This is a genomic window from Rhodospirillales bacterium (assembly GCA_016712595.1).
Classification (GTDB): Bacteria; Pseudomonadota; Alphaproteobacteria; order Rhodospirillales; family Defluviicoccaceae; genus Defluviicoccus.
Window position 1 is genome coordinate 115,344 of record JADJQT010000002.1, and the last position, 230,686, is coordinate 346,029.

Consider the following 230,686-nt stretch of genomic DNA (forward strand, 5'->3'; position numbering starts at 1 on the left):
GTCAAGTCGATGTCCGGCCAGACCATCGAGGTCATCAATACCGACGCCGAGGGGCGGCTCGTGCTCGCCGATGCGCTGTGGTACTGCAAGGAGCGATTCAAGCCGGCGTTCATCATCGACCTCGCGACGCTTACCGGTGCGATTATCATTGCGCTGGGCGATCTGCACGCGGGCTTGTTTTCGAACAATGATGAACTGGCGGCGCGGATCGGTGCCGCCGGTGCCGCAGTCGGAGAGCCGGTCTGGCGGATGCCGCTCGGCGACGAGTACGACAAGATGATCAAGTCGGACATCGCCGATATGAAGAACGTCGGCGGCAGTCGTGGCGGCGGTTCGATCACCGCGGCGCAGTTTCTCAAGCGCTACGTCGGGGAAGTGCCGTGGGCGCATCTCGATATCGCCGGCGTGGCCTGGGCGAAGAAGGATTCGGGCGTAACGCCAAAAGGCGGTAGCGGTTTCGGCGTACGTCTGCTCGATCGACTGGTCGCCGATCACTACGAGCAATCCTGACCACGGGCACCGTATTCGGGCGATGAGCGACGTCGCTTTCTATCATCTGCAACGCTCGCCGCTTGAGGACGCGTTACCCAAGCTGTTGGAGAAGACGCTGGCGGCGGGCAAGCGGGCGCTGGTGCTCGCCTCGTCGTCCGAACGGATCGAGGTGCTGGCGGTGCATCTCTGGACATACCAGCCGGACTCGTGGTTGCCGCACGGCACGGCGCAGGACGGCAGCCCGGAGGTGCAGCCGATCTGGCTTGCCACCCGCGACGAAAACGTCAACGGCGCCAGCTATCTGTTTTTGACGGACGGGGCAGACAGCACCACGGTCGCCGCTTTCGAGCGCTGCTTTGATCTTTTCGACGGTAACGATCCGGCCGCGGTGATCGCGGCCCGTAGCCGCTGGACGGCGCGCAAGGCAGAAGGCCACACGCTGACGTACTGGCAGCAGACGGAGCGTGGCGGGTGGGAGCGCAAGGCGTAAAAAAAGTTGGACAACGGACCATCGCGGAGAGCAACAGCGAGCGTTACCGGCACCCTTCTTCAGGGGTCGTCCAGTTAACGACCTGCGGTAGCGAAGGTGGAGGGGCGGCGGTTCGCTGCCGCCCGCCGCTGCTGCATGTCGGGGCCGCGTCGACGGATTCTATGATATAGGAGAGTCCCGACGGACGATCCCTATCGGCAGGAAAACCGATGAACCCTGGCGAGGACACGGCTTTTCCCCCGCCCGAGCACGACCACAACCGCTGCCGCACCGATTTGATGCGGCAAGCGGAGGTGCGTTGCGAGGCGAGGCATGTTCGGCTGACCGATCAGCGTCGCCGGGTGTTCGCCATCGTCGCCGCCGAGCACAAGGCTATCGGCGCCTACGATATTCTCGCCCAGTTGGCCCAGCGCGGGCGTCCGCCAGCGCCGGTGTCGGTCTATCGGGCGCTCGAATTTCTGGTCGAGAATGGGCTGGTTCATCGGGTCGAGAGCCTCAACGCATATGTTGCCTGCGCGCGCAACGACGTTCGCCATCGGGCGCAATTTCTTGTCTGCAAGAAATGCCGCACCGTTGCCGAGATTCATTCGCCACTGATCGAGGACGCGATCGCGGCCGGGGCGCAAGCCGCCGGATTCGTCCCGCACGCGCAGATCGTCGAGGTGGCCGGGTTGTGCCGCATCTGCGCGGAGTAGAACGGATAAGACTTCCCGATCGTTGAGCATCGCGGACCGATTCGTCATCTGCGACGAAGGTCTTCCCGACTTTGCTTGCCCGTCGGCGGTTCAAACGTCGGCGCGGTCGCGTCGGCGCAAGACGAAGATGGCGCTTTTCGCCGCGCTTGAAGCGCTGCGCTTGCATGAATGCCGTGGATGACTTGTCCGCGACCGCCCTTTGCGTTATGAACGGCATGGGGGCACATGCTCGCGGACGCCAGATATCGTGTGTTGGCGTATGCAGAGTTGGCGAGCGATCGCGATCTCTGATCCTTCGGTCAACGCCGAAAACGAGGAGCGTCGAGGAATGGCCGGCGAGCCGATCAACCCGCTGCGCGCAGCGGTCAGGGAATGTCGGATCGGTACGATCTATCTGGCGCTGTTCAGCGCCTGCATCAACGTTCTGATCCTGACCTCACCGATTTACATGATGCAGGTCTACGACCGCGTCCTCGCCAGCGGCAAGATCGAAACACTGATCTTCCTGACCCTGATCGCTGGCATCGCCGTGCTCGTCCTCGGCCTGCTGGAGATGGTGCGCAACCGACTGATGGCGCGCATCGGCCAATGGTTCGAGCGGCGGATGTCGCCGGACCTGATCGCCGCCAGCATGCGGGCCGCGATGCTCGGCGCGGCGGCAAACGCGCAAGCTCTGCGCGACCTCATTCAGGTTCGCGCCTTCCTCGGTGGTCCAGGCTCGACGACGATCTTCGATGCGCCGTGGACACCGATATTTCTGGCTGTCATCTGGCTCATGCACCCCGTCCTCGGCATGGTCGGGCTCGGCTCCGCGGTCGTTCTGTTCGGTCTTGCGATCCTGAACGAGTATGTCTCCCGCAAGCCGCTGAAACAGGCGGCGATGCTCTCGATCGTCAATACGCAGTCCGCCGACCAGGCCATCCGCAATGCCGATGCTTTTCATGCGATGGGGATGTTGCCCGGCTTTCTCGTCGGCTGGATGGCCCGCAACGAGCGTGCCCTCGGCTTTCAACTCGACGCCGCCGATTGGAACGCCACGCTTGTCGGACTTTCAAAGTTTTCGCGCATCTTCGTTCAGATCCTGATCCTTGCCGTCGGTGCCTTTCTCGTCATCCGCGGTGAAATGACCTCCGGCGGCATGATCGCCGGCTCGATCCTGCTGGGTCGGGCTCTCGCGCCGGTCGAACAGGCCATCAGCGCCTGGAAAGGCATGATCGCCGCGCGCGACGCCTACGACCGGCTCAACCGACTGTTCGAGAAAGTTCCGCCGCCGCCGCAGGTCATGACCTTGCCGCCGCCGACCGGCGTGCTGTCTTGCGAGCAGCTCGTTTTCGTTCCGCGCGGTCGCGACAAGCCGGTGTTGAACGGCGTAACGTTTTCCGTCGACGCCGGCGACGCGCTTGGCATCATTGGTCCGTCGGCAGCCGGCAAGTCGACGCTCTGCAAGATCCTTGTCGGATCGTGGCAACCGACTCGCGGTCAAGCCCGGCTTGACGGCGCCGACGTCTTTACCTGGCCGTCGGAAAACCTCGGCCCCTACATCGGATATCTCCCGCAGGACGTCGAACTGTTCGGCGGCACCGTCAAGGACAACATCGCGCGCCTCATTCCCGATGCCGACAGCGAGGCTGTCGTCGAGGCGGCACGAACCGCCGGCGTCCATGAAATCATCCTGCGGCTGCCGAAAGGATATGAGACCGAAATCGGCGAGAGCGGCTCGCACCTGTCAGGCGGTCAGCGCCAGCGGATCGGACTCGCGCGCGCGCTATACGGCAAGCCGCGCCTGATTGTCCTCGACGAGCCGAACGCCAGTCTCGATACCGAAGGCGAGGAGAGCCTCATGAACGCGATGTCGCTCGCCAAGAAATGGGGAGCGACCGTCATCATTGTCGCTCATCAACCGCGCATCCTGCGCGGGGTGGATAAGCTGCTGTTGCTCCGTGATGGCCGTAGCGAAATGTTCGGCCCGCGCGATGAAGTGCTGGCCAAGTTGATGCCGCAGCGTGTTGGTTCGGACAACCGGCCGCGCGCCGTCAAGGCGGTCAGCCCGGCACCCGGATCTCCTGCGCAGGTCTCGACGCCCATCGTGACCGGCGCATCCGGCGCCCCGACCACCGCTTCGCCGGCACAAGCGGCGCAGGGCGGTGCCGCGAAGTGAGGCGTCTGCGCGAGATTATGGAGAAGATGCGATGAGCGGTGAGGTCCAGGTGCGGGCGGAGACCTTGCCCGTTGTCCCTTCGGCTCCGGCTCACTTGCCTGTACTGCCAGCGCTGCCACCGTTGCGGCGTGAGATGCGCGGGCCGTTACGGTTCGGGCTCGCCATCATCTTTGCGTTTTTCGTCGTCGGCGGCGGCTGGGCAGCGATGGCGCCGATCTCCGGTGCGGCAATCGCCCCCGGCTCGATCAGCCCGGAAAGCAGCCGCCAGAAGATTCAGCACCTCGAAGGCGGCATCATTCGCGAAATCCGCGTCAAGGAAGGCGATAAAGTCCAGGCGGGAGACGTGCTGGTGGTTCTCGCCGGCGTCGGCGCCGAGGCGGAAGCGGGTCAGCTCACCAAGCGGCTGCAGTCATTGGCCGCGACCGAAGCGCGCCTGGACGCGGAGCGCACCAACAGCAAGGCGATCGACTTCAGTCATCCGTCGTTGAGCGATCGCAGCGATCCTGACGTTCAAGACGCCATCCAGCAGCAGGTCAACCAGTTCACCGCCCGCAAGGAGAATGACCAAAGCCAGCAGGCGATCCTGGCGCAGCGGGTTGCCCAGTTACAACAGCAGATCGTCGGCGCGGAAAAGCAACTCGTCAGCGTCCGCCGGCAGAACGAGCTAATTCACGAGGAGATCGTCGTCGTCAAGGACATGTACGAAAAAGGCTACGAAAAGAAGTCGCGCTTGCTCGCCTTGCAAAGGACCGAGGCCGATCTTTTGGGCCAGGAAGGTCAACTCCTCTCACAAGTCGCGCGTTCGAAAGAGCAGATCGGCGAGACCGAACTTCAGGTCGCCAACGTCAAGATCAAGCGTAAGGAAGACATCGACCAGCAGTTGTCCGAAACGCAGGCGAGGCGGTTCGAGACTGAGCAGCAACTCAAAGAAGCGCTCGATCGCATGGCGCGCTCGACGATCATGGCACCGGTCTCGGGGACGGTGCTCGACGTCAAGTTCAAGACCACGGGCGGTGTCATTCGCCCGGGTGAAGAGGTCATGACCATCGTTCCGGACAAGGATAATCTGGTCATCGACGCCAAGGTTTCGACCCACGATATCGACGATGTGCACGCCGGCCAGCACGCGTACGTCATATTTCCGAGTTTCTCACAGCGCAATCTTCACCGGATTGATGCGCGGGTGCGTTTTGTCTCCGCCGACGCCTTCGAGGACGAGCGCACGCAGCAGCACTATTACACGGCGAAGATCGAGATCGACCGCGAACAGCTCAAGCGCCTCGATCCAAACGTCGAACTCACGCCGGGAATGCCGGCGGAGGCGTTCATTACGACCAAGGATCGCACGCTCCTCGATTACATTATCCAGCCATACATGCTGGTGATCGAGCATAGCTTCCGCGAACGTTGAGCGTCGGCTGTCCGGGCATCAACCCGGACTCAATCGTGTCTGGCGGCCAATTCCCGTTAGCAGGAGTTAAGGCGACCGAAGATGGCGGGGCGACGAGCGCCCCGCCCCTGCGCCGCCGCTAGCCGAAGTAAAAGTCTGAGCCGTCGATCGATCCGGCGGAAACGTGTTCGAGGATGATCGTTCCCGAGCCGGAGAGCACGACATACGTGTCCGCGCCGTGCTGATAGATGTTCAGATCGTTGACTGAATCGGCCCTGCCGCCGTACCCGGCGAACTGCAGATGATCGCCGTTACCGAAGTCGGTGATGGTGTCGGTTCCGAAGCCATCCCTGTATCGGAAGGTATCGTTACCGCCCAGGCCGCTGAGGGTGTCATTGCCGCCGGCGCCTTCGAGCACGTTGGCGCCCGGATCACCCTTGATGTTGTCGGCAGAGTTTGTGCCAATCAGGTTTTCGATGTTGATCAACAGGTCGTGCGAGCCATCGCGAAGTTGCGCCGTTCCACCCCACAGGTCGAAATTGCCGCCGGCTCCGATGTTGCGATAATCGGCGGTGTCACGCCCCTCGCTGCCATCAATGGTATCATTTCCGGTACCACCGTTGAGGTAGTCGTCGCCTTGATAGCCAAGCAGGCTATCGTTGCCGGCTTGGCCGTAGAGCGAATCGGCGTCCGAGGCGTTATCGCCGTCGCCGCCGGAAACGAGGTCGTCGCCGTTACCGCCGAAGCAAATATCACGCCCGGCGCCACCGGCAATGAAGTCGTTCCCATTCCCGCCGCGCACGCTGTCGTTACCTGGTCCCGCCCAGATACTGTCGTTGCCGTCGCCAGCGAAAATCGTATCGTTGTATGTGCCCGGAAGCGATTCGTCATCGCCGTCGCCGATCATCGAATCGTTGCCGGCGTGGCCGTACAGCACATCGTCCCCCTGCTGGCCTTCGACTTTGTCGTCCCCCGCACCGCCCAGTAGCAGATCGTTGTCGGTCCCGGCGTAGAGCGTATCGTTTCCTGCCTCGCCATAGAGGGTGTCGCTGCCGCCATCGCCAAGGATCGTATCGTTTCCGCCCCCGCCGTGCATTACGTCGCGGCCGTCCTCGCCCATGATGCTGTCGTCGCCGCCCTCGCCGAAAACGCGGTCGTCGCCCGCCTGGGCATTGATCCAATCGTTGCCGTTGCCGCCGTAAACGGTGTCCTGATCGGCGCCGCCGCCGATCTTGTCGTTGCCGTTGCCACCGTAAATCAGATCGTTGCCTTCATTCCCCTCGATGCTGTCGTTGTCCCAGGTCCCGCCGGCGGCCGAGGGGGCGCCATAGATCGTATCGTTTCCGCCATAACCCGGAATCCAGTCCGACGAATTGCTGCCGACGATCACTTCACTCGCATTCGCACCATAAAAGTTCATCCGAGATCTCCAAGAGCGACGCCGCATTTCCGCCAACGCTGGGAGTCTTTCCGGTAGGAAGCTCGGATGATCGAGGCAAACCTCCGGCTATCTGCGTTTACTGCAGGCAAGTTAGACAGTTACTGCGTGTTGTTGTTCTCAGAAATGCGACACTAAAATTACGCTCGCAATTAAACTGCGTGCGCTTCTGATAACGCTCATTAAGCGTTGCTTTGTGGCATAAATTCGATCGATCAAACGCTCAAAGGAATATTTCTTAATTTTGACCGATATGGCAATTAATATGCCATCTAAGCAATAATCTCTCTTTGGCATTTGCACGCAGTGGGCGTAAAATTCACCCCAAAGCGGGCTCGCTTGGTGACGATTGTGTTTCTTTGGGCTTCTGCAAAGAGAATCCGATGCTATTTTGACGAATGCGATTAAGGCAGACCCGACAGATTGAGGACGGATGTCCGGGCGTGCTTTGCCAAATGCGACAGATTTGTGACGGGCTGAAACTCGAGGCGGGGCGATAATTTTCGCCGTCAGTATCGGCGATCACACTTATTGCGGGCGGTTTATGCGACAGTGATGGACAGGGATTCATCGGGCCGCACGAGAGCCCAAGACCGAAGACGTCGGGGCTGATACTCCGCTACACTGCGGGTAGTGTCTGTCCGATTTGGCCATGGCCGGCCGGCCGGGAGCGTATTCCGTATCGCATCGGCGCCGAGAAGAGCGTCCATCGTGCAAAGCGAACGACGAGACGATTGTTATGCCATTGCTTTCGACAGGATGACTCATGACTCTGACGATCGTGCCTCACGGAGGCGGTGATGCGACCGAAACGATCGATGCGCGGACTTCTGCGCCGCTGCGCCTGCGCGACGCTCTGCGGTACGAGCGGCGCGCACCGGAGCCTCGCGGCGACGCGGGAACGCGCGATGGCCTCGCCGTCGTTGCCGGGCGATCGCTGGCGGACGAACGCGTACTGACCAACGCCCGGCTGGTGATGCGCGATGAACTTGTTCGTGGAACCGTGCGTGTGTTTCGCGGTCGGATCGTCGATATCGACAGCCGGCGGAGTAGTCTTCCATCAGCCCTCGACCTCGACGGCGATATTCTGATTCCTGGGCTGATCGATCTGCACACCGACAATCTTGAGCGACATCTCGAGCCACGAACCGATGTCGCCTGGCCGAGTTTTGGTGCGCTGCTTGCGCATGATCGTCAGATGGCCGCGGCCGGCATCACCACGGTGTTCGATTCTCTGTGCGTCGGCGATCAGCGGCAGGGGTATGCGCGGGGAAACGAGACGCTGTTCGCCACGCTGCGGGAGATCGACCGTGCACGGTCCGCGGGACTCTTAAGTGTTACGCATTTCTTGCATCTGCGCTGCGAAGTGTCGGCGGACGAGGCCGTCGGCGCGTTCCGTTGCCTGGTCGATCACCCGCTCGTCCGGCTCGTTTCGCTGATGGATCACACCCCGGGCCAAAGACAATGGGCGAGCGTCGCCAAATGGCGAGAATGCAATCGGCACGCCATTGGATCGGAGAGCGAACTCGACGCGATCTTCGAACGGCGAACCCGCCGTCCCGTCGAGAAAGCGAGCGAAGCGCGTCGTGAGGTCGCGGATCTTTGCCGCCAGCGCGGACTGACGCTCGCAAGTCACGACGACGCCCTCCCGGCCCACATTGCGGAGGCGGCGGCGGATGGCGCGACGATCAGCGAGTTCCCGACCACGGCGTTAGCCGCGCGGCTTGCAAAAGCGGCGGGCATGCAGGTCATTATGGGTGCACCAAACATCGTGCTGGGCGGCTCTCACTCGGGGAACGTCTCCGCCCGCACCCTCGCGCAAGAGGACCTGGTCGACGGCCTGGCCTCCGATTATGTCCCGATGAGTCTGGTTCAGGCCTGTTTCGTCCTTCACGCGGCCCTCGGAGAGCCGCTTCCGTCGGCTGTCGCGCTGGCGACGGCGCGCCCGGCGGCGATGCTCGGCCTCGACGATCGGGGTGAGATTGCTCCCGGGTATCGCGCCGACCTCGTGCGGATTTCCCTGTTCGACCGACTGCCGGTCGTCCGCTCGGTCTGGTGCGAGGGCCGGCAAGTCATTTGACGTGAGCGAATCACCGCTCGCTCAAGCCGCCTGCGGATCGGCGATGACCGGGGCTTCGTCCCCCAGAGGTGGGGTGTCGCGCGGGCGCTGCTTCCTTCAACCGTCGACGACGGGCCGTGCTTCGATCGGCAGACGGAGCGCCTCGACGTGGACAAGTAGCGTTTGCGGGTCGGGTCGCCGCGTATAGTCGGGATCGACGGAGGCGTAAGCAATCCGTGCGTCGACATCGATGACATACGTGGCCGGGATCGGAAGCTCAAACGTAGACGTGCCGTTGAACCGCGGTAAATCGATGCCCAGGTCCTGATACGCTTTGCGAAATGCCTCGGGAAGTGTGAAGACGAGGCCAAACCGCCGGGCTACGGCATGATTGAAATCGCTCAGCACCGGATAAGAAAGCGCAAGTGCGTCGACGGTCTGAGCCGAGCTCACGATCGTTTGGGGCGAGATCGCCACCAACTCCGCGCCGGCTGCGCGAATGTGCGGCAGGAAGGATTCCAGATCGCTCAGATACCGCGAGCAGTAGTTGCACCAGCTTCCGCGATAGAAGGTCAGTACGACCGGCCCACGGCGCAGCAACTCGCTGAGACGGATCGTCTCGCCGAGAGGATTGGGCAAGGCAAAATCTTCGACAAGCTCGCCCTGCTGCAGCGATAGCAGCGCGTGATTGTCTTCCAGAAGCTCGCGCGCGTCGTGCTCAAGCGCCGAGCGCTGGTCAAGCCCGAGGCCCGGTTGAATCGCGTTGAGCCCCGTGATCAGTCCGTCCACCAGACTCATCCAAATCCACCTTTTCCGACTTGCCCGCACGCGGCGAAAACCACATGTGCGATTTGGGTTTCCTCATACGGTCTTTCCAGGGCTTTGTAACTTGCGCAAGGCCTCCGGGACATGCCGGCTGCCGGTGCTGTGTGAGGGATGACGTGCCCGCCAATGCCGGATGCCCTCGACCTGTGGCATAGGCGGCCGTGACGCGGCGAAAGCGCAAGCGGCTTGGCAAGACGTGGGCGATGTGTATGATGCCGTGCCATTCCGTAAACGGAGCTGGCATGATCATCCCCGAGGGGCTCGCTTTTGACGACGTCCTGCTGGTGCCGAGCGCATCCAGCGTGCTGCCGGCCGACGTCGACCTGCATACCCGCCTGACCCGGACCATCCACATCGGCCTGCCACTGATATCGGCGGCAATGGACACGGTCACCGAGAGCGCGCTCGCCATCGCCATGGCCGAGGCAGGCGGGCTCGGCGTTATTCACAAGAACATGTCGCCCGAGCGGCAGGCCACCGAGGTTCGGCGGGTCAAGAAGTTCGAGTCCGGCATGGTCGTCGATCCGATGACCATCGAGCCCGATGCCACCCTCGCCAATGCGCTCGACCTGATGAAGGCGCACAAATTTTCGGGTGTGCCAGTCGTTGAGCGCGGCACTCATCGCCTGCTCGGCATCCTCACCAATCGCGACGTCCGCTTTGCCATCGATCCGCGACAGCCGGTCAGCGAGCTAATGACTCGCGATACCGCGGACAAGCCGCTGGTCACCGTTCGCACCAACGTCGATCGCGAAGAAGCCAAGCGCCTGCTTCATAAGTACCGGATCGAAAAGCTGTTGGTCGTCGACGATGACTACCGCTGCGTCGGCCTGATCACCGTCAAGGACATCGAGAAAGCCGAGCGCTTTCCCGATGCCTGCAAGGATGAGCAGGGTCGCCTGCGCGTCGGTGCGGCGACGGGCGTCGGTCGGGCGGGGCTTGACCGTGCGGCGGTCCTGCTCGACGCAGAGGTCGACGTTGTCGTCGTCGACACCGCCCACGGCCATTCGGACGCGGTCCTCGAAGCCGTGACCAGCATCAAGAAGCAGAGCAACTATGCTCAGGTGATCGCCGGCAACATCGCCACCGCCGAGGGTGCGGCCGCACTGATTGATGCCGGCGCCGATGCGATCAAGGTCGGGATTGGTCCCGGCTCGATCTGCACAACCCGCGTCGTCGCCGGCGTCGGGGTGCCGCAGTTCTCGGCGATCGTCGAGGTCGCGGAGGTATGCCGTGCCCGAAATGTGCCGCTGATCGCCGACGGCGGGATCCGTTATTCCGGAGATCTGGCAAAGGCGATTGCCGCCGGCGCCGATTGCGCCATGCTGGGCGGGCTGTTCGCCGGCACCGACGAAAGCCCGGGCGAGCTCATCCTCTACCAGGGCCGCTCGTACAAGGGCTATCGCGGTATGGGTTCGATCGGCGCCATGGCGCGTGGCTCGGCCGACCGCTACTTCCAGCAGGACGTTGAGGGACCGCTGAAGATGGTTCCGGAAGGAATCGAGGGGCGCGTTCCCTACAAGGGAGCCGTCGCCAACGTGATCCATCAATTGGCGGGCGGCCTGCGCGCGGCGATGGGCTACACCGGCAATGCCACCATTGCGGCGATGCAGCGCGGCTGCCGGTTCCGCCGAACCACGTTCGCTGGCCTGCGTGAAAGCCACGTCCACGACGTGACCATTACCCGCGAGGCGCCGAATTACGCCGGACGGCCGGAGTGACCGACCGCATCCTAATCGTCGACTTCGGCAGCCAGGTCACGCAGCTCATCGCCCGGCGGGTGCGTGAGGCTGGCGTCTACTGCGAGATCAATCCGTTCAACAAGGTCGATGCCGCACGGCTCGCCGACTTCGCGCCGCGGGGCATCATCTTGTCCGGTGGCCCGGCCTCGGTCGTTGAAACGGCCGCGCCGCGCATTGACCCGGCGATCTTCGCCGCCGGCCTGCCGGTACTCGGCATCTGCTACGGCCAGCAGGCGATGGTCGCGCAATTGGGCGGCCGGGTCGAGGCGGGCTTTTCCCGCGAATTTGGCCGCGCCGTCGTCGAGATCACCGGCACCTGCCCGCTGTTCGACGGCATCTGGCAGCGCGACGGGCGAGAAACCGTATGGATGAGCCACGGCGACCGGGTCACGGAACTGCCGCCGGGATTCCAATCGGTGGCCGTCTCCGAGGGCGCCCCGTTCGCGGTCATCGCCGACGAGAGGCGGCATTTCTACGGCGTGCAGTTCCATCCGGAGGTGGTGCATACGCCGCACGGAGCCGCGCTGCTGCGCAACTTTACCCACGCGATCGCCGGCTGCCGTGGCGACTGGACGATGGCGGCCTTCCGCGATGAGGCCATCGCCCGGGTGCGCGCGCGCGTCGGCCGCGGCCGGGTTGTGTGCGGCCTTTCCGGCGGCGTTGATTCATCGGTAACGGCGGTTCTGCTGTTCGAAGCGCTGGGCGAGCAACTCCGCTGCATCTTCGTCGATACCGGTCTTTTGCGCCAGGGCGAGGCGACGGAGGTCGTGGACCTCTTTCGCGGCCATTACAACATTCCGCTCGTTCACCGCGATGCCTCGGATCTCTTCTTGGCCAATCTCGCCGGCGTCACCGATCCCGAGGCCAAGCGCAAAATCATCGGCCGCACCTTCATCGATGTCTTCGACGAGGAGGCCCATGCCGCCGGCGGCGCTGATTTTCTCGCTCAGGGCACGCTTTATCCCGACGTCGTCGAGTCGGTCTCGGTTCATGGCGGGCCTAGCGCGACGATCAAATCCCACCACAACGTCGGCGGTCTACCGGATCGAATGAAGCTCTCGCTGGTCGAGCCTTTGCGCGAGCTGTTCAAGGACGAAGTGCGGGTGCTGGGCCGCGAACTCGGATTGCCCGACAGCCTGCTGCGGCGCCATCCCTTTCCCGGCCCCGGGCTGGCGGTGCGCATCCTGGGCGCGGTGAGCCGGGAAAACGCCGAGCTTCTCCGCCGAGCCGATGCGATCTTCCTTGAGGAAATCGCCGCCGCCGGCCTTTACGATGCCATCTGGCAGGCATTCGCCGTGCTCCTGCCCGTGCGCGCGGTGGGCGTGATGGGCGATGCCCGGACCTACGATGCGGTCGTCGCGCTGCGGGCGGTCACCTCGACCGACGGCATGACCGCCGACAGCTATCCGTTCGATCACGCCTTCCTCGCCCGCGTCAGCGCCCGGATCGTCAACGAGGTCCGTGGCGTCGGCCGCGTCGTCTACGACATCACCTCAAAACCCCCCGGAACCATCGAGTGGGAGTGATTGAGGGCTATCCAAAAGCCTTTGAACGCATGCCGTAGTGCTACACAACTTACTGAAAACAAAAATAAAACTCCGCAGGAGCAATCGTCTCCTATCGGCATGGAGAGTTTGGCTCTGGTAGGCTGCTTAGCGGACCTGAAGCATATTTCACGGAAGAACTTTTGAAAATGCCGTCACTGTCAACGAGGCCCACGACGGTACTTTTTCTGCTTTGAGTGCGTAAGTAAATAAGGGGATTTCAGCGGACGCTACCCTCGACTCGCTGAGACCAAAACAGAAAATCTACAAGATTGCGCTCCGCTCGGCATGACGTTCGCGTCATGCCGAGCGGAGCGGTCTCGCGCGATCGAGAAGCAGCGCGAGAAGCGCCGTATCGAGGAAACGAAGAACTTCGGCGAATTCGACGAGAAGTGACTGATTGCCGGTCCTATGGCCGACAGTACGCGAGCGGTGCGCCGCTCCATATTCGAACGTGAACTACTTCCCGTCCGGAGAAACCGTCTTTTGACGGAAATCACGCCTGACGATCTTCCGGCATTTTGCGGCAAGGTCGCCGATCGCGGTGCGCCTGCGACGGCGATCCACGTCCGCGACATCGTCAAGCAGATTTACGCGTTTGCGGTTCTTCACAACGCGAAAGTCGCCAGCCCCGCTATGGGGAAGCAACTTGAGCATGTCGCCCCGCTGACCTCCGTCCGCTAAGTGCCTGTCCGGGACGGTCTCGAATCGGTTGAGGCTCCTGCAATTCGCTGATGGCGGTCGGGCATGCGGGAGGCCACCGATGTGGACGCAAGGGAACCGCCACCGCTACGGCCGCAGCAAGCAGGGCTATCCGAGCGGTCTGACCGTGAGGAATGGTCGCACGTGGCGCCGCTGATCCCGCCGGTCAGGCGCGGCAGCAACAAGCGGACGATCCGGCGTGCGCGAGGTGGCGAACGGGCTGATGTCCATCCTCGGCACGGGTCACCAGTGGCGGGCGATCCCCAAGGACCTGCCGCCGCGCAGCGCGGTGCATGACTATTTCGAGCTGTGGGAATGGGACGGGACGCTGGGGCGTCAATCAAGCGGCGCGGTTACGACACGGGCAAGAAAACCAAGGGCAAGAAGCGCATCTGCTTGTAGAGCCGCAAGGCCTGCTGCTGCACGCCATCGTCCATGCGGCCGACATTCAGGACCGCGACGGTGGCGTGAAGCACTCGCCTTCCACAGGCTCGCCTTCATCCGCTTCATGCTGCGAAAACCCTACAATCCCTCAAGATCCTCCCGGATAGATTCTCGGTCATTTCCAACAACCCGGTAAGGAACGGGCGCCCATGAGGGAGGGGGTTAGTCCTTCCTTAATGGAGGAGACGTAGTCTTAACCGAAATTCGTCCTCGGAGGAGCGGGCATGTGGTGCATTATGCGGGATATGCGGGTTTCGCTCCGGGTCGGAGCCGCCGTCCTGCTGCCCCTCGCCGTCCTGGTCTGCCTCGCAGGGGCTCTTGTTCAGTACAAGTTGGAACGAGAGCAGCTTAGCAAAAAACTACAGCTCTCAATGGAGATTGTGCCTGCAATCAGTGACGTGATCCATCAGTTGCAGCGAGAGCGGGGGATGTCTTCGGGATTTACCGGCTCTCACGGCACAGCGTTTACAACCGCCCTGCCCGCGCAAAGAATTGATACAAATTCTGCACTTCAACTTCTCCATGATAAAATCGCGCTCGAGCAACGGCAGGAAGATCGATCCCGCCTTGCGTCCGCCATAGACCGAGCACTCACCGATCTCGATCAGTTACCGGATGTTCGCGCCCGGATAACCCAGCTCCACCTCTCGGTCGAAGACATCGTTGCTTACTACACGCGAATAATCAGCGGTCTTCTCGAGATTACCAGCCAGTTGAGCGCGATCACTGACGATCCGCGGATCTCCCGGATCATCACGTCCTATATGGCACTGATGCGTGCCAAGGAGGCTGACGGTCTGCAGCGCGCGATGGGTTCCGTCGGGTTCGGGGCCGGCACGTTCGAGCAACGCGTCTACGATCGTTTGGTCGTGATGGTTGCCCGTCAGGATGCGTACCTCGACATCTTCAAGCGGTTCGCTGACGATGCGGTACAGTCCTACTTTGACGCGACGGTCAAGGGCGATGATATCGCCGAGGTCGCACGAATGCGGCAAGTGGCACTTGCCAGTGTGCATACCAAAACCACCGGCGGGATCCGCGCTGAGGACTGGTTCAACGCGATTAGCCGCGAGATGGAAATGCTGCGCGCCGTCGAAGAATACCAGGCGGGCGAACTGAGGTCCTTGACCCAGCAAATCCAGGAGCATGCCCACAGGCATTTTCTCGCCCTTCTCATCGGCACGTCCGTTCTCGGTGTGCTCACTATCGCCTTTGCACTGGCGATGGCCCGGAGCGTGACCGCGCCAATCGGTCGGCTCATGGCCACTCTGCGTCGACTGGCGGAGGGTGAAAGCACGATCGGCATGGCCGAGATTGACCGGCGAGACGAGATCGGAGCCATCGCCCGAGCCCTGGACACGTTTCGTGACCTGACCGAACGCCAGAAAGCCGACCTGGCAGCAGCGGAAGATCGCATGCGCCAGATATTGGCATCGACGAGCGAAGGCATCGTTCAGGTGCAAACCGATGGGCGTGTTTCCTTTGGAAATTCTGCCAGCGCGCACCTGTTTAGATGTGAACCGGACAAGCTCCCTGGACGGATGATCCACGAACTGATGCAGGATACACATCGAGAAAAGTTCGTATTTGAGGACCCCGCGACGTCCCGCGCCGAGGCCGAAGGGCGACGATTTCGGCTCGCCGAACAGGTCTTGTACCATGCCGATGGCTCGAGCATCCCCGTCGAATATTCGGTCACGCCGCTATGCAAGGCAGGGAACCTGATTGGCTCGATTGTTTCTCTCCACGATATTAGTGAGCGCAAGCAAAACGAGTTGGCCCTGCTGGAAGCCAAGGAACTCGCCGAAGCGGGCTTACGGACCAAGGCAGAATTTCTGGCCAACATGAGTCACGAGATTCGCACGCCGATGAATGCCATTATCGGGATGACTTATCTCGCTTTAAAGACGGAACTGAGCCCGCGGCAAAAAGATTATTTGACAAAAATCCAGAAGGCAGGGCGCCATCTACTATCAATAATTAATGATATTCTGGATTTTTCTAAAATGGAGTCTGGAAAAATTGCCTTGGAAAATGCAGAATTCGAACTAGAAAAAGTATTATATGATGTACTTGAACTGATTGGTGGCAAGGCAACGACGAAAGGACTAGAAATAATATTTAACATTGGCGAAATTATTCCCAATAATCTCGTTGGAGATCCGCTTAGAATTGGGCAGATCATTTTAAATTATATATCAAATGCCGTAAAATTCACGAATGCTGGTGAGATTAGCGTGAACGTCACGCTTGAAGAGGATCATGGCAATGCCGTGACACTTCGCTTCGAGGTCAGCGACACCGGCATCGGTCTGACCGAGGAGCAGCAAGCCCGACTGTTCCAGAGCTTTCAGCAGGCGGACAGTTCGATTACCCGCGAATATGGAGGGACCGGCCTCGGTTTGGTTATCGCCAAGTCGCTGGCGCATTTGATGGGTGGATCGGTTGGGGTCCGCAGCGTCCTGGGACACGGATCGACGTTCTGGTTCACGGCCCGCCTGGGGAAGAGTGCGACCAAGCGTGATCATGCCCAGAAACTGAAGCACGACCTGCGCGGTCGCCGCATCCTCGTGGTCGACGCCGGCAACGGCGCCCGCGAGGCGTCGGTGCAGATGCTGTCCGCGATGTCCTTTCGGGTGCACGCCGTAGCGTCGGGGCGCGCGGCGATCGATGCGGTGCGCAACGCGGTGGATGACCCCTTTGAGGTCGTCTTGGTTGATTGGCGGGTGTCGGATATGGACGGCATTGAGACCTGCGCCCGGCTTAAAATGCTAAACACGACGATTCAGCCGCGGCTGGTGCTGGTTACCGCCTTTGACTGCGAGGGGGCATTCAAGGGGGCAGATGACGTCGGCTGCGATGCCATCCTGATGAAGCCGATGGCGCCTTCGGCTCTGTTCGACACCATCGCGCGGGTCCTGCGCGTCGAGTCGGTGGCTGATCAGGATGTCGGCGCACCGTCAGCGGTTTTACTCGAGGCGCCCAACCGGCTTGAGGGTGCGCATGTACTGCTGGTCGAAGACAACGAATTCAATCAGCAGGTTGCGCGCGAAATACTGAATGGTTTCGGGGTAAGGGTCGACGTGGCGGACAATGGGGCGATCGCGCTGGAGAAGCTCAAAGCCAGCCTCTACGACGCCGTGCTCATGGATATGCAGATGCCGGTGATGGATGGTTTCACCGCGACCCGGGAAATCCGCTCTCTAGGCTGGGCCGATCTCCCGATCATCGCGATGACAGCCAATGCGATGCAGCAGGATCGCAACGAGTGCCTGGCTGCCGGGATGAACGACCACCTGGCAAAACCGATTGACCCGCAACAACTGGCATCGACGCTGGCAAGATGGTTGCGGCAACCGCCTTCGCACGGCGCCCCCGCAGCACACTGTGTCGCTGCGCTCTAATTGGCAACTTATTTAACAGACGATCCTCTCGGCTCGTCCCGGAATAATAGCCGCCATTATCCGAAAGCCGCCACCGGAAGCAACGTGCGGCCAAAGCACCGCTTACAGCGCATCGGCTGACAGTAATCGACGGCGCTCGTGGCCGGCACGACGCCCGCTGCCACGAGGCTGTCCTCGCCGAGGGCGGAACCTCACGCACGTCACTCCCGGCATGGGGAATCGGACGAGCACAAGACGCTGATGCGGCAGGCATCATCGTCAAGTTCGCTTGATCGCCAAACGGCATGTGCTTCGGCGCTGCGGCACAAACCAAAACGACAATCACACTCCGTTCGGAAGCCAGAAGGCCAGCGTGTTGGTTCTGGTATGAGAAGATATTATGCCGATAAATGACAATTAACACTTTTTTAACGCAAGACATAACCAGCACAAAACGTCATACAGATAAATTGCTAAGCACAAAATATACAGGGATTGCTTGTTTTAAGTCCGGTTAATTTGCAAGTGATTGATGATAATTACTGTAATAAATGATATAAGCATGTGTTAAAAAATATAATTTTGCAATCGTATCGCGTAATTGCGTGTTTTGTCTATCGTAGAATACAGAGGTTAATTTATGTCTACTGCAAAATGCACAGGTACCGTTACATGCAGCTTTATATGTGGCGGTAAGCCTCGATATGAAGAATCTATTGCAACTGGATATAAGGTCGTCGATCAGTACGATTGGGGTTGGTTAATGAGGAAAAAACGCATTGTTGACGGAAAAGAACAGTTATGTTGCAGGCATATACTAATATAGCTGCGACAACACAAAAACACACTTTATATAATAGTGTTATATAGCACACAAATAGTAACGATATAGTTGCTTAACAAAGAGGGGTCATCATGGATATGATGCTGTCGACCATGCCGATTAAGACACGCAGAATTGCAGTCATCGGGATGTCTGTCTGGTATCCAGGGGCAAGAAGTCTGCGCCAGTTTTGGGAAAATATTATTACTAAGCGCCAGCAGTTTCGCCAAATGCTTGATTGTCGATTCCCTCTCGAAGACTACTGGTCAGGCGATAAGAGTGTGCCGGACAAGACCTACGGAAGGTGGGCATCCTACATCGACGATTTTGATTTCGACTGGCGCAGCCGGAGAATTCCGAAATCGGCTGTCGAGTCCTCCGACATCGTTCACTGGCTGACACTCGAAGTGGCGATCGGGGCCCTGCGGGATGCCGGGTATACGCGGGAGCAGATCAAGGGCTCGCGAACCGCCGTGATCCTCGGCAACACTCTGACGGGCGAATGGACTCGATCGAACAGTCTGCGTACGCGTTGGCCGTTCGTTGAGAAGGTCATGAAGAAAACCGCGCACGCTCGCGGACTTGATGGCCAGGTCTTCGAAGACTTTCTTCACCATGCCGAATCTGCGTTCAAGTCGGTGTTCCCGCCGGTCGACGAGGATACGCTCGCCGGCGGCCTGTCGAACACCATCGCCGGCCGCGTCTGCAATTACCTGGATGTCCATGGCGGCGGCTATACCGTTGATGGCGCCTGCTCGTCGTCGCTCCTCGCCGTCATCAACGCTGCGAACGCGCTCGCGTCGGATGACGTCGACATGGCGTTCGCCGGCGGCGTCGACATCAGCCTCGACAATTTCGAGCTGATCGGCTTCGCCAAGACCGGGGCGCTGACCGCCGACGAGATGCGCGTCTATGATCAGCGCGCCAGTGGCTTCATCCCCGGCGAGGGTTGCGGGTTCGTCGTCCTCAAGCGTTTCGACGACGCCATCAATGACGGCGATCGGATTTACGGGGTGATCAATGGCTGGGGCGTCTCCTCCGACGGCAAGGGTGGAATCACCGCGCCCAGCGTCAAGGGCCAGGCGATGGCGTTGCGCGCCGCCTACGGCAAGGCTGGCTACGATGCCTCCGAAATCGATTTCGTCGAAGGCCACGGCACGGGCACGCCACTTGGTGATGGGGTCGAACTCCGCGCGATTTGCGAGGCCATGCAGTTCGATCCCGGCGAGCGCAGCATCGGTGTAACCTCGCTGAAGTCGGTCATCGGTCACACCAAGGCGGCGGCTGGCATCGGTGCCTTCATCAAGGCAATGATTGCCGTCAATCGCCGCGTCCTGCCGCCGATTTCCGGAACGGAAGTCCCACGCGACGTCTTCGCCGGCGAGGCCAAAGCCCTATACCCGCTGATCGACGGTATCCAGAAGGCGCCGACGGATGTCGTGCGCGCCGGCATTTCGGCCATGGGCTTCGGTGGCATCAACTCGCACGTGACCTGTGAATCCTTCGGTGCGCCGGCCCGCCATCTGCGGCCGTTCGTGAATGAGCGCGTACTAATGGCGCATCCCGAAGACACGGAGCTGTTTGTCTTCGGCGCGCCGTCACAGGACAGTCTGCGCAAGCAGCTCGACGCGGCGCGCGAAGAAGCCGCCCATATGGCCAGAGGTGAGCTTGCCGATTTCTCGGCGAGCCTCGCGCAGCGCATGGCCCCGAATTCGCCCGTTCGCGGCGCCTTCTGCGCGGACTCGCCCGGCAGCCTGGCGCAGAAGCTGGAAGCGCTGGCGGCAATGATCAGCAAGGGCGTGCGCGAAGGCAGCTTCGTGCGCGACGAACTGCGTGGTCTGTGGCTCGGCAATAATGCAGCCCGCCTCCGCGTCGCCTACCTGTTCCCCGGTCAGGGCTCGCAGCGCATCAACATGGCGAAAACGTGGGTCCGTCGCTTCGACTGGGCGGCAGCGCTCCTGGAAAAGGCTGAGAAGGCCGTCGAGGCACTCGGTGGGGCCGAGTTCGTCACTCGGATGATCATCGACAACCCGCAGGTGCTGTCAGAAGACGCCTTGACGGCGCGCCAGCGTGCCCTCGCGGCGACGGAAGTGGCGCAGCCGGCGATCATCCTCGCTTCGCTGATCTGGTATCGCCGCCTCGGCGAGCTCGGCCTCGCGCCCGACGTCGTCGGCGGACATAGCCTCGGCGAACTCATGAGCCTTTATGCTGGCGGCGTTTATGACGAGGACACGCTGCTCGAACTCGCCGCCCGGCGCGGCTACGAGATGTCCCCGGCACGCGGCGATGCCCGCGGCACGATGGCAGCGCTGCTGTGCGGCCGAAAGGTGGCTGAATCGCTGCTCGCCTCAGTACCGGGCTATCTCGCGATCGCCAACATCAACGGCCCGGAACAGATCGCAGTCTCTGGCGAAGAAGCCAGCATCGAGCGGATCATCGAGGCGGCTGGCCGGCAGGGCGTGAATGCCCGCCCGCTTCCGGTCTCCAACGCCTTTCACTCCAAATTCATGGACGGGGCGTCCGAGCGGTTCGTCGCCGCCTTCCCCGACCTGGCGGGCGCGGTCGAAGATTGCCGGCCGCTGTCGTGCATGGACGGAAAGCCGATCCAGGGGCGTGTGCCGGTCGGCCGGTACCTCGGCCGGCAGATGCTCTCCCAGGTTGACTTCGTCTCGCTCGCAACGTCGATCGCTTCGGAAGCCGATCTGGTCATCGAAGTTGGCCCGGGACGGGTTCTGTCCGACCTGTTCACGTCGATCGTCGGCAAGGAGGGGGCCGTGGCACTGCCGGTTGAGCCCCAGGTGGGCAGCATGCTGGGGTTCAAGCAGGTGCTGGCGGCGGCACATGTCCTCGGCCACGACCTGAACTGGCCGGCGCTCTCGGCCAACCGGCTGATCCGCCCCTTCGTTTCGGCCCGAGATCGCTCCTTCATCGAAAACCCGTGCGAGCGCGAGATCGTGGTGCCGGCCGCTGCCGGCTCGGACCGCCGCGTCGCTGCGGTGGGGACTTCGAACGCGATCGCCGATGTTCCGGCGTTGGCGCGCCCGGCCGATCCACTGACCGCCCCGCCGGGCGTCCCGCTGGGCGCAACGTCGCCGGCTCCGGTCGCCTCAGTGCCGGCACCCGCAACGCAGCCGAGTCCGTCGTTGGTGCCGGCGATCTCGACGTTGCAGCACGTCGCCAGCGTTGCCGCGGAGCTGACCGGCTTCGAAGCCTCGTCGCTGAGTGGCGACATGAAACTGTTGGATGACCTGAACCTCGATTCGATCAAGGCCGCAGAGCTCATCGCCGTACTTGCCCGTGAGTTCGGCAAACAGCCCCAGGAGGAGGCGTCAAAATACGCCAACGCCACGCTCGACGATCTCTGTGCCTGGTTGGGCGAGAGGCGCGTCGACGCTGGTTCTGCGCCCCAGCCGCATCCTGCGCCTCCCGCGCCCCAGCCTATCGGTCACACTGAGGCGGTCGTCCCCGCCGTGGCCGTGACCAGCCCGTCCGCGCCGCCAGCGGATGTCCATACCCTCGAGCAGCGGCTTCTCGCTCTCGTCGCCCAGCTCACGCAGTTCGAGCTGGAGACTCTCGATGCCGACATGAAGCTGCTCGACGACCTGAACATGGACTCGATCAAGGCCGCAGAACTGTTGACGCTGGTCGTCAAGGAAAACGGGCTGAGCGAGGCCCTGCCGCTCTCGAGCTACGCCAACGCCCGCATCTCCGAGATTGCTCGCGCCGTGGCCGCCACGACGACGCGCGCAGACCCCGCTGGGACGGCGACATCGTCGCAGAAGGCGCCCGCTGCGGTTCCTTCAAATTCGATGCGTGCGCAGCCGGAGCCCACGCCGTTCCCGCATCGCGCCAGCTGGGTGCGCTCGTTCGTCGAGATGGCGCGGCGGGAAGACCTCGCGGTGCCACCGGCGATGTCAAACTGGCATGGTGGTCAGGTGTGGGTGATCCGTGCCGACGACGACCCACGCGCCGCAGAATGCGCCGCGCTCTTGGCGGCCCACGGTGCGGCCGTTGCCACGTCCTCTCTGAGCGATCCGCGCAGCACGGCTCCGTCATCGGTGCGCGATGTGCTGATCTTCGTGCCGGATAGTGGGACGACGGTGGATCAGCCGAGCCTGACCGCCTTTTTCGATGCCTGTCACGCTGCGACGCATGCCGCCCTGACCGTCAATGGCAGGGGACCCAAGCCGGGCATCACCTTTGTCCAGCCGTATGCTCGTCTGCCGCAGCGCGGCGTTGACGATCCGGTTTGCTCGATCACGGCATATGCGGCGAGTCTGGCGCAGGAACGGACGGACGTTCAGGTCCGGACGATTGGCTACAGTGCCGGAGCGGGCCGTGATCCCAGCCTGCTTGCCGACGCCATCGGCCGGGAGATGCTGCACGCGCCTTCGCCGGTTCCCGTCTGGTTCGACGACGCAGGTGCTCGCTGGGTTTCGACCTATGTGGTCAAGGAGTCCCGCGATCTTTGCGAGCGAACGCAGGCCTGGACGGACGCGGACGTCGTGCTGGCGAGTGGGGGCGCTCGGGGCATCACCGCCGAATGCACATTTGCCTTTGCGCAAAAGACGGGCGTTGCGGTTGCTCTGGTCGGCCTGAGCGCGCAGGTTGAGGCTGAGGCCACGGACGCCGGGGGTGAAATCCGGGGCGTGCTCGATCGCTACGCGCAGGCCGGCCTGCGTTGCCAATACTACGCCGCCAACGTCACCGATCCTGCGGATGTGGCTCGCGTCGTCGAACGGGTCGAGCAGGAACTGGGGCCGATCACCGGCCTCATTCACGGCGCGGGACTGAACCAGCCGCGCCCGATCACCGCGGTCTCGAGTGCCGCGGCGATCGAGGAATGCGCGCCGAAGGTGTTGGGCCTCGTCAACCTGCTCGATCGCCTCGATATTGCCCGGCTGAAAATGGTGGTCGGCTTCGGCTCGATCATTGGCGTCACCGGAATGCAGGGGAACGCCGTCTACGGCTTCTCCAATGAGGTCCTCGCCAACGTGCTCGCCGGCTTGCGACGCAAGGCGCCGCATGCCCACGTCGCCACTATCGCCTACAGCGTCTGGAAGGACGTGGGTATGGGTGCCCGGTTGGGCAGTATCGAAAAGCTGAGCGCGCTCGGCATCGGTGCCATTCCCGTCTCCGAAGGCGTCCGCCGCTTCCTGCAGCTGGCGTGTGCCGACGCCGATGCCGACCAGGTGATCGTCGCCGGCCGCATGGGCCGGAGCGGGGCGTGGAGCGCGCCGGCGGCGGTTCGGTCGAGCCCATCGGCGGGGGAAACGCTGATCTACCATCAGCCGCAGGTGGAGGCCGTCTACCGCCGCCGCCTGTCTCTGGCGACCGATCCTTACCTCGTCGATCATAATTTCAAGGGCAGCTTCCTGTTCCCCACCGTCTTCGGTCTCGAGGCGATGGCGAAGGCCGTGTGCGCCGTCATGGGGATCGATCGGTTGACCGCGCATTCGATTATCGACATCAGCCTTGTCCGGCCGATCACCGTCGGGCAGCGCTACGACACCGAACTGGAGATCCACGCGGAGGTGATCGAGCGGGAAACGGACGAGGATCCGGTCCAGGTGCGCGCCGGCGTGCGTTGTGATCTGAGCGGCTTCGAGCAGGATCATTTCGCCGCAACCTTTGTCCTGCGGGACCCGGGGGCGGGGCCGGAGCTCGATGTTGACGTGACAGACGCGCTACCGATCACCAAGGCGGGGGCGCTTTACGGGGATGTCCTGTTCCAGGGACCGGTCTTCCAGCGCATCAACTCGATCCACCGTCTGGAAAATCCGGAGCCAGGCAAGGGCATTTGCGTATTCCGCTCCCGGCATGACCCGGATGGCCTCCTGCTTGGCGATCCCTACTTCCGTGACTCGCTGCTGCAGTCGGTGCAGGTGATCATTCCGCAGGATGTCTCGCTTCCGGTGTCGATCGATCGCATCGATTTGTTCGACGGCTGGAACAGCGGTGCGGGCGAGCGGACCTGTGTCTCCTACCTCCACGAGCGCACCGGCGACTTCTACCACAGCAGCGTCGTCGCCCTCGGCCGCGATGGCCGCGTTGTCGAACGCCTCCAGGGGTATCGGCTCAAGGTGCTGGAACAACGCGAAACGCCGCCGGCGATGCGCGAGTTCGCCCTCGCCTGAACGTCGATCGTTCGAGCGCAGCAATCGCAAGACAAGGGACACGTCAATGAGTGGACTTAGCTTTCAGCAGGCTGGTGAACTCTTGAAGATCTCGATCGAGAAAGCCCGCGGGTCGCACGGCAGAGAAATCTTTGTAAAGACCTTCATCCCCAGCTTCCGCATGTTTTCTGATCTCGATCGCGGCCTTTACTTTCCGCACTTCTTCGCCTGGATGGGAGAGACGCGAGAACTGCTGGCGGTCCCGATCCTTGATCAGATCAGCCAGTACGTGAGCACCGGCAAGTGGAGCATCGTGACCAACAGCGTTTCGCTCGACATCCTCGGCGAGCGAATGGGCGAAGACAACATCGTCCAGGTTCGGGTTTGGTCGGGCGAGTCGGCACAGTCCAGCGTCGAGCTGTTCTTCGAATGGACATCGCTGGGTGCGGCAGGGCTGATCGAGAAGATCGCCGTCGGCCGGATGAAAACCACCTGGGTGGAGGTCATTGGCCACGGCGTCGTCAAACCGCGCGACTTCCCGACGTTCTACCGGGATTTCATCAACCGGATGTCGCCGCGCCAGGGCGAGCCCGACATCTCGGCCGTGGCCGCGGAACCGCTGCGGGACGTCTCGCTCGGCGAGACCTTGTTCAAGGCAAAGTGTGGCCCGCGCGCCGTCGTTCCGCTGGCGAGCAAGTCGTTCGAGTCCTCGCTCTACGACTCGACGATCGTCAACAATATCTACTTCTCAAATTATGCGATGTGGATGGCCAAGTTGCGCGAACACCATTTCTGGTCACTGATGCCACATATTTACATATCTCCAGAAAGAGACGGCATACTCAAATGTATAACTTGTAATATCAACTATCTAAGAGAAGGAATGCCGTTCGATACGATCCACGTAACGATGTCTCTTAAAGGATTGTACGAGATGGGGATCGAATTGTACTTTGAGTTTTTCCGGGAAGATCCTGATGGTACGCGCGTGAAGCTCGCCTACGGCGAACATCGCGCCGTATGGATGGCCAAGAACGCGCATGGACGATTTCGTCCGGCAAGCCTGCCGCGGGAGATCGCTATGCCGCTTCAACAGGCAGCGAACATGTTCGCCCATGCATAGTCCGTAGTAACGCCGAAGTTGCGTTACTGACGGAGTTCTAATTCACCCGTGTTGATTTAATAGAACTGATCTCGTCAAGGCGAGATCGGAACGCCGGAAGACTGTCATTAGTCATATGGCGAGGATGAGAATTGGAGAGTTCAAATGAAAATGTGGATCAAGGGTGCAGTCCTCGGAGCGGTTCTTGCCAGCACATCGATGAGCGGAACAGCTTTCGCCAACGCGACATCGACGCTCTATGACGTCGGCTACCGGACACACGACCTGGTCGTGCAGGACTTCTATGCGCGGCCTGGATCTCCGGACCACATAAGATTGAATTACCGCGAGTGGTATTCGCCATCCGCCACCGACGTGCTTGTCTACGTTCACGGCATGCAGAGTCACTCGCAGTGGTTCAATGAATCCGGCGATGAACTCGCCGCCCGCGGCTTCAATGTCTACGCGGTCGACCGCCGAGGCTCCGGTCTATCGGGAGGAAAGCGCGGTCATATCTACACCCCCTTCCAATGGATTGCCGACCTCGCCCAGGTGATCGGTTTCGTTCGTGCGAAGAACCCGGGCAAACATCTGCATCTAATGGGCAATTCCTTTGGCGGGCGTCTGGTCATGACCTACGCGGAAGCCTTCCCGGACACGATCGATACCTTAATCCTGGAGACACCCGCGACGGCTGGCCGTGTCTCACTGCCGGCGGAAGAGATTATCGAAGCGCAGTATTATATGTGGAAGTATTATCCAACGCCCCTTCACGATGATTTGTTTACGAGCAATCCGGATAAACTTGCCTTCATGGCGCAAGATAAACTCGGAATTCGCCGTATTACTGCAAATATGTACAAAATGGAGGGGCTGATTAACGTAGGAAACCTTATGCCGCAGAACATGGCGCGCATTACGATGCCATTGCTGATGCTGCTTTCAAATAATGATCGTATCGTCGATACGCCAGCAGTCATTTCCGGTGTCTATGACCGGGTGGCGAGTATCAAAAAGAAGTTGGTCAGGTATGACGACGTTGAGCACTACTTGCTGTTCGAAGACAAGCATGAGGAGGTGTTGAACGAGATCGCCAACTGGATGAACTCCTTCACTCCGCCTGCGGCGCGCGCCTTCGCGCCGGTCAAGGCCGCGACGGCATTAGCCGGTGACGAGGAGGCGGGGAACTGGATCGACGACGTCCGCGAGGAGGCGGACCGTATGGGCTGGAGCCCGGAGCCGGCCAAGTAGCCGCGAACGCGCCAGATCTCGTTGCCACGCCCAGATCTCGTTCCCACGCCAGGAGTGCAGGGCCATGAAACTTCAGAATATCGCTATATGGGCCGAGGAGATCCCATTCAAATTCGCCTTCAAGCACGCGCTCGCCGAGCGACGGTCCTCGAGCTCGATCATCGTCAAGGCGACGCTCGACAACGGCGTCTGCGGCTGGGGCGAGGGCGTGCCCCGGGCGTACGTCACCGGCGAGACGGTGGCGAGCTGTCTTGCGGCGCTGCGCAGCCGGATCGTGCCAAGACTGCTCGACGTTGAGCTGAGTACGCCGGCCGCGCTGCGATCCGCGATGTTTGACTTGCATGAGGATAAGGCGACGGCCGGCGATCTCGCCGCCTTGTGTGCGATTGAGCTTGCGCTTCTCGATGCCCTGGCCTGCTCACAGCGAAAGACGATGTACGCGTTGCTCGGGCGCGAACGGCGGGCACGTGCCGCCGCGTACAGCATGGTGATCGGCAGCAGTCAGCGGCACGCGCGTAATCTCTCGTGGTTGAGCCGCGTGCTTGGGATCAATGAAATCAAGATCAAGGTCGGCTCTACCCTGGAGGACGACGAGCAGCGCGCGCTCGCGGTAAAGCGCGCGCATCCTCGGGCACGACTGCGCATTGACGCCAACTGCGCCTGGACGCTGGACCAAGCGCGGCGATGCCTGGACGTTCTGCGTCCGCTCGGCATCGTTGCCTGCGAGCAGCCGCTCGCCAAGGACGATATCGCTGGGCACGCCCGTCTGGTCGCCGAATACCCGGACATCCTCATCTGCGCCGATGAGTCCTTGTGCAGTTTCGAAGACGCCCGGCTGCTCGCGGCTGAGCGAGCATTCAGTTGCTTCAACATCAGGCTTTCGAAGAACGGCGGCCTGTTCAATGCGTTGCGCATTCATGACTTGGCCAAGACGGCAGGCATCGCCTGCCAGCTCGGCGCGCAGGTCGGCGAAACCTCGATCCTCGCCACGGCTGGCCGGCTGTTCGCCGGCATGACCGGCGATCTGCGTTTCCACGAAGGCTCGTTCGGGACCCGCCTGATCAAGAGCGACGTGGTCCGCCGTCCGATTGCGTTCGGCTTTCGCGGGCGGGCGTCGACGCGTTGTCGGGGCTGGGGATGGGGCGTGCCGGCGGATGAATCCCGGGTCGCCGCCTATGCGACGGGCCGGGTGCTGCTTCCTGACGCGCCACTCGCCGGCGATGACCACCGGCAGCCCTGGATTCCCCGCAAGGACGACCGCGCGGCGCTCGCCGTTGGTAGTAGCCTATAAGCGCATGTGGCCGGCAAAACCGAGTAATATCACGACAACTCGATATAAAATGGATGACGAAAATGTCTTTATCAACGATTTCGCGCACTGCGCGCTCCGCTGTTGACTATGTACTTTACCGTAATCTTGAGACTCTTTTGTCCGTTCCCGGGCGTAAACTATACGATTCCTTTGTCCATGCCACGAATGACGTGCGGCGGACACAAGCCGATCTGCTGGCGGACATCCTCCGCTATGCCGGAGACACTGTCTATGGTCGCGACCACGGATTCGGATCGATGCGAGGGTATGATGACTTCCATCGGCGGGTCCCGGTCAATGATTACGAGGATCTGCGGCCGCTGATCAATCGTCACGCCGTCGGCGAAACCGACGTGCTCTTTCCCGGCAAGCCGCTCATGTACAACCAGTCGAGCGGCACCACCGCGCAGCCGAAGCTGATCCCGGTCACGTCCTATAATTTCGATCGGACAATCAAGAACCGCGGCAAGCTGTGGCTCTACGGACTGATGAAGCAGTATCCGGGAGTTTACGCCGGCAAGGACGTCACCGTGGTCTCGCCCGCGGTTGACGGATATACCGCCGACGGCACGCCGTTTGGTTCGGTCTCCGGCCTCGTCTTCAAGAACATCCCCAGCTTCGTCGCCCGCGCGCACTCGGCCCCGTACGCCGTTTACACCATCCCCGACTACGAGACGCGCACTTATGCGCTCGTTCGCTGCGCGCTGGCGAGCGACGTATCGCTGATGCTCACCGTCAATCCCAGCACCATCCTCAACCTCGTCACCCGGGCGGATGCATGGAAGGAGCAACTCATTCGTGACATTCACGATGGTACTCTGAGCCGCGATTTGTCGCCTGACGTCCGGCAGGCCCTGGCGCCGCAGCTCAAGCCCGATCGCAAGCGGGCGGCGGACCTGGATCGCTTTGCCTCGCGCTCGGACAGGCTTCGTCCCGCCGATTACTGGCCACGGCTGCGGCTGGTGCACTGCTGGAAGCACGGCAATTGCGCACTCGTCATTCCGAAGCTGAAAACATGGTTCCGCGAGGACACGGCGATGCTCGACTTCGGCTATCTGGCGAGCGAGATCCAGGCGACCGACCTGTTCGATCCGGAAACCGACGGCTCCGTCCTGCAGATGTGCAACGCCTTCTATGAGTTCACTCCCTTCGAGAGCGGCGAAGGCGGCCGCAACGAGCGCAAACTTCTCGCGCATGAACTCGAGGTCGGCCGTCGCTACTTCCTCTACGTCTCCACGCTCAGCGGCCTCTACCGCTACGACATGAACGACGTCATCGAAGTGGTCGGCCACTTCGGGCAGGCGCCCGTGATCCGTTTCCTGTTCAAGGGCAAGGGGATCACCAGCCTCGAGGGGGAAAAGCTCTCGGAAGAGCAGCTTATCGAGGCCATGCGCCGCGCCGGCAGCGAACTCGGCGTCCGCTACGACTTCTTCGTCGCCTATGCCGACGCTGAGCTTCAGCGCTATCGCCTGCATGTCGAGATGCTCGGCGACAGCAATCCGGCCATCCTCGCGAAGTTTGGCAAGGCACTCGACCAGGCCTTGATGGCCGTCAACATCGAATACGAATCGAAGCGGAAGAGCGAGCGGTTGCACCCGCCGCTGGTGATCGACGCCGGGCGGGATTTCTTCGAACGCTACAAGACGATGCGGCTCGCCGAGGGCGCGCCCGAGGGGCAGTTCAAGTGGATGCACCTCACCGCGAGCAAGGCAATGAGCGAGAAGCTCGCCCGACTGTCCGGCCTGCCGCGAGAGATGGCGGGCTAGTTCACCGGTTGTCGGAGGGAGAAGCGCCGTGCTTGCCATCATCGACCGGACGGAATCGGCTCCAGGCGGACGGGTCCGCCTGGAGCCGGGCACCATCTATGTGTTCAGTGTGGACCTCGCCCGCGTGGAGTCCGACAGCGGCATTATCGACGATCCACTGACGGCCGAGGTCCGGCTGGAGGCCATGGCGCGGGATAGGCTGTTCCGCAGCCACCGAACGCTCGCCGGACGCGACTGCTTGCGGCGCATCATCGGGCGATGCTCTGGCCGCGATCCGCGCTCCCTCAAACTCAGTCGTGGCAAAGACGGCAAGCCGCGGCTGCTCGATCCGGACGATGCGCAGCGGATTCACTTCAATGCCTCGCATTCCGGCGATCTCATGGTTGTCGCCGTCTCGCTGAACACGCCGGTCGGCATCGATGTCGAGGGGGTCCGCCCGCTCGACAACCTGCTGTCGACCGCGGGTTACTACTTCTCCAACGCGGAGTTCGAAGAACTCCTGTCGGTCCATCCCGAGGACCAATGCCGTGCTTTCTACGCCGGATGGACGCGCAAGGAGGCCTTCGTCAAGGCAACCGGCGAAGGCATGCGGCGCGACTTTCGGTCCTTCGACGTCACCCTCTCGCCGTCGGCTGTTCCCCGGATCGCGGCCATCCGATCGGCATCTTCTGTGGAGAATTCTCATGCTTGGCAGATGTTCGCATTCGAGCCGTGCCCCGGTTATGTCGCCGCCGTCGTCGCTCGCGGAGAAGGGGGGCGCTTGGCCCGCGTCGATTGACAGCGGTCGGTTCACCTTTCCGTCGCTCGGCCCGATCGTCGTCACCGATCCGTTCGGTCTGGCAATTTTCAAGGTGCGCGAGGTGCGGCGATGACACGGCTCATCATGGTAACACGCCAGGGCGGACCGACGCCGGTGCTGGTCATGCTGATGACCGCTCTGGCCGGGCTCGGCCAGTTCGCCAGCAACATCTACATTCCGTCGATGCCGGCCGTGGCCGCGGCATTGGGGGCAACCATGTCGGCCGTGCAGACGACGCTCGCCGTCTTTCTGGCGACATTTGCCATCTTTCAACTCATTTGCGGTCCATTATCCGATCGCCTCGGCCGGCGTCGGGTGCTCTTCGCAGGCATGGCGACCTTCATCGCCGGCACCGTGGTGTGTGTGCTCTCTGCCGACCTTGCCTGCCTGATCGGCGGCCGGGTCCTTCAGGGTGCGGGCGCATCGGCCGCGTTCGTCGTCTCCCGGGCGATTACCCGCGATCTCTTCACCGGTCCCGCGCTCGCACGCCTGACCGCCTCGATCCTGATGGCGTTTTCGTTGGTTCCGGGCCTGACACCGCTGATCGGCGGATTGCTGCAGGAATGGGGCGGCTGGCGCTGGACATTCGGTGCGACGGTCGTGTTCGGCGTCGTTCTCTTCGCGCTCGTGCTGCGGATTGGCGAAACCAACCTGCAGCCGATTGCCCGCCTCGACGCTGGTGCCATTCGGGGCGCTTATCGAGACGTGCTGCGCTCGCGCGCCTTCCTGCAATGCGCCATCTCCTCCGCGCTCGCCTTCGCATGTTTGTCGGCGTTTTTCGCCGGTTCTCCGGACATGTACATCGGCCGGCTCGGGGTCAGGCCGATCGAGTACGGCCTCTACCCGCCGCTGACCCTGACCGGCTATGTCTTGGGCGGACTGTTGACCCGACGGCTGGTCGGCAAGCTCTCGACCACCGCGATCAGCGGGCTCGGACTCTCGCTGATTGCCGTTGCGACCGTGGCCATCGCCGCCTTTCCCGCCGCCGGGATCCTGCACAAGCACATCTTTACCGGCTGCATGATCGTCTTCGTCACCGGCCTCGGCGTGTTCATGCCAACCGCCGTCGCCGCGGCGCTCACCCCGTTCGCCAATACCGCTGGCAGCGCCTCGGCGATGCTCGGATTTCTGCAGACGGGCGGCTGCGCCCTCGGAGCGTTCGCAGTCAGCGCGCTGCTTGGCCGGCTCCCGGTGCTGGCATTCCCGTCGGTAATGGCGGTCGGGGGAATCGCTGCGGCCCTGTCATTCGTGTGCCTGCAGCCGCGGCAAACGAAACGAGAGCGCGCGAACGCCGCGGATGACCCGGACTTGGACATGGACGTCCTCCGCCCGGCGGAAGGCACGCCCAGCCCATCGCTTCCGGGAGGTCGGTGATGCACGCCGTTGCGTTGCGCATGCTGATCGGCGACCGCGCCAAATATCTCGGTCTGATCTTCAGCATCGCGTTCGCCACCATGCTGATGTCGAACCAGATTTCAATTTTCATCGGCGTGATGCAGCGCACGGCCAACCAGATCATCGATGTCCAGGAAGCGGACCTTTGGGTCATGGACCCGCGTGTCCGCTATGTGGACGAGGTAGAGCCGCTGACCGACGTCCAGCTCTACGACGTCCGGGGTGTCAAGGGCGTCGCCTGGGCGGTGCCCCTGCACAAGAGCGTCAGCCTTGCCCACGCCGGGGACTCCCTGATTCAGAACGCCATCCTGATGGGCATCGATGACGCCACGCTCACCGGTGCGCCCACCCGGATGCTGCTCGGCTCGGTGACCGACTTGAAGCGGCCGGATGCGATCATCATCGATCGCGCTGGATACGGTTCCATCTGGCCCGGAGAACCCCTGCAGGTAGGCAAGGAGATCGAATTGAACGAGCGCCGCGCCGTCATCGTCGGCATCTGCGAAGCGCGAGCCCCTTACGTGACCTTCCCGATCATCTATACAAAATACACAGACGCCATGAAGTATTCAAATCGCACGCGAAAGCAGCTTTCCTTCGTTCTGGTACGGGCCGAGCCGGGAGAAGACATCAGTACTCTAAAGGAACGAATTTCAAAAGAAACCGGGCTCGCCGCTCTGACCTGGAACGAATTCATGTGGCAGACCATAGGGTACTATATGAAACGAACGGGAATCCCTGTTAATTTCGGAATTACAATAATCCTTGGGTTTATTGTTGGTGCCGCAGTCTCGGGACAGACATTTTATATCTTCGTTCTCGAAAACTTGAAGCAGTTCGGCGCGCTCAAGGCCATCGGCGTCGGCAACGGTACGATTTTGACGATGATCCTGCTTCAGGCCGGACTGATCGCCGTGATCGGCTACGCGCTCGGCATCGGCCTTTGCGCGGCGTTCTTCGAGATCACCAGCCGCATTGCCGTCCATCTGCGCGGCTTTGCCCTGCCCTGGGAGGTGGTGGCGGGGACCGCCGGGATCGTGCTGATCATTGCCGCGATTGCGAGCCTCGCCAGCATCCGGCGGGTGATGGTTCTCGATCCGGCGATCGTTTTCCGTGGCTGAGGAGGAATAGACATGGGGCTCATCACCAGCCGGATTTCGTATCCTCCCGCGCCCGCCGCGACCCTCTCGGCAAACGGCCAAGCAGCGGCGGTCGTCTGCCGCAACATCGTCAAGGACTTCGACGGCGGCAGTGGCCCGGTGCGTGTGCTCTTCGGGATCGACGTTCAGTTCGGTGCTGGCGAGATGACGTTTCTTGTCGGGCCGTCGGGGTGCGGAAAAACGACGCTCATTTCGATCGTGGCGGCGATTCTGGCGCCGAGCGAAGGCTCGGTCGAGGTCTTGGGACAACCGCTGACACGGATGCGCGGCCGCGATCTTGTCGCCTTCCGGCGCGCGAACATCGGGTTCATCTTTCAACAGTACAACCTGTTGCCGGCGCTCACCGCGGCGGAGAATGCCGCTGTGCCGCTCGTTGCCGCTGGGATGGCGCTCGCCAAGGCGGCGAAGAAGGCCGCCGCCCGCCTGGAAAGCCTGGGCATGGGCGCGCATGTGAACAAGCTTCCCCGGCAGCTCTCGGGTGGGCAGCAGCAGCGCGTCGCCATCGCCCGGGCCTTGATCCACGAGCCGAAGCTGATCGTCTGCGACGAGCCCACCGCGGCGCTCGATGCCGCCTCCGGCATGGCGGTCATGGAGCTGCTACGCACCGCCGCGTTCGATCCGGGCCGTGCCGTCATCGTCGTCACCCATGACAACCGCATTTTTGACTTTGCCGATCGCATCGCCCGCATGGACGACGGTCGCATCCTCGTTGCTGAGGAAAAAGAAGCCGGGGAGGAGCCAGCATGACCATGACATTCCGGCCATTGACCCACGGTATGATGATCGCGGCGGTGGCTTCGCTGGGGCTGACCATCGTTTCGGTCGGGCGAACGACAGCGCCGCGCGAGCTAAGCGATCCGCCGATCGCGCCGCCTGCAAATCCCTACCATGAGACGGTTGCTGCACGCGGCCTGGTCGAGCCGGCGAGCGAGGTGATCGCGATCGCCATTGATAACGGCGGCGTGGTCCGCGAGGTTGGCGTGGTCGCTGGCGATCAGGTCAAAAAAGGGGATCCGCTGTTCGCAGTCGACGATCGCGACGAGCGTGCCGCCGTCGCTTTCGCCGAGGCGGACGTGCGGGCGACGAGCGCCGCGATCGCGGCGATCGATCACAGCCTGGTTCTCCAAAACTCGGTCATTGGCGAGGCGGCGGCGCGGGTAACCAGCGCCCAGGCCGACACCGAGCGCACGGCGCTCGATCAGAAGCGCTATCAGGACCTGGTGGGGCAGGGCTGGGCCACTCATCAACGCTTTGAGACGGCGAAGGCCGATGCGCTGCGCGCGTCTGCCGACCTTGTCGCCGTTCGGGCCGCGCTCACCAGTGCCCGGCGACAGATTGACGTTCTCAAGGCCGATCGGCAGCGAGCGACGGCCGAGCTGGAGCGGGCCGAAGCAACGCTCGGCCGCGCCCGGATCGATCTCGACAAGACGGCCGTCAGGGCGCCGGTCGACGGATCGATCCTCAAGGTCAACGTTCGCGTCGGCGAGTTCGCGGATCAAGGCGTCCCCGCGGAGCCGCTGATGACCATGGGTGTCGTCGATCCTTTGCACATCCGGGTCGACATCGACGAGACGGACGCACACCGCATCGATCCGGACAACCGCGCCATCGCCTTGCTGCCCGGTGTGCGCGAGGTGACGACGCCGCTCGCGTTCGTCCGCTTCGAGCCCGCAGTGGTCCCCAAACGGCAACTGGCCGGGGGCTCCACGCCCGAGCGGGTGGATACGCGGGTGCTGCAGGCCATCTACGCATTCCGTCCAGCGGATTTCCCGGCCCGGGTCGGCCAGCAGGTTGACGTCTTTATCGACGCCAAGCCTGTCGAGTCTGTCTCTCGCCCGCGGCCGGTCGATGCGGGGTGATAACCACATGGAGAAATAGATGGTATCCACAAGCAGGTATTGCATAAGTAAATATCGGGAGATAGTCGATCTTTAATCCCTTAGCCATTCAGCAGGAGGCGAAAAATGAGCAGTATCCGGTATTATTCAAATAGCAACAGATTTCTGATGTTTAGTGAAATCCGCAAGCTTTCAAATAAACGATCGGTTCCCGTGTCTCTTACTTCAGATCACTCCGGGGATGTCGCCGGTGATGGCGCCCTTCAGATACATGATCATGAGCAGTACTGGAAATATTTCTACTGCACTGATTAAAATTTTTCTGAACGCGGGTTCGATCGAGTTCATGTCCGGCGAAAAGAGTGGCAGGGAAAAGATGTCCGCACCGCCCTGAGCAAGAGCGCTGCGGACCGCCGCCACCTTATCGGCCGGCCAGTGATTTATAACGACGATTGTGGCGTGACGTATCACCGGGCAGCATTCCAGGCTCGACGCCATCCAGGCCCCGAAGCGCCATAGCGCCCGTGACGTGTTCACGCTCATCACGCGCAGGCAGCGACGACCGTGCACTGCGGATTGTGCGCCGGCATCGACACCCACGGCAGCCGTCAGCGGCTTCATACCGCCCTCGGCGATCGCGCCCTGAGCAGATGGAGGCCTGCACCACATAGCCCGACATCCATTTTCCCGGTGGAAGATCACGCATGAATCGCGCCGACGGGGCAGGCCGCGTGTTCCGGTTCGTTGCTTCTTCTTTGCTGCTGGTGTTTGGCGAGCCACCGACGCCAAGCCCTCGTTTACATGTCCTTAACATCAACGTCGAACGGCGTTCATACGGTTTTGCCAATCTAGGCAGGGTGGTGTGGAGGCTCTCCGCACCCGGGACCACAAGGGGATGTGGACAATGTCTCGTATTCGCATGCAGTTTCTTGGTGGATTCGACGTTTTCGAAAACGACGGAAGCCGTCTCCACCTTCCGTCGCGCAATGCCACAGCCGTACTCGCCATCCTGTGCGTGGGCCGCGAGCGGATGTGCAGCCGGGCGAAACTGGCAGCGCAAATCTGGGACGTCTGGGACCCTGAGCATGCGCGTGCTAGCCTTCGGCAATCGCTGTTCATGCTCCGGCACCTCGTCGGTCGGGATGTCTTCCGCTGCCAGGGCGACGCCATTGCGCTCGATCCGAGTGTGGTGGAGGCCGACATTTGGGAATTCGAGGATCTGGCGGCACGGCATTCGCCGGACTCGCTTCTGCGGGCGGTGGAGCTCTACCAGGGCGAATTCCTGCGCGGGTATACGCCGGGGAAAGGCTTCGCCTTCGAGGAATGGCTCGATGGTGAGCGCAACCGGATGCGCGAGGCGGCCTTGCGGGTCCTTGGCCGTGCGCTCGATCACGCATTCGCCATAGGCACGATGGACGGGGCGCGGCAAGCCGCTTTGCGAATGGTCGCGATCGATCCCGCCGAGGAAATCGGGCATCGCGCATTGATGCGGATTTATGCTGCGGAACGGCGCTTCGGCCTGGCATTGCGGCAGTTTGAACTGTGCCGGAAGATGCTCGAGACGGAACTCGGCGTCGAACCCGATGCGGAAACCCGCGCGCTGCGCACCGACATCGTCCACCGCCGATCCCATCTGCGACCGCTCCCTGTCGCGATTCCGGATCGCCCGGTGGCAGCCGGCTGCGCCGCCTGACCAATCGGCTACATCGTGCGGTTCGCTTTGCGGCGGACCGCACTTCGTCCACGATCCGTCGGAGACTTCCCGCTCATGCGCGATCCTTGTCAGTCCCGAACGGCCCGATCAGGGGCAATCTGTGATCTTTCGGCACGTCAACGGATGAGAACACCTGCGTGTCCAGTGCAACAGGTCTCAGCGATGCCTGCGGCTCATCTTCAACTAACTACCCCGTTTAGGTCATTCGTGCGTCTGTGGTGTGGCGGCTCGATAAGCTGACGCACACCCTTTTTCAAAGAAAATTGGGATTGTTTGGCTTGTATGGGGTAAAATTTAGTACCATGAACAGCCCTTTGCATGTAACGGTCAAGCAAGACGCGGCAATCAGGGCCCATTTACAACGAACAAAAGTGTACGGTGCCACATCATGTCAAGTTGACAGCGAAACTCGTAACCGAATATTCAAAGAAGACCTGCCGACGGAACACTCCGATCATTACGGCGAGAGGAGCATAATGTTCGATTGCAGGAGAGGGAAATGCTGCGTGCGCGCATTCGGTATACGTACCTTTTCGTAGAGGCGAGTTTCTGCCTGATTGCTTCTGCGGCCATGGCCGCAGAAGGCTGCCCGTCGCCGGTGGGATCGCTCGACTCCGTCCAGGGGGCGGTGGAGGTTCAGCGGGCGGGAACGACGGACTGGCTGCCGATCGGCCGGGGCGGCGCGCTATGCGTCGGTGACGTCGTCCGCGTCGGCGAGCTCGGGCGCATCGAGGCGAGCCTCGCCAATCAGGTGAAGTTCCGCAGCGACCAGAATTCGACCCTGCGGCTGATCAGCCCGCCGAAGGAACAGACGACACTGCTCGGCCTGTTGCGCGGCAGCATTTACTTTCTCAGCCACCAGCCGCGTTCGCTGACCGTCGATACGCCCTTCGTCAACGCCGCGGTCGAAGGCACCGAATTCCTGATTCGCGTGGCCGATGCCGAGACCCTCATCCATGTCTTCAATGGTCGCGTCATCGCCCGTAACGGTCATGGTGAACTCGCACTCGGCAACGGCGTGTCGGGAATCGCCCGTGCCAACGAAGCGCCGACCGACTATCTGCTGGTCCGTCCCTTCGACGCCGTGCAATGGGCGCTCTACTATCCGCCGGTCTTACCGCCCGCCGCCGCAGCGCCCGGGTTATCGCCGGACTTAAAGGCGGCGGTTGACCTTGCCGGTCAGGACCGGACAGCCGAGGCCTTCGCGCGATTCCAGGCGATTCCCGAAGCCGATCGCGGGGCGCGCTTCTATCTCTACCGCGCCCAAACCTTGCTTTCGGTCGGCCGTGTCGATGAAGCGGATGCGGACCTCGAATCGGCGTTGGCGCGCGATCCCGACGACGGCGCGGCTTACGGATTGCGCGCGATCATCGCGGTTGCGCGCAACCGGCGGGACGAGGCAATGGCGTTTGCTCAGCACGGCGTCGAGCTTGCGCCGAAGTCGGCGGCGGCGAAGATCGCCCTCTCCTACGCTCAGCAGTCGCGCTTCGAGATCGACGCCGCGCGGCACACGCTGGAAGCAGCGGTCACGGACGAGCCGGACAACCCGCTCGCCTGGGCACGCCTGTCCGAGCTTTGGCTGATGCTGGGCTATCGCGACCGTGCCATCGAGACCGCGAAGCGCGCGGAGGAGCTGGCGCCGGACTTCGCCAAGGTGCAGACGGTGCTCGGCTTCGCGGCGCTTTCGGAGATCGATACCCGCCGCGCCGAGCGCGCCTTCCGCCGGGCGATCGCGCTCGATTCGGCAAGCCCGCAGCCCCGCTTCGGCCTTGGGCTCGCCACCATCCGCGACGGTCACCTCAAGCGCGGCCGCGGCGAGATCGAAGCCGCGATGCTGCTCGATCCGGGCAATTCGCTGCTGCGCAGCTACCTCGGCAAGGCCTACTTCGAAGAGCGGACCACCGATCCCGTCAAATACATCGAAGAGATGTTCTCAGGACAGCCGCGTAACGAAAAGCTCGCCGCCGAGCAGTACGACCTCGCCAAGGAACTCGACCCGCTCGACCCCACGCCCTACCTCTATTCGGCGATCGAAAAGCAGAGCGAGAACCGCCCGGTCGAGGCGCTGCACGACATCCAGAAATCGATCGAGCTCAACGACAACCGCGCCGTCTACCGCTCGCGCGACCTCCTCGATCAGGATCAGGCCGCGCGCGGCACCAGCCTGGCACGCATTTACAACGATCTCGGCTTCGAGCAGCTCGGCATCAACGAGGCGACCAAGTCGCTCGCCTACGATCCCGCCAACGCCGGCGCCCACCGGTTTTTGTCTGATGTCTATGCCTCCCAACCCCGGCAGGAAATGGCACGCGTTAGTGAATTGCTCCAGGCGCAATTGCTCCAGGACGTCAATATTAATCCGGTCCAGCCGAGCCTTAGCGAAACAGATGTCAACGCGTCAACTCGCGTAGGACCAACAACACCAGGATTTAACGAATTTACGCCGCTATTTGCTCATAATGGAGCTCAACTTAATACGGCAACAACCGTAGGTAACAGATATACTTTTAATAACGAAGCTGTTGTGTCTGGGCTATATGACTGGATTTCTTTAAGTGCAGGCCAATTTTATTCAACCACTGAAGGATTCAGGGACAATAATCAATCGAATGAGCAAATATATGATATATTTGCTCAAGCCGCAGTGACGCCAGAAATAAATATTCAAGGAGAAGCGCGGCGCAGATACTCAAACTATGGGAACGTATCTATTGGTTACGATCCTGATATATTTGACCCTGTCGTAAAAACAGATACTGAAATCACATCAGAACGTGTTGGAGCTCGCTTTACTCCTGCTCCTGGTGTGAATCTTATCGGTTCGTTTATTCATACAGAACGCCATCAAAATGAAACACCACTACGACAAAAAGATGATGCAATACAAGGAGAAATACGTCAGGATTTCAGTGTTCCAATTGGCAATATAACGGCGGGCGTAAGTGCCTATAATGTCGATAGACGCCTAAGGCTATATCCAGATTTTTTAGATGAATTCAATAGTGATGAACATTCACATATACAACAAAATTCAGGATACATATATACAGATATAGACGTCGCAAAGAATACCATTGCTACGATTGGCTTGGGAATATCCGATTATCATGAGGCCGACTACCAATCGACAACGTTAGATCCAAAATTAGGGCTAAGATGGAGTCCATTAGAATTATTCGATGTTCGTCTATCCGCATTCAGATTAACTGTCCCATCTCGAACAACAAGACAAACAATTGAACCTACTCAGATTGCTGGATTTAATCAGTTCTTTGATTATGTCGACGGAACGGATATGTGGAGTTATGGTGCTGGCATTGATGTGCATCTTTCAAAAGAAATAAGTGTTGGTGTAGAAGCTATAAGGCAAAATCTCGATGAGCCAGTTATTTTCCCCACTATACCTAAGACTGTACACGAAGATCGTGAGCAGACTATAGTATCTGGATACGCAAATTGGTCGCCATATAATCGAGTATCATTATCAGCAAAAATTTTACGTGATTATTATCAGGCAAATTCTGATGCAAATGCTGAGCTACCGAATGAAATAAATACATGGAGCATCCCATTGACGGCGCGATATTTTGATCCATCAGGATTGTTTGGCGTAGTGCAGGGAACTATCGTTCATCAAAACGTCAATAGATCCGCTACGTCGACACAGCCAGAAGGTGATGATGGCTTCTTTTTGCTAAATATGAGTGTTGGTTATAGACTTTCGGAACGTCGTGGGCTTGCTGGATGCTCTGTTAACAATTTATTGGATAAACATTTTAAATATCAGGACGATAATCCTCGTAGATTTACTGGAGAAAATATAAATATAAGCCCGTATATACCAGAGAGAATGTTTTTTTGTAGCGTAACATTTTCACTTTGAGCATAAAGTGTATGATGCTCACAATATAGGGGAGTATGTATGATGGTAACATACGTGCCATTTAGAGATATTATTGAGGCTAAATTAGCTGAAGCGATAAACAGCGGGGTGGCGAGCGTTATTCTAAAAGTTGGAGATGAGACGTACGAAATCGTATCTGAAGAGCGCTATCAAGAATTCGCCGCCATTGATGACGCTGGTGACGCGGATTTTAAATTTCCTGAACAAAGTGAGAGTCAAGGTCTCCAACAAAATGAGGAATCATTCCGAATAAGGAGGCGCCCAAGCCGAGAAGAACTTGTGAGTAAAGGATGGGTGTGTGACCAGTTAGAAGGTGATCCACCGACGTGCATATGCAGCTGGCGTGGAATTTCTGTGCCGGCTGGTGAACCATAGTAAATCATCTGAAATTTAATTGAATCGCGTGTGTAAGTCTGCGTATGAGTAAGCATGTGTATAAAGTAACGTTCAGAAATACCAAACGATAAATGTAGTGGTGGATCGATCGTTCCAAGATACTGCTCTGTTTTGGGGGTTTAAGGCGTCCTTTGCAGGGATTATACTTGGAGCGATTGCAGCTTTGTTCGCGGTCTTACCTGCTGGCCGCACGCTGGAGGGAGACGTCGGGCTTGCGTGGCTGTTCCGGCTGCGCGGGCCCGTCGCGCCGCCGCCGGGGGTGGCGGTGGTTGCCATTGACGAGCGCTCGGCGATCGCGCTTGGGCTAAGGGAAACGCCACGGGACTGGCCGCGGTCTCTGCACGGCCGTCTGGTCGCCGCCCTCGTCGACCAGGGAGCGGAGGTCATTGCCTTCGATATGATCTTCGGACGCCCGCAGTCGGAGCATGAAGATGCGTCGTTCGCGCGGGCGATCGCCGCTGCCGGTCGGGTGCTGCTGGTCGAGCCGATGGAGCGGCGGTGTGAGCGGGGTGGTGGCGCGCAGGCGCCGCCGGTCTGCATCGATAAGGTGCAGCGGCCGATTTCGCTTTTCGCCGATGCCGCGTGGGGACTGGCGCCGTTTCCTCTGCCGCGGATTCCGGACGCGCGGGTCAGCGCCTTTTGGGCGTTCCTCGGCGCGCTTGACGACCTTCCGACGCTGCCGGCGCTGGCGGTGCACGCGCGCGTCTTGCGTCGCGGCGAAGCTTGGCAGCGTTTGTTTCATGAAGCCTCCAACGGCATTATCGGGCGTACGACAACGATCGAAACGGAAACGCGTTTCCTGCGCCGTACCGCACGGGCCGGGCTGCCGCTCGACCCATTGTTGCCGGGCGGCGAAATCGGCGCCATTTCCGCGCCGGAATCCGCCGAGCGCGCGGCGCTGCGCGAGGCGATCCAGTTCCTTTACTCTGGCGAGGACAGCCGCGTCCTCAATTTCTACGGTCCCCCCGGCACCATTCGCCACATCCCTTACGCCCGTCTCGTTGTCGATGCCGATGGTGACTCGAGCCGGCAAGATCTTGGTCTCAAGGGCGCGGCGGTGTTCGTCGGCGCATCCGAATTGGGCAAGCCGAGCCAGGGGGACTATTTCCGCACCGTCTTTCCGCGCGCCGACGGTGTCGAGATGAGCGGCGCCGAAATTGCCGCGACCGCCTACGCCAACCTTCTCGAGGGCACGACACTGCGTCCACTGGGGCCGCCGCCCATCTTCGCTTTGCTCTGCGCGCTAGGCGCCCTTTTCTGCGGCTGCGCCTACTCTCTCACTCCGCGCGCGGCTGCCGCGGCGACCGTGGCACTCACTCTCGCTTACGTGGCGTTCGCCTCCTTGCTGTTCGACGTCGCGGCAATTTGGCTGCCGCTCGCCGTCCCTCTGCTCATTGTGCTTCCAAGTACGGTCGCCGTCGGTGGCACAGGGCAGCTGCTCCGCGCGCGCCACCAGCGTGCCGCCGCCGAGGAGGAGAGGGAAACGGCGGTCGAAGAGAACCTGGCCCGGTCGACTTTCGTCGCCACGGTGAGCCACGAAATCCGCACTTTGCTGAACTGGGTGACCGGCTTGGTTGAGCGACTGGACAATGCCGGCCTGGACGATATCGAGCGCGGGGTGGTCGCACAGGTCCGCCAATTCTCCAACAATTTGCTGCAACTTCTCAACGACGTCCTCGACATGGCGAAAATGGAAGCCGGCGAGCTCCGCTTCGCTCCCGAGACGGTGGCCGTGCGGCCACTGGTCCGCAGCGTCATCGACATGTTGCGCCCGAATGCGGCGGCGAAGGGGCTGGAGCTTTCGCTGGAAGTCTCGAGCAGCGTTCCGCAGGCGGTGATCGCGGACCCGCTGCGCCTCTGCCAGATCCTGTGGAACCTCGGCGGCAACGCCGTCAAGTTTACTGACCGCGGGTCTGTCAACGTCCGACTCGACACTGAGGGTGGCGGCAGCGCCGAGGCGATGCTGGTGCTATCAGTCGCCGATACCGGGATTGGCATTCCAGAGGCGGCGCAGTCGACGCTATTCGCCCCGTTCCACCAGGCGGACGCGAGGACCGCCCACACGTACGGCGGCAGCGGTCTGGGGCTTTCCATCGTCCACCGGCTGGCTGACATGATGGGCGGGACGATCGTTTTGTCCAGCCGGCCGGGCGAGGGCTCGACGTTCACCGTACAGTTGCCGCTGACACTCCCGCCCGCAGACGAGGAGACCGGAGGAGTCGTGCCGGCGTTTGACGGGCTCGCGGATCAGCCGGTGCCGGAATTAGTGCCGGAACTGGCGCCGGGACGCCCCGTCGGCGGGACTTCGGTTGGACTGCCGCGGCCGGCGGCCGGCGAAGTTCTGGTCGCCGAGGACGATCCGCTCAACCGCATGCTGATCGAGGGCCAGCTCGCGAGCCTCGGCTTGAGGGCGTGCGTGTGCGCCGACGGCGCCGAAGCCTGGAGCAGCCTGCAGCAACGGCCGGCCGCCGTGCTGATCACCGACCGGCACATGCCGACCGGCCTATCCGGCGTCGACCTTGCCCGCCGTGTCCGTGCCGTCGAGCGTTTCGCGGGCGTCCGTATCATCGGTCTCACCGCGGATGCGCGGCCGGAGGCGAGAAGGGAGTGTCTGGACGCTGGCATGGATCTCGTCCTATCGAAGCCACTGAAGCCGAGCGATCTGCCGAACGCTTTCCTCCGCCTTGACATCTCGTTCGGCATTGCGGTCGAGCCTCCGCGCGAACCCGCCGTCACCCACGCGCCCGATGGTGATGCGATCTTCGATGCCGAGAACCTCATCCGGATGTTCGGGAGCTTGGAGGGGCAGGCCAGTCAAATCCTTTCGGATTTCGTCAAGCGAGCGGAGGAGGTTGTCGCGGAGACGAAACGCGCTGCCGATGAGCGCGACGCGGCTCGTGTCCGAAACGAAGCGCATCGCATGGCCGGTTGCAGCGGCTCTGTCGGTGCCATCAGATTCGGCCGGGTGTTCAGCGCAATCGAGGCGGCGGCGATTACGGCGGACTGGGCACACGTCGATCGTATCGTTGGGACTCTCGACAGCGAGCTGGCCGAAGTCGTGCATGCCATAGCCGGTCTTGATGCCGAAGGAAACGGTCAGGCCGCGGTCAGCAGTCGGCCATCTGGTAGCCGACGTTCGTTATCGTCCGGATGATCCGCTGATCCGCCGGCTTGCCCGCGCATCCGAGTTTGGTGCGCAGGTGGCTGATATGCACATCAACCGTCCTGTCCTGTGGCGCATCGGCGCCATGACCCAGCGCATCGAGCAGCATGTCGCGCGATAGCGTCCGCCCCTTCGCCAGCGCCAGCGCGCAGAGCAGGCGAAACTCGGCTGGCGTAAGGACGATATTTCGGCCGCTCGAGTCCGACAGCGCGTGTCCTTCCGTATCGAGTGTAAAGCCGGCGAACGTCAGATAACGGCGACGAGCGGCATTGCTGTCGGCCTCGGTTGGCCGATACCGACGGACCACGGCGCTCACGCGCGCAATCAGTTCCTCGGTTTTCCAGAACTTGGAAACGTAGTCGTCCGCACCTATGGCGAGGCCGGCGATGCGGTCGGCATCGTCGGCGTAGGCGCTCAGCATGACGACGGGGACGTCCGAATGTCGTCGCAGCTGCCGCAGTAGGACGAGGCCGTCTTCATCGGGAAGCGCTCTGTCGAGAAGAATCAATGTCGGCTTGCGGTGCTCCAGCTTCTCGTGCATCTGCCGGCCGGTCGCCGCCTGATCCACCAAGTAGCCTTCCTTCGCGAAGCAGCGCGCCAGCAGGTCGCGCGTGAACGGATCGTCCTCGACAATGAGAATAGTCGGCTGACCCATGACCCTCCCGGCCTTGCGAAAAACCCTCGCGGACGACCGCGACGGCGATCCGGCTGATCGAGACGTGGATACGATCTTCTCGGTCGCGGGTCACAAGCCCGATCGCGACGGGGTTATTACACGAAAATACGCTGTATGTAGGCTAGAGCAGTTTGAGGTTGCAGGGAATCGGTGGTTGTGCGTCCGGGGCATCGGCCGCGCCGCCACGCCGCTTTGATCGTCTCGACCAAGGCGGTGCTGGGCGGGCATAGACCGGAGGTGTGGGTCTTTGACCGCTACGCCGGCCAGCAGAACTTGGCGCCGGCTTCCGCTCCGACTGGGAGCTCACGGATCGAAGCCGGCCCCCGCTTCGCCACCGGCGGCGCCCGCGGGTTGGTAACGAGAGCCATGGCTCTCGTTAGATCGGTTGGCGGGAAGACTGGGCCGACGTCGTCGCTGACTGCAACTTTGCCCGCCGCTTCCAAACGCCGATTCTCAATACTGCAAGGCCTTACGGCAGATGCGTTCGTACGCAAAATCGGGACAACCGAGCCCCAGCGATTCAGGCCCAAACCGAGCCATGACATGCCAGGAGCAAACATGTGCCAATCGCCCCGGCTCATTTCCGGACAGCGGACTTGCAACGGTGGCGTGACCGGCGCGGCAAGCCTTTGCATCGCCGGGACAAGATTGTTAAAGTGCCGCCCGCTCGCTCGTAACGGGTAAGGGTTCACCGTCGGTTGCCGGAAACGCCACGGCGTTGCGTGCGGCCCTCCACCGAAATTTGGCACTCATTCGATGAAGATCGTCGCCTGTAATAGCAACCGGCCCCTCGCCGAAGCGATCGCGGCATACCTGGAATTGCCGGTGTGCAAGGCCAGCATCCGCCGATTCTCGGACATGGAAGTGTTCGTCGAGATCCACGAGAACGTTCGTGGCGAAGACGTCTTCGTCATCCAGTCGACGTCCTACCCGGCGAACGACAACGTTATGGAGCTGCTGGTCACGCTGGACGCGCTGCGCCGCGGCTCGGCGCGGCGGATCACCGCAGTCATTCCCTACTACGGCTACGGCCGCCAGGATCGCAAGTCGGGTCCGCGCACGCCGATCTCCGCCAAGCTCGTCGCCAACCTGATCACCGTCTCCGGGGCCGACCGGGTGCTCACCCTCGACCTGCACGCCGGGCAGATTCAGGGCTTTTTCGATATTCCCCTCGATAATCTCTATGCCGCGCCCGAGTTCACCAGCGATCTGCGCCGTCGCTACCATACCGATGACCTTTTGATCGTCTCTCCCGACATCGGCGGAGTGCTGCGGGCGCGCAGCATCGCCAAGCGGCTGAAAGGCGACCTTGCCATCGTCGATAAGCGCCGCGAGCGCGCCGGCGTCTCCGAGGTGATGCACGTCATCGGCGATGTCCGTGACCGGCGCTGCGTGCTGATCGATGACATCGTCGATTCCGCCGGGACGCTGTGCAACGCGGCGCGGGCCCTGAAGGAGTATGGCGCCGCATCGGTCGCCGCCTATGCGACGCACGGCGTGCTCTCGGGCGGCGCCGTTTCGCGCGTTTCCGCATCGCCGATTGAAAAACTTATTATCACTGATAGCATCCCGGCGACGGAGGCGGTCCGCGCGTCTCATAATATCGAGCAGATCTCGATCGCGCCGCTGATGGCCGAGGCGATGCGGCGAATCAGCGAGGAAACGTCTGTTTCCAGCTTGTTCGACTGAGCTCGGATCGGTTAAACAACCGACCCTTTGGATATAGCCGTCGCCTCGGCGCCGAATTTTCGGCAAGAAGCGCGGCCGCGATGCATCGTGAATGTCGATGTCCCGGTACCATATACCCCTCCCGCTGGGCGGGTGGCTCTGATCGGGATCGATTTTGAGGAGTATGAAGGTATGTCAGATGTCGTCAGCCTCGCCGCCGAGGTCCGTGGACGCGCCGGCAAGGGCGGAGCCCGTGCGCAGCGCCGGGCGGGCCGCATTCCGGCGATCATCTATGGGAACAAGGTCGATCCGGTCATGATCGCCATCGAAGCCACCGAACTGGACCGGCATCTGCGGCGTCCCCGGATTCCTCGCCCACGTCTTCGAGATCGATACCGGGCTCGGCAAGGAACGCGTTCTGCCGCGCGAGGTGCAGCATGATCCGGTGTCCGGCGCCCCACTGCACGTCGATTTCATGCGTTTCAGCGCGTCTAGTCGCGTGCATGTCGAGGTCGAGATCAAGTTCGAGAACGAAGCCAAGGCGCCGGGCCTCAAGCTGGGCGGAGTGCTCAACATCGTCCAGCACACGCTCAATCTGATCTGCTCACCGGACGCGATCCCGGAATCGATCAGCATCGATCTTACCGGCCTCGGTCTCGGCGACGTCATTCACGCCGCCGCGATCCAGCTTCCGGCCGGCAGCGAACTCGGCGATGACGATCCGGAAGCGACGATCGCCACCATCGCCGCGCCCTCGACCGGTGAGGTCGCCGAGGAGGCGGGCGAGGCGGAGGTCGAAGTGGCGGCCGAGAAGACCGCCTGATCGATCGCCGGCGACGGGGCCGGGGCGGCCGGCACGGATGGACGGTGATCGGCTTCTGCTGGTCGGTCTCGGCAATCCGGGAGCGAAATACGCCGACAACCGCCATAACATCGGGTTCATGGCGGTTGACGCGATCGCGCGGCGCTTCGGGTTTACTCCTTATCGCACCCGCTTCGCCGGTGAGCTCGCTCAGGGCCGGCTCGGCGGAGAGGAGACCCTGGCGCTGCGGCCGATGACGTTCATGAACTGCTCCGGGCGCTCGGTGGCCGAGGCGGCGCGATTCTACAAAATTCCGCCGGCACGCGTGATCGTCTTTCATGATGAGCTCGACCTCGCCGCCGGCAAGGTGCGGATCAAGCGCGGTGGCGGCGCTGCGGGTCACAACGGCCTGCGCAGTATCGACGCTCTTTACGGCAACGACTACCGGCGGGTTCGCCTCGGCATCGGTCACCCGGGCGACAAACGCCGCGTGCTGGGATACGTGCTCGACGACTTCGACGACCTGGACCGGGCCTGGCTCGATCCGTTGCTCGTCGCCGTTGCCGACTACGCGCCCCTGCTCGCCGGCGGAGAGGACGCCGCGTTCATGAGCAAGGTGGCGATGGCACTGGCGCCACCGCGCGAAAAGCCGGACCGCAAGAACGCGGCGGCAACCCTCTCCGCGCCGGAGAAGGAACAGAACTAAGATGGGTTTTAACTGTGGGATTGTCGGTCTGCCCAATGTTGGCAAATCGACGCTGTTTAACGCGCTGACGGCGAGTGCCGCGGCGGCGGCGGCGAATTTCCCCTTCTGTACCATCGAGCCCAACGTTGGCCGCGTCGCGCTGCCCGATGAGCGCCTCGCTCGCATCGCCGCGATTGCCAAATCGGCGAAGATCGTGCCGACTCAGCTTGAGTTCGTCGACATCGCGGGGCTCGTCGAGGGGGCTAGCCGCGGCGAGGGTCTCGGCAATCAGTTCCTCGGCCACATCCGCGAGGTTGATGCCGTCATTCACCTGCTGCGCTGCTTTGACGATTCCGACGTGGTGCATGTCGGCGGCGCGATTGATCCGTTGCATGACGCCGAGATCATCGAGATGGAGCTGATGCTGGCCGATCTCGAGAGCCTCGAGCGCCGGCTGACCGGTCTCGTCAAGCGGGCGCGTGGCGGAGAGCGGGAGGCGAAGGAGGCGATGGCGCTGTCCGAACGGGCGGTCGCGTTGCTGCGTGAAGGGCGCCCGGCGCGCGCGCTCGCCGTCGCCGAGGATGAACGCAAAGCGTTCGCCAGCCTGCAATTGCTGACGGCCAAGCCGGTCCTCTACGTCTGCAATGTCGGGGAGGACGACGCCGCCGAGGGAAACGATCTGACCCGGCGCGTCGCCGGGCGTGCGGCGGAGGAGGGGGCTGGGGCCGTCGTCATTTCCGCCCGCATCGAGGCCGAGGTCGCCGAATTGCCGGAGGAAGATCGCGCGGAATATCTCGCCAGCCTCGGGTTGGTCGAGACCGGCCTCGCGCAGGTGATCCATGCCGGTTATCGGCTGCTCGACCTGATCACCTACTTTACCGCGGGACCGAAGGAGAGTCGCGCCTGGACCATCCGGCGCGGCACGCGCGCCCCTGGTGCCGCCGGTGTCATTCATTCCGACTTCGAAAAAGGCTTCATTCGCGCCGAGACCATCGCCTACGACGACTTCATCGCCCTCGGCGGCGAGCAGGCGGCGCGCGACGCCGGTCGAATGCGCTCCGAGGGCCGCGATTACGTGGTCGCCGACGGCGATATCATGCTGTTCCGTTTCAACGTCTGAGCAGGAGCCTGATCGTCGTCACCCGGAGGCGTTGGGCGTCGGCACGCGGCACGGCCTATTGCTTCGTGTCGCTCTTGTCCGGCGTGTAGCCTTGCTCGCTCAGGATCGGCTGCGCCGCGTCGGACTTCACGAAGCTGACAAAGCTGTGGACCAGCGGCGACGCTTTGCTACGCGTCACCAAGTAGAGGGTTTTCACCAGCCTGTAGCGTCCCGCGTCCATCTCGCCGACACTGGCATCGACGCCGTTGACGGCGAGCGCGCGCAGGGGCCGATGCTCGGCGACGATCTGCCCGAGCGTGCTTGTGCCGATCGCGCCGAGCACGGATTCCAGGGCATCGGCATTCGTCTGGTCGGTTTGCGCAACGATCACCCCCGGCCGCTCGTAAGCGAGATCGACGGCCCGGCGCATCGCGTCCGACATCGCCTGCAGTATGTGCGTATCGCTGTCGGTTGGCGACCGCAATACCAGCCGGATCGGCGTCTTGTCCGGCCAAGCGGTGATCTCGCCCGCGTAGACGCGGACGAGGTCAGCTTCGGTGAAGCCGGTAACAGACGACATCCGGGTCGCAAACACAAAAGGGGTGCGCGCATAGGCCGTGCTGACGAGGCCTTCGGTGCCCTCGTCATATTCGGCGGGAAGCGCGCTCACGGCGACATCGAGGGCGCCGGCGAGCAGCGCCCGGATTCCGCCGGAAGACCCGAGACCTGGCATGACCTTCACCGTCGTGCCCGGCTGCGTGCCGGCGAAGGTGTCGGCAAGGCGTTCGATGTTGGCGAGTGCGGCGCCGGTGCCGCCGATCCGGATCTCCTCAGCGCGCACGCCGTTCATCGCAAACGATGTGACGATTGCGAACAGCGCGGCGCACACGGTCAACCGTGTGGCTGAGCGAGCAAGGCATACGGTAGTGGTGCGAAAAAACGGCATGGTCGACCTCGGCAATGGGCAGGCGACAGATTACGTCGACCAATGGCAGCGACGGAGCATCACTCAACCACCGTACGCGAGATCAGATGGATAAACGGTAAACGAGCACGTGCCTACGCGCAAGTCCGGATGCGCGCGCGAAATTCAACCGCGGGGCGTAATGTGGGCGCGACGCTGATGTAAAGGCGCCTGCGGAGTGACGCTTGCAGGGTGGCGCCTGGCGGTGGCTCAGGTCAGCAGGAAATGCGCGTGCGCGGCGGCGACCAGGCGATCGCAATCCTCCTGCCACGCGGCGACGCGCACGTTCGCAACCTGCCGTCCCTGGCGGATGACGGTGCCGCGGGCGAACGTATCGACCGCGCGGCATGGCCGCAGGTAATCGATCGAAGCATTGACGATCTTGGGAACGACGGCGATGTCGGTCTCAACCAGAAGATGCATCATCGCCGCGTGTTCGAGCAGTGCGCCGATGACGCCGCCGTGAATCGCCCGAACGACGAAGTTGCCGATGTTGCTTTCACGAAAGCGAAGGACGGTGACGAGACCGTCCTCGTCGCGCATCAGCTCGATACCCATCGTCCGCGCGTAAGGCACGAGATCGTTAAGTGCGGCGAAGTCACCGCTCGATCGCAGCGCCTCGATCGAGGTCAGCATGTCTCGTTCGTCCCTTGACTGCCGGCCGCCGAGGCGCTGAAGCCGACGCCGCCCAGCATGAACGTTCCGGTGCAATGCGCCACCGGCTTCTCATCCGGTCCAAAGAAGGCGATGCCGCGGACGAAGGCAATGCTCGTCGTCGTGCGGTAGCATTCGGCGGACGCGCGGATGGCCTCGCCGGGAGGCGCCGGGCGCAGATAATCGATCCTGAGATCAAGGGTGGCGAGCGGCGTTCCTTCCGGTACCGAGGCCATCACCACCAGACCGCAGAGCGTATCGAGCAGGGCCGTGATCACGCCGCCATGCATGATGCCGCTTGTGGCATCGACGGCAAGCCGCTCGTCGTAGGCGACGCTCATTATGCCGCTGCCGCGCCGGACCTCTTCCAGGCGCATGCCAAGGAGACGACAGTGAGGGATCTCGGCGAAAGCGGCGACGATCTTGGCGAGATCGGGACGGGGGGCAGGCGTGCTCGGCGACATGCTGGCTGGGATACTCTCGGTGAGGCGAGCAATCGCAGTCTCGACGAGATCGCTTCATATCAGCATTATCGCCGCGCGCGAAGCGCTTTGGCCGGCGGAATGGCAGCATTGCGCGGGCTCGCGCGCGTCCGGCACAAGCGGCCGCCTCAGCATTCCGGTCGGGGTCCACCAGCGTAGGCAGAAAAGGAGGGACAAAATGGGCGAGGTCATCCGATTGCGGGCCGAGGATGGGCACGAGTTTACCGCCTGGCATGCGGAAACGGTTCCGCCGCGCAAGGGCGCGGTGGTCGTCGTCCAGGAGATTTTCGGCGTCAACGCCCATATCCGTTCCGTCTGCGAGCGCTTTGCCGCCGCTGGCTACACGGCAATCGCCCCGGCGCTGTTCGACCGGCTGCGTTCAGGTGTCGAGCTTGGCTATGATGAGGCGGGCATCGTCGAAGGCCGCGACCTCGTCGCCGCGCTCGGCTGGGACTCGCCGATGCGCGAGATCGCGGCATCAGCCAAGGCGCTGCGTGCCGACGGCGCGGTCGGCGTCGTCGGCTACTGCTGGGGCGGCTCGGTCACGTTCCTTGCCGCCTGTCGTCTCAACATCGGCTGCGCTGCTGCGTATTATGGCCGCCATATCGTTGACTTTCTCAGCGAGCGCCCACGCTGCCCCGTCACCTTCCATTTTGGCGCCGAGGATGCGCTAATCCCCGCTGAAAACGTCGAAAAGGTGCGAGCGGCCTATCCCCAGGCGCCATTGTGGGTCTACGACGGTGCGGGTCATGGCTTCAATTGCGATCAACGCCCTGATTTTCGACCCGCCGCCGCCAACGCTGCCCTGATCCGCACGCTCGATTTGTTCGCCCAGCACCTGACCTGATGCTGCTGACGGTTACGCGCCATTTTTTCGATGGTTGGGGCGCCGCAGCGACCTGATGTTGCAGCAAGACGGGCGCGCGGGCTTAGCGCCCTGGGCGCGCGAACCTCTGGTTCGTGGAACGATGCAGGGGTATAGTCCTTCCCAATGACGTGAGTGTCCGCTGGCACCTCGTTGGCGGTCTACCGCGTAGTGAGAGGGGAGGCCGTGGATGGAAATCGTCAGGGACCTGATGGTTCCACTCGAAGACTATAGTCATGTTTCGGTCGGAACGTCTCTGCGCGATGCCATCACCGCGCTGGCTCAAGTGATGACGGGGCCGTCCGCGGTTCCGTTTCGGCCCAGAGATCGCGGCGTTCTCGTTCAGGACCGCGCCGGCCGCGTCATCGGTAAGCTTTCCTTATGGGACTTGTTGGACGGCCTGAAGCCGCATTTCGAGCCTCCGATCGATCCGTTTGGCACAGTCGACGACCGCCTGTTGTGGAGTCAATGGTTGCGCGCGGATCTCGCCCCACGGATCGGCGCGATCCGCGTCGAGGATCTGCTGCGCAAGCCAGCCGACGATGAGATCATCGACGAAGACGCGCCCCTCGACCTTGCGGTGCACCGGCTGATCCGCAAGCGCCAGCTGTCACTGCTGGTCATGCGCGGCGAGGTAATCACGGGCGTGCTCCGCCTCAGCGACGTATTCAAGGCGGTCAACGAGTTGATTCGATCTACCGGCGTTCAAACCGAACCCGCCTGATCCTGCGCCCGAGGACCGGCGCGCGCTCGCCGCCGCGTCCTCGCCTCAACCTCATACGATCCGATCTTGTCCGCGAGGCGAGACCCGCGGATGGGCAAGCTGCGGCTGTCCGCAATATGCGAATAATGCGCATTCGCATTATTTATATACGCCAAGTATATATTTGCCGATTTCGGCATGGCTTGTTTTTATATGAGGAAAGCTGGAGCCTTATAAGCACTTGATCTGCGTGAATACGAGACGATGCCGGTCGAGTCCACGCCACCTTTGGCGGCGAAACTGAGAAAAAGGCTCACACAGTCATGATTCCTGACGCGTTGAATGGCGCTATAATCCTTAGCGTCATCGATTTTTTCTTAAGCTTCTTCATCATCGCCGGCATCGGCATCTTGCTAGCAGGCTTTCCATACCTGAATCGATTGGGTTCTGTGTCAGACAAAGACCTGAAAGCCGGTCATTAATAATCAGGATGGGGAGTAACAAGCATGTGGGATCAAACGCTCGTTTTCTTGCAGGCGCTGCTCGATCAAACCGGAGCTGCAAAGTTCTGGTGGGGCAATGCACTCATGATCGCCATTGGCTGCACCATGATCTATCTTGCATTGGCGAAGAAGTATGAACCATTCTTATTGATCGGCATCGGCTTTGCGTGCGTTGTCTCCAATGTTCCTGGTTCCGATCTCATTCTGCCAGGTGGATTGTTCAATTACGCCTACCAAGGTGTGGCGCTCCTGATCATTCCACCGCTGATCTTTCTCGGCGTTGGTGCAATGACCGATTTCGGTCCGATGATCGCCAATCCCAAGCTGGTCATTCTCGGTGCGGGGGCACACCTCGGTATCTTTGTCGCGTTGATCGGCGCCAAAGCCCTCGGCTTCTCCATCTCCGAGTCCGGCGCGATCGGCATCATCGGCGGCGCCGATGGCCCAATGGCGATCTTCGTGACGATGAAGCTCGCTCCCCACCTGCTGCCGCAGATTTCGGTCGCCGCCTATTCTTACATGGCGCTCATGCCGCTGATTCAGCCGCCGGTCATGCGGCTGCTGACGTCGAAGAAGGAACGCGAGATGGGCATGCCGCAAATGCGTTCGGTCACCCGCCTCGAAAAGATCGTCTTTCCGGTCGTCATGGCGATTATCGTCAATATGTTTTTCCCACCGGTTGCACCGCTCATCACCATGCTCATGCTGGGCAATCTGCTGAAAGAAGTGCTGATGGTCGACCGCTTGGCGCGAACGGCCGGTGGTGGACTGATGAACGTCATCACCATCACCCTGACCTTGGCGATCGGCTCCACCATGGCGGCCGATACCTTCGTTACCCTCAAGACCCTTGAGATCGTCTTCCTCGGACTGATCGCGTTTATCTTCGGCACCGGCTCGGGCGTGCTGACGGCGAGGATCATGAACCTGTTCATGAGCAACAAGATCAATCCGCTCCTCGGCTCCGCCGGTATCGCCTCCGTGCCGATCGCCGCGCGCGTTGCCCATGTCGTCGCCAACAAGGCCAATCCGGAGAATTTCCTGATCTATCACGCGATGGGACCCAATCTCGCCGGCGTGTTCGGGACGGCCATTTCCGGCGGCATCATGCTGGCGCTGCTGGGCGTGCGATAGGGTCGGATCAAATGCATTCGTTCCCGGGTGAGGCAAATCCCCGCCCGGGTCCGAATTTCTTGGCGGACGGCGGCGTGTTGCGCCCGGCTACTTGCGCCGGGCGGGATACCAGGATCACCTTGAAGTCCATGATCAGGTTAAGGCACAGGACCGAGCAGCCGCGGTTGCGGCGGCGGCGAGATGGGGCCGCCTACGCGGGGCGGGTGTGGCCCTATCTCGCCGCCGCGATCGTAACGGCGCTCGCGCTCTGCCTTGCCCTGTTGATCAAAAAGGAACTCTACGTCGCCAATGTCGCGCTGATCTTTCTCGCCGGCGTCGTCCTGTGCGCCGCCCGCTGGGGGTTGCCGCCCGCGCTCCTGGCCTGCGCACTGAGCAGCGTTTCGCTCAACTTTTTCTTCTTTCCGCCGTTGCACAATCTGGCGGTGCGGGAGCCCGAGAACATCGTTGCCGTCATCACCTTCGTTGGTGTCGCCATCTTCGTCGGCCGCCTGACCGCGCGCGCCCGCACGACAGCAACGCTGGCCGAACGTCGGGCAGCGGTGAACGCGGAGCTTTACGCGTTCGCCCGCCAGCTCAGCACCGTCGACGACCTCGATGAGCTGTTGACGCTCACGGTCCGGCATATCGCCGCGACGCTCGGGGTCAACGCCATTCTTCTGCTGGCGGAGGAAGACGCCATGACCGTCCGCGCCGCGGCCCCGCCGACGGTCTCGATCGAGCCGCGCGACCTGGCACAGGCCAGGCGCTCCCTCGCCCTGCAGCGCGGTGCAACCGATGATGATGCCGCGGCCTCGGCGACATACCTGTTCCTGCCGCTGCGAATCGCGACAACCACGGTGGGCGTCGTCGGACTCACGCGTGATGCACGCCCCCCGTCGTTGGACGCTGACGACCGCAACTTTGTCGAGGCGATTGCCGATCAGGTTGCCGTCGCCATCGAACGATCCTTGCTGGCGGCCGATGTCGAGCGGGCACGGGTGATGGCCGAGACGGAGAGCCTGCGCTCGGCGATGCTGTCGTCGATCTCGCACGATCTGAAGACGCCGCTTGCGTCCATCCTCGGTGCGGCCACGAGCCTCGGCTGCTACAGCTCCTACTTCGAGCAGCAGGAGCGCGAGGACCTGGTTGCGACCATCCGCGAGGAAGCCGAACGGATGAGCTGCTTCATCGCTAATCTCCTCGATATCACCCGGGTGGAATCGGGCACCTTACAGGTGATGCGGGAGGCAACCGACGTCGAGGAAGTGATCGGCGCCGCGGTACGCCGGGCGCGTCGCCTCCTCAGCCGCCACCGGCTCCAGCTCAGCATCGCGCCCGACCTGCCGATGCTCGCGATCGACGGCGTTCTCCTCGAGCAGACCCTTTTCAACCTGCTCGACAACGCAGCCAAATATTCACCCGATCGATCGACGATCACCATAGAAGCACGCTGGGTCGACGATCGCGTCATGATCAAGATCACCGACGAGGGCCTAGGAATCCACCCGCCGGACGTCCGGCGCATTTTCGAGAAGTTCTATCGCTCGGAGCACGGCAGGCGGCAACGCGCCGGAACCGGCCTTGGGCTTGCCATCTGTCGCGGGTTCGTCGAGGCGATGGGCGGGCGGATCATCGCCGGCAACCGGACCGACCGGCCTGGTGCGGTCTTCATGATCGGATTTACGCGACCGGACAGTGGCACGGTGCCCTGCGATTTGGGGGTGGACGATGACTGATCCCGTAACCGTGCTCATCGTCGACGACGAGCCTCCGATCCGACGCTTTCTGCGCACCAGCTTGACGGCGCAGGGGTATCGGGTGGTGGAATCGGAAGCCGGCGGCGAGGCACTGGAACGTCTCCGTGGCAGCCCGCCGGATGTGATCGTCCTCGATCTCGGCCTGCCCGACATGGACGGGCTTGAGGTGATCCGCTCGATCCGCCGCCATTCGGCCGTGCCGGTCATCGTCCTGTCGTCCCGCGGCGACGAAAAAGGCAAGGTCCAAGCGCTCGATTTCGGTGCCGACGACTACGTTACCAAGCCGTTCGGCATGGATGAACTGATCGCGCGGATCCGTACCGCCATCCGGCACCGCTACCATCAGCAGGGCGAGCGCTCGGTTTACAGCAACGGCGTCCTGTCTGTGGATCTCGTCCGCAGGATCGTTCGCGTCAACAACGAAGAAATCAAGCTGTCGCGCAAGGAATATGACATTCTTTCTCTTCTCGTCGCCCACGCCGGCAAGGTTCTGACCCACCAGTTTCTCCTGCGCGAAATCTGGAGGACGCCGACAGACGTGCAGTACCTGAGGATCTACATCAAGCAGCTTCGCCAGAAGATCGAGCCAGTGCCGCAGGAGCCGCGCTACATCCTCACGGAAATGGGCGTCGGCTATCGGTTGCACGAACCGGACTGACTCGCGCCATCGTGAGCGGGGGTTCGATGCCATCCCGGGCATTGACGCCCTTCGATATTTCTAATATTTTCGAATCATGGAAATGAAGATCGCCATCGGTGCGCTCGGCGCGCTTGCCCAGGAGCACCGCCTGACGGTGTTCCGGCTGCTGGTTTGCGAAGGCCCGAGCGGACTGCCGGCCGGCGAGATCGCCGATCGCATCGCCGTGCCGCCGTCGACCCTGTCGCACCATCTGGCGCAACTGGAACGCGCGGGACTGCTGCGCTCATGGCGGGTCGAACGACGAATTTTCTACGCCGTCGACATCGAGGGGACACGCCGGCTGGTTGCGTTCCTGACCGAGGACTGCTGCCAGGGGCGCCCGGAAATTTGCGGATTCAAGCGGGGAGGAGGCTCGCATGACGATTACGATCTACCACAATCCCAAGTGCGGGACGTCGCGGAACGTCCTTGCGATGATCCGGAACTCGGGTGAGGAGCCGCGCGTCGTCGAGTACCTGAAGACGCCGCCTGGCCGCGCCGAACTCGTCGATTTGATCTCTCGCGCCGGCATGACGCCGCGGGATCTGTTGCGGCGTAAAGGTACGCCCTACGATGATCTCGGCCTCGACGATCCGACGATCGGCGAAGACGCGCTGATCGATGCCATGATCGAGCATCCGATCCTGATCAACCGGCCGATTGTCGTAACCCCTCTCGGCGTGAAGCTCTGTCGACCGTCCGAGGCGGTCCTCGACATTCTGCCGAACCCCCAGCGCGGCGCCTTCGTCAAGGAGGACGGCGAAGTCGTCGCCGATGCGAGCGGGCACAGGGTCCGATAGCGTTCGCGGCAGGGTGCGCTTGCCCGCTCGCGCGCACGCGTGGCTGGGAATAAAACAAAAGGAGAAACCATGGGCGCGAACGATATCGCGGTGACGGCCGGCGAGCAGGCGCGTGAGTCCTCGAAGCGGCGGCCGGCGCTCGGGCTGTTCGAGCGCTACCTGACGGGGTGGGTGGCGCTGTGCATCGTCGCCGGGATTGCCCTCGGCCACTGGTTGCCGGCGCCATTCCAGGCAATTGGGCGTGCCGAGATTGCCCGGGTCAATCTGCCGGTGGCCGCGTTGATCTGGCTGATGGTCATTCCGATGTTGCTCAAGATCGACATCGGCGCCTTGCATCAGGTCAAGCAGCACTGGCGCGGCATCGGTGTGACGCTGTTCATCAACTGGGCGGTCAAGCCGTTCTCGATGGCGCTTTTGGGCTGGCTGTTCATTGGCCATCTGTTCCGGCCCTGGCTGCCCGCCGACCAGATCGAGTCCTATATCGCCGGGCTGATCATCCTCGCCGCCGCCCCGTGCACGGCGATGGTGTTCGTCTGGTCAAATCTTTGCGACGGCGAGCCGCTGTTTACCCTCAGCCAGGTCGCGCTCAACGATACGATCATGGTCTTCGCGTTCGCGCCGATCGTGGGCTTTCTGCTCGGGCTGTCGTCGATTGCCGTACCTTGGGAAACGCTGGTGATCTCAGTGGTGATGTTCATCGTCATCCCGGTGATCGTAGCCCAGCTCTGGCGCCGTGCCTTACTGGCAAGAGGCGGCGCGGCACTCGAGCGCACGCTCGCGGCCCTGCATCCGCTCTCGCTGATCGCGCTGCTGGCGACGCTGGTCCTGTTGTTCGGCTTCCAGGGGGAGCAGATTCTCGCCCAGCCGCTGGTCATCTTGATGCTGGCGGCGCCGATCTTGATCCAGGTTTATTTCAACGCCGGTTTCGCCTATCTGCTCAACCGCCAGGTCGGCGTCGCCCACTGCGTTGCCGCGCCGTCCGCGCTGATCGGGGCATCGAACTTTTTCGAACTCGCCGTCGCCACCGCCATCGTGCTGTTCGGCTTCAACTCCGGCGCCGCGCTCGCCACCGTCGTTGGCGTCCTGGTCGAAGTGCCGGTGATGCTTTCCGTCGTCCGCATGACGATGCGGAGCAAAGCGTGGTATGAACGGGCTCGCTGATTGCTGTCCGCAACGGTGCCGAGCCCGCGCGAGACGCCGTTTTTCGTCTGCGAGCTGAGGAGATAAGCGCCTTGAGCATGGAGACCGAGATCAAGCAGGTTGTGCGCGAGCGCTACGCCGCGGCCGCCGTGGTCAGGACGAGCTGCTGTGGTTCGAAGTCCCCCGCGGTTGCGAGCGGTCCCGATCTTGGCTTGAACATCATCGGTGACGCGTATCACCACGTCGACGGCTACCTCGCCGAGGCCGACCTTGGCGTTGGTTGTGGGGTGCCAACACACCACGCCGGTCTGAAGGAGGGGGACGTCGTCCTCGATCTCGGCTCCGGTGCCGGGATCGACGTCTTCGTCGCGCGCCGGATCGTCGGCGAGGCGGGGCGGGTCATCGGCGTCGATATGACCGCCGAGATGATTGCCCGTGCCCGGGAAAACGCCGCGAAACTCGGCTACGAAAACGTCGAATTCCGCTTGGGCGAGATCGAAAGCCTGCCGGTGGACAGCGAGGCGGTCGATGCCGTCATCAGCAACTGCGTGCTGAACCTCGTTCCCAATAAGGCACGCGCGTTCGCTGAGATCTTCCGGGTGCTGCGGCGAGGCGCGCATTTCTGCGTCGCCGATATCGTCGCCACCGGTGAACTGCCGCCGCCGATCAGAGAGGCCGCCGCTCTTTATGTCGGATGCATCGCCGGCGCGCTGCCCGTGAGCGATTATCTGCGCCTGATCGGGATGGCGGGGTTCGAGGACATCGAGGTCGCCGAAATCACCCCTGTCGATCTGCCCGATGATATCCTTGCCCCGCATGTCGAAGGACCCGATATCGCCGCGTTTCGGCGGAGCGGCGTCACGGTGCAAAGCATCACGGTGCGCGCGACGAAACCGGGGTAGACGGGGCCATCCTTGGAACACGCCGATTACGGTGGTCGGAACTTACCAACGACGGGCGAGCGGACTGACGTCGCGTCGGCATTATGATGCCGGTGGCGCTGGGGTGATCGCGAGGCCGGCCTTGCGCAGGCCGTCGGCCATGTGCTCGATGTGCGGGTCTGGCACGTTCCAGATCCGCGCCATGTCCCAGAAGTGTTCGCGAACGTCCGGCTCGAGCCTCAGCGCCGCTTCGATCGCCGGCCGCGCCTCGTCGCTGTGGCCGCGTTCGCCGAGTATCATCGCCCGAAACAGAAACGACCAGAACCGGAAAATCTGTAGTTTTTCCACCTCCGCCAGCGCCCGCTGATAATCACCCTTCTGCTAGTAGGTGTAAATCAGGGGATCACGATACCACTGCGGGTACCCGGGATTGAGCGCGATCGCCTTGGTCACCAACGCAAATCCGCCGACTCCTTCTGGTATGTCCCGGTGGATTGTAAGGACAGGACAAACAGAGCCTTAAATCGTGCGAGATCCGTTACGATCTGGTCCGTAATCCCTTGCGCGAAATAGGCCTGATCGCGGTCGTTCCCTAAATTTGAGAAGGGAAGCACGGCGATCTTGGGCCGCCGAGGCAATTCCGTTGCGCCGTTTTCGCCAGACCAGGGCCAAGACGTCGAACCGAGCAGCTTCGCGCCAAGCCACCCACAGATCCCGAGAACGACGCCGGCCACGAGAGCAATCGCCAGCCAGGACGAGCGCGGTCTCGCGTCACCCGGTAGTAGCGGCATCGGTTGCGGATCGCTGTCCTGGCAGGCGAAATGCGGCACGTAGCCACCCTTGGGAATCGAGATGACGACCGGGTCCCGTTTTCCCGCAGTGTCATAGCAGCTGTGGAGATCACGGCGCAGACGGCGCGCCTCGACGCGCACGACCGGATCGGATTGGGGGGCAAAATCGTCCGAGCGACCAAAAACGGCGAGCGCGATGGCGAACCCCTTTAGTTGGTCGGCACGGCCGGCGAGCGTCTCCTCCACGATGAAGCGAAGTAACTCGCGCCGGGCCGGGCTGGCCTGTAATGCCGGATCCCCCAGGATACGCCGAATCTGCGCCCGCACTTCGTCGGGCGGCGGCTGTACGGGAACGCCCGCTTCCTCTGGTGCGGATGAGGCGATGGCCGAAGCACTCATCATTCGTCGCCCGACGGTCTCTCATCCCTGACCGATCATCCCTGACCGAGCTCACGCACGTCACGTGTGAAGCCGGTTGCTCCTTTCGGCCGCGACCTCGAGTCTCTTAGACGAGCGTCCGCGCGAAAGAAAGGAAGTTCCCGCGCTGTTTCGGGCGGAGTTTGGGCGGTGCGAACATGTTCGCACCTACTGCGGGCGGCCTCGCCCAGGCTAGACATGGCTCGCCCGATTTTCGTTAGCCATTGGGATGGGTTCGGTGGCGAGCGTTGATCCTCTGGTCCGCCGGTTTACGCGGCGCGCATTATCAGTCATAAGAATCTACTCCAACGATTTAGAATAAGGCGTGGTGCGCCATAGCCACGTCGTCGGCGCGACACGTGCTGGGGCATTGGCAAAGTGTCGAGCGCTCCATGACCGGAAAGGGCGCCGAGTACCGCCAGATGCTGGGCGCGCTTGAGGGGAGGGGCGCATATTCAGATAATACGGGCACTGGCGAATCTGCGGGAAAGACTATCGGTCTATGATGGGAATGTGAAAATCACACTGGGTCTAACCGGAATGAGGGGAAAGCTCGCATGATACGATCCATTGTGTCGGTGCTTGCCATCGGCATTGTCGCACTCGCGTCGCTGCCGGCGCAGGCTCAGTCCGTTGCAGGCAGCAAGCCGAACATTCTGCTGATCGTCGGCGACGACGTCGGTTACGGCGATCTGGGGCCATATCTCGGGGGGAAAGCCCGAGGCATGCCGACCCCGAATTTCGATCAACTCGCGGAAGAAGGGATGACGTTCACTACCTTCTACGCCCAGCCGAGCTGCACGCCGGGTCGCGCGGCGATCCAGACCGGGCGCATTCCGAACCGGAGCGGCATGACGACTGTCGCCTTCCAGGGGCAGGGCGGCGGGCTGCCCGCCGCCGAGTGGACGCTGGCGTCCGTGCTCAAGCAGGCGGGATACCATACTTACTTCACCGGCAAATGGCATCTCGGCGAAGCCGACTACGCGCTGCCGAACGCGCAGGGCTACGACGAGATGAAATATGCCTTCCTTTACCACTTGAACGCCTACACTTACGGCGATCCGAACTGGTTCCCGGCGATGAGCCCGGAGCTGCGGAAGATGTTCCAGGAGGTGACGAAGGGATCGCTCTCCGGCAAGGCGGGCGAAAAGCCCACCGAGGACTTCAAGGTTAACGGGGAGTACGTGGATACGCCGGAGAAAGGTGTCGTCGGCATCCCCTTCCTCGACGCCTATGTCGAGAAGGCCGCACTCGGGTTCCTCGACGAGGCGAAGAAGTCCGGGGCGCCGTTCTTCATCAACGTCAATTTCATGAAGGTGCATCAACCGAACCTTCCGGCGCCGGAGTTCGAACACAAGTCGCTGTCCAAGACCAAATACGCCGACTCGATCGTCGAGCTGGATACCCGCGTCGGCAATCTTCTAAAGAAGCTCGATGATCTGGGGCTGAGCGATAACACGGTGGTGTTCTTCACCACCGACAACGGAGCTTGGCAGGACGTTTATCCGGACGCGGGATACACGCCGTTCCGGGGTACGAAGGGCACGGTTCGCGAAGGTGGCAATCGTGTGCCGGCATTCGTGCGCTGGCCCGGCAAGGTTCAGCCGCATTCCAAGAGCGACGACATCGTCGGCGGCCTCGACCTGATGGCCAGCTTCGCATCTCTCGCCGGTGTCGAGCTGCCGAAGAAGGACCGGGATGGTCAGCCGATAATCTTCGACAGCTACGACATGACGCCAGTCTGGCTGGGCAGCGGACCATCCGAGCGGAATAGTTGGTTCTACTTCACCGAGAACGAGCTGTCGCCGGGTGCTGCCCGCGTCGGGCAGTACAAGTACGTCTTTAATCTTCGTGGCGATGACGGGAAAGCGACCGGCGGCCTTGCCGTTGACACCAACTTGGGTTGGAAAGGGCCTGAGAGCTATGTCGCAACCGTGCCGCAGGTGTTCGACCTGTGGCAGGACCCGCAGGAACGTTACGACATCTTCATGACCACGTTCACCGAGAGCACGTGGGCAATGGTTCCCGCCAACGTCGAGATGCAAAAGCTGATGAAGACGTATGTCGACTATCCGCCGCGTAAGCTCCAGAGCGAGACCTATACCGGTCCGATCACGCTGAGCCAGTATGAGCGCTTCATGAACGTGCGTGACGCGCTGAAAAAAGAAGGCTTCTCGCTTCCGATGCCGACGGGCAACTAATCTGAAAAACGCAAGGCTCACCCCATTTCGTCATGGGGCGAGCCGATTTCACAAGGTGAGACCCGCCGGGAAGGTTAAGTTATGCGAAAATGTACTCTGATCTCCATGCTCGCTGCGGGGATCCTTGGCGCTCTTTTCTTTGCGTCCCAGGTCCGGGCGCAGGAGGAGCCGCTGCCGGCGTGGAATGATGGGGTAGCCAAACAGGCGATCGTCGAATTCGTCAAGGCGACGACGACCGAGGGCAGTTCCAAGTTCGTGCCGCCCGAGGACCGGATTGCCACCTTCGATCAGGACGGCACGCTGTGGGTCGAGCATCCGATCTACACTCAGGCGATGTTCGCCCTTGATCGGATCGCGGCGCTGGCTCCGCAGCACCCAGAGTGGAAGACCGAGGAGCCCTTCAAGGCGGTGCTGGCCGGCGATCGGGAGGCGATGGCCAAGTTCACCGAAGGGGATTGGGCGACGATCGTCTCCGCCACCCACGCCGGAATGACCTCCGATGAGTTTCTTGCCATCGTCAAGCAGTGGTTGGCCACCGCCGAACATCCACGGTTCAAACGGCCGCCGACCGAGTTGATCTATCAGCCGATGCTCGAGGTGATGGCGTATCTGCGCGCCAACGGCTTCCGGACTTACATCGTGACTGGTGGTGGCCAGGAATTCGTGCGCGTATTTAGTGACCGGATCTATCACGTCCCGGTCGAGCAAGTGGTCGGCTCAAGCATCACGACCAAGTACGAGCTCGATGCCGGCAAGCCGGTGTTGATGCGCGAGCCGAAGATCTTCTTCATCGATGACAAGGCCGGCAAGCCCGTCGGCATCAATTTGTTCATCGGCAAGCGACCCTATGCCGCGTTCGGCAATTCCGGCGGTGATCGCGAGATGCTGGAGTGGACAGGGGCGGGCGACGGCGCTCGACCGATGATGCTGGTGCTGCACGACGACGCCGAGCGTGAATATGCCTACGGTCCGGCGAACGGCCTGCCGGACACCAAGGTCGGCACCTTCTCGCAGTCGCTGATGGATGAGGCCAAGCAGAAGAACTGGGTTGTTATCAGCATGAAGAGCGACTGGAAATCGATCTTTCCCACGGTGTCCAAGTAAGCCATGCGCGGATTCGTCCGCGCATACGCTTCGCATCGCTGTTCTTACCGCGGGGTTCTGTCCGGCGACGCCAATGCGCGTATTCTGGCAAGCTGTCGGACACTCCAACACGTTGACACATCAGGTGGCGGGACCCGCACGTTCGAGTGAAGCATGACCCTGCACGGGCCGCCACCCGCCTTGGCCGGCCGCTGATTTTTGAGCCCTTGAATGACCTCCGGGTTGGATGGATCGACGGGCAATACCGGAGACGATGCATGAGCGGAAAAGCTCCCACGGTGCCCGGCTCGGTCTTCGCGCTCGCCGGAATGTCCGTCCTCTTCAGCGTTGCGCTGATCATGACTCCCGCGATCTGCGGTGCGGCTCCGTTTCCATCGGCGGAAACAGCGCCGACCTTCGTCGGAAGCAGCGCTTGCGAAAGCTGCCATCGGCATGAAATGGAGGCTTGGCGCGGTTCGCATCACGACCTGGCAATGCAGGAGGCGACGGACAATACGGTCCTCGGTGCTTTCGGCGGCGTAACCTTCACCCACGGCGGCATTACCTCGCGGTTCTTCAAACGGGACGGAAAGTTCTACGTCAACACCGACGGGCCGGACGGCAAGCTCGCCGATTTCGAAATCCGCTACACCTTTGGGGTCATCCCGTTGCAACAGTATCTGATCGCCTTCCCGGACGGTCGGATGCAGGCTCTGGGGATCGCCTGGGACTCACGGCCGAAGTCGGAGGGCGGACAACGCTGGTTCCATCTCTACCCTGATCGGACCCTGAAGGCGGGCGATCCGCTGCACTGGACCGGCATCGACCAGACCTGGAACTTTCAGTGCGCCGAGTGTCATTCGACCGAACTTCGTAAGAACTACGACGCGGCGAAAAATGTTTACGCCACCACCTGGGCCGAGATCGACGTTGCCTGTGAAGCCTGCCACGGCCCGGGATCAGCTCATGTGGCGTGGGCAAAAGGGAACAGGCGCGGCGCGGATGGCCTGAGCGTCCATTTCGACGAACGCAAGGACGTGCAGTGGACCCTCGATCCGGCGATCGGCAGCGCCCACCGCAGTGTGCCGCGGACAAGCGCCAAGGAGGTGGAAACATGCGGGATCTGCCATGCGCGCGCGAGCAAGATTGCCGAGCCCTGGCGACCGGGTCAGTCGCTGTTGCAGACGCACGTGCCAAGCCTGCTCGAACCAGGCTTGTTCGAGGCCGACGGCAAGATGCTGGACGAGGTCTACAATTATGCCTCGTTCCGCCAGAGCAAGATGTTCATGGCGGGCGTGACGTGCAGCGACTGCCACGATCCGCACGCGTTGCACGTCCGCGCTGAGGGCGACGGCGTCTGCCTCCAGTGCCACGACGGCGACAAATTCGCAACCGCGTCGCACCATCATCATGGGGAGGGTTCAGCGGGCGGGCGCTGCGTCGCCTGCCACATGCCGGTGCGGACCTACATGGTCGTCGATCCGCGGCACGATCACGGTTTTCGCATTCCCCGCCCCGACGAATCGGTGCGTTTCGGCACGTCCAACGCCTGCAACGATTGCCACGCCGACAAGGATGCCGCATGGGCTGCAGCGGCGGTCGAGCGCTGGTACGGGCCCGAGCGCAAGGGCTTTCAGACCTGGACCGAGACGTTCGCCGCCTCCCGTGCCGGCAGGCCCGAGGCGGCTTCCCTACTGCTCCAGCTCGCCGTCAGCCCCGATGCGCCGTCGATCGCTCGCGCCACCGCTTATGACAGCCTCGCCGACAATCCGGGCCGCGCGGCGGTGATGGCGGCCCGCCGCGGGCTCGTCGACGACGACCCGCTGGTGCGGATGGCGGCACTGCGCACGCTACGCCCCTATCCGGCGCCGAACATCTGGCCGCTCGCTTCCCCGCTGCTTGCCGATCGTGTGTTGGCCGTGCGCATGGAGGCCGCCTCGCTGCTCGCCGACATGCCCAAGGAGCGGCTGACCGCCGACGAACGGGTGACGCTGGCCCGAGCCATCGACGATTTCGTGGCGTCGCAGCGGATCAACGCCGACCGGCCCGAACACCGCGTCAACCTTGGCACGCTCTATCAGCGCCTCGGGCGGATCACCGAAGCCGAGGAGGAATTCAACGCCGCCCGCCGCCTTGACCCCTCGTTCGTGCCGGCCGACGTCAGTCTCGCTGAGCTTTATACTCATCAGGGCCGCGACGGCGACGGCGAGCACATCCTGCGCGCGGCGCTGACGCGTTTGCCCGACGACGCCGACCTGCATCACGCGCTCGGCCTCAACCTTGTGCGCCAACATCGCAATTCCGAGGCCCTGCCAGAACTCGCGCGCGCCGCGGCGCTCGATCCAGCGAACGCCCGCTACACTTATGTCCAAGCGATCGCACTCAACGCCGCGGGCCGAACGGACGAGGCGCTTACCGTTCTCGAAGCCGGTCACGGCCGCCACCCGGCCGATCGCGACATGCTGATTGCGCTCATCACGATCAACCGGGATGCCGGCCGCCGCGCCGCCGCGCTGTCCTGGGCCGATCAGTTGGTCGCCCTCGATCCGCAGGCGCGTCCACTGCGCGACGAGATCGCGCGGCAGGCCGGCGGGCGCGATTGAGAAACGGTGGTGCCGTCACGTTGGCGGCCGGACGTGTTGCCGGGTCAACCGGCTCGGCGATGATGCGCCACCATGACGACGCCTTGACAGCTTGACTTGTCAGGAAGGCGTGCTATGTTCGCTTTATGTTCCAGATCGCCAAGACCAGCGAGGCGGTGCGCCTGCCCGGAAACGATGACAATTGGCGACAACCGACGACGTTCGCGCGAGTTTAGAAAACATCACGTTATTGCAATGAATTAGAGCCTGGATTTGGTCGTCGGCGGAAACGAAGCGGCGGCCGGCTTAGGCGCTTGGGCCGATTCGCCGCGGAGACGGGGCGGGGGTGGTGCCGGCGGCAGGAATCGAACCCGCGACCTACCGCTTACAAGGCGGTTGCTCTACCTGCTGAGCTACGCCGGCCCGGCGCGTCGAACGAAGCGCGCGCAGCTTACCTCAGATCCAGCGGCGCACGCGAGCCTTGTAGGCGAGAAAGTCGTCGCCGAAGTGCTGTTCGAGCATTCGTTCCTCGCCGCAGATGAACAGGCGGGTGATCAGCGCGACGAACACGGGGATGACCGCGAACGGCGAGAGCGCGCCGAGGAAGACGGCAAGGGCGAGCAGCCACAACGAAAGGCCGAGGTACATCGGATTGCGGGTCAGCCGATAAGGGCCTTCGGCGACCAGGGCGCGGGGCACCTGCCGCGGCTCGACGGGGGTTCTCGCCCGCAAGAAGCAGGCGAGCGCCGAGAGGGCGAGGCCAAGCCCGGCGGTGGCCGGCAGGATGGCCAAGCGGTTCCACGGCGGCGCGAGCACGTCCGCGATGGGCAGCGCCCGGTCCAGCGCCAGCATCGCCAGCGCCGCCAGCGCGAACCACACCGGCGGGATCAGCAGCCGGGAGGCGCGCATGCGGCGGTCTCCGCCAGGGCGCGGGCGCGGGCGCATTCGTAAAGCGCGATCGCCGCGGCCGCCGAGAGGTTCAAGCTGTCGATGCCAGGGGCGATGGGGATGCGTGCCAGCCCGTCGCAGGTCTCGCGCACCAGGCGCCGCAGTCCGTCGCCCTCAGCGCCGAGAACCAGCGCGGTGCGCCCGCCGAGATCGAGGTCGCCGAGGCGCGCGCTCGCCTCGCCGGCAAGGCCGATACAGAAGAACCCCGCGTCCTTGAGGCTGCGCAGGGTGCGCGCGAGGTTGACGACACGCACCAGCGGCACCGCCTCGAGCGCGCCCGAGGCCGCCTTCGCCAGCGGGCCGGACTCATCGGGCGCGTGCCGGTCCTGGGCGATGACCGCGGCGGCGGCGAAGGCTTCGGCCGAGCGCAGCACCGCGCCGACGTTACGCGGATCGGTGACCTGATCGAGCACGACGACGAGCGCCCTGTCGTCGTCGGCGAGCTTGGCGATGAGCGCCTCGAGATCGACGGCGGCGAGCGGGCGGGCGAGGGCGGCAAGCCCCTGGTGTACCGCGCCCTCCGGCAGTACCGCCTCGATCGTGCGCCGGTCGGCGACTTCGACCGGCGGCCGCCGGACTCCCGTCTGGCTCGCGGCCCCGGCCGCCGCCCTGGCCAGGGCATCGGCGAGATCGGCGACGACCAGAAGGCGATCGAGGTCCCGGCGGGGGTTGGCAATCGCGGCGAGGACGGCGTGCCGGCCATAGAGCCACAGTCCGCCCGCGGCCCGCTCGAACTCGGAGGGGGCGGCGCCGACGGCGACGTCGCGCGCCGGGCGGGCGCGCTGGTGCGCCGGCGGTTGGAATCCGCCGAGCTCGGCTACGGATGCCTGTCGCGAAGGAGCCGGCCCGCGTGCCGGTCGAGGGTGCTTGCGCTGACGCATGACGTTCTTTAGCATCTTGTCGATGGCAGTGCTCGAAAATCACGGTCACGCGGCCGCACCGCGGCAAGAACAACACGTGCGTCGTTTTTCGGGCGTTGACAAGCGGTGGTAAAAGCAATATGTGCAAGCGCTCGTTCGGCCGGTCATCCGATGCCGACGGCGCGCCGGAGGGGTGCCCGAGTGGCTAAAGGGGACGGGCTGTAAACCCGTTGGCGCACGCCTACGTAGGTTCGAATCCTACCCCCTCCACCAGCCTCGGGGTCGGTGCGCGGACCGCCTAATTCGTGGCTTGGCTCGCGGGTGTAGCTTAATGGTAAAGCGGAAGCCTTCCAAGCTTCATACGAGGGTTCGATTCCCTTCACCCGCTCCACGCGCGAGGGTTTCTGCCACCAACGAACAGGTCGAGCGACTGCCGCATTCGATTCACTGAATTCTGCGACCGGGAAAGACAGAACAGGCCATGGCGAAGGCGAAATTCGAGCGGACGAAGCCGCACTGCAATGTTGGTACGATTGGCCATGTTGATCATGGCAAGACGACGTTGACGGCGGCGATCACCAAGGTTCTGGCGGAGAAGGGCGGGGCGGATTTCACGCCGTTCGATCAGATTGACAAGGCTCCGGAGGAGCGGGCACGGGGGATCACGATCTCGACGGCGCACGTCGAGTATCAGACGGACAACCGGCACTACGCGCACGTCGACTGCCCGGGTCACGCCGACTACGTCAAGAACATGATCACCGGCGCGGCGCAGATGGACGGAGCGATTCTGGTGGTCTCGGCGGCGGACGGCCCGATGCCGCAGACGCGCGAGCACATTTTGCTGGCGCGCCAGGTGGGCGTGCCGGCGATCGTGGTGTTTTTGAACAAGGTCGACATGGTCGACGATCCGGAGCTTTTGGAGCTGGTCGAGCTCGAGCTGCGCGAGCTGCTCAGCAGCTACGATTTTCCTGGCGACGACATCCCGATCATCAAGGGCTCGGGTCTGGCGGCGCTGGAAGGGCGCGATCCGGAGATCGGCGCCAAGGCGATCATGGAGCTGATGGACGCGGTGGACGCGTATATCCCGCAGCCGGAGCGCCCGAAGGACCAGCCGTTTCTGATGCCGATCGAGGACGTGTTCTCGATTTCGGGCCGCGGCACGGTGGTGACCGGCCGCGTTGAGCGCGAGGGTGGTCAAGGTCGGCGAGGAGGTCGAGATCGTTGGCATCCGGCCGACGACCAAGACGGTGTGCACCGGCGTCGAGATGTTCCGCAAGCTGCTCGATCAGGGCGAGGCCGGCGACAACATCGGCGTGCTGCTGCGCGGCACCAAGCGCGAGGACGTCGAGCGCGGCCAGGTTCTGGCCAAGCCGGGGACGATCACGCCGCACACCAAGTTCGCCGCCGAGGCCTACATCCTGACCAAGGAGGAGGGCGGCCGGCACACGCCGTTCTTCACCAAGTACCGCCCGCAGTTCTACTTCCGCACCACCGACGTCACCGGCACGGTGAACCTGCCCGAGGGCACGGAAATGGTGATGCCGGGCGATAACGTCTCGATGCAGGTGGAGCTGATCTCGCCGATCGCCATGGACGAGGGCCTGCGCTTCGCCATCCGCGAGGGCGGCCGCACCGTCGGCGCCGGCGTCGTCGCCAAAATCAACGAATAGTCTCTTACGGACGGGTCATCGAGGGCCGGCATCGGCCGCAGTGGGCGGCAATGGCGGACGATAAAGGGGTATAGCTCAGCTGGTAGAGCGGCGGTCTCCAAAACCGCAGGTCGCGGGTTCGAATCCTGCTGCCCCTGCCACGATGCGCGATGGAACATGGCAAAAACAAACGTAGTGCAGTTTTTTCGCGAAGTGCGTCAGGAGGCCGCGAGGGTCACTTGGCCCACCCGCAAGGAGACGACCATCTCGACCGGCATGGTCGTGGCGATGGTGGTGGTCGCCGCCGTGTTCTTCTTTTTCGTCGATGAGCTTTTGTCGCTGGGCGTGCGCGCGCTCCTCGGCATGAGCCTCGGAGCGTAGGCGGCATGGACGCACGGTGGTATGTTATTCACGTCTATTCCGGCTTCGAGCGCAAGGTCGCGCAGTCGATCGAGGAGCAGGCGAGGCAGGCCGGAATGGCCGAGCGCATCCCGCAGGTGATGGTCCCCACCGAAGAGGTGGTCGAGGTGCGGCGCGGCCAGAAGGTGAACTCCGAGCGGAAGTTCTTTCCCGGCTACGTGCTGGTCAAGATGGATATGACCGACGATACGTGGCACTTGGTGAAGAATACGCCGAAGGTCACGGGATTTCTCGGCGGTCGCGGACGTCCGTCGCCGATTTCCGAGAGCGAGGCGGCGCGCATCCTCCATCAGGTGCAGGAGGGAATCGAGCGGCCGAAGCCGACGATTACCTTCGAGATCGGCGAGCAGGTCCGTGTCTGCGACGGGCCGTTCACCTCGTTCAGCGGGCTGGTCGAGGAAGTGGACGAAGCGCGGACGCGGGTCAAGGTCGCCGTGTCGATCTTTGGGCGATCGACACCGGTCGAACTGGAGTACGCGCAGGTCGAAAAGATTTGATCGCGGCCGGACTCTGGCCTGCGGCGCATCGCCGTTGTGGGCGGAAGCCGACGGCAAGGAACGTGAGAGACTGAAATGGCGAAGAAAATTACCGGCTATATCAAGCTGCAGGTCCCGGCGGGCAAGGCGACGCCGCAGCCGCCGATCGGTCCTGCGCTGGGTCAAGCGGGCCTGAATATCATGGCCTTCTGCAAGGAGTTCAACGCTCAGACGCAGAAGCTCGAGGAAGGGATGCCGGTGCCGGTGGTCATCACCGCGTTCGCCGACCGCACGTTTACCTTCGTGACCAAGACACCGCCGACCAGCTATCTGCTGAAGAAGGCGGCCGGCGTGCCGAAGGGCTCGGCGAACCTCACCAAGCAGAAGGTGGGCGAGGTGACTCAGGAGCAGGTTCGGCAGATCGCCGAGCAGAAGATGGGCGATCTCAATGCCAAGGACGCCGACGGTGCGATCGCCATGGTGATCGGCTCGGCGCGTTCGATGGGCATCGAAGTGGTGGAATAGGAACGATGGCCAAGCACAGCAAGCGCCTGCGCGCCGCCTATGAGGCGATCGACGCGGAAACCCTGTACGATCTGCCGGAAGCGATCCAGCTGATCAAGAAGACGAGCACGGCGAAGTTCGACGAAACGCTCGAGGTGGCGGTCAATCTCGGCGTTGATCCGCGCCATGCCGATCAGATGGTGCGCGGCGTCGTCTCGATGCCGAACGGCACTGGCAAGACATTGCGCGTCGCGGTGTTCGCCAAGGCGGACAAGGCGGCGGAAGCCCAGGCGGCGGGCGCCGACATCGTCGGCGCCGAGGACCTGATGGAGCGGGTGCAAAAGGGCAGATCGACTTCGATCGCTGTATCGCCACGCCCGACATGATGGGCGTCGTCGGTCGCCTCGGCAAGATCCTCGGTCCCCGCGGCCTGATGCCGAATCCCAAGGTTGGCACGGTGACGATGGACGTCGCCGGCGCGGTCAAGGCCGCCAAGGCCGGTCAGGTCGAGTTCCGGGTCGAAAAGGCGGGGATCGTTCACGGCGGCATCGGCAAGGTCAGCTTTGCCGAGGCGGCGATCGCCGAGAACTTTCGCGCCTTCCTCGACGCCGTGATCAAGGCGAAGCCAACCGGCGCCAAGGGAACGTACCTCAAGCGCGTGAGCATCAGCTCGACGATGGGGCCCGGCGTGCACGTGAACGTTTCGTCCGCGCTCGCCTAGGGGCGGCGGGGGCAAGCAGAGCTTCGGGTCCATCGACGACATTGACGATGGTCCGAATCGGCGGGAGGGCGGCGATCGCTCTTCCCGCAACCTGTCCGAGACAGCAGGCGCCGTTTGCGAGCCAGCCTTTCGCGAACGGCTTAAAGGACCGCCCGCCTGCCGAGACGGTATCGAGTTTGCGGAGCGGCGCCCAGCGCGCCGAAACGAGGCTTGAACCGGTGCCCTGGACAGGGCAACCGGCCTTTCAGGGAACGCGCGATCGTTACCTGGACGGCTGTTGGTGGACTCCTGCAAGGCGCCTTGCGCCGCGTGGGATTGCAACGGAGATGAACGGTGGACCGAGTTGAAAAGGAATCCTTGGTCGCATCGCTGCATCGCACGTTCAACGAAACCGCTGTCGTCCTCGTCACCCATTATAGCGGGCTGACGGTCGCGGAGATCGGTGATCTGCGAAAGCGGATGCGGGACGCGGGAGCTGGTCTGAAAGTGACCAAGAACCGCCTCACCCGGCGGGCGCTGGAAGGCACCCGCTACCAGAGCCTGGAAGGCCTGTTCACCGGGCCGACGGCGATCGCCTTCGCCAACGACCCGGTGGCGGCGGCGAAGATTGCCGTCGCTTACGCGAAGACCAACCCGAAGCTCGTCCTTCTCGGCGGCGGCGTCGGCACGCAGGTGCTCGATGCCGAGGGCGTCAAGGCGCTGGCGGCGTTGCCGTCGCTCGACGAGCTTCGTGGCAAGCTGATCGGCCTGCTCAATGCCCCGGCGACGCGAATCGCCGGCGTGCTGCAGGCGCCGGCCGGTCAGTTGGCGCGGGTCTTTGCCGCCTATGGGGACACGAGCGAGGCCGCCTGAAACGGGTGCGGCGTTCGCGAATGAACGGTTCAAGCTTAAGGAGTTGAAAAAATGTCTAACCTGGATCAACTGGTTGATCAGCTGTCGAGCCTGACGGTACTTGAGGCCGCGCAGCTTTCGAAGATGCTTGAGGAAAAGTGGGGCGTCTCGGCCGCTGCGCCGGTTGCGGCGGCTGCTGCTCCGGCAGCGGCGGCAGCGGCAGCGGAGCCGGTCGAGGAACAGACCGAGTTCGACGTGATCCTGACTGCGGTCGGTGACAAGAAAATCAACGTCATCAAAGAGGTACGCGCGGTTACCAGTCTCGGCCTGAAGGAAGCCAAGGATCTGGTCGAAGCGGCGCCGAAGACGGTCAAGGAAGGCCTGAAGAAGGAAGAGGCCGAGCAGATCAAGAAGAAATTGGAAGAGGCTGGCGCAACTGTCGAGATTAAGTAGACAATATTCGGATGGTACCAGTTGCCGAGGGGTAGCGGCGACGACATATCACGAGAAGATTCGCGCGCGGGATGGCGGATGGCCGTGGTCCCGCGCGCGCGATGCGCACCCGCCCGCATGGGCCTTGCCGCGGCCGGGAAAGCGGGTGCGAGACGACGATGAGCGCGCCGGAGGCGCGGAGGCAATTGCCGCCGCCGCCCCTTTTTCGTTGTGCGCTGGATGCATGGTCCGCGATGCCGGTTGCGGTAACCGGCTTTGTGCGGACCCAGGCGGCTTCATATACAGCACGAGGGTCTTCGATGCCCAATAGCTTTACCGGTCGGAAGCGCGTTCGCAAGAATTTTGGACGCATCACCGCGGCGGTTGCGATGCCCAACCTGATCGAGGTGCAGAAGAGCTCCTACGAGCAGTTTCTGCAACGCAACACATCGGCCGAGCATCGCAGCGATTCGGGTCTGCAGGAAGTCTTCAAGTCGGTCTTTCCGATTAAGGATTTTTCGTCCCGCGGAACGCTTGAATTCGTCAAATACGAGTTCGAGGAACCCAAGTACGATGTCGAGGAATGCCAGCAGCGCGGCATGACCTACGCGGCGCCGCTGAAGGTGACGCTGCGTCTGGTGGTCTGGGACATCGACGAGGATACCGGTGCCCGCTCTATCCGCGACATCAAGGAGCAGGACGTCTACATGGGCGACATGCCGTTGATGACCGACAACGGCACCTTCGTCGTCAATGGCACCGAGCGGGTGATCGTCTCGCAGATGCACCGCTCGCCGGGCGTGTTTTTCGATCACGACAAGGGCAAGACCCATTCGTCCGGCAAGTTCCTCTTCGCCGCGCGGATCATTCCCTATCGCGGTTCGTGGCTCGACTTCGAGTTCGATGCCAAGGACTTGGTGTTCGTGCGCATCGACCGCCGCCGTAAGCTGCCGGTCACGACCCTGCTGCTGGCGCTCGAATCGGCTGCGACCGAGCAGTTGCGCGCCGAGCGGGTGGCGATGGGCCGTTCGCTCGATCCGTCGGAAGTTGTCGGCATGTCGCCCGAGGAGGTGCTCGACTACTTCTACGAAAAGGTGACGTTCCACCGGGCCGACGGCGGCTGGAAGACGGAGTTCCGCGCCGATCGCATGCGCGGCGTCAAGCTCGCGCGAGACTTGGTCGACGCATCGACCGGCGAGCGGGTGGCCGAAGCCGGGACCAAGCTGACGCCCAAGCTGTTGCGCCACCTCGCCACCCAAGGATTGACCGAACAACTGGTGCCCGATGAGGACCTCGCCGGCCGGTATGTCGCCGAGGACCTGATCAACGATCAAACCGGAGAAATCTACATCGAAGCCGGTGAAGAGATCACCGAGGCGGTGATGACGACGCTGACCAGCGTCGGCGTCAGCGAGGTGCGCACGCTTGCCATCGATCATCTCAACGTCGGGCCTTACATTCGCAACACGCTGGCCGTTGACCGCAATACGTCGCGTGAGGAAGCGCTGTTCGATATCTACAGGGTGATGCGCCCGGGCGAGCCGCCGACGCTGGAATCGGCGGAGACGCTGTTCAAGGGCCTGTTCTTCGACAACGAGCGCTACGACCTGTCGGCGGTTGGCCGGGTGAAGATGAACTCGCGCCTTGGTTTCACCGATACCGACGACAGCATCCGCATTCTGCGCAAGCAGGACATTCTCGCCGTCGTCAAGGTGCTGGTCGACCTCAAGGACGGCCGCGGCGAGATCGACGACATCGACCATCTCGGCAACCGCCGAGTCCGCTCGGTGGGCGAATTGCTCGAGAACCAGTACCGGGTCGGCCTCCTGCGCATGGAGCGCGCCATCCGCGAGCGGATGAGTTCGGTCGATATCGACACGGTAATGCCCCAGGAGCTGATCAACGCCAAGCCGGCGGCAGCGGCGGTGCGTGAGTTCTTCGGCTCCTCGCAGCTCAGCCAGTTCATGGACCAGACCAATCCGCTCTCCGAGATCACCCACAAGCGCCGGCTTTCGGCGCTGGGGCCGGGCGGTCTGACGCGTGAGCGCGCCGGCTTCGAGGTGCGCGACGTCCACCCGACCCACTATGGCCGCATCTGCCCGATCGAGACGCCCGAAGGCCCGAACATCGGTCTGATCAACTCGCTCGCCACTTTCGCCCAGGTCAACCGCTACGGCTTCATCGAAACGCCCTACCGCCGGGTGACCGACGGCATAGTCTCGGATGAGGTCATCTACATGAGTGCGATGGACGAGGGAAAGTTCACCATCGCCCAGGCGAACGCCGAGCTCGACGGCGAAGGACGGTTCACCGCTGACCTGATCAGCTGCCGGCGCGGCAACGATTTCCTGCTCGCCCGGCCGTCGGACATCGATTACATCGACGTCTCACCGAAGCAGCTCGTCTCGGTGGCGACGGCGCTGATCCCGTTCCTCGAGAACGACGACGCCAACCGGGCGTTGATGGGCTCGAATATGCAGCGCCAAGCGGTGCCGCTGATCAAGACCGAGGCACCGATCGTCGGCACCGGGATGGAAGCGGCGGTGGCCCGCGATTCCGGCGCGACGATCATCGCCCGGCGCGCGGGCGTCGTCGATCAGATCGACGCCACCCGCATCGTCATCCGCGCCACCGCCGAGACGTCGCACTCGGCCACCGGCGTCGACATCTACAACCTTCTGAAGTTCCAGCGCTCGAACCAGAATACGACGATCCATCAGCAACCGCTGGTGCGCGCCGGCGACTTGGTCGAAAAGGGCGATATCATCGCCGACGGCTCGTCGACGGAGCTGGGTGAACTCGCGCTCGGGCGCAACGTGCTCGTCGCGTTCATGCCGTGGCAGGGCTACAACTTCGAGGACTCGATCCTGATTTCCGAGCGGATCGTCAAGGAAGACGTCTTCACCTCGATTCACATCGAGGAATTCGAGGTGATGGCGCGCGATACCAAGCTCGGCCAGGAGGAGATCACCCGCGATATTCCCAACGTCGGCGAGGAAGCGCTGAAGAACCTCGACGAGGCGGGCATCGTCTACATCGGCGCCGAGGTCAAGCCGGGCGACATTCTCGTCGGCAAGGTCACGCCGAAGGGCGAAACGCCGATGACGCCGGAGGAAAAGCTGCTGCGGGCAATCTTCGGCGAAAAGGCGGCAGACGTACGCGATACGTCGCTGAAGGTTCCGCCGGGAGTCTCCGGCACCGTCCTCGAAGTCCGCGTGTTCTCCCGGCGCGGCGTCGAGAAGGACGTGCGCGCGCTGGCGATCGAACGGGCGGAGATCGAACGCCTCGCCAAGGACCGGGACGACGAGCGGATGATTCTCGAGCGCAGCTTTTATACGCGCCTGAAAACGCTGCTGGTCGGTCAGACGGCGGTCGGTGGGCCGAAGGGGCTGATCAAGGGAACGCTCGTCAACGACGAGGTGCTGACCGGCTTTACCTCCGGGCAGTGGGCGCAGATCGCGGTCGAGGACGACGCGGTGATGGGCGATATCGAAGCCCTGCGGGCCTCGTTCGAGGAGTCGATCTCACGGCTCGAACAGCGGTTCGAGAACAAGGTCGACAAGGTCCAGCGCGGCGATGACCTTCCTCCTGGCGTGATGAAGATGGTCAAGGTGTTCGTCGCGGTGAAGCGCAAGCTGCAGCCGGGCGACAAGATGGCCGGCCGTCACGGTAATAAGGGTGTGATCTCGAAGATCGTACCGATCGAGGACATGCCCTACGTCGCCGACGGCACCGCTGTCGACGTCGTGCTCAATCCGCTGGGCGTGCCGTCCCGGATGAACGTCGGCCAGATCCTCGAAACCCACCTCGGTTGGGCGAGCGCCGGTATCGGCAAGCAGATCGGTGCTCTCGTCGACGCGGCCAAGTCGACCGGCGACGTCGGCGCGCTGCGCGACAAGCTCGCCGACGTCTACGGCGAGCGGCAGTTCGCCTCGGATGTCGCGCCGTTGAACGAGCGCGAGCTGCTCGAGCTGGGTGAGAACCTGCGCCCGGGCGTTCCGGTCGCCTCTCCGGTGTTCGACGGTGCACGCGAGACCGACATCGTCGTTATGCTGGAGAAGGCCGGCCTCAACGCTTCGGCCCAGGTCACGCTGTCCGACGGGCGCACCGGCGAGCCGTTCGACCGGCAGGTGACGGTCGGATACATCTACATGCTGAAGCTGCACCACCTGGTCGACGACAAGATTCACGCGCGCTCGATCGGCCCCTACAGCCTCGTGACCCAGCAGCCGCTGGGCGGGAAGGCGCAGTTCGGCGGCCAGCGATTTGGCGAAATGGAGGTGTGGGCGCTGGAAGCCTACGGCGCCGCCTACACCTTGCAGGAAATGCTGACGGTGAAGTCGGACGACGTCTCGGGCCGCACCAAGGTCTACGAATCGATCGTCCGCGGCGACGACACCTTCGAGGCAGGGGTGCCGGAGTCGTTCAACGTCCTGGTCAAGGAACTGCAGTCGCTCGGCCTGAACGTCGAGTTGAACTGAGCGGACCCGTGGGTCCCGCAAAGGAGATGAGCGCATGAACGAATTGCTGAAGATTTTCGGCCAGGTCGGCGGAACGCAGCGCTTCGATAATATCCGTATCTCGATCGCCAGCCCCGATCGCATCCGCTCATGGTCGTTCGGCGAGATCAAGAAGCCGGAGACGATCAACTACCGCACGTTCAAGCCGGAGCGCGACGGCCTGTTCTGCGCCCGCATCTTCGGGCCGATCAAGGACTACGAGTGCCTGTGCGGCAAGTACAAGCGGATGAAGTACAAGGGCATCATCTGCGAGAAGTGCGGCGTCGAGGTCACCTTGCAGAAGGTGCGGCGCGAGCGCATGGGTCACATCGAGCTGGCCTCGCCGGTGGCGCACATCTGGTTCCTCAAATCGCTGCCGAGCCGGGTCGGCCTGCTGATCGACATGACGCTCAAGGACCTCGAGAAGATTCTCTATTTCGAGGCCTACGTCGTCATCGAGCCGGGCCTGACGCCGCTGAAGCTGCACGAGCTGATCACCGAGGAGCAGTACCAGAAGGCGATCGATTCCTACGGCGAGGATGCGTTTACCGTCGGCATCGGCGCCGAGGCGATCCGCGATATGCTGAAGGCGATCGATCTCGACGCCGAGCAGGTGCAGCTGCGCGTCGACCTTAAGGAGACCAACTCGGAGACCACGCGCAAGAAGCTGGTCAAGCGCCTGAAACTGATCGAGGCCTTCGTCGAATCCGGCTCCCGTCCGGAATGGATGATCCTCGAGGTTGTACCGGTCATTCCGCCGGAGCTTCGCCCGCTGGTCCCGCTCGATGGCGGGCGCTTCGCGACCTCGGACCTCAACGATCTCTACCGGCGGGTGATCAACCGCAACAACCGGCTGAAGCGGCTCATCGAGCTGCGCGCGCCGGAGATCATCATCCGCAACGAAAAGCGCATGCTGCAGGAATCGGTCGACGCGCTGTTCGACAACAGCCGGCGCGGCCGGCCGATCGCCGGTGCCTCGAAGCGGCCGCTGAAATCGCTGTCCGACATGCTCAAGGGCAAGCAGGGCCGCTTCCGTCAGAACCTGCTCGGCAAGCGGGTCGACTACTCCGGCCGTTCGGTGATCGTTGTCGGTCCCGAGTTGAAGCTGCACGAGTGCGGCCTGCCGAAGAAGATGGCGCTCGAGCTGTTCAAGCCGTTCATCTATTCGAAGCTCGAGCTCTACGGCATGGCGACGACGATCAAGGCCGCGAAGCGGATGCTGGAGAAGGAGCGCCCGGAAGTCTGGGACATCCTCGAGGAGGTGATCCGCGAACATCCGGTGCTGCTCAACCGCGCGCCGACCTTGCACCGGCTCGGTATTCAGGCGTTCGAGCCGACGCTGATCGAGGGCAAGGCGATCCAGCTCCACCCGCTGGTCTGCGCCGCGTTCAACGCCGACTTCGACGGCGACCAGATGGCGGTGCACGTGCCGCTGTCATTGGAAGCGCAGCTCGAGGCCCGCGTGCTGATGATGTCGACGAACAACATCCTCAGCCCGGCCAACGGCAAGCCGATCATCGTGCCGTCGCAGGACATCGTTCTTGGGCTTTATTACCTGACGATGGACCGGGCGGGCGAGCCGGGCGAAGGCCGGGCCTACGCCGACATGGGCGAAATCCAGCACGCGCTCGAAGCACGGGCGACGACGCTACATGCGCGCGTTCGCGCCCGCTATCACGGCGTCGACACCGAGGGCAAGCCGTGCGTGCGGCTGGTGGAGACGACCCCCGGGCGCATGCTGCTCTCCGAGCTGCTGCCCCGGCATCCGAACGTGCCGTTCGAGCTGGGGAACCGGCTGCTGACGAAAAAGGAGATCTCCGGGCTTCTCGACGCGGTCTATCGCAACTGCGGCCAGAAGGAGACGGTGATCTTCGCAGACCGGATTATGCGCCTCGGCTTCCGCCAAGCCTCGCGCGCCGGCATTTCCTTCGGCAAGGATGACTTGGTGGTGCCGGAGGCGAAGACCGCCCTCGTCGGGGCGACGGAAGACAAGGTCAAGGAGTACGAGCAGCAGTACCTCGACGGCCTGATCACCCAGGGCGAGAAATACAACAAGGTCGTCGACGCCTGGGCGCAGTGCACCGACCAGGTGGCGGATGCGATGATGCAGAGCATCTCGACCCCGCAGCCGGGTCAGCCGATCAACGCCGTCTACATGATGGCGCACTCGGGTGCCCGCGGTTCGGCGGCGCAGATGAAGCAGCTCGCCGGCATGCGCGGGCTGATGGCCAAGCCGTCGGGCGAGATCATCGAAACGCCGATCATCTCCAACTTCAAGGAGGGGCTGACCGTGCTGGAGTACTTCAACTCCACCCACGGCGCGCGCAAAGGCCTCGCCGATACGGCGCTGAAGACGGCAAACTCCGGCTATCTCACCCGCCGCCTCGTTGACGTGGCCCAGGATTCGATCATTCTCGAGCCCGACTGTGGCACGCGCAATGGTCTGACCGTGCGCCCAGTGGTCGAGGGCGGCGAGGTTGTCTCGCCGTTGAGCGAGCGCATTCTCGGTCGCTCGGCGTCGGATGACATCGTCGATCCACTCTCCGAGCGCATCATCGTTCGCGCTGGCGAGCTGATCGACGAGGACAAGGTGCTGGCGATCGAGGCCGCCGATATCGAGGTGGTGAAAATCCGCTCGGTGCTCACCTGCGATACCGCCACCGGGGTCTGCGCCGCCTGCTACGGTCGTGATCTTGCCCGGGGCACGCGGGTGAATATCGGCGAGGCGGTCGGGGTCATCGCCGCCCAATCGATCGGGGAGCCCGGCACGCAGCTCACCATGCGCACCTTCCATATCGGTGGTGCCGTGCAACGCGGTGCGGAGCAATCGAAGATCGAGGCGGCGAGCGACGGTCTCGCGGTGCTGCGCAACTGCAATACCGTGCGCAACTCCGCGGGCGTACCGGTGGTGATGAACCGCAATGCCGAACTGCTGCTCATCGACGGACAGGGGCGCGAGCGGGCACGCCACCGGCTGCCGTACGGCTCGAAGTTGTTGCGCGAGGACAAGTCGGAGGTCAAGCGGGGCGACAAGCTGGCCGAGTGGGATCCCTATACCTTGCCGATCATCACCGAGAAGCCGGGCATCGCGCACTACGTCGACCTCGTCGAAGGCGCGTCCGTGGTCGAACAGATGGATGAGGCGACGGGTATCGCCTCGAAGGTGGTGACCGACTGGAAGCAGCAGCAACGCGGGGCGGACCTTAAGCCGCGAATCACCGTGCGCGACGCCAATGGCGACGTCGTGCTCCTGGAGAATGGGCTGGAAGCGCGCTATTTCCTGTCGGTCGACGCCATCTTGTCGGTGGAAAACGGCCAGACGGTGCACGCCGGCGACCTGCTCGCTCGTATTCCGCGCGAATCGGCGAAAACCCGCGATATCACCGGCGGTCTGCCGCGCGTGGCCGAGCTGTTCGAGGCGCGCAAGCCGAAGGATTTCGCGATCATCAGCGAGATCGACGGCCGCGTCGAGTTCGGCAAGGACTACAAGACCAAGCGCCGCATCGTCGTCGTTCCCTCCGACGGAAGCGGCGACGAGCCGCACGAGTACCTGATCCCCAAGGGCAAGCATATCAGCGTGCAGGAAGGCGACTTCGTCGAGGCCGGCGATCCGCTGATGGACGGCAACCCGGTGCCGCACGACATCCTGCGGGTCCTCGGCGTCGAGGCGCTCGCCTCCTACCTGATCAACGAAATCCAGGAGGTCTACCGTCTGCAGGGCGTGAAGATCAACGACAAGCACATCGAGGTGATCGTCCGCCAGATGCTGCAGAAGGTGGAGATCATCGAGCCGGGCGATACGACGTTCCTTGTCGGCGAGCAGATCGACCGTCTGGAATTCGAGGATGGCAACCGCCGGGCCGAGGCAATCGGCGACCGGCCGGCACAGGCGCTGCCGGTGCTCCAGGGCATTACCAAGGCGAGCCTGCAGACGCGGTCCTTCATCTCCGCCGCGTCGTTCCAGGAGACGACGCGCGTGCTCACCGAGGCGGCGGTGGCGGGCAAGACGGACGGGCTCTCCGGGCTCAAGGAGAATGTCATCGTCGGTCGGCTCATTCCGGCGGGGACCGGCAGCGTGATGAACCGCTTCCGCCGCGTCGCCGCCGAGCGGGACAAGGCCGTTGCCGACCTCGATGGCGAAACGGCCGCGGCCAGCCTGCCGCCGGCGCCAGTGGCCCGTTCACGGGCCACGAGCCGGGAAGCCGAAGTGTCGTCGGTGAAGTAAACAGCGGCTGCGCGCTCAGTATCGCAGGGAGCGGGCGCGATCACCGTCGCTGCCCGCTCCATCGGCGACGAAATGTCCCGGGTTGCCGCTTGACGCGGGGGATCGTCGTCCTTAGTATCCGCCTCCTTCCACAGGGGAATGGCGGTGGACTGAACGGTCCAGACGCATTCTCGCGATGAGGCAGGAAAAACTCGGATCGGCGCCTTTCAGGCGGCAGGCGTTGGCGGCCAAAGTGCCGTCTTTTGCGTTTTTTGCTGCGCTGCCGAGGCGCGCAGCGGCGCGCGCCGTCCGGGCGATGATGACGATGACTTCAGGAGCCGACGGGGTGTTGGCCCCCAATGGAGACAGGAATGCCGACGATTAACCAGCTGGTCCGCAATGCCCGGACCTCGCCGCCAATTCGCAATAAGGTGCCGGCGCTGGCCGGGGCGCCGCAAAAGCGGGGTGTGTGCACGCGCGTCTATACGACGACGCCGAAAAAGCCGAACTCCGCACTGCGCAAGGTCGCCCGCGTCCGCCTGACCAATGGCTACGAGGTCACCAGCTACATCCCGGGCGAAGGCCACAATCTGCAGGAGCACTCGGTGGTGCTCATCCGCGGCGGCCGGGTCAAGGATTTGCCGGGCGTCCGTTATCACATCATTCGCGGCACGCTGGACACAGGGCGTCAGCGCCCGGCGTCAGCGGCGTTCGAAGTACGGCGCCAAGCGGCCGAAGTAGCATTTAATCGCAGAGAGGTTCGAGGCCGATGTCTCGCAGGCGTGCAGCACAAAAGCGCGAAATCCTTCCCGACCCCAAATACGGGGATATCGTCGTCAGCAAGTTCACCAACGGGCTGATGCACGAGGGCAAGAAGTCGGTGGCTGAGCGCATCGTTTACGGCGCGCTCGCCCTGATGGAGAAGAAGGCGCGCCAGGACCCGGTGAAGCTGTTTCATGACGCCATCGAGAACGTCAAGCCGGCCCTCGAGGTGCGGTCACGGCGTGTCGGCGGCGCGACCTATCAGGTTCCGGTCGAAGTTCGGCCGCTGCGGCGTCAGTCGCTGGCGATCCGCTGGATTGTCGGCACGGCGCACAAGCGCTCGGAGAACACCATGGTCGAGCGGCTGGCGGCGGAACTCATGGATGCCGCGAACAATCGTGGCGCTGCCGTGAAGAAGCGCGAAGACACGCACCGGATGGCCGAGGCTAACAAAGCCTTCTCCCATTACCGCTGGTAAAGAGAGCGAAACGCTGCCATGGCACGCACCACGCCCCTCGACCGTTACCGTAACATCGGCATCATGGCCCACATTGATGCCGGCAAGACGACGACGACCGAGCGTGTCCTTTATTATACCGGCCGGTCGTACAAAATCGGCGAGGTGCATGAAGGCACCGCGACGATGGACTGGATGGAGCAGGAGCAGGAGCGCGGCATCACCATCACCTCGGCGGCGACCACCTGTTTCTGGCGCGAGCACCGGGTGAACATCATCGATACGCCGGGGCATGTCGACTTTACCATTGAGGTCGAACGCAGCTTGCGCGTTCTCGACGGTGCCGTTGCCGTATTCGACTCCGTCGCCGGCGTCGAGCCGCAGTCGGAGACGGTCTGGCGCCAGGCGGACAAGTACGGCGTGCCGCGCATTTGTTTCGTCAACAAGATGGATCGAATCGGCGCCGACTTTTACCGCTGCCTGCAGATGATCAAGGATCGTCTCGGCGCGCGGGCGCTGGTTCTGCAACTGCCGATCGGCGCGGAGGCGGAGTTCGCTGGCGTCGTCGATCTGGTCCGCATGCAGGGCGTCATCTGGAAGGACGAGAACCTCGGGGCCGAGTTCACCTACGGCGATATTCCGGCCGACCTCGTCGAGTTGGCGGCGGAATACCGCACGCAGCTCGTCGAGATGGCGGTCGAACAGGATGAGGCCGCACTCGAGGCGTACCTCGACGGCACCGAGCCCGACGCCGAGACGTTGATCAAATGCATTCGCGCCGGCGCGATCAGCGGCGCCTTCGTACCGGTGATCTGCGGCTCGGCCTTCAAGAACAAGGGCGTGCAGCCGCTGCTCGACGCGGTGGTCGACTTCTTGCCGTCGCCGCTCGACGTGCCGCCGGTGCACGGGGTCAAGCCGGGCACGACCGAGGAGATGGTCCGCCAGTCGTCGGATGATGAGAAATTCTCGGCGCTGGCGTTCAAGATCATGAACGATCCGTTTGTGGGAACGCTGACCTTCGTTCGTGTCTATTCCGGGGTCGTCCAGTCGGGCGATCAGGTGCAGAACCCGATCAAGGACAAGTCGGAGCGAATCGGCCGCATGCTGCTGATGCATGCCAACTCGCGCGAGGACATCAAGGAAGCGCGAGCCGGCGATATCGTCGCCGTTCCGGGTTTGAAGCAGACGACGACCGGCGATACCTTGTGCGATCCGCGCGCCCCTGTGGTGCTCGAGCGCATGGAATTCCCCGATCCGGTGATCGAGGTCGCGGTCGAGCCGCGCACGAAGAGCGATCAGGAAAAGATGGGTGTCGCCCTGTCGCGACTGGCGAACGAGGACCCCAGCTTCCGGGTCTCGAGCGATGCCGAGAGCGGGCAGACGGTGATCAAGGGCATGGGTGAACTGCACCTTGAAATTATCATCGATCGCATGAAGCGTGAGTTCAAGGTCGACGCCAATGTCGGCCAGCCGCAGGTCGCCTATCGTGAGACCATCTCCAAGGTCGCCGAGATCGACTACACCCACAAGAAGCAGACCGGTGGCGCTGGCCAGTTCGCCCGCGTCAAGATCCGCTTCGAGCCGCTGGAGCCGGGGTCGGGCTTCCAGTTCGAAAGCGGCATTGTCGGCGGTTCGGTGCCGAGGGAGTACATCCCCGGGGTGCAGAAAGGCCTGGACTCGGCGCGGAACACCGGGGTCATCGCCGGTTTTCCGGTCATCGATTTCAAGGCGTCGCTGATCGATGGCGCCTTCCACGACGTCGATTCATCGGTTCTGGCGTTCGAAATCGCCTCGCGCGCGGCGTTTCGCGAAGGTCTGCCAAAGGCGGGACCGAAGCTGCTTGAGCCGTTGATGAAGGTCGAGGTGGTCACGCCCGACGACTATATGGGCGATATCATCGGCGATCTGAACAGCCGGCGCGGGCAGGTGACCGGCATGGATCAGCGTGGCAATGCGCGGGTCATCGATGCGTTGGTGCCGTTGGCGACGATGTTCGGTTACGTCAACACCCTGCGCTCGATGAGCCAGGGGCGGGCGCAGTACACCATGCAGTTCGATCGTTACGCGGAAGTTCCGCAGGCGATCTCCGAGGAAGTCCGGCAGCGGCTGGCGAGTTAAACAGGTCGCGCTGAAAGAAAGCGGAGCAGAGCGAGATGGCGAAGGCGAAATTCGAGCGGACGAAGCCGCACTGCAATGTTGGTACGATTGGCCATGTTGATCATGGCAAGACGACGTTGACGGCGGCGATCACCAAGGTTCTGGCGGAGAAGGGCGGGGCGGATTTCACGCCGTTCGATCAGATTGACAAGGCTCCGGAGGAGCGGGCACGGGGGATCACGATCTCGACGGCGCACGTCGAGTATCAGACGGACAACCGGCACTACGCGCACGTCGACTGCCCGGGTCACGCCGACTACGTCAAGAACATGATCACCGGCGCGGCGCAGATGGACGGAGCGATTCTGGTGGTCTCGGCGGCGGACGGCCCGATGCCGCAGACGCGCGAGCACATTTGCTGGCGCGCCAGGTGGGCGTGCCGGCGATCGTGGTGTTTTTGAACAAGGTCGACATGGTCGACGATCCGGAGCTTTGGAGCTGGTCGAGCTCGAGCTGCGCGAGCTGCTCAGCAGCTACGATTTTCCTGGCGACGACATCCCGATCATCAAGGGCTCGGGTCTGGCGGCGCTGGAAGGGCGCGATCCGGAGATCGGCGCCAAGGCGATCATGGAGCTGATGGACGCGGTGGACGCGTATATCCCGCAGCCGGAGCGCCCGAAGGACCAGCCGTTTCTGATGCCGATCGAGGACGTGTTCTCGATTTCGGGCCGCGGCACGGTGGTGACCGGCCGCGTTGAGCGCGGGGTGGTCAAGGTCGGCGAGGAGGTCGAGATCGTTGGCATCCGGCCGACGACCAAGACGGTGTGCACCGGCGTCGAGATGTTCCGCAAGCTGCTCGATCAGGGCGAGGCCGGCGACAACATCGGCGTGCTGCTGCGCGGCACCAAGCGCGAGGACGTCGAGCGCGGCCAGGTTCTGGCCAAGCCGGGGACGATCACGCCGCACACCAAGTTCGCCGCCGAGGCCTACATCCTGACCAAGGAGGAGGGCGGCCGGCACACGCCGTTCTTCACCAAGTACCGCCCGCAGTTCTACTTCCGCACCACCGACGTCACCGGCACGGTGAACCTGCCCGAGGGCACGGAAATGGTGATGCCGGGCGATAACGTCTCGATGCAGGTGGAGCTGATCTCGCCGATCGCCATGGACGAGGGCCTGCGCTTCGCCATCCGCGAGGGCGGCCGCACCGTCGGCGCCGGCGTCGTCGCCAAAATCAACGAATAGTCTCTTACGGGTACGGCGTTTGCCGATTGGAAGAAGCACGACTATGGAAAATCAGAATATTCGAATCGGTCTTCGGGGCCTTCGATCATCGCGTGCTCGACCAGTCGGCACGCGAGATCGTCAATACCGCGCGCCGGACCGGCGCACGGGTGCGCGGCCCGATTCCGCTGCCGACCCGCATCGAGCGCTTCACCGTGCTACGGTCGCCGCATATCGACAAGAAGTCGCGTGAACAGTTCGAGATCCGCACTCACAAGCGTGTGCTGGACATCGTCGATCCGACTCCGCAGACGGTGGATGCTCTGATGAAGCTCGACCTCGCCGCCGGTGTCGACGTCGAAATCAAGCTGTAAGGGCGAGGGATCGATGCGTACCGGTCTGATCGCGCAAAAACTCGGCATGTCGCGGCTGTTCAACGGCGACGGCACGCATGTGCCGGTCTCCGTTCTGCAGATGAAGGGCTGCCAGGTCGTCGCCCAGCGCACGGACGATCGCGACGGCTATTCGGCCTTGCAGCTCGGCGTCGGCACCGTCAAGGTGAAGAACGTCAGCAAGCCGGAGCGCGGGCACTTCGCCAAGGCGGGAGTCGAGCCGAAGCGCAAGCTCGCCGAGTTCCGGGTCGACGCCGACATGCTCGTCGAGGTCGGTGCCGAATTGACGGCGGATCACTTCGTTAGCGGGCAGCTCGTCGACGTTACCGGCTTTTCGATCGGCAAGGGATTTGCCGGGGCGATGAAGCGGCACAACTTCGGTGGCCTGCGGGCGACCCACGGCGTGTCGATCAGCCATCGCAGCCACGGCTCGACCGGCAACCGTCAGGACCCGGGCAAGACCTTCAAAGGCAAGAAGATGGCCGGGCACATGGGTGATCGCCAGGTCACTGTGCTCAACCTTGAGGTGGTGCGCACGGATGTCGACCGCGGCCTGATCATGATCCGCGGCGCCGTTCCCGGCGCCAAGGGCGGGTGGCTGCTCGTCCGCGACGCGGTCAAGGACAAGCGCCCCGAGGCCGCGCCGCTGCCGGCGGCGTTCCGTCCGGCGGTGACGACGTCAGCCCCGGTTGCGGATTCGTCCGGCGAGGACTCCGGCGTGCCCGCGGGCGCGATCGGCGACGCCACTCCGGCGAGCGAGGAATAGTCCCATGGAACGGGATGTGATCAATCTTGAGAGCGAGAAGGTCGGCGTGGTCGATCTCTCGGATTTCGTCTTCGGCGCGGAAATGCGCGCCGACATCCTGGCGCGGATGGTGAACTGGCAGCTCGCCAAGCGGCGGGCGGGAACGCACTGCACCAAGACCCGCGGCGAGGTGGCACGGACGACGAAGAAGCCCTACAAGCAGAAGGGGACGGGACGCGCCCGCCAGGGCTCGAGCAAGGGTCCGCACATGCGCGGCGGCGGCATCGTGTTCGGCCCGCGTCCGCGTGACCATGCGATCGAACTTCCGAAGAAGGTGCGCAAGCTGGCGCTGCGCACGGCTCTCTCGGCGAAGTGCGCGGAGGGTGCGCTGGTCGTTCTCGACCGCGCCGAGATGACCGAGGCCAAGACCAAGCTGCTGGCCGCCCATTTCGGCAAGCTGGGTTGGGGCAAGACACTGGTCATCGACGGCGATGCGCCCGAGGTCAATTTCGCCAGGGCCGCGAGCAACCTGCCGGGTGTCGACGTGCTGCCGTCGATCGGCGCCAATGTTTATGACATCCTTCGCCATGAGACGCTGGTGCTGACACGCGCCGCCGTCGACCGGCTCACGGAGCGACTGACATGACCAAGCCTTATCCGAAGACAAAGGTCAGCGTCGGCCCGGAGCGGGCTTACGAGATCATCCGCCGCCCGCTGATCACCGAAAAGGCGACGATGATCTCCGAGCACAACCAGGTCACCTTCGTGGTGGCGCTCGACGCGAGCAAGCCGGAAATCAAGTCGGCCGTCGAGACCTTGTTCAAGGTCAAGGTCAAGGCGGTCAATACCTTGCGCCAGAAAGGGAAGGTTAAGCGATTCCGCGGCCGGCCCGGCGTTCGTTCCGATATCAAGAAGGCGATCATCACGCTCGCTGAAGGGCATTCGATCGACATCACCACCGGGCTTTAGTCTTTAAGTCCGGCTCTCCCGCGGGCCTTCCTCCGCCAGGATTGAGCGCGGCGGGATGGGGTCTGGTAGCGGATGAGACCACGGAGCTTTGCACCACGGGGCTGTAGTAGACGACCATGGCACTGAAACAGTTCAAACCGACGACCCCCGGCCAGCGCGGCTTGGTGCTGATCGACCGCACCGGGTTGTGGAAGGGAAAGCCGGAAAAGACGCTGACCGAGGGTCTGCGTGGCCACGGCGGGCGCAACAACACCGGTCGCATCACCGCCCGTCACATCGGCGGCGGCCACAAGCGGCGCTACCGCCTCGTCGATTTCAAGCGCACGAAGCTGGATGTGCCGGCGAAGGTCGAGCGGCTTGAGTATGATCCCAACCGGAGCGCGTTCATTGCGCTGATCCGTTACGAGGATGGCGAGATCGCCTACATTCTGGCGCCGCAGCGGCTTGCCGTCGGTGACGCCGTCATCGCCGGGCGCGCCGTCGACGTCAAGCCGGGCAACGCGTTGCCGCTGCAGAACATGCCCGTCGGCACGATCGTGCATAACGTCGAGATGAAGAAGGGCCGGGGCGGACAGATCGCCCGCTCGGCCGGAACCTATGCGCAGCTCATCGGCAAGGACCAGGGCTACGCGCAGCTGCGCCTGAACTCGGGCGAACTGCGCATGGTCCGCGCCGAATGCATGGCGACGGTTGGCGCCGTCTCCAACCCGGATCGGCAGAACGTCAAGATCGGCAAGGCGGGCCGGTCGCGATGGCTGGGCGTGCGGCCCAGCGTTCGGGGCGTGGCGATGAACCCGATCGATCACCCGCACGGCGGCGGCGAGGGCAAGACCTCGGGCGGCCGGCATCCGGTGACGCCCTGGGGCAAGCCCACGAAGGGCAAGCGCACACGCAACAACAAGCGGACGGATTCGCTGATCATGCGCCGTCGTCACCGCAAGAAGTAGACGAGGAGAACGCGCGTGCCGCGGTCGGTTTGGAAAGGGCCGTTTATCGACGGCTACCTGATGAAGAAGGCGGAGAAGGTTCGGGGCGCCAAGCGCAACGAGGTGATCCGCACGTGGTCGCGCCGGTCGACGATCATTCCGCAGTTCGTCGGACTGACGTTCGGCGTGCATAACGGCAAGAAGTTCGTGCCGGTGCTGGTCACCGAGAACATGGTCGGGCACAAGTTCGGCGAGTTTTCGCCGACACGGATGTTCCACGGCCACTCGGGCGACAAGAAAGCGAAGAGGGGCTGAGCGATGGGTAAACCCGCGTTCGAACGGCGCTTGGCCGAAAACGAGGTTCTGTGTCTGGCACGCAACGTGCGTACCAGCCCGCGCAAACTCAATCTCGTCGCCCAACTAATTCGCGGCAAGCACTGCGGGCGGGCGCTGGCGGAACTTGAGTTCTCGCGCAAGCGGATCGCGCTGGACGTGCGCAAGGCGCTGCAGTCGGCGATCGCCAACGCCGAGAACAATCATCAGCTCGACGTCGACCGGCTTTACGTCGCCGAGGCGACGGTCGGCAAGGCGCTGGTGATGAAGCGGTTCACCCCGCGGGCCCGCGGCCGGGCGGCGCGCATCGAGAAGTCATTTTCCCACTTGCGCCTGGTGTTGCGCGAGCGGCTGGAGGTCGCGTAATGGGGCAGAAAGTCAACCCGGTCGGACTGAGGCTCGGCATCAATCGGACGTGGGATTCGCGCTGGTTCGCCGACGAGAACTACGCGGCCCTGCTGCAGGAAGATCTGAGAATTCGCGAGTTCCTGCATAAGCGTCTGGCTCAGGCCGGCGTCTCGCGGGTTGTCATCGAACGGCCGGCGAAGAAGGCGCGGATCACCATTCATACGGCCCGCCCCGGGGTTGTCATCGGCAAGAAGGGCGCGGACATCGAAAAGGTACGGCTCGAGCTGTCGAAGCTGACGCGCGCCGACGTGCACCTCAACATCGTCGAGATCCGCAAACCGGAGATCGACGCCAAGCTGGTCGCCGACGGGATTGCCCAGCAACTCGAGCGCCGGGTCTCGACCCGCCGGGCGATGAAGCGGGCGGTGCAGTCAGCGATGCGTCTCGGCGCCCAGGGCATCCGCATCAACTGCGGTGGCCGGCTCGGCGGCGCGGAGATCGCGCGCTCGGTGTGGTACCGGGAAGGTCGGGTGCCGCTGCACACGCTGCGCGCGCATGTCGATTACGGTCAATCGGCGGCGCAGACGACCTACGGGGTCTGCGGCGTCAAGGTGTGGATCTATAAGGGCGACATCCTCGCGCACGACCCGATGGCGGTCGAAAAGCGGGCGATGGAGCAGCAGACGACGCGCTGACGCGTCGGCGCGTGGAGTTAGGCGAGGATGCTCAGTCCGAAACGCACGAAGTACCGCAAGCAGCACAAGGGCCGCATTCACGGCGCGGCGAAGGGGGCCAACAAGCTCGACTTCGGCGCCTTCGGCCTTAAGGCGATGGAACCGGACCGGCTGACGGCACGGCAGATCGAGGCGGCCCGCCGGGCGATGACGCGTCACATGAAACGCGCCGGCCGGGTGTGGATCCGGCTCTTTCCCGATGTGCCGGTCTCGGCCAAGCCGGCGGAAGTGCGGATGGGTGGCGGCAAGGGCGCGCCGGAGTACTGGGTTGCCCGAGTTAAGCCCGGCCGGATCATGTTCGAGATCGATGGCGTGTCCCTCGAGGTAGCGAAGCAGGCACTGACGCTGGCCGCGGCCAAGCTGCCGATCCGCACCCGTTTCGTTACGCGCCTGGGCGAAGGGGAATAGGGCGATGAAGGCCGCGGATCTGAAGTTGAAGACGGCGGACGAGCTGGACGAGATGCTGGTGCAGCTGCGCAAGGAGGCGTTCAACCTGCGCTTCCAGCAGGCGAGCGGGCAACTCGAGAACACGGCGCGCCGACGGCAGGTCCGTCGCGACATCGCCCGGATCAAGATGACGCTGGGTCAGCGCGGCGCGCAGCCGACGCCGGCTGCCGCGTGACGGAGGAACTATGCCGAGACGCGTTTTGCAGGGTGTGGTGGTTAGCGACAAGGGCGATAAGACGATCGTCGTCCTCGTCCAGCGCCGGGTCATGCATCCGATCTACAAGAAGTTCATCAAGCGTTCGAAACGGTACATGGCGCACGACGAGAGCAGCGCGCTGAAGACCGGCGATACGGTTCGCATTCGGGAGTGTCGGCCGATTTCCAAGCGTAAATGCTGGGAAGTCCTCGCCGACGACGCCTAACGCCTGGCGACGTGAAAAAGGGTAACGGATCATGATCCAAGTGGAGACAAACTTGGATGTCGCCGACAATTCCGGCGCCCGGCGGGTGCAGTGCATCCGGGTGTTGGGCGGCTCCAGGCGGAAGTATGCCTCGGTCGGCGACATCATCGTCGTTTCGATCAAGGACGCCATTCCGCGCGGCCGCGTCAAGAAAGGCGAGGTCACACGCGCCGTGGTCGTGCGCACGGCGAAGGACGTGCGGCGGTCGGATGGATCGAGCATCCGCTTCGATCGCAACGCCGCGGTGCTGATCAACAAGCAGGGCGAGCCGATCGGCACGCGCATCTTCGGTCCGGTAACCCGCGAGTTGCGCGCCAAGGGCTATATGAAGATCGTCTCGCTGGCGCCGGAGGTTCTGTAGATGGCGGCGAAGATTCGCAAGGGCGACAAGGTCATCGTCCTGTCGGGGCGGAGCAAGGGCAAGTCGGGCGAAGTGCTGCGCGTCATGCCGAAGGAGATGCGCGCCATCGTCCAGGGTGTGAACATGATCAAGCGGCATACGCGGGCGAGCGCCAAGGCGATGGGCGGCATCGTCGAGCAGGAAGGGCCGATCCACATCTCCAATCTCGCGCATTCGGACCCCAGCAGCGGGTTGCCGAGCCGGGTAGGGTTCCGCGTTCTCGACGACGGCCGGAAGGTTCGCTTTGCCAAGCGCTCCGGCGAAATCATCGACAGGTAGGGTGAAGCACCGCGATGTCCCGCTTGCGCGACTATTATAATTCGGACGTCCGGAAGAAGCTTCTGGACGAGTTCAACTACGCAAACCCGATGCAGGTTCCGCGTCTGACCAAGGTCGTGCTCAACATGGGCGTGGGCGAGGGATCGCAGGATCGCAAGAAGGTCGAGGCGGCGGTGGGCGACATGACGCTGATTGCCGGCCAGAAGCCGGTGGTCACCCGAGCGAAGACGTCGATTGCCGGATTCAAGATCCGCACTGGCATGGCGATCGGTTGCAAGGTCACGCTGCGTCGCGAGCGGATGTACGAGTTTCTCGATCGGCTGATCAACATCACCTTGCCGCGCGTGCGCGATTTCCGCGGCCTGTCGAAGAAGAGTTTTGACGGACGCGGCAATTTCGCGATGGGGATCAAGGAGCAGATCATCTTTCCCGAGATCAGCTACGACAAGGTGGATCAGATCCGCGGCCTTGACATCATCATCTGCACGACGGCACCGACCGATGCCGAGGCGCAGGCGTTGTTGAAGGCGTTCGACATGCCGTTCGCGAACTGACGCGCGGCGAGGAGACGGTTGATGGCGAAAACCAGTTTGGTCGAAAGAAACAAGAAACGCATGCGGATGGCGAAGCAATACGCCGATCGTCGGCAAGCGCTGAAGGATATTGCCGACGACGAGGAACGCAGCCCCGAGGAGCGCTTCGCCGCGCGGATAAAGCTGGCCGAACTGCCACGGAATTCGTCGCCGACACGCGTCCGCCTGCGCTGCGGGCTGACCGGGCGGCCGCGCGGGAACTATAAGAAGTTTGGACTGTCGCGCATCGCGCTGCGGGAACTGGCCTCATCGGGGCAGATCCCCGGCATGGTCAAGTCGAGCTGGTAGCGGAGAGACGACGAATGTCGATGACTGATCCTCTCGGCGATATGTTGACGCGGATTCGCAACGGCCAGCGGGCCGGAAAGCGCGCCGTGGCCGCGCCGGCGTCGAAGCTGCACGCGCGCGTTCTCGACGTCCTGCAGCGAGAGGGGTTTATCCGGGGCTATTCGGAAGCGGAAATTGTTCCGGGCGTGCGCGAATTGAAGATCGAGCTCAAGTACCACGACGGGGAACCGGCGATCCGCGAAATCAGCCGGGTCTCGAAGCCGGGGCGGCGCGTGTACTCGAAGCTGACCGAAATTCCGCGCGTCTACAACGGCCTCGGCGTCGCGATCTTGTCGACGCCGCGCGGAGTCGTTTCCGATACGGAGGCGCGGGACGCGCACGTCGGCGGCGAAGTGTTATGCAAGGTTCTTTAGGCGGAGCAACGGACGATGTCACGCGTCGGTAAGCATCCGGTGGCGATCCCGAAAGGGGTCAAGGTGACGGTCGAAGGCCGACACCTCAGCGCCGAAGGCAAGATGGGCAAGCTCGACAGAGAGCTGATGCGCGAGGTCGTCCTCGAGCGCGAAGGCGAGGCGGTGCGGGTTTCACCGGTAGACGCCTCGGCGCGCGCCCGAATGATGTGGGGCACGGCGCGGACGCTGGTTGCCAACATGATCAACGGGGTGAGCGCAGGCTTTACCCGCAAGCTGGAAATCACCGGCGTCGGCTATCGCGCGCAGATGCAGGGTGATATCCTTGTCCTGCAACTGGGCTACAGCCACGACATCCGCTTTCCAGTGCCGGCGGGCCTGACGATCACGTGCCCGGACCAGACCCACATCGTCCTGACGGGCGCGGATCGCGAAGTCGTCGGATTGGCGGCGTCGCAGATCAAGGCGTACCGGCCGATCGAGCCCTACAAGGCCAAGGGTATTAAGTACGAGGGCGAATACGTGCTTCGCAAAGAGGGTAAGAAGAAGTAGCCATGGCGACGTCGACGCAACTGTACGAACGGCGCAAGCGGCGCAACCGCTACCGGATCCGCAAGGTCAGCGGCGGCCAGCCGCGCCTGTCCGTCTTCCGCTCCAACAAGCACATCTACGCGCAGGTGATCGACGATCGCGCCGGCCGCACGCTGGCGGCCGCCTGCAGCATGGAAGGCGAAATCCGCCGCGCGGAGGAAAAGGCGCGCGGCGCGGCACTGGCGCAACAGATCGGCACCTTGATCGCGCAACGCGCGCTGGCTGCGGGGATTACGTCGGTGGTGTTCGATCGCGGGGGCTATCGCTATCACGGGCAGGTCAAGGCTCTCGCCGATGCCGCGCGTGAAGCCGGCTTGGCATTTTAAGGAGGCGCGGATATGGCGCGTAGACCGTCCGGGAGACGCGGCGAGCGGCCCCAGCAGAGTGCGGAAGATGCGGAACTCAAGGACAAGCTCGTGGCGATCAACCGCGTGGCCAAGGTGGTGAAGGGCGGTCGTCGCTTTTCATTCGCCGCGCTGGTAGTGGTCGGCGATGGCCGCGGCCGCGTCGGCTTCGGCACCGGCAAGGCGCGTGAGGTGCCGGAAGCCATCCGCAAGGCGACGGATCACGCCAAGCATAGCATGATCCGGGTACCGCTGCGTGACGGACGTACCTTCCATCATGACGTCCAAGGCCATTTCGGCGCGGGGCGCGTGGTCGTGCGCTCGGCGCCGGCCGGAACCGGTGTCATCGCCGGCGGACCGATGCGCGCGGTGTTCGAGACCATGGGCGTGCAGGACGTGGTCGCCAAGTCGATCGGCACGTCCAACGCGCACAACATGGTCAAGGCGACGTTCGATGCGCTCAACCACTGTTTCTCCCCTCGGGCCGTGGCGGCGCGACGGGGTAAGAAGGTCAGCGAGATTATCGCCCGTCGTGGCGAGACGCCCACCGGCGAACGCGTGCGGGGCTGAGGGTGATGAGCGAGACGAACACTGGCAAGGTTCGGGTGACGCAGGTGCGCAGCCCGATCGCCCGTCGGCACGACCAGCGCGAAACGCTGGTGGGGCTGGGCTTGAACAAGATGAATCGCACGCGCGAACTGGAGGACACACCCTCCGTGCGCGGCATGATCAACAAGGTCCGCCATCTGCTTCGGGTGGAGGAGGTCGGCTGAGCGATAACGCCGGCCGGATCTTTGAGGAAATGAACGCGCGATGAGGCTCAACCAAATCAGCGACAACGCCGGCGCCACCGGGCCACGCAAGCGGCTCGGACGCGGCATCGGCTCGGGGCTGGGCAAAACATCCGGCAAGGGCCATAAGGGTCAGAAGGCACGCAGCGGCGGGCAGCGATTTGTCGGCTTCGAAGGCGGCCAGATGCCGCTTTACCGGCGGCTGCCGAAACGTGGCTTTAAGAATCCCTTCCGGCGCGATTACGTGGTGGTCAACGTCGGCGCGCTGCAGCGCGCGGTCGAACAGGGGCGCCTCGATGCGGCGCAGCCGGTCGACGAGGCGGCGATGAAGGCCGCCGGCCTGTTCCAGCGGCAGCGCGACGGCGTGCGCCTGCTGGCCAAGGGCGAGATTTCCGTCGCACTGCGCATCCGCGTCGCCGGCGCCTCGAAGGCGGCGGTGGCCGCGGTGGAAAAGGCGGGCGGCGGAGTCGACGTTGCTGGTGGCGCGGCGCCGGCGCAGCCCGATAACGCCGGCGACAGCGCGCCCGCACCGGCGCAGGAGTAATCCGACCATGGCGTCCGCCGCCGAGCAGCTTGCCGCGCAAATGAACTTCTCGGCCTTCGGCAAGGCCACGGAGCTCAAGAAGCGCATCTGGTTTACGCTCGGCGCGCTGATCGTTTATCGACTCGGCACCTACATCCCGCTGCCAGGGATCGATCCGGTAGTGATCGCCGACATCTTCGCCCGCCAGTCCGGCGGCATCCTTGGCATGTTCAACATGTTCGCCGGCGGTGCGCTGGGGCGGATGACGATCTTCGCCCTCAACATCATGCCGTACATCTCGGCGTCGATCATCATGCAGTTGATGACGGCGGTGCTGCCGAGCCTCGAATCCCTGAAAAAGGAGGGCGAGGCCGGGCGCAAGAAGATCAACCAGTACACCCGCTATCTGACGGTACTGATCACCGCCGGCCAGGGTTACGGCCTCGCCGTCGGTCTTGAGGGCATGCAGTCGTCGATCGGCTCGGCGGTGATCGATCCCGGCATGTTCTTTCGCATGACCGTGGTCATCACCTTGATCGGCGGCACCATGTTTCTGATGTGGCTGGGTGAGCAGATCACCGCGCGCGGCATCGGCAACGGTATTTCCCTGATCATCTTCGCCGGCATCGTCGCGCAGTTCCCCCATTCGCTGGCGGCGCTGCTCGAACTCGGGCGCACGGGCGCGCTGTCGGCGGTGTTCATCATCGGCATGGCGGTGCTGATCGTCGCGGTAGTCTATTTCGTCGTCTATGTCGAGCGGGCGCAACGACGCATCGTCGTCCAATACCCGAAACGGCAGGTGGGCACGCGGGTAACCTCGGGCGAGAGCAGCCACCTTCCGCTGAAGATCAACACCTCGGGAGTGATCCCGCCGATCTTCGCCTCGTCGATCCTGCTGATGCCGATCACGGTCATCAGCTTCATGGCCGACCGGGGGCCGAGTTGGCTGACCACCGTTTCCGTCTATCTCGGTCACGGCCAGCCACTCTATCTGATCCTTTATGTCAGCCTGATCGTCTTCTTTGCGTTTTTCTACACCGCGATCGTCTTCAATCCGACGGAGACGGCGGACAATCTGAAGAAGTATGGCGGCTTTGTGCCCGGTATCCGACCGGGCAAGAACACGGCGGACTATCTGGACCGCGTCCTGACGCGATTGACGGTCCTTGGCGCCGCCTACCTTGCCATCGTTTGCATTCTTCCCGAGATCCTGATCTCGCGGTTTTCCGTTCCCTTCTATTTTGGTGGGACCAGCCTGCTGATTGTCGTGACCGTGACCATGGATACGGTGGCGCAGATCCAATCGCATTTGCTGGCTCACCAATACGAAGGCCTGATCAAACGGGCCAAACTCAAGGGGAGACGCGGATGAACCTCATACTTTTGGGCGCGCCAGGAGCGGGCAAAGGCACGCAGGCCAAGCGGATTCAAGATCTTTATCACGTCATGCAGCTCTCGACCGGCGACATGCTTCGCGCCGAGGTGGCGGGCGGCAGCCCAATCGGACGGGAAGCAGGCGCATTGATGAACGCCGGCAAGCTGGTTCCGGACGAGATGATCATCCGGCTGATCGACCAGCGGATGGATCAGGACGACTGTAAGAACGGATTCATTCTCGACGGGTTTCCGCGGACGCTGCCTCAGGCGAGCGCCCTGGATGCAATGCTGGCGACAAAGAGGTTGAAGCTTCATCAGGTCGTCTCGATCGAGGTCGACGACGAGGCGGTGATCGAGCGGATCAGCGGCCGCTTCACCTGCGTCAAGTGCGGCCAGGGCTATCACGATACCTTCAGTCGGCCGGTGGTCGACGGGGTGTGCGACGCCTGCGGCGGCAAGGAATTCAGCCGGCGGGCGGATGACAACGCCGAGACGGTTCGCCAGCGGCTCGCAGCCTATTATGCGCAGACCAAGCCGATCATCGCCTACTACGACGAGCGCGATCTCGTCGTCAGGGTCGACGGCATGCGCTCGATCGACGAGGTCACGCGCGAAGTGGCCGACGCGTTAAATAATTTACGAGTTGACTAGTTGCAATCTGGATTTATGGTTATCGCCCCGCGGTTTCATGGTATCCAGTTGCGAATCGCAACACCCAAGCGAAGAGAGGCCCTGTGGCACGGGTTGCTGGCGTAAACATACCCAGTCAGAAGCGGCTCGACATCGCTCTGACTTACATTCATGGCATCGGACGCAAGACGGCGAGCGAGATCTGCACCAAGGCCGACGTTCCCTCGGAACGACGGGTGGCCGATCTTACCGACGCGGAGGTGCTGCGTCTTCGCGAGATGATCGACCGCGATTATCGCGTCGAGGGCGACCTGCGGCGCGATGTCGCGATGAACATCAAGCGACTGATGGATCTTGGCTGCTATCGCGGCCTGCGCCATCGGCGCGGCTTACCGGTTCGCGGGCAGCGAACGCATACCAATGCGCGGACCCGCAAGGGGCCGGCGAAGCCCATTGCCGGTAAGAAAAAAGTCACTAAATAGACGTGTCAGGATTGACGAATGGCGAAAGCGGCGACGCAGCGCCCGAAACGGCGAGAGCGGCGGAATATCGTGTCGGGCGTTGCGCACATCAACGCGACGTTCAACAATACCTTGGTGACGATTACCGACGTTCAAGGGAACGCGATCGCTTGGTCGTCGGCTGGAGGGCAGGGGTTTAAGGGGTCGCGAAAATCCACGCCGTATGCGGCGCAGGTCGCAGCCGAGGATGCCGGCCGCAAGGCAATGGACCACGGCATGAAGACGCTTGAGGTCGAGGTCAAGGGCCCCGGCTCCGGGCGGGAGTCGGCCTTGCGGGCGTTGCAGGCGGTGGGATTTACGATTACCGCGATTCGCGATGTCACACCCATCCCCCACAACGGCTGTCGTCCGCGCAAGCGCCGACGCGTCTAGTCCGACGTGGCGAGCGGGCGCCCAGGCGGCGCTCGCATGGCACTCCCGGGAGGAGGGGCCGAGCAGCCCAGGGTCGCGCACAGGTGTGCCGCGGCCATTGCTGCGCTGATGGTGGTTGGTGCGATGAAAGGTCGTTCTGTGATTCAAAAGAACTGGCAGGCTCTGATCAAGCCGACGAAACTCGACGTCGTTCCCGGCGCCGATCCACGACGGGTAGCGACGATCGTTGCCGAGCCTTTGGAACGTGGTTTCGGGTTGACGCTCGGAAACGCCCTGCGCCGGGTTCTGCTGTCGTCGCTGCAGGGAGCGGCGGTCACCGCCCTGCGCATCGATGGCGTTCTGCACGAGTTCTCGACCATTCCGGGCGTTCGCGAGGATGTGACCGACATCATCTTGAACATCAAGTCCCTGGCGTTGCGCATGGGCGGCGAGGGGCCGAAGCGGGTGACGATTTCCGCCGACGGTCCGGGTGAGGTCACCGCCGGAATGATCACGACCGGTCACGACGTCGAGGTGATGAACGGCGAGATGGTCATCTGCACGCTCGACGAGGGCGCGCACCTGGCGATGGAACTGGTCGTCGAAAACGGCAAGGGATACGTGCCAGCCGCCGCGGCGCGAACGGAGGACATGCCGATCGGGCTCATTCCGATCGATGCTGTCCATTCGCCGGTTCGCAAGGTTGCGTACAAGGTGGAAAATACCCGCGTCGGGCAGGTGACCGACCATGACAAGCTGTCGATCGAGATTGTCACCAATGGGGCGGTCGGACCGGAGGACGCCGTGGCCCTGGCCGCGCGCATCCTGCAGGATCAGTTGCAGTTGTTCATCAACTTCGAGGAGCCTCAGGCGGCCGTCGAGGAGGAGCACAAGGACGACCTGCCGTTCAACAAGAACCTGTTGCGCAAGGTGGACGAACTCGAGCTATCGGTCCGCTCGGCGAACTGCCTGAAGAACGACAACATCATCTACATCGGCGATCTCGTCCAGAAGTCCGAGGCAGACATGCTCCGGACGCCGAACTTCGGAAGAAAATCGCTGAACGAGATTAAGGAAGTACTCGCGCAGATGGGGCTTCAGCTCGGCATGGAGATCCCCAACTGGCCACCGGACAACATCGAAGAGCTGGCGAAGCGGCTGGAAGAGCCCTTCTAAGGCCGCAGCGCCTTCCGATCGACAGGAGAACCTTCAATGCGTCACCGCCGGAGCGGACGTAACCTTGGGCGGACCAGCACCCATCGGATGGCGATGTTCGCCAACATGACGGCGTCGCTGCTCAACCACGAACAGATCATCACCACGCTTCCGAAAGCGAAGGAGCTGCGCTTCTTCGCCGAGAAGATGATCACCCTGGGCAAACGCGGCGGGCTGCACCGCCGCCGCCAGGCGATCGCCTTCCTTCAAGACGAGGGGCTGGTGCGCAAGGTGTTCGGCGATTTGGCCGATCGCTATAAGGAACGGCCCGGCGGCTACACGCGGGTGCTGAAGGCCGGTTTCCGTTATGGCGACAACGCACCGCTTGCCGTTATCGAACTCGTCGACCGCAACGTCGATGCCAAGGGCGCCGAGGACAAGGCGCGCCACGCGGCGATGCAGGAAGCGCAAGCCGCCGCCGCTTGACGTGGCGCTTGACGGGCCCGGGGCGATCGGAACGAGGAGCGGGATAAGCGGAGCGTGCGGGTTCGGGCGGATCGGCCCTGGCGCGGACGCAGTCCGATCCGGTTGGTTTCAGGTAGCGGCGGGCGGCGTCGCGATGGGCGGCGGGACCGGCTGTGGTCGTCGGGATGGCTGATCGGAACGGTGTTCCGGGCGAGGGAAACGTGCGGCATCGGTTCCGCTTCGGCTTGCTGCTGTCGTTGTTGTCGGCAGCGCTCATCGCAGCTTCGGATTTGAGCGGCGCAAACGACGCTTTCGCGCAGGCCGTTCCCGAGTCCCGCCAGCAGATCGAGCTGTCGTTCGCGCCGGTCGTGCGCATAGCCGCGCCCGCCGTCGTCAATATCTACAGTCGCAGGATCGTGCAGGCGCGCGGCTCGCCGTTGTTCGACGATCCGTTCTTTCGACAGTTCTTCGGCAGCGGCACGCCGTTCGGCATGCCGAAACAGCGGGTCGAGAACTCGCTGGGATCGGGCGTCATTGTCGGCGCCGACGGGATCATCGTGACCAACCATCACGTCGTCGCCGGTGCCGACGAAATCACCGTCGTTCTCGCCGACCGCCGCGAGTATGCCGCCAAGGTCGTCGGCTCGGACGAGCGCACCGATCTTGCCGTGCTCAAGATCGACGTCGGCGGAGATCGGCTGCCGACGGTCGCGTTTCGCGATTCCGACACGGTCGAGGTCGGGGATCTCGTCCTCGCCATCGGCAATCCCTTCGGTGTCGGCCAGACGGTGACCAGCGGTATCGTGTCCGCCGAAGCCCAGACGAGGGTCGGCATCGCCGACGTCAATTTCTTCATCCAGACCGACGCGGCGATCAATCCGGGCAACTCCGGCGGAGCCCTGGTCGACATGCAGGGCCGGCTGGTCGGCATCAATACCGCGATCTATTCGCGCACCGGCGGTTCGCTCGGCATCGGCTTCGCCATTCCGGCGAACATGGTGCGGCTGGTGGTCGACGGCTTTACCCGCTACGGACGGATCGAGCGGCCGTGGATCGGCGCCTGGGGGCGGGAAGTGAACGGCGACGTCGCCCATGCGCTGGGCCTGCCACGCCCCGAGGGTGTTCTTGTCGAGGAAATTTACCCTGGTGGTCCGGCCGATGATGCCGGCATCCGCACCGGGGACGTCGTCCTCGCCATCAACGGGCGAACCGTCGACGATCCGCAGGCCTTGCGTTATCGCGTGGCGACGCTGCCGATCGGCGGGTCTGCCGTTGTGACCTTATGGCGCGATGGCAAGGAGCGTTCGGTGACGATGCCGGTGCAAAAGCCGCCGGAGGATCCGCCGCGCGCGGCGCTCAAGCTCAGCGGATCGCAACCGCTGGCCGGCGCGACGATCGCCAATCTTTCGCCGGCGGTGGCCGACGAAATGGGCCTCGGCCGCCACGATAAGGGGATCGTCGTCACTGAGATCGAATCATCGAGCCCGGCAGACCGGCTCGGCCTGCAGGTTGGCGATCGGATCGTCTCGGTCAACGGCGAGGCGCCGGCGTCCACTACCGCGCTGCGCCGGCAGATGGACCGGCGCGCCGGGCGTTGGCAGATCGTCATCGGCCGCGGCGATCAGAAGCTCAGCGTTATCGTCGGCGACTGACAATGAAGAAACCGGCGGCCGGCAACGCGCCCTCGTTGTTCGGCGCGCTGGCGCCGCAGCCCCTCGCCGACCGCCTGCGTCCGGCCGCGTTGGCCGACGTCGTCGGGCAAGATCACCTGCTCGCGGCGGACGCTCCGATCGGGCGGATGCTGGCCACTGGCCACGTCGGCTCGATGATCCTCTGGGGCCCGCCCGGGTGTGGCAAGACGACGATCGCCCGCCTACTCGCCGCGCAAACCGACCTCGAGTTCGTGCCGATGTCGGCGGTATTCTCGGGGGTGGCCGACCTGCGCAAGGTCTTCGATGCCGCCGAGCTTCGTCGCCGCGACGGCCGCGGCACCCTTTTGTTCATCGACGAGATCCATCGCTTCAACCGCGCGCAGCAGGACGGATTTCTACCGTACGTCGAGAATGGCACGGTCATTCTCGTCGGTGCGACGACCGAAAATCCGTCATTCGAGCTGAACGCGCCGCTGCTGTCGCGCTGCCGCGTGCTGGTGCTCGACCGGCTCGACGATCCGGCGCTGGAACAATTGCTCGAACGCGCCGAGCGGGTTCTCGGCCGGACGTTGCCGCTCGATACCGATGCCCGCGCGGCGTTGCGGGCGATCGCTGATGGCGATGGCCGCTACCTGCTCAACCTCGTCGAGGTCCTGGCCGACCTGCCGGCGAAGCCAACGATCGATGCTGCCCGCCTCAGCGAGATCGTCCAGCGGCGGATGCCGGTCTACGACAAGGCGCAGGAAGGCCACTACAACCTGATCAGCGCGCTGCACAAATCGCTGCGCGGCTCCGACACCGATGCCGCGCTCTATTGGTTCGCCCGCATGATCGCTGGTGGCGAGGACCCGCACTACATCGCCCGCCGCCTCGTCCGCTTCGCGGTGGAGGATATCGGCCTTGCCGACCCACAGGCGCTGGTCCAGGCGCTGGCGGCGTGGCAGGCGTACGAGCGGCTGGGATCGCCCGAAGGGGAGCTGGCGCTGGTCCAGTGCGTGATCTATCTCGGCAGCGCGCCGAAGTCGAACGCGGCGTACCGGGCCGCCGGCGCCGCAAGGCGCCTCGCGCGCGAGAACGGCTCGCTGATGCCGCCCAAGCATATCCTCAACGCGCCGACGCGGCTGATGCAGGACCTCGGTTACGGCCAGGGCTATGCGTACGACCACGATCAGGACGATGCCTTTTCCGGGCAGAACTATTTCCCCGACGGTCTCGAACGCCAGCGGCTTTACCATCCGAGCCCACGTGGCTTCGAGCGTCAGATCACCGAGCGTCTCGCTTATTGGGAGCGCCTGCGCCGGGAGAAGGGAGGACAATGACCACCGATCCGATGCCCGAGCCCGATACGCCCGAGCCTGATGCGCTCGAGCCTGATGAGGCCGTGGCAGCCCCGGACGGGCGGGCGGAACCCGTCCGCATCGGCGAGGACGAGGCCGGCCAGCGACTCGATCGCTGGTTCAAGCGCCACTATCCCCACACCGGCCACGGCCAGCTCGAAAAGCTGCTGCGAACCGGACAGGTGCGCGTCGACGGCCACCGCGCCAAGTCGGGTGACCGCCTGGAAGCGGGGCAGCGCATTCGCGTCCCGCCCTCGGCGCTCATCGCCGACACCACGGCTCAGCCACGGGCGCTGCGCCTTAGTCGGGATGAGGCTGCCGATCTCGAGGCGCGCATCCTTTATCGCGATGCCGAGGTGCTGGTCATCGACAAGCCGGCGGGGCTTGCCGTGCAGGGCGGCACCAAGACGTCCCGGCATCTCGACGGCATGCTGGACGCCTTGCGTTTCGGGGCCGAACGGCCACGGCTGGTGCACCGCCTCGATAAGGACACCGCTGGCGCGCTGGTTCTCGCGCGCACGGCCGTGGCCGCCGCCCGCCTGACGGCGGCGTTTCGCCAGGGGACCGTGCGCAAGCTTTATTGGGCGGTCGTCGTCGGCCTGCCCGCCGCCGCCGCCGGACGGATCGACCAGGCTTTGGCCAAACACTTCGGCGCGGTTGGCGAGCGCGTCGGCGCCGACGACGACGGCCGTCCGGCGATCACCGACTACCGCGTTGTCGAGCGCGCCGGGCGGAACGCCACCTGGCTGGCGCTCGAGCCGCACACCGGACGAACGCATCAGCTCCGTGCCCACTGCGCGCTCATCGGCACGCCCATTCTCGGCGACGGGAAGTATGGCGGCGCGGCGGCGTTCCTCGAAAGCGAAGGGCTGGGCGAGAGGCTGCATCTGCTTGCCCGCAGCGTCCGCTTCACCCACCCCGGCGGCGGCGAGATCACCGTTACTGCGCCGCTCCCGCCCCATATGCGCGCGACTTGGCGGTTTTTCGGCTTTTCGGAGCATGCCGTCGCCGAAGCTCAGCCGCACTGGGGCGACGAAGCGGCGCGACCGAGATCGCCGCGCCGACCGCCCGGGCGTCGCGGACCCTCGGGTAGGCCATCGGGTGGGCCACCGGGTGGGCGGCGGGGTTGAGCCGGCAAAGTTCGTCTCCTACATCTCCCGCGGCGATCTTCGGCGCGGTGCGGCGTTCCGCTGCGGCGCTGTCGGGACCCGTCCGATGGCAAGGAGGACGAAATGATCAGATACCACCCGGGTGCGGAGTTATGGGGAGGTGAGCCGCTGGCGGCACTGCGGCGCATCCAGGAGGAAATCAACCGGGCTTTCGGCGATCAGCACTCGACGGCATCGGCTGAATTCCCGCCGGTTAATATCTGGCGGAGCGCCGAGGGCATCATCATCACCGCGGAAATTCCCGGTGTCAGCCTGGATGCGATCGATCTGACGGTGCATCAGAACACATTGACGATCAAGGGTCGCCGCGATGCCGACCCCCGCGATGGCGGGGCCAGCTACCACCGACGCGAGCGCGTGTTCGGACCCTTCGCCCGAACAATCGAGCTGCCCTACGCCGTCGATGCCGAGCGGGTCAGGGCCTCGGCGAGCAGTGGTATCCTCAGCATCGAGCTGCCGCGACCGGCCAGTGATCGGCCGCGCAAGATTGCGATCACCCAAGTCTGAGCGACAGGGGCGAGCAGGAAAGGAACGTTCCCATGACCGAGGTTACTTCCAGTTCCCGCGCCAGCGAGACCGGCGCGGAAAGCACGCGCAACGGCCCCGTCTTCGCGCCGGTTGCCGACATCTTCGAGACGAAGGACGCGCTGGTCATCAGCCTTGAGATGCCGGGCTGCGACGCAGGCGGCCTTGGCGTTACCCTGGATAAGCGGGTGCTGACGATCACCGGGCGGAGCCACGCCACCAAGCCGGAAGGCTACGCCCCGACGCATCGCGATTATCGCGAGGGTGACTACCAGCGCGCATTTACGCTGTCCGAGGCGATCGATGGCGATAAGATCGAAGCGGAATTAAAGGAGGGCCTGTTGCGGATCACCATGCCGAAACTCCAGCCGGCGCCCGCGAAGTCGATCGCGGTCAAGGCGGTCGAATGAGCCGCGTGGAGCGTGTACATCCTCTGTCGCGGTTTCCGTGCTGATGCGCCCGGCGAAACGCTTTTATCGCACCGTTGCGCTGGCCCCGTCGGCCGGCGCGTTCGGCGTGCTTCTCGACGGCCGGCCGCTGAAGACTCCGGAAGGCAATGTGCTGCGCGTGCCGACGGCGGCGCTTGCTGCCGCGATCGCCAATGAATGGCTGGGGCAGGGCGAGACGCTGCGCATGGACGACATGCCGTTGACCCGCCTCGCCGCGACCGCCGGGGAGCGCATGGTGCCCAGGCGGGCGGCGGTGATCGATGCCATCGTCGCCTACGGCGCATCAGACCTTCTTTGCTATCGGGCGGCGGAACCGCAGGACCTCGTCCTGCTGCAGGCGCGCGTCTGGCAGCCGCTGGTCGACTGGGCGGGCGAGCGCTTCGCCGCGCCGTTGCGCGTCGGCAGCGGGGTTCTGCCCATCGATCAGCCGGCGGCGTCGCTGGAGGGGCTGCGCCGCGCCGTTGACGCCATCGGACCTATAGAGCTCACCGCGCTTTCGTGCGCTGTCGAGGCCAGCGGCTCGCTGATCATCGGCCTTGCGCTCGTCGAGCGGACCATCGATGCCGACGGCGCGTTTGCCGCCGCGACGCTCGACGAGCAGTACCAGGCCGGGCGCTGGGGAGTTGACGCCGAGGCCGAGCGGCGACGACGGAGCATCGCCGCGGATCTGCGCGCGGCGGCGAGCTTTCTCGCCTTGTCGTCGGCAAGCGCCGTCGCGGCATGAGCGCGCCCAATTCGAACGACGCAGCGTAAGCGCGTGTGAGGCAACGCATGCGCGGGCGTCGCAATGCCAGGGAGCAGGGCGATGAACGGCAGTAACGATGCGCCGATGAAAGCGGTGCTCGTGCGGATCGAGGGGCGGGTGCAGGGCGTATGGTACCGGGGGTGGACGGTGCAGGAGGCGATCCGCCGGCGTCTGTCCGGCTGGGTGCGCAACCGCAGCGACGGATCGGTCGAAGCGCTGTTCTCCGGTCCGTCTGACGACATCGAAGCGATGGTGAGCGCCTGCCGGCAGGGTCCGCCTGCGGCTTGCGTTACCGCGCTCAATGTCCGTCCCGCCGACGTTCCGCTTGAACCCGGTTTCCATGCTCTTGCCACTGTCTAGGCGGAACCCATGCTACAACCGGAACGCCCGGCGTTTCGGTGGTGCGCCACGTCCATTTCGTGCGTAGCGGGTGGCGGGGAAAGCTGAACGTGGTAAGGTCCAAGTTGCGTTCCGCGGCGTCAGTCTTCCGCGCAAACCGCAGCCGCCCTACAAGCGGCTGTCGTTCGAGGCCCCATGCACATCGACGAACACACTGATCCGATCCGGCTGTTCGAAGCGTGGCTCGCCGAAGCCGAGCGCAGCGAGCCGAATGATCCGAACGCGATGACCTTGGCGAGCGTCGGCGCCGATGGCAATCCGTCGGCGCGGATGGTGCTGCTCAAGGGCGTCGATGAGCGCGGTTTTGCCTTCTATACGAATCTCGGGAGTCGCAAGGGACGCGAACTCGCGGCGCATCCGCGGGCGGCCCTGTGCTTTCACTGGAAATCGCTGCGCCGGCAGGTGCGTGTCGAAGGACCGGTCGAGGCGGTCTCCACTGCCGAGGCGGATGCCTATTTTGCAACCCGGGCGCGCATCAGCCAGATCGGCGCCTGGGCATCGCGACAGTCGCAACCGCTGATCGGGCGCTTCGAGCTAGAGGCGCAAGTCGCCCGATATACCGCGAAGTTTCACCTCGGCGAGGTGCCGCGCCCGCCCCACTGGTCGGGATTCCGCGTTGTGCCGGAACGTATCGAATTCTGGCAGGATCGGTCGTTCCGCCTGCACATGCGCTTCGTCTTCGCGCGCTCGGGGGATGGATGGGCGGTCGAGGAACTGTTTCCCTGATGGAGGGCATCAGCGCGGTGCCGGGCAGCAGTACGAGCAACGCCGGTGCCGGGGCGGCGCGCGCGCACCGGCTGAAGACGATCGCCGCCGTGGCATCCGTCCTGGTCGCCGTCGGACTGATCGGCGCCAAGGGCCTTGCCTATGCCGTGACGGACTCGGTCAGCTTGCTCTCGACGCTGATCGATTCGATGCTCGATTTCGCCGCGTCGCTGATCAACCTGATCGCCATCCGCCAGGCGGGTGTTCCCGCCGATCGCGAGCACCGCTTCGGACACGGCAAAGCCGAGCCGCTCGCCGGCCTCGGCCAGGCGGCCTTCGTCGCCGGGTCCGCCGTGTTCGTCCTGATCGAGGCCGTCGGCCGGCTGACGCATCCGGCGCCGATCGGCAACGAGACGATCGGCATCGCGGTGATGCTGCTGTCGATCGTCGTCACCCTGGCCCTGGTTCTCTATCAGCGCTGGGTAATCCGCAAGACGTCCTCGGTCGCCATTGGCGCCGACGCCTTGCACTACAAGTCCGACCTTCTGGTCAACAGCGGGGTCATCGCCGCGCTCCTCGCCTCGACCCACCTTGGCTGGACGCTCGCCGATCCGCTGTTCGCCATCGCCGTTGCCGCCTATATCGTTTGGAGCGCCTGGGGAATCTTCCAGTCGAGCTTCAACTTGTTGATGGACCGGGAACTACCGGAGGCGGACCGTGCGCGCATTCGCGCCATCGCCGTCTCGCATCCCTCGGTTGTCAACGTTCATGACCTGCGCACCCGTTCGTCCGGCACCCAGGCGTTCATCCAGTTCCACCTCGAGCTCGACGGCAACCTGACACTCATCGATGCGCACGTCATCGCCGACGCGGTCATGCGCGACGTCGAACGCGCCTTCCCGAATGCCGAGGTGCTGATCCACGAGGACCCCTGCGGCGTTGCCGAACCCAGGCGGGCGTTCGATTGAGCCTGCGCATTGCATGAGGGCCCCGCGCGGGTGGATAACAGGCGTGGATACCGGTATCGGTGTGCGATTGAGGCGCAGGGGCGGCGATGATCGTCGAGAACCAGAGCGAAGTGGTGGCGTTTCTCTCGCGTCCGGACACCTATGCCGAAGCCGGTATCGAGCCAAGGCCGGTCGAGCGCATCGATACCCATGCCTCGGTGCTGTTTCTGGTCGGCGATCAGGTCTATAAACTGAAGCGGGCCGTCCGGTTTCCTTATCTCGATTATTCGACCTGCGAGCGACGTCGACGGTTCTGCGAGGCCGAGGTTGAGGTCAACTGCAGGACGGCGCCCGACCTCTACCGCGGCGTCATTCCGATCGTGCGCCGATCGAATGGCGGGCTGGCGCTCGGCGGCGAGGGAGAAATTGTCGACTGGGTGGTGAAGCTGCGCCGGTTCGATCAGGAGGCGCTGTTTGACCGGCTGGCCGCCGCCGGCAGGCTTGATCGCTTCGCCATGGAAAGCCTCGCCGATGCGATCGCGCGCTTTCACGACAGTGCCGAGCGCCGACCGGCCGACGGCGGTGCAGATGGTGTCGCCCGGGTGCTGGACGGCAACCGGACCTGTTTCGAGAGCGCCGATGCGGCGATCCTCGATCCTGCCAAGGCGCGCAGGCTCGTCGATGCGTCGCAGCGCGCCTTCGTGCGCCTGGCCCCCTTGCTCGATCATCGGCGAGACGAGGGGTTCGTCCGCCACTGCCACGGCGATCTCCACTTGCGCAACATCGTTGTCCACAACGGTCACGCAGTGCTTTTCGACGCCATCGAGTTCGATCCGTCCTTCGCCGCGATCGATGTGCTCTACGACCTCGCCTTCCTGGTGATGGACCTGCATTTCTGCGGGTACCCGCTGCTCGCCAGCATCGTGCTCAACCGCTATCTCGATAACACCGGTGATGGGAGCGGCGACGTTTCGGGCCTCGCGGCGCTGCCGCTGTTCCTATCGATGCGCGCCGCCATTCGCAGCCACATCGAGGCACTCGCCGCCGCCAGCCAGTCGAGCGCGGGGCAGGCGGATGAACGGGCGCGATCGGCGCGCCGCTATCTTGATCTTGCGTTCGACGTCCTGGCCGAGCCGCACCCGTGCCTGATCGCTGTCGGCGGCCTGTCCGGTTCCGGCAAGTCGCGACTGGCACGCGAGCTGGCGCCGCGCCTCGGCCCAGCTCCCGGCGCCCGCGTCGTGCGTACGGATTCCACCCGCAAGCGGCTGGCCGGCGTCGCGCTCGGCACCCGCCTCGGAACTCACGACTACAGCGAGGCGATGGGCAGGCGGACCTACGAGGCCGTGTTCGACGAAGCGCGGCGGGCGCTCGCCGCCGGCTGTCCGGTCATCGCCGATGCCGTGTTCGCCCGGCCCGAGGAGCGAGCAGCGATCGCCGAGGTCGCCCGGCTGGCCGGCGTCGCCTTTCATGGCATCTGGTTGAACGCCGCCTCCGGACTGCTCGAGCAGCGGGTCGCCGGCCGACGGAACAACGTTTCCGACGCCACACCGGAGGTTGTTCGTCTGCAGCTTGCCTACGATCTCGGCGACATCGACTGGTGGCGCCTCGATTCCTCGGGCGATGCGACACAGACGCTCGACGCGGCGTGTGCATGGCTCGGTATGTGATCCCGGCGATAGACGGGTTTGTGACCGCAAGCGCCGTCCGGACCGTGGCAGCGCGACGATAGACGGGGACAAGAGTGATGAATATTCGCAAGATTCTCGTTCCAATCGAGGATGCCGAGCATGAACGCATCGCGCTGCGAACGGCGTTCGCGGTGGCGCGCACGTTCGGCGCGCACGTCGAGGGACTGCATGTGCGGATCGAGGCGGCGGAAACCGTGCCGTTCGTCGGCGAAGGCATGTCCGGCGCGGTCGTCCAGGAACTGATCGATCTGAGCGAGCGGGAGAGCGCCGCCCGCGCGAGCGGCGCGCGTGAGATGTTCGTGCGCGAGCAGCACGAAGCGGGAATGCCCACCGTGGCTGCGCCGAACGCCGGCGGCCCATCCGCGGCATGGATCGAGCGGAGCGGACGCGAGGACGAGGCGCTGGTCCACCTCGGCCGCCTGTCCGACCTGATCGTCATCGGGCGTCCGGCGCCGGGTGATACCAGCGGCACCCGGATGACCCTCAGCGTGACTCTCTTCGAGACCGGGCGTCCCGTGCTCGTCGCCGGGCATGAAGCGTACAGCGTCGGCAAGAAGATCGTCGTCGCCTGGAACGGCAGCGCCGAAGCCGCGCGCGCGGTCGCCGCCGCGATGCCGTTCCTGCATGCGGCGGAGCAGGTCACCGCGGTGAGCGTCCAGGAGGAGAGCGCCGGCCGCGCCACGCTCGACGACATCGCTGATTATCTCACCTGGCACGGCATTGCCAGCGCCCGGTTTGCCGTTGCCCCCCACGGCGCGGCGGGTCAGGCGCTCGCCGACGCCGCGGCCGGCGCCGACCTCGTGGTGATGGGTGGCTATTCGCACAGCCGCCTGCGCGAGCTGATCTTGGGCGGTGTGACCCGCTACATGCTGGAGAAGGCGGCGATGCCGCTGCTCATCGTCCACTGACGGCGCGTCGCGGAGGGGCCGATGAACCAAGGCAGATGGACGCCGACGCCGGCGGGCCGTGGGCGATGAGCGAGGGTGCTGCCTCGCGGCCGACGGTGATCATCACCGGCGCGAGCCGGGGAATTGGCCACGCGACGGCAAAGGCCTTCCTCGACCGCGGCTGGCGAATCCTGACCTGCTCGCGGGATGATACACCGGCGGAATGTCGGCGCGACCCCAACTGGACCTGCCACATTCCGACCGACCTTGGTGATCCCGCGAGCCTCGCCGCATTCGTCGATGCCGCCAACGCGGTGCTCGACGGTGGGCCGCTGCAAGCGCTGGTCAACAATGCCGGAATGTCGCCAAAGACGCCTTACAAGGAGCGGCTGGGCTGCCTGAATGGAGACCTCGACGCTTGGCACGAGGTCCTCGAGATCAACTTCTTCGCCGCGCTGCGCCTCGTCCGCGGTTTCGCCGCCGCCCTGCACAAGGGAAAAGGCGCCGTCGTCAACGTGACCTCGATCGCCGGGCATGCGGTGCATCCGTTCGCCGGCTCGGCCTATTCGATCTCCAAGGCGGCCCTGTCGGCGCTTACCCGCGAGCTGGCCTACGAGTGCGCCGCCCTCGACATCCGTGTCAATGCCGTCGCGCCCGGCGAGATCGAAACCGACATGATCCAGCCGGAGTACGATGTGCTCATCCCGCGAATTCCGCTGGAGCGAATGGGAACGCCGCAGGACGTGGCGAACGCGATCTTTTTCCTGTGCTCGCCCGATTCGGGATACGTCACCGGCAGCGAACTGTGGGTAACCGGCGGACAGCACCTGTTTTGACGCGGCCAGGGTTTGGTGCGCCGGCGCAGGAGCGCGCGTCAGCCGGTGAACCAGGCCAATGTGACAAGAGTGCGACAAAAATGCACTAGTTCGCAGGTTCCTAATTTTGCAGCGCAGCAATCCCATTGATTCCAGGGCTCGATGATCCGACGTCTATAGGGAGCCGCGGCGCGAGCGCGCTTTCGCGGCGGCGACGGAAAAGGAAACCGAGGGAGGATCCGCCGAAGGGTAGCCAATTCTCTGGATGCGAGGGTTGCATGATGGACGGATTCGAAAGACTGAACGAGCGCAGCGGGCAGCGGCCCGCGACGGCGCTGACCGCCAACGAAACACCGGAAATGCCGGACCCGGCGGTTATCAACGCGATGATTGGCCTTGAGCGTCAGCGCGCGGAACGCTACGCGCAGATCGGCCACGAGGCGGCCGAATGGGCGCGCCACGCCGCGCACGAGATGGCGCGGTGGTGCCGGACAGACCGGGAGCACCCGGAAAAGGTCGCACCGTAAGCCGACTACCGCAAAATCATCACCTGCACCCGCGGCGGCGTCGGATCTGCTCCGCCGCCGCGGCCATCAGGCGGGCGAGGCTCGCATGAGACGCTCAGTGCGGCGTGGGCTCGATTGTAATGCAAGCCGGCGTTCAGCCGGCCGAGCGTGATCCTGCATCGTCCGCCGACGTCGGAGCGAACCAGCTCAGCGCGCCAGCCAGCGCCGCGACCCGGCCGATGACGAGCAGTGTCGGTGCCGCCCGTCCTATCTGCTCGACGCACTCCGGCAGGGACGAGAGGTTGGTTACGATGCTCGCCTGATCTGCCCGTGTGCCGTCGACGATCACCGCCGCCGGCGTGTCGGCGGCAAGCCCGTGGGCGATCAGTTGCTCGGCGATGCGCTGGACGTTGATCCGGCCCATGTAGACGACGAGCGTGGTCTCGGGATCAGCCAAGCTCTGCCAGTTGAGTTCGAGGCGGTCCTCGTCCTGGGTGTGGCCGGTGACGAAGCGGACTCCGTGGGCGAGGCCGCGATGCGTCAGCGGAATACCGGCGTAGGCGGTGCACCCCGAGGCCGACGTTACCCCCGGCACGATGACAAACGACAGGCCGTGTCCGGCAAGTGCCAGCGCTTCCTCGCCGCCGCGGCCGAAAAGAAACGGATCGCCGCCCTTGAGGCGGACGACACGGCGGCCGGACTTCGCCAGACCAACCAGGAGCGCGTTGATCTCCGCCTGCTGCATATGGTGATTGCGGGCGACCTTGCCGGCAAAAATGCGCGTGGCACCCGCTGGGATGAGGTCGAGGATCGCGGCAGAAACGAGCTTGTCGTAAACGACGACGTCCGCCTCCTGCAAGGCGCGCACGGCCTTGACCGTCAGCAGGTCGGGATCGCCCGGACCCGCGCCGACAAGATAAACCGGGTGCACGGATTCGGCCGTCACCTTTGTCTGTCCTTCCTGCCCGTCCCGCGTGGCTTCGTCGTTGACCACACCTAAGCGAAGCTGCGGTACGCCGCAAGTCCGCTGATCGCGCCCGCAAGCGCGCCGATCCTGCGCGCAAGCACAAGGAGGTGCTTGGATTCGCCAGGCGCGACGACGATACTGCGATGCTCAACCGCGCGTACCGCGTTCGCAGGCGCGGTGCGGGCGGGTGGCGCGAGCGGGCAAACGATAGAACGGGCAGGGTAGATCCGGTGCAGTACAAGGACAATGGCGGCGCGCGGCGTCGGGAGCGGATACTCGGTTCTTGGCTCCTCGTGCTTGCCGGAATGGTCTTCACCATGGTGGTGTTGGGCGGTCTTACACGTCTGACGCAATCCGGCTTGTCAATGGTCGAATGGCGGCCGGTCACCGGCTGGCTGCCACCCTTGTCGCAGGAGTCCTGGGAGCAGGCGTTCGCCGCCTACAAGGCCTTCCCCGAATACGAGAAGATCAATGCCGGGATGTCCCTGGCCGATTTCAAGAGCATCTTTTGGCTGGAGTTCGTGCACCGGCTGTGGGGGCGACTGATCGGACTCGCCTTTGCCGTTCCGTTCATCGTCTTTCTTGCCCGCCGCTGGATCGATCGCGCCTTTTCGCTGAAGCTTCTCGGCATGTTCGTGCTCGGCGGCCTGCAGGGCGGACTCGGCTGGTACATGGTCGCCAGCGGCCTGGTCGACCGGCCCGACGTGAGCCAGTACCGCCTCGCCGCGCATCTCGGCATGGCGCTGGTCATCTATGCGTATATCTTGTGGGTCGCGCTCGGCCTGCTATTGCCCCGGCGCGCGGTTGTGCTTCCCTCGCGCGCCGTCGCCGGCCGGGCGATGGCGATCACGGCGTTGATCTTCGTTACCATCGTGTCCGGCGGTTTCGTCGCCGGTCTCGATGCGGGATACGCCTATAACACTTTCCCGCTGATGGACGGCGAGCTGATCCCGGCGCACCTGCTCGCGTCCTCGCCGTGGTGGCGTTCGTTCTTCGAGGACGTCACCACCGTTCAGTTCACCCACCGCTTGCTGGCGTTGACGACGTTCTCCTGCGTGCTGGCGCAGTTCGTCTGGTCACGCCGCCCGGGCACGACCGCCGAGGTACGGCGGGCATCGGCGGCGCTTGCCGGCTGGGTGTGCGTGCAGGTCGGGCTGGGGATCGCGACCTTGCTCTCCATCGTCGCCCTGCCGCTGGCGGCGATGCATCAGGCGAGCGCGCTTGTCTTGTGGACTCTGGCGCTGTGGACGAGTTTTGAGGCACTTGGCCGCCCCGCGGCGGGAAGTGCAGCGGGGAGCGCTGACGCGCGGAAACGCGCCTCTGCTCCCGGCCGCGCGACGGCGTCTGGTCCTGCTCATATCACCGGGCAAACAAAAGAGATCGCGCTATGATCGTCTTGCTGCTGAAATGGATCGCTTGAATTGCACGGCGCGCTCTGTGGACCATATGCAAGGAGTTGCCGTAACATGGGCGGGGTTTGCTTTGGCAGGGTCCGCCGCGGGCATGATGCCGGACGGCGCGAAGCAGGTTTGTACATCGCGGCACCCATCGTGGGTCGGCGACGCGGTGGAGGGACGGAGCGTTGAACGTTTTGCGTAACGTCAGGACGATGTGGTTTATCGCGGTGGCCTTGGCGTTCGCCGCTGGCTTGGCGGCCGGGGTGGACGGCTGGGCGAGCGAGCACCCGCCGGCGATACGTACCGCCCCATCGCAGACCGCTCAGGCGCAATCGTTCGGAGCCGCCCATTCGTGGACTCGCGCGACCAGCGATATCGGGCGCTTTAACGCGTTTTTTGCCACCTACGCGAGTGATCCGAATAACACGCGGCAGCTCAAGCAATTCCGCGATGCCCTCAAGCGCGTGCGCATGGCGTACGTCGAAGAGGTGCCGGAAAGCAAGCTGATCGACGCCGCCATCGATGGCGTTCGTGCCAGGACCCGGCGCCGGCATCGATGCCGGCGAGCCAGCTCGTCGAGATCGCGCTCGACGCGATGACCGCCTCGCTCGATCCGCATTCGGCGTATCTGACCGCCGAGGAACTGCGGGAATCCGAGATGGTGACCTCCGGCGAATTCGGCGGCTTGGGGATTCAGGTCACCCAGGAAGACGGGCGAATCAAGGTGATCTCACCGATCGAGGGCACGCCCGCCGATCGCGCCGGTCTGAAGCCAGGCGATCTGATCGTCGGCATCGACGGCGCCTCGATCGAAGGAATGAACCTGCGCGATGCGGTCAACACGATGCGCGGCGAGCCGGGAAGCCGGATCAAGCTCAGCATTCAACGCGACAAGGGACCAACCTTCGACGTCGTCATCACCCGCGCCATCATCACCATCGAGCCACTGCGTTGGCGGATGGAAGGCAACATCGGCTACCTGCGGATCGTCAGCTTCAATGAGAAGGTCGGCGACGGGGTCGAGCAGGCCGTGGCCGACATGAAGCGCGCCGGGCGGAACAACCTGCAGGGATTGGTCATTGATCTGCGCAATAATCCGGGGGGGCTGCTTGATCAGTCGCTCGCCGTGGCCGACGAGTTTCTCGATTCCGGAACCATCGTCAGCATTCACGGGCGCGAACTGGGGAGCGACCGCACGTTCCGCGCCGACCGCGGCGACCTCGTCGAGGGGCTGCCGATCGTCGTGCTGATCAACTCCGGTTCGGCGTCGGCCTCCGAGATCGTTGCCGGCGCGCGCCAGGATCACCACCGCGCAACGGTGATCGGCTCGCGGTCGTTTGGCAAGGGCTCGGTGCAGACGGTCATGCGCCTGCCGATCGAAGGCGCGCTGAAGTTGACGACCGCGCTTTACTATACGCCCTCAGGCGAGGCGATCCAGGCCCGCGGCGTCGTACCCGACATCGCCCTGACCGGTGTGGAAGACGCCTCAGGCGATAATTCCCACGAGGTCGACCTTCCCGGTGCGCTGCCGGCGCAGGGGGAAGCCCAGCATACCTCGCAGGGATCGGTCAATGCCGAGTCCTGCCCCGCCGTTGGCGATCCGCCCGGCGATCGCGAACTCGGGTGTGCCTTATCGCTGCTGCGTGCCGGCTCGACGGACAGCTTCCTCGCCTCTCTCGGCGCCAAGACGCGGCTTTAGGCTGGCGCCGGCGCGCTGGCCACGACCCGCGCGCCGGGCCGAAACCGAAAATCGCCGGCGCCGCGGTGTCGCTTCCGCCGGCGTCGCGCCGGCTCACGGACCCGGCGATAGTGCGGCGGGCTCGCCTATGGTGATCGCGCGGCGGACCTCGTCGGTGAGCACGCCCAGCGGCATTGGCCGCTGGCAGTCGGGCAGGGCGACGACGTCGTAGAGCTCGCCGATGTCGCCCTCGATGTGCAGCCAGTGAACGAGGTCGCCCGAAGCAAGGTCGATGATGACGATCCCGCATCGCGCGTCGACGTCGCGCTCGGCAAGCGCCCGGTCGAGCGCAAGGCCGGAAAAGGCCATGTCGCGACGGGGCTTGGAAAGTCCGGCGATGGCAAAATCCTTGTGAAAGGCAAGGCCGCGCAGATAACCGGGGCAGAAGGTCATCCGCTGGAAGGCGCCGGTCGCGCGGTTGACCTCGCCGAACCAGCCAGTACCGGACTCGAGTACGAACAGCCGGTCCCGCCACAGCCGCGGCGAGTGCGGCATCGATAACCCGGTGGTCAGCAGCCGGTCGGCGTCGATGTCGACGAGGCAGCCGCCGTCCTCGCGCCGGTCGCGCCAGCCGGAGGCCGCGTCGCTTCGGCAGATCGCCGAGGCGTAGCGCGGCCGGCCGTCCGCCATCGCCATGCCGTTGAGATGGCAGCGGTCCTCGGCGGCGATCTTGCTGATGAACGGCGGCTTCCATAGCGGCACGAAGCTATGGGCGTCCGACGGCCGGGCGAGGCACGAGTAGAGCGTGTTGACGAAGACCGCCCGCCCGCCAGCGTCGACGCCGATGTCATGAATGTCGAGATCGCCGGTGGTATAGGCGACGCGCGGAACGAACAGCCGGTCGTAGCCGCCGCGCGTCTCGCCCGGCGCCAGCACGTTGCGGAAGTTCCACAGCTGGTAGAGCGAGCTCATCCACATCTGCTCGCCATCGCACCACAGCCCCATGCAGCGCGGAAAGCTGCGGTTGGCGAAATGAAAGCGGCCGTTGTCCTGCAGGCCGACGAGAAACATCAGCCCCGCCTGGTAGGTGGTGAAACCGAGGCTCAGCTTATGCTCGGCCATGAACGCGGTGAGCTGGCGCGAGGCGAGAAAGCGGAACTGCGGGACCGGCAGGGCGGCGGCAGGTGCAGGATGGTCAGCGGTGGCGGCGAGCTGGGTGGTCATCGAACTCATTCGGCAAGCATTACGATCGGCAGAGCGGGGACGCACAAGAACAACGCGCGGGGGAGGAAGTCCCCATCCCCGGTGCGCCGCGGGCTCCATGCTAGCACGCCGCCACGATCATGCGATCAGGATGACACCGCTGTCGATGAGTTGCTGGAGGCTGAGGGTGGTCGTGAAGTCGTTCAGACGGACGAGATCGTAAGTCGTCCCAAAAAAGTCCCCCTGCACGATCGTACTGGTGCCATCGGTCGAAAGGCCGCTGACGTGAGGGTATGGAGCTCCGCTGAAGTCGAGGACGTCGCCGGCTGCGAAGTCGGTGATGGTATCGACCGGCGGTTGCCACGTAAAAGTCGGCGAGGCGATGTTCTCGAAGTCGCCGTTCGTCCAAACGAACCGGTCGGTGCCGGGACCCCCGGTCATGCTGTCCGCGCCCAGTCCCCCTTGAAGGACGTCGTTGCCCTTGCCGCCGATCAGCGTATCGCCGAACAGGCCGTCGCGACCGGTGAACGTGCCGTCGATGTGGAGCAAAATGTCGGAACGGAGAGTATCGTTGGTATCGCCGATCAGCGTATCGTTGCCCTCACCACCGACCAGGATGTCCTGAAAGGCGGTCACCGTATCATCGCTGCCGCCGACGATGCCGATATAGGGGGCATCGCTCTGACCGCCGATCTTGAAGGCGTCGCCGACCAGCAGGTCGTCGCCAGCGCCGCCTTGCAAGGTGTCGTTGAACGCCGAGACCGCATTGCTGGCACCGCCGAGTGCCACAGTCGAACCGCTGCCGTCGCCCCCGGCATTGACGCTGAGATCAAGTGTACCCTCATACGCGGTATTGGGGTCGCTGATGAGGATGTCGCCGACCAATGTATCGGCACCGTCATCCCCTTCGAGACGGTCATTGAAGGCCACCGCAAGGTTGGCATCGCCACCCGTCCCGCCCGCTCCGGCGGCATAGGCTTCGCCCTTGCCATCGCCGCCATTGCCCGCCGCGGCGGTCAGCGAGAGGTCCCCATTAGAGTTGCTCACCTCGATGTCGCCGACCAGCCAGTCATTACCGTCGCCGCCCCTCAAGTCGTCCGAGAAGGCATGGACCGAATTCGTACTGCCGCCGTTGCCGCCGTTGCCGTAGTAATTGTTGGTCGTGGCAGTCACCGAACCGCCGGAACCGGCGGCGACGCTGAGGCTCAGCGCGCCGGTGGAATCGAACAGTGCGACGTCGCCGACGACGCGATCGGCGCCGGTGCCGCCGAGCATCAGATCATTGAAGCCGCCGGCGTAATTCGCGCCTCCACCAGCGCCACCCGACGGACCCTGGTAGGTTCCGATCAACGAGGCGTCGTGTCCGCAACCGGCGGAAACGGCGAGGCCAACGTCGCCCGCGGACAGCTGGTTATAGACATCGCCGACCACCGTATCGTCGCCATTCCCGGCGACGACGTGGTCGTTGCCGACGAGCGCGGCGTTGCCGTCGGTGCCGTGTCCGCCGGTCGTATCGCCAAAACGGCCCGCGGCACCATTTCCACCGTCACCCGCCGAAACGACTCCGGTGGTTGTGCCATGGCTGGAAAACCTCAGAACATCGCCAGAGATCAGGTCATTGCCATCGCCGCCGCGTAGTGTGTCGCTCGCCGCGAACGCGCGGTTATCATCGCCACTGCCTGCGACACTATACCCACTCGCACCAACACCGGCGGCGACACTCAGCGCGACCGTTCCGAACTCAAAGGTCGAAAGGACGTCACCGGCGAGCACATCGTCGCCGCCTGCGGCGACCAGCGAGTCGGCAAAACCTCGTGCAATGTTGTCTGATCCGCCAGCCTGCGGAAAGGCTTCGAAATAATGACCACGAGATGCGACGGCGGCGCCGTGGCCGACGGAAATGGCGAGAGTCGTATTGCCGAGCGCGACCGATCGGAAGACATCGCCAGCCAAAACGTCGTCGCCGTCGACTCCATTGATCGTGTCCGCAAAGGCACGTGCGAGGTTGTTCGATCCGCCGCTACCAACCGGTGCCGCCGCGGTCGAGCCGCCGTCGCCGACGGCGATCGAAAGGTCAACATCACCCTTGCCGCTGGCCAGCACGTCGCCGGCTATGACATCGTCGCCAGCTCCACCGTAGAGCGAATCGTTGAACGCGAACGCCCGGGCATTGCTGCCGCCCGAGCCCGCGGAAGAGTACGTGTAGTCTGGATAACTGTACCGGGTCTTCCCGCCGGCGCCGACACGGCAGAGCAGCGCGGCGTCTCCGCCGCCGCTGACCAGAACATCGCCGACGATCAGATCGGCGCCGTCCGATCCGCTCAGCGTCTGCGCAAAGCCGCGCACGATCTCGCCATCGGCACCGCCGACGACGCTATCGGCGTTGCCGGCGCCAAGCGTCAGGCCGGCGCCGCTTCCGTCCTCGTTGGTGATGTCGCCGACAAGACGCGCCAACCCTGCCGGCCAGACCGGCGCAATGAGTCCCATGTGCGTTGATCCCCCCCCCTTAAGAAGAAACGAACTTTGCTATTTTAAACGTTGCACTGCCAAGTGTCAGACGGCGCCTTTGGCCGGAACCATCAGCATAACACTCTGCCCGAGCTCCAACAATCACAGGCCAGAAGAAACAGCCGAGGCCAGCGGATCAGGCGATCAGGATGACGCCGCTGTCGATGAGGTCCTGGACGTCAAGGGCCGTGGTAAAACCGGCGAGCCGGACGAAGTCATCGTGGCTGGGGCCACCGCTTGCGTTTACGCCGACGATGGTCGCCCCGCCGTCGACGCGCAGCGAGATGTAGGTCGCATCCGGCGCAACGCCGACCGGGAAATTGAACGCGGCGAAGTAGCCGCTGAGATCGAGGGTATCATTAAGGTCGAAGTCGGTGATCGTATCGACCGGCGGCAGGCCAGGGGCAAAACTCAGATCGTCGAGCGTCCAGACGAAGCGGTCGGCACCTCCACCGCCGGACAGGGTGTCCGTGCCGAGCCCGCCGGCGATGACGTCGTCGCCGCCTCCGCCCGCCAGCGTGTCGGCGAACATCAACGGCAGGCCGCCGAACGTACCGCCCGGCGAGAGAAGCGCGGAAAAGCCGGCGGCGCCGTCAAAGAAATCGCCATAGAGCGTATCGTTACCGTCGCCGCCATCGAGGCGGTCGCGAAAGGCGGTCATTTGATTGCCGGCGTCGCCCGCGGCATCGATCCGCAGGATCAGGCGCTGGTCGAGGGTATCGATGGCCAAGAACACGTCGCCAACCAGCAGATCATCGCCGTTACCGCCCGCGAGCGTATCGTCGAACGCCTGCACGACGTTGTCCGCGCCACCGTTGGCGGCGCCTGCGGCACCCTGCGCGCCGACGCGGACGCTCAGCGTTGCCCGGGTCAATTCAAACGGCGCGCCATCGGCGAACGACGCGGCGAGATCGCCGACGAGAACGTCGTTGCCGTCGCCCCCGGTCAGGATGTCGTTAAAGGCGGCCGCCGTATTGTTCGCTCCGCCCGTCCCGCCAATGCGGTCGTAACCATAGCCGCCACAGCCGGCGGACGCAGCCAGCAGGATCGTGCCGGATGCATGGTCCGACAGGACGTCACCTGCGAGGGTGTCCGCGCCGCCGCCGCCGTCGAGCGTATCGTTGAATCCGCTTGTCCGGTTGGCATCGCCGCCGTCGCCGCCGAGGGTGCCGTAGCTGCTGACGCCGCCGCTGCCTGCCGCCGCCAACAATGTCATCGCACCGTCATCGTCGAGCCCGCGCGCGTCGCCGACGATAAGGTCGGCGCCGTTGCCGCCGCTGAGCAGGTCATGGAAGGCACCCACATCATTGTCGCTGCCCCCGTTGCCGCCGACCCCGGCATCGCTGGGGAGTGTGGCGCCGCTCCCCGCCTCGGCGGTCAGGGAGACGTCGCCCGACGCGCTGACGTGTGCCACGTCGCCGACGAGCACGTCGTCACCGTTGACGCCGAAGAGCACATCCATCGCCGCTCGGTCGAAATGACCGCTGCCGCCTTCCGCCGCGATCGTCGTGCCGATCTCGCCGTAAATCGCCGTGCCGCCACCGCCCGCGGAGACGAGAATCTCGGCGCGGTCGTGACTGAACAGGCGATAGACGTCGCCGATCATGACGTCGCCACCGTCGCCACCGCGCAAGGTGTCGTCAAACGCGAAGATACGCCCGTCGCCGCCGCCGTTGCCGCCGGGTGATCCGTCTCCGCCATCACCGGCCGCAGCGGCGAGATGAACCACGCCGGAATCGCTGATACCGAAGACGTCCCCGACGAGCGTATCGTCGCCGGACGTGCCGATCAGCGAATCGTCGAACGCCCGGACGACGGCGTCGGTGCCGCCGTCGGCGCCGATCCCGCTGGCGGCGTCGGCGCCGGTCCCCGCAAGGGCGTCGAGGGTAATATCGCCGATGGCGAACGCGCGGTGAACGTCACCGACAATGAGATCATTGCCATCACCGCCCAGCAGGGTGTCGTTGAACGCGCGGATGGTGTCGGCGTTGCCTGCAAGGCCGCTGAGCGCCACGCTCGACGAGCCGCCACGGCCGCTGTCGGCAGTCAGGGTAATCAGCCCCTTTCCCGCCGAGAAGACATCGCCGACCAACCGATCATCGCCGAGCCCGCCCAAAAGCTGATCGTCGAAGGCGGTGAGCTGGCCGCTATCGCCCCCGCGACCGGCACCAATCGCCCCCTGCGCGGCCGAGACCTCGCCGCCGGCGCCGGCGAGGGCGAGAAGGCCGACGGTCCCCCCGCTGCCGGCGAGGACATCGCCTGCGACGGTATCGTCGCCGGCCAGGCCGTTCAGCGTCTGAAGCGCGACGGTCGCGATCTCTGCATCCACGCCGTCCACGGACTCCTCGGCGTTTGCGGCCTCGGCGGCGAGGGCGACGCGGGCGCCCGCCGGCACCTCGGCGTCACCTGCCAGCCAGTCGTTGACGGAGGTGGCCGCCTCTGCGGCTGCGGTGCTGAAAGCGTCAATCGATTCATGCGCGGCGACGAGGCTGCTGATAGCGTCAGCGCTCCGCAAGCGAAAGGTTTGCGTGCCCATCGTCTTGTCCCTTCGACTCTGACGGCGTCCGCCATTTCATTCCCTGGGGTCATTCCCTGGGGCCGGCGGCTCATTCCGAGGATGATTAGTAGCGTCCAGTAGTGGGCCTTCCTAGCTTTGGCTTGCCTGCGCGCAATTTTGTGACAGCCTGTGAAACGGGTAATAACCGTCATGCGAGAAGAAGCGTTGATCCTGAGCGGGGTAGGAACGAGCGTTGGACGACTCGCCTGGCGTAGCCCCTCGCCAGCGGATCACGCCCCGGCGGCCGGGAAGCGATGGCCGATCATCGCGGGATGCGGGCAGCGGCGCGACGGCTTCGCGCCAGTTGTTGGTTGCGAACGAGGAGAGAAAGAGCACCATGGCGGGCGAATTCTCCACGCTGGATATCGTCGCCGTTACCAACTTCTTCGTCGTCTGGGTCGTCTACCAGGCCCTGTTTGACGGGCGATGGCGACGCCGCACGAGCATCAATGCCGCGCTCGCGTCGCTGCGCCGCCATTGGATGCGCGCGTTGCTGGTGCGTGAGAACCGCATCGTCGACTCGACGCTGGTCGGGCACGTCATCCACAGCGCGTCCTTTTTCGCGTCAACGACGATGTTCGTCGTCGCCGGACTGATCGGCGTGCTGGGATCGGCCGACCGTATCTACGCCGCCATCGGCAACATCACCCTCCTGCTCGGCGGCGGCCAGAGGCTGTTCGAATGGAAGGTCGTGCTGCTCATCGCGATATTTATTTATGCTTTTTTCAAGTTCACCTGGGCGCTGCGCCAGTTCAACTACTTCTCCGCGGTCGTGGGTAGCGCTCCGGACGCGCGCCGCGAGTCCATCGACGTCGATGCCTACGCCGAACGGATGGCGGCGGTGCTGACGTATGCGGTCGGCGAGCTGAATGCCGGCGTGCGCGCCTACTACTTCGCCTTCGCCGCGTTCGGCTGGTTCATCGATCCGCGGGTTTTTATCGTTGCGACCGTGCTGATGGTTCTCGTCATCGCCCGCCGCCAACTCGTCTCGCCGACGGCAAAGGCGCTGCGCGAACACGGCAAATGTCTCGATGACCGACGCGAAGGCGTCGCGGACGATTACCGCGAAGGCGTCGCGGACGATCGCCGTTGAAACTTTACCCGGACGAGATCACCAGCACTTGCGCGCTTAACCCGACGGGGGTAGTTTTTTTGCTAAACGTGCCCGTTTACGCCGAAGTCTTGAGCAGGGAGCACCGGCATGCATAGACGATCCGTCCTTAAAGGCGTCGCAATGGGGCTCATGAGCGTTTGCCCGGTGTGTGCCGCGCTGACGAGAGCTGCTGCTGGCGAGGGGCACGGCCCGCACTGGGACTACGAAGGTGACGCGGGACCGATGCTCTGGGGAGATCTTGAGCCGGCATTTAAGGCGTGCGCGCTGGGAACCCAGCAATCGCCGATCGATATCGGAGCGGCGATCCCCGCCGAGCTCGGCAGTCTCGATATCGCCTGGAAGCCTATTCCCCTGCGCATCATCAACAATGGCCATACCATCCAGGTGAACTGCGAGCCGGGCAGTACCGCCCACATTGCCGGCAAGTCGTACGCTCTTGCCCAGTTTCATTTCCATCATCCAAGCGAGCATCTTCTCGTCGGCAACCACTTTGAAATGGAAGCGCACTTCGTTCATCTGTCTGCCGAACGGGAAATCGCCGTCGTCGGCGCCTTCATCCGCGCGGGGAGTGAAAATAAAGCACTGGCTCCCGTGTTTGACGCCATGCCGGAGAGCGCCGGCCCGGAGCAGGTGGTGGCAGGCGTGGTCGTCACTCCCGAAGACGTGCTGCCGCAGGATCGGACGTACTTTCGCTACTTTGGCTCCTTGACGACACCGCCGTGTTCCGAAGGTGTGCTGTGGACGGTACTGCGCGACCCGATCGAGGCGTCGGCGGAGCAGATTGGACGATTTGCCACGTTGTTCCCGATGGATGCGCGGCCGACGCAATCGCTCAACAACCGGTTCGTCCTGCAGAACATCTGAGGCCCATCCCAGTCCTCAGCCGCGTTTGTCATCGTCGCCCGAGGCTCCTGCCACCGGGTGACCGTCGTGTGTTCGCGGCCGCCTTCGTCGCCCTTGCCTTGAGTCGGTGCGATGGCCGATCATTCGGCCATCGCACCGGCATGGCACCGATCGACGGGGGAGGCCGACCTGGCACGCATGCAACTGTTGGCGTGGGCGTTCGCTGCCCTCGTCGTCGTCTGCTCGCCCCCGGCGCCGGCGGCCGATCCCGGCGCTTATGCCGGCCGGCGGGTCCTGCATATCGATTCCTATCACGCCGGCAACGAGTGGAACGACCGGATTGATGCGGCCATCGCCGCGGCGTTCGCCGGTACCGGCGTCGATCTCAAGGTGGTCTTTCTCGACAGCAAGCGCCACGCTTCCGAAGCCGAGATCGAGGTTGCCGCGCTGCGGATCAAGGAGGAGATCGAGCGGTTCGCTCCCGATGTGGTGACGGCGAGTGACGATCCGGCGGCGAAGTATGTGATCGCGCCCTACTATAAGGACGCGGCGCTGCCGTTCGTCTTTTGCGGATTGAACTGGGACGCCGCCGCTTATGGCCTGCCATTCACCAATGCGACCGGCATGATCGAGGTCTCGCCGATCCCGCAGATCATTCGCCTTCTGCGCCCGTATGCGCACGGACCGCGTCTCGGGTTCCTCGCCGAGGACACCGAAACGAAGCGCAAGGAACTCGAATACCACCGCAAGGTGTTCGGGATCGCTTACGATAAGGTGTATTTCGCCGATACCTTCGCGCAGTGGGTCGAGGCGTTCGAACGGGCCCAGGACGAGGTCGACATGCTGCTGATCCTCGGCGTCGGCGCCATTCATGACTGGGACGCCCGAGCCGCGCGCGAGCTTGCCGCGGGCGGCTCGCGAATTCCCGCCGGAACCGACTTTTCCTGGCTGATGAATGTCTCGCTGCTGGGCGTGGCGAAGGTTCCGGAGGAGCAGGGGCGATGGGCCGCCGAGGCGGCGATGGCGATCCTCGACGGTGTCTCGCCATCGCGGATTCCGATGACCTATAACCGGGAGGGACGGCTTTATTTCAACCCGACCATCGCGGCGCGGCTCGGCGTTACCAACCCGCCGCCGCTGGCCCAGCTTGTTCCTTGAACGAACGCGCGACGGCGCGGGCGCGTGATCGATGCGCACCCGCTCGTTGATCGGCCGCACGCTCGGGCAGGTCGCGGTGCGCATCGGCGTCGTGGTCACGATCGCCTCGGTGCTGAGCTACTGGCAGGTGCGCTCGGCGCTGCAAGATCAGGCGCTCGCCCAGCTCTCGACCTATGCGCACGAGCGACAGGCGCGGGAGAGCATCGCCTTCGTTCTCTCCGCCGACCATCTCGAGACCTTTGCCGAACGCTACCTCGCGGAATATCGGGCGCGCGATCAGGCACCGGACGATCAGGCGATCGCGGCGCGGTTTCGCTCGTTGTTTCATGCCGATCCATCCGGGAACCTTCGCCTCGATGCGAGCGTCTATCGCAGCTCCGGGATCACCGGCTATGTCGGGCGGTTCAGTGAGGTCTCCTTTGATCTACAGCGGCGCCTGCTGGTCGCGCTCGACGTGCTGGCGCGGTTCGGACCGGCGTGGCGCAACCGCTTCGTCAACCTTTACGTCATCACCCCTGAGCATGCGGTGCTGATGTACTGGCCGAACCATCCGTGGGCGCTGGAGGCGAGCGACTGGGAGATCGAAGGCAAGCTGTCTTTGATATCACCCGCATCCGCCGGCGTCGTCCAACTCGCGACGCCGGAGCGAAAGGTGGGCACGCGCCTGTGGTCAAACCTTTATTTCGACTACGGAGTCGATGACTGGCTGGTTTCGGGGATCGAGCCGGCGAACCTTGACGGCCGGCATCTGTTATCGGTCGGAAACGATATTCTGTTGCGCGAGCTGCTCGACCGCACCTTGCACTCGGACATTGAGGGCGCCTATACCGCCATCTTCCGCGACGACGGCGGCCTGATCGCGCATCCGCGGTTCATGGAGGCGATCCTCGCCAACGGCGGGGCATTGACGATCGAGCAAACGGCTGATCCGCATCTCCAGCGGATCTTCGATCGTGCCCGCAGCCGCAGTGGAAACGAGACGATCGTTGAAAACGTCGGCGATGACGAATACCTCGCGGTCTCCCGGCTCGAGGCACCGGGGTGGTGGTTCGTGACCGTCTTCCCGCAGGCGGTCGTCGCCGCGCGGGCCTGGGCGGCGGCGCGCGGCGTCTTTCTGCTCGGTCTGGCGGCGCTCCTGCTCGAGATCGGAATTCTTTATCTCGTGCTGAAGATGCAGGTGGCGCGACCCCTGCATAGATTGGTCGAAGCGACCCGCCAGATCGCCTCGGGGCGACCGCACGGCGCGATCGACGTCGAGCGCGACGATGAACTCGGCGCGCTGGCCCGCTCGGTCAGCACCATGGCGGCGGAGATTGAGGCGCGCGAGGCTGTGCTCAGCGAGCGGTCGACCACGCTCGCCGAATTGAACGACCGCCTGGAGCGGGAGTTGGAACAACGTCGGCGCAGTGAAGCGACAATCGCCCGCCAGCATGAAATGCTCCGGCAGGCGGAAAAGATGAAGGCGCTTGGCTCTCTGCTTGCTGGCATCGCCCATGAACTGAACAACCCGCTCTCGGTGGTCGTCGGCCGGTCGGTCCTGCTGGAAGAAAAGCTGCGTGGCGGGCCACAAGGTGAGGCGGCGCAGAAGCTGCGCGGCGCCGCCGAGCGCTGTGGGCGCATCGTCAAGGCGTTCCTCACCATGGCCCGGCAGCAGGCGAGCGCCCGCCAGCCGGTCCGCTTGCCCCACGTTTTCGAGCAGGCGCTTGAACTCGTGTCCTCGCGGATGCGCAGTAGTGGTATCGTGGTCGAGGTGGACCTGCCGGCTGAGCTGCCGGAGATCCTCGGCGATGCCGGTCAGCTCGGCCAGGTGTTCAGCAACCTTCTGCTCAACGCCCAGCAGGCGATGGCTGAGCATGACGGCGAGCGCCGCGTGCGGGTGAGCGGTGCGTTCGACGGCGACGCCCGCGCCCTCGTCGTGACCGTCGCCGATACCGGGCCTGGCGTTCCGGCGGACATCCGCCACCGCATTTTCGAGCCGTACTTCACCACCAAGCCGGTCGGCGTAGGCACGGGCATGGGATTGTCGATATGCTATCGCATCATCGAGGTTCACGGCGGGTCTTTCGGCCTCTGCGCCGACGCCGGGCGTGGCGCGGTCTTCGTCATGACCCTGCCGGTGATGCCTCGACCGGGAGCGGGATAAGAGGATGGCCGGGCACAACGATCTCGCGGCAGACCGCCGCCGGGTGCTGATTGTCGACGACGAGGCCGACATCGCCGAGATCCTCGCCGAAATCGTCATGGGCGAGGGCCACCTTGTCGAGGTCGCGGCCAACGGGCGCGATGCCCTTGCCCGCATCCGCGCTTCGGCGTTCGATCTTATTCTCAGCGATCTGATCATGCCCGAACTCGACGGACCCGGGTTTTGGCGCGCCTTGCGCAGCACGGCGCCGCAGATGCTCACCCGCATTGTCTTCATCACCGGGGATACGCTGGGCGAGCCGGCGCAACGCTTTCTCAGCGAGGCGAATCGGCCGGTGATCGAAAAGCCATTCGTTCCAGATGAGGTTCGCCGGGTGCTCCGCTGCGAATTGGCGGCCGGCGCTTCCACAGGTGCCTGTGGGACTGCCTCGGGGGGCATGCCGCGGCGCTAGCCGCTGCGATTGTGCGTCTGCGAACCATTTTTCGCTTATGCACGCAAATTCAACATAGCTATATTGCGTCTGCAGCACAACTCATGCGCGTGTCAATGAGCCGGGTACGCGATAGACTCACGTGTCGATTTTCAACCCGCATGGCGGGCTCCACCTCGGCAGGGGAACAACAATGCCGCACACCAGAACGACCATTACCCATTTCCTCATCGAAGAACAACGCCGGCTCGGCAAGAGTGGTCATTTCACCACGCTAATCAGCGATATCGTTACCGCCTGCAAGATGATTTCGCACGAAGTCAACCGCGGTGGCTTGGCAGGAAATCTTGGCCTAGCAGGCAGCGAGAATGTCCAAGGTGAAGATCAAAAAAAGCTCGATGTTCTCGCCAACGATATTTTCATGCACTTGAACACGCTCGGCGGTAACTATGCGGGTATGGCCTCCGAAGAAGTCGACGACGTGCACGTGATTTCGACGGGTGGTCACAGCAATTATCTTTTGTTGTTTGATCCGCTCGACGGATCGTCCAACATCGACGTCAATATTTCTGTCGGCACGATCTTCTCGATCCTGCGCTGCCCCGAGGGGGTGACCCAGCCAGGCGAGGCCGAGTTCATGCAGCCGGGGGTGCAACAGGTCGCGGCGGGATACGCGCTCTATGGCTCGTCGACCATGCTGGTGTTGACGACCGGACGCGGCGTCAATGGCTTCACGCTCGACAACGCCATCGGCGAGTTCATCCTCACCCATCCAAACATGCGCATTCCTGCCGAAACCAACGAGTTTGCCATCAACGCGTCGCGCGCCCGCTTCTGGGAGACGCCGGTGAAGCGTTATATTGACGAGTGCCTTGCCGGCAAGGAGGGACCACGTGGCAAGTCGTTCAACATGCGCTGGGTGGCATCAATGGTCGCGGAAGTGCATCGGGTATTGTGCCGCGGGGGCGCCTTCCTCTACCCGATCGATGCGGAGAACCGGGCGAAGGGCGGCAAGCTGCGGCTGATGTACGAAGCCAACCCGATGAGCTTCATCGTCGAGCAGGCGGGCGGCGCGGCGAGCACCGGCCGGGCGCGCATTCTCGACCTGCAGCCGCGCGAACTGCACCAGCGTTGCGCTGTCATTCTCGGCTCGGCGGAAGAGGTCAAGCGCCTCGATCGCTATCACCGCGAACACGACGCGATGGCGAAGGTCGCGGCGGAGTAACCATCGAGCGTCAAGGCGCGTTCGTTGGCGTTCAAGCAGCTTGGAAGGGAATTGGGCGGGCGGCGGCTATGGATGCCGCCGCCCGGATCTTTTCCGATAGGGCCGGATCAGATCGGCGGGCGGCGGCATCGCTTTCGCTGTCAGACGATCAGGCGAGGGCGACGATGGCTTCGCCCGTGGCTTTGACCTCGCCTTTTTCATTCACGGCGGAGAGCGCGAGCTTGACCAGCTTTTCGCCGTTGGCTTCGGATTTCTCCGCGACCTTGCCGGTGCAGACGATCTTCTCGCCGACGCGGGTGATCGCCTTGAACTGGGTGAAGAAGCTGCGCACGGTCGTCTGCGGCGCGAACGCGGTCACCGATCGGCCGAGATAGGCCATCACCAGCATGCCATGGGCGAAGACGTCCGCCTCACCGGCGGCCTTGGCGTAGTCGATGTCGATGTGCATCGGGTTGTGGTCGCCCGAGGCGCCGCCGTAAAGGGCAAGCGTGGTGCGCGAAATCGGCGCGTTTTCCAGGCGGATCGGTTCGTCGCCGACGTTGAGGTCGTCGAACTTCGGTGCGGTCATGACGATGGTTCCTCCCCTCGCTCAGTTACGGACGACGATGACGCGTTGCAGCTCGGCAACGAGCACGCCATCCTGGTTGGTCGCCGTCGAGTCCTCGACGATGAACTCCAGCGCGCCGCCTTTCTTGTCGTAGATGTCGGATACCTTGGTTACGAAGGTGATCTTGTCGCCGGCGCAGATCGGCGCGTGATACTTGAAGCTCTGCGAGCCATGGAGGATCTTGCCGACCGGCACGCCCATCGCCGCGATGTTGTCCCAAAGAGAGTTGGTTTCCATTTCGAGACAGAAAGTAAAGGTCGGCGGCGCCGGAAGCGCCTTATAGCCGGCGGCGATCGCCGCGGCCTCGTCGGAATAGATCGGGTCGGTCTCGCCGATCGCCTTGGCGAAGAATTTAAGGCGTCCCTTTTCGACGTCGACGGTCAGCGGCGGTGTCGTCCGCCCGATGTGTTTTTTATCGATCATTTCCCCACCCTCGATGTTGTGGATCGTTCTTGCGTCAAGGGCCGCGTTCTGCGAGCGCGACGGCCACGCAACGCCTGTCCCAGAGCCGATTCCGCAAGCGCCTCGGCACGCGGCAGCTTCGCGGCTCGATGAGGGCAAGTCAAGGCGGGCACGGCGCAATGCCGCCTCGCGTGGGAAGCGGGCGCGATCCCTTGCAGCGGCAATTGCGCGACCGGGTGCAAAGTCCCCGATTGCATCACGTGCGATCGGCTCTACATTCGCGGAAGCGATCGCGGTGCCTCCCACCCGTTGCTTCACCGTCTCCCCGCGCCCGGCCCGCCACGGAGATCGTCATGACCATCGTTCGCCACACCGCTGCCGTCATCATCGCAATCCTCGTTCTCGCCGGGTGCGCATCCAGCGAAGTCACTGCCTATCAGCCCTATCAGGGAAAGTTGGTCCGCCCGGAGCGGATTGTCGTCTATGATTTCGCCGCGACGACGTCCGATCTTCCCGCCGGCTATCCGATCTCCGGCCCCGGGCTCGCCGCGGCGCAGCCGGCGGCCGAGCAACTCGCCCTCGGCCGCAAGCTTGGCGCCAAGATTGCCGGCGATCTGGTCGCCGATCTGCAGAGCTTCGGCCTGCCGGCGGTACGGGCGGCAGGCCAGCCGGCGCTTGCGCTCAACGACGTCGCCGTCGTCGGCTACTTCGCCACCCTCGACGCTGGCAGCGCCACTGAGCGGGTCGCTCTCGGCTTCGGTGCCGGCGCCGCCGACCTGCAAACGGTGGTCAACGGCTTCGTGATGACCGCGCAAGGGGTGCGTCCGCTGGGCTCGGGTACGGTCGCCGCCGGCAGCGGCAAGACTCCCGGCGGCGCCGTGCCGCTGGTCGTCGCCGTCGCCACCGCCAATCCTCTCGGCCTCGCCGTTTCTGGCGCGGCAAAGGCCTACGGCGAAGCCTCCGGCTCGGAGACCATCGAAGGCGCCGCCGACCGTACCGCCCAGGACATCGCCGCCAAACTCAAGCTCACCGCCGAGCGTCAAGGCTGGATCTGAGAAGCGCAACAGCACATTATACAACTTATTGCAGTAACGTTTATCCATTTTGCAATGTTATTGCGTTAAATATCGAAATCCTGGTCTCCGTCATCCTGGTGCCGGGCGTTCTGGCAACCCTGTTTGGCAGAATCAAACAAGCGCAAGCGCCGTAGCGCTTTTGACGTCGCAACGAATCGAGCCACGGCGGGAACGGCGCGTTGGCTAAAACCCCGTCCGGCCCTCGCGCGGGGCCCAAAGAAGCGTGGCGACTCTCTGCCCCTGATCAACCTACGGATGAGGTGGCAGGCGCGCCCCCGGCGAGCGGGGCGCCGTTGTTCTCAACTGCGACGTTGATTAACATTTGTGCAGTGGCGCGCTGTGGACACTTTATGGGCACTCATCTAGCATCGTTGGCAGGGAGGCTTTCGCGCAAAGGAGAATGCCAACAATGGGCGAGCTCAGGGATTTCGTCGGTGCAAACTATGATCCCGATGAGGCGACCGGCGATCGCTCGCCGATCCTCGCCTGCCTCGGGGATCTTTTTGAGCGTTTCCGTGCCGATGCGACCGGCGCCGTCGCCACCTACATTCCCGAGTTGGCCAAGGCCAATCCCGAGCACTTCGGGGTGTGCATCGCCACCCTCGACGGACAGATCTACGAGCTTGGCGACAGTCGTCAGCCGTTCACCATCCAGTCGGTTTCGAAGCCGTTCTGCTACGGGCTCGCCCTCTGCGATCAGGGGAGCAAGGCGGTGCTCGATCGTGTTGGCGTCGAGCCAAGCGGCGATGCCTTCAATTCGATTGTTTTCGATGAGCGCAGCAATCGGCCGTTCAATCCGATGGTCAACGCCGGGGCGATCGCGACGACCTCGCTCATTCGCGGCGCTTCCCACGAGGAGCGCTGGGAAAGGATCATGGGGATGTTCGCGCGCTTTGCCGGCCGCCCCTTGTCGGTCGACGAGGCGGTCTTTCGCTCGGAGAAGCTAACCGGTCACCGCAACCGCGCCATCGCCTATCTCGAGCTCAACGCCGGGATGATCGAAGAGCCGGTCGTCGAGCATCTCGACCTTTACTTCCGCCAATGCTCGATCCTTGTCGATGCCCGTGACCTTGCGATCATGGCGGCGACGCTCGCCAACACCGGGGTCAATCCGCTTACCGGCGAACGGGCGCTGCCGGCATGCCACGTGCGCAGCATGCTCAGCGTCATGCAGAGCTGCGGGATGTACGACTTCTCGGGCGAGTGGGGCTTTCGCGTCGGCCTGCCGGCGAAGAGTGGGGTGGGGGGCGGTATCATCGCCGTGCTCCCCGGCCAGTTCGGCATCGGCACGTTCTCGCCGCTCCTCGATCCGCTTGGCAACAGCATCCGCGGCGTCCGCTTCTGCGAGGCGCTGGCCGAGAGCTTCAATCTCCATGTCTTCGACAGCCATCCGACCGCGAGGTCGGCGATCCGCCGCAGCTACTCCGGCGCCAAGGTCCGCTCCAAGCGACTGCGGCGCCTCGACGAACAGGAGACCCTTGCGAGGATCGGCGGGTGCGTCCATGTCTACGAGTTGCAGGGCGACCTGTTCTTCGCCTCAATCGAACAGGTGGTCCGCAAGATCGATGCCGACCTCTCTCGCCTGTCCTATGTGGTGCTCGACGGTAAGCGCGCCGCGCGCGTCGATCGCAGCGTCTGGCCGGTGATCGTCGAGGTGCGGGCGCGCCTCGACGAGCGGGGCGTGACCTTCCTTCTCGCCGGCTTCGGCGCCGACGCGCTGGCCGCGCTGACGCCGGAGGGAGAGGCGCCGTTCCCGGCGGAGGTCGTCTTCGCGTCGGCGGACGAGGCCATCGACTGGTGCGAGTGCCAGCTGCTCGCCGCTCGCGACGGCCGGCCGGTGGCCGCCTCGGCCATTCATGCGCTCGCCGGAATGGATCTTGCCGCGGGGCTCAGCGAGGCCGAGCTCGCCCACCTTTCCGAAGTGGTCTCGCTGGTCGCTTACGGACCCGGCGAGTTGATCATTCGCGAGGGCGATGTGGCCGATGCGCTCTACGTTCTCGCCGCCGGATCGGCGACGGTGCAGGTCGCCCTGCACGGCACCGGCAAGCACCGGCGCCTCGCCGCCATCGGCCTCGGCGTGACCTTCGGCGAGATCGCCCTGTTCGACGGCGGCACCCGTCTCGCCGACGTCGTCGCCGGCCCGGCCACCGCCTGCTACGTCCTGCCGGTCGCGAGGCTCAAGGCCATCACCGAGGCGTCACCCGAGCTCGGCATGAAGCTGTGGCTGAACGTCGGCCGCGCCCTCTCGCACCGCCTGCGCCAGGCCAACGACGAGATCCGCTCCCTGGAAGGATGACGCGCGCGGGTGGCGGGTATCGATAAGTGCGTTGCTTGCGCGATGGTTGCCGCAGCGTCTCAACTTAAAATTCACTATCAGCAAATGTACTCTCTTTCGAAGCGCTGCGGCAATTACTATACTATTGTTTATTCTTAGTCAGAAATAAAAGGATGATTAAGATATGACCAATGACCAGTTAAACGAAATTTGGGATCAACACCATAAACGCAAATATAGATACGGGAATGTAGTATGTAGCACCAATAGTGACGGAAATGATATAATACAAACTAATGATGAAGCTTGGGAACGCAAGAATGGATGTAAGATATGGGATAAAATCCCACCACTTAAGGGGAATCTTTGATCTATCTGAAGGATGCGGCGATCTGAATGACCAAGTCCCCACACGGAGAGACGCGTCCCGACCACGTGTGGCACGCGTAGGTCAGAATAGCCGAAGGCGTATTCCGACGCATGCCTGGCGATGCTCCAACGCATCCAGCGGATCGTGAGCGTTGCCCTTAACCGCCCGACACGGAAATCGTTGCCCCTGGCGAAACGCGCGCTTTCAAACCGAGATACCCCATCCGCGCCGGCTTGCAAATCTGCCGGCGCCCGCGTATAAACCGCGCTTCCCGCGGCGCTTTGCGAGTGGTCCGGCTGTCAGGGCATGCCCAGCCGCTCATCGCCGCCGCCCGCCGCTTGCGGCGGGCTCCACCGCAACGAAAGGTGTGAAATGCCCAAGCTGAAGAACAAGTCGGCGGCCAAGAAGCGATTCAGCTTCACCGGCACCGGCAAGATCCGCGGCAACGTCGCGTTCAAGCGCCACAACCTGCGCAAGCGGCCGCAGAAGATGAAGCGCCAGGCGCGCGGCAGCTTCGTTCTGCCGCCCGAGGGCCAGATCGTCGCCGCCAAGTACTTCCCCAACATTTAAGGAGACGCCCTCATGGCCCGTGTCAAGCGGGGCGTCACCACGCACGCCCGCCACAAGAAGGTTCTCGACAAGGCGAAGGGCTACCGCGGTCGCTCGTCGACCAGCTTTCGCATCGCCTTGGAGAAGGTCGAGAAGGCCCAGCAGTACGCCACCCGCGACCGCCGCAATCGCAAGCGCACCTTCCGGGCGCTGTGGATCCAGCGGATCAACGCCGGGGTGCGCGCCCACGGCATGACCTACTCGCGGTTCATTGACGGTCTCGCCAAGGCCGGCATCGAGGTCGACCGCAAGATCCTCGCCGATCTCGCGGTCAAGGAGCCGGAGGCGTTCGCGGCGCTGGTCGGGCACGCGGCGCGCGCACTCGCGGGCGGCGCGGATACGGTAGCGGCGCCGGCGGCGGCATAAGGCCGCCTTCGCGCCAGAAAAGGCCGGCCCAAGACCGGCGCGGGGACGGGCGAAGACCATGCAGGACCTAGCGAGCGTACGCGCCGAACTGCTGGCGCAGGTCGAGCGCGCCGGCGATCAAGGTGCGCTCGAGCGGCTGCGCATCGCCGAGTTCGGCAAGAAGGGCCGGATCACGGCGCTGATGAAGGACCTCGCCGGCCTCGATGCCGAGGCGCGGCGGGAGCGCGGCGCCGCGCTCAACGTGCTCAAAAACGAGCTTGCCGCTGCCCTTGAGGCACGCAAGGCGGCGTTCGCCGATGCCGCGCTCGATGCCCGGCTGATCGCCGAGCGCATCGACGTCACCCTGCCGGTGCGCCCCGAGCGCGCCGGGCGCATCCATCCGATCAGCCAGACCATCGACGAGGTGATCGCCATCTTCGGCGAGATGGGCTTTGCCGTCGCCGAAGGCCCGGACATCGAGGACGACTGGACCAACTTCGGCGCGCTCAACATCCCGCCCGAGCATCCCGCCCGCCAGGAGATGGATACCTTCTATCTGCCCGGCGAACGCGACGGCCGGCGGCTGGTGCTGCGCACCCACACCTCGCCGGTGCAGGTGCGCACCATGCTCGCCGGCGCCCCGCCGATCCGCATCATCGCCCCCGGGCGCACCTATCGCTCGGACTACGATGCCACCCACTCGCCGATGTTCCATCAGGTCGAGGGGCTGGTCATCGACGAGACGACGACGATGGCCCACCTCAAGGGCTGCCTCGAGGGCTTCCTGCGCGCCTATTTCGCCGTCGACGACCTGCCGGTGCGCTTCCGGCCCAGCTATTTCCCGTTCACCGAGCCTTCGGCGGAGGTCGATATCGGCTGCTCGCGGGCGGGCGGGACGCTGAAGATCGGCCACGGCGCCGACTGGCTGGAGATCCTCGGCTGCGGCATGGTCAATCCCAAGGTGCTGGCCAACTGCGGCATCGATCCAGAGCGCTACCAGGGCTTCGCCTTCGGCATGGGGCTTGAGCGCATCGCCATGCTCAAGTACGGCATTCCCGATCTGCGCACCTTCTTCGAATCCGACCTGCGCTGGCTGCGGCATTACGGTTTTGCCGCGCTGGAGCGGCCATCGATGGTCGAGGGGCTCTGAGCGCCGTGAAATTCACCCTCTCCTGGCTGAAGGACCACCTCGAAACCGCGGCGAGCCTCGACGAGATCACCGCCCGGCTGCCGATGATCGGCCTCGAGGTTGAGAGCGTCGTCGATCGCGCCGCGCCGTTGCGCGACTTCGTCGTCGCCGAGGTAATCTCTGCCGCCCCGCACCCCAATGCCGACAAGTTGCAGGTGTTGAGCGTCGATACCGGGTGCGAGCGGCTGCAGGTGGTGTGCGGCGCACCCAACGCCCGTGCCGGCCTCAAGGGCGTGTTCGCTAAGGTGGGCTCGGTGATCCCCGACGGCGGGGTGACCTTGAAGCCGGCGAAGATCCGCGGTGTCGACAGCTCGGGGATGATGCTCTCCGAGCGCGAGATGCAGCTTTCGGATGCGCACACCGGCATCGTCGAGCTTCCCGCCGACGCCGTCGTCGGCTCCGCCGCCGCCGAGGCGATGGGCCTCGCCGATCCGCTGATCGACGTCGCCATCACCCCCAACCGCGGCGACTGCCTCGGCGTGCGCGGTATCGCCCGCGACTTGGCCGCCGCCGGGCTCGGCCGCCTCAAGCCGTTGGATGTGGCGCCGGTCAAGGGGGAAGGAGCCTGCCCGATCGGCGTGCGTCTCGCTTTCGCCGAAGGAACCGGGGACGCCTGCTCTTACTTCGCCGGGCGGCTGATCCGCGGTGTCGTCAACCGGCCGAGCCCCAAGTGGCTGCAGGACCGCCTCACTGCGGTGGGCCTGCGGCCGATCTCGGCGCTGGTCGATATCACCAACTACGTCACCGCCGATCTCTGCCGGCCGCTGCACGTCTTCGATGCCGACCGACTGACGACGCACACAACCGGCGGACTGACCGTCCGCCTCGCCGGCGAGGGGGAGACGCTGGCGGCGCTCAACGACAAGACCTACGCGCTCACCCCGGAGATGACCGTGGTTGCCGATGATGCCGGCGCGCAGGCGCTGGGCGGGGTGATCGGCGGCGAGCCGACCGCCTGCAGCGAGGCGACGGTCAATGTCTTCGTCGAATCGGCGCTGTTCGATCCGGTGCGCACGGCGATGACCGGCCGGGCGCTGTCGATCGCCTCCGATGCCCGTTACCGCTTCGAGCGCGGCATCGATGCCGCCTTCGTCGAGCCCGGCCTTGAGGTCGCCACCCGGCTGATCCTCGAGCTGTGCGGCGGCGAGGCGAGCGAGGTGGTCGTCGCCGGCGCCGCGCCGTCCGCGCCGGCGCCGATCGCCTTTCGCCCGCGGCGGGTTGAGACGCTCGCCGGCGTTTCCGCCACGGATGCGGAGTGCGCGGCGATCCTTGCCGCGCTCGGCTTTGCCGGCCCGTTTAGCGGTGAGACATGGAGCGTCGGCGTGCCGAGCTGGCGCAACGATATCGCCGGCGAGGCCTGCCTCGTCGAGGAAGTGGTGCGCTTGATGGGATTCGCCCGTATCCCGGCACTCGACCTGCCGCGCCTCGCCAGCCTGCCGGCGCCGGCGCTCACCCCGGCGCAGCGCCGCCGCGCCCGGGTGCGGCGGACGCTCGCCGCCCGCGGGCTGATCGAGGCGGTGACCTATTCGTTTCTCGCCTCCCGCGCCGCGACGCTGTTCGGTGGCGGCGACGATACCGGCGGCGGTGGCTTGCGCCTGGTCAATGCGATCAGCGCCGATCTCGATACCATGCGCCCATCGCTGCTGCCCAACCTGATCGAGGCGGCGGGGCGCAATGCCGCGCGCGGCCAGAAGGACGCGGCGCTGTTCGAGGTCGGCCCGCAGTATGCCGGCAGCGCTCCCGAGCAGCAGGCGATCGTCGCCGCGTCGGTGCGCGCCGGGCGCAGTGGCGAGCGGCACTGGGCGGTTGCCGTCCGACCGGTTGATGCCTTCGACGCCAAGGCGGATGCGCTCGCCGCGCTCGATGCCGCTGGAGCGAGGACCGACAAGCTGACCGTCGAGCCGCTCGCTCCCGCCTGGTACCATCCCGGTCGCTCCGGCGCGCTCAAGCTCGGCCCCAAGCAGGTGCTCGCCTGGTTCGGCGAGGTTCACCCGCGCGTCCTGCAGCAGCTCGGCGTCGCCGGGCCGATCGTCGCTTCGGAGGTCTTCCTCGATGCCGTCGCGCCCAAGGCGCCGTCCACCGCGGCAAGGCCGGCGCTGACGCTCTCGGCGCTGCAGCCCCTTGAGCGCGACTTCGCCTTCGTCGTCGATGCCGGGGTCAGCGCCGATGCCGTGGTCCGCGCCGCCCGCGCCGCCGACAAGGCGCTGATCGCCGATGTGCGCGTCTTCGATGTCTACGAAGGCGGCAGCCTCGGCGAGGGGCGCAAGTCGCTGGCCATCACCGCGGTGCTCGCGCCCGCCGAGCGCACGCTGACCGACGCCGAGATCGACGCGCTCGGTGCCCGGCTGATCGCCGCCGTCAGCAAAGCCACCGGCGCCACCTTGCGCAGTTAAGCCGCCGGCTCAGCGCGGCGGCACAAGCGGCTCAGCGCGGCGGCACAAGATCGGCGGCGGAGCTTGGCGCGCCGCGAACGTCTCGGCGTCTCATGGACTGCGGCATCGCTGTCGGCAACACTGGCGGCGGTCTTGCGGCCATCGAGCCGCCGCCGCGCCAACCCCTGCCCCCGTAACCATCGCTCGGTAAATATTAGCAGATGGTTAGGTCCGCAGCGTGATGATACGCTCTCGCTGATCGAAAGCTTTGATCCAAGAGCTGAGCCAGCGCTCCGGCATCAACCCCAAGGCGATGGTGAAGCGGCGCGCTAGCGCGAGCGATCAGGCGGGGATGAGGCCTGGTTTCGGCGGGGGACGGGGAGAATTGATGATGGCACAACGACGATCGTTTCGCGCGGGTGTGCGCGTGCTGGCGCTCGTCGCCGGGGCGCTGATGGTTCATCTTAACCACGTTTGGGCAGAGACGACGCCGTTGCCGAACCGCGACGACATCACGGTGCGCAAGGTACTGTCGACCACGGCCCCGTCGGTCGCCATTCGCCTTGCCAGGGACCCGCGAGACGGGACCCTTTATCTCGCCCGGCGCAGTGGCAACATCTTCCGCATCGACCTGGCGACGCCGGCGCTCACTCTCGTCTACGGTGCTGGCGCGCACGGGCTGCACAACGCGCAAGGGTTCGCCATCGGACCGGACGGAACGATGTACGTCGTCGGCAATGCCGACGTGAGCGGCATGCGCACCCAGGCGACCATCGTCAAGGGAGTCCCCCAGCCGGGGGGAGGGCGTCTGTGGTCCGTTCTCGCCCAGACCGAGCCCTATCCGAAGAGCAATACCCCCTATGATCACCGGTTCAACGGCCTCGCCGTTGGCCCGGATGGCGCGCTGCTGTTCGTCAACAGCGGCTCGCGCACCGATCATGGTGAAGTGGAATCGGCAGGCGGCCTTTATCCCGAGACGCGCGAGGTCGGCTTGACCGCGTGCATCCTGCGCCTTCCCACCCGAGGCGCCGATATCGTTCTGCGCAACGACCGCTCCTGGCTGAAAAGCAACGGCTATTTGTTCGCGGAGGGTACGCGCAATTCGTTCGACCTCGCCTTCTCGCCGCAAGGCGATCTGTTCGCGACCGAGAACGGGCCAACCAACGATACGTCGGACGAGCTGAATTGGCTGCGTCCCGGCCGGCACTACGGTTTCCCCTGGCGGATCGGCGGCGGCAACAATCCGCAGCAATTCCCAGGCTACAACCCCGATAACGACAAGCTGCTGAACCCGGTCTTCGAGGCGGTGAGCGAGGGCTTGTGGCACACCGACCCCGGCTTTCCGAAACGACCGGCGGTCCCCATGATCGAGCCGATCGTCAATCGCGGGCCGGACGCCGACCGCATCCGCGATCGCGTGACCGGTGACATCGCCGATGCGAGCGATCTCGGCCGCGGGGTGCGCACCTTTACCGCTCACCGCAGCCCGCTCGGCCTGGTGTTCGACCAGGAGAACGCGCTTTCCCCGGAGTTTCGCGGCGATGGCTTCGTGCTTGCCTGGTCCACCGGCGATCCCGCCGGCGACAGCCTCGCCGGTCCGTTCGAGGACGCGGGGCAGGATCTCCTGCATCTCGCGTTTACCAAAAAGAACGGCGCCTATTTCGTCAAGGCGACGCAGATTGTCAGCGGCTTCAACAATCCGATCGATGCGGCAATGGCCGGCAATGTCATCTGGGTGCTCGACTACGGTGGCACCCAGGCGCTGTGGGAGGTCACGCTTCCGAAGGAATAGGCGGCCACCGTCAAGACGCCAGCGATCGCGCTCTGTGCGAGCGGCCGGATGCCGATATAAGATCCGGCAGCCGGCGGGCGATTGCGCTTACTGTGCCACAAAGGTCATTAAGGCCGTGATCGGCGGATTTATCGAAGCGCGGCGCGATCCGGTGGTATTAGACAGAACCGCCCTTGTTCAAAGACTTAGCGGCATGGATAGCGCAAAACGCCATCTATCCGATCGCCCTGAGCCCCGGCGCGCTATGGCTTGACTTGGCGGAAGAGCGATCCTATTGTCCGCAATTCCATTGATGGCGCAGAGCGGTCGATCGATGTCCGAAGGGCAGCGGGTCGGCTGCGGCTTTTTGCTGTCCATGTGTGCGACAGGCAGGACTTAAGGGAAGGGCGGCTGCGTGTTCGATGGCCTGAGCGAGCGACTGACCGGGATTTTCGACCGGTTGCGCAAACGCGGCGCGCTGAGCGAAGCCGATGTCGGCGAGGCGCTGCGCGAGGTGCGCGTGGCGCTGCTCGAAGCCGACGTCTCGCTGCCGGTGGTCAAAGACTTCATCTCCGGCGTGCGCGCGCGCGCGGTTGGCCAGGAGGTGCTGCGCAGCGTCACGCCGGCGCAGATGGTCGTCAAGATCGTTCACGATCATCTCATCGAGATCTTGAGTCCGGGTGAAGGCGAGGAACGGCGGCCCAGCGAAGACGGAGCCGGCATCAACCTCGTCGGCACGCCCCCCGTCGTGGTGCTCCTTGTCGGACTGCAGGGGTCCGGCAAGACGACGACAGCGGGCAAGCTCGCCGTTCGCCTGCGCAAGCGCGAGAAGAAGCGGGTGCTGCTGGCTTCGCTCGACGTCTACCGTCCGGCGGCGCAGCAGCAGCTCGCCATTCTCGGCCAGCAGACGGACACTACCGTGCTCGACATCGTCGTCGGCGAGGAGCCTGTGGCGATCGCGTTGCGGGCGCTCGACGTCGGCCGCCGCCAGGGCTTCGATGTTATCATCCTCGATACCGCCGGCCGCCTTTCGATCGACGAGCGGATGATGGAGGAGGCGGCGGCGGTCAAGGCGGCGGCGCGCCCCGTTGAAACATTGCTCGTCGCCGATGCGCTGACCGGACAGGATGCCGTGGCGCTGGCGCGATCGTTCCACGAGAAAGTCGGCATCACCGGCATCGTGCTGACCCGGGTCGACGGCGACGCGCGGGGCGGCGCGGCGCTCTCGATGCGCGCGGTTACCGGTTGTCCCATCCGGCTGATCGGCGTCGGCGAATCGCTGGACGCGCTCGATACCTTTCAGCCGCGACGGATCGCCGGGCGCATCCTTGGCATGGGAGATGTGGTCAGCCTCGTCGAGCGCGCCGCCGACGTCATTGAGCGCGAGGATGCCGAAAAGCTGGCGCAGAAGCTGGTCAAGGGCGAATTCAACCTTGAGGACATGGCGGCGCAGTTCAAGCAGTTGCGCAAGATGGGCGATCTCAAGGGGCTGCTTGGCCTGCTGCCCGGTATCGGCAAGATCAAGCAGCAGCTCAGTGACGCCAAGATTGACGACAAGGTGATCGCGCGTCAGGAGGCGATCATCTTGTCGATGACGCCGAGCGAACGCCGGAACCCGAAGATTCTCAATGCCTCACGGCGCCGGCGCATCGCGGCCGGGTCGGGGGCTACGGTGCAAGATGTCAATCGCCTACTGAAACAGCACCAGCAGATGGCGATGATGATGAAGAAGATGGGTAAGATGGGCAAGCGCGGGCTATTGGGTGGTGGGCTGCCGGCGGGCATGCTCCCACCGGGAATGCTGCCGCCGCGTTAGTCCCGGTGCGCTTTTGTCTCGGGCTCGCGGCACCCAGTTCATCTTTGGTCGAGGATGAGCCGGGAGGAACGGGCCTGCCGAGCGGTTTTCTGATCAGGGTCTCGAAAAGGAACAGAACGGATGAGCGTGAGAATTCGCCTGGCTCGCGGTGGCGCCAAGAAGCGTCCCTTTTACCGCATCGTTGTCGCCGACTCGCGCAGCCCGCGCGACGGCCGCTTCATTGAAGTGCTGGGCACCTATAATCCGATGCTCAAGCAGGAACATCCGGACCGGATCGTGCTCAAGTCCGAGCGCGTGCAGCACTGGCTGCAGCACGGCGCGACTCCGAGCGAGCGGGTTGCGCGCTTTTGCGCCTCGGCCGGCCTGATGGAACTGCCCGAGCGCCCTCAGCAGGCGAAAAAATCACAGCCGAAGGCGAAGGCGCAGGAGCGGCTCAAGGCCGCCGCGGCAGAGGCGGCCGAGCAGGCGGCATCCTGAGTTTTTGCACGGCGAGCAACCCAGCGGCGATGACGCGGCCATGGCGGCGAATTGTTCAACGAAGCGTTGGGGCGACACGCGTGTCTGCATCGGGGAGATCACCGCTGCGCACGGCGTAAGGGGTGAGCTGTGTGTGCGCAGCTTTGCCGCCGAGCCGGCGGATTTTGTTGCCTATGGCCCCCTGGAAACCGAAACTGGCGACCGGCTTTTGCACCTGCGCATCGTCGGGCAAAAGAAGGCGGGGTTCATCGTTCGTGCCGCCGGGATCGAAGATCGTACCCTCGCCGAGGCGCTTCGCGGGGAGAAGCTGTTCGTCCGCCGCGCCCGCCTGCCGGCGCTGTCGGCGGACGAATTCTACCATGCGGACCTCGTCGGCCTTGCGGCCGAGGTCGACGATGCGGCTGCGAACGGTGGAGTTCAGGTGCACGGGCGCGTCGCGGCTGTGCACGATTTCGGTGCCGGGCCGATTCTCGAGATCACCTTCGACGATGGCCCGTCGATGCTGGTGCCGTTCAACCGCGAAGCGGTCCCCGTCGTCGACATCGACGCGGGATGCATCGTCGTTGCCGCCTTGCCAGGGCTGACGTCGCCAGATCCGGCATCGCTGGAGCAAGACGTCCCCTCGCCCGACGAGAGCGATGAGCCGCTCGAACCCGAAGGGGAGCGCGCGTCATGCTGATGTCTGCGCCTGTCCCGTGGACTGCGCGGGTGCTGACCATCTTTCCGGACATGTTTCCAGGTCCGCTCGCCGCTTCGCTGGCCGGGCAAGGCCTTGCCAGCGGGCTGTGGTCGCTCGAAACGGTGGACATTCGCTCATTCGCACGCGATAAACACGCCTCCGTCGACGATACACCGTTCGGTGGCGGTCCCGGCATGATCATGCGGCCGGACGTCGTCGACGCGGCGATCGGTGCGGCGGTGGATGGCGACGTGGATCTGCCGTTGGTGTTTCTCACGCCGCGCGGCCGGCCCTTCGATCAGCAGCGGGCGCGGGAACTGGCCGCAGGGCCGGGGATCGCGGTGCTGTGCGGGCGATACGAGGGCATCGACGAGCGGGTGCTCACGGCGCGACGTCCGGAAGAGATCAGCCTCGGCGACTTTGTGCTGTCGGGCGGCGAGCCGGCAGCGATCGCAGTGATCGATGCCTGCGTCCGGTTATTGCCGGGTATCGTCGGGGATGCCCGATCGCTGGTGGACGAGAGTTTTGAGCGGGGACTTCTTGAGTACCCGCAGTATACGCGGCCTCGCCAGTGGCAGGGCTGCGAGGTCCCGGAAGTCCTGCTCTCCGGCCATCACGGGCGGATCGCCCAATGGCGGCGGGAACAGAGCGAACGGCAGACCCGCGAACGTCGCCCCGATCTTTGGGCGCGTTTTCGCGCGACAGGAACTTGCGCCGCTCCCCGCCATCCACGTTGGGGCGGGCGCCGATTTGTGACGCTGAGGACGACCAGCCATGACGATCATCGAGGAACTGGAAAACGAACAAATCGCGGCGCTCACGGCCGCCGGATCACCACCCTGGTTTGCTCCCGGCGACACGCTGCGGGTGAAGGTGAAGGTGGTCGAGGGCTCTCGCGAGCGCCAGCAGGCATTCGAGGGCGTCTGCATTGCGCGGCGCAATCGCGGTCTGAACTCGTCATTTACCGTGCGCAAGATCTCGTACGGAGAGGGCGTCGAGCGGGTTTTTCCGCTTTATTCGCCGTCCATCGCCGCGATCGAGGTCGTGCGTCGCGGTGACGTGCGCCGGGCGAAGCTGTACTATCTGCGCTCGCGTCGCGGCAAGAGCGCGCGCATCTCCGAGAAGACGGACGGCTACGTCGCCAAGGTCACGGCGGCCGAGCGCGAAACGGCGGCACAGCAAAAGCAGGCAGCCGCGCAGGCGCAGGCCAAGCCAGTGGCGAGCGAAACCGAACCCGCCTGAGCAGACGATGGTTTAGGCGGCACCAGCGTCGCTGGCCGCCGCAAGGAGGATCGTGTGGCGAAGCCGCGGACACTCTTCGACAAGATCTGGGATGCGCACCTCGTCGACGTGCAAGCAGACGGCACGTGCCTGCTTTACGTCGATCGGCATCTCGTTCATGAGGTGACGAGCCCTCAGGCCTTCGAGGGCCTGCGCACGGCGATGCGATCCGTGCGCAGGCCCGACTCCACGCTTGCTGTCGCCGATCACAACGTGCCGACGACGGACCGTTCGCGCGGCATTACCGATACTGAATCGCGCATCCAAATCGAAACCCTGGCGCAGAACTGCGCCGACTTCGGCGTGCCCTACTTCTCGATGGCCGACGAACGGCAGGGGATCGTGCACATCATCGGCCCGGAGCAGGGGTTCACTTTGCCGGGAACGACGATCGTTTGCGGCGATTCCCACACCGCGACGCACGGGGCCTTCGGCGCGCTCGCCTTCGGCATTGGCACGAGCGAGGTCGAGCACGTGCTGGCCACGCAGACGCTTTTGCAGGCGCCGGCGAAAAACATGCGGGTTGCAATCCGCGGCGACTTGCCGACAGGCATCGGTGCCAAGGACCTGATTCTCGCGATCATCAGCGCCATTGGTACCGCGGGCGGCACCGGCTATGTCATCGAGTACTGCGGTGAGGCCGTGCGCAAGCTGAGCATGGAAGGCCGGATGACGGTCTGCAACATGACCATCGAGGCGGGTGCCCGCGCGGGACTCATCGCCCCCGACGAGACCACCTTCGACTACCTCAAGGGCCGCCCCATGGCGCCCGCAGGCGCGGCGTGGGAGCAGGCGCTCGACTGGTGGCGGACCCTGCCGTCCGACGATGGCGCCGTCTACGACAAGGACGTAGTCCTTGACGCTGCCAGCATCGAGCCGCTGGTCACCTGGGGAACGAGCCCAGAGGACGTCGTGCCGGTCACAAGCGTCGTCCCCGATCCGGCCGGCGCGGCAAGCGAGAGCAAGCGGCGCGCGATGGAACGGTCCCTGCAATACATGGGACTGAAGGCCGGCATGCGCATTCAGGACGTCCGCATCGACCGAGTCTTCATCGGCTCATGCACAAACGGCCGCATTGAGGACCTTCGCGAAGCGGCGCTCATCGCCCGCGGGCGGAAAGTCGCGGCGGGTGTTGGCGCCATGGTGGTGCCGGGATCGGGGCTGGTCAAGGTTCAGGCCGAGCAGGAGGGACTGGATCGCATCTTTATCGATGCTGGTTTTGAATGGCGCGAGCCCGGTTGCTCCATGTGTCTTGCCATGAACGCCGACCGGCTGGAGCCGGGCGAGCGCTGTGCGTCAACGTCGAATCGCAACTTTGAGGGCCGCCAAGGGCGTGGTGGGCGGACGCACCTGATGAGCCCGGCAATGGCCGTTGCCGCGGCCATTGCCGGCCACCTCGCAGACGTGCGCGACTTGCTTGCCTGAGCAGTGTCCAAAGCCGACGCTAGGACGGCCCGCCAGGATTAGGCCAACCGGAATCGGCCAGGGAAGAAAGGACAGGGAATGAAACCCTTCACCACCTTGACCGGCGTTGCGGCGCCCCTACCGATGATGAATGTCGATACCGACATGATCATCCCCAAGCAGTTCTTGAAAACGATCAAGCGCTCCGGCCTCGGCAAGAGCCTGTTCTTCGAGATGCGTTACGACGATGCCGGGGCGGAGGTCGAAGACTTCGTGCTCAACCGCCCGTCTTATCGCCAAGCGGTTATTCTGATCGCAGGCGAGAATTTTGGCTGTGGATCGTCCCGCGAACATGCGCCATGGGCGCTGCTCGATTTCGGCATAAGATGTATTATCGCTTCGAGCTATGCGGATATATTCTTTAATAACTGTTTCAAAAACGGCATTCTTCCCATCCGGCTTCCGAAGGAGCAGGTCGACGTCTTGTCGGCGATGGCCGGACTTGGCGCGAACGCGACATTTACCATCGATCTTATTGGACAGACAATCCAGACGCCCGATGGCGCTCAGATCGGCTTCGATGTCGATCCATTTCGCAAGGCCTGCCTGATCGGTGGATTGGACGACATCGGGCTGACCTTGCAGAAGGTGGAGAAGATCACTGCCTTCGAACAGCGGCAGGCCACCGAGCAGCCCTGGCTGCGATCACCCGCCGCATGATTGCAGGCCCGCGCCTGCGCCACGCGTTATTTCGTCCGAAGAGAAGCGGGAGAGATAAGAATGGCTGAAAAGAAAACACTCCTCTTCCTTGCTGGAGACGGCATCGGACCGGAAGTGATGGCCGAAGTCGTGCGGCTGATCGACTGGCTCGACCGCAAGCGTGGCTTCGGATTCAATATTGTCGAGGGGCTCGTCGGCGGGGCGTCGATCGATGCGCACGGCACGCCGCTCACCGACGCGACGATGGCGGACGCGCTGCGCGCCGACGCCGTGCTTCTCGGCGCCGTTGGCGGTCCGAAGTGGGACAATCTGTCGTTCGAGCTCAAGCCGGAACGTGGCCTTCTGCGCTTGCGCAAGGAAATGGAGCTCTTCGCCAATCTCCGCCCGGCGGTGGTCTTCGACGCGTTGGTCGATGCCTCGCCGCTCAAGCCGGAAATCGTGCGGGGGCTCGACATTTTGATTCTGCGGGAACTGACCGGCGGCGTTTACTTCGGCCAGCCGCGCGGTATCGAGGATTTGCCGGGCGGCGGCCGTCGCGGCGTGAATACGCAAGTCTATACGACCGACGAGATCGTACGGATCGCCCGCATTGCCTTCGAGCTCGCCGGGAAGCGCTCCGGGAAGGTGTGCTCGGTCGAGAAATCAAACGTCATGGAATCGGGCGTGCTCTGGCGTCAGGACGTGCAGGCCCTGCACGACGCCGAATTCCCCGCCATCGAGCTGAGCCATATGTACGCGGATAACTGCGCGATGCAGCTCATCCGGGAACCGCGACAGTTCGACGTTATTCTGACCGACAATCTGTTCGGCGATATGCTCTCGGACGAAGCGGCGATGTTGACCGGCTCGCTTGGCATGCTGCCCTCTGCTTCCCTCGGCGCTGCCGGGGCGGACGGGCGGCGGCGCGCACTCTATGAGCCGGTGCATGGCTCGGCGCCGGATATTGCCGGGCGGGGCATCGCCAACCCGCTCGCCACGCTGCTCAGCTTCGCCATGTGTCTGCGCTATTCCTTCGATCTTGGCGCCGAGGCGGACTTGATCGAGACGGCGATCAAGAGCGTGCTTGATGGCGGCCTGCGTACCGCCGATATCATGCAGCCTGGCAAGGCGCGCGTCTCGACCCGGGTGATGGGCGAGACCATTCTGCGCGAACTCGACAAGTTGACCGCCTGATCGCGCCCCCGCCGATACGGGTTTCGCGATCCCGACCGCAATGACGTCTGCTCCGGGCCTTGTCGTGCGTGACGCCATCGTGTCCGATGTGGAAATGATCCGGCGGATCTATGCGCACTATGTGGCTACCGGCCTTGCGACGTTCGAGGAAACCACGCCGCCGGGCGCCGTCATGGCCGAGCGGTGGCGGGCGGTGCGCAGCGCCGGGCTTCCCTATCTGGTGGCTGAGTGTAAGGGCGATGTCGTCGGCTATTGTTACGCCGCAGCCTATCGCAGCCGCTCGGCGTATCGTTTTACCGTCGAGGACTCGGTTTACGTCGCCGATGGTCTGAGCAGGCGCGGTGTCGGTCGAGCCTTGCTTTCGACGCTGATCGCGCGTTGCGAGGCGGGACCGTGGCGGCAGATGGTCGCCGTCATCGGCGACAGCAACAACACTGCGTCGATTTCTCTGCACACGAATCAGGGGTTCCGCCCGGTCGGCACACTCAACGCTGTCGGCTTCAAGCTCAACCGCTGGGTCGACTGCGTGCTCATGCAGCGCGCGCTGGGTGAGGCAGCGTCGACGCCGCCCAAACCCGGTTCTGCCGTTGGTGGACTCGTTCGCGGCGATCCCGCTTAGTGCGTCGTGGCGATGACGAACAAACGGCGGAACGGGAACAGGGTCAGCCCATCCGCGCGTTGCGGATAGGCACGGGCAACCCGCCGGCCATAGTCCTGGAGAAACGCGTCGCGCTCCTGGCCTTCAAGTGCGGCGAGCACCGGCCGCAGGCCCGTGCCGCTCGTCCACGCCACGACCGGATTTTCGCCCGGCAGGATATGCAGGTAGACCGCCTCCCAGATATCCAGCGATGACGTCAGGGGCAGGAGCATCTCAGCGTAGACGGCGGGCGGCATGACCGGTTGCAGGCGCAAGACCTTGCGCAGGCGATCCCGCCATGGTCCGGCCTCGGCAGATTCGACGATCGTCGTGTGCGAAGGTTCACCATGGTTGCGTGGCATCTGCATCGCCAGCACGCCGCCCGGACGTAGATAACTCAACAGCCGCGGCAGCAGGGAATGGTGATCGTCGAGCCATTGCAATGCCGCGTTGGAAAAAATCAAATCCGCCGGCTCCCGCGGTTCCCAGCGGGCGATGTCGGCATTGATCCAGGTAATGCTGCTCGGTTCCCGTTTCGCCTCGGCGAGCATCGCTGGTGATTGGTCAATGCCGGTGATCTTTGCCCCGGGCCAGCGGGCGACCAGGCGGCGGGTGATGTGGCCTGCGCCACAGCCGAGATCGTAAATGGTATTGGGAACTGACAAGTCGACGCGATTGAGCAGATCAATCGCCGGGCGCAGCCTCTCCCAATCGAACGTCCGGTAAACCACTGGGTTCCAGTCGTTCGTCTCTTCCAGAGCGGACATAGGGCTCAGTGGGGTGCTTGTTCGTCGAACGACTGCTTGATCTGTAGAAAATTGAACAGAACGCTGCCGACGAAGAATGCCAAACCTGTGTAGTACATGGTCGCTTCCTCGGCGCGGGATGCGATGTAAAGCGCGAACAAGCCGATCACCGCGACCATAAATCCGACCACCCACCTGCCGACGTTGGGCATTTGCGTTTCTCCCTTATGCCGTCACTTTGCGGTGCAACATCTCGCCTATTCATCGGCCGGGCGCAAGCATCTTTGCGTTCCGTGGCGCAAACAAAGGCATTTTCATCCCCGTTGGGGGCGCAGCGCGCGCCGCGGGATGAAAATGCGGAATGACGTCCCCTGTGGTCCCGTTGCCAGCAGATCGAGGCTTCCGCCGTGCGCGGCGACGATTTCACGGGCGATAACCAGCCCGAGGCCGGTGCCGCCACGGCGGGACGTGCTGATGAAGGGGAGGAACAAACTCTCGCGCACCTTTGCCGGGATACCGGGCCCGTCGTCGGAAATGTCGATTCGCACCCGGCCGAATTGCGTCGCCGATTGGATATTCAGGTGCGTGGCGCCGGCTTGCGCCGCGTTCAGCGCAAGGTTGGTGAAGACACGAAAAAGCTGCTCGCGATCGCCGGAGATCTCGCCGGCATCGCTGTCGACGTCGGCCGCGATCGTCAGCCCGCTCCCATCGCGCGAGCCGACGGCGGCGGAAACCTCGGCGATCAGATCGGCGAGAGGGAAGCTCTGCACCTTCAGGGGCGGCGCCTCCGCGTTGAGAAACTCCAAGGTCCGGCTCGACAGCGCAACCGCCCGGTCGATCGCCTGGTAGAGGGCCGGCGTGACCCGCTGAACTTTGGGATCGTCGATCTCGGCGAGCTGGTCCGACGCGAGCACGGCGGTGGCGAGGATGTTGCGCAGGTCATGGTGGATCTTGGCAACAGCGAAGCCCACGGCCGCCAGCCGTGTCTTCTGCCGCAATGCCGCGCGCACCTGATTCTGCATCATCGCCAATTCGCGCTGGGCAAGGCCAAGTTCATCCGTACGCCGTGATGGTCTGGCCGCCATCACTTCGTCCTCCGGATTGCCGCGAAACCGCACCATGCTCTCGGTCAGGCGAACGATCGGCCGGACCATCCACACCTGCAGCGCAAGATAGAGCAAGCTAGCGGTAATCAACGAGATGACGACCGACAGCGTGCCGATGCGGGCGGAATAAGCAAGCATCGCCCGGCGCAGAGGCGCTTCGTCGAGGAGAACTTCGACCGTCGCATCCGGATCGCGCGGCGATGTGCCGATCACCCGCAGGACGCGGTTGCCGCGCTCGGCGAGCGTGCCGATGGCATCGCCGATCCATTCCAGCATTCCCCCCTGGCGAAGATCGATGGTCGCGGCAACGACGGGGGGCAGGCGGTCGGACAACATCAGCATCCGCCGTTCCGGAACCCGAAGGACGATCGCATGGGCGCCCGCGTGCAGCAGCAGATCCATGCTCAGCGGATCGGTGATCATCTGGTCGGGGCTTGCCTCCAGGGCAAGCGCGGCAAGATGCGCCTTGGCGATCTGTTCTTGGAAGTATTCGCGACGAAACCGCGATATGGATGGCAGGTAGATGAGCACCTCCGCGAGCATGACAAAGCACACGGTGAGCGCCAGGAGGCGTCCCGACATGCCGGTCAGATCGCGGAGGCGAAGGAAGCGGGCGGGCGTCATCGGATCGCCAGTATAGCGCAGGTCGAGGGGGGCCCGGGGAGTTCCTGTTCGGTGCTGTCGCTCAACCGGGGCGGGCGAAAAGGCGAACGACGCGGTTTATTCGCTCATTGAACGACTGGGGAGCGAAAAAGTTGCCGACGCCGGCCCTGTTCGCCTTCCCGCGGGCGATGACGCACAGGCCAGCGCGTTCGCCCGGCGACATTATCGTGGCTCGTCCGGGGATGGAGCGTCACGGCGCTTCATCCGGCGGTAGACCACGGGTGCAAGGGACAGCAAGGCAAGACCGACGAGCGGTGCCAGCACCGAAGGTGAGAAGATGATCCCGAGGTCGGGAGCGCGCCCGGCATCGATGACGTCGGCCAGCCCGCTGCCGAGCATGGCATAGACGAGACTGCCCGGAACAATGCCGATCAGCGTGCCGACAAGGAAGGTCGGAAGCGAGACGCCGAGGAATGCGGGCACGAGGTTCACCAGCCAGAACGGAAAGATCGGCAGCAGGCGCAGAACCAGAAGATAGTTGAAGGCATCGTCGCGAAGGCCCGCTTCCATCTTGCGGATGGCGGGGCCGGCACGCGCGCGCAGCACGTCCGCGAGCACGGAGCGCGCCGCGAGGAAGACCACGCTCGAGCCGACCGTCGCCGCCAGCACGCAGAAGACTGTCGCCGCGATCGTTCCAAAAAGAAATCCGCCGACGACCGTGAGCCATGCCGCCCCGGGGACGGACAGCGCGACAGCGACGATGTACACGATGACGAACATGACGGCGGCGGTTGTCGGGTGGTCGGCGCGCCAGGCAAGCAGGGCGTCACGGTGTGCGCCGATCTGCTCGAAGCTGAGATAACGGTGGTATCCGAAGACGATGACGACAATCAGCCCAAGGAGGATCGCGCCGATCGGGATCAAGCGCCACGGTGAAAAGCGCCGCTCTGCGTCCCGGGATGTTGCGGGGGGTGCCACGGGAGGTGCCACGGGAGGTGCCACGCCACTGTCTCCGTCTCGACGCGCCGATATCTTGTCGCGCGCGATTGTATATGGGCCGTACGCCGCATCTGTGTCATACGGTGCGTTCGCACTGGGCCAACAGCGAAATCGCAGACCAAGGAGCGTTTTGGCGCAGACGAACACAGACGGGCGCGGTTGACTTCGGCCAACCCAGCCCGTATACACCGGGGCCTTTCGTGCTGGAGAATCTTTCGTGAAGCGGACTTATCAGCCCAGCAAACTCGTTCGCAAACGGCGGCATGGCTTTCGCAAGCGCGCGTCGACCGTCGGAGGCCGCCGAATCCTGGCGGCTCGGCGCAGGCGGGGGCGCAAGCGGCTGTCCGCTTGATGCCGCTGTCGACGTGACATCTTCGTGCCTGTCGCTCTTCCTCGCCTGAAGCAGCGAGCCGAATTCTTGCGCGTTGCCCGCGACGGCCGCTCGTCGGCACAGCCGGGGCTTGTCTTGCAGGCAATGCGACGATCCGCCGAGCCAGGAAGCGCGGTCGCTGACCCGGATATTCGGGTGGGATTCACCACGAGCCGCAAGGTCGGCAACGCCGTCGCCCGCAATCGGGCGCGGCGCCGGCTACGCGAAGCGGCGCGCCTGTTGATGGCCGAAATCGCTGCGCCGAATCGCGATTACGTGCTGGTCGGCCGGCGGGCGACGCTTGAGCGGCCGTTTCCAGCGCTGCTTGCCGATCTTCGAACGGCGCTGCGGCGGCTGGATGCCTGCCGGCTGGGTGCCTGTCGGTTGTCGACGGAGGGGGCGGTGAGGCAGGCGAGCGCGCGAAATTCCGTGCGAGCAGCACGACGACGGGAGGATCAACGGGACACGGCGCGATGACGCTTTCCGTCCGTCTGTCCTGCGGGCTCGTGCTCGCATACAAGTTTTTGCTTTCACCGGTGCTTCCCGCCTCCTGCCGCTATTGGCCGACGTGCTCGTCCTACGCACTTGACGCACTGCGGCGGTTCGGCCTTTGGCGCGGTGGCTGGCTGGCGATCCGGCGCATCGCCCGCTGCCATCCCTGGGGGGGCTCCGGTTACGATCCGGTGCCGTCCGGCGGCGCGTGTGGATCGGACTGCACACCGGCGGATTCATACCGCCAAGATCGCTACGGCATCGGGGCCGAATAAATGATGGAAAATAAGAACCTCTTGCTGGCGGTCGTGGTCTCGATCGCCATCGTCGTCGGTTTCCAGCTTGCCCAACGTGCGTTCTTCCCGGCACCGGCGCGGACACCCGTCGTCGCGTCGGATCATCCGTCCGCAGAGCCGGCACCGGCTCCGCCGGCGCCACAAGGAGAGGGCCACACCGGCATCGCGCCACCGCAGGCTGCCCCGGCAACGGGTAACGCCACGCTGTCAGGGCTCCCGACGAGTCCGGCGCTGGGTGTCGGTCGCGCCGAGATTCTCCAGAAGGCGCCGCGCGTGCGCATCGATACGCCGAAGCTGCACGGCTCGATCGCGCTGGTCGGCGCGCGGATCGACGACGTCACCCTCGCCGAGTACCACGAGACCCTCGATCCGACGAGTCCCGAGATCGTGATGTTTACGCCGCAGGGCCGCCCGGACGCCTACTTCGCCGAAACCGGCTGGGTGCCGGCCGGCGGCGCGGTCGCCGTCCCCGGACCTGCGACGCGCTGGAGCGCGGATGGCGAGACGCTCACGCCCGAGCGACCGGTGACGTTCACCTGGGACAACGGCGAGGGCCTTATCTTCAAGCGCGTTGTGAGCGTCGACGACAATTACCTGTTCAGCGTGCGTCAGAGTGTCGAGAGCCGGCGCAGTGATGCCGTTACCCTGGTGCCCTACGCGCTGATCTCCCGCTATGGCACGCCGCCGACGTCAGGATACTTCATCTTGTATGAGGGGCCGCTCGGCGTTTTCGATGGCACACTCAGTGAAGAGAAGTACAAGAACGTCCAGGAAAAGGGTGTAATTTCCGAACACACGACCGGCGGATGGATCGGGTTTACTGACAAGTACTGGATGTCGGCTCTCATTCCCGACCAGAAAAAGGCGATTAACGCGCGCTTCGTCTACCAGCATGCCAACGACGCCAACCAGTACCAGGTGGATTTCGCCGGCACGCCGCAGACCCTTGAGCCGGGCGGTACGATCGACAACGAAGATCATCTCTTTGCGGGCGCCAAGATCGTCAAGCTGATCGATCACTATCAGGACCAATACGGTATCGACAAATTCTATCTCGCCGTCGACTGGGGCTGGTTCTGGTTCCTGACCCGGCCGGTGTTCTACTTCCTCAATTTCCTGCATGGCTTGGTTGGCAACTTCGGCATCGCTATCCTGCTGCTTACCGTCTCGCTGAAGCTGTTGTTCTTCCCGCTCGCCAACAAGTCGTACCGGGCGATGAGCCAGATGCGCAAGCTGCAGCCGGAGATGACCAAGCTGCGCGAGCGCTTCGGCGACGACAAGGCACGGCTCAACCAGGAAATGATGGCGCTCTACAAGCGCGAGAAGGTCAACCCGGCCTCGGGATGCCTGCCGATCGTCATCCAGATCCCGGTGTTCTTCGCGCTCTACAAGGTCCTGTTCGTGACCATCGAGATGCGCCATGCGCCGTTTTACGGCTGGATTCATGACCTCTCGGCCCCCGATCCAAGCTCGGTGGCGACCCTGTTCGGCCTCATCCCGTGGACGCCCCCGCAGTTCCTGATGATCGGCGCGTGGCCGCTGATCATGGGGGTTACAATGTTCTTGCAACAGAAGCTCAACCCGCAACCACCCGACCCGGTTCAGGCGAAGGTGTTCATGATCCTGCCGGTCGTCTTCACCTTCATGCTGGCGCACTTCCCGGCGGGTCTGGTGATCTATTGGACATGGAACAATATCCTATCGATCGTTCAGCAGTGGGTGATCATGCGTCGGATGGGAGTGAAGGTCTGAGCGCCACGGTGCTAGGCGATGTTGGCGACGAAGCCGGTGAGAGGGCGGCGAAAGAGGCGATCCGCCTCGAGCGCGGGCATTGGCTGTTCGCCCAGGAGTGTGCCTTCGTCGCCGGCGCGGCCACCTTGGCGCAGATCCCGCCGGATTCGCTGCCCGAGATCGCCTTTGCCGGCCGTTCGAACGTCGGCAAATCAAGCCTGATCAATGCGCTCACCGGGCGGCGGACGCTGGCCCGCGTCTCCCGCACGCCCGGGCGAACGCGCCAGCTCAATTTTTTTGCCCTCGCCGGTCGGCTGATGCTGGCCGATCTTCCCGGCTACGGCTATGCCAAGGCGTCGAAGGAGGAGGTTTCCAACTGGACACGGCTGGTCGAACTGTATCTCGTCGGCCGCGCGCCGTTGCGCCGCGTACTCGTGCTGATCGATTCCCGGCACGGCCCGAAAGACGTCGACCGGCGAGTCATGGCGATGCTCGACAAGGCGGCGGTGTCCTATCTCGTCGTCTTGACCAAGACAGACGCGCTCGGCCCCCGGGCACTCGCCGAGCGCATCGCCGCGACCTCCGCCGAGCTTGCCCGGCATACGGCGGCTTACCCCGAGCTCGCCGCGACGAGCGCCGAGAAAGGTGATGGCATTCCCGCGCTGCGCGCCGGGCTGGCGATGCTGATCGACTGGCAGGCGGACGAGTAACCACTGCCGCCTTTCCCGTGTCGTCGTCGGTGCGGTGAATCGAGGTTCGGCGCGCCTGGCCAATGCCCGTTGATCCCTCGCTCCGGAACCTCCTTAATGCAAGGACTGCTCCCGGTTCCGTGACCTTTCGTCGAGAAGGCAAGCAAGATCCATGACGTTCGATATCGAGAGTCTGAAAGCCGATATCCCCGCCGACATCCTGGCCATGCTGGGCGATGCGGAGTCTCCCTACAGCCAGTTCGAGCGCGCGGAACGAGCCCTTCAGGCGGCAGTGGAGCGGGCGCCCGACAGTCTGGCGCTGCGGATGGCGACCTATTCGTTCTACTATTATGCGAACCGCTTGCAGGAGGCCATCCCCCATGCCGAGGCGTGTCTGGCGATCGCCGCGGGAGCGCTTGGGTTGCCCGGCGATTGGCGTCTGGTCAGCCCGGACAGTGCCTGCTTTGGCGCACTGGAACGCCCGCAGCGGGTCTACCTGAAATCTCTCGTCGCGCTCGGATATTGCCGGGCGCGCCTGGGGGATCGTGAGGGCGGGGCCGAGCTCTTGCGCAAGGCCGCCAGCCTTGATCCGCAAGATCAGATCGGCGCGGCGCCGCTGGCCGATCTCGTCGCGCACGGCGGCATGCGCGACGAAGACGACGAGGACTGATGAGCGCCGTCGCGAGCGTCGGCGGCTTGTCCGCCGCCGAGCACGGCCGCTAGACTTCCTGCACGCGGGCTCACCAATACGGTTTCGCCAATGATCGCGCCAATCGATATGCAGGCGATGGTTCTTGAGACTCCGGGAGCGGCGCTCGTCCAGCGTCGCTTGCCACGGCCGCGGGCGGGCGCCGGCGAGGTCCTGGTGGCCGTGCACGCGTGCGGCGTCTGTCGGACGGATCTGCATATACTCGACGGCGAGCTCGCCCATCCCAAGCGCCCCATTGTTCCGGGGCACGAGATCGTCGGCGTTGTCGCTGGACTGGGCGAGGGCGTCGACGGACTGGCGTTGGGTGAGCGCGTCGGCATTCCCTGGCTCGGCTGGACCTGCGGGCAATGTCGCTATTGCCGTGCCGGAGAGGAGAATCTCTGCCCTGAGGCGCGCTTCACCGGCTATCAGATTGATGGCGGCTATGCCGAATATGCCGTCGTCGACGCCCGCTATTGTCTGCCGCTCGGCGCCACGGCGCTCAGTGATGCAGAGGCGGCGCCGCTGCTCTGCGCCGGGCTGATCGGCTACCGTTGCTTGGTCAAGGCGGGCGACGCCGGGCGCTTGGGACTCTATGGTTTCGGCGCGGCGGCGCATATCGTCGCTCAGGTCGCTCGTTGGCAAGGCCGAGAGGTTTTTGCCTTCACCCGACCCGGTGATGCGGCGGCGCAGGCGTTCGCCCGGGACCTTGGCGCCGCGTGGGCCGGAGGCTCGGATGAGCGCCCGCCCGAAGAGCTGGATGCGGCGATTCTCTTCGCGCCCCAAGGTGGCCTCGTGCCGCTGGCGCTTAAGGCTGTGCGACCGGGGGGAACGGTTGTCTGCGGCGGCATCCACATGAGCGATATCCCGTCCTTCCCTTACGAAAGTCTCTGGCGGGAAAAGCATCTGCTGTCGGTCGCCAACCTCACGCGCCGCGATGGCGTCGAGTTCCTGGCGCTCGCCGCGCGCATGCCACTTGCGACGCGCGTCGAGATCCTGCCACTGAGCGCGGCGAACGAGGCCCTGCGCCGCTTGCGCGCGGGCGAACTCGTTGGTGCCGCCGTCCTCGCCCCGAGCACGATCGAAGGGACCATACACAGCTGATCGCCGCAAGGCGGCCGGGCTGCTCGTTAAAAGGGACCGCCCATGTCAAAGCGCACCATTTCCGTCGATGACCGGCTGCACGCCTACCTGCTCAGAGCCTCGCTGCGCGAGGCGGCGGTGCTGGAGCGCTTGCGCGCCGAAACCGCGACGCTTCCCGGCGCGGGGATGCAGATCTCGCCCGAGCAGGGCCAGCTGATGGCGTTGCTGCTCAAGCTGTCAGGCGCGCGCCGCGTCATCGAGATCGGTACCTTTACCGGCTATAGCGCTCTCGTCATGGCACTCGCGCTGCCGGACGACGGGCGCATCATCGCCTGCGACGTCTCCGAGGAGTGGACGGCGGTTGCCCGGCGGTATTGGGCGGAGGCGGGGATCGCCGGCAAGATCGACCTGCGCATTGCGCCGGCTCTGGAAACCGTCCGCTCGCTGATCGATGACGGGCAGGCCGGCGGGTTCGATTTCGTCTTCATCGATGCCGATAAGGAGAACATCGCCGCTTATTATGAGGCCGGGCTGGTGCTGCTGCGGCCGGGCGGTCTCATCGCCGTCGATAATACACTGTGGAATGGCCGGGTTGCCGATCCGGACGTTGACGATGCGTCGACCGTGGCGATTCGCGCGTTCAATGCCCGGCTGCGCGACGACGAGCGCGTCGACCTCAGCCTCGTTCCGATCGGCGACGGGCTCAGTCTCGCGCGCCGGCGTTAATTTGCCGCCGCGGCCAGGCGCATCGATGCCTCCGCCACCATAGCCAGCCGACATTTTGGCCTTGAGGCCGGGTGCCCCGGCGGCTCGCCTGCGACAAGGGTCCCGGACTTAATGGAACGCGGTGGCGAGGCGGGCATTTTCTAAACGCTCGTCCGACCACTGATGGGGCTGGGGCGGCGCTTCGCCGAACACGACATCGACGCCACTTCCCGGCTCGTTGAGGACGACGCTGCCGAGCGGCGTGGTCACGCTGACCTCCGTGCCGGAGAGCATGGCGACGGCGAGATGGTCGGGCGCCACCTCGCCCCATGCCTCGGTGCCGCGCACGCCCAGCGTCGCCACCGGCGTCGTTACCGAGAACCGGTCGGGACCGAGGCGGGCGATCGCTCCCGAAATGGCGAGGAAGACCCCCTGGGTGACGTCGAGCAGGGCCTTGCCGTTGTCGTCGTTGTCGTCTTCATATGTCTCGATGGTGAGCGCGCTGTTGGCGCCGAGCGTTACGATCGCGCCGTCGAGCAACTTGATCCGCGCCCGCCCCTCGGCGCTGGTTTCGATCCGGTCTCCGACGAGCAGGGTCGAGCCGTTCTGCAGCGGGCGGCTGAAGCCGGTGGTTCCGGTGGCGGTCACTTCGCCTTGCAGGCCCTCGATGTGACCGGCGATATCGACGGCCGCGGCCGCGCGGGTCATCAGCACAACGAACAGCAGTGCCAGCAGCGCCCTAGGCAATTTCATTGTCGGAAACTCCGTCGTTATGGCCCGACTTATACGGCGCGCGAGTGGCGCCCGGCACCCGCGTTCAGATAGGCATCGAACGCTGAGGCGACGACGCGGACGAACGGCCGCCCCTCCTCGGTGATGCAAACGCGCGCTCCATCCAAACGCACTAGGCCGTCCTCGGCCATGCGCGCCAGTGCCTGTCGTTCGGCGGCGAAGGTTGTGGCCGGCTGGCCGTGGGCGGCGCAGACGGAATCGAGATCGACGACAAGCGCGCACATCAGTTGTTCGATGACGTCACGGCGCAGCCGGTCGTCGGCGGTGAGGGCGCGTCCGCGCGCTGTCGGCAGTCGGCCTGCCGCAATCGCCCGGCGGTAGTCGGCGAGCGGAACGGCATTTTGCACGTAGCCACCTTGCAGCGTGCCGATCGCCGAGGCGCCCAGTCCGAGCAGGAGCGGCGCATCGTCACTGGTATAGCCCTGGAAATTGCGGTGCAACCGACCGGCATCGAGGGCAAGGGCGAGCCCGTCGCCATCGCGGGCGAAGTGATCGAGGCCGATCGGCCGGTAGCCGTGCTCGATGAGCCGGTGCGACGCGGTGGCGAACTGCGTGAAGCGGGCGACGGCGCCGGGCAATTCGGTCTCGTCGATCAATTTCTGGTGGCTGCGCATCCACGGCACGTGCGCGTAGCCGAAGAGCGCGATGCGCGCGGGAGCGAGGGTGACGGCGAGATCGACCATCGCCGCGACCTTGTCTTGCGTCTGTCGAGGCAGGCCGTACATCAGATCGAGATTGATCGCGGTAATGCCATGCCGGCGCAGCCAGCCGATGACGCGCTCGACCACGTCGAAGGGCTGGAAGCGGTTGATCGCCTGCTGCACCGCCGAATCGAAATCCTGCACGCCGATCGATACGCGGTTGACACCGGCTTGCGCGAGCGCGGCGATGTAGTCCTCGCGCGCATCGCGTGGATCGAGTTCAACGGCGATTTCGGCATCCGCGGCGAAGTCGAAGTGACGTCGCAAGATTCCGATCGACGTCAGCCAGTCCGCCGGAGCCAGCATGCTCGGGCTGCCTCCCCCCCAGTGCAGATGACGGATGGGAAGGCGGTCGGGAAGGGCGTCCGCCACCAGCGCGATCTCCTGGTGCAGGCTGAGCAAATAAGCGGCGATCGGCTCGTAGCGGGCGACGATCTTGGTATAGCAGCCGCAGAACCAGCACATTTCATCGCAAAAAGGGATATGCACATAGAGTGAAAGCGGCGTTCCCGGTTCGATCTCTGCCAGCCATGCCCGATAGTCCGCTTCGCCCACGTCGTCGCCGAAGTGGGGTGCCGTCGGGTAGCTGGTATAGCGGGGGACCCGCAGATCGTATTTTTCGGACAGCTCAATCGCCATGCTTGGTTCTGATCCGCGCGCAAACGCCGCTGAAGACGCATGGAAAATAGCGCGACCTCGCGAACGAAGGAAGAGGCGGCGTTTGCCGCCGGGCGCGGCCACCAGCGGGAAAGCCAGACGCGAGGTGCCGGGATCGGGCCGCTGACCGTCGCTGAAGCGGCAGAAGTTCCCCTTCTGTTCGCAAAATGCTATGATTTCGGCATGGCGGTGCGCAAGATCATCCACGTCGACATGGACGCGTTCTATGCGTCGGTAGAGCAGCGCGATACCCCGGAGCTTCGCGGGCGTCCGGTCGCGGTCGGTCACGGCGCGAAGCGCGGGGTGGTGGCGGCGGCGAGCTACGAGGCCCGCGCTTTCGGCGTGCGCTCGGCCATGCCGTCGACGACGGCGATGCGGCAGTGTCCGGCGCTGGTGTTCGTCCCGCCGCGGTTTGGCGTCTACCGCGCCGTCTCGCGGCAGATCCATGCGATCTTTGCCGACTATACGGCGCTGATCGAGCCGCTGGCGCTCGATGAGGCCTACCTTGATGTCACGGAGAACCGGTGCGGCCTGCCAAGTGCTTCGATGACTGCGAAGGAGATCCGCGCGCGCATCCTCGCCGATACCGGCCTGACCGCTTCGGCGGGCGTTTCGTACAACAAATTCCTTGCCAAGCTCGCCTCCAGTCAGCGCAAGCCGAACGGCCAGTTCGTCCTTACCCCCGAGGCGGGTCCGGACTTCATCGCATCGCTGCCGGTCGCCAGGTTTCACGGCGTCGGGCCGGTCACCGCCGCAAAGATGCGCCAGCTCGGCATCGAGACCGGCGCCGATCTGCGGCGACAGTCGCTTGCTTTCCTGCAGCATCATTTCGGCAAGTCCGCCTCCTGGTATCGCGACGCCGCCAACGGGATCGATGATCGGCCGGTGGTGACCGACCGGCCGCGCAAATCGTCCGGCGCGGAGACAACCTTCGCGCGTGATCTCACCGCCTCGGCCGACATCGAGGCCCAAATCGCCGCCATGGCCAAGGACGTCTGGGGCTGGTGTGAGCGGACGGGGATTTTCGGGAGGACCGTGACCGTGAAGGTGAAGTTCGCCGATTTTCGCCAGGTCACCCGCAGCCGCAGCTTTCCGACGCCGATTGTCGGTTACGATCTCTTCTGCCGGGCGAGCGTCGCGCTTGTCCGCACGCTGCTGCCGGCCGAAAAGGGAATCCGACTGGTCGGCGTCACCGTGTCGAACCTCGCCGCTCGTTCCGATCGGGCGCCGGCGGACGCCGGGGGCGATCTGCCGCTGTTTGGTGGTGGCGCGGCGATTCCCCCGATCCCGGCGCGGCTGTGAGCGCGCCGGCGGCGGGGGCGCGCTGATGGCGCGGCGGGCGGGCAGCGCCGACCTGCCGCTGCATGGCGGCCGCGTGCCCAGGTGGCTGAGCGATCGCATGACCCGGCTGGGCACGGTGATCGGGGAGGCGATCGTTCTCGAATATGGTCGCGACGAGCTGCTGCGCCGGTTGGCGCATCCCTTCTGGTTCCAGTCGTTCGGCGCGGTGATGGGGATGGACTGGCATTCCTCGGGGATCACCACCAGTGTCATCGGCGCGCTGAAGCGCGGCCTGACACCGGTGTCGCGAGAACTCGGCATCCATGTTTGCGGCGGCCGCGGCCGTCATTCGCGGCGGACGCCCGATGAGCTTGTCGCGATCGGCGATCGGGTGGGCATCGACGGGGCGGCGCTCGCTCAGGCGAGCCGGCTGGTCGCCAAGGTCGATAGCGCTGCGGTCCAAGATGGGTTCGAGCTCTATCTCCACGGCTTCATCGTCACCGATGACGGGCACTGGGTCGTGGTCCAGCAGGGCATGAACGGCGATCGCCGCCAGGCCCGGCGCTATCACTGGCTGTCTGAAGGATTGCAGAGTTTTGTCGACGCGCCGCACGCCGCCATTGATGGCCTGGACCAGGGGATGATCGTCAATTTGACCGATCGTCGCGCGGAGGCCTCGCGCCGGCGGCAGGTCGATCTTCTCGGCGAGATCGGGCCGGACGGGATCGCGCGGCAGCTCGCCCGGTTGAAGAGGCGCCACCTCGAGCCTCCGGACCCGCCAGTCCAGCTTGCGCTGCCGCATCTCGTCATGCCCGAGCATCACGATGTCCGGCCCGACGATATCGTCACCCGTCGCCTACATGGCACCCTGGCGGCGGCGGCCGAACGGGGGCCGCAGGATTTCTGCGAGCTTCTTCTCGTCCCGGGCGTCGGCGCGCGGACGGTTCGCGCGCTGGCTCAGGTCGCCGAAGTCGTCCACGGCGCCCCCTGTCGCTTCAGCGATCCGGCGCGATTCTCCGTCGCCCACGGCGGCAAAGACTGCCATCCCTATCCTGTGCCGCTGAAGGTCTACGATCGCACGATCGCGGTGCTGAAGAGCGCCGTGCACAAGGCCAGGCTCGGCCAGTCCGAGGAACTGGCGGCGATCAGGCGCCTGGACGAACAGGCCCGTCGGCTTGAGCTGCACGCTCGCGGACCTTCGATCGAGGCGCTGTTCGCCAACGAGCGCGCGCTTTCGCACCGCTATGGCGGCCAAAGCATATTCGGCGCCGAGCCACCGCCGATCATGCGCGCGCGTTCGTTTCCTGATGGGCGAAAGGTTCGCTGAAACGATCTCGATGCGCGCCGCGACAGCCTTGTTTGACCAATGAATCGAGGGTATGGTGACGGCGTTTGGGGCTTCAGTCGTCTCGGGAGAGAATCCTTCCGCAGATGATCCGTTAAGGTTGTCCGAGGAAAGCAACGATAATAATCGTGTCTTTTGGACGGCCTCCATTAGTTTAGCGATGGCATTCGTTTGCGCATGGCTCTGACCGGTCGACGCCGCCGCGGGGACGGCATGAATGAAGGCGGACGCCCAGCCCGGACGTGTCGGCTGGTCGAATCGGGCCGGCCGCCGATCGAGGCGACGGGAAGATCGCCGCGAGATCGACACAAAGGATCAAGAAGAGGAGGAAGTTCTCGATGAGTCAACAGCCCGCCGACCTCACCCGTCCGCCGGATCTCAGCGTCAAGCGGCCCACCGCACACACGCGCTCGCAGCGGCCCGTCTATCTCGATCTGCTGCCGCCGTGCAACAATGCGTGCCCGGCCGGCGAAGACATCCAGACGTGGCTCGCCCACGCGACGGCGGGACGCTTCCGCGAGGCTTGGGAAACAATCCTGCGCGACAACCCGATGCCAGCGGTGCATGGCCGGGTGTGCTATCATCCGTGCGAGTCGAACTGTAATCGCGGCCAGCTCGATTCCCCGGTTTCCATCCACGCGGTCGAGCGGTTTCTCGGCGACAAGGCGCTTGAGGAAGGCTGGACGCCGACGATCACCGCGACGCCGACGGGCAAGCGCATTCTGGTCGTCGGAGCCGGTCCCAGCGGCCTGTCCTGTGCGCACCATCTGGCGCTGATGGGACATTCGGTCGAGGTCCGCGACGCCGGCCCCATCGCCGGCGGCATGATGCACTTCGGCATTCCTTCCTACCGGCTGCCCCGCAATATCCTCGATGGCGAGGTCGCCCGGATCGAGCGCATGGGCGTCAAGTTCGTCCTCAACCATAAGGTCGAGGATCTCGTCGCGGCGAAGACCGAGGGCAAGTTCGATGCCGTGTTCGTCGCTGTCGGCGCGCACTTATCGAAGAAGACCGAAATTCCTGCCCGCGACGCCGGCAAAATTCTCGATGCCGTAAGCTTCCTGAAGGACGTCGAGATGGGCAACGCGCCGAAGCTCGGTCGCAAGGTTGCCATCTACGGCGGCGGCAACACGGCGATGGACGCCGCCCGCGTCGCCATGCGCCTCGGCCACGAGCCGATGATCATCTATCGCCGCGACCGCGCGCATATGCCGGCACACGAATTCGAGGCGGACGAAGCGCTCGAAGAAGGCGTGATGATCCACTGGCTGCGGACGATCAAGTCGGTCGACGCGACCAGCGTTACCGTTGAGGTCATGGAACTCGACGAAAAGGGCCGGCCGCGTCCGACCGGGCAGATCGAGACGATCGAGGCCAACGATCTGATCCTCGCGCTTGGTCAGGACACCGATACGGCGTTCCTGCATAAGGTGCCGGGCGTGCAGTTCAAGGACGACGGCACCGTGATCGTCTCCGAGCAGATGATGACCGGCTATGCCGGGCTGTTCGCCGGTGGTGACATGGTCCCTTCCGAGCGCACCGTGACCATCGGTGTCGGGCACGGCAAGAAGGCCGCGCGCAACATCGACGCATTCCTGCGCGGCGAGGGCTTTATCAAGCCGCCGAAAAAGGATCTCGCCGACTTCGAAAAGCTCCACCTGTGGTTCTACACTGGCGTCGAGCAAAGGCCGCAGGGTCACGTCGAGATGCAGAAGCGGCGCACGAGCTTCGATGAGGTCGTCCACGGCCTGGGTGAGAAAGAGGCCGTCTACGAGGCGAAGCGCTGCCTTTCCTGCGGCAACTGCTTCGAATGCGACGGCTGCTACGGGGCTTGTCCCGAGGACGCGGTCATCAAGCTCGGCCCTGGCAACCGCTACCAGTACAACTACGACCTGTGCACGGGCTGTGCGGTCTGCTTCGAGCAGTGCCCTTGCCATGCCATCACGATGATCCCGGAGCCAAACCCCGTCGTCTGACGGGCGAGGCGCCGGGCTTCGCGATAGCCGGTCCAAGAACGAACGAATGATGCGCAAAACGAGTGCCGGAGGCCGCAGGCTGTTTGCGTGGGCGGCGTGCGGACACTTCGGAGGTGGGAGGAGAGAATGGCCGAAGAACTGAACGTGGCAACGATCGATGGCAATGAAGCAGCGGCTTACGTCGCCTATCGGGTGAACGAAGTCTGCGCCATCTATCCGATCACGCCATCCTCGACGATGGCGGAACTTGCCGATCAGTGGTCGAGCGAGGGCAAGGTCAACATCTGGGGCGGTGTTCCCGATGTGGTTGAGATGCAGCACGAGGGCGGTGCCGCCGGTGCCGTGCACGGGGCGTTGCAGGGGGGGGCGCTGACCACGACCTTCACCGCCTCCCAAGGGCTCTTGCTCATGATCCCCAACATGTACAAGATCGCCGGCGAGCTGACGAGTTGTGTCATCCACGTCGCCGCCCGGGCCCTGGCGACGCAGGGGCTGTCGATCTTCGGCGACCAGCAGGATGTCATGGCGGTCCGCCCGACCGGCTTCGCTCAGCTCGCGTCGAGTTCGGTGCAGGAGGCGCACGATATGGCGCTGATCGCCCAGGCCGCCACGCTGGAATCACGCATTCCGTTCATTCACTTCTTTGACGGCTTCCGCACCTCGCACGAGGTCAACAAGCTGACCCTGCTCTCCGACGCCCAGATCCGCGCGATGATCGACGAGGATCTGGTGATCGCCCACCGTCGGCGCGGCCTCAACCCGGATAACCCGTTCATCCGCGGTACGGCACAAAATCCCGACGTCTATTTCCAGGCGCGCGAGACGGTCAACCCGTTCTATGCCCGCGTACCGGGCGCGGTCGAAGCGGCCATGGAAAAATTTGCCGGGCTGACCGGCCGGCATTATCGCCTCTTCGACTACTTCGGCGCCCCCGACGCGGAACGGGTCGTCGTCATCATGGGATCGGGCGCGGACACGGCGCGCGAGACGATCGAATTTCTCAGCGCCCAGGGGGAGAAGGTCGGCCTGATCCAGGTTCACCTCTTCCGTCCCTGGTCGTCGGCGCACTTCTTCGCCGCCCTGCCGAAAACAGTGAAGACCCTGGCGATCATGGATCGTACCAAGGAGCCGGGCGGTACCGGCGAGCCGATGTACAACGACGTCGCCACCATGTTCATGGAAGCGGCGATGGATAACGCGCTGCCAACAGCGACGATGCCGCGAATCATCGGCGGGCGGTACGGGCTGTCATCGAAGGAATTCTCGCCGGCGATGGTCAAGGCGATCTTCGATGAAATGAAGAAGGACAAGCCGAAGAATCACTTTACCATCGGTATTAACGACGACGTCTTTGGCACAAGCATCGATTGGGACCCGAGCTTCTCCACGGAACCGAACGATGTTTTCCGCGCGGTGTTCTATGGTCTCGGCGCTGACGGTACGGTCGGCGCCAACAAGAACACAATCAAGATCATCGGTGAGAACCCGGAGTTCTATGCCCAAGGCTATTTCGTCTACGACTCGAAGAAATCAGGCTCGCAAACGGTCAGCCACGTCCGCTTCGGCCCTAAGCCGATCCGCTCCGCCTACCTGATCCACGAAGCACACTTCGTCGGCTGTCACCAGTTCAACTTCATCTTCAAGACCGACGTGCTCGAACTGGCGATGCCGGGCGCGACCTTGCTGCTCAATAGCCCGTTCGGGGTCGGCGAGGTGTGGGATCAGTTGCCGGCACCGGTGCAGCGCCAGCTCATCGACAAGAAGATCAAATTCTTCGTCATCGACGCCGCCAAGGTGGCGCGCGAGAGCGGGATGGGAACCCGCACGAATACGATCATGCAGACGTGCTTCTTCGCCATCTCCGGGGTCATGGAGAAGGACACGGCGATCGAAAAGATCAAGTATTCGATCAAAAAGACCTACGGTAAGAAGGGTGACGAAGTCGTCCGCAAGAACTTCGAGGCGGTTGATTACACTGTCGCCAACTTGCACGAAGTCAAGGTGCCCGAAAAGGTGACGAGCGCGATCACCATGCTCGCCGTCGTACCACCGCAGGCGCCGGAGTTCGTGCAAACGGTGACGGCGGCGATGATGGCGGGCAAGGGCGACAGTCTGCCGGTCAGCGCCCTGCCGATCGATGGTACCTATCCGAGCGGCACCACCCGCTGGGAAAAGCGCAACATCTCGCAATTCGTTCCCGAATGGGAGCCGAGCATCTGCATCCAGTGCGGCAACTGCAGCTTTGTCTGCCCGCATGGCGTCATTCGCTCCAAGCTCTACGATCAGGCGGCGCTGAGCGACGCGCCGGCCTCGTTCAAATCGGCGAAGATCGACATGCGCGGCTTCCCCGATACCCGCTACACGTTGCAGACCTACGCCGAGGATTGCACGGGCTGCTCACTTTGCGTCGAAGTTTGCCCGGCCAAGAGCAAGGAGGAGAGCGGAAAGAAGGCGATCAACATGGCGTGGAAGGAACCGATCCTCGCCGGCGCGGTGGAGAACGTCGCCTTCTTCGAGACGCTACCGGTCAACGACCGCTCGTACGTCGACTTCTCGACTATCCGCGGAACCCAGTTCCTCGAGCCCCTGTTCGAATTCTCCGGAGCTTGCGCCGGATGCGGCGAGACGCCTTACGTCAAGCTGGTCTCCCAGTTGTTCGGGGACCGGATGATGGTGGCCAACGCCACGGGGTGCTCGTCGATCTACGGCGGCAACCTGCCGACGACTCCGTGGGCGGTGAACAGCGAAGGGCGGGGCCCCTCGTGGTCAAACTCGCTGTTCGAGGACAATGCCGAGTTTGGCCTTGGCATGCGCCTGGCCGCCGACCGGCACATGCAACTGGCGTTAAAGCTGCTGAAAGAGGCTTCGGCCGATATCGGTGACGAACTGGTCAGCGAGATCGTTAACGCAACGCAACGCACGGAATCGGAAATCCGCCGCCAGCGCGCGCGGGTTGCCGAGCTCAAGAAGATCCTGACCGGCAAGACGACGCTCGCCGCCAAGCAACTCCTGTCGGTCGCCGATCACCTGGTCAAGCGCTCGGTCTGGATCATCGGCGGTGACGGTTGGGCCTACGACATCGGCTCGTCCGGTCTTGATCACGTGCTCGCGTCCGGCCGCGACGTCAACGTCCTGGTACTCGACACCGAGGTCTATTCCAACACCGGTGGCCAGGCGTCGAAGTCAACGCCGATCGGCGCCGTCGCCAAGTTCGCCAACGCCGGCAAAGTCGTGGGCAAGAAGGACATTGCCCTGCAAGCGATCTCCTACGGCAACGTCTACGTCGCCCGCGTCGCCATGGGCGCCAACCCGCAGCAGGCGCTTCTCGCCTTCCGCGAAGCCGCCGCCTACGACGGTCCCTCGCTGATCCTCGCCTACAGCCACTGCATCGCCCACGGCATCAACATGCAGAACGGCCTCGACCAGCAGAGCCGCGCGGTGCATTCCGGCTACTGGCCGCTGGCGCGCTACAACCCGGCCGTCCGTGCGTCCGGCGAGAACCCCTTCGTTCTCGACTCGCCGCGGCCGACCCTGAAGCTCCGTGACTTCACCGAGAACGAGCTGCGCTATCGCATGCTGCGGCTCACCAACCCGGGCCACGCAGACCAACTCATGCAGCTCGCGCAGCAGTCGGTCGATCGCCGGTGGAAGCTCTATGAGGAAATGGCGAGCCTCGGCTAGCGCCCGATCGCCGCGGTCAGGCGACGGGCAACGCCCGAAATCGCCGGCCGCGGCCTATCGGCCAAAGCAACAAGAGCCGTGACATCGGCGCGCCGAAAACAATGGGAGGACGTACCAATGGATCTAAAAACGACTTACATGGGCCTTGAGCTCAAGCATCCCATCATCGCGTCCGCATCGCCGCTATCGAAGACTCTCGACGGCATTCGTCGTCTGGAGGACGCGGGCGCCTCGGCGATCGTGCTGGCTTCTCTCTTTGAAGAGCAGATCCGCTACGAACAGGAATCGCTCAACTACCTGACTGAGGCCGGCACCGAGGCCTTCGCCGAATCGCTTTCCTACTTCCCGGCGCTTACGGATTATCGTGTGGGTCCGGACGCCTACCTCGAGCTGATCCGCGCCGCGGTACGCAGCGTCAACGTGCCAATCATCGCCAGCCTGAACGGCATTACCAACGAAGGTTGGACGCAGTATGCCCGCGAGATGATCGAGGCGGGCGCGAAGGCGATCGAACTTAACATCTACTATATTCCAGGCGACATCAGCATCACCGGCCGCGACGTCGAACAGCGCTACGTCGACATCGTCAAGGCGGTTCGCGCGTCGGTCAAGGCGCCGGTCTCGGTCAAGTTGAGCCCCTTCTTCAGCTCGATGGGGGAGATGGCGAATCGTCTGGTCGACGCTGGCGCGGATGGGCTTGTCCTGTTCAATCGCTTCTATCAGCCGGATTTCGATCTCGACGATCTTGAGGTCGTTCCCGACATGGAGCTCAGCACGGCCAGCGAAATTCGCCTGCCGCTGTTGTGGATCGCCGTGCTGCACGGCCGGATCAAGGCATCACTCGCGGCGACGCGCGGCGTGCAATCAGGCATTGAGGTGGTCAAATACCTCATGGCTGGCGCGGATGCGGTCATGAGCACCTCGGCGCTGCTGCGCAATGGCGTCGACCATATGACAACGTTGCTTGAGGGGATGAAGATCTGGATGGACAAGCACAGCTACGCCTCCGTGGATCAGATGAAAGGCTCGATGAGCCAGCTCAAAGTGGCCGACCCGACCGCATTCGAGCGCGCCAACTACATCAAGATCCTGCAGAGCTACAAGAGCCCGTACATGACGGCCTCCTAAGTGATGCGCGCAGCGGCGGATGCAGCGCTTTCCCATTGACGGGACGGGCGTCTGGCGTCAGTTGCTGCGCCCTGCAGAGTTTCGGCATGACCGCCCATCCCTCTTCCTCGATCGCGACGGGGTGATCGTCGAGGAGGTCGGGTACCTTTGTCGCACCGAGGACGTCCGGTTGACGCCCTCGGCCGCGGATGTCATTGCCGCCGCGAACCGGGCTGGAACGCCGGTGATCGTCGTTTCCAATCAGTCAGGCATCGGCAGGGGGCGGTTTACCTGGCAGGATTTCTCCGACGTTCAAGATCGGATCATCGCGCGGCTTGCCGATGGTGGTGCCGCGCTCGACGCCGTACTTGCCTGTCCGCACCACGCACACGGACAACCGCCTTACGATCATGCTGATCATCCGGCGCGCAAACCAAACCCGGGCATGATCCTCGCTGCGGCAACGATGCTGCCGATTGATCTCAGCGCGTCATGGATTGTCGGCGATCGAGCGAGCGACCTTGCCGCTGGGCGCGCGGCCGGTCTGGCTGGCGGCGTGCACGTTCTGACCGGCCACGGCGGGACGGCGGGCGAGCGGAGCGGAGCGCTGTCGCTGGCCAGAAACGACTTCGCGGTCGCCGTCGCGACGTCGATTGCCGATGCGATGGAGATTGTGCACCGTCTGTCCGGCCGGCAAGACACGGGTTCGTCAACGAGCCGCCACGAAACCGTCCCCCCCTCCAGCTTGCGGTGATGATCAGCTGCGGCCGTAGTGCACGTAATCGGTCCAGGTGCGTTCGACCCGACGCAGGGCCTGGCAGACGGTGTCGATTTCGGAACTCCCGACCTCCTGATCGTCGAGCTGGCCGGCGATGCGCTGCTCGAGCTGGCGAATTTCCTCGACAATGCCAAGGGCCTTTTCGGTCAGACGGATGCTGACCGAACGTCGGTCGTGCGCCGAGCGCTCCTGATCGAGGTAGCCCATCTCCGCCAGCTTCTTGATGTTATAAGAGACGTTCGATCCCTGATAATAGCCGCGCTCGACGAGGTCTCGGATGGCGATTTCCTCGCGGCCGATGTTGGCGAGGAGTAACGCCTGCACGCTGTTGATATCGCGAATGCCGAGGCGATTAAGCTCGGCACGAAGCAGATCGAGAAACCGGCGGTGCAGCCGCTCGATCAGCCGCGTCAGTTCGAGATATTCCTTTTTCACTGTAACCGCTCCTTGCAGCAACCCCGCGCGCAATACCTAGCTACAAGAAGACCATATTTTTCCAAAAGAACCGTTAAGATCGGCAGGGGAATGGTGGCGAATGATTGAACACGTGGCCGCGGTCATCGATAGGCATGCTGTCGCTTTATCGCTGCACTTATTGCGATTGGCTCGCGTGCCGACCGTTCGCATCGCCGATTGAATAAAGGGGGTTCAACCGCCAGACGCTGTCCACGCAAGGCCTGCGTGCCAGCAGGCGCTATCCATCGTCTATGGGAATTTACCGCCGGAGCGGTAGAGGGCTCGTCATGATCATAAGGGCGAAGGCGACCGTGGGTGACGGCAAAAGTCGTCGATCAAAGCGCCCGGCAGCATCAGTCAGATCAGCGCGGATACGCCCGCCTATGGCGCAAGCAGGTGCGAAAGCCCGGATAGCACGCTCAGCAAGGAGCCGCCTTCGGCACTAATGAGCGTAATTATGGTTATCGAGGCCAAAGCAGCAATCAATGGCGAGGCGATGGACGATCTTCCGCGGCTATCCGGATAAGATTCATAATCTGGCTTGCGGATCATCTTGACGTTCTTTCTCTACAGGGCTTGGCCCAGAATTCGTTAATGATGGTATGTATTATTCAGGTGAAGGTCAAAATTAATATTCGTTACTATAATTCGCCAAAATACGTAAAAAGTTTGCCGATTATTGTGCACGAATCCTCCCATGAAGAGTGCCGCCATGCAGCCGCCTGACGTCGTGCCGCTGAAAGGGGGGCGGAACGATTGGGCGGCGCGGACGTCCTTACGGATCGCCCGCGCCGCCAGCTGCTTAGCGCGTCGTCAGCGCTTTGTTTCCGGCTCGACCTCGCGAGCGCGCCGGCGCGCTCGCGCCGCTGCGGCCATGAGGTTGAGCGTTTCGACGCCAACCGAAAATGCGATCGCGAAATAGAGGTAGCCGCGTGGAATGTGGAAGTGCAGTCCATCCGCGATCAACGCCACGCCGACCAGCAACAAAAAGCTGAGGGCCAGCATCTTCACCGTTGGGTGCTGATTGATGAACGTGCCGATTGGCTTGGCGGCGACCAGCATCACGCCCACCGAGATCAGTACCGCCGTGATCATTACCGGCAATTGCTGCGACATGCCGACGGCGGTAATCACTGAATCGAGAGAGAAGACGACGTCGAGCAAGACGATCTGAAAAATGACCACGGCAAACGAAGCCGGCGCCGCCCGCACGTCCTCGGCTTCCGCTCCCTCCGCCATGTGGTGAACCTCCATCGTTCCCTTGATGAGGAGGAAGAGACCGCCACCCAGCAGCACGAGGTCGCGCCAGGACACATCCTGGGTGAACACGGTGAAAACCGGCTGGGTCAAGCCGATGATCCAGGTAATCGAGAACAGCAGCAGAATCCGCATCCCCGCCGCGAGCCCGAGACCGATCATACGCGCCCTCGGTCGCAGCTCGGCGGGTAGCCGACCCGAGACGATCGACAGGAAAATGACGTTATCGATGCCGAGCACGATTTCGAGCAATGACAGGGTGAGGAGGCTCGCCCAGGCCTGCGGATCGGACAGCAACTCTAACATTCAACCTAACCTTCTGTTGTTATACCGCCAGCCGCGATCGGCGTGTCGTGCCTGCGCGCCGATTCGATACCGACGGCGGCGATAGTGCCGACAGTGCGAACGAGTGACAATCCTCGTGGCGCAGTGCCACCGCGGTGATCGACGTCCGACCAGGAACGCGCCTGTGGGCGAGACAAGCGATGCCCTTGACGAGGACGACTGCGGCTTTACTGTGCCGATCCGAGTGATGAAAAAGAGCGCATGTGCGCCATTTCCAGGAAACGGCAATGAAATTCTTGCGTTATGGTCCCTGCGGTCACGAAAAGCCGGCGATACTCGACGATAAGGGCCGCATTCGCGATCTCTCTGGACATATTTCTGATCTTCGCGACGCCATGCTTCATCCCGACCGGCTTCGAACTCTTGCGGCCCTGGACCCATCGTCGCTGCCGCTCGTCGACGGATCGCCGCGGCTGGGTGTGCCGGTCGCTGGCATCGGCAAGATATTCGGCATCGGCCTCAACTATCGCAGCCACGCGGCGGAGACGGGAGCGACGCCGGGCGCCGAACCGCTTCTGTTCTCGAAGGCGATCACGGCCCTGACCGGGCCCAACGACGGCATCATGCTGCCGCGCAATTCGCTGAAAACCGACTGGGAGGTGGAGCTGGCGGTGATCATCGGCGCTAAGGCACAATACATCGATGAGCGTCGCGCCCTCGACTATGTGGCCGGCTTCGCCGTGATCAATGACGTCTCCGAGCGCGCCTTTCAGAAGCAGCGAGGCGGCCAGTTCGTAAAGGGCAAGAGCGCTGATACCTTCGCTCCCATCGGACCCTGGCTGGTCACGCCCGATGAAATCGACGACGTTCAGGCGCTGAGTCTGTGGCTCGACGTCAACGGCAGGCGGCGGCAGACGGGGAAGACCGCCGATATGATTTTTTCTGTGGCTTTCCTGATCAGCCATATCAGCCAGTTCATAACGCTCCTTCCGGGCGACGTCATCGCTACCGGAACGCCGGACGGCGTCGGCGCTGGCTGCGTGCCGCCGGAATTCCTAAAGCCCGGCGACGTTGTCGAACTGGGCGTCGAGGGTCTTGGCCGCCAGCGTCAGGAGGTCATCGCCTACAGGCCGGGCACTTGAAGCCATACCCTTCCAGGTTGGCCGGGTAGCAGGAGAACAGGGGGGGTAAAAGCCTATGCTCATCGCTCAGATCTCGGATACGCACTTGCGCGCGGACAATAGCTTGATGCATGGCCGGATCGATACCCGGCGGGCACTCGCCGATGCGGTCGCCCACATCAATGCGCTTGATCCCCGTCCCGACATCGTTCTCGCCACCGGCGATCTCGTCGATCGGGCGCAACCGGGTGATTATCCGCTGCTGCGATCCATGCTGGACGGACTTCAGATGCCGGTATTTGTCATTCCCGGCAATCACGACGAACGCGAGATGATGCGCGGCGCCTTTTGCGATCAGGGCTATCTGCCGTCCGAGGGCACGTTTTTGCATTATGCGATCGAGGATCACCCGATCCGGCTGATCGGACTCGATACCCAGCGGCCAGGCGAAGTGCGAGGTGGGCTGTGCCGCGCGCGCCTCGCGTGGTTGCGCGATCGCCTGGACGAGTGCCCGGATCGGCCGACGCTGGTGTTCATGCATCATCCGCCGTTCGCGTCCGGCATCGTGTTTCTCGACAGGCCCGCATTCGAGGGCGCCGAGGACATGGCCGCGATCATTGCCGACCGCCCACACGTCCGTCAGGTCATCTGCGGTCATATTCATCGCGTTATTTATCTGAACTGGGCGGGGACCTGCGCCGCTGTCGCCCCCTCGACCGTCTATCAGATGAACCTCACCTTCAAACCCGATGTTTCTTTTCAATTGACGGACGATCCGCCGGCGATCGCGCTCTACCGCTGGCGCGACGGTCTCGGCCCTGTCGGGTATGTCAGCCAGATCATCCGCCGGAAGCCCGAGCGCGACAGCTGATCGCTGCCGGCTTCGGGACGGGCGACGGTATTCGCCCCGCCATGGAAATTCTGTTCCGAAGGCACGGACCGGCTTAGCGCTGCCGGCGCGAAGGGCGAAAATGGGGCAAGATCATGGCGGTGCCGATTGATCCGTTTCGCTGGTTCGCCGCAGCCAAGACCGCGGATGTCCTATAGTGCGTGATCGTCGTCACAGACGAGCGCCACATAACCGCCACACAATTGCCAACCTCTGTACGAGAAGAGGCGAAGGTAACGATACGCCGAGGCGCGGACCCGAAACCCGGTCACGGAATGGTCGGAACCGATGTTGGGGGCATCGCACCTGAGCCCCTGCGCGCCCGCTCTCTTGCGAAGGCCGTGACTTGGTTTGATGCCGGATACGGCGGCGAAGGACGGCTCATGAAAGCGCAACCTGTTCCCGAAAAACCCCTGATTTCCGACATGATGCAGAGCGTTCCCGATGGTTGCGGAAGCTGGGATCTGCCGCTGTTTTTCGTGGCACTGGTCATCGCCCTTGCCGTGAGCATATCGCTGCACGTCCATTTGCGCCCGTTCCCGAAACGGGCCCGCCTGCGGCCGGTGACCTGAAGTCGCTTTGCGTCGCGCCGCAAACGGCATCACCGCTCGCGAGGGATCGCGCTGGGAAGGGCGGCGTGCCGACTGCGTGTCATCTCGGCGCAAGAACTGCCCCGCGCGGCAATCGCTAACGGTTGTTTGCCGGCCACCCGCCGATCGGCTAAGACGCGCTCGCCCCAACGCGTGGGCAGCGCATCGAATCGCAAAGGATGGCGGCATGCAGACGTTCGATGCCAGTGACGGGCAGACACTGGCGCTAAGGATCACCGGGAGCGGCCCACCGATCGTGTTGCTGCATGAGTGGGCGTCCAGCCATCGGGTCTGGGAGCCGATTGCGCACCGGCTATCGGATCGGTTTACCGTCTACCGCTGGGATGCGCGCGGCCATGGGGGAGACGGCCATGGGGCATCCGCGGCGCCGGGCGGGCGCGCCGCGAGCGCCGCGGCTCACAGTCCGTCCCCGCTGACCGTCGAGCGGATGGCCGACGATTTGCGCGATCTGATCGAGAACTATCGCCTTGAGCGTCCCGTGGTAATCGGCCATTCGATGGGCGCACTGACGCTGTGGTGCTACGTTGCCCGGCACGGCTGCGGCCGGCTCGGGCGGATCGGCATCATCGACCAGTCACCGCGCCTGCGGTCCGATCCGCGCTGGCCGTTCGGCATTTACGGTGACTGGACGCCCGAGCGCGACGCGGCTTTCATCGCAGCGCTTAAGCGCGATTTCGCTGAAACGGTGATTGAGCTGGTTTCACTCGGTTTGAACGAGCGCGCCCGTCAGCGGTTCGAAGCGGGCCATCCCAGCATCGAGCGGCTGCGCACCTACTTCACCATGCTCAATGCGGTCCCGCTGATCGAGGTCTGGCCAAGTCTGTCGAACGTCGACTTTCGCTCGGTACTGCCAACGATCACTGTCCCCGCCCTGCTCGTCTACGGTAATGAGAGCAATTTCTACCCGCAGGGGACCGGTCCCTGGGTGCGCGAAGCCATTCCCTTAGCGAAACTGCTCGTCTACGAGCGAGCCGACCATTCGCCCCATGTAGGCCAGCCCGACCGCTTCGTCGCCGATCTTGTCGACTTCATTGACAGCGCCGCTTGAGGCGGTCAGCGGGACAGGGCGATGAGTTGGAACCGACGACGCGCCGCGAGCAGGAGCGATCGCACGCGGCGAGGTGGGGGACGGCAGGCGGCAGGCGCGGGAACCAGCGGACTCATCGAGGTGGAGATCGGCCGCATCGGCGCTCGCGGCGATGGAGTCGCTGAAAGCGCGGATGGCCGGTTCTATGTTCCGTTCACGATTCCCGGCGAACGGGTCCGCATCCGGCCCGGCGGCGCGCGCGGCAATGGTCGGGACGCGGACCTGTTGGAAATCCTCGCGCCCGCCATCGAGCGCCGCGCGCCCGCATGCCCGCATTTCGGCCACTGCGGCGGCTGCGCATTGCAGCACCTCGCCGACGCCGCCTATGCTGAATGGAAGCTCGAGCGGCTGGAACTGGCGCTCGCGCGCGCCGGCATCACCAGCAGCCCGCGCGAGCCGCTGGTGCGTACGCCGCCGCGAGCACGACGTCGGGCGCGCTTCGCCGCCGTGCGCCGAAGCGCCGGGCCGCACGCAACCCTGTGCGTCGGTTTTGCCGTCCGCCGTGGGCACGACGTTGTCGATCTGGCTGCCTGCCCGGTGCTTGATCCGCAAATCCTCGCGCTGTTGCCGGCGCTTCGCCAGCTCCTCGTCACCCTGCCGGAGCGTCGCGCGCCCGCGCACATCGCCGTTCCCCGGCTCGATGCCGGCCTTGATGTCGTTGTGGAGCGAACGGGCGCCCCGACGCTCGCAGAGCGCGAACACCTCGCCGCGTTCTCTGCCGCCGCCGATCTTGCCCGGCTGTCGTGGCTGGCGGCGGACCTGTCCCAGCCTGCCGAGCCGCTGGTCGAGCGCCGCCGGCCGTTCGCCGTGTTTGGCGGGGTCCTCGTCGCGCTGCCGCCGGGCGGTTTCCTGCAGGCGAGCACCGCCGGCGAGGTCGCGCTCGTCGCCGTCGTCGTCGGGGCGCTCGCCAATGTGGGCGGGTCGTCTCGGCGTCGCGCGGTGGCCGACTTGTTCGCCGGCGCCGGCACCTTCACCTTTCCGCTCGCCGCGGCGGGAGCGCGGGTGCACGCCATCGATGCCGACGCCGCGTCTTTGCAAGCGCTCAAGGATGCGGCGCGGCCGATACCCGGGGTTAGCGTCGAGCGACGAGACCTCCTCGCCCGGCCCCTGCTGAGCGAAGAGCTGCGGCAGTATGACATGGTCGTGTTTGATCCGCCGCGCGCCGGAGCGGCGGCACAGGCGGCGCAGCTTGCCGCCGCGTCCGTGCCGACGGTGGTGGCCGTCTCGTGCAATCCCGAGACGTTCGCCCGCGATGCCCGCATCCTGATCGACGGCGGCTACCGCCTTGAGCGCATCGTTCCTGTCGATCAGTTCTTGTGGTCACCGCACCTCGAGCTTGCCGCCGTATTTCGGCGATGATCGCCCCCCGGCAGGCGGGGGCGCGCTCAGCCGAGGACCCGGCCGGCAATCACGTCGAGCTTGGCGACCAACGCCGGATCGCGAGCGGACGGCGCGGTGATGATCGCCTGCGACAACGCCGTATGGCAGCCGGCGGGGCAGTCCGTGACCCGGCCCGCGAGGCGGGGGATGACGGCGCCGACGAGGCCGCGCGCCTTTGCCGCATTGTCGCGAAGGACACGGACGATCGCCTCGACGCTGACATGGTCGTGGTCCGGGTGCCAGCAGTCCCAGTCCGTCACCATGGCCACCGTCGCGTAGCAGAGTTCGGCCTCGCGGGCGAGCTTCGCTTCCGGCATGTTGGTCATGCCGATGACATCGCATCCCCACGACCGGTAGAGCCGGCTTTCCGCCAGGGTCGAGAACTGCGGCCCCTCCATGACCAGGTAGGTGCCACCGCGCACGGCGGTGATGCCGCGAGCCGCGCATGCGGCTTCCAACGCATCGTCGAGCCGGGGGCAGACCGGGTGGCCCAGCCCCACGTGCGCGACCAGGCCTTCACCGAAGAAGCTCTTTGCCCGCGCGAAGGTGCGGTCGATGAACTGGTCGACGAGAACGAAGGTTCCGGGCGGCAAGGCCTCGTTCAGCGACCCGCAGGCCGAGAGCGAGATCACCTCGGTCACGCCAGTCCGTTTCAAGGCATCGATGTTCGCCCGGTTGTTGAGTGCCGAGGGTGAAACGCGATGCCCACGGCCGTGCCGCGGCAGGAAAACGCATTTCTGCCCGTGGACCCAGCCGATGAGCAATTCGTCCGACGGTTGACCCCACGGTGTGGCGACCTTCACCCATTCGGCATTCTCAAGGCCGTCGATTTCGTAGAGTCCGCTGCCGCCAATGATTCCGACAACCGGCGGCGTGCTCGTTCCTGGTGCGCACCCCTCGCTCATCACGTCCGCCTCCGTCTCGCCGACTGTCCAGTTCAGGCATCATGGTGGCGCGCCGCGCGTGGCTTGCCACCGTGGACCTCGTACCGCAGGCGCGCTTGCGTTTGTTTACGCGCTGGCTCACCTCCGGACCGGTCAGTCTTTCAAGTTTTCTGCGCGCGTTCAACCGTCGCCGCGTCGCCGCGAGATTTGACCCATGTGCCGCGGTGGGCCTAGGGTGGGCCCCGTGGGATCGACGAGGAGACGCCGATGAAGGGGCGCACCCCGAGGTCGCAACCTGGCCGTCGCTGGGGGGCGGAGGGCGTTCGGCAGTCGTCATTGTCTCGGGCGCGCGCGCTTGCCGGGACGCTTGCCGGCGCGCTCGCGGTTTTGCTGGTCTGCGCCGGCGCAATGCCCGTCGCCGGTCCGGCCTCCGCCGCCGCACTCGATATCGCCGTGAACGGCAATCAATTGAGCGCTGACCTCGGTGCCGTGCCGCTTGCCGATGTCCTTGGCTCGGTGGCGCGGCAGACCGGGGCCGCGTTGAGCATTCGCGGCGACCTCGGCAAGATCCGACCACAGGCGTTCGCCGACGTTCCCCTCGCCGAAGCGCTGTCGCGACTGGCGCAGCCGAACGGCCTGATCCTGCAGTTTTCGAACGGGTCACGCCCCGGTGAGGCACCCCACCTTGTGGCGATCCGTGCGATCGCGCCGGCCGCCGCCGACGGCTCATCCGAGCGCCGCGTCACGCCTGTGGTCAGCCGCAGGACACCGCAAGGCGGCCTCCCCGCCGGTTTCTGGGATTACGAGAAGAGCAGCACACCACTACCGCCGCTCGACGAGCGCCTGGCAAAGATGAGTGAGATCGTGCAGTCGCGGGGTCCGGCGGCGACCGGCGCCCTCATCTCCGTGCTCATGGCCGACCCCGACCCCCAGGCGCGACGCTCGGCGCTCGGCCTGCTCGCCGGCTTTAGCAGCGACGACGCCCGCAGGGCAATTCTGGGGGCCGCGGCCGACCAGGATGCGAGCGTGCGTGGCGATGCGCTGCGCGCCTTGTCGCGGACCTCGGGCGAAAAACCCGTTCCCTTGCTTACGCAGATGGCGAAGGGCGATAGCGACGTCGATGTTCGCATCGAAGCGATCGGCCTGCTGTCGCCGAAGGACGGCGACCTTGCCCGCGTCGTCCTTGAAGGCGTGATGGACGATCCCGACCCGCGGCTGCGCGAAGCAGCGCAGAAGGCGCTGCGCAAGTGACGGTCGATTCCACAAAGACACCTTGGGCGGATCGCCGGCTTATCAGCGTTGATCCGGCGATGGACGATCGTTCGTTACATCGGATGAACGGTCGTCTTGCTCACCGTGCGCAGCACGAAGCTGGAATGGACGCGCGAGACGCCCGGCAGGCGGGCGAGGTGATCCTTGTGAATCCGCGCATAGTCCTCGACGTCCGCCGCCATGACCAGCAGCAGATAGTCAGCATCTCCCGACATTAGGTGGCATTCCATGACGTCGGGGACCTGACGCACCGCTGCTTCAAAGGCGCTGAGGACCTCGTCGCTCTGGCTGGCGACAGTGATTTCCACGAAGACGATGCTGCGCCGTCCAATCTTCGCCGGATCGATCAACGCCACATAGCGGTCAATCACGCCCTGCGCTTCCAGGCTCCTGACCCGCCGCAGGCACGCGGATTGAGAAAGATGCACCCGCTCGGCGAGATCGGCGTTGGTCATTCGACCATTCGCCTGCAACAAATTAAGAATATTGCGATCTATCGCATCAAGGGCAATCATCCGTAAAATCCATCTTATAAAGACGATATAACGCAAGAATATGTGATAACTATGAATTTTTAAGCTGTTATTTGCAAGGACATGCTCTCCTCAACGGGCATAAAGTTGCTCTGCTCACCAAACAATGTCCACCAGGAGGCAGTCATGCTTGTCGGCATACCCAAAGAGATAAAGGTGCACGAGTACCGGGTTGGCTTGACCCCGAGTTCCGTGCGCGAACTCGTCACCCACGGGCATACGGTCGTCGCCGAAACCCGCTGTGGCGACGGCATCGGCGCGTCGGACGCCGATTATCGTGGCGCCGGCGCGGAAATCGTCAGCACCGCGGCCGAGGTGTTCGGCCGGGCCGATATGGTGGTGAAGGTCAAGGAGCCGCAGGCGGTCGAGCGGGCGTTGCTGCGCGACGGGCAGATCCTCTTCACCTACCTGCATCTGGCGCCGGACCCCGAGCAGTGCCGTGACCTCGTCGCCAGCGGTGCGGTCTGCATCGCCTATGAGACCGTGGCCGACAGCCACGGCGGCCTGCCGCTGCTGGCGCCGATGTCACAGGTCGCAGGTCGCCTGTCGATCCAGGCCGGCGCGCACTGCCTGGAGCGGGCTCATGGCGGTGAAGGCATTCTGCTCGGCGGCGTGCCCGGTGTCGCGCCGGCAAAGGTCGTGGTGATCGGTGGCGGCGTCGTTGGCGAAAACGCCATCATGATGGCGCTCGGCATGGGCGCGGACGTAACCGTCCTCGACAAGAACGTCGATGTCCTCGGGCGCCTTGCCCGCCAGTTCGGCCCGGCACTGAAGACCGTTTATTCGACGCGTGCCGCGTTGGAAGCCAACGTGCTCGCTGCCGATCTGGTTGTCGGCGCCGTGCTGGTCGTCGGCGCGGAAGCCCCGAAACTGGTCACCGCCGACATGGTCGAGCGGATGCGCCCGGGCACCGTGCTCGTTGATGTCGCGATCGATCAAGGCGGCTGCTTCGAGACGTCGAGGCCGACAACGCATGCTGAGCCGACCTACGTCGTCGACGGTGTCGTGCACTATTGTGTCGCCAACATGCCGGGTGCCGTGCCCAGAACATCGACGTACGCACTGAACAACGTCACCCTGCCGTACGCACTGGCGCTCGCCGATCGCGGGCCGAGACAGGCGCTGTTGGACAATCCTCACTTCTGCCTGGGGCTGAACGTCTGTGCCGGCAAGGTCACGCACGAAGCTGTCGCGCACGACCTCGGCTATGCGTATGTCGAGCCTGCGAAGGCGCTTGGCGCATAGGGCACATCGCGAAGAGCGATCATCCCGTCAAAGACGGCTCGTGCGCTTTTTCCGCCGATCTGCGCGACCACCAACCTGTCCCCCGCCGGATGGATCAGGAGGACAGAGGCGGAGCGGCGAGCCAGGCGAGCAGGTCGTCCTTCATGTCTTCGAACGGGCGATAGCCGATGGTCAGCGCCGCAAGCGATTCTCCGTTCTGCAGAACGATCGCCGGGAATCCCTGGATGCCGAGCCCCTGGGTCAGACGGATGTCGGCCCGGGTCGATTCCAGAATCTCGCTTGAGCGATAAACGGGCAGAAATACGTCTTCGGGAATGCCCAGGTCGCGGGCGATCGCGGCCAGAATGTCCTCGCGGGTGACGTCGCGATTTTCGGCGTAGAACGCCCGCTGTACCGCCGCGAGGTAGAGAAGCGTGCCCTCGGGCGCCAGGCTGCGTACGGCGACGACCGCCCGGCAGGACGGCAAGGTATCGTAGACGAAGGCCTCGCGATCGAAGAAGCCGTAATCGAACGGCTGACCGGTCGCAGTTTCCACGTTGTGCCAGTGATGCTCGACGTAACCGCGCGACGCCGCGGTCAGCGGCCGGGTCTCGCCCGCGCGCAATCCACCGGCGCAAAACCGGATCGGGGGGCCGCCCTGGCAGGCACCGCGGATCGCGGCGATGACCGGGCTGAATCCCCAGCACCAAGAACACATCGGATCGGCGAAATAAAGAACGCGCTTTTTCGCCGTGGCCGCAACCGAACTCTCGACGTCTGCCATCGGTGCCTCCCGGTTCAGCGGCAACGCCCGTCGCCGGTGATCAGAGCGGGGCTCGGGCCTCGCCGGTGCCGCCGCGCACGTCCTACATTGTCTTCGCGGCGATGCCATTCCAGGCCATCAACGGCACGGTGGAAATAGAGTTTTTCGGCGAACCGGACACGACTCGATCGGAGTAGGCGACGTAGACGAGAACGTTCCGCTTGGCATCGAAGAAGCGGACGACGTTCATGGTCTTGAAGATCAGCGAACGACGTTCGTCGAACACCCGCGTGCCGTCCTTGATCGCGTTGCGAAATACGATCGGGCCGATCTGGCGGCAGGCGATGGCGACGTCCGAGGGGTCCTCGGCCGTGCCGAGTGCCCCGGAGACGCCACCGCGCTCGGGCCGGCTGATATGGCAGGCGACGCCATCGATATCCGGATCGTCAAAGCCGTCGATGGCGATCTTGTCGTTCGGCCCGAGCCAGCGGAAGTTGGTCGAAACCGAGCCGACCTCTCCACGCGGCGGGCCGCCGAACAGCCACCAGCCGACGAACGCCAGCAACACGACGACGACGGTGGCAAAGATCAGTTTTAGTCTCACTGGCGCTCCCTTCCGCGGGCGATGCGCACCCGCTCAATCCAGAACCTTATAGCCGCGGCCACGCAGGCAGTTGCGCACGACGCGCTGCTGCTTCGAGCTGCCGGACGCCGCGCCGCCGAACAAGCCGGAGGTACCGCCTCCCGCCCCGCCGATGGCGGCACCGGAACCAGGGCGGCCGGTGACCGCGCCGACCGCCGCGCCGACCGCCGCGCCGGCGGCTCCACCGAAAAGGGCGCCGCCAGCGGCGCTGCGCCCGACGCTGACCTGATCAGCGTACTGCTCACATTCCGCGAGGTCGTTGTCGTAGCGGGCGGGATCAACCCCTTTCATATCGACGATCGGATCGGACGAACAACCGGTTGCGACCAGCATCAGCAAGGCTGCCAGGAGACGGCGCATCGTCGTTGACCCCCCTCTAGACGGATTGCCTTAGGGCGCCGCGATCGCCGCGCCTGGATGGTCGACGTCGGCGAGCCCCGCGGCGCGGCGCGTGCTCAGGCGCGAAAGGCGTTCGCGTTCGCTGGCTGAGCGTAACTGGCCGCACGCCGCCATGATGTCGCGGCCGCGCGGCGTGCGCACCGGCGCCGTGTAGCCGGCTTTGTTGAGGATCGCTGCGAACTGTTCCATTGCGGCGGGCGTCGAGCACTCGAACGGCGCGCCCGGCCACGGGTTGAAGGGGATCAGGTTGAACTTGGCCGGAATGCCGGCGACCAGCCGGGCGAGCGCCTTGGCGTCGGCGACGTGGTCGTTGACCCCCTTCAACATCACGTACTCGAAAGTGATCCGGCGTGCGTTATCGGCGCCGGGATAGGCGCGACAGGCCTGCATCAATTCGGCGATCGGATACTTCTTGTTGATCGGCACCAGGACGTCGCGCAGTTCGTCGGTCACCGCGTGCAGGCTGATGGCGAGCTTGACGCCGAGTTCGGCGCCGACCGTGGGGATCATCGGTACGACGCCGGAGGTCGAAAGGGTGATCCGCCGCCGGGAGATGGCGATGCCTTCGTGGTCCATGACGATGCGCAAGGCGGTGGCGACATTCTCATAGTTGAACAGCGGCTCGCCCATGCCCATCAGCACGATGTTGGAAAGCAGCCGTTCGCCGCGCGGGCTCGGCCATTCCGCGTACGAATCGCGCGCCACCAGCACCTGGCCGACGATTTCCCGGGCACTGAGGTTGCGCACCAGACGCTGTGTGCCGGTATGGCAAAACTTGCAGGTCAGCGTGCAGCCGACCTGCGAAGAAAGGCACAGCGCGCCGCGATCGGCTTCGGGGATGAATACCGCCTCCGCTTCGTTGCCGTCGTCGAAGCGCAACAGCCACTTGCGCGTGCCGTCGGTCGAGCGCTGTTCGATACGGGTCTCGGGCCGCTGCAGGCTGTAGGCTTCGATAAGCTTCTCGCGCAATGACTTCGATAGCGTGGTCATCGCTGCAAAATCGGTGACGCCGCGATGGTAGATCCAGTGCCAGAGCTGCCGCGCGCGAAACGCCGGCTCGTTCAGGCTGACGACCAGCGCCTGCAAGTCAGCGCGCGACAGGCCAATCAGGGAAGGCATCTCGTTTGCCATCAAAGAATCCGCTTGTGCCCTCATCTGGCCCCTTGCTTACTCCGTTCCCGGAGCGGCGATGCCAGGGCCAATTCCGCGCGCATCTTCGCCGCGCGCACTTCTACCCAAGGTGGGGCACAGGGGGAAGTCAGGCAAGAGGGCGCGATCAGCGCGCGGTTACAGTCCGCACGCCTTGTCGATCGCGTTGTAAGCCGCGGTAAATCCGGAAAGCGAGTAGGTATCGGTGGTCAGGGTGCCCCGGCTGGAGGTCCCGCGAACGATCATCTGTGATCCGGCCTTCATCGCGCGGACCAGATCACGGTCGGCGGAGGCGTCGAAAGCCCAGGCGTTTTCATCCCGGGTAAACAGATTGAACGTCGCCTTCTTGTCGATCTCGATCGTCGCATCCTTACCCTGGCGGTACGGATAGCCGGCGGCGACGCTCACTTCACCTACGACCTTTTCATTTGGTCGATGGGTCACAAGCACATGAGTCTCGCCACGAACCGTGTATTTGCCTTCCTGCTTCTTCGGCGTGCTGCCGATGTAGCACATCCGCTTGTCGCCCGAGCCGAAGACAACGGCAGTCCAGTCGCCGTAGACACCGAGCGTCTGCTGTGCGGAACCCGGCATGGCGGCCGCCAGCCAGATCCCTGCGCCAAGAAGAATGCGCACTGCGGTCGTTCGTTTCATGGCGCCATTGATAATCGTCGAGGCCGCCGTTGCCAACCCGGCATCGCCAATGAAGTCGGCCGATCCCGGCTAAGTTACCCGGTTAGCGGCAAGAAAAAAAACTTCGCCCACCCCCACAAGCTTGCGGATGTGGGGGCGTCAGCAGCGCTCGTGCCAGATGCATTCGGGGCGCGATTCGGATAAATCCTCCTGACCGTCATCCGTATAATACTTGCCAGGCCGTCCGATCGCGGTCTGTCGCCGCAGTGGGTTGACGATGAGCCCGGCCGGCGGGAAAACTGTTCCGGATGGCCGGGGGCCGCGAGCCAGGGGCCAAGGGACAACGGCGGAAAGACAGCGATGCGGGCAGCCATCTGCAGGGAATTGCGCGATCCGGCGGGACTGGTCGTCACGGACGTCGCGCCGCCGCCGATGCTGGCGAATGGCGTGCGCATCGCCGTTGCCGCCGCGGGGGTCAATTTTGCCGATACCCTCATTCTCACCGGGTCTTACCAAGTCAAGGCATCCCCGCCATTTTCCCCAGGCTTCGAGGTGGCGGGGCGGGTCGTCGAGGTGGCCCCCGGGGTCACGCGCTGCCGGCCGGGCGATCGGGTGATGGCGGTGATCGAGTATGGCGGCTTTGCCGAGGAGGTGGTGGCCCCGGCAGACTGCGTCTTCTTGCTGCCCGACGGAATCGACGACATCGTTTCCGCCGGGTTTCCGGTCGCCTACGGCACCTCGCACCTGGGCCTGAAGTATAAGGCGGCGCTCAAGGCGGGCGAAACGCTCCTGGTCAATGGCGCCGCTGGCGGCGTCGGGCTGACGGCCGTCGAGGTCGGCAAGCGGCTGGGGGCGACGGTGATCGCCACCGCCAGCAGCGCGGCGAAGCTGCAGGTGGCCTCGGCGGCGGGCGCCGATCATGCCCTGTTGTCGGATGCGGATGACCTGCGGGAGCAAATCAAGTCCCTGACCGGCGGGCGCGGCGTCGACGTCGTCTATGAGCCGGTCGGCGGTACCCTCTTCGAGACCTCGCTGCGGGCGACGGCGGCGGGCGGACGCATCCTTCTCGTCGGTTTCGCCTCTGGTGCGGTGCCGCAAATCCCGGCGAACATCCTGCTGGTGAAGAACATCGCAGCGATTGGCTATTACTGGGGCGCGCACCGGACGATCGCGCCGCAGTGGATGCAGGCGTCGTGCGAGGAGCTTCTCTTATGGCTCGCGCAAGGCACCCTGCATCCGCACGTCTCCCAAACGTTTCCTCTCGCCGAGGCCAATGCGGCGCTGCAGGCGCTGCGGACGCGGGCATCGACCGGAAAGGTCGTCCTGACCTGCGGCTGACCGGCGCTCGTGCCGCGCCAAGGCCACCGCCCGCCCCAGCGCGGCTGAGGGGCGCTATTGCTGGCGATAAGAAGCATCGCGACGGGCGGCGAAAGCATTGCCGGCGTCGTTCCCCCGCCCGGCGACCAGGCACCATCCGGCGACCGCGCCGGCCCGGTCCGGTTGAGCCTTTGCCTCGTCGGGAGCGCAACCCGGCCAGTAGCTTCGGCGGCAGTCGCGGTTCGCGTCGGTTATCCAGTGCGCCGAGGCGAAACATCGCCGCCACTTCCCCTGATCCTCGCCCAACCGCTTAAGGTAGATGTTGCTGAGCCAGGCGCGCCCCACCACTTCGGCCGTCGGCACCAGATCCAGGACCCACCGGCGCGGCGCGATCCGCGCCGGACGTGCGAGTTCGACGGCACCGCGCTGGACGGCACGTCGGTAACCCTTCAGGAAGTGCGATTCCAACTGCAGCCCGATGTCGCCGATCCGTGTATCGAGAACCAACTCGGTGACCAGCGGCTCGCAGCGTTGCGGCAGGACCAACTCCGTCGGGAAGACGAGCGGCGTGCCGAGGAACGTGCCGATCCGCGCAAAGGGATCGATATCGAAGAAGTAACCAATAACGTGCATTTGACCGGCGACCTTGCGCACGTGATCGGTGATGTCCATTTCCTCAAGCTGCGACCAGCGGGCTTGCAGGTCGTTCCAGACCCGCATGGCTTCGTGGTGCTCGGCGTCCGTCAGCGACCAGTGCCGCTCGAGCGCGGCCCAGATGTCGCGCTCGTGTCCCTGGCGCGACCGCTCGATCGTCTCGACGATCGGCTCGGTCGCGCCGGTCACGCCCCAGGTGACGACGTGCAGCAGGCGATGCGGTCCCGGCCGCGCGTTCAAAAGCTCCTGCGCGAGAAAGCCCGCTGCCTGGGCGATGATCGCGCCCTGGCTTTGGCCGGTGAAAAAGGCTTCGCCGCCATGCTCCGGATCACTCGCGTAATCCGCCGCGTCCCGGGCCAGCATTAGGCCTGCGTCCGAGTTGAATTGTGCGCGTGCCATCATCAAGCCGGAGGCCCAGTCGCGATAGTCGCGATTGACGAACACCTGGGTGCCGGCGATCGCGTAGATGCGATGCGTCGCATCGCGGCTTTCGAGAACGAACGCCTTGAGCCCGGAGAAATCGTCGATATAGAGCTTGCGGATGATGTAGCCGGGGAGCTCGCGCGCGACGGCGGCGATCTCCGCGGGGTCAGGGACGGCCGGTGACGACCGGCTGCGCTCGCGGATATCGTACGCCTGATCGGCGGCGAGAACCGTTGCTTCGGCGATCCGCGAAAGGTCGGCGAAGCGTGAGCGGGGGTCATCCAGGACGGCGCTGCCGTCCTCCGCCATGGGCGTGACTTCGCCGGTGGTGAGGCGGGGAAGCGGCAGGTCGCGCACGTCCCGCAGCACGAGTTCGATGCCGGATGTCCTGTCGCCGGGTTTCGTCAGGGCCGGTCCCGCGACGTGTTCGAGGCGAATATCCCGAGCCGGTTCCGTCTTGAGCCATTCGAGGGCGCCCTCGCAGAAGGACGCGGCGGCTCCGGCCACAAGATCGCGGGTGACGCTGGGTTGGGACGGCGTCTCTGGCAGTTGTGGCAGGGCCTGGCAACCGACGAGGCCGAGGAGCGCACCCGCCAGCAGCCCCGGCCGTGCCCATTCCATCAGCACAGCGAGAAGCAGTCCCGCGGGCTCGCCGCCGGGTGCGTGCACGACACCTTTCGTACGCCGCCTATGGCGTGACGGTCATGCGCGTGAGCTTCAGTCCATTCCAGGACATATCGGCGATCAGGCCGCTATCCTTGACGACGAAGATGTATGCCGGAGCCCCGTCGATCAGCCCGATCTCCATGGCCGTGACGACCTCCATGTCGTCAACCGTGCTGCCGGCCGTCACTCCGAAGTTTCGTCGCGCATCCCAGCCGGAGAGGGCCTTGAAATTGGCCAGCGCGCTGGGCGTCATGAACATGACCACCGCCGCGCGGTCGCGATAGCCGAGCTGCAGTCCGATGGAGGTGCCGACCAGGCTGTAATAGCCGGTCGTCCTGTCGCCCTCGATCAGCCCCCCCTCGCCGTAGGTGCCGCCGAGGACAAGAGCGCCCTTGGCCACGTCGGGCATGACCAGAATGCCTTCCGCCCGACTGGCCGCCTCACTGCACTCGGTCAGATCTTTGCACTGCTTAAGCGTGCTTTGAATGTCGGTGTCGAGCGCTGCCCGGTCGGCACCGGAAATCGAGCATCCAGCGACGATCCCGCCAAGCGCCGCGATCGCGCCATTTCGCAAGGAGTGAATGAAGCGCACGGTTTGTCCCCTTTGCCCGCTCGCAGGGTTCGGCGTTGCCAGCGGTTGCGGCGAGGTTAGCCGCGCCGTCATCCGCTGTCGAGCGGTGTGTGCGCGAGTTGCGGCAGGCCCAGGATCGCCACAGGAGAACGCTCAGTCGCTGCCGTGCGCACGGCGTTGGCAGCGCGCTGGGGATTATGGGCGAGACTGAGGGACAGCTCGGCGAAAGGTGAGTTCCCCCGTGGCCGTGGGCCAGTTCGCTATCCGGAGAGGCCCGCAGCCCGGATGGAAGCGGGAGCGCGTATGATGGCTGCGGCGGGGTCGGGTTTCACCGGCGATTGAGACGCGGAGAGGTAGGGGTGGAGGGATCGCTGCAATTCCTCGAAGGTTGGCGCCAACAGGGCGACCAGCATCGCCGCCGTTTCGGCCTCATCGACGAGCGCCGCCGCCTCGATCTCCGAGGCGAGACGGCCGAGGCGCTTGGCCCCGGCGGTGCTGGCGATCCCTTTCAGCGCGTGAGCGGCCTCGCGCAGTCGCGACGGATCCTCGCGCACCACGGTATCGAGGGCGGCCAACTGTTTGCCGGCGTGGCCGAGGAAGGACGAGAGAGCCGCCTTCAGCTTCGTCGCGTCCCAGCGATAAATCGCGCCCAACTGATTGAAATCAAAGATATCCGGATCGATCTCCGGGAGCCCTGAGCCGCTCGTCTCGTCGCGGTCGTCGTCCGCGTCCGGTTCAGGGTGACCGGCGGCTGAAACGCGACCGCTCGTCCACTTGGTGATGGTTGCCAGCAGCTCGTTGGGATCGACGGGTTTCCCCAGGTGATCGTTCATGCCTGCCGCCATGCAGCGGGCCCGGTCCGCCTGCATGACGTTCGCGGTCATGGCGATGATGGGAAGATCCTCAATGCCCAATTTGCGGATGGCGACCGTGGCGGTGATGCCGTCCATCACCGGCATCTGCATATCCATCAAGACGAGGTCGTAGGTACGAATCTTGACTTTCTCCACCGCGATCGCGCCGTTTTCGGCGATCTCGACGGCGACGCCAATGCCTTCGAGGAGTTCTCTGGCCACCTGCCGGTTAAACTCGTTGTCCTCGACAACCAGCACGGTGATGCCGTGCAGGCTCGTCGGCGCAGAGTCCGACGGCGCTCTGTCACCAGGCTCGGCATCGCTAAACGCCTGCTGATCCTCCCCCAGAACGCGCATGATCGCATCGAACATCGTCGATGGATTGACCGGCTTGATCTGCACTTCATCGAATCCGGCGGTTTCGGCGCCCTCAAAGGATTCCTCGCGGCCATAAGCGGTGACCAGGATCAGCCGCGGCCGGGGATCGAGACCGAGTTCGTAGATTTTGGCGCCTGTCTCAAAGCCGTTGAGACCCGGCATCTGCCAGTCGATGAAGGCGACGTCAAAGGGCTTGCCTGCTGAATGGCGCAGAATGTCGAGTGCTTCCATGCCCGAGGCCGCGACCTCGACCTGGAACGACATGCTCGACAAAATGTTTGTCATCACCTCGCGCGCCTTCTCGTTGTCATCGACGACGAGCATGCGGCGACCGCGCAGATCGAGCTTTGGAAGCAGCGTGCGCCGTGCCTTAGCCTTGCCCAGTCGCGCAGTGAACCAGAAGGACGAGCCCTGACCGGGAACGCTGTCGACGCCGACCTCTCCGCCCATCAACTCAGCCAAGCTTTTCGATATCGAAAGTCCAAGTCCGGTTCCACCATATTCGCGCGTTATCGACATATCCGCTTGTTCGAAGCTTTTGAACAGCCGTGACTTCTGATCGGCGGTGAGACCCCTGCCGGTATCATGAACTTCGAAATGCAATGTCACGGAGTCCTCATGCTCGGAGACCTGGCGGACGAGAATGTCGATTTCGCCTTTATCCGTGAATTTTACGGCGTTGTTTGCGTAATTTATAAGAATTTGTCCCAATCGAAGCGGGTCGCCGACGACGTAAAGGGGAACATCCCTAGCGATATCAACGATAAGTTCCAGGCCTTTTGCGTTCGCCTTCTCAGAAATAAGGCTTGAGACATTCTCAAGCACACGCTCCAGCTCGAACTCTACGGACTCTAATGAAAGTTTTCCGGCTTCGTTTTTGGAAAAGTCCAAGATGTCATTGATGATTCCTAAAAGATGGCGGCCGGCTTGATGGATGTTCTTGACGTAATCCCGCTGACGCGGATTAAGGTCGCTTTTCAATGCCAGATGCGCCATGCCGATGATGGCATTCATGGGGGTGCGGATTTCGTGGCTCATGTTGGCGACAAAATCGGCCTTCGCCCGCGTCGCCGCCTCGGCGGCCTCCTTCGCCTCCAGCATCGCCTCTTGTGCGCGCTTGCGCTCGGCAGCGATTTCCATTGCCGCTTGCAGATCCGCCTCGCTGCGCTTGCGCTCGGTGATGTCGCGGATGATTCCGGTAAAGATGCGGGATTCGCCGGTCGCCGCCTCACCTACTGAGAGTTCCATGGGGAATAGTGAGCCGTCCTTACGCTGCCCCTGGACGGTGCGGCCAATGCCGATGATGCGACGTTCGCCGGTGTCGAGATAGCGTGACAAGTAACCGTCATGCCCGCTGCGGTCGGGTTCGGGCATCAACATGTTGACGTTGCGGCCAGCGATCTCCTCGACGGAGTATCCGAACAGGCGCAGCGCCGCCGGATTGGCGGTCAGGATGGTGCCGGACTGATCGATGGTGATGATGCCGTCGACCGCCGTCTCGAACATCGCGCGCGCCTTGCTCTCGCTGTCACGCAGCATCTGCTCGGCTACTTTGCGCGTGGTGATATCGCGCACGATGCCTGCGAACAAGCGCCGGTTGCGATCGCGGCTCTCGCCGACCGATAGTTCCATCGGGAAGGTGCTACCGTCCTTGCGCAGGCCGACGACCTCGCGGCCGGTACCGATGATGCGCGCTTGGCCGGTGTCGCGGTAGGCGGCGAGATAGCGATCATGCTCCGACTGATAAGGATCCGGCATCAGGATGCGGACGTTGCGTCCGATCACCTCCTTGGCGAGGTAGCCGAACAGGCGCTCGGCGGCCGGATTGAAACCTTTGATGGTTCCGTGCTCGTCGATCGTCACGATGCCGTCGACCGCGGCGGCGAGAATGGCGCGATTGCGGCCCTGCGCCTGATGAAGCGCGCGCCGGGCAATGCCCAGACTGATAGCCAATACGCTCGACAGCACCAGGACGAAAACGAGGCTCCACAGCACGGTTTTGGCCTTTCGGAAGCATAAAAGCCCCTAATGGGTACTCTTCGTGCCGCATTTGTCAAGGTGAAGGGTTGTCAAACCCACCCGCTTGAGCCGCAGAGGGCGGGGCGTGCATTTCAGGCGGTTTGCGCTTACCGGGTGCAGCCGTCACCGGAGCGGGCGACGGTCTGTTCGACTGATGCCGCTCGCCCGCCCGGCCCGAAGACCGTCAACTTGGAGCGCCGTCGCGGCAGGCTGGATCAAGGGGCCGTTCCCGTCCGCGTTTTGTCCAGCCTTTACCGCGAGCGTTACCTCGTGGCGTTTGGTCGCCTCTCGTCTGGAAACAGTTTCGGACGAGCGCTTATTTCAATTGGTGAGCCCGCTGGGGATCGAACCCAGGACCCTCTGATTAAAAGTCAGATGCTCTACCCCTGAGCTACGGGCTCGACGCCGCTTTCGCAGGCTGATGCCAGGGCCGGATTATGGATAACCGGCCCGGGGCGGATCTTACGCGCGCGCGGCCCCCTCAATCACGCGTCGATAGGGTTGGCGCAATGGCGCAGTGCCAGCCAACCAGGGTTATAAGGAGGCCGGACGGACCTCGCAACGGTGAAGAAGCGACGGCGGCGCGGTGATTTACGCGAACCGACGATCCACCTGAGCCAGCTTGCGCGCGGTCCGGCCGACCACGGCAGGGGGCACGAACGGTGCGATATCGCCGCCGAGGCGGGCGACTTCCTTGACGAACCGCGAGGCAATGAACTGTTGCCGTTCCGAGGCCATCAGAAAGATGGTTTCGACCTTCGGATTGAGCCGCGTGTTCATCCCCGCCATCTGGAATTCATACTCGAAGTCGGAAACGGCCCGCAAACCCCGAAGGATGATGGTCGCCCCGAGGTCTTCGACGAAGTGCATCAATAGCTTATCGAAGGGGCGCACCTCGATGCACGAGCCATCACCGTTGCGCATCAGCGCAATCTGCTCCTGCAGCATCTCGACCCGCTCTTGCAGGCTGAACATCGGCCCCTTGCCGGGATTGGCGGCGACGGCGATGATCAGACGATCGACCACGCGGATCGCGCGGCCGATGATATCGACATGTCCATTCGTGATCGGATCAAACGTACCAGGATAAATCCCAACGCGCGGCTGCTGTTGCATATTTTTTGTTTTCCTCCCGCTTCAGGACACCGACGGCTCAGCCATCGTTTTCCTGCTCACTGTCCTTGTCATCCTCGATCGTCTGGTCCACGGTCGCGCTGTCGTCTCCCGGGCTATCCTCGCTTGAGGCATCTCCGTTTGTATCTTCGACGTCACGGATGCGGGTGACGGAAACGACGCGCTCGTCCTCGGCCGTTGCGAACAACTTAACTCCGCGAGCGGTTCGGCCATTGATGCTGATATCGTCCACCTTGCAGCGGATGAGCTGGCCGGCGTCGGTGACCATGACGATCTGGTCCGCCGGCAACAAAGGAAAGGCGGCAACGGCGGTCGAAGGGCCCGGCGCCCGGCTCAGGTCGAGCGCGGCAACGCCGCTGCCGTCGCGGCCGGTGATGCGGTATTCGTATGAGGACGTCCGCTTGCCGAAGCCGTCCTCGGCAACGGTCAACAGGAATTCTTCTTGTTCCGTCATGTCGCGGAACTCGGGAAGGTCAAGCTTCATCGCCAGCGCTTCGTCGCGCGATCTCTCGTCGTCGCGCCCGGCATAGTCGCTGCCGGCAAGTCTGCGGCGGGCGTTGACGGCGCGAAGGTATTCGTCGCGCCGCGCCGCCTCGACTTCGACGTGGCGCAAGGCGCTGACGCTGAAGACTTCGTCTCCTTCGGCGAGACGGACGCCGCGCACACCCGTCGACGTGCGGCCGCTGAACACCCGCACTTCCGAAATCGCAAAACGGATGCACTGCCCGCGACGGGTGAACAGCATGATGTCATCGGCGTCGGTGAAGGTGCGCACGCGCACCAGCCGGTCACCGTCGTCCAGCTTCATCGCGATCTTGCCGTTGGCATTGATATTGGTGAAGTCGCTGAGGGCGTTGCGCCGCACCTTCCCGGACGCGGTGGCGAACACGACGGTGAGCGCGCCCCAGCCGTCTTCGTCCTCCGGCAGCGGCATGAGCGTTGTAATCGTCTCACCGGCGCGGAGCGGTAACAAGTTGACCATCGCCTTGCCGCGCGCCTGCGGCGTGCCAACCGGCAACTGATAGACCTTGAGCTTGTAGACGATGCCGGCCGAAGAGAAAAACAGCACCGGCGTGTGAGTGTTAACGACGAACACCTGGATGACGAAGTCTTCTTCGCGCGTCGCCATGCCGGCGCGCCCCTTGCCGCCGCGCCGTTGGGCCCGGTAAGTACTGAGCGGCACGCGCTTGACGTAGCCGGCGTGGGTCACCGTCACGACCATGTCTTCGCGCTGGATCAGGCTCTCGAGGTCGGCGTCGCCTGCGTTTTCCTCGATCAGCGTCCGTCGTGGCGTCGCGAACCGCTCCTTGACGTCGAGCAACTCGCTGCGCAGGACGTCAAGCAAGCGGGCGCGAGAGCCGAGGATCGAGAGGTATTCGGCGATTTCGGTGCCCAGCACGCGGAGATCCTCGCCGATCTTTTCGCGCTCGAGCCCGGTGAGGCGGTGGAGGCGCAGATCGAGGATGGCGCGGGCTTGCGTTTCCGAGAGACGGTAAAAGCCTGCCTCCGGCCCGACTTGTCCGGCCTCCTCGACCAGTGCCAGCAATGGGCCGACATCGCCGACCGGCCAATCGCGGCCCATCAGCGCTTCGCGCGCGGACGCCGGATCAGGCGAGCGCCGGATGACCGCGACGATCTCGTCAATGTTGGCGACGGCGACGGCGAGACCGGCAAGAACGTGCGCCCGCTCCCGCGCCTTGCCGAGCAGGAAGATGCTGCGCCTGCGGATGACGTCGGCGCGAAAGGCAAGGAAAGCCGACAGCATCTCCTTGAGCGTCATCATCCGCGGCCGACGGCCGTCGAGCGCCAGCATGCTGACCCCGAACGACGTTTGCAGCGGGGAGAAACGCCAGAGCTGATTGAGGACGACGTCCGGGTCGGCGTCGCGCTTGATCTCGATCACGACCCGAATGCCGTCCCGATCGCTTTCGTCGCGCAGATCGGAAATGCCTTCGATGCGCTTGTCGCGCACCGCGTCGGCGATGATCTCGACCATGCGCGCCTTGTTCACCTGGTAGGGGATCTCATCGACAATGATCGCCGTTCGATCCTTGCGGACCTCCTCGATCCGGGTGCGTGCGCGCATGAGCACCGAGCCGCGTCCCGTCGTATAGGCAGACAGAATCCCCGCACGACCGAGAATAAGCGCCCCGGTGGGAAAATCCGGGCCGGGGACATACTTTTCGATGAGTTCCGCGACAGAGAGTTGTGGATCGTCGATCAGCGCGCAGCAGGCGTCGATCACTTCACCAAGATTGTGCGGCGGAATGTTGGTCGCCATTCCCACCGCAATTCCGCCAGCGCCGTTGACGAGGACATTGGGGAAGCGGGCGGGGAGCACCACCGGCTCGACGCTGGCATCGTCATAGTTCGGCTGGAAATCGACCGTGTCCTTGTCGATGTCGTCGATCAGCGCGTGCCCGGAGCGCGCCAGGCGCGCCTCGGTGTAGCGCATCGCCGCCGCCTTATCGCCGTCTATCGAGCCGAAATTGCCCTGGCCCTCGATCAGCGGCAGCCGCATGGCGAAATCCTGGGCCATGCGCACCAGCGCGTCGTAAATCGACTGATCACCATGCGGATGGTACTTACCCATCACGTCGCCGACGATGCGCGCCGATTTGCGGAATGGACGGTCGTGGGTGTAGCCGCTTTCGTGCATCGCGTAGACGATGCGCCGATGCACCGGCTTCAGCCCGTCGCGAACGTCCGGCAGCGCGCGCGCGACGATTACGCTCATCGCGTAATCGAGGTACGAGCGCTTCATCTCCTCCTCGATGGTCACGAGGCCGAGATCAGAGCCCGGCGGTACTGTCGGTGGCGTGGTCACGCAGCGGATCCCGCACAAGCGAAAAGTGAACGATCGAAAACACTATCACGCGCACATATGCGGCACAATTCGCCGGCGCGCATGGGGTCCCTGCAATTTCGGTCAAGTTACCGGTTGTTAACCAACTGGCCGCAAAATGCGCGCATGCCGATGCACCCCAAGGGACGATTGCCGTCATGACCATCGCTACGTCCACGCAGAGACCGTTTACCGCGGAGATCCGCAGACACGCCGCGGGCGCTCCCATCACCGCTGTGCTGCCTGAATTCGTTCCGACATCTTCGGACTCTGCCTTGTGGCAACAGGAGGTGCTTTCCGGAATCGCCGATATTCGGCGTCGTCTCTCGGATCTGATCGTCGCCGGGAGTGAAGCACCCATCGTGCCCGCTTCTGGCGCCGATCCGGCGACGGAAGAGCTTTCGAGCAGCGACAACCATGAACTGCGCAGCGAACTGAAGGCGCTGGAGCAGGCGATCATGGAAACCAAGCGGGAGATCGCAGCGCTCGGTCGTCTTGGCAAGCCGCCCACACGACTGTCGAACGCAACCGACGAACTCGACGCCGTGGTCGATGCCACGGAAGCTGCCACCGAATGCATACTGGCGTCGAGCGAGCGCATCGACGAGATCGTCGTTCAGTTGCGTAACCAAGCAGCGAGCGATGAAGAGAGGAACACGCTTGACGAGATCTGTGAGCAGGTAACCCGTATTTTCGAATCCTGCAACTTCCAGGATATCACGGGTCAGCGGATCACCAAGGTGGTCAACGCGATGAAGTTCATTGAAGAGCGGGTTGAACGGATGATTGAAATATTCGGCGGCACCGAGGCCTTCTCCGCCGCCGACGTTGCGCCCCAAGTCGAACCTGAGGCAGAACCTGACGACGAATCGCACCTGTTGGAAGGCCCGCAGCTGGAAGGGGCGCCGGCGAAGATTTCGCAGGATGATATCGACGCGTTCTTCAACTAGGTGTTTCGTTCTCTACCCTTGTCCGGGCGCCGCCGATCGCGAAAGCGTTTAGCGCGCCATTGCCATGTAATTGACGTCAAGTTTGCGGCTGAGCGACCAGGATTGGCGAAGAGGATTGTATGACAGGCCAGCGGCGTCGGTGAGCAACAGGCCCTGGCGGCGAAGCATTTGGGCCATTTCCGCCGGTTTGACAAACTTGCGCCAATCGTGCGTGCCGCGCGGCACCCAGTTGAGGACGTATTCTGCGCCCACCTTGGCAAGGGCCAGAGACGCCCAGGTACGATTGAGTGTCGAGAGAATCATCGCCCCGCCGGGGGCAAGCAAGGCGGTGATCGCGGCAGCGAAATCGTCATGATCGGCGACATGTTCAACGACCTCAAGGGCAAGAACCACGTCGAAACGGGCGCCTTCGCGGGCCAAGTCCTCGGGTCCGGCACGCCGATAGTCGATGTCCAGCCCCGCGGCATGGGCGTGTACACCGGCAATCCTGATCGCTTCTTCGGACGCATCGATTCCAGTGATGCTTGCGCCGCACCGTGCCATCTGCTCGGCGACGAGTCCGCCGCCGCAGCCAATATCAATCATCGTCAGTCCGTCGAACGGTCGCGCGCTGTCCACATCGCGAGCGAAGTGGCGCGCGAGGCGCGTGCGGATAAAATCGACGCGAACGGGATTGAGCTGGTGCAGCGCGCGAAAATCGCCCTGCGGGTCCCACCACGATCGCGCCATCGCTTCGAAGCGGGCGATCTCGTCGTCGGCGGCGGTTTTCGCGAACGCGGTTCGGTCCGAGGGCTCTGAACGGAGAGTCATACGGAGAGTCATGACGGCTGCACTTTGCGACGAGAGGTAGTCAAGCGGGCGCACTTGCGCTCGAATTCGACCCTCAGTATCTAAGCGCCGACGATCTCGAAGCAAGAGGCCTTGCTCTGCGGTGCGCGCCGGTCGCTTGGTGTCGGTCGTCACTACTCGCATAAAATACCCGCGCTCGATTGAGATCACCCGCGAGACTCCAGGAGATCTATGGCCCGATTGGTGAAAAAATTCGGCGGAACGTCCGTCGCCGACTTGGCGCGTATCCGTGCTGCGGCGAAACGCATCAAGCAGTCCGTCGATGCTGGCGATGAGGTCGCGGTGGTCGTCTCGGCGATGGCGGGGGAGACCAACCGTCTGGTCGATTTCGTCAAAAAGATTAGTCCGCTCTACGACCCCCACGAATACGACGTGGTGGTTGCGAGCGGCGAGCAGGTGACCGCCGGGCTAATGGCGCTCGCGCTGCAGGAGGTCGGCGTCGCGTCGCGATCGTGGCTCGGCTGGCAAATCCGCTTCCTCACCGACGATGCGCACGGGAAGGCGCGAATCGGCGCAATCGAAACCCATGAGATCGAGCAACAATTCGCCGCCGGCGGCGTTCCCGTCATCGCCGGCTTTCAGGGGCTTGCCGCCGGGAACCGGGTGACGACCCTGGGGCGGGGCGGCTCCGATACAACGGCGGTGGCGCTTGCGGCGGCTTTGAAGGCCGATCGCTGTGACATCTATACGGACGTTGATGGGGTCTACACGACGGATCCGCGTATCGTTGCCAAGGCCCGCAAGCTCGTTACAATTACCTTCGAGGAAATGCTCGAAATGGCCTCCGTCGGTGCAAAGGTGCTGCAAACGCGAGCCGTCGAGTTAGCGATGAAATATGGCGTTCGCACGCAAGTCCTGTCCAGTTTTGACGACGTTCCCGGCACGGTGGTGGTAGGCGAGGAGGAGGTCTTGGAGCACGAATTGGTCAGCGGTATCACCTACAGCCGCGACGAAGCGAAAATCACCTTGTTACACGTCGCCGATCGCCCGGGGGTTGCCGCCAGCATTTTTGTTCCGCTCGCGGACGCCAACATCAATGTCGACATGATCGTGCAGAATATCTCGCCAAAGGGCGATACGACCGACCTGACGTTCACGGTCAGCGAAGGGGACCTGGAGCGGACCGTAGCAGTCCTGCGCGAGCGCCGGAGCGAGATCGGCTATTCGGATATGAAGTACGATCCGAACGTCGTTAAAGTCTCGGTGATCGGTGTTGGAATGCGCAGTCACGCGGGTATCGCATCACAAATGTTCCGCGCGTTGGCCGAGCGAGGTATCAACATACAGGTGATTTCCACATCCGAGATCAAGGTTAGCGTGCTTATCGAAGAGGCGTATACGGAGCTTGCCGTGCGTACGCTGCATACTGCATACGGCCTTGACGCATCCTGACATGAACCCGGACAGTGCCGCGCCGGAGGTGATTCTCAACCGGCTCTGGTCGCGCGGGCGGGAATTTCTCGGGTGTGCGAATGCCATCATGGGCGGGGCCATGTCGTGGGTATCGGAGCGGCGATTGGTCGCGGCGATTTCGAACGCCGGCGGGTTTGGCGTGCTCGCCTGCGGCTCGCTCCGGCCGGCCCAGCTTGCCGAGGAGATCAGCGGAACCAAGGCGCTGACCGACCAGCCGTTCGGTGTCAACCTGATCACCATGCACCCCGACCTCGACGCGCTGATCGATCTTTGTATCGCCGAGCATATCTCGCATGTCGTTCTGGCGGGCGGGGTGCCCCCCAGCGCCGCAATCCGCAAGATCAAGGACGGCGGCGGAAAGGTCATGTGCTTCGCGCCCGCTCTCGGCCTCGCCAAGCGGCTCATCCGCAATGGTGCCGACGCCTTGATCATCGAGGGTGCGGAAGCAGGTGGCCACATCGGGCCGGTGTCCACCGGTGTATTGGCGCAGGAAATTCTGCCGCAGATCCGTGACGTTCCCGTGTTCGTCGCTGGCGGCATCGGCCGCGGGGAAGCGATCGTTTCGTATTTGCGGATGGGGGCGGCGGGATGCCAGCTCGGAACGCGCTTCGTCTGTGCCGAGGAATCGATCGCGCACGACCGGTTCAAGCAGGCGTTCATCCGCGCCAGCGCGCGGGATGCGGTCGTCTCGGTTCAGATCGATCCCGACCTGCCGATAATCCCCGTGCGCGCACTGGTCAATCGCGGAACGGTGAGATTTACCGACGCGCAGCGCCGCATTGCCGCGCAATTTCGCGCCGGCGCGCTCTCGCAAGAGGCCGCTCAGCTTGAGATCGAGCTTTTTTGGGCGGGGGCGCTGAGGCGGGCCGTTCTCGATGGCGACGTCGACGAAGGATCGGTCATGGCGGGACAGAGCGTCGGAATGGTCACGCAAGTTCAGCCGATGCGTCAGATTATCGCCGAGCTTTTGGAACAAGCGCGAGCGGCGGTATCCGAGCCGTCTGTTCGAAGGGCCGTCTGAGCGATGCAGTACGGCCAGACCGTCCTCGTTCTCCGCCGCCTGCTTGCGCGCATCCGCGATGTCATGGCGGCGAACGGCAGCGCGCAAACCCGTCTCGCCCGGATCGTCTCGATTATCGCCAAGGACATGGCGACAGAGGTTTGTTCCATTTATGTGCGGCGCGCGGGCGACGTTCTGGAACTCTTTGCCACCCAGGGGCTGCGGGCGACGGCGGTGCGCCGGACCCGACTGCGTGTGGGGGAAGGATTGATTGGCGAGATCGCGGCCAAGGGACGGCCGTTGGCGCTGTCCGACGCACAAAGCCACCCGAGCTTCGCCTTTCGGCCCGAAACCGGCGAAGAAGCCTATCAGGCGCTGATGGGAGTGCCGATTTTGCGCGGTGGCCGTGTCGTCGGCGTGCTGGCCGTCCAGAACGTGCATCACCGGCAATACACGGATGAAGAGATCGAAGCGCTGCAGACTGTGGCGATGGTCCTCGCCGAACTCGTTGCCGGCGGGGATCTCGTCGGCCGCGAGGAACGTTTGCCAACCGAGGGATTGGCCTTATCGCCGGTGCGCCTTGAGGGCGCGCGGCTGAACGCCGGTATTGGTATCGGTGGCGCCGTTTTGCATAAGCACCAGTTCACCATCCGCCAACTCGTTGCCGAAGACACCCGCGTCGAACACGAGCGGCTTCGCAAGGCTGTCGCCGAAATGCACGGTGCCCTGGACAACATGCTGCGTGCCAGCGCCGTTGCCGGCTCCGGGGAACACCGTGACGTTCTCGAGACGTATCGACTGATCGCAGAAGATGTCGGCTGGCTGCGCCGCATCGGCGATGCGATCAATACGGGACTCACCGCCGAAGCCGCAGTGCAAAAGGTCAACGATGATATCCATGCGCGCATGCGCCAGGTATCCGATTCCTATTTGCGCGAACGCGTGCATGATCTGGAGGATCTGGCGAACAGGCTGTTGCAGCATCTGCTGAAGCGCGATGACGCGATGCCCGAGGCGCCCCCCGGTGAGGATTTCGTTCTGGTCGCACGCAATCTCGGGCCGGCGCAATTACTCGACTACAATCGGGGGGCTTTGAAGGCGGTCGTTCTGGAGGAGGGCTCGCCAAACTCGCATGTTGCGATCGTCGCCCGCGCGCTCGATATTCCGGTCGTGGGTCAGGTGCGCAACGCCCTCGCGCGGATCGAGAGCGGTGATCCGCTGATTGTCGACGCCGATCACTCCCAGGTGTTCGTGCGGCCGTCTGAAGATGTCAGGCAGATGTTTCGCCGCAGCATAGCGGCGCGGGCCGCGCGCATGGCGCGCTATGAGGAGAGCAAGGGGCTTCCCGCCGTCACGCTCGATGGAGTCCGGATCGCCGTCAGCATCAATGCCGGCCTTCTCGTCGATTTACAGCATGTTGCCGAAAGCGATGTCGACGGTATCGGTCTTTATCGCACCGAAGTGCCGTTCATGGTCCGCTCGGAGCTGCCGAACGTTGAAAGCCAACGGCACTTGTACGCGAAGGTCCACGAGTACGCTGCGGGCAAGCCGGTCGTCTTCCGGACGCTCGATATCGGCGGCGACAAGGTGATGCCGTATTGGGACCATGGCGAAGACGAGAACCCGGCGATGGGATGGCGGGCGATTCGCGTATCGTTCGACCGGCCGGCCCTGCTCCGTCAGCAGCTTCGCGCGCTTATCCAGGCAAGCCCCGGTCGCGATCTTCACGTCATGTTTCCGATGATCGCCGAGGTGGGGGAATTTCGTTTCGCCAAGACCCTCCTTGATCGGGAACTGCAGCGCCAGGACGCGTGCGGTTGGGCGCCACCGCGGCGGGTTCATGTGGGGGCGATGCTCGAAGTACCGGCGCTTTTGTTCCAGCTCGACGATCTGCTGAAAAACGTGGATTTTTTGTCGATTGGAACAAATGATCTATTCCAATTCCTGTTCGCGAGTGATCGAGGCAACTACCGTATCTCTGAGCGGTACGATGTACTTTCGCCCGTATTGCTTCATGTCTTGCGTTCGATCATCGAGCGTTGCCGTAACGCCGGGGTGCCCGTGAGTCTGTGCGGAGAAATGGCCGGGCGACCTCTTGATGCCATGGCTTTGATCGGTATTGGTTTTGATAACCTCTCGATTTCTCCGCCTGCTGTAGGTCCGATCAAGATGATGATTCGCAGCTTGGACCGCAGAGCACTCGCCGGCTACATGGACAAGATTTGCCAGGAGCGTCAGGGCAGTTGCCGCGAAAAGCTTAAATCTTACGCACAAGATCACGAAATCGTCATATGACTGCACAGGCTGAAGATGATCGGTTGCAATTCTATAATGAATGGCGACAATAAGAGCGATAAGACCCTGTGCGCAGACACCGGGGTCAGGGGCGTAGGTGAGGGGGAAAAAAAGAAGCGCGGTTCTTGGCGTTGTCCGCTGCGTCGGTGCGACACAGCCGGCCTTACAACAGTTGGACGGCTGACAGGTTCGGCGGCCTGAGGTGAGGACGAGGATGATGGAGGGCCACGTCGAGCCACATGCAGGCAAGGGGGTTGGCGCGATATTACGCGAGAGGCGACGGCGCCAGGGGCGCGATCTCGCTGAACTTGCGTATGATCTGCATATTCGGCGACGTTATTTGGAGGCAATTGAAGATAGCCAGTATCAGGCACTGCCTGCTCCAGTCTACGCAATCGGCTTCGTACGGTCCTATGCGGAGTTACTAGGGCTCGACGGGGATGAGATCGTGCGGCGATTTAAGATTGAAATCGCCGGCCTCGGTGTCGAGACGCCACTGCATTTTCCCTTGCCGATCTCGCAAGGAAGCACCCCGAAAGGGGGCGTTGTGCTGCTCGGTGCGATCATCGCCGTTGCCGGGTACATTTCCTGGTACGCCGGTGCCGATCGCCGTGTCGACGTCAGTGAACTCATTGTGCCGGTTCCCGAAAGGCTCGCTCCCCTTTCCGAAACCAGCGGGCACGAAGCTCCGGCGCCCACGGCCATCGCCCGGCAGGATGCCAGGAGCGGCGACGCTCCGGCCGGCGTGCCGCCGGTCTCTGGGGAGACGAACGGCTTCGATGCCGCCGCGCGCAAGCAACCCCCGCGCGTAGCCGACAGACAGGACCTTGCGTCCGCGCTGCCGATGGCGCCGACGGCTGCATTGAACGACGCGCAAGTGGCGGATGAGGCCGCGCGGTCGTCGATATCGTCCCCGCTTGCGATATCGCAGACGACCGGGAGTGCCCAGGCGGCCGAACTGCCCGACGAGGTCACGGCAGCCGGTCGCTCCGATGCGCGCATTGAGTTGCATGCGCGTGCGGATAGTTGGGTGGAAGTGCGCGAACCGCGAACGGATGCGCTCGTGGCCGCGCGACTGCTGAAGGCGGGCGAGATCTATCGCATTCCGGACAAACCGGGGCTCAAGCTGGTGACCGGTAATGCCGGCGGTCTCGTCGTCGTCGTCGACGGGAAGGTCGCACCGTCGTTGGGAAAGGATGGAGCCGTGCGTCGCGGCATTCCACTTGACGCTGACGCGTTGCGTAAGGGGATCGACTGACACGCGCCTGCCGTCGCGTCGTTCATCGGCGCGTCTTGGGCACGCTCTCCTGCCCGGCCCGCGGGCGCGGATCCTCAAGACCGCCGTTGACCACCCCTTGTCTGATGCGGCAAAAGGATCGAATTGGTGCTGCAGGAGATGCAGACGGCGGGAACGCGCGAGTCTGGCGGTTTCGCCTTTCGGCGGCGCAAGGTCCGCTCCAGGCATTCGAATTTGGTGAAGAGGTTACGAACCATGGGTCCGGCGGCGCGTCGAAAGAGCATTCCGGTCAGGATCGATCACGTCGTCGTCGGCGGCGCGGCTCCGATCGTCGTGCAGTCGATGACCAATACCGACACGGCGGATGTGGCCGCGACAGTCGAACAGGTTGCGGCACTCGCGGCGGCAGGCTCGGAACTGGTGCGCATCACCGTCGATCGCGACGAGTCCGCCAAGGCCGTGCCGCACATCCGCGATGCCCTTGATCGGCGCGACGTCAAGGTCCCACTTATCGGCGATTTTCACTACATCGGCCATAAGCTGCTGACGGACCACCCGGGGTGTGCCGAGGCACTCGCCAAGTATCGGATCAATCCCGGTAACGTCGGCTTCCGCGAGAAGCGCGATCGCCAATTTTCAACGATGATCGACATTGCGCAGAAGCACGGCAAGCCGGTGCGCATTGGCGTCAACTGGGGAAGCCTCGATCAGGAACTGCTGGTCCGACTGATGGACGAAAACTCGCGTTCGTCCGCGCCGAGGACCGCAGCCGAGGTCACGCAGGAGGCAATGGTGGTGTCGGGCAGCGAAAGCGCCCGCCGCGCCGAGGCGCTCGGCATGGGCGCGGATCGTATCATCCTGTCGTGCAAGGTCAGCGACGTTCAGAGCCTGATCGCTGTCTACACTGCGCTTGCCGCCCGGTGTGACTACGCGCTGCATCTCGGGCTGACCGAGGCGGGAATGGGCTCCAAGGGGATCGTTGCCTCGACGGCGGGCATCGCCATCCTGCTGCAAGGCGGCATCGGCGATACGATCCGGGTTTCGCTCACGCCGCAGGCTGGAGGGGACCGGACGCAAGAGGTGATCGTTGCCCAGGAAATGCTGCAGGTTCTGGGTCTGCGCACCTTCATGCCGCTGGTCACGGCATGTCCCGGTTGCGGCCGGACCACCAGTACGTTCTTCCAGAAGCTGGCAGGCGATATCCAAGGACACATCCGCGCGCGCATGCCCGAATGGGCGCGGGCGTATGAGGGGGTTGAGACGATGACGGTCGCGGTGATGGGCTGCATCGTCAACGGCCCCGGCGAGAGCAAGCACGCCGACATCGGCATCAGCCTGCCTGGGACCGGCGAGGAGCCGGCGGCGCCGGTGTTCATCGACGGGCGTAAGGCGATGACCTTGCGCGGGGCGGGCATCGCGGCTGATTTTCAGGCGATTGTCGAGGATTACGTGCGTACGCGCTACCCGCATCGCGATCAGGCGGTCGCTCCTGCCAGCCCGGCGACTGCCGCGGCGGCGGCTGTCGCACGATAGTCGGAACGCGGATGTCGGCATCGAGAACCGTCCGTGGAACCCGCGATTTGCTGCCGGAGGATAGCCTCCGGCTGCGCTTCGTCGAAGAGCGCGCCTGGACGGCCGCGCGCAGTTACGGCTACGGTGAGATCGCCACGCCGATTTTTGAGTTCACCGACGTTTTCGCCCGGACGCTCGGCGATGCCTCCGATGTCGTCACCAAGGAAATGTATACGTTCGAGGATCGCGGCGGCGACAGTCTGACCTTGCGGCCGGAAAACACCGCCGGCATCGTCCGCGCGTTCATCTCCAACGGCCTTGCCGCGCAGCTGCCGGTGCGTGCGTTCTATCGTGGGCCGATGTTCCGCTACGAACGACCGCAGAAGGGGCGGCTGCGTCAGTTTCACCAGGTCGGCATCGAACTTCTCGGCATCGGTGATCCGTTGGGCGACGTCGAGGTCATCGCCCTGGCTCACGACTTTCTCGCGTCGCTGGACCTGGCCGACAAGGTGGTCCTGGAAATAAACACCCTGGGCGATGCACCGTCGCGCGCGGCCTACCGCGATAAGCTCGTTGCCTATCTTGATGCGCACCGCGATCGCCTTTCGCCGGACAGCCTCGCCCGTCTTGACCGCAATCCGCTCCGCGTTCTCGACTCCAAGGATGCAGGCGACCGCGAGGTGGTGGCGGGGGCGCCGTCGCTGGCGGATGCGCTGAACGAGACCTCGCGCGCGTTCTTCGCGTCGGTCCTGGACGGACTCGACCGGATCGGCATTGCCTACCAGCGCAATCCGCGGCTCGTGCGCGGCCTGGACTACTACAGCCACAGCACATTCGAGTTCGTCACCTCGGCGCTGGGCGCGCAGGGTACGGTGCTGGCGGGGGGGCGGTACGACGGCCTGGTTGAGCAGATGGGCGGCCCCTCGACACCCGGGACCGGTTGGGCGGCCGGTGTCGAGCGGCTGATGATGCTCCTTGGCGAGGATGCGGCGCAGACGCGGCCGATCGCCGTCGTCGCCTTGGGCGAAACACAGTTTGGTCCGGCATTCGCGATCGCAAGGCGGCTTCGTGCCGCGGGCCATATCGTCAAGTTCGGCTTCGGCGCGTCGCTCGGCAAGCAGATGAAGTGGGCGAACAAGATCAACGCGCGTCTCGCCGTCATCGTCGGCAGCGACGAGGTGGCGCGTGCAGTCGCGGCGGTTCGCGACATGGACGCGGGTGCACAGGAGGAGGTTTCGCTGACGCGTCTCGAGGAACGTCTCGCCTGTCCCGTGTGAACGCACGATGGGCGGAGGCGAAGGCACAGACGCCTGGCAGCGAATTCCGCTGGTGGTTGGCGCCAACCAGCGTTCCAGTTCCCTCGCCGTCCGCGACCGGCTTTACATCGACGAGAATGGGTGCGGCCGCTTTCTCGTCGAACTGGCGAATGCCGGGATTGACCAGGCCCTGCTGTTGTCAACTTGCGATCGCATTGAGGTGCAAGCGATGGCCCTCGATTGCGAGGCTACGAGTGCGTGCATTATCGAAGCCCTCGCGCGTCAGGGCGGGTTCGCCACGGGTGAGATCGACCAGCAACTCTACGTGCTGACTGGAGACACCGCCTTGCGCCACGTTTTTTGCGTGGCCGCATCGTTGGAGAGCACCGTCGTCGGCGAGCCGCACGTGCTCGGCCAGGTGAAGGAGAGCTATCGCGCCGCCTGCGCTGCGGGTCTGTGCTCGGGGGTGCTCGACGCCATGATCCAACGAGCGCTGACCGCCGCGAAACGGGTCCGGACGGAAACCGGAATCGGCGCCGGCCCGGTGTCCGTGGCGGCGGCGGCCGCGGAACTGGCGCAGGCGGTTCACGGCGAACTTGCGGCCTCGTGTTGCGTGATGATCGGCAGCGGCGAGATGGGAGAACTACTGGCGGATGCGCTGCGGTCCGCTGGACTTGTTCAGCTCTTCGTCATCGACACCCGTCCCGCGCGCGCCGAGACGCTGGCCCGCGTGCTCGGTTGCCATACGTTGCCGATCGAGGGGTTGGCGGAGGCACTGGCGCGCGCCGACATCCTGATCAGTACCCTGGGTAGCCGTACGCCGCTCATTGATCGGGGAATGGTGCGGGCGGCCCTGCGGGCCCGGCGTAACCAGCCGATGGTGATGATTGACACCGGCGTTCCCGGCGATATTGATCCCCTTGCGGATCGCCTCGACGGTGTGTTTCTCTACACGCTCGACGATTTGGAACGGGTGGTACGTGACGGCCGGGCCGCGCGCGCGGCCGAAGCGCAGGCTGCTCGTCGCATCGTCGACGAGGAGGTCTCGGCATTTCTCCGCCAGCGAGCGGAGCGGGCCGCTGTCCCGGCGCTCAATCGTCTGCGTAGCCATTTCGAGGCTGTCCGCGACCAGGCTCTCATTGATGCCCGTGGCGACGCCGAGAAGGCGACCCGGCTGATGGTCAACCGACTGCTCCATGATCCGATGCGCCAATTGCGCGACATCGCCGGTAGCGGCGAAGACGCGGATCGGGAAATGTCGGACATAGAAGCCCTTATGGTCAGATTGTTTGATCTGACAGGTGATGACACGGATCACGAGTGATGAGTCTGGACGAAAAGCTGCAGCGCGTGACCGGTCGGTTCGACGAACTCGGGCGGTTAATGGCAACGTCGGGTGAAATGGACCCTGCGGAATTTGCCCGCCTTTCAAAGGAATACGCCGACTTGACCGCCGTCGTGGAGGCGATCGTCGAACTGCGTACGGGCAAGTCGGAAGCCGTTGATCTCGAATCCCTGATCGCCGATCCGACGACCGATTCAGAGATGCGCGACCTGGCGCGCGAGGAGCTCGCGGCGCTGAGGCGTCGGCTTCCCGAACTGCAAGATCGCGTTCAGGTCCTGCTGCTGCCGAAGGACGCCGCCGACGAGAAAAATGCCATCCTGGAAGTCCGTGCGGGTACCGGAGGCGAGGAGGCGGCGCTGTTCGCGGCGGATCTGTTCCGCATGTACCAGCGGTATGCGGAATTGCGCGGCTGGCGATTCGAAATCCTGTCAATCAACGAGACGGGGCTTGGCGGTTACAAAGAGGCGAACGCCGGCATCGCCGGTCAGGGCGTTTTTGCGCGCCTGAAGTTCGAATCGGGTGTGCATCGCGTCCAGCGCGTGCCGGAGACCGAAGCCAGCGGCCGCATCCACACATCGGCAGCGACCGTTGCGGTGCTGCCCGAGGCGGAGGATGTCGACGTGCATATCGAGGACAAGGACCTGCGCATCGACGTCTATCGGTCGAGCGGGCCAGGCGGTCAGTCGGTGAATACCACCGATAGCGCGGTGCGTATCACCCATCTGCCGACGGGAATTGTCGTGACCCAGCAGGATGAGAAGTCCCAGCACAAGAACCGGGCGAAGGCGATGAAGATCCTGCGCGCGCGCATCTATGATCTCGAGCGCACGCGCGTTAACGCGGAACGGGCTGCCGAGCGCAAGAGTCAGGTGGGCTCGGGCGACCGTTCGGAGCGTATTCGCACCTACAACTTCCCGCAGACGCGGGTGACCGACCACCGGGTCAACCTGACCTTGCACAAGCTTGATCGCGTCCTTGGCGGCGAACTCGATGAGATCCTCGACGCACTGATCGCCGACGATCAGGCCAATCGCCTGGCGGACGCCGTTTGACCAGGCCGCGGACCGTCGGCGCCGCCGTTCGCGAAACGCGCCGCCGTCTCGCCGCGGGCGGATTCGACAGCGCTGCCCTGGAGGCGCGGCTGCTCGTCGCCTCTGCCTGCGGCTGTGACGCGGCCAATCTGATCGGGCATCCCGAACAGGCACTCGCCGATGACCAGTTTGACCGCCTGAGAGCCGCGCTTGAGCGAAGGCTGATGCAGGAGCCACTCGCTTACATTCTCCGCCAGCGGGAATTCTGGAGTCTGCCGTTGACGGTCACGCCCGATACGCTGATTCCCCGGCCCGATTCGGAGTGCCTGATCGAAGCCGCGCGGACGATCGCCAAAGATCGTAGCGGATTGCGTGTTCTGGACCTTGGCACGGGCAGCGGCTGTCTCCTCCTGGCCTTGCTCGCGGAATTCCCCGGTGCATGGGGAATCGGGATCGATCGATCGCAAGCAGCGCTCGCTGTCGCGCGCGGGAATGCCGAGCGTCTGGGGCTGGCCCCACGGGCGAATTTCGTGTGCTCCGACTGGGCGGCGGCGCTCGCTGGCGTCTTCGAAATCGTCGTCAGCAATCCGCCTTACATTTCCGATCAAGAGTGGCTCAGCCTCGATCCCGGCGTGCGGGACTTCGAGCCCGCTGCGGCCCTGCGTGCAGGCGCGCGGGGAACGGCTGCATACGAAATCATCCTGCCGCAACTCGAACGACTGCTCGCGCCCGGTGGCACGGCCTTGATTGAGATCGGCGGAGAAAGTATTGCCCGGACGATTGAACTCGTCGCCGCGTCACAACTCCAACTCGTTGAAATCCACATGGATCTCGCTGGCCGTGCGCGGTGCCTGCAACTCTCGACACCACTTTCACGCGGTTGCAAGAATTCGCTTGGAAAGGAATTGCTTCACGTTTAGTTTGAGGCACGTGGCGGAAGCGCCACGAGATAGCGCCAAGCGGCGCCGCTGATCAACACCTCAACACGGCTGTTTTGACGAACCACCCGTGGTTCGTCTACCCGGCGCGGCGGGAACGCCAACGGTCCGGCAGTGCGATGGTCAGCCCCTTCAAAAAACAGGTGCTATGAAACACAACACGAATACCAGACGTGGGCGAAGCCGCGGTAACGGTAAGCGGCACATCCCCCTTCGCAGTCAGACTTTCGAAAGCAGCGGGCCAGACGGCAAGATTCGCGGAACCGCGCAGCAGGTTCTCGACCGCTACCTCGCGCTGGGCCGTGATGCGTATTCGGCGGGCGATCCGATTTCGGCGGAAGCATTCTATCAACATGCCGAACATTACCACCGCCTCCTTCATGCCGAGGGAGCGGAAGGAGACCGTGGTCCTGCACGGCCGCGAACCGCGGACCAGCCACCGGGAGGTCAGCCGCCGACATCGGACGGGTCTGACGCCAACGATGAGGCGGCGGATGGCATCGACGAAGACGCGCCGGAAGAAGAAGAAGGCGTCAGCCGCCTGCCGTTCTAAGGTGCATGCCCCGCGCGCGGAACGCGGTCAGGGACCGTGCCGCCGGCCCGATCTCAGGTCTGGTCGGTGAGGGGCGGGACGTGCACGACGTCGCCGACGGCAACTCGCCCCGTTCGGCTAACTGCGGCGAGGATGCCGCAATCGGTATGGCCAAAAACGCGTTCGAGGTGTTGCGGGATGGTCATGTCTCGCAGGCCCGTTCCCGGCTCGACGTTGGTTGCGGCGCACCGCGGGATGCGCGCGGTTACCTTGATCTGCGCGTCGCCTAAGGCAATCGTCTCGCCGAGCCAAGCGAATTCAGCCCAGGCCGGCGCCCCCGCGACATAGACGTTGGCGCGAAAGCGCAGCGGGTGAACGGGCCGGCCGATCACGCGTTCGATGTCGGCGATCGTGGCGAGATTGACCAGCGATAACAGCGGCTCAGGCGAATCCGACATCATCGGGCCGGCCGCCGAACCGACGAGATGCGGTGGCCCGGCAATTTCGTTTCTGAGATATGCGCGAAGGAACTCTTCGATCATCGCCCGACCGATCGGCGTTCCGACGTTTCCCCGTGCGACCTGTTTGCCTTTGCGAAAAAGCGACAAAGTTCCAGCCTCTTCGTCGAAGTGAGCATCGACTGCCGCCAGTCGCTCGTGCCGGGTCAAGGTCGCGAAGTATTGCTTCGACAGCCATTGGGGATGCGACGGATCGTACGGCGTTGTCGCCAGGGCGATGGCGAACGTCCGGTCAAACGGGATGCCGTATCCCCGCCGCAGATCGGCGAAAGGAATCGAATCGGCGTTCAGCCCTTTGACGGGATATCGATAGAGACTTTGGACGATGACGGACATCGGATTCACGCTCGCAGCCGCGCAACCCGCTGTCAACCCGCTGCGTGCTTACTCCGAACTGTCGTGGCCGTCGTCCGATCGCGGTGCCCGTGAAGCTGCTTGCTCGGGCGGTTCCTGCGGCGCTGGCGCGCTCGTTTCCAAAAGCGCGCTGTCGCGCTTTGTCGCCTCGTTTGTGTCGGACGGCAGACGGCGGACACGGGACGCGGGTGCGACCGGGGCGACGCCCGCCAGTTTTGCCTGCAGTTCGACGGCGCGCGCGGCCGCCGCAAAGTGGTGGTCATCGATCGCCCGGCGGTAGACAGTCTCCAATTTACCCAGCAGGACATCGACGTTGCGGCAATGGGTCTGCGCCAGTTCCCGTTGGATCTCGCAAATCCGTTCAGCAATGCGCGGGTGGCGGAGAAGGCGATAGCCGGCGTTTCGGGCCGAGCGCGGGGTATAGCCCGCCGCCTTTGCCGCTAATGTGGCATTGGTGCACTCGACGAAAAGTCGGCAGAAGCGCTCGTGCCTTGGTTTCAGTCGGCTCATCATCGCTCCCGCCTGACGCTGCATAGGAATATATGCACATAAAAGGGCGCTGTCAAGGATTGACGCGCCACTGCCGTCCGGCATCTACAACCAAAACACGAGAATTCTTATCCGGAAGCGCTGACCGATAACAGGGCAAGCAAGCCTTGCAGCATCGCAAGCGGTGTCGGCGGGCAGCCACGGATATGCAGGTCGACGGGAACAACGGCTGAGACGCCGCCCACAACAGCGTCGCTGCCGGCGAAAAGTCCGCCGTCGACGGCGCACTCTCCCACCGCCACCACCCATTTCGGGTCGGGAGTCGCCCGCCAGGTGCGTTCGAGCGCCATCCGCATGTTGCGCGTCACCGGACCGGTCACCAGGAGCACGTCGGCGTGCCGTGGCGATGCCACAAAGCGCAAGCCGAAGCGCTCGAGGTCGTAGAAGGCGTTGTTCAGCGCATGAATTTCCAGCTCGCAACCGTTGCACGAGCCGGCGTCGACCTCGCGAATAGAAAGGCTTCGGCCGAGCGTCCGGCGCGCGGCCATATCGACCCGCTGTGCGAGTTCGGCCAGGGCAGCATCGTCGGGCGCCGGTGCCGGCTCGGTTAAGGGACGCTGGATCAGGCCGCGAAAAATTCTACGCATGTCGCTGAAGACCATGTGTTTTATAAGTCATGGCCGCAATACGAGCAGTTGAACGACTTGTTGCAAAGCGGGAAGTCGGCGACGATGTTGCCTTCGATGACGGCTTCCAACAGCGGCCACTGGAACCAGGAGGGATCGCGCGGGTGGCAGCGATCGATCTTACCGTCGGCGCGCAAGCGCACCCAGACCATGATGTCGCCGCGGAAGCCTTCGATGAGGGCGAGGCCCTCGCCGCCGGACGCGGGTGGCGCGGCGAGCGCGGTCATCGTCTTTCCAACCGGAGGGCGGCTGAGGATCTGCGAGATCAAGGCGAGGCTCTGTTTGATCTCCTCGATCCGGACCCACACCCGCGCGTTGACGTCACCGTCCTGGCGCTCGATGACGTCGAATGACAACTCATCGTAGGGCGGGTAGCCAGGCCGTCGGCGCACGTCGACGGCGCGTCCCGAGGCGCGACCGATGGGACCGCCACAGCCGAAGAAAGCCGCAAAGTCCGGGCGCAGAACTCCCGTCCGCACTGTCCGGTCCTGCAGCGAGGTGGTGTTGTCGTAGAGGTGAATCAAATCCGGCAGATGCTGGCGGATCTCGCTGACGAGGGTCTTGATCGCGGCGATGGAGTCGGAGCCGAGGTCTACGGCGACACCGCCCGGCACCACCTTATCCATCATCAGACGATGACCGAAGCACAAGCCGGCGGTACGCAGGACATGCTCGCGCAACACCGCGCACGGCGCCAGCATCGCCGCGAACGCCGCATCGTTGCAGATCGCACCCACGTCGCCCAGATGGTTGGCTATCCGTTCCATCTCGGCCATCAGCGCGCGCAGCCAGTGGGCGCGCGGCGGCACCACCGTTCCGCTCGCGCTCTCGACGGCGCGGGCAAAGGCGATGGCGTAGGCAACGGTACTATCCCCCGAGATGCGGCCGGCGAGCCTGGCACCGGTATCGATCTCCGCACCCTGCATGAGCCGCTCGATCCCCTTATGCACATATCCCAGCCGTTCTTCCAGACGCACGATTGTCTCGCCGCTGGCGGTGAAGCGGAAATGCCCGGGCTCGATAATGCCCGCATGGACCGGCCCCACCGGGATCTGGTGCAGACTTTCGCCCTCGACGGCAAGGAACGGATAGGGCGCCGAAGCATCGCGCGGCGGATTGACACCTGCCGGCGCGGCAGGCCAGCAGCCATGATCGAGCCACGGCCGCGGGTCCGGGGATCCGTCGGCGAAAACTCCCCAAAGATCGCCGATCGTTCGTTCGAGCCGACTGGCGGGTGAGAATGACGCGGCGATCGAAGGAAAGCGCCGGTCGGGGCATAGGCGAGTAATCACGCTGATAGTATCGAGGGCGGGGTTGGACAGCGCGAGATGGACGGCATCGCGTTCGCCCCAGAAGCCCAATAAGGCGATACGTCCGTCCCGCAACCCGTCGCCGGCACGCAGCCACGCGCCGTCGTTGACGATGAATCGCGGCCACGGCGCGCAGCCCTCGATCTTGTCGCTGCCGCCGGTGATCCAGGTCAGTGACACAGCGGCGTTCTTTGCATCGATCTCATCCAACCAAAGCCGCGACAGCGCGGAACCACGTTACCAGGGCCTGCGGGAGAAACAGCCCCGCCGTTAAAACCAGGGCGATGTGGACGAAAAACGGGACATAGGATGCGTGCGTCGCGCCGGCGTTCGGCGTTGGCGCGCCGAAGGCCAAACCCTGCATCCGTAGTACCAGCGCGCCGACGCCGATGAGCAGCCCCGCGACCAGCGGGATCGCCAGCAGCGGTTCGCGCGCGAAGGTCGAGGTGACGATCAGGAACTCACTCATGAAGATCCCGAACGGCGGCATGCCAGCGATGGCGGCGACGCCCAGCACGAAGCCCCAGCCGAGCAGCGGATGGCTTTCGGTCAGACCGCGGATCTTTGCGATCTTCTGTGTTCCCTTGACCTGCGCGACGTGTCCGACGGCGAAGAAGATGGCGGATTTGGTCAGGCTATGCATCGCCATGTGTAAAAGGCCGGCGAAGCTCGCGAGCGGCCCGCCGATGCCGAAGGCGAAGGTGATGATGCCCATGTGCTCGATCGACGAATAGGCGAACAGGCGCTTGATGTCACGTCGACGGTAGAGCATCAGCGCCGCGAAAACGAGGGAGGCCAGGCCCATGGCAATCATCAGCGAGCCGGGAGCGAGCGCCTGGGCGTTGGCGGTCAGCAGAATCTTGAAGCGCAGCACGGCATAGAAGGCGACGTTGAGCAGCAGGCCCGAAAGCACCGCCGAAATCGGTGTCGGGCCTTCGGCGTGCGCATCGGGCAGCCAGGCGTGGAGCGGCGCGAGGCCAACCTTGGTGCCGTAACCCAGCAACAAAAAGACAAAGGCGAGATTGAGAAGAGCGGGATCGAAGGCGCGGGCATGCGTGTTCAAGGTCGTCCAGGCCATCGCATCAATGCCTTGGCCGACGACCGGAAGGGCGGCGAGGTAGACGAGGATGGTGCCAAACAGGGCGAGGGCGATGCCGACGCTGCCGAGGATGAAGTACTTCCACGCCGCTTCGAGCGCCTCGCGGGTGCGGTAGATGCCGACCATCAGCACCGTGGTGAGCGTCGCGAGTTCGATCGCCACCCACATCAGGCCGATGCTGTTGGCGAGCAGGGCGAGGTTCATCGCGAACATCAGCATCTGGTACATGGCGTGGTAAAACCGCAAGTACCCGGGAGTGAGGTGCCCGCTCTGCAGTTCATGGGCAATGTAGCTTGCGCTGAACGCGCTGGTGGTAAAGCCGACGAAGGTGTTGAGGACGATCAGAAAGACATTCAGGTCGTCGACGAGGAGAAGATGACCGACCGGCGGGCGCGCACCCAGGAGGGCAAGACTGGCGGCGAACGTCAGCAGCGATGCGAGAATGTTCAACGTCGCGCCGAGGCGGTAGCCAGGGGTCAGCGCCAGCATCGCCGCCGCAGCAGCCGGGATGACGAGCGCGGCCGGCGCTGCATAGGCAAGCAGCCCGTTCACGGCTGCTCTCCCCGCGACTGATCGAGTGCCACCAGTTCGACCGTATCGAAGCGCTCGCGAATGCGGAATAGGAAGATGCCGATGACGATGAACGCGATCAGCACCGAGAAAGCGACGCTGATCTCGACGACCAGCGGCATGCCCTTGGCTCCGGTCGCGGCAAAAATCAGGCCATTTTCCAGCGACATGAAGCCGACCACCTGGCTGACCGCGTTGCGGCGGGTCACCATCATCAACAGTCCGAGCAGGACCACGGAGAGCGCGAAGGCGAGGTCCTCGCGGGTGAGCACGTCGGCCTGTTCGGTCACCGGGCGCATCACCATGATCGACAGCGCGATCAGAGCGATGCCGAGCAGAATGGTCGGGCCGACGCCGACCACGGCTTCGATCGTCCGGCCGACGCCGAGTTGCTGGACGATACGGTGCAGGGCAACGGGAATGATCATGCCCTTGAACAGCAGGGCAATGAGCGCGGTGATATAAAGGTGCGGGGCGGACTGGACGTACGCCTGCCAGGCAACGGCGAGCGACAATATCACGGCGTGCGCGGCGAAGACGCTCAGCAGCGCATACATGCGGTCCTGATAGAGCAGCATCAGGCTCAGCAGCACCAGCCCGCCGGCAAGAAGATGGGCGACATCATAGGGAAGACCCGCCATCACGGACTCCGGCTGACGAACAAGAGCAGGACGGCAAGCAGGCTCAGCATCAGGGCGACACCAAGAAATTCCGGCACCCGAAACACCCGCATCTTGGCGATCGAAGTTTCGAACAGCGCCAGCAGCACCCCGCCGACGGCGAGCTTGATGGCGTAAGCGACGAGGCCACCCAAATAGGCGACAATCCCGTCGCCGGCTGCCGCCATGCCCCACGGGACGAAGACGCAGGCGATCAGCGACAGGTAAAGCACCAGCTTAAGGGCGGCGGCGAGTTCGATCATCGCGAGGTGGCGTGCCGAATACTCGAGCACCATCGCCTCGTGGACCATCGTCAGCTCGAGGTGGGTCGCCGGGTTGTCGACCGGGATCCGCGCGTTCTCGGCCAGGGCCACGACGAGCAGCGCCACCAGAACCAGCGCCAGTGACACCCGCACGCCAACGTTTGCGCCCGCCATGAACGCGGCGATCGAGGAGAGCTGGGTGGTTTGCGCCAGCAGCGAGACGGTGAAGACGACCATGATCATCGCCGGCTCAGCGACGGAGGCGATCATCATCTCACGGCTGGACCCGAGGCCACCGAAGCTGGTGCCGATGTCCATGCCGGCAAGGGCGAGAAAAAAGCGCCCGGTGCCGAGCAGGGCAGCGATGACGATCATGTCTGCCGACCAGCTGAACAGCAGCCCCGATGCGAAGGTTGGGACCAGCGCGGCGGCAACCCAGATGGCGGCAAAGGTGACGTAAGGAACAACGCGGAACAGCCAGGATGCGTTTTCGGCGAGCACGGCCTCCTTGCGGATCAGGCGAAGGAGGTCGCGGTAGGGCTGCAGCGGTGACGGCCCCCGCCGGCGCAGCACCCGCGCCTTGATCGTCCGCACCCAGCCGAGCAGCAACGGTGCGATTGCGACGACCAGCGTCATTTGGGCAAGCTGAATGGCGAGCGCGGCGATCATGGCCAGATCGCAATGCCGAGCAGCAGCGCCACCAAAAGGGCGAAGACCAACCCGAGGTAGCGGCGGATGGTCAGGAACTGCAGGTGGTTGACGCGATCGGCGGCGTAGGTGATCCCGGCGGCGAGCGGCGCGTAGCCGCACTCCCAGATCAGGTCACGAAGGCTGACCGTGAAGCGGGCCGGCTTGAGGCTTCCCGGCGGCGGCATCTCGACGCTCTCGCGAGCGACGAAGACGAGTGAACCGAACACCCGGCGAATCGGCTGGGCGAAGCTGCCAGCCGTATACTGCGTCGTCGGGCTGGCTTCGGGAAAGCCGCAGTCCCACGCCGGCGCCCGCCGGACGGCGCGTGACGCCAGCCGGTGGATCGCAAACGCCGCGAGCGTGCCCGAAAGAGCCATGAAGACGAGGACGAGAATCCCGTTATACGAGCTGCGCTCGGCGGCGATCGGTATCAGCGTCAGCCACGGCATGGCCGATTGCACGGGCAAGGATGTGCCGCGGGTGAGCTGGGAGACCACCGGCGCCAGCGCATCGACGATCAGGCCGGGCACGATCCCGGTGAGGATGCACGCCAATGCGAACGCGCTCATCACCGCCAGCGAGAAGCGATCGACCTCGCGCGCCTGCGCCGCCGCGGCCGTGCGCGGGCGCCCGAGGAAGGTGATGCCGAACGCCTTGACGAAACACGCTGCGGCAAGCGCTGCTGACAGGGCGAGGCCGGCGCCGACGCCGGGGATCAGGAACTTCAGCCCCCATTGCGGTACGGCCGGGCTGACCAGGATCGCCTGGAAGGTCAGCCATTCGGAGGCAAAACCGTTGAGCGGCGGCAGGGCCGAGATCGCCGCGCAGCCGAGCAGGAAAGTGGCTGCGGTGACCGGCATCCGGTGGATCAGCCCGCCGAGGTGCTCCATGTCGCGCTCGCCTGTCGCCGTCAGCACCGCCCCGGCGCCGAAGAACAGCAGGCTCTTGAACAGCATGTGATTGAGCACGTGGAACAGGGCGGCGCTGAACGCCAGCGCCGCCGGCACCATCATCCCGTTGGCGCGGAAGGCCAGCGCCAGACCGAGGCCGATGACGATGATACCGATGTTCTCGACCGTGTGGTAGGCGAGCAGCCGCTTGATGTCGTGCTGCATCAGGGCGTAGAGGACACCAAGCACGGCGGTTACGCCGCCCAGCACCAGCACCACCACGCTCCACCACCAGGCCGGCTCGCCGGCCAAGTCGAAGAGGATGCGGATGATCCCATAGATGGCAACCTTGGTCATCACCCCGCTCATCAGCGCCGAGACATGGCTCGGTGCCGCCGGATGGGCAAGCGGCAGCCAGACGTGCAGCGGCACGATGCCGGCCTTCGATCCGGCGCCGAGCAGCGTCAGCGCCAGAACCAGCGCGCCGATCGAAGGTGACAGGCCGGCGGCGCGGATGTCGGCGAAGGCATAGGCGCCGCTGACTCCGGCGAGAAGGCCAAAGCACAAGAGCAAGGCCAGCGTGCCGAAGCCGGCCATCACCAAGTAGACGCATCCGGCCTGTGCGGTTCCGTCCGTGCGGTGATGGGCCATCACCAACCCCCAGGACGCCAGCGACATGAATTCCCACGAGGCGAGGAAGGAGTAGGCGTCATCGGCCAGAACGACCATGTTCATCGCGGCGAGAAACACCGCGAACAGAGGGAGCACCCGCTGCGGCTCGCTATCGTGACGACCGTAACCCAGCCCGTAAACGCTCGCCGCCGCGCCGCCAAGGTTGACGACCAAAAGGAAGAACGCGGCCAGAGGGTCGAGACGCAGGTGCGCGCCGATCCAGGGGATGCCCAGCGGCAGAACTAGGTCTTGTGCCGGGGCCCGCCCGAAGAGCGTGATCGCCGCGAGAACAACCATCGCGCTGCACGCCGATGCTGCGGCTCCGTAGACGATGATGCGGCCGGCTGGCCGGCCGCCGAGGCCCACTGCGCCGAGCCCCGTCAACAAGAGCGAAGCGATCAGGACGAGTGCGGCGAGCAGAGCCATATCAGATGGTCCGTTTCGCGCGTCGCGTTGAGTGTCGGCGCTCCCAGCGAGCCACTTTGATCTCCCCTGTAACGGAACCCTCGGTCCGGCTTGTCGCGGTTTCGTGTTCTCGTGCCACGCCCAGGGCCCGCGCTCGCGGCGCGTTTTTCGTTCGGTTATTTGTTCCGAGCTGCCAACGCGCGAAGAAATGCGGCCAGCGTAACTTTCTTGCCACGGGCTTGCATCTTGATCGCCTTTACGTGCGGATCAGTCGTGAGCGATGGCCGGCAAAGCAAGGCCGATCGAACCCGAACCACACGCGAGCCGCTTTGATCGATATCGCGGCCGTGATGCTTAACCCATAGGGAAGCGCGTACGACATTTTGTCGCGGATGGCAAGCTGGGCCGAACGTCCCGCCCGGGATGAGCGCTCTTCCGCTACCCTCGGTCCCGTCACCAGCGCGCGACGTCGATCACGAACGAGCGTAGCGGCGCTGCAGGTGAGACACGAATGCCGCGGCGTCGAGGGGCCGGCCCGTCGCGCCGATGAGAATATCGCGCGTTGAGGCAAGCGATCCGCGGGCGTGAACGTTCGTGCGCAGCCAGCGGAGGAGGGGGGTGAAGTCGCCGCGGGCGATGTCGTCCTCGATCGACGGTTCCGCGCGGCAGGCCGCCTGGTAAAGCTGGGCCGCGGTCATCGCTCCGAGGGTATAGGTCGGAAAGTAACCCCAGGCGCCGTCGTACCAGTGAATGTCCTGGAGGCAGCCGAGGCCGTCGTCGGGCGGAACAACGCCAAGCAGGCGACGCATGCCGTCGTTCCAGGCGCCTGGAAGGTCGACGGGCTCGAGATCGCCGGCAATCATCGCCCGCTCAAGATTGTAGCGAAGAATGACGTGGGCCGGGTAGGTGACTTCGTCGGCGTCGACGCGGATGTATCCACGGGCAACGCGCGTATAGTGGCGATAGAGATTCTCCGCGTCCCAGGCGGGCCCGTCGCCGGCGAGTTCGGCGCGAAGCAACGGTGCGGCGAAAGAAAGGAACGCCCGCGAACGGCAAACCTGCATCTCGATCAGAAGCGACTGGCTTTCGTGCAGAACCATGCCGCGGGCGTCGCCCGCCGGCAGGCCACGCCATTGCTCGGGCAATCCCCGCTCGTAAAGGGCGTGCCCGGTCTCATGCAAGACGCCCATCAGCGCTGAGCGGAAGTCGCTTTCGTCATATCGGGTGGTGATGCGCACGTCGTCGGGCGTGCCGCCGCAAAACGGATGCAAGCTGACGTCGAGCCGGCCGTGGGTGAATTCGAACCCGAGCCGTTCCATCAGACCGACGGCCGCGGCGCGCTGCCGGTCGATCGGAAACGGACCCGCCGGCTCGATCGGGGGATCGTCCTGGCGCTGGCGCTCGATCACCTCCGGTAAAAAATCGGCAAGGAAGCGGGAAAGTTCGCCGAACAGTACGTCGATGTCGGCGCAGCGGCCATCCGGTTCGTACTCGTCGAGCAGGGCATCGTAGGGGCTGAGGCCTAACTTTTCCGATTTCGCCTGTGCCGCCTCGCGAACAAGCGCGAGCAGGTGCGTCAATGCGGGCAGGACTCGCGGAAAATCCGCCGCGGCGCGCGCTTCCCGCCACACGGTCTCGCATGCGGTCGTCGCACGCGATAAAGTCTCAACGAAGGTCTCGTCCAGGGCGGTCGCATGCGTCCATTGTCGCTTCATCTCGCCGACGTTGGCGCGCTGCGCGGCGTCAAGGACGGTATCGGCCTCAGCGCGAGCGATCAGTTCGCCTGCGTCCGGCGACGTCATTAGCCCGTGACGAAGGGCCGTAAGGACGGCGAGCTGATCCCCGCGCGCTCGGGCGCCGCCTTTCGGCATCATTGTCGCGAGGTCCCAATGCAGCATCGCCTCGGCGTCGCGGAGCGCGCCAATGCGGCGGAAGCGCGCCTCGAGGGTCGCGTAGGCGCTCACCGTCAGAGCACCGCGAGAACGCTCATCGCTCTATCGAGCAGCAAAGCGGCGAAAATCAGAAACAAGTAAAGGATGGAGAAGAAGAACAGGCCGCGCGCCGTGCGCGGATCATCGCTGCGATAGACCCGAACGGCATGATGCAGCAACGCAACATCAAGCCCAGCAGCGGCGACGGCGTAGAGCCAGCCCGACATCCCCAGGATAACCGGTAGAAACGTCGCCGGAACGAGAAGCACGGTATAGGCGAGGATTTGCGTGCGGGTCGAACGCTCGCCCGCCACGACCGGCATCATCGGCACGCCGGCGCGGTCATAGTCACCTCTGCGGAAGAGCGCCAGCGCCCAGGAATGAGGCGGCGTCCACAAGAAGATGATCGCGAATAGCGCCAGCGCGCTCCAGGATACGTCGCCGGTCGCCGCCGCCCAGCCGATCACCGGCGGAAGAGCACCGGACGCACCGCCAATAACAATATTTTGTGGTGTTCTCCGCTTCAGCCACATCGTATAGATAAACACGTAATAGACGATGGTCAATGCCAGCAGGCCAGCGGCGGCGACGTTGACCAACGTCGCCATCGAGGCGACGGACAGGCATGCGAGCACGACACCAAAAGCGAGCGCCGAGGCCGGCTGCAGTCGGCCGGCGGGAATCGGGCGGTTCATCGTTCGTTGCATGACGCTGTCAATGTCGCGGTCGTACCACATGTTGATGGCTCCGGACGCGCCGGCACCGAGTGCGATGCAGGCAACGGCGACCAGCGCCGTGGCGGCATCCATCGGCGTGGGGGCCAGCAACAAGCCGACCATGCCGGTGAAAACCACCAAAGACATGACCCGCGGCTTCAGCAAAATAGCGTAGTCGCGCAACTGGAAGCGCGGTTCGGGCGTCGCGGCCGCCGCTGCGGTGGCGGCCAGCCCGGCGCCGTCGGATCGGACGGTGCTCACTTTTCCTCCTCGGGTACTCGTTCTGTTTATTCGTCTCCGGGCGGATTATAGGCGTATTTCTGCCGGGAGGGCCGTGTGATTCGTCATGGACGATGCGCGTAGGAAAACGGCGGCCATCGTCCAGACAAAGAGGATGCCGCCGATGATGGCGATGAGGCCGCCGAGGCCATTGAGGGCCATGCCGGCGATCTGCGCGGTATCGCTCAGTCCTTGGGCGTCGCCGGCGACCTTGCGCGGTGCGCCATGGCCGCCAGCGATGAACAGGCCAATGCTGGCGGCGAGTTGACCCCAGGCGAACAGATGGAGGATCAGCCGCATGCGCAGCGCGCTGACCCGTGGTCGGCCGAGCAGCGGCAGAATCCGCGCGTAAAACAAGCCGAAAAAGGCGAGGGTGATTCCGGCGATGACGCCGTGATAGTGCGCGGGCGTCCGCGTGTCGGTGCCGTCGACAAAGAGGCCGAGGCCACCGCCAATGCCAAACAGCAGCAGCGAAAGAGCAAGGGCGAGGAATGCCGGCTCGCGCCATGGCCACGGCCGTGCAAGCCGATTGAGCACACCCGCAGCCATGATCGCCGCGGCGGGACCGAAGGCGTACTGCATCCAGGTGAAGGCCGCGGTCTGTTCGTGCGAGAACATGGGCAGAGCGAGGTAAAAGACGGGCAGAACGGCCGCCGCGAGCACCAGCAGGGTATTGGCGGCAGAGGTCGCGGTGGTGGGGACGGAGCGGACATAGGGCGCGGACAAAGCCGCCCAGGCGGCCACCAGCATCAGCGCGTTGACGAACTGCAGGGCGTGCCCACCGCCCCACATCAGTCGCTCGTTGAAGTCGAAGGAAAAAGCGCTGCCGGCAAGAGTGCTCAGTGCAACAGCGAAGCAAGCGAGCGCAATGAGATAGACCAACGCGGCCGACGCGACAGCGGCGCAAGGCGGATCGCGTCGCAAAAGCCGCAGGCGCACAACAAGCAGGAGACGCACCGCGGTGCAACCAACGGCCAACGCCAGCACGGCGAGGCCGCAATAGTAAAGGGGATCAATGATAACCGGGACGTAGTTGTTGAGCGTCGGCTCGCCGCGGTCCAGCAAGGCGGGAACGAACAGCAGCGGCAGGGCGGCGAAGCCGCCGGCCAGGGCCGCCTTGCCGAGGGAATCGACCGGCAGTCGGCCCGGGGCCAATCGCTCGCGGACAATCAGGGTCAGCGCACCGAAAACGGCGAGGAACCAGACGACGAACGAAAAGACGACGTGGATGACGAGTCCCTTGTGGAAGAAGCCAACCGGCCAGGGAAAGACGGCCTCGATCCCGGGAACCCGCGAGAGGGCGAGGAGAAAGGCGAACACGCCGGCGATTCCGAGCGCGCCGACGGCGAGGACCGCCCAGCCGGTAAGCTCGCGGCGGAAGCCGGCGCGCGGCGCGAGCGATGCGCCGTTATCCGGCATATGCTGTGCCTGCATAGGGATAAAAGTGCACCGCCATGAGGTAGACGATCACGCCGGAGACAGCGACGAACATCCATATCGGCCAAGTGATGCGGGCAATGCGGCGATGACGGTCGAAGCGGCCGGCGAGGGCGCGCACAAGCGTAACCGGAACCAGCCCGGTGATGACCACCGCCGCCAGTACATGAATGATCAGCAGGGTGAAATAGACTTGGCGGACCATTCCCTCGCCACCGAACTTCGCCAGTCCGGCGTTGAAATGATAGACGAGGTACGAGGCGAGAAACGCCGCCGAGACCGCCGCCGCCGCGAGCATGAACGTCCGATGCCGTTCCCTTTCGCCGCGACGGATGCAGCGATATCCCATAGACAGGAGCACGATCGTTACCGTATTCAGCGCAGCGTTGACGTGCGTAAGGTCAGCAATCTGCATTAATGTTCTCGCCAGACTGAGCGCAATGACGCGCGAACGGCGCGGGTACACGGCCCGATCGCGAAACGGCCGGATCGGGGGATCGTGTCATTGATCGGCGAGCTGGAAGAACACGCTCACGTACATCGCCAGTGCAGCAGCGGCGAGGATCGCCGCCAGCACGTATTTATTGGTCATTACGGTCACTTTCGCACCTGCATCCCGTACCCTCGAAGAACGCCGTACGATACGTCGATCGGACCGGAAATCAACAACTTCCCACGTTCGCAAACAGGTCTCGAAATGGCCATCCGTGACTCTAACAGGCGCGAAAAATAGTACTTTGCATGCGGATTTGCTCATGTTAGCAATTCTGGGGACGCTCCCCCGGCGGGCTATAAACGGGGATGGGGTCGACCACGGGCGCGCTCTGGCAATTTGCTCAGGCCCACATCAACATCGGACGGCGATGACCGCCGCCGGCAAACATAATGGATATTGCGCATGAGGGACGTTTTGCATCGGTGGCTCTCGTTAACGTCGGCAGCCGGACTCGGCATTTTTGCCTTTGCACAGAACGCTTTTGCCGAAGACGTGCTTGGCGAGGCCAAACCCTGGCAGATCAATTTCCAGAACGCGTTCTCGCCGGTCATGGAGCGTGTGCACGAATTTCATAACCTGCTGCTGGTCATCATCACGGCGATCGTCCTCCTGGTCCTGGCCATCCTTGGTTATGTGATTTTCCGCTTCAACGCGCGGAGCAACCCGGTCCCGTCGCAAACGGCACACAACACATTGCTTGAGTTCGTCTGGACCGTGGTGCCGGTGATCATACTTGCGGTTATCGCCGTCCCGTCGATCACCAATCTCTACTATTCCGCCCAAACCCCGCCAAAGTATGACTTGACCCTCAAGGTAACGGCGCATCAATGGTATTGGACTTACAACTATCCCGATAATGGTGACTTTACGTTCGACAGCATTCCCGTCGCCGAAGATGACCTGAAGCCGGGGCAGCCGCGGCTTTTGACGGTCGACAACCCGGTGGTTCTGCCGGTCGGCGCGACAATTCAGGTCTTGATCGCTTCTGACGACGTGATTCACGACTGGGCGGTTCCGTCGCTGGGACTTAAAAAGGATGCGTTACCCGGCCGGATTAACGAGACCTGGGTACGCATCGAGAAGGAAGGCACATTTTACGGGATGTGCTCCGAATTGTGTGGCGTCAACCACTACTTCATGCCGATTCAAGTGCGGGGCGTATCGAAGCCGGAATTTGACGCCTGGGTTGAACAGGCAAAGCAAACATTTGCGGTTAATGGCCACGCCGATGTAAATCTGGCGTCCGGAATGGCGGAGCCCCGCTAAGGGCAGGTGGAGCGGATAAGGGAGAAAGCGATCATGGCTTACGGTGCTGCCGCTGCTCACAGCGATCATGAGCATCATCCGACGGGATGGAAACGTTGGGTCTATTCAACCAACCACAAGGACATCGGCACGCTCTACATCATCTTGTCGATGATCGCCGCGTTGATCGGTGGCGGCATGTCCTGGATGATTCGCCTCGAACTGGCCGAACCCGGACTGCAGTTCATCCAGAACACCCAATTCTATAATGTCCTGGTGACCGCCCACGGCTTCTTGATGGTGTTCTTCGTCGTCATGCCGGGGTTGATCGGTGGGTTCGGCAACTGGTTCGTCCCGCTGATGATCGGCGCGCCGGACATGGCGTTCCCGCGCATGAACAACGTCAGTTTCTGGCTCACCGCCGCGGGCCTTATGCTCCTGGTTCTCTCGGCGTTCGTCGGTGACGGGCCGGGAACCGGGTGGACGGTGTACCCGCCGCTGTCATCGATCGCGTACCATCCTGGACCTTCGGTCGACTTCGGCATCCTGGCGCTGCACCTCGCCGGCGCGGGCTCAATCCTCGGCGCGATCAACTTCATCGTCACCATCTTCAATATGCGCGCCCCCGGAATGACCCTGCACCGCATGCCGCTGTTCGTCTGGTCGATCCTGGTGACTGCCTTCCTGTTGCTGCTGGCATTGCCGGTTCTTGCCGGTGCGCTCACCATGCTGCTGACCGACCGCAATTTCGGCACTCATTTCTATGACGTTGCTGGCGGCGGCGATCCGCTTCTGTGGCAGCATCTGTTCTGGTTCTTCGGCCATCCGGAAGTGTACATCATCATCCTGCCGGCCTTTGGCATCATCAGTCAGATCGTATCGACGTTTTCGAAGAAGCCGGTCTTCGGCTATCTCGGCATGGCGTACGCGATGACGGCCATCGGCGTTGTCGGCTTCGTCGTCTGGGCGCACCACATGTATACCAGCGGCATCGGGGTCAACACGCGGGCCTATTTCACCGTGGCGACGCTGATCATCGCCGTGCCGACGGGCATCAAGATCTTCAGCTGGCTGGCAACGATGTGGGGTGGGTCGATCGACTTCAAGGCACCAATGCTTTATGCCGTCGGCTTCATTTGGCTGTTCGTCCTCGGCGGCGTCACCGGTGTCGTGCTGGCCAACGCGAGCATCGACTTCGCCTTCCACGATACCTATTACGTCGTCGCCCACTTCCACTACGTCATGGCGATCGCCGCGATCTTCGCCATGTTCGGCGCTTGGTATTACTGGAGCGGCAAGATGACCGGCAAGCAGTATCCGGAAGGCTTCGCCAAGCTGCAGTTCTGGGTCTTTTTCGTCGGTGTCAACGTCCTGTTTTTCCCCCAGCATTTCCTCGGTCTCGCCGGGATGCCACGGCGTATTCCGGACTATCCCGACGTCTATGCCGGCTGGAACATGGTGAGCTCGATCGGTGCCGGCATCACCATGGTTGGGACACTGATGTTTTTTGCCGTCGTCTTTTATACCTTGCGTGCGGGCAAGCGGGCCGTCGCCAATCCCTGGGGAGAGGGTGCGACGACGCTGGAGTGGACCGTGCCGTCACCAGCGCCATTTCACACGCATGAAGAGTTGCCGGTCATCAGCGGTGGTTACGGCCATGCTCACCCGGGTCATGGCCAGATGCGGCCGGCCGAGTGATGCGGTCCCGTATGAGCGTGACATCCGTGATCGTTACCAAGGAAACCGTCCGCGCCGCACGCCCTCTCCCGCAAGGAGAGGGTGACGGCGCGGCCGACGCCGCTTGCCAGCGGTTCGGCGGAGGACGGCGGTGAGCCGCCCGGGGCGCAATCGCTGGCTCGTCGCCGGCGTATTGTTCGCGGTCGTCGGCGGCATGCTGGGGCTGTCGTTTGCCTCGGCTACGCTTTATCGGATGTTCTGTCAGGCGACCGGCTATGACGGCACGCCGAAGACGACGGATGTCGCGAAGCCGACGCGGCGCGGCGACGAAACGGTGGTCGTCCGCTTCGACGCCAACGTCAACCCGGCGTTGCCGTGGCGGTTTGAGCCGGCGCAGCGTCAGGTCACCGTGCATACGGGCGAGGAAACGCTCGTCCATTTCAACGCGACAAATCTCTCGGATCATCCGATCACCGGCACCGCGACGTTTAGCGTCGTGCCGGAAAAGGCAGCAGCTTACTTTGACAAGCTGCAATGCTTCTGCTTCAGCGAACAAACGCTCGAGCCGAAGCAGGAAGTTTCAATGCCCGTGGTTTTCTATGTCGATCCCGGCCTTTATGAGGATCCAACCACTCGGGACGTGAAGACGATAACCTTATCCTACACATTCTTCCGTGCGGAAGGCGAGGCGGAGCAGCAGAAACCGGCGCCGCGTCTTGCCGCCGCGCCAAGCGCAGGGACGGGCGGCTAGCCGCCGAAAATAAACACTCATTGAGAGGGGAGAAACGACAATGGCGAGCCCGGCAGCAGTGAAATCGCATCCCTACCATATGGTCAATCCGAGTCCCTGGCCGGCGACCGGGACCCTCGCGGCATTTCTTCTTGCCGTCGGTGGCATATGGTTCATGCATGGCGGCCCCGGATGGGCGCCGGTTCCCGGTTTTGCGATCCTGCTTGCGACCTTCTTCTTCTGGTGGCGCGACGTCATCAAGGAATCGCGCGCCGGAGTTTTTCACACCGAAGCTGTCAATCACGGGCTGCGCGTCGGCTTTCTGTTGTTTATCGCCTCGGAAGTGATGTTTTTCTTTGCCTTCTTCTGGGCTTACTTTAACGCGAGTGTTCCGCTGATTAATCGCGCGGCGCATACGACGTGGCCGCCGGAAGGCATCGTTCCTTTCTATGCCTGGGGGTTGCCTTTCCTGAACACGCTGATCCTGCTGACGTCGGGCGCCACGGTGACGATCGCCCACCATGCGGTGCGGATGGGCGACCGGCAGAAGCTCGTGTTCTGGACGGGAGTGACGGCAGCCCTGGGCGCGCTGTTCCTGATGTGCCAGGCGTTCGAGTACAGCCACGCCGCGTTCGGCTTCAGCGAGGACATTTATTCTTCTGCCTTCTTTATGGCGACCGGCTTTCACGGTTTCCACGTCTTCGTCGGTACCTGCTTCCTGTTCGTATGCTTCCTGCGGGCGCGCGCCGGCGATTTCACACCGGAAAAGCACGTCGGATTTGAAGCGGCGGCTTGGTACTGGCACTTCGTCGACGTCGTCTGGCTGTTCTTGTTCGTGTGCATCTACTGGATTGGTGGATCGGGCTATCACGGCCCGTACGGGCACTGATTGTCCGCGAGATCGCAACCGGTGAGGACGACGTGACGCAACCGCCGCCGCGGCCGAGCCTCGGACAGACCCTTGCACGTGGGCTGCGTTGCCGCTGCCCACGGTGCGGGCAGGGCCGGCTTTTCGACGGATTCCTGACGGTGACTGCACACTGCCGCACGTGCGGCCTGGGCTTCGGCGGCCACGACGCGGGAGATGGACCTGCGGTCTTCGCCATCTTCATTCTCGGCTTCGGCGTCGTCGGCATTGCCGCCGCCGTCGAGGTCGCGTACGCGCCGCCGTTGTGGGTGCACGCCGTGCTGTGGACTCCCCTCATTCTCGGCGGCGGATTGCTTTTGCTGCGGCCGCTCAAGGGTCTCATGATCGCGCTGCAACACCACTACCGGTCGGTCGACGAACCGCAACAACTGGGGGGAACTTAGAAAACAGACAGAGCCGACCGACGTTCGCGTCGTGGGCGGATCGGATCGTGCGCCGATAGAAGAAACTGATACAATCAACCGATAGAACAAAACGTCTGGGTATGGGGAGAGCGTTCCATGTCGACTTCGACTGAAGGCGTTTACCGCCTTCCGGTTTCCATCCGCATTCTCGAAGACGTCGACATTTCAGGAACGTGGCTGTCACAAGGCTGGCGCGATTTCCGCAGCGCGCCGGGTGTCAGCCTCGCCTATGGCGGAACCTTCGTCGTTATCGCGCTTGCGCTTACGCTGGGATTTTCCGTCGCCGGCCTCGGCGCGCTGATCCTGCCGATTGCCGGGGGCTTCGCCATCGTCGCGCCGATCCTGGTCGTCGGTCTTTATGACGTCAGCCGGCGGCTCGAGGCAGGACTGCCGGCGACACTCACCGACTGCTTCGGCGCCTTCTCACGAAGCGCCAGCCAGCTTTCGGCGATGGGCGTCGTGTTGCTGCTGTGTTGTCTCGTCTGGGTGCTGCTCGCGCTCTTGCTGTTTGCCCTGATCTTCGGTCGCGAGCCGCCGCCGCTGGACGCGTTCATCGTCGACATCGTCTTTTCGATCCAAGGTGCGTTGCTGCTCATCTTGGGCTCCATCGTGGGCGCCTGCCTCACGGCTGCGGTATTCAGTCTCACCGCCGTGTCCGTCCCGTTGATCTATGACCGTCCGATCGACGTGCTCACCGCGATCGGCGTGAGCTTGCTCGTCGTTCGCGGCAATGTGCGGGTGATGTTCGGCTGGGCTGCGATGATCGCGCTGATCACCGCGCTGGGTATCGCGACGGCCTTCATCGGCCTTGCCGTCGGCGTTCCCGTGCTTGCCTACGCAACTTGGCACGCCTATCGAAGCGTGATCACCGATGGTCCGATCTACGCGGACGATGCGCAGTTGCCGCCGGTGCGAAAGGTCGAAGACGCGGGCGCCGTCACCTGAGCGTACCGCCCAGTCCGGCCCCAGGAGCGGCGATCGACCCTGCCGACGGCCGGACACCGGCTCCAGTGCCGGACGAATGGCTCGCGAAAGCGATTGAAAGCCACGGACAATGGCTCGCATCGAACGGTGAAACCGGGCGCCGGGCGATGCTCTCCGGCGCGGTGCTGGCCAAGGCGTCGCTACGGGGCGCCCAGCTTCGCCAGGCGTGCCTCGCCGCCGTCGACCTCAAAGGGGCGAATCTCGCTGGGGCCGATCTGGCGAACGCCGATCTTGAGGCGGCCGATCTTGAGGGCGCAAACCTCGAGGAGGCGGATGTCCTTGGGGCTAACCTGCGGCGAAGCGTGCTGCGCGCGACCCGCCTGCGGGGCATCCGCGGTCTTGCGCGTGCCGCCTTGAACGACGCCGATTTTGAAGGCGCCTCCGGACTGACGGGCGATGAGTTTGCCGGCGCCGATCTCGCCGGTGTCAGGCTTCCCGCGACCCTCTCCTTCGAGGCCCGCCTCGCCTATATCGCCGAGAGCAGCCAGAACGCCCGGCCGGCGTTCCTATCGATTCTCTTATCGTGCGTGCTCATCATCCTTACGGTGATTTCGACGCCCGACCACG

General features: G+C 64.0%; 202 protein-coding genes, 5 tRNA genes and 7 pseudogenes (2 of these 214 only partly in view). 162 read left to right on the forward strand and 52 right to left on the reverse strand.

Annotated elements, in window-relative coordinates:
* The 5 genes from IPK66_12460 to IPK66_12480 form a co-directional block, all read left to right on the forward strand.
* Nucleotides 1–510, forward strand: partial view of a leucyl aminopeptidase gene (locus IPK66_12460; protein MBK8176034.1) — the 3' portion only. The gene continues 1,017 nt to the left of window position 1, outside the view; the window shows 510 of its 1,527 coding nt (coding positions 1,018–1,527); the start codon falls outside the window, past its left edge; the stop codon is at nt 508–510.
* Between the two features lie 22 nt (nt 511–532).
* Nucleotides 533–982 carry a DNA polymerase III subunit chi gene (locus IPK66_12465; GenBank protein MBK8176035.1) on the forward strand — a complete coding sequence of 150 codons (450 nt, stop codon included), beginning with the start codon at nt 533–535 and terminating at the stop codon, nt 980–982.
* A gap of 209 nt (nt 983–1,191) precedes the next feature.
* Nucleotides 1,192–1,677, forward strand: a complete 486-nt coding sequence (locus tag IPK66_12470) for a transcriptional repressor (protein ID MBK8176036.1) — start codon at nt 1,192–1,194, stop codon at nt 1,675–1,677.
* 328 nt (nt 1,678–2,005) lie between these two features.
* Nucleotides 2,006–3,835, forward strand: coding sequence for a type I secretion system permease/ATPase (locus IPK66_12475; protein ID MBK8176037.1), 1,830 nt, complete (start codon nt 2,006–2,008; stop codon nt 3,833–3,835).
* A gap of 31 nt (nt 3,836–3,866) precedes the next feature.
* On the forward strand, nt 3,867–5,246 hold the full coding sequence (locus tag IPK66_12480) for an HlyD family type I secretion periplasmic adaptor subunit (GenBank protein ID MBK8176038.1): 1,380 nt from the start codon (nt 3,867–3,869) through the stop codon (nt 5,244–5,246).
* A 118-nt stretch (nt 5,247–5,364) separates the two neighbouring features.
* Here IPK66_12480 and IPK66_12485 read toward each other — a convergent pair whose 3' ends face one another.
* Nucleotides 5,365–6,645, reverse strand: a complete 1,281-nt coding sequence (locus tag IPK66_12485) for a calcium-binding protein (GenBank protein ID MBK8176039.1) — start codon at nt 6,643–6,645, stop codon at nt 5,365–5,367.
* A gap of 784 nt (nt 6,646–7,429) precedes the next feature.
* Between IPK66_12485 and IPK66_12490 the strand changes: the two genes are divergently transcribed.
* Nucleotides 7,430–8,743, forward strand: a complete 1,314-nt coding sequence (locus IPK66_12490; GenBank protein MBK8176040.1) for an alpha-D-ribose 1-methylphosphonate 5-triphosphate diphosphatase — start codon at nt 7,430–7,432, stop codon at nt 8,741–8,743.
* Between the two features lie 96 nt (nt 8,744–8,839).
* Here the strand turns inward: IPK66_12490 and IPK66_12495 are convergent, their stop codons facing one another.
* Nucleotides 8,840–9,520, reverse strand: a complete 681-nt coding sequence (locus IPK66_12495) for an AhpC/TSA family protein (GenBank protein MBK8176041.1) — start codon at nt 9,518–9,520, stop codon at nt 8,840–8,842.
* 269 nt (nt 9,521–9,789) lie between these two features.
* Between IPK66_12495 and guaB the strand changes: the two genes are divergently transcribed.
* The 15 genes and pseudogenes from guaB (at nt 9,790) to IPK66_12570 (ending at nt 34,945) form a co-directional block, all read left to right on the forward strand.
* Entirely contained in the window at nt 9,790–11,268 is a 1,479-nt protein-coding gene (gene guaB, locus IPK66_12500) for an IMP dehydrogenase (GenBank protein MBK8176042.1), read from the forward strand.
* The gene (gene guaA, locus IPK66_12505) at nt 11,265–12,815 is read left to right on the forward strand and encodes a glutamine-hydrolyzing GMP synthase (protein MBK8176043.1); all 1,551 of its coding nucleotides are present in this window, start codon (nt 11,265–11,267) and stop codon (nt 12,813–12,815) included. The genes guaB and guaA overlap by 4 nt, the downstream gene beginning before the upstream one ends.
* Nucleotides 12,816–13,142: 327 nt before the next feature.
* A pseudogene (locus IPK66_12510) lies at nt 13,143–13,469 on the forward strand (integrase).
* Between the two features lie 265 nt (nt 13,470–13,734).
* Nucleotides 13,735–14,115 (forward strand): transposase, encoded by a 381-nt coding sequence (locus IPK66_12515; GenBank protein ID MBK8176044.1) that lies wholly within the window; start codon nt 13,735–13,737, stop codon nt 14,113–14,115.
* An 88-nt stretch (nt 14,116–14,203) separates the two neighbouring features.
* Nucleotides 14,204–17,383, forward strand: coding sequence for a nitrate- and nitrite sensing domain-containing protein (locus tag IPK66_12520; protein ID MBK8176045.1), 3,180 nt, complete (start codon nt 14,204–14,206; stop codon nt 17,381–17,383).
* Between the two features lie 894 nt (nt 17,384–18,277).
* Nucleotides 18,278–24,322, forward strand: a complete 6,045-nt coding sequence (locus IPK66_12525) for an SDR family NAD(P)-dependent oxidoreductase (protein MBK8176046.1) — start codon at nt 18,278–18,280, stop codon at nt 24,320–24,322.
* Nucleotides 24,228–25,424: a hypothetical protein gene (locus tag IPK66_12530; GenBank protein ID MBK8176047.1), complete on the forward strand. Its 1,197-nt coding sequence runs from the start codon at nt 24,228–24,230 to the stop codon at nt 25,422–25,424. The genes IPK66_12525 and IPK66_12530 overlap by 95 nt, the downstream gene beginning before the upstream one ends.
* A gap of 144 nt (nt 25,425–25,568) precedes the next feature.
* Complete coding sequence (locus IPK66_12535; protein ID MBK8176048.1) at nt 25,569–26,654, forward strand: alpha/beta fold hydrolase; 1,086 nt, start codon at nt 25,569–25,571, stop codon at nt 26,652–26,654.
* Between the two features lie 64 nt (nt 26,655–26,718).
* Complete coding sequence (locus tag IPK66_12540; GenBank protein MBK8176049.1) at nt 26,719–27,945, forward strand: hypothetical protein; 1,227 nt, start codon at nt 26,719–26,721, stop codon at nt 27,943–27,945.
* Between the two features lie 191 nt (nt 27,946–28,136).
* A complete protein-coding gene (locus IPK66_12545) occupies nt 28,137–29,732 on the forward strand; it encodes a GH3 auxin-responsive promoter family protein (protein MBK8176050.1) in 1,596 nt (531 codons plus the stop codon).
* Nucleotides 29,733–29,760: 28 nt separating this feature from the next.
* A complete protein-coding gene (locus IPK66_12550; protein MBK8176051.1) occupies nt 29,761–30,510 on the forward strand; it encodes a 4'-phosphopantetheinyl transferase superfamily protein in 750 nt (249 codons plus the stop codon).
* Nucleotides 30,511–30,600: 90 nt separating this feature from the next.
* The gene (locus IPK66_12555) at nt 30,601–31,905 is read left to right on the forward strand and encodes a multidrug effflux MFS transporter (GenBank protein MBK8176052.1); all 1,305 of its coding nucleotides are present in this window, start codon (nt 30,601–30,603) and stop codon (nt 31,903–31,905) included.
* Nucleotides 31,905–33,047, forward strand: a complete 1,143-nt coding sequence (locus IPK66_12560) for an ABC transporter permease (GenBank protein ID MBK8176053.1) — start codon at nt 31,905–31,907, stop codon at nt 33,045–33,047. The genes IPK66_12555 and IPK66_12560 overlap by 1 nt, the downstream gene beginning before the upstream one ends.
* Before the next feature lie 12 nt (nt 33,048–33,059).
* Complete coding sequence (locus IPK66_12565; GenBank protein ID MBK8176054.1) at nt 33,060–33,833, forward strand: ABC transporter ATP-binding protein; 774 nt, start codon at nt 33,060–33,062, stop codon at nt 33,831–33,833.
* On the forward strand, nt 33,830–34,945 hold the full coding sequence (locus IPK66_12570; protein ID MBK8176055.1) for an HlyD family secretion protein: 1,116 nt from the start codon (nt 33,830–33,832) through the stop codon (nt 34,943–34,945). Before IPK66_12565 ends, IPK66_12570 begins: the two co-directional genes overlap by 4 nt.
* 204 nt (nt 34,946–35,149) lie before the next feature.
* Here the strand turns inward: IPK66_12570 and IPK66_12575 are convergent, their stop codons facing one another.
* Nucleotides 35,150–35,545 carry a hypothetical protein gene (locus IPK66_12575; GenBank protein MBK8176056.1) on the reverse strand — a complete coding sequence of 132 codons (396 nt, stop codon included), beginning with the start codon at nt 35,543–35,545 and terminating at the stop codon, nt 35,150–35,152.
* Nucleotides 35,546–35,828: 283 nt separating this feature from the next.
* On the opposite strand from IPK66_12575, the gene IPK66_12580 reads away from it, so the two are divergent.
* From IPK66_12580 to IPK66_12595, 4 genes are all read left to right on the forward strand, one after another.
* A complete protein-coding gene (locus tag IPK66_12580; GenBank protein MBK8176057.1) occupies nt 35,829–36,617 on the forward strand; it encodes a hypothetical protein in 789 nt (262 codons plus the stop codon).
* Nucleotides 36,618–37,137: 520 nt separating this feature from the next.
* Nucleotides 37,138–40,521, forward strand: coding sequence for a tetratricopeptide repeat protein (locus IPK66_12585; protein ID MBK8176058.1), 3,384 nt, complete (start codon nt 37,138–37,140; stop codon nt 40,519–40,521).
* Nucleotides 40,522–40,560: 39 nt separating this feature from the next.
* Nucleotides 40,561–40,917 (forward strand): hypothetical protein, encoded by a 357-nt coding sequence (locus tag IPK66_12590; GenBank protein MBK8176059.1) that lies wholly within the window; start codon nt 40,561–40,563, stop codon nt 40,915–40,917.
* Between the two features lie 184 nt (nt 40,918–41,101).
* Entirely contained in the window at nt 41,102–44,092 is a 2,991-nt protein-coding gene (locus IPK66_12595) for a CHASE2 domain-containing protein (GenBank protein ID MBK8176060.1), read from the forward strand.
* Here the strand turns inward: IPK66_12595 and IPK66_12600 are convergent.
* On the reverse strand, nt 44,046–44,756 hold the full coding sequence (locus IPK66_12600) for a response regulator transcription factor (GenBank protein MBK8176061.1): 711 nt from the start codon (nt 44,754–44,756) through the stop codon (nt 44,046–44,048). The two genes, IPK66_12595 and IPK66_12600, sit on opposite strands and share 47 nt — an antisense overlap.
* A gap of 777 nt (nt 44,757–45,533) precedes the next feature.
* Here IPK66_12600 and IPK66_12605 point away from each other — a divergent pair.
* From IPK66_12605 to ychF, 4 genes and pseudogenes are all read left to right on the forward strand, one after another.
* On the forward strand, nt 45,534–46,466 hold the full coding sequence (locus tag IPK66_12605; protein MBK8176062.1) for a ribose-phosphate pyrophosphokinase: 933 nt from the start codon (nt 45,534–45,536) through the stop codon (nt 46,464–46,466).
* A 171-nt stretch (nt 46,467–46,637) separates the two neighbouring features.
* A pseudogene (locus IPK66_12610) lies at nt 46,638–47,268 on the forward strand (50S ribosomal protein L25/general stress protein Ctc).
* Between the two features lie 37 nt (nt 47,269–47,305).
* Nucleotides 47,306–47,953, forward strand: a complete 648-nt coding sequence (locus IPK66_12615; protein ID MBK8176063.1) for an aminoacyl-tRNA hydrolase — start codon at nt 47,306–47,308, stop codon at nt 47,951–47,953.
* Nucleotide 47,954: 1 nt separating this feature from the next.
* Nucleotides 47,955–49,052, forward strand: coding sequence for a redox-regulated ATPase YchF (gene ychF / locus IPK66_12620; GenBank protein MBK8176064.1), 1,098 nt, complete (start codon nt 47,955–47,957; stop codon nt 49,050–49,052).
* A 55-nt stretch (nt 49,053–49,107) separates the two neighbouring features.
* Here ychF and IPK66_12625 read toward each other — a convergent pair whose 3' ends face one another.
* The 3 genes from IPK66_12625 to IPK66_12635 form a co-directional block, all read right to left on the reverse strand.
* A complete protein-coding gene (locus tag IPK66_12625; GenBank protein ID MBK8176065.1) occupies nt 49,108–49,977 on the reverse strand; it encodes a substrate-binding domain-containing protein in 870 nt (289 codons plus the stop codon).
* Nucleotides 49,978–50,205: 228 nt separating this feature from the next.
* Nucleotides 50,206–50,631 (reverse strand): PaaI family thioesterase, encoded by a 426-nt coding sequence (locus tag IPK66_12630; protein ID MBK8176066.1) that lies wholly within the window; start codon nt 50,629–50,631, stop codon nt 50,206–50,208.
* On the reverse strand, nt 50,625–51,113 hold the full coding sequence (locus IPK66_12635) for a PaaI family thioesterase (GenBank protein MBK8176067.1): 489 nt from the start codon (nt 51,111–51,113) through the stop codon (nt 50,625–50,627). Before IPK66_12635 ends, IPK66_12630 begins: the two co-directional genes overlap by 7 nt.
* A gap of 196 nt (nt 51,114–51,309) precedes the next feature.
* Between IPK66_12635 and IPK66_12640 the strand changes: the two genes are divergently transcribed.
* The 9 genes from IPK66_12640 to arsM all read left to right on the forward strand — a co-directional run bounded on the left by IPK66_12640 (nt 51,310) and on the right by arsM (nt 59,593).
* The gene (locus IPK66_12640) at nt 51,310–51,978 is read left to right on the forward strand and encodes a dienelactone hydrolase family protein (GenBank protein ID MBK8176068.1); all 669 of its coding nucleotides are present in this window, start codon (nt 51,310–51,312) and stop codon (nt 51,976–51,978) included.
* Nucleotides 51,979–52,186: 208 nt separating this feature from the next.
* Nucleotides 52,187–52,720: a hypothetical protein gene (locus IPK66_12645; protein ID MBK8176069.1), complete on the forward strand. Its 534-nt coding sequence runs from the start codon at nt 52,187–52,189 to the stop codon at nt 52,718–52,720.
* 485 nt (nt 52,721–53,205) lie between these two features.
* Entirely contained in the window at nt 53,206–54,336 is a 1,131-nt protein-coding gene (locus tag IPK66_12650) for a sodium ion-translocating decarboxylase subunit beta (protein ID MBK8176070.1), read from the forward strand.
* Between the two features lie 128 nt (nt 54,337–54,464).
* The gene (locus IPK66_12655; GenBank protein ID MBK8176071.1) at nt 54,465–56,051 is read left to right on the forward strand and encodes a DUF4118 domain-containing protein; all 1,587 of its coding nucleotides are present in this window, start codon (nt 54,465–54,467) and stop codon (nt 56,049–56,051) included.
* Entirely contained in the window at nt 56,044–56,730 is a 687-nt protein-coding gene (locus IPK66_12660) for a response regulator transcription factor (protein MBK8176072.1), read from the forward strand. Before IPK66_12655 ends, IPK66_12660 begins: the two co-directional genes overlap by 8 nt.
* A 76-nt stretch (nt 56,731–56,806) precedes the next feature.
* Entirely contained in the window at nt 56,807–57,205 is a 399-nt protein-coding gene (locus IPK66_12665; protein MBK8176073.1) for a metalloregulator ArsR/SmtB family transcription factor, read from the forward strand.
* Nucleotides 57,129–57,551 carry an arsenate reductase (glutaredoxin) gene (arsC, locus tag IPK66_12670; GenBank protein ID MBK8176074.1) on the forward strand — a complete coding sequence of 141 codons (423 nt, stop codon included), beginning with the start codon at nt 57,129–57,131 and terminating at the stop codon, nt 57,549–57,551. The genes IPK66_12665 and arsC overlap by 77 nt, the downstream gene beginning before the upstream one ends.
* A 69-nt stretch (nt 57,552–57,620) precedes the next feature.
* Nucleotides 57,621–58,712, forward strand: coding sequence for an ACR3 family arsenite efflux transporter (arsB, locus tag IPK66_12675; GenBank protein MBK8176075.1), 1,092 nt, complete (start codon nt 57,621–57,623; stop codon nt 58,710–58,712).
* A gap of 71 nt (nt 58,713–58,783) precedes the next feature.
* Nucleotides 58,784–59,593 (forward strand): arsenite methyltransferase, encoded by an 810-nt coding sequence (gene arsM / locus IPK66_12680; protein ID MBK8176076.1) that lies wholly within the window; start codon nt 58,784–58,786, stop codon nt 59,591–59,593.
* An 81-nt stretch (nt 59,594–59,674) separates the two neighbouring features.
* Here the strand turns inward: arsM and IPK66_12685 are convergent, their stop codons facing one another.
* A complete protein-coding gene (locus IPK66_12685; GenBank protein MBK8176077.1) occupies nt 59,675–59,920 on the reverse strand; it encodes a hypothetical protein in 246 nt (81 codons plus the stop codon).
* Between the two features lie 101 nt (nt 59,921–60,021).
* Complete coding sequence (locus tag IPK66_12690) at nt 60,022–60,762, reverse strand: hypothetical protein (protein ID MBK8176078.1); 741 nt, start codon at nt 60,760–60,762, stop codon at nt 60,022–60,024.
* A gap of 575 nt (nt 60,763–61,337) precedes the next feature.
* On the opposite strand from IPK66_12690, the gene IPK66_12695 reads away from it, so the two are divergent.
* The 3 genes from IPK66_12695 to IPK66_12705 all read left to right on the forward strand — a co-directional run bounded on the left by IPK66_12695 (nt 61,338) and on the right by IPK66_12705 (nt 66,667).
* Nucleotides 61,338–62,981, forward strand: a complete 1,644-nt coding sequence (locus IPK66_12695; protein ID MBK8176079.1) for an arylsulfatase — start codon at nt 61,338–61,340, stop codon at nt 62,979–62,981.
* A gap of 81 nt (nt 62,982–63,062) precedes the next feature.
* The gene (locus IPK66_12700; GenBank protein MBK8176080.1) at nt 63,063–64,085 is read left to right on the forward strand and encodes a haloacid dehalogenase-like hydrolase; all 1,023 of its coding nucleotides are present in this window, start codon (nt 63,063–63,065) and stop codon (nt 64,083–64,085) included.
* A gap of 257 nt (nt 64,086–64,342) precedes the next feature.
* A complete protein-coding gene (locus tag IPK66_12705) occupies nt 64,343–66,667 on the forward strand; it encodes a tetratricopeptide repeat protein (GenBank protein ID MBK8176081.1) in 2,325 nt (774 codons plus the stop codon).
* Between the two features lie 326 nt (nt 66,668–66,993).
* On the opposite strand, the gene IPK66_12710 is transcribed toward IPK66_12705, so the two are convergent.
* The 3 genes from IPK66_12710 to rlmB form a co-directional block, all read right to left on the reverse strand.
* Nucleotides 66,994–67,069: transfer RNA gene (locus tag IPK66_12710), tRNA-Thr, on the reverse strand.
* Nucleotides 67,070–67,102: 33 nt separating this feature from the next.
* Nucleotides 67,103–67,555, reverse strand: a complete 453-nt coding sequence (locus tag IPK66_12715; protein MBK8176082.1) for an isoprenylcysteine carboxylmethyltransferase family protein — start codon at nt 67,553–67,555, stop codon at nt 67,103–67,105.
* Nucleotides 67,534–68,475, reverse strand: coding sequence for a 23S rRNA (guanosine(2251)-2'-O)-methyltransferase RlmB (gene rlmB / locus IPK66_12720; GenBank protein ID MBK8176083.1), 942 nt, complete (start codon nt 68,473–68,475; stop codon nt 67,534–67,536). Before rlmB ends, IPK66_12715 begins: the two co-directional genes overlap by 22 nt.
* A 166-nt stretch (nt 68,476–68,641) precedes the next feature.
* On the opposite strand from rlmB, the gene IPK66_12725 reads away from it, so the two are divergent.
* The 56 genes and pseudogenes from IPK66_12725 to IPK66_13000 all read left to right on the forward strand — a co-directional run bounded on the left by IPK66_12725 (nt 68,642) and on the right by IPK66_13000 (nt 112,651).
* Nucleotides 68,642–68,727, forward strand: a tRNA-Tyr gene (locus IPK66_12725).
* Nucleotides 68,728–68,771: 44 nt separating this feature from the next.
* Nucleotides 68,772–68,845, forward strand: a tRNA-Gly gene (locus tag IPK66_12730).
* A 90-nt stretch (nt 68,846–68,935) separates the two neighbouring features.
* Nucleotides 68,936–70,127: pseudogene (gene tuf / locus IPK66_12735) on the forward strand (elongation factor Tu).
* 64 nt (nt 70,128–70,191) lie between these two features.
* A tRNA-Trp gene (locus IPK66_12740) sits at nt 70,192–70,267 on the forward strand.
* 16 nt (nt 70,268–70,283) lie between these two features.
* Nucleotides 70,284–70,487 (forward strand): preprotein translocase subunit SecE, encoded by a 204-nt coding sequence (secE, locus tag IPK66_12745; GenBank protein ID MBK8176084.1) that lies wholly within the window; start codon nt 70,284–70,286, stop codon nt 70,485–70,487.
* Nucleotides 70,488–70,492: 5 nt separating this feature from the next.
* The gene (gene nusG / locus IPK66_12750) at nt 70,493–71,023 is read left to right on the forward strand and encodes a transcription termination/antitermination protein NusG (protein MBK8176085.1); all 531 of its coding nucleotides are present in this window, start codon (nt 70,493–70,495) and stop codon (nt 71,021–71,023) included.
* Between the two features lie 75 nt (nt 71,024–71,098).
* The gene (gene rplK, locus IPK66_12755; protein MBK8176086.1) at nt 71,099–71,527 is read left to right on the forward strand and encodes a 50S ribosomal protein L11; all 429 of its coding nucleotides are present in this window, start codon (nt 71,099–71,101) and stop codon (nt 71,525–71,527) included.
* Between the two features lie 5 nt (nt 71,528–71,532).
* Nucleotides 71,533–72,227 (forward strand): annotated as a pseudogene (gene rplA, locus IPK66_12760) (50S ribosomal protein L1).
* A 333-nt stretch (nt 72,228–72,560) separates the two neighbouring features.
* Entirely contained in the window at nt 72,561–73,079 is a 519-nt protein-coding gene (rplJ, locus tag IPK66_12765; protein MBK8176087.1) for a 50S ribosomal protein L10, read from the forward strand.
* A 51-nt stretch (nt 73,080–73,130) separates the two neighbouring features.
* Nucleotides 73,131–73,511 carry a 50S ribosomal protein L7/L12 gene (gene rplL / locus IPK66_12770; GenBank protein MBK8176088.1) on the forward strand — a complete coding sequence of 127 codons (381 nt, stop codon included), beginning with the start codon at nt 73,131–73,133 and terminating at the stop codon, nt 73,509–73,511.
* Between the two features lie 299 nt (nt 73,512–73,810).
* Nucleotides 73,811–77,971 carry a DNA-directed RNA polymerase subunit beta gene (gene rpoB, locus IPK66_12775; GenBank protein MBK8176089.1) on the forward strand — a complete coding sequence of 1,387 codons (4,161 nt, stop codon included), beginning with the start codon at nt 73,811–73,813 and terminating at the stop codon, nt 77,969–77,971.
* Nucleotides 77,972–78,005: 34 nt separating this feature from the next.
* A complete protein-coding gene (gene rpoC, locus IPK66_12780; protein ID MBK8176090.1) occupies nt 78,006–82,214 on the forward strand; it encodes a DNA-directed RNA polymerase subunit beta' in 4,209 nt (1,402 codons plus the stop codon).
* Nucleotides 82,215–82,564: 350 nt separating this feature from the next.
* Nucleotides 82,565–82,934: pseudogene (gene rpsL / locus IPK66_12785) on the forward strand (30S ribosomal protein S12).
* A 28-nt stretch (nt 82,935–82,962) separates the two neighbouring features.
* The gene (rpsG, locus tag IPK66_12790; protein MBK8176091.1) at nt 82,963–83,433 is read left to right on the forward strand and encodes a 30S ribosomal protein S7; all 471 of its coding nucleotides are present in this window, start codon (nt 82,963–82,965) and stop codon (nt 83,431–83,433) included.
* An 18-nt stretch (nt 83,434–83,451) separates the two neighbouring features.
* Complete coding sequence (fusA, locus tag IPK66_12795; protein MBK8176092.1) at nt 83,452–85,530, forward strand: elongation factor G; 2,079 nt, start codon at nt 83,452–83,454, stop codon at nt 85,528–85,530.
* A 35-nt stretch (nt 85,531–85,565) separates the two neighbouring features.
* Nucleotides 85,566–86,754 (forward strand): annotated as a pseudogene (gene tuf / locus IPK66_12800) (elongation factor Tu).
* 50 nt (nt 86,755–86,804) lie between these two features.
* Nucleotides 86,805–87,107 (forward strand): 30S ribosomal protein S10, encoded by a 303-nt coding sequence (gene rpsJ / locus IPK66_12805; protein ID MBK8176093.1) that lies wholly within the window; start codon nt 86,805–86,807, stop codon nt 87,105–87,107.
* 13 nt (nt 87,108–87,120) lie between these two features.
* The gene (rplC, locus tag IPK66_12810; protein ID MBK8176094.1) at nt 87,121–87,891 is read left to right on the forward strand and encodes a 50S ribosomal protein L3; all 771 of its coding nucleotides are present in this window, start codon (nt 87,121–87,123) and stop codon (nt 87,889–87,891) included.
* A gap of 4 nt (nt 87,892–87,895) precedes the next feature.
* Nucleotides 87,896–88,516 (forward strand): 50S ribosomal protein L4, encoded by a 621-nt coding sequence (gene rplD, locus IPK66_12815; GenBank protein MBK8176095.1) that lies wholly within the window; start codon nt 87,896–87,898, stop codon nt 88,514–88,516.
* Nucleotides 88,513–88,839, forward strand: coding sequence for a 50S ribosomal protein L23 (locus IPK66_12820; GenBank protein MBK8176096.1), 327 nt, complete (start codon nt 88,513–88,515; stop codon nt 88,837–88,839). The genes rplD and IPK66_12820 overlap by 4 nt, the downstream gene beginning before the upstream one ends.
* Nucleotides 88,840–88,955: 116 nt before the next feature.
* Nucleotides 88,956–89,786 carry a 50S ribosomal protein L2 gene (rplB, locus tag IPK66_12825; protein MBK8176097.1) on the forward strand — a complete coding sequence of 277 codons (831 nt, stop codon included), beginning with the start codon at nt 88,956–88,958 and terminating at the stop codon, nt 89,784–89,786.
* Between the two features lie 15 nt (nt 89,787–89,801).
* The gene (gene rpsS / locus IPK66_12830; protein MBK8176098.1) at nt 89,802–90,080 is read left to right on the forward strand and encodes a 30S ribosomal protein S19; all 279 of its coding nucleotides are present in this window, start codon (nt 89,802–89,804) and stop codon (nt 90,078–90,080) included.
* Between the two features lie 3 nt (nt 90,081–90,083).
* Nucleotides 90,084–90,464: a 50S ribosomal protein L22 gene (gene rplV / locus IPK66_12835; GenBank protein MBK8176099.1), complete on the forward strand. Its 381-nt coding sequence runs from the start codon at nt 90,084–90,086 to the stop codon at nt 90,462–90,464.
* Nucleotides 90,464–91,141: a 30S ribosomal protein S3 gene (rpsC, locus tag IPK66_12840; GenBank protein MBK8176100.1), complete on the forward strand. Its 678-nt coding sequence runs from the start codon at nt 90,464–90,466 to the stop codon at nt 91,139–91,141. The genes rplV and rpsC overlap by 1 nt, the downstream gene beginning before the upstream one ends.
* 27 nt (nt 91,142–91,168) lie before the next feature.
* On the forward strand, nt 91,169–91,588 hold the full coding sequence (gene rplP / locus IPK66_12845; GenBank protein MBK8176101.1) for a 50S ribosomal protein L16: 420 nt from the start codon (nt 91,169–91,171) through the stop codon (nt 91,586–91,588).
* Between the two features lie 4 nt (nt 91,589–91,592).
* A complete protein-coding gene (rpmC, locus tag IPK66_12850) occupies nt 91,593–91,802 on the forward strand; it encodes a 50S ribosomal protein L29 (protein MBK8176102.1) in 210 nt (69 codons plus the stop codon).
* Between the two features lie 10 nt (nt 91,803–91,812).
* Nucleotides 91,813–92,049: a 30S ribosomal protein S17 gene (gene rpsQ / locus IPK66_12855; GenBank protein MBK8176103.1), complete on the forward strand. Its 237-nt coding sequence runs from the start codon at nt 91,813–91,815 to the stop codon at nt 92,047–92,049.
* A gap of 31 nt (nt 92,050–92,080) precedes the next feature.
* On the forward strand, nt 92,081–92,449 hold the full coding sequence (gene rplN / locus IPK66_12860; GenBank protein MBK8176104.1) for a 50S ribosomal protein L14: 369 nt from the start codon (nt 92,081–92,083) through the stop codon (nt 92,447–92,449).
* Nucleotides 92,450–92,767 (forward strand): 50S ribosomal protein L24, encoded by a 318-nt coding sequence (gene rplX, locus IPK66_12865; GenBank protein ID MBK8176105.1) that lies wholly within the window; start codon nt 92,450–92,452, stop codon nt 92,765–92,767.
* Nucleotides 92,768–92,781: 14 nt separating this feature from the next.
* A complete protein-coding gene (gene rplE / locus IPK66_12870) occupies nt 92,782–93,321 on the forward strand; it encodes a 50S ribosomal protein L5 (protein ID MBK8176106.1) in 540 nt (179 codons plus the stop codon).
* A 21-nt stretch (nt 93,322–93,342) separates the two neighbouring features.
* Nucleotides 93,343–93,648: a 30S ribosomal protein S14 gene (gene rpsN, locus IPK66_12875; GenBank protein ID MBK8176107.1), complete on the forward strand. Its 306-nt coding sequence runs from the start codon at nt 93,343–93,345 to the stop codon at nt 93,646–93,648.
* A gap of 14 nt (nt 93,649–93,662) precedes the next feature.
* A complete protein-coding gene (gene rpsH / locus IPK66_12880; GenBank protein ID MBK8176108.1) occupies nt 93,663–94,061 on the forward strand; it encodes a 30S ribosomal protein S8 in 399 nt (132 codons plus the stop codon).
* A 15-nt stretch (nt 94,062–94,076) separates the two neighbouring features.
* A complete protein-coding gene (gene rplF / locus IPK66_12885; GenBank protein ID MBK8176109.1) occupies nt 94,077–94,610 on the forward strand; it encodes a 50S ribosomal protein L6 in 534 nt (177 codons plus the stop codon).
* A gap of 2 nt (nt 94,611–94,612) precedes the next feature.
* Nucleotides 94,613–94,975 carry a 50S ribosomal protein L18 gene (gene rplR / locus IPK66_12890; GenBank protein MBK8176110.1) on the forward strand — a complete coding sequence of 121 codons (363 nt, stop codon included), beginning with the start codon at nt 94,613–94,615 and terminating at the stop codon, nt 94,973–94,975.
* Nucleotides 94,976–94,987: 12 nt separating this feature from the next.
* Nucleotides 94,988–95,563 (forward strand): 30S ribosomal protein S5, encoded by a 576-nt coding sequence (rpsE, locus tag IPK66_12895; GenBank protein ID MBK8176111.1) that lies wholly within the window; start codon nt 94,988–94,990, stop codon nt 95,561–95,563.
* 5 nt (nt 95,564–95,568) lie between these two features.
* A complete protein-coding gene (gene rpmD, locus IPK66_12900; GenBank protein MBK8176112.1) occupies nt 95,569–95,766 on the forward strand; it encodes a 50S ribosomal protein L30 in 198 nt (65 codons plus the stop codon).
* Between the two features lie 40 nt (nt 95,767–95,806).
* Complete coding sequence (locus tag IPK66_12905; GenBank protein ID MBK8176113.1) at nt 95,807–96,328, forward strand: 50S ribosomal protein L15; 522 nt, start codon at nt 95,807–95,809, stop codon at nt 96,326–96,328.
* A gap of 7 nt (nt 96,329–96,335) precedes the next feature.
* Nucleotides 96,336–97,679, forward strand: a complete 1,344-nt coding sequence (gene secY, locus IPK66_12910) for a preprotein translocase subunit SecY (GenBank protein MBK8176114.1) — start codon at nt 96,336–96,338, stop codon at nt 97,677–97,679.
* On the forward strand, nt 97,676–98,335 hold the full coding sequence (locus IPK66_12915) for an adenylate kinase (GenBank protein MBK8176115.1): 660 nt from the start codon (nt 97,676–97,678) through the stop codon (nt 98,333–98,335). Before secY ends, IPK66_12915 begins: the two co-directional genes overlap by 4 nt.
* A gap of 83 nt (nt 98,336–98,418) precedes the next feature.
* Nucleotides 98,419–98,796 (forward strand): 30S ribosomal protein S13, encoded by a 378-nt coding sequence (rpsM, locus tag IPK66_12920; GenBank protein ID MBK8176116.1) that lies wholly within the window; start codon nt 98,419–98,421, stop codon nt 98,794–98,796.
* Nucleotides 98,797–98,814: 18 nt separating this feature from the next.
* On the forward strand, nt 98,815–99,207 hold the full coding sequence (gene rpsK, locus IPK66_12925) for a 30S ribosomal protein S11 (GenBank protein ID MBK8176117.1): 393 nt from the start codon (nt 98,815–98,817) through the stop codon (nt 99,205–99,207).
* A gap of 123 nt (nt 99,208–99,330) precedes the next feature.
* Nucleotides 99,331–100,362, forward strand: coding sequence for a DNA-directed RNA polymerase subunit alpha (locus tag IPK66_12930; GenBank protein MBK8176118.1), 1,032 nt, complete (start codon nt 99,331–99,333; stop codon nt 100,360–100,362).
* Between the two features lie 36 nt (nt 100,363–100,398).
* Nucleotides 100,399–100,827 carry a 50S ribosomal protein L17 gene (gene rplQ / locus IPK66_12935; GenBank protein ID MBK8176119.1) on the forward strand — a complete coding sequence of 143 codons (429 nt, stop codon included), beginning with the start codon at nt 100,399–100,401 and terminating at the stop codon, nt 100,825–100,827.
* Between the two features lie 164 nt (nt 100,828–100,991).
* Nucleotides 100,992–102,458 carry a DegQ family serine endoprotease gene (locus IPK66_12940; GenBank protein ID MBK8176120.1) on the forward strand — a complete coding sequence of 489 codons (1,467 nt, stop codon included), beginning with the start codon at nt 100,992–100,994 and terminating at the stop codon, nt 102,456–102,458.
* A 2-nt stretch (nt 102,459–102,460) separates the two neighbouring features.
* On the forward strand, nt 102,461–103,777 hold the full coding sequence (locus tag IPK66_12945) for a replication-associated recombination protein A (protein MBK8176121.1): 1,317 nt from the start codon (nt 102,461–102,463) through the stop codon (nt 103,775–103,777).
* An 11-nt stretch (nt 103,778–103,788) separates the two neighbouring features.
* A complete protein-coding gene (locus IPK66_12950) occupies nt 103,789–104,925 on the forward strand; it encodes an RluA family pseudouridine synthase (GenBank protein ID MBK8176122.1) in 1,137 nt (378 codons plus the stop codon).
* Between the two features lie 102 nt (nt 104,926–105,027).
* Entirely contained in the window at nt 105,028–105,471 is a 444-nt protein-coding gene (locus tag IPK66_12955) for an Hsp20/alpha crystallin family protein (protein MBK8176123.1), read from the forward strand.
* Between the two features lie 32 nt (nt 105,472–105,503).
* Nucleotides 105,504–105,899, forward strand: coding sequence for an Hsp20/alpha crystallin family protein (locus IPK66_12960; protein ID MBK8176124.1), 396 nt, complete (start codon nt 105,504–105,506; stop codon nt 105,897–105,899).
* A 43-nt stretch (nt 105,900–105,942) separates the two neighbouring features.
* Entirely contained in the window at nt 105,943–106,662 is a 720-nt protein-coding gene (locus IPK66_12965; GenBank protein MBK8176125.1) for an ATPase, read from the forward strand.
* Nucleotides 106,663–106,767: 105 nt separating this feature from the next.
* Complete coding sequence (locus IPK66_12970) at nt 106,768–107,043, forward strand: acylphosphatase (GenBank protein MBK8176126.1); 276 nt, start codon at nt 106,768–106,770, stop codon at nt 107,041–107,043.
* Between the two features lie 174 nt (nt 107,044–107,217).
* Nucleotides 107,218–107,808, forward strand: coding sequence for a pyridoxamine 5'-phosphate oxidase (pdxH, locus tag IPK66_12975; protein MBK8176127.1), 591 nt, complete (start codon nt 107,218–107,220; stop codon nt 107,806–107,808).
* Nucleotides 107,808–108,755, forward strand: coding sequence for a cation diffusion facilitator family transporter (locus tag IPK66_12980; GenBank protein MBK8176128.1), 948 nt, complete (start codon nt 107,808–107,810; stop codon nt 108,753–108,755). Before pdxH ends, IPK66_12980 begins: the two co-directional genes overlap by 1 nt.
* A gap of 86 nt (nt 108,756–108,841) precedes the next feature.
* Nucleotides 108,842–110,401 carry an AAA family ATPase gene (locus tag IPK66_12985; GenBank protein MBK8176129.1) on the forward strand — a complete coding sequence of 520 codons (1,560 nt, stop codon included), beginning with the start codon at nt 108,842–108,844 and terminating at the stop codon, nt 110,399–110,401.
* A 77-nt stretch (nt 110,402–110,478) separates the two neighbouring features.
* Nucleotides 110,479–111,330, forward strand: coding sequence for a universal stress protein (locus IPK66_12990; GenBank protein MBK8176130.1), 852 nt, complete (start codon nt 110,479–110,481; stop codon nt 111,328–111,330).
* A gap of 65 nt (nt 111,331–111,395) precedes the next feature.
* Nucleotides 111,396–112,145 (forward strand): SDR family oxidoreductase, encoded by a 750-nt coding sequence (locus tag IPK66_12995; protein MBK8176131.1) that lies wholly within the window; start codon nt 111,396–111,398, stop codon nt 112,143–112,145.
* Nucleotides 112,146–112,405: 260 nt separating this feature from the next.
* A complete protein-coding gene (locus tag IPK66_13000; protein MBK8176132.1) occupies nt 112,406–112,651 on the forward strand; it encodes a hypothetical protein in 246 nt (81 codons plus the stop codon).
* A 133-nt stretch (nt 112,652–112,784) separates the two neighbouring features.
* On the opposite strand, the gene cobA is transcribed toward IPK66_13000, so the two are convergent.
* Entirely contained in the window at nt 112,785–113,576 is a 792-nt protein-coding gene (gene cobA, locus IPK66_13005; protein MBK8176133.1) for a uroporphyrinogen-III C-methyltransferase, read from the reverse strand.
* Nucleotides 113,577–113,740: 164 nt separating this feature from the next.
* Between cobA and IPK66_13010 the strand changes: the two genes are divergently transcribed.
* The 3 genes from IPK66_13010 to IPK66_13020 all read left to right on the forward strand — a co-directional run bounded on the left by IPK66_13010 (nt 113,741) and on the right by IPK66_13020 (nt 116,693).
* Nucleotides 113,741–114,988, forward strand: a complete 1,248-nt coding sequence (locus tag IPK66_13010) for a COX15/CtaA family protein (GenBank protein ID MBK8176134.1) — start codon at nt 113,741–113,743, stop codon at nt 114,986–114,988.
* 191 nt (nt 114,989–115,179) lie between these two features.
* Nucleotides 115,180–115,593, forward strand: coding sequence for a hypothetical protein (locus IPK66_13015; protein ID MBK8176135.1), 414 nt, complete (start codon nt 115,180–115,182; stop codon nt 115,591–115,593).
* The gene (locus IPK66_13020; GenBank protein MBK8176136.1) at nt 115,551–116,693 is read left to right on the forward strand and encodes a S41 family peptidase; all 1,143 of its coding nucleotides are present in this window, start codon (nt 115,551–115,553) and stop codon (nt 116,691–116,693) included. The genes IPK66_13015 and IPK66_13020 overlap by 43 nt, the downstream gene beginning before the upstream one ends.
* Before the next feature lie 93 nt (nt 116,694–116,786).
* On the opposite strand, the gene IPK66_13025 is transcribed toward IPK66_13020, so the two are convergent.
* The 3 genes from IPK66_13025 to IPK66_13035 all read right to left on the reverse strand — a co-directional run bounded on the left by IPK66_13025 (nt 116,787) and on the right by IPK66_13035 (nt 122,919).
* Nucleotides 116,787–117,896: a TIGR03032 family protein gene (locus IPK66_13025; GenBank protein ID MBK8176137.1), complete on the reverse strand. Its 1,110-nt coding sequence runs from the start codon at nt 117,894–117,896 to the stop codon at nt 116,787–116,789.
* Between the two features lie 117 nt (nt 117,897–118,013).
* Nucleotides 118,014–120,362, reverse strand: a complete 2,349-nt coding sequence (locus tag IPK66_13030) for a calcium-binding protein (protein MBK8176138.1) — start codon at nt 120,360–120,362, stop codon at nt 118,014–118,016.
* A 157-nt stretch (nt 120,363–120,519) separates the two neighbouring features.
* On the reverse strand, nt 120,520–122,919 hold the full coding sequence (locus tag IPK66_13035; protein MBK8176139.1) for a calcium-binding protein: 2,400 nt from the start codon (nt 122,917–122,919) through the stop codon (nt 120,520–120,522).
* 358 nt (nt 122,920–123,277) lie between these two features.
* Here IPK66_13035 and IPK66_13040 point away from each other — a divergent pair, with 358 nt between their 5' ends.
* The 6 genes from IPK66_13040 (at nt 123,278) to IPK66_13065 (ending at nt 129,853) form a co-directional block, all read left to right on the forward strand.
* A complete protein-coding gene (locus tag IPK66_13040; protein MBK8176140.1) occupies nt 123,278–124,033 on the forward strand; it encodes a DUF599 family protein in 756 nt (251 codons plus the stop codon).
* A gap of 108 nt (nt 124,034–124,141) precedes the next feature.
* Nucleotides 124,142–124,918 carry a carbonic anhydrase family protein gene (locus IPK66_13045; protein ID MBK8176141.1) on the forward strand — a complete coding sequence of 259 codons (777 nt, stop codon included), beginning with the start codon at nt 124,142–124,144 and terminating at the stop codon, nt 124,916–124,918.
* A 111-nt stretch (nt 124,919–125,029) separates the two neighbouring features.
* Complete coding sequence (locus tag IPK66_13050; GenBank protein ID MBK8176142.1) at nt 125,030–126,055, forward strand: ABC transporter substrate-binding protein; 1,026 nt, start codon at nt 125,030–125,032, stop codon at nt 126,053–126,055.
* A gap of 31 nt (nt 126,056–126,086) precedes the next feature.
* Nucleotides 126,087–128,198 carry a HAMP domain-containing protein gene (locus IPK66_13055; GenBank protein MBK8176143.1) on the forward strand — a complete coding sequence of 704 codons (2,112 nt, stop codon included), beginning with the start codon at nt 126,087–126,089 and terminating at the stop codon, nt 128,196–128,198.
* A gap of 4 nt (nt 128,199–128,202) precedes the next feature.
* The gene (locus IPK66_13060; protein ID MBK8176144.1) at nt 128,203–128,649 is read left to right on the forward strand and encodes a response regulator; all 447 of its coding nucleotides are present in this window, start codon (nt 128,203–128,205) and stop codon (nt 128,647–128,649) included.
* Between the two features lie 172 nt (nt 128,650–128,821).
* Complete coding sequence (locus IPK66_13065; GenBank protein MBK8176145.1) at nt 128,822–129,853, forward strand: class 1 fructose-bisphosphatase; 1,032 nt, start codon at nt 128,822–128,824, stop codon at nt 129,851–129,853.
* A 148-nt stretch (nt 129,854–130,001) separates the two neighbouring features.
* On the opposite strand, the gene IPK66_13070 is transcribed toward IPK66_13065, so the two are convergent.
* Together IPK66_13070 and IPK66_13075 are read right to left on the reverse strand one after the other, a co-directional pair.
* Nucleotides 130,002–130,421, reverse strand: a complete 420-nt coding sequence (locus tag IPK66_13070; protein ID MBK8176146.1) for a dehydratase — start codon at nt 130,419–130,421, stop codon at nt 130,002–130,004.
* A gap of 21 nt (nt 130,422–130,442) precedes the next feature.
* Entirely contained in the window at nt 130,443–130,883 is a 441-nt protein-coding gene (locus IPK66_13075; GenBank protein MBK8176147.1) for a MaoC family dehydratase N-terminal domain-containing protein, read from the reverse strand.
* A 332-nt stretch (nt 130,884–131,215) separates the two neighbouring features.
* On the opposite strand from IPK66_13075, the gene IPK66_13080 reads away from it, so the two are divergent.
* The 16 genes and pseudogenes from IPK66_13080 (at nt 131,216) to IPK66_13155 (ending at nt 149,038) form a co-directional block, all read left to right on the forward strand.
* Nucleotides 131,216–131,917 (forward strand): DUF4410 domain-containing protein, encoded by a 702-nt coding sequence (locus IPK66_13080; protein ID MBK8176148.1) that lies wholly within the window; start codon nt 131,216–131,218, stop codon nt 131,915–131,917.
* Between the two features lie 430 nt (nt 131,918–132,347).
* On the forward strand, nt 132,348–134,234 hold the full coding sequence (gene glsA / locus IPK66_13085; protein MBK8176149.1) for a glutaminase A: 1,887 nt from the start codon (nt 132,348–132,350) through the stop codon (nt 134,232–134,234).
* A 721-nt stretch (nt 134,235–134,955) separates the two neighbouring features.
* Nucleotides 134,956–135,153: a 50S ribosomal protein L35 gene (gene rpmI, locus IPK66_13090; GenBank protein MBK8176150.1), complete on the forward strand. Its 198-nt coding sequence runs from the start codon at nt 134,956–134,958 to the stop codon at nt 135,151–135,153.
* A gap of 12 nt (nt 135,154–135,165) precedes the next feature.
* Nucleotides 135,166–135,558, forward strand: coding sequence for a 50S ribosomal protein L20 (gene rplT, locus IPK66_13095; GenBank protein ID MBK8176151.1), 393 nt, complete (start codon nt 135,166–135,168; stop codon nt 135,556–135,558).
* 58 nt (nt 135,559–135,616) lie between these two features.
* Nucleotides 135,617–136,687 carry a phenylalanine--tRNA ligase subunit alpha gene (gene pheS, locus IPK66_13100; GenBank protein MBK8176152.1) on the forward strand — a complete coding sequence of 357 codons (1,071 nt, stop codon included), beginning with the start codon at nt 135,617–135,619 and terminating at the stop codon, nt 136,685–136,687.
* A gap of 5 nt (nt 136,688–136,692) precedes the next feature.
* Nucleotides 136,693–139,119 (forward strand): phenylalanine--tRNA ligase subunit beta, encoded by a 2,427-nt coding sequence (locus tag IPK66_13105; GenBank protein ID MBK8176153.1) that lies wholly within the window; start codon nt 136,693–136,695, stop codon nt 139,117–139,119.
* Between the two features lie 370 nt (nt 139,120–139,489).
* Nucleotides 139,490–140,890, forward strand: a complete 1,401-nt coding sequence (locus IPK66_13110) for a PQQ-dependent sugar dehydrogenase (protein MBK8176154.1) — start codon at nt 139,490–139,492, stop codon at nt 140,888–140,890.
* Between the two features lie 394 nt (nt 140,891–141,284).
* On the forward strand, nt 141,285–142,685 hold the full coding sequence (ffh, locus tag IPK66_13115; protein ID MBK8176155.1) for a signal recognition particle protein: 1,401 nt from the start codon (nt 141,285–141,287) through the stop codon (nt 142,683–142,685).
* A 120-nt stretch (nt 142,686–142,805) separates the two neighbouring features.
* Nucleotides 142,806–143,162, forward strand: a complete 357-nt coding sequence (gene rpsP / locus IPK66_13120; GenBank protein ID MBK8176156.1) for a 30S ribosomal protein S16 — start codon at nt 142,806–142,808, stop codon at nt 143,160–143,162.
* A gap of 40 nt (nt 143,163–143,202) precedes the next feature.
* The gene (gene rimM / locus IPK66_13125) at nt 143,203–143,841 is read left to right on the forward strand and encodes a 16S rRNA processing protein RimM (protein MBK8176157.1); all 639 of its coding nucleotides are present in this window, start codon (nt 143,203–143,205) and stop codon (nt 143,839–143,841) included.
* A pseudogene (gene trmD / locus IPK66_13130) lies at nt 143,835–144,542 on the forward strand (tRNA (guanosine(37)-N1)-methyltransferase TrmD). Before rimM ends, trmD begins: the two are co-directional and overlap by 7 nt.
* Nucleotides 144,543–144,615: 73 nt before the next feature.
* Nucleotides 144,616–145,083 carry a 50S ribosomal protein L19 gene (gene rplS / locus IPK66_13135; GenBank protein ID MBK8176158.1) on the forward strand — a complete coding sequence of 156 codons (468 nt, stop codon included), beginning with the start codon at nt 144,616–144,618 and terminating at the stop codon, nt 145,081–145,083.
* Between the two features lie 54 nt (nt 145,084–145,137).
* The gene (gene leuC, locus IPK66_13140) at nt 145,138–146,547 is read left to right on the forward strand and encodes a 3-isopropylmalate dehydratase large subunit (GenBank protein MBK8176159.1); all 1,410 of its coding nucleotides are present in this window, start codon (nt 145,138–145,140) and stop codon (nt 146,545–146,547) included.
* A gap of 78 nt (nt 146,548–146,625) precedes the next feature.
* On the forward strand, nt 146,626–147,246 hold the full coding sequence (leuD, locus tag IPK66_13145) for a 3-isopropylmalate dehydratase small subunit (GenBank protein MBK8176160.1): 621 nt from the start codon (nt 146,626–146,628) through the stop codon (nt 147,244–147,246).
* Between the two features lie 60 nt (nt 147,247–147,306).
* Entirely contained in the window at nt 147,307–148,419 is a 1,113-nt protein-coding gene (gene leuB / locus IPK66_13150) for a 3-isopropylmalate dehydrogenase (GenBank protein MBK8176161.1), read from the forward strand.
* A 40-nt stretch (nt 148,420–148,459) separates the two neighbouring features.
* Nucleotides 148,460–149,038 carry an N-acetyltransferase gene (locus IPK66_13155; GenBank protein MBK8176162.1) on the forward strand — a complete coding sequence of 193 codons (579 nt, stop codon included), beginning with the start codon at nt 148,460–148,462 and terminating at the stop codon, nt 149,036–149,038.
* Here IPK66_13155 and IPK66_13160 read toward each other — a convergent pair.
* The 4 genes from IPK66_13160 to IPK66_13175 form a co-directional block, all read right to left on the reverse strand.
* Complete coding sequence (locus IPK66_13160) at nt 149,035–149,823, reverse strand: methyltransferase domain-containing protein (GenBank protein MBK8176163.1); 789 nt, start codon at nt 149,821–149,823, stop codon at nt 149,035–149,037. The genes IPK66_13155 and IPK66_13160 overlap by 4 nt on opposite strands.
* 5 nt (nt 149,824–149,828) lie before the next feature.
* Entirely contained in the window at nt 149,829–150,014 is a 186-nt protein-coding gene (locus IPK66_13165; protein ID MBK8176164.1) for a hypothetical protein, read from the reverse strand.
* A 102-nt stretch (nt 150,015–150,116) separates the two neighbouring features.
* The gene (locus IPK66_13170; protein ID MBK8176165.1) at nt 150,117–151,532 is read right to left on the reverse strand and encodes a HAMP domain-containing histidine kinase; all 1,416 of its coding nucleotides are present in this window, start codon (nt 151,530–151,532) and stop codon (nt 150,117–150,119) included.
* A 201-nt stretch (nt 151,533–151,733) separates the two neighbouring features.
* A complete protein-coding gene (locus IPK66_13175; GenBank protein ID MBK8176166.1) occupies nt 151,734–152,513 on the reverse strand; it encodes a TVP38/TMEM64 family protein in 780 nt (259 codons plus the stop codon).
* Nucleotides 152,514–152,727: 214 nt separating this feature from the next.
* On the opposite strand from IPK66_13175, the gene rpmH reads away from it, so the two are divergent.
* The 8 genes from rpmH (at nt 152,728) to IPK66_13215 (ending at nt 158,585) form a co-directional block, all read left to right on the forward strand.
* Entirely contained in the window at nt 152,728–152,862 is a 135-nt protein-coding gene (gene rpmH, locus IPK66_13180; GenBank protein MBK8176167.1) for a 50S ribosomal protein L34, read from the forward strand.
* Nucleotides 152,863–152,886: 24 nt separating this feature from the next.
* Nucleotides 152,887–153,357, forward strand: a complete 471-nt coding sequence (rnpA, locus tag IPK66_13185; protein ID MBK8176168.1) for a ribonuclease P protein component — start codon at nt 152,887–152,889, stop codon at nt 153,355–153,357.
* Nucleotides 153,354–153,647 (forward strand): membrane protein insertion efficiency factor YidD, encoded by a 294-nt coding sequence (gene yidD, locus IPK66_13190; protein ID MBK8176169.1) that lies wholly within the window; start codon nt 153,354–153,356, stop codon nt 153,645–153,647. Before rnpA ends, yidD begins: the two co-directional genes overlap by 4 nt.
* Nucleotides 153,648–155,420, forward strand: coding sequence for a membrane protein insertase YidC (gene yidC, locus IPK66_13195; GenBank protein MBK8176170.1), 1,773 nt, complete (start codon nt 153,648–153,650; stop codon nt 155,418–155,420).
* Entirely contained in the window at nt 155,354–156,109 is a 756-nt protein-coding gene (locus IPK66_13200) for a YihA family ribosome biogenesis GTP-binding protein (GenBank protein MBK8176171.1), read from the forward strand. The genes yidC and IPK66_13200 overlap by 67 nt, the downstream gene beginning before the upstream one ends.
* Nucleotides 156,110–156,260: 151 nt before the next feature.
* Entirely contained in the window at nt 156,261–156,758 is a 498-nt protein-coding gene (locus IPK66_13205) for a hypothetical protein (GenBank protein MBK8176172.1), read from the forward strand.
* 108 nt (nt 156,759–156,866) lie between these two features.
* Complete coding sequence (locus tag IPK66_13210) at nt 156,867–157,880, forward strand: zinc-dependent alcohol dehydrogenase family protein (protein MBK8176173.1); 1,014 nt, start codon at nt 156,867–156,869, stop codon at nt 157,878–157,880.
* A gap of 42 nt (nt 157,881–157,922) precedes the next feature.
* Nucleotides 157,923–158,585 (forward strand): class I SAM-dependent methyltransferase, encoded by a 663-nt coding sequence (locus IPK66_13215; GenBank protein ID MBK8176174.1) that lies wholly within the window; start codon nt 157,923–157,925, stop codon nt 158,583–158,585.
* Nucleotides 158,586–158,693: 108 nt separating this feature from the next.
* Here IPK66_13215 and IPK66_13220 read toward each other — a convergent pair whose 3' ends face one another.
* Nucleotides 158,694–159,317 (reverse strand): FecR domain-containing protein, encoded by a 624-nt coding sequence (locus IPK66_13220; protein MBK8176175.1) that lies wholly within the window; start codon nt 159,315–159,317, stop codon nt 158,694–158,696.
* 29 nt (nt 159,318–159,346) lie between these two features.
* Nucleotides 159,347–160,696 (reverse strand): oxygen-independent coproporphyrinogen III oxidase, encoded by a 1,350-nt coding sequence (gene hemN / locus IPK66_13225; protein ID MBK8176176.1) that lies wholly within the window; start codon nt 160,694–160,696, stop codon nt 159,347–159,349.
* A 201-nt stretch (nt 160,697–160,897) separates the two neighbouring features.
* Here hemN and dinB point away from each other — a divergent pair, with 201 nt between their 5' ends.
* The 6 genes from dinB to IPK66_13255 all read left to right on the forward strand — a co-directional run bounded on the left by dinB (nt 160,898) and on the right by IPK66_13255 (nt 170,858).
* Nucleotides 160,898–162,016, forward strand: a complete 1,119-nt coding sequence (dinB, locus tag IPK66_13230) for a DNA polymerase IV (protein MBK8176177.1) — start codon at nt 160,898–160,900, stop codon at nt 162,014–162,016.
* Nucleotides 162,017–162,041: 25 nt separating this feature from the next.
* On the forward strand, nt 162,042–163,322 hold the full coding sequence (locus IPK66_13235) for a DUF763 domain-containing protein (protein MBK8176178.1): 1,281 nt from the start codon (nt 162,042–162,044) through the stop codon (nt 163,320–163,322).
* A gap of 356 nt (nt 163,323–163,678) precedes the next feature.
* Complete coding sequence (locus tag IPK66_13240; GenBank protein MBK8176179.1) at nt 163,679–165,316, forward strand: NAD(P)-binding protein; 1,638 nt, start codon at nt 163,679–163,681, stop codon at nt 165,314–165,316.
* 126 nt (nt 165,317–165,442) lie between these two features.
* Nucleotides 165,443–168,997, forward strand: a complete 3,555-nt coding sequence (gene nifJ / locus IPK66_13245) for a pyruvate:ferredoxin (flavodoxin) oxidoreductase (GenBank protein MBK8176180.1) — start codon at nt 165,443–165,445, stop codon at nt 168,995–168,997.
* A 117-nt stretch (nt 168,998–169,114) separates the two neighbouring features.
* A complete protein-coding gene (locus tag IPK66_13250) occupies nt 169,115–170,125 on the forward strand; it encodes a dihydroorotate dehydrogenase-like protein (protein MBK8176181.1) in 1,011 nt (336 codons plus the stop codon).
* 19 nt (nt 170,126–170,144) lie between these two features.
* Nucleotides 170,145–170,858, forward strand: coding sequence for an HAD-IIIA family hydrolase (locus tag IPK66_13255; protein MBK8176182.1), 714 nt, complete (start codon nt 170,145–170,147; stop codon nt 170,856–170,858).
* 3 nt (nt 170,859–170,861) lie between these two features.
* On the opposite strand, the gene IPK66_13260 is transcribed toward IPK66_13255, so the two are convergent.
* Together IPK66_13260 and IPK66_13265 are read right to left on the reverse strand one after the other, a co-directional pair.
* On the reverse strand, nt 170,862–171,317 hold the full coding sequence (locus IPK66_13260) for a winged helix DNA-binding protein (protein MBK8176183.1): 456 nt from the start codon (nt 171,315–171,317) through the stop codon (nt 170,862–170,864).
* An 834-nt stretch (nt 171,318–172,151) separates the two neighbouring features.
* A complete protein-coding gene (locus IPK66_13265; protein ID MBK8176184.1) occupies nt 172,152–172,901 on the reverse strand; it encodes a TerC family protein in 750 nt (249 codons plus the stop codon).
* A gap of 266 nt (nt 172,902–173,167) precedes the next feature.
* Here IPK66_13265 and IPK66_13270 point away from each other — a divergent pair, with 266 nt between their 5' ends.
* The 5 genes from IPK66_13270 to IPK66_13290 all read left to right on the forward strand — a co-directional run bounded on the left by IPK66_13270 (nt 173,168) and on the right by IPK66_13290 (nt 177,947).
* Entirely contained in the window at nt 173,168–174,022 is an 855-nt protein-coding gene (locus IPK66_13270; GenBank protein MBK8176185.1) for a fumarylacetoacetate hydrolase family protein, read from the forward strand.
* A 55-nt stretch (nt 174,023–174,077) separates the two neighbouring features.
* Nucleotides 174,078–174,872, forward strand: coding sequence for a phosphodiesterase (locus IPK66_13275; protein MBK8176186.1), 795 nt, complete (start codon nt 174,078–174,080; stop codon nt 174,870–174,872).
* A 401-nt stretch (nt 174,873–175,273) separates the two neighbouring features.
* The gene (locus tag IPK66_13280; protein MBK8176187.1) at nt 175,274–175,462 is read left to right on the forward strand and encodes a hypothetical protein; all 189 of its coding nucleotides are present in this window, start codon (nt 175,274–175,276) and stop codon (nt 175,460–175,462) included.
* Between the two features lie 205 nt (nt 175,463–175,667).
* The gene (locus IPK66_13285; protein MBK8176188.1) at nt 175,668–176,549 is read left to right on the forward strand and encodes an alpha/beta hydrolase; all 882 of its coding nucleotides are present in this window, start codon (nt 175,668–175,670) and stop codon (nt 176,547–176,549) included.
* 114 nt (nt 176,550–176,663) lie between these two features.
* Nucleotides 176,664–177,947 (forward strand): class I SAM-dependent RNA methyltransferase, encoded by a 1,284-nt coding sequence (locus IPK66_13290; GenBank protein MBK8176189.1) that lies wholly within the window; start codon nt 176,664–176,666, stop codon nt 177,945–177,947.
* A 26-nt stretch (nt 177,948–177,973) separates the two neighbouring features.
* On the opposite strand, the gene IPK66_13295 is transcribed toward IPK66_13290, so the two are convergent.
* Complete coding sequence (locus IPK66_13295; GenBank protein ID MBK8176190.1) at nt 177,974–178,873, reverse strand: S-methyl-5'-thioadenosine phosphorylase; 900 nt, start codon at nt 178,871–178,873, stop codon at nt 177,974–177,976.
* Nucleotides 178,874–179,119: 246 nt separating this feature from the next.
* On the opposite strand from IPK66_13295, the gene IPK66_13300 reads away from it, so the two are divergent.
* Nucleotides 179,120–180,103, forward strand: coding sequence for a HEAT repeat domain-containing protein (locus IPK66_13300; protein MBK8176191.1), 984 nt, complete (start codon nt 179,120–179,122; stop codon nt 180,101–180,103).
* Between the two features lie 74 nt (nt 180,104–180,177).
* Here IPK66_13300 and IPK66_13305 read toward each other — a convergent pair whose 3' ends face one another.
* Complete coding sequence (locus IPK66_13305; protein ID MBK8176192.1) at nt 180,178–180,636, reverse strand: Lrp/AsnC family transcriptional regulator; 459 nt, start codon at nt 180,634–180,636, stop codon at nt 180,178–180,180.
* A 147-nt stretch (nt 180,637–180,783) separates the two neighbouring features.
* Here IPK66_13305 and ald point away from each other — a divergent pair, with 147 nt between their 5' ends.
* Nucleotides 180,784–181,902 carry an alanine dehydrogenase gene (ald, locus tag IPK66_13310; GenBank protein ID MBK8176193.1) on the forward strand — a complete coding sequence of 373 codons (1,119 nt, stop codon included), beginning with the start codon at nt 180,784–180,786 and terminating at the stop codon, nt 181,900–181,902.
* Nucleotides 181,903–181,996: 94 nt separating this feature from the next.
* Here the strand turns inward: ald and IPK66_13315 are convergent, their stop codons facing one another.
* The 5 genes from IPK66_13315 to IPK66_13335 all read right to left on the reverse strand — a co-directional run bounded on the left by IPK66_13315 (nt 181,997) and on the right by IPK66_13335 (nt 185,489).
* Complete coding sequence (locus IPK66_13315) at nt 181,997–182,665, reverse strand: DsbA family protein (GenBank protein MBK8176194.1); 669 nt, start codon at nt 182,663–182,665, stop codon at nt 181,997–181,999.
* Nucleotides 182,666–182,747: 82 nt separating this feature from the next.
* The gene (locus tag IPK66_13320; GenBank protein MBK8176195.1) at nt 182,748–183,248 is read right to left on the reverse strand and encodes a CreA family protein; all 501 of its coding nucleotides are present in this window, start codon (nt 183,246–183,248) and stop codon (nt 182,748–182,750) included.
* Nucleotides 183,249–183,281: 33 nt separating this feature from the next.
* A complete protein-coding gene (locus IPK66_13325) occupies nt 183,282–183,647 on the reverse strand; it encodes a glycine zipper family protein (GenBank protein ID MBK8176196.1) in 366 nt (121 codons plus the stop codon).
* A gap of 30 nt (nt 183,648–183,677) precedes the next feature.
* Nucleotides 183,678–184,841 (reverse strand): 23S rRNA (adenine(2503)-C(2))-methyltransferase RlmN, encoded by a 1,164-nt coding sequence (gene rlmN / locus IPK66_13330; protein ID MBK8176197.1) that lies wholly within the window; start codon nt 184,839–184,841, stop codon nt 183,678–183,680.
* 132 nt (nt 184,842–184,973) lie between these two features.
* The gene (locus tag IPK66_13335) at nt 184,974–185,489 is read right to left on the reverse strand and encodes an invasion associated locus B family protein (GenBank protein ID MBK8176198.1); all 516 of its coding nucleotides are present in this window, start codon (nt 185,487–185,489) and stop codon (nt 184,974–184,976) included.
* Between the two features lie 339 nt (nt 185,490–185,828).
* On the opposite strand from IPK66_13335, the gene IPK66_13340 reads away from it, so the two are divergent.
* Nucleotides 185,829–186,806, forward strand: a complete 978-nt coding sequence (locus IPK66_13340) for an NADPH:quinone oxidoreductase family protein (protein ID MBK8176199.1) — start codon at nt 185,829–185,831, stop codon at nt 186,804–186,806.
* A gap of 54 nt (nt 186,807–186,860) precedes the next feature.
* Here IPK66_13340 and IPK66_13345 read toward each other — a convergent pair whose 3' ends face one another.
* The 6 genes from IPK66_13345 to gyrA all read right to left on the reverse strand — a co-directional run bounded on the left by IPK66_13345 (nt 186,861) and on the right by gyrA (nt 196,311).
* The gene (locus IPK66_13345; protein ID MBK8176200.1) at nt 186,861–188,531 is read right to left on the reverse strand and encodes a hypothetical protein; all 1,671 of its coding nucleotides are present in this window, start codon (nt 188,529–188,531) and stop codon (nt 186,861–186,863) included.
* A gap of 19 nt (nt 188,532–188,550) precedes the next feature.
* The gene (locus IPK66_13350; protein MBK8176201.1) at nt 188,551–189,120 is read right to left on the reverse strand and encodes a hypothetical protein; all 570 of its coding nucleotides are present in this window, start codon (nt 189,118–189,120) and stop codon (nt 188,551–188,553) included.
* A 239-nt stretch (nt 189,121–189,359) separates the two neighbouring features.
* Entirely contained in the window at nt 189,360–192,326 is a 2,967-nt protein-coding gene (locus IPK66_13355; GenBank protein ID MBK8176202.1) for a PAS domain S-box protein, read from the reverse strand.
* Between the two features lie 350 nt (nt 192,327–192,676).
* Nucleotides 192,677–192,751: transfer RNA gene (locus IPK66_13360), tRNA-Lys, on the reverse strand.
* A 190-nt stretch (nt 192,752–192,941) separates the two neighbouring features.
* Nucleotides 192,942–193,466, reverse strand: coding sequence for a pantetheine-phosphate adenylyltransferase (coaD, locus tag IPK66_13365; GenBank protein MBK8176203.1), 525 nt, complete (start codon nt 193,464–193,466; stop codon nt 192,942–192,944).
* A 37-nt stretch (nt 193,467–193,503) separates the two neighbouring features.
* Nucleotides 193,504–196,311 carry a DNA gyrase subunit A gene (gene gyrA, locus IPK66_13370; protein MBK8176204.1) on the reverse strand — a complete coding sequence of 936 codons (2,808 nt, stop codon included), beginning with the start codon at nt 196,309–196,311 and terminating at the stop codon, nt 193,504–193,506.
* A gap of 176 nt (nt 196,312–196,487) precedes the next feature.
* On the opposite strand from gyrA, the gene IPK66_13375 reads away from it, so the two are divergent.
* A complete protein-coding gene (locus IPK66_13375; GenBank protein MBK8176205.1) occupies nt 196,488–197,279 on the forward strand; it encodes a protein phosphatase CheZ in 792 nt (263 codons plus the stop codon).
* Between the two features lie 48 nt (nt 197,280–197,327).
* On the opposite strand, the gene ubiG is transcribed toward IPK66_13375, so the two are convergent.
* A complete protein-coding gene (ubiG, locus tag IPK66_13380) occupies nt 197,328–198,089 on the reverse strand; it encodes a bifunctional 2-polyprenyl-6-hydroxyphenol methylase/3-demethylubiquinol 3-O-methyltransferase UbiG (GenBank protein MBK8176206.1) in 762 nt (253 codons plus the stop codon).
* Nucleotides 198,090–198,299: 210 nt separating this feature from the next.
* Here ubiG and IPK66_13385 point away from each other — a divergent pair, with 210 nt between their 5' ends.
* The 10 genes from IPK66_13385 to IPK66_13430 all read left to right on the forward strand — a co-directional run bounded on the left by IPK66_13385 (nt 198,300) and on the right by IPK66_13430 (nt 210,708).
* Nucleotides 198,300–199,520 carry an aspartate kinase gene (locus IPK66_13385; GenBank protein MBK8176207.1) on the forward strand — a complete coding sequence of 407 codons (1,221 nt, stop codon included), beginning with the start codon at nt 198,300–198,302 and terminating at the stop codon, nt 199,518–199,520.
* Between the two features lies 1 nt (nt 199,521).
* Entirely contained in the window at nt 199,522–200,562 is a 1,041-nt protein-coding gene (locus tag IPK66_13390; GenBank protein ID MBK8176208.1) for a nitronate monooxygenase, read from the forward strand.
* Nucleotides 200,563–200,565: 3 nt separating this feature from the next.
* Complete coding sequence (gene ptsP / locus IPK66_13395) at nt 200,566–202,836, forward strand: phosphoenolpyruvate--protein phosphotransferase (GenBank protein ID MBK8176209.1); 2,271 nt, start codon at nt 200,566–200,568, stop codon at nt 202,834–202,836.
* Nucleotides 202,837–203,050: 214 nt separating this feature from the next.
* The gene (locus IPK66_13400) at nt 203,051–204,094 is read left to right on the forward strand and encodes a DUF4115 domain-containing protein (GenBank protein MBK8176210.1); all 1,044 of its coding nucleotides are present in this window, start codon (nt 203,051–203,053) and stop codon (nt 204,092–204,094) included.
* A gap of 234 nt (nt 204,095–204,328) precedes the next feature.
* Nucleotides 204,329–205,606, forward strand: a complete 1,278-nt coding sequence (gene ispG, locus IPK66_13405; protein MBK8176211.1) for a flavodoxin-dependent (E)-4-hydroxy-3-methylbut-2-enyl-diphosphate synthase — start codon at nt 204,329–204,331, stop codon at nt 205,604–205,606.
* 11 nt (nt 205,607–205,617) lie between these two features.
* Nucleotides 205,618–206,862, forward strand: coding sequence for a histidine--tRNA ligase (locus IPK66_13410; protein MBK8176212.1), 1,245 nt, complete (start codon nt 205,618–205,620; stop codon nt 206,860–206,862).
* A 7-nt stretch (nt 206,863–206,869) separates the two neighbouring features.
* Nucleotides 206,870–208,165: a glutamyl-tRNA reductase gene (locus IPK66_13415; protein ID MBK8176213.1), complete on the forward strand. Its 1,296-nt coding sequence runs from the start codon at nt 206,870–206,872 to the stop codon at nt 208,163–208,165.
* Nucleotides 208,165–209,238, forward strand: a complete 1,074-nt coding sequence (gene prfA, locus IPK66_13420; protein MBK8176214.1) for a peptide chain release factor 1 — start codon at nt 208,165–208,167, stop codon at nt 209,236–209,238. The genes IPK66_13415 and prfA overlap by 1 nt, the downstream gene beginning before the upstream one ends.
* Nucleotides 209,235–210,137 carry a peptide chain release factor N(5)-glutamine methyltransferase gene (gene prmC / locus IPK66_13425; protein MBK8176215.1) on the forward strand — a complete coding sequence of 301 codons (903 nt, stop codon included), beginning with the start codon at nt 209,235–209,237 and terminating at the stop codon, nt 210,135–210,137. Before prfA ends, prmC begins: the two co-directional genes overlap by 4 nt.
* Before the next feature lie 166 nt (nt 210,138–210,303).
* Complete coding sequence (locus IPK66_13430; protein ID MBK8176216.1) at nt 210,304–210,708, forward strand: DUF4167 domain-containing protein; 405 nt, start codon at nt 210,304–210,306, stop codon at nt 210,706–210,708.
* 53 nt (nt 210,709–210,761) lie between these two features.
* Here the strand turns inward: IPK66_13430 and IPK66_13435 are convergent, their stop codons facing one another.
* The 12 genes from IPK66_13435 to IPK66_13490 all read right to left on the reverse strand — a co-directional run bounded on the left by IPK66_13435 (nt 210,762) and on the right by IPK66_13490 (nt 224,070).
* Nucleotides 210,762–211,541: an MOSC domain-containing protein gene (locus IPK66_13435; GenBank protein MBK8176217.1), complete on the reverse strand. Its 780-nt coding sequence runs from the start codon at nt 211,539–211,541 to the stop codon at nt 210,762–210,764.
* Nucleotides 211,542–211,589: 48 nt separating this feature from the next.
* On the reverse strand, nt 211,590–212,069 hold the full coding sequence (locus IPK66_13440; protein ID MBK8176218.1) for a terminase small subunit: 480 nt from the start codon (nt 212,067–212,069) through the stop codon (nt 211,590–211,592).
* Between the two features lie 107 nt (nt 212,070–212,176).
* Nucleotides 212,177–212,695, reverse strand: coding sequence for an NADH-quinone oxidoreductase subunit NuoB (gene nuoB / locus IPK66_13445; protein ID MBK8176219.1), 519 nt, complete (start codon nt 212,693–212,695; stop codon nt 212,177–212,179).
* Between the two features lie 20 nt (nt 212,696–212,715).
* Nucleotides 212,716–214,224, reverse strand: coding sequence for a nickel-dependent hydrogenase large subunit (locus IPK66_13450; protein ID MBK8176220.1), 1,509 nt, complete (start codon nt 214,222–214,224; stop codon nt 212,716–212,718).
* Nucleotides 214,225–214,246: 22 nt separating this feature from the next.
* The gene (locus tag IPK66_13455) at nt 214,247–215,632 is read right to left on the reverse strand and encodes a hydrogenase 4 subunit F (protein ID MBK8176221.1); all 1,386 of its coding nucleotides are present in this window, start codon (nt 215,630–215,632) and stop codon (nt 214,247–214,249) included.
* Between the two features lie 59 nt (nt 215,633–215,691).
* The gene (locus IPK66_13460; protein MBK8176222.1) at nt 215,692–216,354 is read right to left on the reverse strand and encodes a hydrogenase-4 component E; all 663 of its coding nucleotides are present in this window, start codon (nt 216,352–216,354) and stop codon (nt 215,692–215,694) included.
* Complete coding sequence (locus tag IPK66_13465) at nt 216,354–217,310, reverse strand: NADH-quinone oxidoreductase subunit H (protein MBK8176223.1); 957 nt, start codon at nt 217,308–217,310, stop codon at nt 216,354–216,356. The genes IPK66_13460 and IPK66_13465 overlap by 1 nt, the downstream gene beginning before the upstream one ends.
* Nucleotides 217,301–219,313 carry a hydrogenase 4 subunit B gene (gene hyfB, locus IPK66_13470; GenBank protein ID MBK8176224.1) on the reverse strand — a complete coding sequence of 671 codons (2,013 nt, stop codon included), beginning with the start codon at nt 219,311–219,313 and terminating at the stop codon, nt 217,301–217,303. The genes IPK66_13465 and hyfB overlap by 10 nt, the downstream gene beginning before the upstream one ends.
* Before the next feature lie 452 nt (nt 219,314–219,765).
* Nucleotides 219,766–221,256: a carboxypeptidase M32 gene (locus IPK66_13475; protein MBK8176225.1), complete on the reverse strand. Its 1,491-nt coding sequence runs from the start codon at nt 221,254–221,256 to the stop codon at nt 219,766–219,768.
* 2 nt (nt 221,257–221,258) lie between these two features.
* Nucleotides 221,259–222,200 (reverse strand): protoheme IX farnesyltransferase, encoded by a 942-nt coding sequence (locus tag IPK66_13480; protein MBK8176226.1) that lies wholly within the window; start codon nt 222,198–222,200, stop codon nt 221,259–221,261.
* Between the two features lie 45 nt (nt 222,201–222,245).
* Nucleotides 222,246–223,637: a cbb3-type cytochrome c oxidase subunit I gene (locus IPK66_13485; protein MBK8176227.1), complete on the reverse strand. Its 1,392-nt coding sequence runs from the start codon at nt 223,635–223,637 to the stop codon at nt 222,246–222,248.
* The gene (locus IPK66_13490; GenBank protein ID MBK8176228.1) at nt 223,627–224,070 is read right to left on the reverse strand and encodes a DUF420 domain-containing protein; all 444 of its coding nucleotides are present in this window, start codon (nt 224,068–224,070) and stop codon (nt 223,627–223,629) included. Before IPK66_13490 ends, IPK66_13485 begins: the two co-directional genes overlap by 11 nt.
* A 483-nt stretch (nt 224,071–224,553) precedes the next feature.
* Here IPK66_13490 and coxB point away from each other — a divergent pair, with 483 nt between their 5' ends.
* From coxB to IPK66_13525, 7 genes are all read left to right on the forward strand, one after another.
* Complete coding sequence (gene coxB / locus IPK66_13495) at nt 224,554–225,417, forward strand: cytochrome c oxidase subunit II (GenBank protein ID MBK8176229.1); 864 nt, start codon at nt 224,554–224,556, stop codon at nt 225,415–225,417.
* Nucleotides 225,418–225,450: 33 nt separating this feature from the next.
* A complete protein-coding gene (ctaD, locus tag IPK66_13500; GenBank protein MBK8176230.1) occupies nt 225,451–227,094 on the forward strand; it encodes a cytochrome c oxidase subunit I in 1,644 nt (547 codons plus the stop codon).
* A 193-nt stretch (nt 227,095–227,287) separates the two neighbouring features.
* Nucleotides 227,288–227,824 (forward strand): cytochrome c oxidase assembly protein, encoded by a 537-nt coding sequence (locus tag IPK66_13505; protein ID MBK8176231.1) that lies wholly within the window; start codon nt 227,288–227,290, stop codon nt 227,822–227,824.
* Between the two features lie 40 nt (nt 227,825–227,864).
* Complete coding sequence (locus IPK66_13510) at nt 227,865–228,692, forward strand: cytochrome c oxidase subunit 3 (GenBank protein MBK8176232.1); 828 nt, start codon at nt 227,865–227,867, stop codon at nt 228,690–228,692.
* Between the two features lie 32 nt (nt 228,693–228,724).
* Complete coding sequence (locus IPK66_13515) at nt 228,725–229,114, forward strand: DUF983 domain-containing protein (protein MBK8176233.1); 390 nt, start codon at nt 228,725–228,727, stop codon at nt 229,112–229,114.
* 117 nt (nt 229,115–229,231) lie between these two features.
* Nucleotides 229,232–230,080 (forward strand): DUF2189 domain-containing protein, encoded by an 849-nt coding sequence (locus IPK66_13520; protein MBK8176234.1) that lies wholly within the window; start codon nt 229,232–229,234, stop codon nt 230,078–230,080.
* Between the two features lie 65 nt (nt 230,081–230,145).
* Nucleotides 230,146–230,686, forward strand: the start of a protein-coding gene (locus IPK66_13525; protein MBK8176235.1) for a pentapeptide repeat-containing protein. The gene runs 1,256 nt beyond the window's last position; 541 of the gene's 1,797 nt are visible here — the first part of the coding sequence; the start codon lies at nt 230,146–230,148; its stop codon lies off the right edge, out of view.

Coding starts and splice junctions, on each gene's coding strand:
- IPK66_12465 (MBK8176035.1), top strand. CDS start 533: ATGAGCGACGTCGCTTTCTATCATCTGCAACGCTCGCCGCTTGAGGAC.
- IPK66_12470 (MBK8176036.1), top strand. CDS start 1,192: ATGAACCCTGGCGAGGACACGGCTTTTCCCCCGCCCGAGCACGACCAC.
- IPK66_12475 (MBK8176037.1), top strand. CDS start 2,006: ATGGCCGGCGAGCCGATCAACCCGCTGCGCGCAGCGGTCAGGGAATGT.
- IPK66_12480 (MBK8176038.1), top strand. CDS start 3,867: ATGAGCGGTGAGGTCCAGGTGCGGGCGGAGACCTTGCCCGTTGTCCCT.
- IPK66_12485 (MBK8176039.1), bottom strand. CDS start 6,645: ATGAACTTTTATGGTGCGAATGCGAGTGAAGTGATCGTCGGCAGCAAT.
- IPK66_12490 (MBK8176040.1), top strand. CDS start 7,430: ATGACTCTGACGATCGTGCCTCACGGAGGCGGTGATGCGACCGAAACG.
- IPK66_12495 (MBK8176041.1), bottom strand. CDS start 9,520: ATGAGTCTGGTGGACGGACTGATCACGGGGCTCAACGCGATTCAACCG.
- guaB (MBK8176042.1), top strand. CDS start 9,790: ATGATCATCCCCGAGGGGCTCGCTTTTGACGACGTCCTGCTGGTGCCG.
- IPK66_12520 (MBK8176045.1), top strand. CDS start 14,204: ATGTGGTGCATTATGCGGGATATGCGGGTTTCGCTCCGGGTCGGAGCC.
- IPK66_12525 (MBK8176046.1), top strand. CDS start 18,278: ATGGATATGATGCTGTCGACCATGCCGATTAAGACACGCAGAATTGCA.
- IPK66_12530 (MBK8176047.1), top strand. CDS start 24,228: ATGGCCGCGTTGTCGAACGCCTCCAGGGGTATCGGCTCAAGGTGCTGG.
- IPK66_12535 (MBK8176048.1), top strand. CDS start 25,569: ATGAAAATGTGGATCAAGGGTGCAGTCCTCGGAGCGGTTCTTGCCAGC.
- IPK66_12540 (MBK8176049.1), top strand. CDS start 26,719: ATGAAACTTCAGAATATCGCTATATGGGCCGAGGAGATCCCATTCAAA.
- IPK66_12555 (MBK8176052.1), top strand. CDS start 30,601: ATGACACGGCTCATCATGGTAACACGCCAGGGCGGACCGACGCCGGTG.
- IPK66_12560 (MBK8176053.1), top strand. CDS start 31,905: ATGCACGCCGTTGCGTTGCGCATGCTGATCGGCGACCGCGCCAAATAT.
- IPK66_12565 (MBK8176054.1), top strand. CDS start 33,060: ATGGGGCTCATCACCAGCCGGATTTCGTATCCTCCCGCGCCCGCCGCG.
- IPK66_12570 (MBK8176055.1), top strand. CDS start 33,830: ATGACCATGACATTCCGGCCATTGACCCACGGTATGATGATCGCGGCG.
- IPK66_12575 (MBK8176056.1), bottom strand. CDS start 35,545: ATGAAGCCGCTGACGGCTGCCGTGGGTGTCGATGCCGGCGCACAATCC.
- IPK66_12580 (MBK8176057.1), top strand. CDS start 35,829: ATGTCTCGTATTCGCATGCAGTTTCTTGGTGGATTCGACGTTTTCGAA.
- IPK66_12585 (MBK8176058.1), top strand. CDS start 37,138: ATGCTGCGTGCGCGCATTCGGTATACGTACCTTTTCGTAGAGGCGAGT.
- IPK66_12590 (MBK8176059.1), top strand. CDS start 40,561: ATGATGGTAACATACGTGCCATTTAGAGATATTATTGAGGCTAAATTA.
- IPK66_12600 (MBK8176061.1), bottom strand. CDS start 44,756: ATGGGTCAGCCGACTATTCTCATTGTCGAGGACGATCCGTTCACGCGC.
- IPK66_12605 (MBK8176062.1), top strand. CDS start 45,534: ATGAAGATCGTCGCCTGTAATAGCAACCGGCCCCTCGCCGAAGCGATC.
- IPK66_12615 (MBK8176063.1), top strand. CDS start 47,306: ATGGACGGTGATCGGCTTCTGCTGGTCGGTCTCGGCAATCCGGGAGCG.
- ychF (MBK8176064.1), top strand. CDS start 47,955: ATGGGTTTTAACTGTGGGATTGTCGGTCTGCCCAATGTTGGCAAATCG.
- IPK66_12625 (MBK8176065.1), bottom strand. CDS start 49,977: ATGCCGTTTTTTCGCACCACTACCGTATGCCTTGCTCGCTCAGCCACA.
- IPK66_12630 (MBK8176066.1), bottom strand. CDS start 50,631: ATGCTGACCTCGATCGAGGCGCTGCGATCGAGCGGTGACTTCGCCGCA.
- IPK66_12635 (MBK8176067.1), bottom strand. CDS start 51,113: ATGTCGCCGAGCACGCCTGCCCCCCGTCCCGATCTCGCCAAGATCGTC.
- IPK66_12640 (MBK8176068.1), top strand. CDS start 51,310: ATGGGCGAGGTCATCCGATTGCGGGCCGAGGATGGGCACGAGTTTACC.
- IPK66_12645 (MBK8176069.1), top strand. CDS start 52,187: ATGGAAATCGTCAGGGACCTGATGGTTCCACTCGAAGACTATAGTCAT.
- IPK66_12650 (MBK8176070.1), top strand. CDS start 53,206: ATGTGGGATCAAACGCTCGTTTTCTTGCAGGCGCTGCTCGATCAAACC.
- IPK66_12655 (MBK8176071.1), top strand. CDS start 54,465: ATGATCAGGTTAAGGCACAGGACCGAGCAGCCGCGGTTGCGGCGGCGG.
- IPK66_12660 (MBK8176072.1), top strand. CDS start 56,044: ATGACTGATCCCGTAACCGTGCTCATCGTCGACGACGAGCCTCCGATC.
- IPK66_12665 (MBK8176073.1), top strand. CDS start 56,807: ATGGAAATGAAGATCGCCATCGGTGCGCTCGGCGCGCTTGCCCAGGAG.
- arsC (MBK8176074.1), top strand. CDS start 57,129: ATGACGATTACGATCTACCACAATCCCAAGTGCGGGACGTCGCGGAAC.
- arsB (MBK8176075.1), top strand. CDS start 57,621: ATGGGCGCGAACGATATCGCGGTGACGGCCGGCGAGCAGGCGCGTGAG.
- IPK66_12690 (MBK8176078.1), bottom strand. CDS start 60,762: ATGAGTGCTTCGGCCATCGCCTCATCCGCACCAGAGGAAGCGGGCGTT.
- IPK66_12695 (MBK8176079.1), top strand. CDS start 61,338: ATGATACGATCCATTGTGTCGGTGCTTGCCATCGGCATTGTCGCACTC.
- IPK66_12700 (MBK8176080.1), top strand. CDS start 63,063: ATGCGAAAATGTACTCTGATCTCCATGCTCGCTGCGGGGATCCTTGGC.
- IPK66_12705 (MBK8176081.1), top strand. CDS start 64,343: ATGAGCGGAAAAGCTCCCACGGTGCCCGGCTCGGTCTTCGCGCTCGCC.
- IPK66_12715 (MBK8176082.1), bottom strand. CDS start 67,555: ATGCGCGCCTCCCGGCTGCTGATCCCGCCGGTGTGGTTCGCGCTGGCG.
- rlmB (MBK8176083.1), bottom strand. CDS start 68,475: ATGCGTCAGCGCAAGCACCCTCGACCGGCACGCGGGCCGGCTCCTTCG.
- secE (MBK8176084.1), top strand. CDS start 70,284: ATGGCAAAAACAAACGTAGTGCAGTTTTTTCGCGAAGTGCGTCAGGAG.
- nusG (MBK8176085.1), top strand. CDS start 70,493: ATGGACGCACGGTGGTATGTTATTCACGTCTATTCCGGCTTCGAGCGC.
- rplK (MBK8176086.1), top strand. CDS start 71,099: ATGGCGAAGAAAATTACCGGCTATATCAAGCTGCAGGTCCCGGCGGGC.
- rplL (MBK8176088.1), top strand. CDS start 73,131: ATGTCTAACCTGGATCAACTGGTTGATCAGCTGTCGAGCCTGACGGTA.
- rpoB (MBK8176089.1), top strand. CDS start 73,811: ATGCCCAATAGCTTTACCGGTCGGAAGCGCGTTCGCAAGAATTTTGGA.
- rpoC (MBK8176090.1), top strand. CDS start 78,006: ATGAACGAATTGCTGAAGATTTTCGGCCAGGTCGGCGGAACGCAGCGC.
- rpsG (MBK8176091.1), top strand. CDS start 82,963: ATGTCTCGCAGGCGTGCAGCACAAAAGCGCGAAATCCTTCCCGACCCC.
- fusA (MBK8176092.1), top strand. CDS start 83,452: ATGGCACGCACCACGCCCCTCGACCGTTACCGTAACATCGGCATCATG.
- rplC (MBK8176094.1), top strand. CDS start 87,121: ATGCGTACCGGTCTGATCGCGCAAAAACTCGGCATGTCGCGGCTGTTC.
- rplD (MBK8176095.1), top strand. CDS start 87,896: ATGGAACGGGATGTGATCAATCTTGAGAGCGAGAAGGTCGGCGTGGTC.
- IPK66_12820 (MBK8176096.1), top strand. CDS start 88,513: ATGACCAAGCCTTATCCGAAGACAAAGGTCAGCGTCGGCCCGGAGCGG.
- rplB (MBK8176097.1), top strand. CDS start 88,956: ATGGCACTGAAACAGTTCAAACCGACGACCCCCGGCCAGCGCGGCTTG.
- rplV (MBK8176099.1), top strand. CDS start 90,084: ATGGGTAAACCCGCGTTCGAACGGCGCTTGGCCGAAAACGAGGTTCTG.
- rpsC (MBK8176100.1), top strand. CDS start 90,464: ATGGGGCAGAAAGTCAACCCGGTCGGACTGAGGCTCGGCATCAATCGG.
- rplP (MBK8176101.1), top strand. CDS start 91,169: ATGCTCAGTCCGAAACGCACGAAGTACCGCAAGCAGCACAAGGGCCGC.
- rpmC (MBK8176102.1), top strand. CDS start 91,593: ATGAAGGCCGCGGATCTGAAGTTGAAGACGGCGGACGAGCTGGACGAG.
- rpsQ (MBK8176103.1), top strand. CDS start 91,813: ATGCCGAGACGCGTTTTGCAGGGTGTGGTGGTTAGCGACAAGGGCGAT.
- rplN (MBK8176104.1), top strand. CDS start 92,081: ATGATCCAAGTGGAGACAAACTTGGATGTCGCCGACAATTCCGGCGCC.
- rplX (MBK8176105.1), top strand. CDS start 92,450: ATGGCGGCGAAGATTCGCAAGGGCGACAAGGTCATCGTCCTGTCGGGG.
- rplE (MBK8176106.1), top strand. CDS start 92,782: ATGTCCCGCTTGCGCGACTATTATAATTCGGACGTCCGGAAGAAGCTT.
- rpsN (MBK8176107.1), top strand. CDS start 93,343: ATGGCGAAAACCAGTTTGGTCGAAAGAAACAAGAAACGCATGCGGATG.
- rpsH (MBK8176108.1), top strand. CDS start 93,663: ATGTCGATGACTGATCCTCTCGGCGATATGTTGACGCGGATTCGCAAC.
- rplF (MBK8176109.1), top strand. CDS start 94,077: ATGTCACGCGTCGGTAAGCATCCGGTGGCGATCCCGAAAGGGGTCAAG.
- rplR (MBK8176110.1), top strand. CDS start 94,613: ATGGCGACGTCGACGCAACTGTACGAACGGCGCAAGCGGCGCAACCGC.
- rpsE (MBK8176111.1), top strand. CDS start 94,988: ATGGCGCGTAGACCGTCCGGGAGACGCGGCGAGCGGCCCCAGCAGAGT.
- rpmD (MBK8176112.1), top strand. CDS start 95,569: ATGAGCGAGACGAACACTGGCAAGGTTCGGGTGACGCAGGTGCGCAGC.
- IPK66_12905 (MBK8176113.1), top strand. CDS start 95,807: ATGAGGCTCAACCAAATCAGCGACAACGCCGGCGCCACCGGGCCACGC.
- secY (MBK8176114.1), top strand. CDS start 96,336: ATGGCGTCCGCCGCCGAGCAGCTTGCCGCGCAAATGAACTTCTCGGCC.
- IPK66_12915 (MBK8176115.1), top strand. CDS start 97,676: ATGAACCTCATACTTTTGGGCGCGCCAGGAGCGGGCAAAGGCACGCAG.
- rpsK (MBK8176117.1), top strand. CDS start 98,815: ATGGCGAAAGCGGCGACGCAGCGCCCGAAACGGCGAGAGCGGCGGAAT.
- IPK66_12930 (MBK8176118.1), top strand. CDS start 99,331: ATGAAAGGTCGTTCTGTGATTCAAAAGAACTGGCAGGCTCTGATCAAG.
- rplQ (MBK8176119.1), top strand. CDS start 100,399: ATGCGTCACCGCCGGAGCGGACGTAACCTTGGGCGGACCAGCACCCAT.
- IPK66_12940 (MBK8176120.1), top strand. CDS start 100,992: ATGGCTGATCGGAACGGTGTTCCGGGCGAGGGAAACGTGCGGCATCGG.
- IPK66_12945 (MBK8176121.1), top strand. CDS start 102,461: ATGAAGAAACCGGCGGCCGGCAACGCGCCCTCGTTGTTCGGCGCGCTG.
- IPK66_12950 (MBK8176122.1), top strand. CDS start 103,789: ATGCCCGAGCCCGATACGCCCGAGCCTGATGCGCTCGAGCCTGATGAG.
- IPK66_12955 (MBK8176123.1), top strand. CDS start 105,028: ATGATCAGATACCACCCGGGTGCGGAGTTATGGGGAGGTGAGCCGCTG.
- IPK66_12960 (MBK8176124.1), top strand. CDS start 105,504: ATGACCGAGGTTACTTCCAGTTCCCGCGCCAGCGAGACCGGCGCGGAA.
- IPK66_12965 (MBK8176125.1), top strand. CDS start 105,943: ATGCGCCCGGCGAAACGCTTTTATCGCACCGTTGCGCTGGCCCCGTCG.
- IPK66_12970 (MBK8176126.1), top strand. CDS start 106,768: ATGAAAGCGGTGCTCGTGCGGATCGAGGGGCGGGTGCAGGGCGTATGG.
- pdxH (MBK8176127.1), top strand. CDS start 107,218: ATGCACATCGACGAACACACTGATCCGATCCGGCTGTTCGAAGCGTGG.
- IPK66_12980 (MBK8176128.1), top strand. CDS start 107,808: ATGGAGGGCATCAGCGCGGTGCCGGGCAGCAGTACGAGCAACGCCGGT.
- IPK66_12985 (MBK8176129.1), top strand. CDS start 108,842: ATGATCGTCGAGAACCAGAGCGAAGTGGTGGCGTTTCTCTCGCGTCCG.
- IPK66_12990 (MBK8176130.1), top strand. CDS start 110,479: ATGAATATTCGCAAGATTCTCGTTCCAATCGAGGATGCCGAGCATGAA.
- IPK66_12995 (MBK8176131.1), top strand. CDS start 111,396: ATGAGCGAGGGTGCTGCCTCGCGGCCGACGGTGATCATCACCGGCGCG.
- IPK66_13000 (MBK8176132.1), top strand. CDS start 112,406: ATGGACGGATTCGAAAGACTGAACGAGCGCAGCGGGCAGCGGCCCGCG.
- IPK66_13010 (MBK8176134.1), top strand. CDS start 113,741: ATGCTCAACCGCGCGTACCGCGTTCGCAGGCGCGGTGCGGGCGGGTGG.
- IPK66_13020 (MBK8176136.1), top strand. CDS start 115,551: ATGCCGGCGAGCCAGCTCGTCGAGATCGCGCTCGACGCGATGACCGCC.
- IPK66_13025 (MBK8176137.1), bottom strand. CDS start 117,896: ATGACCACCCAGCTCGCCGCCACCGCTGACCATCCTGCACCTGCCGCC.
- IPK66_13030 (MBK8176138.1), bottom strand. CDS start 120,362: ATGGGACTCATTGCGCCGGTCTGGCCGGCAGGGTTGGCGCGTCTTGTC.
- IPK66_13035 (MBK8176139.1), bottom strand. CDS start 122,919: ATGGGCACGCAAACCTTTCGCTTGCGGAGCGCTGACGCTATCAGCAGC.
- IPK66_13040 (MBK8176140.1), top strand. CDS start 123,278: ATGGCGGGCGAATTCTCCACGCTGGATATCGTCGCCGTTACCAACTTC.
- IPK66_13045 (MBK8176141.1), top strand. CDS start 124,142: ATGCATAGACGATCCGTCCTTAAAGGCGTCGCAATGGGGCTCATGAGC.
- IPK66_13050 (MBK8176142.1), top strand. CDS start 125,030: ATGGCCGATCATTCGGCCATCGCACCGGCATGGCACCGATCGACGGGG.
- IPK66_13055 (MBK8176143.1), top strand. CDS start 126,087: ATGCGCACCCGCTCGTTGATCGGCCGCACGCTCGGGCAGGTCGCGGTG.
- IPK66_13060 (MBK8176144.1), top strand. CDS start 128,203: ATGGCCGGGCACAACGATCTCGCGGCAGACCGCCGCCGGGTGCTGATT.
- IPK66_13065 (MBK8176145.1), top strand. CDS start 128,822: ATGCCGCACACCAGAACGACCATTACCCATTTCCTCATCGAAGAACAA.
- IPK66_13070 (MBK8176146.1), bottom strand. CDS start 130,421: ATGACCGCACCGAAGTTCGACGACCTCAACGTCGGCGACGAACCGATC.
- IPK66_13075 (MBK8176147.1), bottom strand. CDS start 130,883: ATGATCGATAAAAAACACATCGGGCGGACGACACCGCCGCTGACCGTC.
- IPK66_13080 (MBK8176148.1), top strand. CDS start 131,216: ATGACCATCGTTCGCCACACCGCTGCCGTCATCATCGCAATCCTCGTT.
- glsA (MBK8176149.1), top strand. CDS start 132,348: ATGGGCGAGCTCAGGGATTTCGTCGGTGCAAACTATGATCCCGATGAG.
- rpmI (MBK8176150.1), top strand. CDS start 134,956: ATGCCCAAGCTGAAGAACAAGTCGGCGGCCAAGAAGCGATTCAGCTTC.
- rplT (MBK8176151.1), top strand. CDS start 135,166: ATGGCCCGTGTCAAGCGGGGCGTCACCACGCACGCCCGCCACAAGAAG.
- pheS (MBK8176152.1), top strand. CDS start 135,617: ATGCAGGACCTAGCGAGCGTACGCGCCGAACTGCTGGCGCAGGTCGAG.
- IPK66_13110 (MBK8176154.1), top strand. CDS start 139,490: ATGGCACAACGACGATCGTTTCGCGCGGGTGTGCGCGTGCTGGCGCTC.
- rpsP (MBK8176156.1), top strand. CDS start 142,806: ATGAGCGTGAGAATTCGCCTGGCTCGCGGTGGCGCCAAGAAGCGTCCC.
- rimM (MBK8176157.1), top strand. CDS start 143,203: ATGGCGGCGAATTGTTCAACGAAGCGTTGGGGCGACACGCGTGTCTGC.
- rplS (MBK8176158.1), top strand. CDS start 144,616: ATGACGATCATCGAGGAACTGGAAAACGAACAAATCGCGGCGCTCACG.
- leuD (MBK8176160.1), top strand. CDS start 146,626: ATGAAACCCTTCACCACCTTGACCGGCGTTGCGGCGCCCCTACCGATG.
- leuB (MBK8176161.1), top strand. CDS start 147,307: ATGGCTGAAAAGAAAACACTCCTCTTCCTTGCTGGAGACGGCATCGGA.
- IPK66_13155 (MBK8176162.1), top strand. CDS start 148,460: ATGACGTCTGCTCCGGGCCTTGTCGTGCGTGACGCCATCGTGTCCGAT.
- IPK66_13160 (MBK8176163.1), bottom strand. CDS start 149,823: ATGTCCGCTCTGGAAGAGACGAACGACTGGAACCCAGTGGTTTACCGG.
- IPK66_13165 (MBK8176164.1), bottom strand. CDS start 150,014: ATGCCCAACGTCGGCAGGTGGGTGGTCGGATTTATGGTCGCGGTGATC.
- IPK66_13170 (MBK8176165.1), bottom strand. CDS start 151,532: ATGACGCCCGCCCGCTTCCTTCGCCTCCGCGATCTGACCGGCATGTCG.
- yidD (MBK8176169.1), top strand. CDS start 153,354: ATGACGCTTTCCGTCCGTCTGTCCTGCGGGCTCGTGCTCGCATACAAG.
- yidC (MBK8176170.1), top strand. CDS start 153,648: ATGATGGAAAATAAGAACCTCTTGCTGGCGGTCGTGGTCTCGATCGCC.
- IPK66_13200 (MBK8176171.1), top strand. CDS start 155,354: ATGGAACAATATCCTATCGATCGTTCAGCAGTGGGTGATCATGCGTCG.
- IPK66_13205 (MBK8176172.1), top strand. CDS start 156,261: ATGACGTTCGATATCGAGAGTCTGAAAGCCGATATCCCCGCCGACATC.
- IPK66_13210 (MBK8176173.1), top strand. CDS start 156,867: ATGCAGGCGATGGTTCTTGAGACTCCGGGAGCGGCGCTCGTCCAGCGT.
- IPK66_13215 (MBK8176174.1), top strand. CDS start 157,923: ATGTCAAAGCGCACCATTTCCGTCGATGACCGGCTGCACGCCTACCTG.
- IPK66_13220 (MBK8176175.1), bottom strand. CDS start 159,317: ATGAAATTGCCTAGGGCGCTGCTGGCACTGCTGTTCGTTGTGCTGATG.
- hemN (MBK8176176.1), bottom strand. CDS start 160,696: ATGGCGATTGAGCTGTCCGAAAAATACGATCTGCGGGTCCCCCGCTAT.
- dinB (MBK8176177.1), top strand. CDS start 160,898: ATGGCGGTGCGCAAGATCATCCACGTCGACATGGACGCGTTCTATGCG.
- IPK66_13235 (MBK8176178.1), top strand. CDS start 162,042: ATGGCGCGGCGGGCGGGCAGCGCCGACCTGCCGCTGCATGGCGGCCGC.
- IPK66_13240 (MBK8176179.1), top strand. CDS start 163,679: ATGAGTCAACAGCCCGCCGACCTCACCCGTCCGCCGGATCTCAGCGTC.
- nifJ (MBK8176180.1), top strand. CDS start 165,443: ATGGCCGAAGAACTGAACGTGGCAACGATCGATGGCAATGAAGCAGCG.
- IPK66_13250 (MBK8176181.1), top strand. CDS start 169,115: ATGGATCTAAAAACGACTTACATGGGCCTTGAGCTCAAGCATCCCATC.
- IPK66_13255 (MBK8176182.1), top strand. CDS start 170,145: ATGCAGCGCTTTCCCATTGACGGGACGGGCGTCTGGCGTCAGTTGCTG.
- IPK66_13265 (MBK8176184.1), bottom strand. CDS start 172,901: ATGTTAGAGTTGCTGTCCGATCCGCAGGCCTGGGCGAGCCTCCTCACC.
- IPK66_13270 (MBK8176185.1), top strand. CDS start 173,168: ATGAAATTCTTGCGTTATGGTCCCTGCGGTCACGAAAAGCCGGCGATA.
- IPK66_13275 (MBK8176186.1), top strand. CDS start 174,078: ATGCTCATCGCTCAGATCTCGGATACGCACTTGCGCGCGGACAATAGC.
- IPK66_13280 (MBK8176187.1), top strand. CDS start 175,274: ATGAAAGCGCAACCTGTTCCCGAAAAACCCCTGATTTCCGACATGATG.
- IPK66_13285 (MBK8176188.1), top strand. CDS start 175,668: ATGCAGACGTTCGATGCCAGTGACGGGCAGACACTGGCGCTAAGGATC.
- IPK66_13295 (MBK8176190.1), bottom strand. CDS start 178,873: ATGAGCGAGGGGTGCGCACCAGGAACGAGCACGCCGCCGGTTGTCGGA.
- IPK66_13300 (MBK8176191.1), top strand. CDS start 179,120: ATGAAGGGGCGCACCCCGAGGTCGCAACCTGGCCGTCGCTGGGGGGCG.
- ald (MBK8176193.1), top strand. CDS start 180,784: ATGCTTGTCGGCATACCCAAAGAGATAAAGGTGCACGAGTACCGGGTT.
- IPK66_13315 (MBK8176194.1), bottom strand. CDS start 182,665: ATGGCAGACGTCGAGAGTTCGGTTGCGGCCACGGCGAAAAAGCGCGTT.
- IPK66_13325 (MBK8176196.1), bottom strand. CDS start 183,647: ATGCGCCGTCTCCTGGCAGCCTTGCTGATGCTGGTCGCAACCGGTTGT.
- rlmN (MBK8176197.1), bottom strand. CDS start 184,841: ATGAGGGCACAAGCGGATTCTTTGATGGCAAACGAGATGCCTTCCCTG.
- IPK66_13335 (MBK8176198.1), bottom strand. CDS start 185,489: ATGAAACGAACGACCGCAGTGCGCATTCTTCTTGGCGCAGGGATCTGG.
- IPK66_13340 (MBK8176199.1), top strand. CDS start 185,829: ATGCGGGCAGCCATCTGCAGGGAATTGCGCGATCCGGCGGGACTGGTC.
- coaD (MBK8176203.1), bottom strand. CDS start 193,466: ATGCAACAGCAGCCGCGCGTTGGGATTTATCCTGGTACGTTTGATCCG.
- IPK66_13375 (MBK8176205.1), top strand. CDS start 196,488: ATGACCATCGCTACGTCCACGCAGAGACCGTTTACCGCGGAGATCCGC.
- ubiG (MBK8176206.1), bottom strand. CDS start 198,089: ATGACTCTCCGTTCAGAGCCCTCGGACCGAACCGCGTTCGCGAAAACC.
- IPK66_13385 (MBK8176207.1), top strand. CDS start 198,300: ATGGCCCGATTGGTGAAAAAATTCGGCGGAACGTCCGTCGCCGACTTG.
- IPK66_13390 (MBK8176208.1), top strand. CDS start 199,522: ATGAACCCGGACAGTGCCGCGCCGGAGGTGATTCTCAACCGGCTCTGG.
- ptsP (MBK8176209.1), top strand. CDS start 200,566: ATGCAGTACGGCCAGACCGTCCTCGTTCTCCGCCGCCTGCTTGCGCGC.
- IPK66_13400 (MBK8176210.1), top strand. CDS start 203,051: ATGATGGAGGGCCACGTCGAGCCACATGCAGGCAAGGGGGTTGGCGCG.
- ispG (MBK8176211.1), top strand. CDS start 204,329: ATGGGTCCGGCGGCGCGTCGAAAGAGCATTCCGGTCAGGATCGATCAC.
- IPK66_13410 (MBK8176212.1), top strand. CDS start 205,618: ATGTCGGCATCGAGAACCGTCCGTGGAACCCGCGATTTGCTGCCGGAG.
- IPK66_13415 (MBK8176213.1), top strand. CDS start 206,870: ATGGGCGGAGGCGAAGGCACAGACGCCTGGCAGCGAATTCCGCTGGTG.
- prfA (MBK8176214.1), top strand. CDS start 208,165: ATGAGTCTGGACGAAAAGCTGCAGCGCGTGACCGGTCGGTTCGACGAA.
- IPK66_13430 (MBK8176216.1), top strand. CDS start 210,304: ATGAAACACAACACGAATACCAGACGTGGGCGAAGCCGCGGTAACGGT.
- IPK66_13435 (MBK8176217.1), bottom strand. CDS start 211,541: ATGTCCGTCATCGTCCAAAGTCTCTATCGATATCCCGTCAAAGGGCTG.
- IPK66_13440 (MBK8176218.1), bottom strand. CDS start 212,069: ATGAGCCGACTGAAACCAAGGCACGAGCGCTTCTGCCGACTTTTCGTC.
- nuoB (MBK8176219.1), bottom strand. CDS start 212,695: ATGCGTAGAATTTTTCGCGGCCTGATCCAGCGTCCCTTAACCGAGCCG.
- IPK66_13455 (MBK8176221.1), bottom strand. CDS start 215,632: ATGCTGGCGCTGACCCCTGGCTACCGCCTCGGCGCGACGTTGAACATT.
- IPK66_13460 (MBK8176222.1), bottom strand. CDS start 216,354: ATGGCGGGTCTTCCCTATGATGTCGCCCATCTTCTTGCCGGCGGGCTG.
- hyfB (MBK8176224.1), bottom strand. CDS start 219,313: ATGGCTCTGCTCGCCGCACTCGTCCTGATCGCTTCGCTCTTGTTGACG.
- IPK66_13485 (MBK8176227.1), bottom strand. CDS start 223,637: ATGCCGGATAACGGCGCATCGCTCGCGCCGCGCGCCGGCTTCCGCCGC.
- IPK66_13490 (MBK8176228.1), bottom strand. CDS start 224,070: ATGCAGATTGCTGACCTTACGCACGTCAACGCTGCGCTGAATACGGTA.
- coxB (MBK8176229.1), top strand. CDS start 224,554: ATGAGGGACGTTTTGCATCGGTGGCTCTCGTTAACGTCGGCAGCCGGA.
- ctaD (MBK8176230.1), top strand. CDS start 225,451: ATGGCTTACGGTGCTGCCGCTGCTCACAGCGATCATGAGCATCATCCG.
- IPK66_13505 (MBK8176231.1), top strand. CDS start 227,288: ATGCTGGGGCTGTCGTTTGCCTCGGCTACGCTTTATCGGATGTTCTGT.
- IPK66_13510 (MBK8176232.1), top strand. CDS start 227,865: ATGGCGAGCCCGGCAGCAGTGAAATCGCATCCCTACCATATGGTCAAT.
- IPK66_13520 (MBK8176234.1), top strand. CDS start 229,232: ATGTCGACTTCGACTGAAGGCGTTTACCGCCTTCCGGTTTCCATCCGC.